We start from the raw sequence: 226,898 nt of genomic DNA on the forward strand, positions 1-226,898 counted from the left end.
CCGCGCGGGCGTTCGCCGCCGCCCTCCAGTGCGTCAGCCCGGACCGCAAACTCGGCGCGCCCCCGGGCTGCGGCTTCTGCGAGGGCTGCCACACCGCCCTGATCGGCACCCACGCCGACGTCGAGACCGTCCGCACCGACCTGCTCACCATCGGCGTGAAGGACACCCGCGACCTGGTCCGCCGCGCCTCCCTCTCCCCGGCGGGCGGCCGCTGGCAGGTGATCGTCCTGGAGGACGCCGGCCGCCTCACCGAGGGCGCCGCGAACGTGCTGCTCAAGGCGATCGAGGAGCCCGCCCCCCGTACGGTGTGGCTGCTGTGCGCGCCCTCCGTCGAGGACGCGCTGCCCACCATCCGCTCCCGCTGCCGGCTGCTGACGCTGCGCACCCCCTCCCCGGAGGCCGTCGCCGACGTCCTCACCCGCCGCGACGGCATCGACCCCGACCTGGCCGCCCGCGTCTCCCGCTCCACCCAGGGCCACATCGACCGCGCCCGCCGGCTGGCCACCGACGAGTCCGCCCGCACCCGCCGCGCCAACGTCCTGCGCCTCCCGCTGCGCATCGCCGACATCGGCGGCTGCCTGCGCGCCGCCCAGGAACTCGTCGACGCCGCGGGCGAGGACGCCAAGGCCGTCGCGGAGGAGGTCGACGCCAAGGAGACCGAGGAACTGCGCGCCGCCCTCGGCGCCGCGGCCGGCACCGGCGGGCGGATGCCGCGCGGCACCGCCGGGGTGATGAAGGACCTCGCCGACCGCCAGAAGCGCCGCGCCACCCGCACCCAGCGCGACACTCTCGACCTCGCGCTCACCGACCTCGCCGGCTTCTACCGCGACGTCCTCAACCTCCAACTCGGCGGATCACCCGACCGCGTGGCCAACATCGAGGTCATCGACGGCATCGAGCAGATCGCGGCCGCCTCCCGGCCCGAGCAGAGCCTGCGGCGCATCGACGCCGTGCTCGCCTGCCGGGAGGCGCTCGACCGCAACGTGGCGCCGCTCCTCGCCGTCGAGGCCCTCACGCTCGCGCTGCGCGCCGGCTGAGCCTTCTCCGGGGCCGGGGCCGGGGCCGGGGCCGGGGCGGGCCGGGCGCCCGGGTCGGGCGGCGCCTGAGCCGGGCCGGGCGGGGTGGGCCGGACGCTCGGGTCGGGCCGACCTGAGCCGACGCCTGGGCCCGGGACCCGCGCACCCGGACCCGCACCCGGACCCGGACCCGGACCGCACCTGACCGGACGCCCGGCACCCTCCTCCCTTCCTCACCGTTCCTCCCCTTCCTCCCCCGGCAGATCGCGACCTTGTCCTGCCTTCGGGTGATCACCGCGCCCGGGCGCAGCCGGGTACCGCCCACCGGGCGGCCGCCGATGCAAGGTGCTGGCAGCGCCCCCGCCACCCGCCGTGTCCCCGCGGAGCCGCTGCCGTCCCGGAAGGGCCCTGCCGTGGCCGACGCCGTACTCGTACTCCTCCTCCTGCCGGCGCTGGGCGCGGCCGTGCTGCTCGCGGTGCGCGCGCTGCGGTACTGGTACGGCCAGCGCGCCGGCCGGGTGTACGAGCTGCCCGTCGACCACCGCGGCACCCTGCTGCGCGCGGGCGCCTCGGGGGTGACGGCACTCCTCGCCGCGACCCTCGCCGTACCGCTCCTGCACGACGCCGGTGCCGTCCCGGGCCGTACCCGTGCCGTGGCCGCGCGCATCTCCCGGCCCACCGCCGTGCCGCCGACGCGCGTACGCACCCCGGCCGGCACCCCGGCGCCCGCGCCGCCGCCGGAACTGCGCCTCCTCGGGCACCCTGCGGGCGGCACCCTGGAGGAGCTGCGCGACGGCACCCGCGTATGGCTGCCGCACCGCTACACCACGCCGGCCGCGGCCGGCGTCGCCTATCCCGTCGTCATCGTCCATGCCTCCTCGCTCTCGTCGCCCTCCTCGGCGCGTTCCTCCTCGGCGCGCTCCTCGCCGTCCGCGGTCCCGTCCGGTTCGCCCTCGCCCGGTTCGTCGTCCGGTTCGTCCGCCGCCCGGTCCGGCTCCTCCGCCGCGGCGGACCTGTACTCCGCGTTCGCCGCGCAGACGGACCGCGGCCGTGCCAACTCCTTCCTCCTTGTCACTCCGCCCAGCTGCACCACCGACTCCGCGGCCGTCCTCACCGAAGTGGCCGCCCGCTACCGGACCCTGACCGCCCGCACCGCGCACGGCGTGATCGGGTTCGGCACACAGGCGCCCTGCGCCGTCCGCGAGGCGCTGTCCCACCCGGACCGCTACGCCGCCGCCGTCGGCATCTCCGGCGACTACCCCGCCATCGCCCGCCCGGCCGGCCGCTATCCGTCCCTCCTGCTCGCCGCGGCCACCACGCAGACCGCACAGCGCGCCTCCGCCGTACGGCTGCGCAGCTCGCTCGGGGCGACCGGCGACCAGGTCCGGCTCTTCGACGGCGTACGCAGCGCGCGGGACCTGCCGGCCAAGGCCGCCGCCTACTTCACCGAGAAGCTGGACAGCCCGGCCCGTACCCCGACGGCGAGCCTCACCCCGACGCCCAGGTCGCCGTTCGCACCGAGCGCCACGCCCACGCCCACTGCCCCGGCCGCCCCGAAGGCCACCTCTCCCGCCGGGCCGCCCCGCCGCCCTTCCACCGCGACGGCACCCGCCAGGACACCTGCCTCGGCACCCGGCACCACATCCGCGGCCGCCACCAAGGCCCCGCGTGCACCCCACTCCGCACCGGCGCCCCGCGCGCCGTCCGCACCCCACTCCGCACCCAGGCCCTCCGCATCCAGCTCCTCCGCGCCGCCGCCCGCGCACCGACCCGCCACGGCGCCCTGATCACGCACCGTCCACCCGTACCGCCCACCCGCACCACTCACCCGCCCCTACCCCGCGCCCAACCGCGCCCTCATCCTCATCCGCCACTGTGGCCCGGCCAACCCCACCAGCCCCACACCTCTTGAATGCCCACCCACCCCCTCGTCACACCTCGTAACCACCCGTAAAACCCGGAATCACTCAAAAGGCGACAGGCGTGGCGAACCTCGGCGCCCCACGCCGGATACGCTCGCCTCACGTCAACGGGAGGACCCGAGCCGCCGATGCCAGCCGCCAAGCACTCCATGCGCCTGCTCCGCATGCCCGCCACCGTGATCGCGGTGACCGGGCTGCTGCTGTCCGCCTGCTCGGGAGGGGGCGGTCACAAGGCGGCCGCGGACTCGCCCGGCGCCTCCGCCGGGTCCACCGCCGCGTCCTCCGGGGCGGCCGGCTCCGCCGCGGGCGGCATCAGCGCGAACCTGGCGTCGTACTACAACCAGAAGATCAGCTGGCACAGTTGCGGCGTGTCGGGCTTCGACTGCGGCACGATGAAGGTCCCGCTGGACTACGCCCACCCCGTGGCCGCCGACGACCTCAAGCTCGCCGTCGCCCGCAAGGCGGCCACCGGCAAGGGCGGCAAGCTCGGCTCCCTCCTGGTCAACCCGGGCGGCCCGGGCGGCTCCGCGATCGACTACCTCCAGTACGCGGCCCTCGGCTACCCCTCCGCCGTCACCTCGCGCTACGACATGGTCGCCGTCGACCCGCGCGGCGTCGCCCGCAGCCAGCCCGTCGAGTGCCTCACCGACAAGCAGATGGACGCCTTCACGGCCGTCGACACCACCCCCGACAACAGCGCCGAGATCAAGGCCGTCACCACCGCCGACCGCACCTTCGACAACGGCTGCGAACACCGTTCCGGCAAGCTGCTCGCCCACGTCTCCACCGTCGACTCCGCCCGCGACATGGACGTGCTGCGCGCCATCCTCGGCGACAAGAAGCTCAACTACATCGGCAAGTCGTACGGCACCTTCCTCGGCGCCACCTACGCCGGGCTGTTCCCCAAGAACGTCGGCCACCTGGTGCTCGACGGCGCCATGGACCCCTCGATCAGCGCGCTCGACAGCAGCCGCACCCAGGCCGGCGGCTTCGAGGTCGCGTTCGACGCCTTCGCGAAGGACTGCGTCGCCCGTTCCGGCTGCCCGCTCGGCACCACTTCCGTCGCCGACGCCGGCAAGCACCTCACCGCGCTCTTCGCCTCCCTCGACGCCCACCCGCTCAAGACCGGCGACGTCTCCCGCCCGCTCACCGAGGCCCTCGGCACCACCGGTGTGATCTCCGCGATGTACGACCAGTCCGCCTGGCCGAGCCTGCGCAGCGCCCTCACCGACGCGACCAAGGGCCAGGGCGACGCGCTCCTCCAGCTCTCGGACAGCTACTACGAGCGCGACGACAGCGGCAAGTACAGCAACCTGATGTACGCCAACGCCGCCGTCAACTGCCTCGACCTGCCCCCCGCCTTCAAGTCCCCCGCCGACGTCGAGAAGGCGCTGCCCTCCTTCCGCAAGGCGTCCCCGCTCTTCGGTACCACCCTCGCCTGGTCGTCCCTCGGCTGCGCGTACTGGCCGGTCGCGTCGACCGGCCACGCCGCGAAGATCACCGCCGACGGCGCCGGCCCGATCCTCGTGGTCGGCACCACCCGCGACCCGGCGACCCCGTACGCCTGGGCGAAGTCCCTGGCGTCCCAGCTCTCCTCGGGCCACCTCCTCACGTACCAGGGCGACGGCCACACCGCCTACGCCCGCGGGTCCTCCTGCATCGACTCCGCCGTCAACGCCTACCTCCTGGCGGGCACGGTCCCGCCCAACGGCAAAACCTGCTCCTGACCCGCCCCCGCCCCGCAACCGGCCCCCCCGCCCGACCCCGCCCGGCCCGGTGACCACCCCGGTGACCAGCCCCTCCCCATGATCCCCCCGCGGTCCCGACCACCCCCGGGAACCCTGTAGACTTTCCCCCGCTGCTGCTGACACCCTTGTCCGAAGCAGTGCACCACCCGCACCAAGCCGCCTTAGCTCAGTTGGCCAGAGCAACGCACTCGTAATGCGTAGGTCTCGGGTTCGAATCCCGAAGGCGGCTCACCCGAAACCCCAGGTCGCACAGTTCGCGACCTGGGGTTTTTACGTTTCGCCGGCGCTTCGTCTGTCCGACAGGCCGACCGGTGGCGCTTGCAGAGGTCCGAGGGAGCGCGAGGGGAGCGCAGCGGCGCCTGCACCCCGACGTGGAAATACACATCCGCGAGGTGCAGTTCAGCGACGGCTACGTGCCGCTGCGCAGCGGCGAGATCGACGTCCTCCTGTGCTCCCGGCCCGTCGAGGAGCCGGACCTGACCGTCGGACCGGTGCTCGTCCGCGAACCCCACGCGCTCGCCGTTTCGGCCCGCCACCCCTTCGCCCGCCACCCCTTCGCTCGACGCGCCTGCGTCCGCCTCGACGACCTCGCCCGCGACACCGTGCTGCGCTCACCGCGCTCCCTCCCCGACTACTGGGACGCGCACCACGTCCCGGCGCGCACCCCGGACGGCCGCCTGGTCGAACGCGGCGAGGACGGGGAGACCGTCCAGGAGCTCATTGCCCTGGTCGGCGCCGGACGTGGCATCTACCCCGCACCCGCTCAGTGGTCAGGGTCCGGTGTCGGCTCGTTCCTGGTCCGTCGCGGCCCAGGACGCGAGCAGGAGCAGGGAGTCGTGGTCCGGGGTGCCCGGTTCGGCGCTGTACGCGGTGAGGGTCAGCCCGGCCTGGCCCGGTAGCTGCATGGTGTCGAAGTCGAGGGTGATCTCGCCGACCGCCGGGTGGCGGAACGCCTTGCGTCCGGTCTGGTGCAGGCGCACGTTGTGCTTGGCCCAGGCGGCGCGGAACTCGTCACTGCGGGTGGCGAGTTCGCCGATGAGTCCGGTCAGTTCGGTGTCCGATGGGGCGCGTCCTGCTTCGGTGCGCAGCAGGGAGACGGTGGTGTTGACCGAGGTGGCCCAGTCGGGGAAGAAGCCGCGGCCGGCGGGGTCGAGGAACTGGAAGCGGGCGATGTTCACCGGGGCGGGGGCTGTGGCGGTGAACAGGGGGGCGTACAGGGCGCGGCCGAGGTTGTTGACGGCGAGGATGTCGAGGCGGCCGTTGCGGATGAAGGCCGGCGAGCCGGTCATGGACTCCAGGACCCGCCTGAGGCTGGCGGGGACGGTGGCCCCGGTCCGGCGGGTGGTGCGGCGGGTCGGCCGCCGGCGCTGGGCGGCGGCCAGGTCGTGCAGGTGGGAGCGTTCGGCGTCGTCGAGCTGGAGGGCGCGGCAGAGCGCGTCCAGGACTTCTTCGGAGGCCCCGGCGAGCTGGCCGCGTTCCAGGCGGGCGTAGTAGTCGATGCTGACTCCGGCCAAAAGGGCGACCTCCTCGCGGCGCAGCCCGGGCACCCGGCGGTTTCCACCGCCGAAGGCGGGCAGCCCGGCCTGCTGCGGGGTGATCCTCGCGCGGCGGGTGGCGAGGAACTCGCGGATCTCCTGGGCGGTGTCCATGCCGTCCAGGCTAGGCGGGGTGGAGCAGAGGTGGGGGGTCCTGTCAGTACCTGTAACGACGGTGCCTTTCCCGGGCCTGTGAGCTGCGGTTTTCTTGAAGTCGGCAGGGATGCGGCGCCGCGCCGACGGCACCGCGGCCTCCGCTGGAGATGCCGTCGGGCCGCCGGTGGCGGACGGTGGGTCCGAGCCGTATCCGTGCCGGTCCATGTGTTCGTTTCGTTGCAGGGAGTCATCCGATGGCCAAGTTGTCCGCACCCCAGGAGCTGGCCGGTATCGCGCCGAAGCTGGTCGAGGTCAGCAACGAGGTGCTGTTCGCCGACGTGTGGGAGCGGCCGGAGCTGTCGCCGCGCGACCGGAGCCTGGTCACGGTCAGCGTGCTGGCCGCTCTGTACCGCACCGAGCAGCTCCCCTTCCACCTGGGCAAGGCGCTGGAGAACGGGCTGAGCGTGCAGGAGCTGTCGGAGGCGATCACGCACCTGGCCTTCTACGCCGGCTGGCCCAACGCCATGACCGCGATCACGCAGCTGAAGAAGATCGCCGACGAGCCCTCCGCCTGAGCACAGGCGCGACCGCGACCCGGGAAGACGGCACCCGGAAAGACGGCACCCGGGAAGACGACACCCGCACCGCCCGGTGAGGCGGGGCCGAAACAGAAGGAAAGAAAGAACGACATGGCCGGCAACGGATTTGACCAGATCTTCCCGCTCGGGGAGAAGAACGACGCTTACGCGCAGTACTTCGTCGGCCAGAGCTACCTGGCCCCGCTCGCTACGGGGAGTGTTCCCGTCAGCAACGTCTCCTTCGAACCGGGCTGCCGCAACAACTGGCACATCCACCACGGCACCGCCGGCGGCGGGGACCAGATCCTGCTGTGCACGGCGGGCAGCGGCTGGTACCAGGCCGACGGCGAGGCTCCGGTCAGCATGGAACCGGGAAGCGTGGTCCGCGTCCCGGCGGGCACGAAGCACTGGCACGGCGCGAAGGCCGATGCGTGGTTCTCCCACGTCGCCTTCATCACGCCGGGCGAGAACGTCAGCAACGAGTGGCTCGAACCCGTCGCCGACGAGGTGTACGGGCAACTGCCGAGGAACGGAGCGAGCGCATGACCGTCCTGGACGAGACCTACACCCTGTCGAACGGCGTCGAGATCCCCGCGCTGGGGCTCGGCACCTGGTTCATCGACGACGACAAGGCCGCCGACGCGGTCCGCGCGGCCGTCGAGATCGGCTACCGCAACATCGACACCGCCCAGGCGTACGGCAACGAGCGCGGCGTCGGCGAGGGCGTGCGCACCTGCGGGGTGCCGCGTGACGAGCTGTTCGTCTCGACCAAGCTCGCCGCGGAGATCAAGGACTACCAGCATGCGGTCGACGCGATCGACGGCTCGCTGGCGAAGCTGGGCCTGGACCATATCGACCTGATGCTGATCCACAGCCCGCAGCCGTGGGACGACTTCCGCGGCGGCGACTACGCCCAGGGCAACCGTGAGGCGTGGCGTGCCCTGGAGGACGCCCACCTGGCCGGCACGATCCGTGCCATCGGCGTCTCCAACTTCCAGCAGCAGGACCTGGAGAACGTCCTGGACGGCGCGCGGGTCGCCCCGCACGTCAACCAGTTGCTCGTGCACGCCGGCAACACCCCTTCCGAGCTGCTGGCCTACTGCGCGAGCCGGCAGATCCTCGTCGAGGCGTACTCGCCCATCGCCCACGGCGCGATCCTGAAGAACGCCGAGGTCAGGGCGATGGCGGAGAAGTACGGCGTGTCCGTCCCCCAGCTGTGCATCCGCTACACCCTCCAACTGGGCACGGTGTCGCTGCCCAAGACCGCGAACCCCGACCACATGCGGTCCAACGCCGAGGTCGGCTTCGAGATCTCCGGCGCCGACATGGACCTGCTGCGCAGCCTGCGCGACGTGGACTACGGCGAGCACAGCGCCTTCCCCGTCTACAGCGGCAAGTGACGCCCCCTGTACGGCGACAAGGCGCCCGACGTGCCCGACGCACCTGGCCTGCAGGCAGTGGCCACGGTGCTGCTCACCAAGACCGTCGTCGGCGCTGACCATCCGCAAGGTTCCGCTCGAAGGCGCTGCGCCCGGCGGCGAACACGGCGAGGTCGATCGCGAGGAGCAGGCCGGCGACGGTCCACCTCGCGACTTCCCTGAAGCGGGTATGGACCAGCTCGACGTTCTGGGCGGTGTTGACGCGGATCTGCTTCTGGCGGGGATGGTGTGTCGCCGACGCGACGACGTCCCGTTGCCGGCCGCGGTGTCCGTCGACGGTCCAGCTGTAGAGGCAGGTCGGGAGGCCCTCGAAGGTGCCTCCCCTGCATTGCGTGAGGGTGGCCGTGACGGTGGCGGTGGGGCCGCGCATCAGCCGGTGGTCGCCGACCGCACCGTGCGCGAGGTGCAAGGCGCCCCACAGCGTTGCCGCACAGACGGCGGAGCAGACCACCCACACGTAGTTGCGGTGGAAGCCGTGCCACCAGGCCGTCTTCGCCGGCACCACCGCGATCACCACAGTGGCGAGGACGACCGATACGAACACCACGACGCGGACCCGGACGGCCCGTTCGTGGTCGTACCAGGGCCAGGCCGCCCAGAGCACGGGGAGTTGCCACACTGCGGCCGACCTGCTCCAGGCCGACCGCCCGGGGACCCGCCCGGTCCGCACCTGCCCGGTCCGCACCTGCCCGGTCCTGGTCCTCGCACCGCGGCTCACGCCGGTCCCCTCCGGCGGTCCCCGACCGACCGCACGAGCCGCCGGACGCGGCGCACGAGCCACTGGACCAGGCGGAAGACCGTGCGGATGCGGAGGTAGATGACGACCGTCAGGAACGTCCCGGCGGCCGCCATCATCGGGCCGTCGAAGACGAGGAGCACCACGAACAACAGCAGGGCGGACAGACAGCCGATCTGCCGCAGGCGGGTCTGGGTCGCCGTCTCCAGTGCCGGGACCGGGCCGCTGCCGCCGAACTGCCGCCGTACGACGTCCCGCTTCCGTTCCAGGGCCTTCCGGTCGGGCTCGGGAGCGACGGCGTACGCCTTCTCGGCGAGCTCGATCACTGTCCGGCGCTGCTTCCCGTTCGGGACGAGCCCGACGTAGTGGTCCTGCAGGTCTCCGACCAGGTCGTCGAGCCCGGCGGCGAGCAGGTGCGCGGCCTCCTCGCGCCGCGGGGCCGGGACGAGCGGGCCCAGGCGGGTCAGCTGTTCGAAGGCCGGCACCACCTCCTGCTCCACGAGCAGGACGGCGTCCTGGTAGCCGCGGTCCGCCCGCTTCCGCTCCACCGCGGCCAGCCCGTCGGCGACCGTCCGCACGCCCTCCCGCGCCACCTCCTCGAACACCTCGGTGACCGGCCCGGCGAACACCGCGTGCCGCGCCCACCGCGCGCAGAGCTCGGGAAGCCCGGGCGCGAGGTCGGCGTCCGCGGCCATCTCGCGGAACGGGGAGACCAGCAACCGCGGCACAGCGGCGACGACTTCGTCCGCCTCCACCGCACCGAAGCGCGCGTCACCCAGCGCCCTGACCCGTTCGGCGACGTGCCGCGCGAACTCCGGTCCCCCGCACAGCGCGCCCCAGGCGTCCGCCGCCCACCCCCACAGCTCGACGCGCTCCTCCGGCGCGGCCTCGCGGTACCCGGCCGCCGCCTCCAGCGCGAGGGCATGGCACCGCACCGCCTCGTCGTGCCGGCGGTGGACCGGGTCCGGGCAGGAACAGCCGAGAGCCGCGCCGTCCCACAGCCACAGCAGTTCGTCGGCCAAGCGCCGCCGCGGGTCCGAGAACGCCTCGACCGCCGCGCACACCTCCTTCGCGCCGAAGGGCCCGGCCAGCGGGGAGCCGGCCGCGCCCGGCCAGGTCGCTGCCACGTCCTGCCGGTCCTGCCGGTCCTGCCACTCCTGCCGGAACCGCTGTACGCCGGACTCCCGTGTGTCCGCCGGCAGACCGGTGACGGCGAAGGCGTTGCGCCGGTACAGCCGGATGCCGGCCAGCTCCGCGCACCAGGACACCTCCTGCGACACCTCCTGCGGGGCCGGGCCGTCGGCGACCGGCTCACCGGGCGCGGCGCCGCGCATCGTCTCGGCCATCTGTCCTCCGTAGTTCTGTCCGTGCCGTGCTGCCGTCCCGCACAGGCAGGCGAGAACGGCCCGTGGGCCATCGGTGTCCAGCTCACCCCGGGCCCGGGGTTGTTCGACACCTCCGCCCCGGGGGCGAACAACGGCTCACGGGCCCGGGTGCTCCAACGGCGCTGCCGGGACGGGCGGTTCGGGCGCGCGCCGAGCTGAGGCGGGGCCGGTCCGGGGGCCGCCGGATTGTTCGCCACCCTCGGCGGGGCTGCCGAACAAGCCCGCCGGGCGGTGGACTTGTCCTGCGGCGGGCCGCGCCAACGCGGTTCGGCCGGCAGATCCTCCACGGGGGTGGGGATCTGCCGTGCCCGCTCGGTCGAGACGGAGGAACGGAGGAGAAGGATGGAAAGGACGGACCGGCAGTCCCGGACCGGCCGGTGGCGGCGCGGGCGGGGTGCCCGCCTCGCCGTCAGCGCGGTGGTGGCGGTGCTCGTCGCCGTGGCGGGCCCGGCACAAGGCGGCCCGCGGGCGGCCGCCGCGGCGCCGTCGGACGACGGTGTCTCGGCGGCGGAGCGGTACGGCTGGGGGACCCCGCTCCCCGACGGCACCGACGAGTTCGACTACGGCTCGCCGTCCCAGCCCGCGCCACCCGACCCGGCCAAGTGGGAGACGGCGGGGGACAGCGACGGCTGCTGGCCGGGCAACGGCGGTCACGGGCAGCGCTGCCCGCAGAACGCGCGGGTCGTGGGCGGCGTGCTGGAGGAGGTCGGCGACGGGGACGGCACCACGGGGTGGCTCGCGTCGCGGTTCGGCCAGCAGTACGGGAGGTGGGAGGCCCGGGTGCGGTCCTACCCCACGGGGGCGGAGGCCGCGTGGACGTACCACCCGCTGCTCATCCTGTGGCCGGACTCCGAGAGCTGGCCGCAGGACGGGGAGTACGACTACCTGGAGGACGAGGTGCCGGGAGGCGACTGCGCGCAGGCCAACATCCACTACCCCCAGGACGCCGGCGTGCCGACGCAGCAGGAGTCGGCGCAGAAGTGCGGTGTCGACATGACGCAGTGGCACGACGTGGCGGTCGAGTGGACGCCGGACCATGTCACCGGCTACCTCGACGGTGCGGAGTGGTACAGCTTCTCCGGCGGCGCCGACGACGTACGCCGGTGCATCCAGTGCGCCGGGTCGCTGCACCAGACCCTCCAGTTGGACGCGGTGCGCGACAACGACACCGACCCCGTGCAGAGCGCCGTGTACGAGGTGGACTGGGCCCGGGTCTACGCCCTGTCCTGACCGCTGCTCGTCACCGGCACGGCGGGGTGAAGTCGAGCGGGCCGACGTACTTCTTCCACAGCGGCTCGGTGAGGGTCGGCCCGACGGCCGCGCAGATCCGGGCGGCGTCGTGGTCGGCGCGCAGGTCCCACAGCCGGAGCGTGGCGTCCCACGAGACGCTGGCCAGGGTCCGGCCGTCGGGGCTGTAGGCGACGGCGGTGACGGCGTCGGTGTGGCCGGTCAGCGGCTGCCCGAGCGCGGCCGGCCGGGTCGGGTCGGAGACGTCCCACAGTCGCACGGTCCGGTCCAGGCTCCCGCTGGCCAGGGTGCGGCCGTCGGGGCTGAAGGCGACCGAGGACACCCAGTCCCGGTGCCCGGTCAGGGTGCGGGGCCGGCTGCCGCCGGCGGGGGAGCGCTGCGCGGCGGCGACGTTCCACAACTTGACGGTGCGGTCCCGGCTGCCGCTGGCGAGGGTGCGCCCGTCCGGGCTGAAGGCGAGCGCGGTGACGGAGTCCTCGTGGCCGGTCAGCACCGCGGCCGGTCGCGCCGTACGGCCGGTGACGGTCCACAGCCGCACGCTGCCGTTCTCCTCGCCGTCGGCCAGGGTGCGCCCGCCGGCGGCGAAGGCGAGGGACGTGACCGGACCGCCGTGCGCGGCCAGGTCCTCGCCGAGCGCCGCGGGCCGGGCCGGGTCGGTGACGTCCCACCGCCGGATCACGCCCTCGGCGCCGGCCGCGGCGAGGGTGCGGCCGTCGGGGCTGAAGGCGACCGTGTCGACCTCGCCGGCCAGGCCGGCCGGCGACCCGAGCGCGACCGGGTGCGCGGGGTCGGCCACGTCCCACAGCCGTACGGTGCCGGCGTCCCCGACTGCCGCCAGCACATGGCCCCGCGGAGCGAAGGCCACCGCGTGCACCGCGGCCGGGAACTCCAGCGGCGGGCCCACCGCGGCCGGCCGGCCGCTCGTCCGCCACAGTTGGACGCCCTTGTTGCTGTCCGCGGTCGCGACGAGTCGGCCGTCGGGGCTGTACGCCGTCGCCGCGAAGCCGCCGTCGGAGCCGGCCAGGACCGTGTCCGGCAGGGTCCAGAGCCGGGCCCGGCCGTCGTAGCCGGCGCTGGCCAGCCCGCGTCCGTCCGGCCGGAACCGCACCGACCAGATGCCGTCGGTGTGGTCGGTCAGCGGTCGGCCGAACGCGACCGGATAGCGGGGGTCGGTGACGTTCCACAGCCTGATCGTGTCGTCGTAGCCGGCGCTGGCGAGCATGGAGCCGTCCGGGCTGAAGGCCACTGACCAGACCGCGGCGCTGTGGCCGGTCAGCGGCTCGCCCAGCGCGGTGGCCTCGGCGGGGTCGCTCACGTCCCACAGCCGGACCAGGTCGTCGTTGCCCGCGGTGGCCAGGGTGCGCCCGTCCGGGCTGAAGACGGCCTGGTAGACCCCCGCGGTGTTGACGGCCAGTACCCGCAGCAGGACCGGCCGGGCGGGGTCGGTGACCCGCCACAGCCGCACGGACCCGTCGATGCCCGCACTGGCCAGGGTGCGGCCGTCCGGGCTGAACACGGCGGAGTCGACGTCCCCGGTGTGCCCGGTCAGCGGCCCGCCCAGCGCGGCCGGCCGCCGCTGGTCGGTGACGTCCCACAGCCGCACGGTGTGGTCGTCCGAGGCCGTGGCGAGCGTACGGCCGTCCGGGGAGAACGCCACCGAGGTGACGAAGTCCGTGTGCCCGGACGGCAGTTCGGCCAGGGACCTCGGGTGGGCGGGATCGGCCACGTCCCACAGCCGGGCGCGGTCCGCGGCGTCCGGGGCGCTTCCGGCGGTGGCCAGCGCGGTCCCCGCGGTGGCCAGGGTCCGGCCGTCCGGGCTGAAGGCGACCTGCACGGCGCCCTCGACCTTCCCGAGGAGCCGGGGCCGGGTGGCGGTGGTGACGTCCCACAGCCGTACGGGGCCGTGGTCGTCCGCGGTGGCCAGGACCCGCCCGTCCGGGCTGTAGACGGCCGCGGTGACGATACCGGCGCCGATGTCCAGCGGCGTCGACAGGGCGCTGCCGGAGTCGGTGACCAGGTGCGTGTAGAGGTCGGGCAGCGGGCGCAGCCGGTCGGCCGCGAGGTCGAGGGAGGCGGCGAGCGAGGTCTGCGTGTCGCGGACCGCGTCGGCCTCGGCGGTGATCCGGTTGAAGACGGCGGTGTTGCGCGCCCGCTGGGCGCCGGCCCGCTGCTGGAGGGCCACCACCGCCGCGGTCGAGGTCAGCAGGGACAGCACGGCCAGCAGTGCGACGAACAGGCGCCGCCGGCGTACGGAGCGGGAGCGGCGGCGCAGCGACAGGGTGAGGAACTCCCGCTCCGCGGTGTTGAGGGACGGGTCGCCGGGAGGGAACGCCTCCGCGGCGTCCGCGAGCCGGCTGCCCTGGTACAGCAGCGCGGGGTCCCGCTCCGCCTCCTGCCAGGCGGCGGCGGCGTCGGCGAGCCGCCGGTGCGCGAGCAGGCGGTCGCGCTCCTCGGAGATCCAGGTGCGCAGCCGGGGCCAGGCGGTGATGAGGGCTTCGTGGGCGAGCGCCAGGGTGCCGTCGCTTCCGCCGCCGGGGCCGCCGGGGCCGCCGGGGCCGCCGGGCAGGTGGGTGCCGTCTGCCGGGCTGTCGCCCGGGAGGTGGGTTGCGCCGTGTGCCGTGTCGTCTGCCGGGCCGTCCGCCGGGGCGGCGAGGGCGTCCGGCGCGGTGGGCGGGTGCGCCGCCGCGTCGACCGTGAGCAGCCGGGCCCGTACCAGCTGTTCCACGACGGCGTCGGTGGTCTCCCTGTCCTCGCCGGCGTCTATCTCGGCCCGGTCGGCGGGGCGGCGGGTGTCGGGCGCACCGTTGCGGCCGGGGACGACCAGCCGGAGCAGGATGCGGCGGGCGGTGCCGGCCTGCGCCGGGGTGAACTTGCCGTAGACCTCCTCGGCGGTCCGGGCGACCGCCTGGCGCAGCCCGCCGACCTGCTCGTAGGCGGCCAGCGTCAGCACGTTGCCCTTGCGGTGCCGCCATGTCTCCAGCAGGGCGTGGGACATGAGCGGCAGCCCGCCGGGTTCGCCCTCGACGGCGGAGAGCAGCTGCTCCGTCAACGCGCTCTCCACGCGCAGCCCGCGCACCGTCGCGGGCCTGGTGATCGCCGCCCGCAGCTCGTCCCGGCTCATCGGGCCGGTCAGCACGGAGCCCTCCTGGAGGGCGGCGACGAGCTCCGGTTGCCGGGTGCAGTGGCCCAGGAAGTCGGCGCGCACCGCGACGACCACCCGCAGCCGGCTGCCGGGCTCCTGCGCGGCCAGCAGCCGGCGGACGAACTCCTGCCGCTCCTGCGGGTCGGGACGCAGGGTGTACAGCTCCTCGAACTGGTCGACGATCAGCCAGGTATCGCCGTCGCCGTCGCCGCCGTCTCTGTCGCCGGGGGCCGGCCGCAGCCGGTCGCGGTGCGTGGTGAGCGGGCGGGGACCGGGCGTGAGGATGCGGATCGCCGCGGGGCGCGGGGCAGTTGGGTCGGCGGCGCCGAGCCGGGGGATCAAGCCGGCCCGCAGCAGCGAGGACTTGCCGCTGCCCGACGGGCCGAAGACGGCGGTGAACCGGCGGCTGCCGGACAGGGCGACCAGCCGCTCCAGTACGGCGTCGCGGCCGAAGAACAGGCCGGCGTCGGCCGGTTCGAACCGGGACAGCCCCCGGTACGGCGGGGCACTGCCGCTGCCGGCGGCGCGCAGGGCGCTGTCCTCCTCGGCCGCGCGCCGCCACCGCTGCTCCCACTCGCCGGGGTCCCCGCCGCAGAACCCGGCGAAGGACAGCGCGACGGGCAGTGACGGCAATCGCCGCCCGGCCGCGGCAGTTGACAGGGTGCTGACCGCGAGCCCGGTCGCCCTGGCCATGTCCCGGTAGGTCGGTGTGCCGGACTCCTCCCGGAGCGCGCGCAGTTCGGAGGCGAACCGCTGGACGGGCCCTTCTTCCGGGTCCACCGGGCCCTGGGGCCGACCGGGCTGCGCCGCGTCCGTCATACCGGTGAGCCCCCGCCCTGCTGCGTCTCCTGGCCTGTCCACTTACGCTACTGAACCCGGCAGCGTGGTGGGGGCGGGATGCGGTGGAACCCCGGGCCGTACGCGCGCCCGCGGCACTTGGCGGTGCGGGGCGAGCCCGTCCGAGCGCCCTTCACGGCAGACCGCGGGGAGGGTTCGAGATGATCGGCGGGACGGCAGGGTGTGGCGGGTGAGGGAAGGAGCGGGTGATGGGTGGCGAGGCGGAAGCGGTGCGGGGGTTCTGGCGGGGGCTGGGGCTGGCCGGGGGGATCGACGTGCACACGCACTTCATGCCCGAGCGGGTGCTGCGGAAGGTGTGGGAGTACTTCGACACCGCGGGGCCGCTGGTCGGGGGGCTCGAGTGGCCGATCACCTATCGGCGGGAGGAGGAAGAACGCGTCGCGCTGCTGCGGGAGTTCGGGGTGCGGGCCTTCACCTCCATGGTGTACCCGCACAAGCCCGGGATGGCCCGGTGGCTGAACGGCTGGGCGGCGGACTTCGCCCGGCGGACCCCGGACTGCCTGCACACCGCGACGCTCTACCCGGAACCGGACACCGCGGACTACGTACGGGAGGCGCTCGACGCCGGCGCCCGGGTCTTCAAGGCGCACGTCCAGGTGGGGGCGTACGACCCGGACGACGAGCAGCTCCGGGCGGCGTGGGGGCTGCTGGCCGAGAGCGGCACTCCCGTGGTGATGCACTGCGGCTCGGGGCCCGCGCCCGGCAAGCACACGGGACCCGAACCCGTGGCGCGGGTCCTCGCCCGGTTCCCCGGACTGCGGCTGGTGGTCGCGCACATGGGCATGCCCGAGTACGAGGAGTTCCTCGACCTCGCCGAACGCCACCCGCAGGTACGCCTGGACACGACGATGGCGTTCACCGACTTCACCGAGGGCTTCATGCCCTTCCCCCGCAAGGCGCTCCCACGCCTCGCCGACCTCGGCGACCGCATCCTGCTCGGGACCGACTTCCCCAACATCCCCTACCCCTACCTCCACCAGCTCCAGGCCCTGGAACGCCTCGGCCTCGGCGGCGACTGGCTGCGGGCCGTGTGCCACGACAACGCCGCCGCCCTCTTCCGGCCCGGCGCCCCTTCCTGACCCCCGGGCCGGAAGAGGGCGGAGGCCGCGACGTCAGCGGTCGGCGGTGCCGGGCGGGACGACCCACCGGGTGGGCTGCTCGGTGAGGGAGGCGATCATGTCGAAGTCGCCGTCGTAGTGCAGGACGGTCAGGCGGTTCCGTTCCGCGGTGGCGGCGACGAGGAGGTCGGCCAGGGACAGGGCGCGGTGGAACCCCGCGTTGAGCGCGTGGCGCTGGACCTCCAGCGCGCGGGTGAAGGCCGCGTCGTCCGTGTGCAGGTAGTCGAAGGCGTGCAGCCAGGTGCTGATGCGCAGGGCCTCCGCGCAGTCCCGCGCGGAGTGGACCATCTCGTATTCGGTCGGAGAGCACACCGCGAGCAGGTAGCGCTCGTGGAGGGGCCCCAGGACCTCTTTCACACCGGGCTTCGTCCACCGCGCCAGGGCGGACTTGTCGATCAGGTAGCGGTCCCGCATCAGGCGGCGCGGCCTCCGTCGTGGCTCCCGTCGCGCTTGAGCGAGCCGTCCGCGTGGCGCGGGCCGGTGCTCTCGACGATCTCGCTGAAGTCGAGTTCACCGGCGTCCATGGCGTCGAAGAACTCCTGGCGCAGGTGGCGCTTGACGGCGTCCTCCATGGCCAGGCGCACGGCCTTCGCCTTCGTCCTGGTGCCGAAGATGCGCATGGCCTCGGTGACCATGTCCTCGTCGAGGTCGATGACCGTTCTCGCCATGAGGATCGCTCCTGTCCCGATGATGCCCTTCCCAAACGATACCTCTTTTTCGGCACAGGCGATATCGTTTGCAGTGGCGGGGCTCAGGCGGAGCGGGTGGTCATGTCGCCGGTGGGCGGGGTGCCGGGGGTGCGGGCGTAGTGGAGGTGGGTCGTGCCCTTGGCGGAGGCGGCCGGGGGGTGGAGGAGGGTGAGGTTGGTGGGCACGGTGCCGTCGGCGAAGACCTTCTTGCCGACGCCGAGCAGGATCGGGTGGACCCACAGGTCGAGGCGGTCGAAGAGCTGCTCGCGCAGGAGGGTCTGGACCAGGTCGAGGCTGCCGACGACCCGCACCTGCTCGTGGCGCTCGCGGACCTCGCGCACCGCCTCGGCCAGGTCGGGGCCGAGCTGCGTGGACCCGGCCCAGGACAGGTCCGGGCGGCCGCGGGAGGCGACGTACTTCGGGACGCGGTTGAAGAGCTCGGCGATCCAGCCGTCCTCGCCGCCCTGCTGGTGCGGCCAGTAGGCGGCGAAGATGTCGTAGGTGCGCCGGCCGAGCAGCAGCGCGTCGGTGCCCTCGTACGCCGCGGTGATCTGGGCCCCGGTGGTCTCGTCCACCAGCGGGGCCTGCCAGCCGCCGTAGGGGAACCCCTCGGGGTCCTCGTCCGGCCCGCCGGGCGCCTGCCCGACGAGGTCGAGGGTCGCGAACAGTTCGATCTGGATGAGGCCCACGGTGTGCTCCCGTCGCTGCGGATGGTGCGGTCGGCGGGTAGACCGGCGGGCGCCCGCGAACTCATCGGTGCGGCGCGTCCGGGTGACGGGCCGGCCGCGCCCCGCCTTCGGTCACACCTTTGGCACGGGCGAGCGGCAGGGCGCCGCGCCGGCGCCGGGGGCTGGGAGGATACGGCCATGGCGACCAACGGGGGCGCGGGCGGGCAGCCCGGGGACGAGGACACGCGGACGGCGACGAGTTACGAGTTGGAGCCGCCCGCGCCACCAGCGGAGAACGGCCGCAGCCCGAACCCGAACCCGAGCGAGCCCGAGCGCGAAAGCGGCGGCGGGCGGCTGGTCGGCGGCCGCTACCGCCTCCTCGAGCGCCTCGGCTTCGGCGGCATGGGCACCGTATGGCGCGCCCGCGACGAGGTCGTGGACCGCGACGTCGCCGTGAAGGAGCCGCGGCTGCCCGAGCACCTGACGGACGCCCAGCGGGAGACCGCCCACCTGCGGATGCAGCGTGAGGCGCGCGCCGCCGCCCGTATCGACCACCCGTCCGTGGTGACCGTGCACGACGTGGTCGTGGAGGACGAACGGCCCTGGATCGTCATGGAGTTGGTGCGCGGCCGGTCGCTGGCCGAGGTGCTCGCCGAGGGCACGCTGCCGGTGCGCGAGGCCGCGGGGATCGGCCTCGCGGTGCTCGGCGCGCTCGGCGCGGCCCACGAGGCCGGGGTGCTGCACCGCGACGTGAAGCCCGCGAACATCCTGCTCGGCCGGCACGACCGCGTGGTCCTCACCGACTTCGGCATCGCCCAGGTCGAGGGTGAGGAGCCGCTGACGGAGACCGGCGCCTTCATCGGTTCACCGGAGTACATCGCGCCCGAACGGGTGCTGGGCCAGCGGCCGGGCCCCGAGTCCGACCTGTGGTCGCTGGGAGTGGTGCTCTACCAGGCGGTGGAGGGTGTCTCGCCCTTCCGCCGCCAGGCCACGCCGTCGACCTTCCAGGCCGTCCTGCTCGCGGAACTGCCCCCGCCGCGCGCGGCGGGCCCGCTCACCGCACCGCTGCTGGGCGTCCTGCGCAAGGAGCCGGCGGCGCGTACGGCCCCGGCGCGGCTCGCCGACGAGCTGCGGGCCGTCCTCGAACCGCCGCGCGTCCCGCCGCAGTCGGCGCCGCAGCCGACCGCGCGGGCCGGGGCCGGGGCACCGCCCCCGGCAGCGGAGGAACCGCCGGCCGGGCCCGTCGGCCGCGCGATACGGGCGCTGCGCCGCAGCCGCCGCGCGCAGGCGGCCACCGCCGCGGTGGTCGCGGCAGCCGTCGCGGGCGCTGTGCTCCTGACCGTCGGCCCGTTCGGCGGCTCTGGCCTGCCCGAGGGCTGGAAGTCCTACCGGGAGCAGAGCGTCGACGCCACCTTGGCGGTGCCCGGCGACTACGTGCGCAGCATCGCCGACGCGAAGGTGACGTACACCGACCCGCACGGCGTGTTCACGGTGGCGCTGTCCCGCACGCGCGGCGAGAAGAGCAGCGCCGCGGGCGTCGCCAACGCCAACCTCCAGTGGTACAAGGGCGGTGGTGAGGTCTCCTACTCCGACACCGTCGAGGACGCGGACGGCCGGGTCGTCGAGGCGACCCAGCAGGGCCAGGCCGCGGCGCGGCTCGACGTCCACTACACCGAGCTGAAGGACGACGCGAAGACGGCCCTGCGCGAACTCGAACTCGACGTGGTCAGCGGCGAGGGCGACCTCTACACACTGGACGTGACGATGCCCGCCTCGGCCGCCCAGTCCGCGCAGGGGCAGCGGATCTTCGACGACGTCAGGAAGCACCTGACGATCCACACCCTGTGAGCCCCGGGCCAGCCCGCGCCCGCCGAGGTGGCGGACGGCGCGGGCGGCCGGGGGCCGGGGGCCGGGGTGCCCGGGTGCCGGGGCTGCCGGGGTGCCCGGGTGCGGGGGTGTGCCGTCACAGCGTGAGGTAGCCGCCGTCGACCGGGAGCGCTGCGCCGGTCACGTAGGAACTCGCCGGGCCGGCCAGGAACAGCAGCGGGCCGTCCAGTTCGTGCGGCTCGCCGACCCGGCGCATCGGGGTGCGCCGCTCCACCCAGCCGCGCCCCTCCGCGGTGTCGAGCATGTCCGCGGTCATCTCGGACCGGAACCAGCCCGGGCACAGCGCGTTCACCCGTACCCCGCGCGCGGCCCACTGCGCGGCCAGTTCCCGGGTCAGGTTGACCACACCGCCCTTGCTCGCCGCGTACGCGGCCTGCGGGAGGCTGCCGCTGCCCACCAGGCCGTACACGGACGCGATGTTGACGATGCTGCCGCGGCCCCGTGCCAGCATGCCGGCGGCGACCTCGGAGCTGAGCGCGAAGACCGCGGTGAGGTTCACCGCGACGATCTCCGCGAAACTCTGTTCCGACTGCCGCTCGGCCGGCTCCACCCGGGACAGCCCGGCGTTGTTGACCAGGACGTCGACCGGCCCCAACTGCCCGGTGACGACCCGCAGCGCCTCCGCGCGGTCCGCCGCGTCGGTGATGTCGCACGGCACGGCCAGGCTGCCGGGCAACTCCGCGGCCAGCGCCTTCAGCGGCGCCTCGCGGCGGGCGGCGAGCGCCACCCGGGCGCCGGCCCGGGTGAGCACCCCCGCCAGGTGCGCGCCGAGGCCGCCGGAGGCCCCCGTCACCAGGACCACTCGGCCGTCGAGGCGGAACTCCCCTGCGGGGTAGGGGACATGGGCGGCCGGGGAACCCTGGGCGTCGTACGTGTCCTGCCGGTCAGCTGCCATCGGGGGCTCCCGCGGCACCGGCCCGGCCGAGCGTGCTGCCCAGCGCCACCCGCATCCTGGCCACGGCCTCGCCGCCCTGCTCGAAGGCGACCGCGAAGGCGAGGCCGCCGCCGTCCGCGGCGGGCGCGCGCAGGATCTCCGAGCGCAGCACGATGTCGGCGTCCAGCTCGGCGAACCGCAGGTACTCGGCGGTGAGTTCGGCGAGGTGGAGCTTGGCCGCGGCCAGGCCGTGGCGCTCACCGGCCAGCAGCAGGCCGAGTTGGCGTGCCGCCTCCATCATCACCGGGCCGGGGACGTGGTCCTGCGGGTGGTCGAACATGCTCGGGTGCCGCAGTGGCACCCGCAGCAGCGCCGTCAACTCCCCGCCCCGCAGCGCCATGTCGTGCAGCACCACGTTGTCCGCGCGGGTCCGGCCGACCAGGTGCGGGCCGATCGGGCGGGCCGGGGAGACGGCGGGCAGGTCGTCGGAGGAGGGCGGTTCGGTGGTGCGGCCGCTCATCCGCAGCGTCCGGTAGATGTCGTCGGGGCGCAGCGCGGTGTCCACCCGGACGGTGCCGATCGGCCGGCCGGCGGCAGCGACGTCCACCTCGTGCACCACCCGGGAGACGGCGCCGCGGTACTCCTTCACCAGCGCGGCGCGGCCGACCAGGTCCAGGTCGAGCGGGCGGGCCGGGGCGTGCAGCGGGCGGGGGTCGGTGATCCGCAGGCCGGCCTCGGCGGTGATGGACTTGGTGCCGGGGCCCGCGTCGTGCTGGAGGTGCATCGCGCAGAGCAGCATCTGCCGCACCGCCTCGAAGACCGCCAGCGGGTCGTGGCCGCCCGCGGTGCCCAGCCGGTCGGCGTAGTAGCTGTGGTCGGGGGGCAGTTGGGCCGAGGCGCGGAAGTCCCGCTCCCCGACGGACTGGAAGTCGGTGAGGAACACCTCGGCGACGGCGGCCCGGTGGACCAGGTGCCGGGGGATGGTGCGTTCGGTGCTGAGCACGGCTTCGGGCTCGGCGCCGATGTCGAGTGTGGTCATGGTGCTGCTCCAGCTGTGGGTGGGGTGGTCGGACAGGTCAGCGCGAGGTGCGTACGGGGGCGGCCGGGCGGACCGGTGCGGCCGGGACCGGCGCCGCGTCCAGCGCGGCCAGCTCCTGTGCGGCCTGCGCGGCGTCCTGGAAGTGCACGGCCCGCCAGCCGGCGGCCTCGGCCCCGGCGCAGTTCTTCGCCAGGTCGTCGACGAGCACGCACTGCCACGGCGCGCGCCCGGCCCGGGCGGCGGCGATCCGGAAGATCTCCGGTTCCGGCTTGCGGCAGCCCACCGCGTACGAGCAGACGATGCCGTCGAAGTGCGCGTCGTCCACCATGTACCGGCGGTGCCGCTCCCAGCTCGGCGGCAGGTTGGAGAGCAGGCCGACGTAGGCGCCGCGGGCGCGCAGCGCGGTCAGCTCGCGCAGCCAGTCCTGGTTGGCGCCGCGTCCGGCGAACCAGCGCTCGCCGAACGACGACAGGTCCACGGCCAGGCCGAAGCCGTCCGCGAGGACCTCCTCGACCTCCTTTTCCCAGTCGGGCTCGCTGAGCAGCGGGATGTCCAGCACGCCCATCGAGTCGGTGCCGTGCGCCTCGCCGACGAGGCGCATCGCCTCCTTCAGCGCGTGGACGGGGACGCCGGTCCGCGCGCCGAAGTCGCGGAAGGTGACGTCGACCGGCGGGGTGAGCACCCCGCCGAAGTCGGTCCAGACGGCGAGCCCGGGCGGCGGTCCGCCCGTGCCGGACCGGTCGGTGATGTCGGCCATGTCGGCTCCTTCAGAATCGGTTGCGCGAGAGCGGAAGTCGGAGGGCAGCGAACGGGGCGCATACAGCTGACGGAGCGTCACAACTGGTAGAGCAGCCCGCCGTAGTACCAGCCCGAGCCCACCGCGGTGGACAGCACCAGGTCGCCCGGCTTGAGCACGCCCGCGGCGGAGAACTCGGACAGCGCGATCGGGATGGAGGCGCAGCCGGTGTTGCCGCGCTCGGCGAAGTTGGTGAGGAACTTCGCCGGGTCCAGGTCCAGGCCCGCCCGCACCCCGGCGTGGATGGCGTTGTTGCCGGGGTGCGGCACCAGCCAGTCGAGGTCGGCGGTCTTGAGGTCGTTGCGGCCCAGCAGCGTGTCCGCCACCCGCAGGCTGGAACCCACGGCCAGTTCGATCAGCTCGGGCCGGGGGCGCAGCCAGCCCTCGGGCGGCCGGGCGGCGACCGCGTCGGCGCGGGTGGAGTCGCAGTCCAGTACGGAGTCCAGCAGGCCCCCGGGCTGACCGGGCGCGCCCTTCTCCAGGACGACGGCCCCGGCCGCGTCGCCGAAGACCAGCTGGCCGCGGGTGCCGGGGCGGGCCCGGTGCGAGAAGCGGTCGGCGGCGACCACGACCGCGCGCCGCCACCCCGGGTGCGCGGTGAGCAGCGCGGCCGCGGTCTGCACCCCGTGCACGAAGCCGGTGCAGGCGCCGCAGACGTCGAAGGCGAGGGCGCCGTGCGCGCCGAGCGCGGTGGCGACCCCGGGGGCGATCTCCGGAATCCACTGCCGGTCGGTCCAGTTGGCCAGGACCACCAGGTCGAGTTCGGCCGCGTCGCGTTCCGCGTTCCGCAGCGCGGCGGTGGCGGCCTGGACCGCCATGTACTCCAGCGTCTCGTCCGCCGCGGCGGTGTGCAGGCCGCGCACACCCAACTCGGCGGCGTCCTGCGGGGTGTGCTCGCGTCCGCCGAGGGTGATCGGACCCTCGTCGTGGCGGCGCCGGGCACGCGGGAAGTAGTGGCCGAGCCCGGCGAAGCGCAGCCGTGACCCGGCCCAGGTGCGGCCCTCGGCGCGGGCGTGGGTGTCGGTGGGCATGGAAGCTCCTGTCGCGGTGAGGTGGGGCGGGGGGAACGCGGGGGGATGCGGGGGGATCGGGGCGTGGGGGCCCGGTGTGGGGGGATCGGATGCTGCGGGCCGAACTGGCGGTGCAGGCAGAGCCGTTGACGGGTCCGGGCGGCCGGGTCAGCGGTAGACGCCGGCCGGGTCCAGCGTGCGCAGCAGCGCCAGCTCCTCGGGCGTGACGGGCTTCTCCGCCTCCGCCCGGGAGGCGTCGCTGTCCCACGAGGTGCGCTCGGCGACCATCCGCTGCGGGTCGGCGTCCTCGCCGCTCGCCGGGGGCAGCCAACTGGCCAAGTGGAAAGGCTCGTTCGGGTCGTCGCGGCGGAACCGGCCGAAGTCGCTGACGACTTCGCGGACCCGGTCGCCGGGACTGGTGCGGTAGGTCAGCGCGGTGACGTAGCGCCGGGGCGAGGCCGGGGCGATCACCACGCAGTCCGTGGTGGAGGCGATGTCGTTGGCGCCCCCGGAGCCGGTCAGCCAGCGGCCGTCCCGGGTACGGCTGGTGTTGATGGCCCCGGACCCGTCGATCTCGGCCGCCGCCAGTACGCCGAGCGCCCGGGGGTTGGCGGCGACCATGCCGCCGAGGATCTCCGGGATGCCGGCGAGCATCTCGCTGTGCTCGGCGTGGTGGAGGCTGAACAGGAACACGTCGCCCTCGGCCGGTGCGAAGCCGCACATGCCCAACTCGGCCACCACGGTGACCTCGTGGCCGCCGGCCCGCAGTTGGGCCGCGGCCAGCCACGCCGCCATGTGCGAGGCGCCGATCCCAGCCAGCAGCGTGTCGTGGCCGCCCGCCCGTACCCGGTCGGCGACTGCCCGGGCGCCCAGCACGATCAGCCGCTCCTGACGGCTCGGCTCGGCCCCGTCCGCGGGGTCCGCCGCGGCGGGAGCGGAGGCCGGGGGCGCCGTCGGGGAAGGCGCGGGCACGGAAGGCGCCTTGGCGGCCGCGGACGGCTCGCGGGCCGCGCGGCACGCGGCCAGCTCGGCGCGGGCCACCTCCTCGAACACCGCGAAGTCGTCCGTCCCGTCGTCCGTTCCGCCGGCCGCTCCGCGGGCCGTCGGGTCGGCCGCTTCGCGGGCGGGCAGCGCCAAGGACGCCCGGCGGGACGGCCCCAGACGGCGCAGGTAGCCCTCGTGGCTGCCCGGTTCGGCCACCCACGTCCGGTACCAGTCGGCACCGCGCTGCTCGCCGTGGCAGGATTCGACGATCTCCGTCAGGAAGGCGTAGTCGTCCAAATAGCCCTGGACGCCGCCGAGTCCGCCGGTGCGCAGCGACTGCGGGTGGGCGCCGAGCGGTGCCTCGCACAGGCCGAGGACGCGCTGTCCGGGGATCACGACCCGGTCGGCGAGGGTGCGCAGCACCTCCCGGGGGACGATCCGCTCCACGGAGGCGAGCACACCGCGGCGGGCCGCGTACGCCGCCCAGGCACCCTCGCCCAGCGGCGGCACCAGCGCGATGTTGCCGTCCTCGTCCGCGAGCACGCCGTGCAGCAGCGTCAGGTCCGGGCGCAGCGGCGCGAGCAGGGTGACCGCGCGGTCCGGGTCGGCCGGGTCGGGCACCTGGTGCAGCACACCGTCCTTGTCCGCGGCCAGGTCGGTGCCGGCCAGGGAGGCGGTGACGGCGTACGGCAGGCCCTGCGCGCCGGCGATCAGCCGCTGCTGGTAGCTCAGCAGCGACCACGCCTCGAAGGCGAACGGCCGCCCGGCGAGCAGGTCCCGGTAGAGCGGGTTGGGCCGCGGGGAGGGGTAGGTGTCCCCGGCGAACCCGGCGATCACCTTGTCCGCGACACCGGACAGGGCGAGCGCGTGCGCGGAGGAGTGCACCGCGGTGGTGCTGACGGTCAGGTGCCCCTCGTCGCCGAGCACCCGGCACAGCGCGTACGTAAGGGCGTTGGGCCGCGACGGCGTGCCGGCGAGGTGGACGTGGTCGCCGGGGCGGACGAACTCCCGTACCAGCGCGTCCGGGTCGGCGGCGATCAGCGGGCGGCCCATCAGGAGGCTCCCGGCGCGCCGAGCACCGCCACGGAGGTCTGGCTGCCGAAGGCGAAGGACATCGACACCGCCAGTTCGACCTTGGTGGGGCGGGCGCCCTCCAGGACGTGGTCCTGCTCGCACTCGGGGTCGGGGGTGGTGAAGTTGATGGTGGGCGCCAGGGTCTGGTGGCGGATCATCAGGCTGGTGGCGGCGGCGTTGATGATGCCGGCCAGGCCGAACGTGTGGCCGTAGATGGGCTTGTTGGAGCTCAGCGGCGGCAGCAGCCCGGGGCCGCGCTCGGGGTAGAGGGCGCGCACCGCGCGGCTCTCGGCGATGTCGTTGTAGCGGGTGGCGGTGCCGTGGGCGCAGAAGTAGTCGACGTCCTCGGCGTCCCGGCCCGCCTCGGCGAGGGCGCGGTGCATCAGTCCGGCGGTGACCTTGCCGGTGAGGTCCATGGTGGTGGCGTGCGCGGCCTCGTTGAGGGTGGCGGCGGAGAGGATCTCGGCGTACGGGCGGGCGCCGCGGGCGGCGGCGTGCGAGGCACGCTCCAGGCAGAGCACCACCGAGCCCTCGCCGAGCGCGAAGCCCTCCCGGTCGGCGCTGTACGGGCGCACCGCCCGGGTCGGGTCGTCGCGCTCGGAGGAGAGCACGCCGTGGCCCATCGCCCGGTAGCAGGCGGCGACTTCGGCGGCGATCGGGAACTCGTGCCCGCCGACCAGCATGACGTCGGCGGCGCCGGAGCGCAGTTCGCGCAGCGCCAGCTGGATGGCCTGGTGGCCGCCGACGCAGGCGTTGCTGACGGTGGTGACCAGGCCCTGGGCGCCCAGGTGGATGGCGGTCAGGGAGGCCGGGCAGCCGGGCAGCCCGCGGAACATGGCGCCCTTGTCGGCGAAGGCCGCCGGGTCGGCGCCGGTCAGTACGTCGCGCCACCAGGCGAACGGCCCCCGCGAGGAGGACATCAGGACGCCGAAGCGCTGCGGGTCCACCCCGCCCGGCGCCAGCCCGGCGTCCCCGCGGGCCTGTGCGGCGGCGGACATCGCGACCAGGATCTCCCGGGAGTACTTCGCGGCGTGGCCGGGCGCGAGTTCCGGCAGGAACTCCCGGTGGTCGAAGTCCCGTATCTCGGCGGCGGCGTGGACCGGGAGCCCCGCCTGTGCGGCGTCGAAACGGGTGAGCGGCCCCACCTGGGAGCGGCCCCGGGAGAGGTGCTCCCACATTTCCTGTGCGTTCCTGGTACCGGGAAGTACGGCACCGATTCCGGTGACGACGATCCGGTCCGTCGGGCCCCCGCGAGAATACGCCGATCGCGGAGCGTCGAAATTCGTTCCGTTTTCCGGTTCTGTGTTCTCCATACCGGAGACGGTACGGAGTCCCGCCGGGCCTTCCCCGTGCCCTCGGGTACCGAATCCAGGGGTCGACGGTACTTCCGGTACCGGCGGGAATTGCGGCCCTGCCGAAAGGCGGCGGGAAAACGCGGAAGGGGCCGTCGGCCGTGGAATCGGCCGGCGGCCCCTTTTCGGGGCGGTGCAGAAGGCGGATCAGAACGCGGGTCAGAAGGCGGTGCAGAAGGCGGGTCAGAACGCGTACGCGCGCAGTTCGCGGTGGGCCAGGGACGCGCGGTGCACCTCGTCGGGGCCGTCGGCCAGCCGCAGGGTGCGCGCGTGCGCCCACAGCGCCGCGAGGGGGAAGTCCTGGCTCACCCCGCCGCCGCCGTGCGCCTGGATCGCCTTGTCCAGGACCCATTCCGCCATCGCGGGCACCGCGATCTTGATCGCCTGGATCTCGGTGTGCGCCTGCCGGTTGCCGACGGTGTCCATCAGCCAGGCCGTCTTGAGCACCAGCAGCCGGGCCTGCTCGATCCGCACCCGGGCCTCGGCGACCCACTCCCGGACCACCCCTTGCTCGGCGAGCGGCGCGCCGAACGCCACCCGGCCGCTGACCCGTTCGCACATCGCGGCCAGCGCGCGTTCGGCCATGCCGATCAGCCGCATGCAGTGGTGGATACGGCCCGGGCCGAGTCGGGCCTGCGCCATGGCGAAGCCGTCGCCCTCGCCGCCGAGCAGGTGGGAGACCGGCACCCGTACGTCCTCGAAGAGGATGTCGCCGTGGCCGCCGTGCGGGCCGTCGTCGTAGCCGAAGACGGTGACGCCGCGCCGCACCTGCACGCCGGGGGTGTCGCGGGGCACCAGCAGCATGGACTGCTGCCGGTGGCGCGGCCCGCCGGGGTCGGTCTTGCCCATCACGACCAGCAGCGCGCACTCCGGTGCCATGGCGCCGGAGGACCACCACTTGTGGCCGTTGACCACGTAGTGGTCGCCGTCCCGCTCGATCCGGGTGCCGATGTTGGCCGCGTCGGAGGAGGCGACCTCGGGCTCGGTCATGCAGAACGCGGAGCGGATCTCGCCGGCCAGCAGCGGGTGCAGCCAGCGCTCCTGCTGCTCGGGGGTGCCGAAGGCGGTGAGCAGTTCCATGTTGCCGGTGTCGGGGGCCGAGCAGTTGACCGCTTCGGGTGCGAACTGCGGGCTGTGCCCGGTGATCTCGGCGAGCGGCGCGTACTGCGTGTTGGTGAGTCCGGCGCCGAACCGGCGGTCGGGCAGGAAGAGGTTCCACAGGCCGCGGGAGCGGGCCTCGGCCTTGAGTTCGGTGAGCAGCGGCGGGCGGGTCCACGGCTGGCCGGCCGCGTACTGGGCGGCCAGCGCGCCTTCGGCGGGCAGCACCCGGTCGGTGACGAACGCGCGCAGTTCCTTGCGCAGTTCCTCGGTCCTGGCGTCGTAGGAGAAGTCCACGGTGTCACTCCCCGGTGGCGGTGGCGGTGGCGGTGGCGGTGGCGGATCGGCGGGCGGTCGCGGCCAGTACGGCGTGGCCGCGCTCGACCAACTGCGGTATGCAGGCGGCGAGATGGGCGTCCTCGGAACCGGGGCGCGGGTCGCGGGAGGCGCGGAAGAGGACGTTCTCCAGGATCACGGCGAGCTTGTAGTAGCCGAACGCCGTGTACCAGTCGAGGTGTTCGAGCCCCGCGCCGGTGCCGGCGGCGTACCGCTCGGCCAGGACGGCGAACTGCGGTCGGCCGGGGGCCTGGGCCGGGCAGCCCAGCGGCGCGTCGGCGATGCCGGCGAAGCCCTCCCAGTACACCCGCAGCAGCCCGAGGTCGGTGAGCGGGTCGCCGAGGGTGGACATCTCCCAGTCCAGCACGGCGGCGATCTCGTCGGCGCGGCCGAGTGCGAACAGCACGTTGTCCAGCTTGAAGTCGCCGTGGACGACGGCGGCCCGGCCCTGCGGCGGCAGCCGGTCGGCCAGCCGCGCGTGCAACGCGTCGGCGCCGGGCACCGGTTCGGTGCGGGAAGCCTCGGACTGGGCGCGCCAGCGCCGCAGTTGGCGCACGAGGAAGCCCTCCGGCCGCCCGAAGCCGTCCAGCCCCACTGCCGCCGGCGGCACCTGGTGCAGTGCCACGAGCACGTCCACCAGGGTGTCGGCGGCCGCCGCGACCTGCCCGGGGCTCAGCCGCGCCAGGTCGGCGTCGGTGCGGTGGACCAGGCCGTCGACGTGGTCCATGACGTAGAAGGGAGCGCCCGGCACCGCGGTGTCGGCGCACAGGCCGTGGGTGCGCGGGACGGGCACTGCGGTCGGGTGCAGGGCGCTCAGCACGCGGTGCTCCCGGGCGACGTCGTGCGCGGTGGCCAGCGCGCCGTCGAGCGGCGGGCGGCGCAGCACCAGGCGGCGCTCGCCGTACTCCACCAGGAAGGTCAGGTTGGAGCGGCCCCCGGTCAGCGGGCGGACCGCGGTGAGCCCGCCCGCCTCGTGCGGGAACTTCCCGGCGAGCCAGCGCTGGAGTGCCGCTGGGTGCACGCCCGGGGGGATGGGGATCGGCGCGGGGATGTCCATGCTCGCGTACGCTCCTCGGCTGGTTCCAGGGTCGCGGTCGTCTCACGGCCGCAGGTCCCGGTACGGCCGCCGCCGGACGGTCCGCCGCCCGGGCGCGGCCGTACCGGGACCTGCGCCGCCGGTGACGCTAGGTCCGGCCGCGCCGGGGCGGCAACGGATCTTCCCCCTAAGCGGGAGGCCCTGGACCCAAGGAGGCAGTCCCGCTCACTCCGCGGGCGCAGGCGGCCGGACCGAAAGGGCGTGCCGGAAGACGTCGTGCGGGTCCCACTGCCGCTTGACCTGCTGGAGGCGCGGGTAGCCGTCCTTGAAGTACAGCGCGTGCCAGGGGGTGCCCGAGGTGTTCCAGCGCGGGTCGGCGAGGTCGGCGTCCGGGTAGTTGATGTAGCTGCCGTCGGTGGCGGTGTCCGGCGCGGGCACCCCGCCGGTCGCCGCGTACAACTGCGCGTAGAACTCCCGGATGCGGGCCACGTGGTGCTCGTCCTCCCGCGGGTCCTCCCAGTAGGTGCCCAGGTACGCCTTGAGGATGGAGTCGCGCTGCGCGGCCGCGGTGGCCTGCGGTGCCACCCGGTTGACCGCCCGGCCGTAGGAGAACAGCAGCGCCACGGTGTGGCCCTGGTAGCCCGGTTCGGACAGGTGGCGCCACAGCGTGGCGATCTGCTCCGCGTCGTAGGGCCGCCGCAGGTAGGCGCCCTTGCTCTTGGAACGGGTGGCGGCGCCGCGGTTCTCCACGTCCCGCTGCACCGAGTCCAGCCAGGGCAGCTGCTGGTAGCGGAGCCGGTACGGCGCCCGGACCCCGTCGCCGACCGCCGCCACGTAGGCGCGCAGCCGCTGGTCGGCGTCCGGCAGCGAACCGTCGATCTGCGCGGTGAGCACCACCTGGCCGACGCTGCGCTGGTTGAGGTAGAGCCCGCTGTACAGGGTGTCGTAACCCCCGTCGCCGGCCGCCTCGTCGTGGGCGTGCCAGGCGCCGTGGTTGCGCACGATCCGGCTGAAGTCGGCCTCGCCCAGGCCCTCCCAGGGCCACTCCAAGGCGACGGTCAGCACCGAGCGCGGCGGGCGGGGCAGCGCGGACGCCTCGGCGGACGGGCCGCGCGGGAAGTCGGCGTCGTCGGGCGAGCGGAACAGGTAGCGGGTCACCACGCCGAAGTTCCCGCCGCCCGCCCCGGTGTGCGCCCACCACAGCTCGCGGTGCGGGTCGTCGGGGCGGCGGGTGGCCAGCACCGTACGGGCCCGGCGGTCGGCGTCCACCGTGACGACCTCGATGCCGTACAGGTGGTCCACGATCAGGCCGTGCGAGCGGCACATCGGGCCGAAGCCGGCGCCCTGGACGTAGCCGCCCAGGCCGACCGAGGGGCAGGTGCCCGCCGGCAGCGCGGCGCCCCAACCGAGGTACAGCGCACGGTAGGTGGGGCCGAGCTGGGCGCCGGCCTGCACGGAGAACGCCCGGTGCGCGGCGTCGTAGCGGATCTCCTGGAGCGCGGACAGGTCGACCAGGCTCTGCACCGCCGGGCCGTCGACCAGGTTCTCCAGGCAGTGGCCTCCGCTGCGCACCGCGAGCCGGCGCCCGCCGTCGACGGCGGCTTGCACCACGGCGGCCACCTCGGCGGCGGAGGTGGGCAGGTGGATCTCCTGGGGGCGGCCGGCGAAGCGGGTGTTGCGGCCGCGCGCGGCGAGGTGCGGGTAGCGGTCGTCCGCCGGGGTGACGGCGGGTATCCGGGTGGGTATTCGGGCCGGTGTCCGGGAGCGGGATGTCCCGTGCTCGGCGGGGGCGGCGCCCGCGACTGCGGTCATGGCATGTCCTTGGGGCTGGTGGGAAGCGTACGGGTACGGGTACGGGCGGACTCGCGCAGCGCCAGCACGCCCGAGAGCAGCAGTGCCGCGGCGGCGGCCAGCACCCCGGTGCGGGCCACGGCCGGCCAGCCGCCGTGCGGCCAGACAGCGCCCGCGGCGGCGGAACCGGCGGCGCCGCCGAGGAAGTAGGCGGTCATGTAGACGGTCGTGATGCGGCTGCGCTCGCCGGCGCCGGCGGCGCCGAAGACGGTCGCCTGGTTGGTGATGTGCGCGCCCTGCACGGCGAAGTCGATCAGCAGGATCGCCGTGACCAGGACCAGCAAGGTGCCCGAGCTGCCGGAGCTGACCGCGAACGAGACCGCGATCAGGGCGAACGCGCCCAGCGTCACCGCGGTCTGCCGGCCCCGGTCGGCCAGCCGGCCGGCGAGTGAGGCGCCCAGCGCCCCGGCCGCGCCGACCAGCCCGAGCGCGCCGATGGCGCTCGCCCCGAAGTGGTACGGGGACTGGGTCAGGCGCAGCGGCAGCGCGGTCCACAGCAGGTTGAAGGCGGCGAAGCCGAGGGCGCCGAGCAGGGAGCGCCGCACCAGCAGCGGGTTGCCGCGGACCAGCGGGCCGAGCGAGGCCAGCAGGCGGGCGTAGTCCCGGAGCGCGGCCGCGGTGCTCCCCGTGCTCGTCGCGGCCGGCGTGTGCGGTGTGTTCGCTGCGTTCGCTGCGTTCGCTGCGTTCGCTGCGGCCGTCGCGGCCGCCGTGTCCGCCGTGTCCGGTGCGGCGGGCGGGCGGCCGGGCAGCACCGCCCGCACCAGCAGGCAGGTGCCCACCATGAACACCGCCGCCAGCCAGTACACCGCGCGCCAGTCCAGCAGCTGGGTGAGCGAGCCGGCGAGCGTACGGCACAGCAGGGTGCCCAGGATGAGCCCGGTCATCACAGTGCCCACCACCTGGCCGCGCTGCTCGGGGTGCGCCATGTCGGCCGCCTGCGGCACGATCACCATCGCGGAGACGGTGACCAGGCCGAGCAGGAAGAACAGGCCGAACAGCCAGGCGCCGGAGGCCAGCGGGATCAGCGCGAGCACCGCCGCGGTCGCGGTGAGCAGTACCGTCAGCAGCCGCCGCCGGTCCAGCGCGTCGCCCAGCGGCACCAGGGCGAACAGGCCGAGCGCGTAGCCGAGTTGGGTGCAGGACACCGCCGGGGTCAGCGACTGCGGGGTGCGGTGCAGGGCGGCCGCCATGCTGGGCAGGATCGGCTGGATGTAGTACAGGTTGGCCACGCACAGCCCGCAGGCCACGGCCAGGGCCAGGATGCGGGCGCTGCGCGGGCCGTGGAAGACGGCGGGCCCGGCCCCCGCCGCGGTGGCCGCCGCGGCGGGGGCCCCGGGCGCCGGGCCGGGCCGGGCCGGGGCCGGCGCGTCCGCACCGGCCCCGGCCCCGCTGCCGCCGGTCACAGCAGCCCGCCGCCGTTGACGTGGATCAGCGAGCCGTTGACGAAGGTGTTCTCCAGCGCCTGGAGCACCGCGGACGCGACGTCGTCCGGCTGCCCGACGCGGCCCACCGGGGTGGCCTCCGCGGTGGACTTGAACAGGCCCTCGCGGGCCTCGTCGGGCAGACCCGACCACAGCGGGGTGTCGATCAACCCGGCCACCACCACGTTGACCCGGATCGGCGCCAGCTCCAGCGCCATCGACTGGCCCATGGCGCCGATGCCCGCGTTGGCCGCGGCGGTGACGGTCAGGCCCGGGTACGCCTTGAAGCCGGCGCCGCCGGAGATCAGCACGATCGAACCGGTCGCCGCGAGCTTCGGCCCGGCGTGCCGGACGCTGAGCAGCTGGCCGACGATCTTGGTGTCGAGGCAGCGCCGGATGTCCTCGGCGGTGACCTCGTAGACGGAGCCGGTGGCCATGTCGCCGGGGCACACCACCAGGTGGTCCAGGGCGTCGACGCCGGCGAAGAAGGCGCGCAGGCTCTCCTCGTCGGTGACGTCGACGACCGCGGTCCGCACCTGGCCGCCGATCTCCTTCGCCGCCTGCTCCAGCTTGTCCTGGGAGCGGGAGGCGATGGTGACCTCGGCGCCGGCCTCGGCGGCCTGGCGGGCGACGGCCTTGCCGATGCCGGAGCTGCCGCCGATGACGACGACGCGGGTACCGGAGAGGGAATTCGAAGGCATGGTTCATCTCCATCGTGACGTGGCTGCCCGGCGGTCGTCGGACGCGTCTCCCGCCGGCCTTGCGCCCTCAGACTGCCGCCCGCCGGAATCCCCCAGGAAGGCAATTCCTTGTACTGGTTGATTCACCACCACCTTCGCGGCGGACCCCCCCATCTGGTGGTCGGAGCACCAGCCACCGGCCTCGACTCCGCCTCGGCGGGGTGCCGATGATGAAGCATCGGCTTTACCCGAAAGCCGGAAATCAGGCCCGGAGAAGGAGGCTCGGGATGACGACAGCATTTCCCCGCCCCGAAGGCGCCCCCGGCACCACCGTCGACACCGTTCGCGGACCGGTTCCGGCGGACAGCCTCGGAGTGACGCTCTCGCACGAGCACATGTTCGTGCTCAGCCAGGAGTTCCAGACCAACTACCCCGCGCTGTGGGACGCGGCCGGCGGCGTGCGCAGCGCCGTCGCCCAGTTGCAGCGCGCCTACGACGCCGGGGTGCGCACCCTGGTGGACATGACGGTCATCGGCCAGGGCCGCGACCTCGACCTGGTGCTGCGCGTGGCCGCGCAGACCCCGCTCAACGTGGTCCTCGCCACCGGCGTGTACAGCCTGGACGGGGTGCCGCTGTTCGCGCGGTTCCGCGGCCCGGGCACCGACCTGGAGTCCGAGGACCCGCTCGTCGAGCTGCTGACCGGGGACATCACCGACGGCATCGGCGACACCGGAGTGCGCGCCGGGCTGGTCAAGTTCGCCTGCGAGAACGCCGAACTCGCCGCCCACGACCACCGGATGGCGGCGGTCGTCGCCGAGGTGCACCGCCGTACCGGCGTGCCCGTCGTGGTCCACTCCAACCCGTTCGAGGGCAACGGCGTCGACCTGGTCCGGCTGCTGGCGCGCGAGGGCGTCGACCCCGAGCGGGTGGTGATCGCGCACGCCGGCGACTCCCCGGACCTCGGCTACCTGCGCGCGCTCGCCGACACCGGCTGCATGCTCGGCTACGACCGGTACGGCATGGTCCCGTTCGCCCCCGACGAGCAGCGCAACGAGACCCTGGCCGCGCTCGCCCGCGCCGGCCACCTCGCCCAGCTGCTGGTCTCCCAGGACTACGCGGTGCACATCGACTACGTCACTCTGGCGCAGCGCCAGGAGATGTGGCCGGACTGGAGCTACACCCACCTGTTCGAGCGGGTGCTGCCCAAGCTCGTCCAGGAACCCGGCATGGACGAGGCCGCGGTCGCCACCCTGCTGGTCGACAACCCGCGGCGGCTGCTGCTGCGCAGCCCGGTGCGGGCCGCCGCGCAGGAGGTGCGCCATGCCGTCTGAGGCCGTCGCGCACCCGGCCGCGGGCGACGAGCCGTGGCTGAGCCTGGGCACCGACCTCCTCGTCGACGAGGAGCACGTCAAGTGCTGGGTGGAGCACGTGCCGCCCGGCGAGCGCCGCCCCCTGCACACCCACCGGCACCCCTGGGTCACCGTGGTGCTCTCCGGTGCGTACGTCGAGTCGCTCGACGAGCACGACAACCGGATCAAGACCGGCACCCTGATGAGTGGTCAGGTCGTGCACAACGACGCGTCGGCCCTGCCGCTGCGCCACTATGTCCGCAATCTCTCCGACCAGCCCCTGGTGATGGTCGCCATCGAGCTGCGCGAGGCGCAGCGACCGGAAGGAAGCGCGCCGTGAGCGACGAGCACTTCGAACCCCCCGCCGGCCCCGCCCTGGTGACCGGCGCCACCTCAGGACTCGGCACCGCCGTCGCGCGGGCCCTGGCCGAGCGCGGCTGGACCGTACTGGTGCACGGCCGCGACGCGCGCCGCACCGACGCGGTCGTCGCCGAGCTGCGCGCCGCGGGCCACCGCGCCCACCCCTACCTCGCCGACCTCGCCTCGCTGCGCGAGTGCGCCGAGCTGGCCCAGCGGGTGGCCGCCGACCACCCCAGCCTGGAGCTGGTGGTCAACAACGCCGGCGTCGGCTTCGGCGCCGACCAGCGCCGCCGGGAGCTGAGCGCGGACGGCTACGAGCTGCGGCTCGCCGTCAACTACCTGGCCCCGGTGGTGCTCACCCGGATGCTGCGGGCCCCGCTGCGCGCCGCCGGCCGCGCCCAGGTGCTCAACATCGGCTCCGTGGGCCAGTCCCCGCTGCCGCTGGACGACCCGCAGTTCACCCACGGCTACAGCGGCTCGGAGGCGTACACCCGCAGCAAGTTCGCGCTGGCCGCCTTCACCTTCGCCACCGCCGAGCAGTACGGCCGCGACGGCATCCAGGTCAACGTCTGCCACCCGGCGACCTACATGGACACCGCGATGACCCACGACTCGGGGATCACCCCCTGGACGAGCGTCGACGAGGGCGTTAGCGCGGTGCTCACCGCGGTGCGCGCCGGGCAGCGCGGCCGTACCGGGCTGTTCTTCAACGGCACTTCCACCGCCCGGGCGCACAGCCGCGCCTACGACAAGGGCTTCCAGCAGCGGCTGGCCGACCTCACCTCGAACCTGCTGTCCCGTGTGGAAGGAGTGGAAGCGGCGGTGTGGTGACCGCGGCGCCGGCGCGCTGCCGCTCGTCGACCATCGCACCGAGCTGCACCAGCACCCGTTCCTGGGCGATGGGCAGGTGCGTCACCAGCGTCGCCTGGATGTCGCCCAGGTGCAGCTTGACGTAGTCCAGCTCGATCCGGCCCAGCACCGGGTGGTCGAAGCGCCGCCGGTCCGGGTGCGCGGTCTCCACGCCCATGCCCTGCCACAGGGTGCGGAACAGCTCGCTGCGCTCCGCCAGTTCGGCGACCAGCCGGGTGAAGGACGGCTGCACCAGGCGGTCGGCGGCCTGCGCCCGGAACAGGGCCACCGTGTGCAGCGCGTGGTCCTCCCACTCCGGGTACAGGTCCTGGGTGCGCGGGTCGAACGTCATCAGCAGGACGTTCCGCTCCTCGGGCGGCAGCGTCTCGAACCAGGGGAAGAGCACGCACAGGCCCTCGTTCCACGCCAGCACGTCGAAACGCTGGTTGGTGATCAGCGCGGGCAGCGGGTCGAGCAGGCGCAGCAGCGCCAGGTAGGTGCCCGGCAGTTCGCGGGCGTCCCGCACATGCTGCTCCGGGCCGGGCTGGGGCAGCTGACCGGCCAGCCGGAAGAGGTAGTCGGTCTCCACCGGGTCGAGCTTCAGGGCCCGGGCGAGGCTGGCCAGCACCTGCCGGGAGACCTTGATCCGGCGGGCCTGCTCCAGCCACGTGTACCAGGTGAGGCTGACCCCGGCGAGCGCGGCCAGCTCCTCCCGCCGCAGCCCCTTGGCGCGGCGCCGGCCGAACGGCTGCGGCACCCCGGCCTCCTGCGGGGTCAGCGCCTCCCGCCGGCTGCGCAGGAAACCGGCGAGCTCCCTGCGCTGCTGCTCCTGGAGGTCCGTCTGTCGCGGGTGGTCCATCACGTCACTTCCTGTCCGGCTCCGTCGGCGGCCCCCAGCAGGTCCTCGGCGGACCGGCCGACGCGCGTCACCACGGCGTCCGGCCGAACCCGTACGGCCGTCCCGGATCGTATCCGCAGCGCCGAGCGCAGCCGCGGCGACTCGACCGCCCGCACCGCGGGGGCCCCGCCGGCGGAGGCGGCCGGCGCGGGGGCGCCGCCGCCGAAGAGCAGCACGGTGTCGCCCTCGCCGCCGAGCACGTCATGCAGCCAGCCGCCCTGCGGCAGCGGCAGGTCGGGCAGCCGCCCGCCCTCGGTGATCCGCCCCGAGCGCCGCCCGGCGCCGGGATAGGTCAGGGTGAGCTGCGCCTGCCGCGGCACCACCACCCGGTCCAGCAGCCCGGCGTGCTGCGCACCGCGCAGCAGCGTGTCGCGCACCGCGGCCTTCCAGCCGGTCAGCATCCACAGCCGGGTCTGCTGGTCGGTGTCGCGCACCACACCGCGCGCCACGTGCAGCCGCTCGCGCTCCCAGTCGTCCAGGCACCGCTGGGGTGCGGCGCCGAGGACGACCGGGGCGAGCCGCCAGGCCAGCGCGGAGACGTCCTCCAGGCCGGTGTTGAGGCCCTGGCCGCCGGCCGGGCTGTGGATGTGCGCGGCGTCGCCGGCCAGCAGCACCCGCCCCACCCGCCACCGCTCGGCCATCTTCCGGTGCACCCGGAAGACCCCGGTGCGGCCCTCGCCGGCCAGGTCGAACGGCACCGGGCAGCGCTCGGCGGCGGCCTGGCGCACCACCTCGGCCGGGTCGGCCACCTCGGCGTCCGGGGCGACGCTGACGAACGCCCGGTACAGCCCGCCCGGCAGGCCGACCACGACCAGCACCCCGGCGGGCGTCATGAAGTAGTGCGCCTCGTCGTGCGCGAGGCTCGTGCGCCACTCGCCGTCGGTGAGCAGGAACTGCTGCGGGTAGGACGCCCCGGTGAAGGGCACACCGAGCCGGTCGCGCACGGTGCTGTGCGCGCCGTCGCAGCCGACGAGCCAGGAGCACTCGGCGCCGCGGGCGCCCTGTGGGGTGCTCAGCGCCAGCTCGACGCCGTCGGCGTGCTGCCGGAAGTCCTCCAGCCGCACCCCGAACTCGATCGTGCCGCCGAGCGCCCGGAACCGCTTCCGCAGCACCTGCTCGGTCTGCTCCTGCGGGATGGACAGCGCGTACGGGTAGCGGGTGCCGCGCAGCTTGTCGAAGCGGGTACGGGCCAGGCGGCGCGGCCCCGAGTGGTAGTTCTGCGCCCGGATGACGTGGCCCAGGCGCGCCACCTCGTCCGCGGCGCCGACCCGGCCGAGCGCCTCCAGGCCGCGCGGCCACACGATGATGGCCTTGGCGTGCGGGTGCGGCCGGTCGACGCGTTCCAGCAGCCTGACCGGGACCCCGCGCTGCAGCAGTTCGCAGCCGAGGGTGAGCCCGACCGGTCCGGCCCCCACGATCGCGACGGGTGGTTGGGACATGGCCATCCTCTCCGTTTCCTGCGCTGTCTCCTGTGTGCTGTGCTGTTGCCGATCCGCCGGCGAGCGGGGTGACGCGCTGTCAGATCCCGCCGCCGGTGCTGATCAGGCCGCCGTCCACGGCGAGGGTCTGCCCGGTGACCCAGTCGGCGTCGGAGGACGCCAGGTAGGCCACCGCGGCGGCGATGTCCTCGGGCACGCCCAGCCGGCCCAGCGCGTAGCCGGCCGCGACGCTCTCCTCGCGGTCCTCGTAGAGCTTGGCCGCGAAGCGGGTCCTGACCACGGCGGGGGCGACGGCGTTGACCCGTATCCGCGGCCCGACCTCCTGGGCGAGCTGCGCGGTCAGGTGGATGAGCGCGGCCTTGCTGGCACCGTAGGCGCCGATGCCGGTGGCGGGCCGCATCCCGGCGACCGCGGTCATGTTCACCACGGCGCCGCCGTGCGCGCCCATCCACGCGTCCCGGGCCCGGGCCGTCCAGCCCACCGCGGCCAGCACGTTGACCTCGAAGACCTTCCGCAGCGCGTCCGGCGGCAGGTCGAGCACCGGGCCGAACACCGGGTTCACGCCGGTGTTGTTGACCAGGACGTCCAGCCGCCCGAACGTGTCGAGGGTGCGGGCCACGGCCTCGGCCTGGTGGTCGGGGTCGCCGGTGTGCCCGCTGACCGCCAAGGCGTGGGCGGGGCCGCCCAGTTCCTCGACCGCCTGCTTCAGGGCGTCCTCGCGGCGGCCGGTCAGGCACACCCGGGCGCCCTCGGCGACCAGCCGTTCGGCCACCGCGCGGCCGATGCCGCGGCTGGCTCCGGTGACGAGCGCGGTCCGCCCGCGAAATCGGGTGCCGTCGTGGTTCACGGTCCTTCGCCTTCCTGGTCGGGAGCGCCGGGTGGCGCGCCGGGGCTGGGGGAACGGGAGCTGGGGGGGAACGGTGCGGTGCGGGCCGGCCGGGGCCCTGCGGTGTCAGGTGCGGGCCGCCTCGGGGAGCGCGGCGGCCTGCGCGGCCTCGGCGCTCTCCGGGATGCGCACGGCCGCCTCGGCCGGAACCGCCGCCTGCTCCCGGGTCCTGGACCCGACGACCGCGACCAGCACCGTGGCCGCCGCGCAGAACCCGGCCATGACCCACATCACCGTGTGCAGACCGCCGGTGTACGAGTCGACGGCGACCTGCCGGAACGCCCCGCGCGCCGACGGCGGCACGCTGCGCACCGGACCGTCCAACTGCCCCTGGTTCAGTACGGCGGCCAGCGCGGCCGGCCGGTGCCCGTACGTGCCGGTGAAGCCGTCCAGGCTGCCGCCCAGCCGCATCCGGGTGGTGGTGACCAGGAGGGTGCCGGTCACCGCGATGGCCACCGCCTCACCGCCCAGCCGCATCGTGTTGAACATCCCGGCGGCCATCCCGGCCCGGTCCGGGTGCACCGCGGAGACCGCGGCGCCGTCCTGCACGCCGAAGGCGATCCCGACCCCGATCCCGATCAGCGCGTACGGGCCGAGCACCGCCCAGTTGCCGATCCCCGGGTGCAGCACCGTCAGCCAGGCCACGCCCAGCGCGGGCAGTCCGACCGAGACCGTGACCAGGTGCCGGATCTCGATCCACCGCAGCAGCGCGCCGGCGACCAGCGGCATGAAGACGGTGGGCACGGTGAGCATCAGCAGGTCCACACCGGCGTGCATGGTGGTCTGGCCGTTGACGGCGGTCAGGTAGCTCGGCAGGTAGACCAGCAGCGGCGTGAAGCCCGCGACCATCGCGACCGTCGCCACGCACAGCGACGCGAACCGCGGCTGCCGCAGCAGCGACAGGTCGGCCATCGGCCGCCGCTGCCGCGTCTCGACCACCACGAACGCGGTGAACAGCAGCACGCACACCACGTACGCGGCGAGGTTGAACGCCGACGCCCAGCCCCACTGCGGCCCCTCCAGCAGCGCCGCGATCAAGGTCGCGAGCGCGCCGGTGAGGGTGAAGGTGCCCGCCCAGTCCACCCGGGTGGACTCCGGGTCGCGGGACTCCGGCAGCAGGGTGGCCAGCGCCACCACGCCGGCCCCGACGATCGCGGGCAGCAGGAAGACCGCCCGCCAGCCGAGCGTGGTGGACAGCACCCCGGACACGAACGGCCCGAACGCCTGCCCGATGCCGACCGTGGTGCCGAAGACGGCGAACGCCCGGGCCCGGGCCGGGCCGTCGAAGGTGTTGGCCAGCACCGCGCTGCCGGAGGTGAGCACGGCGCCCGCGCCGATCCCGGCCACGGCCCGGGCCAGGTCGAGCATGAGGATGCCGCCGGCCAGCGCGGACAGCAGCGAGCAGAACGCGAACACGGCGCTGCCCACCAGGAAGACCCGCCGCCGGCCGAACCGGTCGGCGAACGCGCCGCTGGCGAGCATGAAGCTGGCGAACGTGAGGTCGTAGCCGTTCACGATCCACTGGTTGGAGGCCAGGCTGTTGTGGAAATCCGCGGCCACTCCTGGCATCGCCACCGAAGCACCGGTCAGCGAGATGGGCAGAAGCAGGCAGGCCAGCACCACTGTGACCAGGATGACGGCCGGGTGCCGTGCCGGTGCCGATGTGGCTTTCATCGACTTCCCCTCGGAAAGAGACTCGTGCGGTGAATTCGCATCGTGTTTCGACCCTAGGAGCGCGGCGCCCCGGGGTGAATTCCGCTTCGGATACCCCCGGATACCACTTTCGGGTAATCCCGCAGGCCGGGCGGAGGAGTACCCCGGTGCCGGCGCGCCAGCTACCGGGGGTACCGGATTCCGCCCGGCCGGGGTGGCACATGTGCTGGCATCAGCGGCACCACGCCCGCCGCCGCGTACGGCGCCAGGATGGGAGCCCCAGCGGAAGCACGAGGAGGAGAAATGACCGACACGTCGTCACGACGACTGCCCCGCGCCATGCTCGGCGGCGTCCTTGAGGTCTCCGCGGTCGGACTCGGCTGCATGGGCATGGCGGAGTTCTACGGCCGCACGGACGAGGCCGAGTCGATCCGCACCATCCACGGCGCCCTGGACCTGGGCATGGACTTCCTGGACACGGCCGCGATGTACGGCGCCGGACGCAGCGAGGAGATCGTCGGCAAGGCGCTGGCCGGCGGGCGGCGCGAGCGGGTGGTGCTGGCCACCAAGTGCGGCCTGGTGCGCACCGCCGACGGGGTGCGGGTGGACGGCCGCCCCGAGCAGATCCGGCGGGACATCGAGGAGAGCCTGCGCCGGCTGCGGACCGACCGCGTCGACCTGTACTACCTGCACCGGATCGACCCGCAGGTGCCCGTGGAGGAGTCGGTGGGCGCGATGGCCGAGCTGGTGCGGGCCGGCAAGGTGCGCTACCTGGGGCTGTCCGAGGCCGGTGCGGCCACGGTCAAGCGCGGGCACGCGGTCCACCCGATCACCGCGGTGCAGAGCGAGTACTCCCTGGCCAGCCGCGACCCGGAGCGCCAGGTGCTGCCGACGGCACGGGAGTTGGGCATCGGGTTCGTCGCCTACAGCCCCTTCAGCCGCGGTCTGCTCTCCGGCGAGGTCACCTCGCGGGCCGACCTGACCGACGGCGACATGCGCAGCGGGCTGCCCCGGTTCAGCGCGGAGAACCTCGGGACCAACCGCGAACTGGTCGGAAAACTCGCCGCGCTCGCGGGGGAGTTCGGCTGCACGCTGCCCCAACTCGCGCTGGCCTGGCTGCGGGCGCAGGACGTCGTACCCATCCCGGGCGCCAAGTGCCAGGACCACATGGCGGTGAACGCGGCGGCGGCCGAGGTCGTGCTCGACGCGGCCCAACTGGCCCGGATCGAGGAGCTGCTGCCGGTCGGCGCGTTCGCCGGGGAGCGCTTCCCCCCGCACCTGCTGGCCACGGTGGAGCAGGACTGACCGCAGGTCCGGCTGCCTGCGGGCCCGCCCACCCGGGGCCGGTCCGGCGGGCGGCCGGTCAAGCGGTCAAACGGGGCGCCTGGTCAGCCGGTCAGCCGGTCGGCCGGTCGGCCGGTCAAGCGGGCGGCCGGTCAGCTCATGGCGAGCAGCTCGCGCCGGTTCGCCACGCCCAGCTTGCCCAGCACGTTGCTCACGTGGTTCTTGACCGTCTGCCGGGCCAGGTGCAGTTCGGCGGCGATCTCGTCGTTGGAGCGGCGCGCCAGCAGCAGGCCCAGCACCTCCTGCTCGCGGGCGGTCAGCCGTACGTCGAGCTGCGGCTCGTACGCCTGGAGCAGCGCCTGCGGCGGCCGGTCACCGCGGTCCGGGCCGAGGTACCAGGCGCCGCGGCCGGCGGCGAGCAGCTCCACGGAGTGCAGCAACTGCCCGGCGTCCGCGGACCGGTGCACGAAGCCGTCGGCGCCCGCGATCATGCAGCGGGCCATCAGCCCGGGATCGCTGGACGCGGAGAAGACCAGCACCGACACCGGCCGGGCGAGCGCCTTCACCTGCTCGCACAGCGCGATGCCGTCGCCGGGCGCGGTCAGGTCGGGGTTGGTGACGAGCAGGTCGGTACGCCGCTCGCGTATCCCGCGCAGCGCCGCACCGGCGTCGCCGACCTCCACCACGACGTCCGCGCTGCCCGACCGCCGCAGCAGCGCGGCCAGAGCGTTACGCGAAAGGGGGAACGGGTCGGCCACCACGACGGTGCGGTAGCGGGACAGCGGCGGCGGCACAGCCTCAGTGGACATGGGGTTTCCTCATCAGGGTGAGTGGTGCCCGGTCCGTCGGCGCCGGCGGACGCCCTTGGGTAGGGGAACGCTAACCCCGCCCGCCTGCCGCGGAAGGCTCCGCTGACCGTAAGAGGAACGTGACTTCTCCCTTCTGCGCAGTGCCCGATGCCTCGCCGGTGGGCGGCCGATCTCCCGCTGGTGGCATTTCCCGTATTGGCGGCGGACGCGTTTCCCCGCCGGACTCTTACCGCGGGTTGCCGGGCCACCTGTTGGCAAGAAGCGGGTCGGCTATGCTGGGCGCAGCTCAGCGTCGAAACAGGGGCATGCACGCCGGCCTTCATCGGACACGGGCAGGGGGAGCAGCGTGCACAACGAACAGACCGACCAGGGCTGCCCGGTCGGCGAAATCGCCGAGCAATTCACTGCCCGGATACCGGAGTTGGTGGCGGGTTACCGAGCCCGGCTGCTGGCGGTGAACAGTCCGCTCGCGTGTGACCAGGCCGCGTGGGAACAGTGCGAGTTACAGGCCCTGCGTATCCTCGGCGACTGCGCGGGAACCCTCGCCCGGGGTACGGCCACGGTCACCGAGACCCACATCAGCGAGGTGCTGGACCTGGGCAGTGAACGGGTCCGGCAGGGCGTGCACCTGACCCACTCGGTGCGGGCCGGCATGATCCTGTCCGACCTGGCGCTCACCGCGCTGGAGGAGTGCGCGGCGGGCGCCCCCGCGCCGCTGCTGCTCCAGGCCGTGCGGGCCCTTCAGAACGGCGTCGGCCTGCGGCTGGAGTCCGGTTCGATCGGCTACGACTCCTTCCTGCTGCACCGGGTGCGGGAGATCCACGACCAGGACCACCGCCGGCTCGCCCGGGAGATCCACGACCAGATCGGCAACGCGCTGAGCCTCGCGGTCCGGAAGATCGAGCTCTACGAGGTCGAGCGCGAGCGCGCCGGCGAGCAGCTCTCCGGGCACGTCCGCCAGTCCAAGGACGCCCTGCTGGAGGCGATCGGCCGCAGCCGGGAACTCGTCACCGAACTGCGCCGGCCCGCCGTCATGGGCTCGCTGGAGACCGCGCTGAAAGGGTTCGCCGCCTCCCTCGGGGAGTCCGGCGCCCCGGTGCAGCTATGGGTGCGCGGCCTGGACGAGTGGGTGCCGGCGCCGGTCGCCGAGGAGCTGTTCATCATGGTCCGCGAGTGCCTGCGCAACGCCTGGACGCACGCCGCGGCGCCCAACATCGTGGTGCACATCGACATCGCCCCGCATGAGATCCAGGCAGAAGTCATCGACAACGGCACCGGCTTCGACGTCGGTGCCGTGCGCTCCGGCGGCCGGACCAACGGGCTGCTCAGCCTCCAGGAACGGGCCGACCTGGTGGGCGGCACCCTGCACATCGACTCCGCCCCGGGCCTCGGCACCCGGGTCACCATCTGGGTCCCCATCCGTGAGGAGCAGGCAACTCCATGAGCACTGTCAGCGAGCCCGTCGGCGAGGACCCGATCCGCATCCTGGTCGCCGACGACCATGTGCTGCTGCGCGAGGCCCTGTGCGAACTGCTGGACACCGAGCCCGGGTTCGAGGTGGTCGCACAGGCCGGCAGCGGCACCGAGGCGGTGGCCCTGGCCGGCCGGCACCGGCCCGACGTGCTGCTGCTGGACATCGAGATGCCCGAGAACGACCCGCCGGAGACGGTACGCCGGCTCCTGGCCCAGCAGCCCGGGCTGCGGATCATCGTGCTGAGCATGTACGACGGGCAGCAGCTGGTGCAGAAGCTGCTCTCGCTCGGGGTGCGCGGCTATCTGCACAAGGGCGCCGAACGGCACACCCTGGTCTCCGCGATCCGGCAGTCCGCGGGCGGCCGGAACACCGTCACCATCTCCGTCTCCCCGGACAGCCTGCGCCCGGGCGCGGCCCCCCGGACCGGCCAGGAGGCGCTTTCCACCCGGGAGTTGGAGGTCATCACGCTGGTCGCGGAGGCGCTGAGCAACCGGCAGATCGCCAGCCGCCTCGGCATCACCGAGGGCACCGTCAAGCGGCACCTGCGGAACATCTTCGCCAAGCTGGAGGCCGTCTCCCGGATCGACGCGGTCAACCGGGCCACGGCGCTGGCGCTGATCCCGCAGCGGGCCGCCGGAGCAGGGGCCGAGCCCACGGGCCGCCGCTGAGCTACGGCGGCCGCTTCCGCGACCTCTTCCGCGACCTCTTCCGCGACCTCTTCCGCGACCACTACCGGCCGACGCAGTCCGCCGGGTCCAACCGCCGCCCGGTGACGTCGGGTTCCGCGTCGCACACCAGGAACTCCACGGCGGCGGCCAGCTCCTCGACCAGCTCGTCGACCTGCTTCTCGCCGGCCCGGCCACCCTCGCGCGGGGTCCGGTGCCCGGCCGCGGCCACGGTGACCGCCGACACCCCGAAGGGACCCAACTCCTCGGCGAGCAGCAGGGTGATGGCGTCCAGCCCGGCCCGGGAGACCAGTTCGGTGACATGCGGCGGTCGCGTGGACGGCGGCGGCACCACGTTCACGATCCGGCCCCGGCCGCTGTCCACCAGGTGGCGCTGCGCCGCCCGGCTGAGCAGCAGGGGTGCGCGCAGCCGGGCCCGGATCACCCCGTCCCAGTCCGACTCCTCCTCCAGCGGGCGCAACTGCCCCGCGGGCCGCACGTGCTGGGGGAGGTTGACCACCACGCTGGGCGGGCCCAGGGCTTCCACCACGCGCAGCACCGCGGCCTCCGCCTCGTGCAGGAAGCCGAGGTCGGCGCCGAACGCCCGTACCGACGCCCGGTGCTCGACCATCGCGTCGAGGGTGCCGACGCACCACGACTCCTTCAGGTCGATCGCCGCCACCGCGAACTGCCGTGCCGCCAGCCGCCGTACCACGGCGGCGCCGACGCCACGGCCGGCTCCGGTCACTATCGCCACGGGGTGGGGGGATGTCGACACAGGAATCTCCTTTTCCGGAAGCGCCGGCAGCCGTTCGCCCGTCCCGGCAGGGCTGCACCGGCCTGCGTGGTCCCACGCTATTCGACGGTGGAGCGCGCCGGGGCGGGGCTGCTCCGTAATCGGCGGGCCGATGCCCCGAAAGTGACATGCGCGCTGCCACCACAGCGGCACGCACCTGGTCCGGCAGCGGGTTTCCGGCCTGATCTCACCCGTCCTTCACCCGATCCGCACCCGGCCCTCACCTGGTCCGGACCTGCGGACATACCGCGGTTCCCGGTGCGGGCTACTCCTTTGGGCGAACTTCCCGTAACCCTTCCAGTGCGCCCGCGTGTGTCCCGGACGAGGAATATATTCGCCCCGGTTGCCCGCATAGTGTCCGAGCCATGCAGACGGATATCGCACTGACTCGAGCGGCTCGCCCGCAGCGAAACGGCGTGGCCGCATTCGCGAACCACGTGCACGGTTTTCTGCTCGAATCCCGGCCCGCCGTCCAGGTCGTATTCATGCTGCGCTTCTTCGCGGCGGCTGCGCTGTCCGGCGGGCCGGCGGACGGCCGGCTGTGGTGGGCCGCCGCGGCCTGGTCGCTGGCCACCATGGCCGTCTACGTCGTCAACGGCGTGATGGACGTGACCGAGGACCGGGCCAACGGCTCCAGCCGGCCGATCGCCCGCGGCGCGCTGCCCGCCCCGGTCGCCACCACGCTGGTCGCCGCCGCGTCGGTGCTGTCGCTGGCGCTCGCGGCCGCGGTCGACGCCCGGGTGCTGCTGCCGCTGGTGGCGCTGCACCTGGCGTGCGGCTACGCCTACTCGGGCCCGCCCTTCCACGGAAAGCGCCGCGGCAGCACCACCGCGCTGCTGGTGCTGGGGCTGGGCGTGCTCACCTACGCGGCCGGCTGGAGCGCGGGGGGCCGGCACGCGGGCCTGCCGGTGCTGCTGCTGGGCGTGGCCATGTCGCTGTGGATGGCGGGCGTGGGGGCGCTGGCGAAGGACCTCTCGGATGTCGCGGGCGACGCGCTCGGCGGCCGCCGGACCCCCGTCATCGTCTGGGGCGAGGTGCGCACCCGGGCACTGACCGCGGTGAACGCGGTCCTGATCGGTGCCGGCTTCCTCACGGCGAGCCTGCTGCGGGCCACCAGCCTGGTACCGGTGGCGGCGGTGCTGCTGCTCGGCGGTGCGGCGGTGGCCGTCCTGGTCGCCACCACCCGCCACGGCGCGACCCGAGCGGTGCGCCGACTGCCCTACCGGGCCTTCATGTTCACCCAGTACGCGGTCCAGCTCCTGGTGCTGGCCCGCTTCCTCCTCGGCCTGGTCCACGGCTGATCCGGCCCCGGCCGCCCTGGGGCTCCCCGCCGACCGCGGGGAGCCCCACCGGCGCGCCCGGGGCCGCCGCGTCAAGGGGATACGGCCCCCCACCGGGCCGCTGACGGGGTCGCCGTCCCCCGCAGGAGCTACGCGGGAGTGCGCACTTCATGGTGACGATTCCGGCCCGCCCGCTCCGTAGCGTTCCGGTCAACCGCGGTGGACCCGCCGCGGTCGGGATCGGAGGGTGGCGTCGATGAAGCTGGTGTGGCAACTCGGGGCGGTGGCGGTGGTCGCCTTCGCCGGCGGGCAGGTCCTCGGTGCGGTGGAGGGGGCCTGGCCGGCCAGGTGCGCCGCCGGCGTCGCCACCGCGGTGCTCGCGGTGCTCGTCTACGGCTGGGTGGTGCGGCGGACCGAGCACCGGCCGTCACTGGAGGTCTCCCGGCAGGGCGCGGCCGGCGGGCTCGTCCGCGGCATGCTGATCGGCGCCGTGGCGTTCGGCCTGGTGATCACCGACATCGCGGGCATGGGCTACTACCACGTGCACGGCCGCGGCAGCGTGACCGGCGCCGTCGGCCTGTTCGGCTTCATGGCCGCGGCCGCCGCGACGGAGGAACTGATGTTCCGCGGTGTGCTGCTGCGGATCGTCGAGGGCCGCTTCGGCACCTGGACGGCGCTGGTGGCCGTCAGCGCGGTGTTCGGCGCGCAGCACCTGACCAACGCCGACGCCACCGTGTGGGGCGCGGTCGCCATCGCGATCGAGGGCGGCGGAATGCTCGGCGCCGCCTACATAGCGACCCGCAAGCTGTGGGTGCCGATCGGCCTGCACTTCGCCTGGAACTTCGCCGAGTCCGGCGTCTTCAGCACCGAAGCCTCCGGCAACGGCGCGAGCAAGGGCCTGCTGGACTCCACCACGTCGTCCGGCCACGCGCTGGTCACCGGCGGCTCCTTCGGCCCCGAAGGCAGCCTGTACTCCGTGGTGTTCTGCTCGCTGGTGACGCTCGGCTTCCTGCTGCTGGCCCGCCGCCGCGGCCACGTCCTGCCCCCGCGCCGGCGCGTCGCCGCCGCCGTCCCGGCCGCCGCTACAGTCGCCCGGTGACCCAAGTCCCGATGCCGCAGCGGTGGCGGCCGTCCGCACGGTGGCGGGTGCCCGAGCGGTGGCGGCGGGTCGGCGCCGCCACCTGGTACGTCCCGCTCGGGCCCGGCCTGCTCGCCGCGTCCCTGCTCGCCGAGCCGCACGGCCACGGGACGCAGCTCGGCGGCGTGGCCGACCGCCACTTCGGCGCCCTAGCGGTCGTCACGATCGCCCTGGAGTGCCTGCCGCTCGTCCTCAGCCGCCGGTGGCCCGTGCACTGCCTCGCGCTGGTCTCGGCGGGCTTCTGCGTCGACCAGCTGCGCGGCTACCACTCGGTGGCCGGCACCGCGCTGCCGCTGGCCCTGCTGCTCGCGGGATACCGCGTGGGAGGTCGACGGCGCCTGGTCGCAGCGGCGTTCACCGCCGGCTACGCGGCGCTGGCGGTGGCGCTGGCCCGGATCGCCGACGGCGAGTCCGTCAGCGGCTTCGTGGCGTTCTACCTCGCACTGGCCCTGGCCTGGGGCGCGGGCGCCTGGCTGCGCGCCAACCGGGCCGCGGAGGCCGAGCGCCGCCGCCGCGTCGCCGAGGACACCCGCAGCGCCGAACGCACCCGCATCGCCCGCGAGTTGCACGACGTGGTGACCCACCACGTCACGGCGATGGTCGTCCAGGCCGAGGCCGCGCGCTACCTGACCGCTGACCCGGACCGGCTCGACCAGGCCCTGTCGGCGGTCACCGACACCGGCCGGCTGGCGGCCGCCGACCTGCGGCACCTGCTGGACCTGCTGGACCCCTACCAGCCGGCCGGCGACCGCACCCCGGTCGTCGGGCGGCTGGCCACCCTCGTCGAGCAGACCCGACGGGCCGGCCAGCCGGTGGAGTTCACCGAGGAGGGCGCCCCGCCAGAACCGGCCGGCAGCTCCGACCTGGTCGCCTACCGCGTCGTCCAGGAAGCCCTCACCAACGCCCTCAAGTACGCCCACGGCAGCCGTACGTCGGTCCGCGTGCGGCACGCCGGGAAGGAGATCACCGTGGAGGTCGGCACCGACCCGGGACCCGGCACCGCGCCGACCGCGGCCCGCGCCGCCGGGGCCGCCCGCGCCGCGGAACTCGGCGGCAGCGGCCGCGGCCTGGCCGGGCTGCGCGAACGCGTCGGCGTCCTGGGCGGCGAGTTCCGCGCCGGACCCGGCCCCGACGGCCGCTTCGTCGTCCACGCGCGGATACCCGCCGGGAGCCCGTCGTGAGCGCCCCGATCCGCGTGCTGGTCTGCGACGACCAGATGCTGGTCCGCACCGGCCTGGTGACGATCATCGGCGCCCAGCCCGACCTGGAGGTCGTCGGCGAGTGCGGCGACGGCCGGACCGCCGTCGACCTCGCCGGGCGGCTGCGTCCCGACCTCGTCCTGATGGACGTGCGCATGCCGGTCCTCGACGGCATCGAGGCCACCCGGCAACTGGCCGGCGCGGGCGTCGCGCACCCCGTCAAGGTGCTCGTGGTGACCACCTTCAACCTCGACGAGTACGTCTACGAGGCGCTGCGCGCCGGTGCCAGTGGTTTCCTGCTCAAGGACGCCCCGCCGGCCCGGCTGCTCAGCGGCATCAGGACGGTCGCCTCCGGCGCGGCCCTCCTGGACCCGGAGGTGACCCGGCAGCTCGTCGGCCGCTACGCCGCCCGTATCCGCCCCGCCGACGGCCCGGCCCCGCAGACGCCGCTCACGCCGCGGGAGGCGGAGGTGCTGCGGCTGATCGCCGAGGGGCTGTCCAACAGCGAGATCGCCGCGGCCCTCACCATCAGCCAGGAGACCGTGAAGACGTTCGTCTCGCGCATCCTCGCCAAGCTGCACCTCCGCGACCGCGTCCAGGCCGTCGTCTACGCCTACCGCCAGGGCCTGGTGACCTGAGTCCGCCCGCCCGCGGCTGCCGCCCGCCGGCGGGGGACGCGGTCAGCGGGCGGACGTGCCGCACCGGCCGAACAGCGCGAGCAGCCGGTCGGTGTCGGTGCACTGCGCCGGCGACGGCGGCCGGCCGGCGCCGAAGAGCCCCGCGCGTTCGACATCGCCCAGCACGACCGGGGCCAGCGCGAGCAGGGTGCTGGCGAGGTCCGCGGGCAGCGGCGCCGGCACACCGGTCGACGCGCCGATGTCCCAGGCATGCACGGCCAGTTCGAACGCACCGGTCAGCGCGGTCAGCTCGACGTCCCGCCGCCCGCGCGGCGCCCGCCCGGCCACCGTGATCAGCTCCTCGACCGCCAACCCGGCCCGGACGCAGCCGACGTCCGTCCGGGAGACGGGCACGGGGCCGCTGTCGCCGAGGAGTTCGGCCAGCACCTCGGCCGAGTCCGCGACGTGCAGCACCAGCGTGCCCAGGTCCCAGGCGGAACACGGGGTGGGGCCGGCCGGATCGGCCCGCAGGGCCCCGTCCAGGCAGCCCCGCATGACGCGGGCGGACCGGACGAGGAGGTCGAGCGCGTGCGGTGCCCCGGTCATGGCCGCCGCGGCGGCAGCGTCAACGGCAGCCCGAAGCCCGGAAACAGCCCGTCCCCGAGGAACACGGTGATCCGCGCCACCAGCCCGCCGCGCGGCTCGACCACCTGGATGGCGTGCGCGGTGAACGTCCCGTCGTCCGCCTCGGTGTACGTCGCGACCGCCGGGTAGCCGTTCGCCGACGTCGCCAGGCCCCGGCGGGCCCGGCTGAACACCCGGCGGACATGGTGGTCGAGCACGGCCGCGCGGCCGCGGAACCAGACGGGGATCGGCGGCATCTCGTACTCCACGTCCGCCACGAGCAGTTCGGCCAGCGCCGCCACGTCCGCGGCCTCGAACGCCCGCAGGTAGCGGTGCAGCAGACCGGAGTCCAGGTCGGGCGGGGCGACCACCCGGTCCTGCACCGGCACGTCGACGGCCAGGGTCGCCCGTGCCCGCTGGAGGAGGCTGCGGACGACGGTGACGGTCACCCCCAGCGCCTCCGCCGCCTCCGCCGGGGTGTAGCCGACCACCTCGACCAGCAGCAGGGCGGCGCGCTGCCGCACCGGGAGCTTCTGGAAGGCCGCGACCAGCGCGAGCCGGGTGCTGTCCCGCAGTGCCACGACCGTGGCTGGGTCGTCCGCCCGCGCCGGCCCGGCGAGCGCGGACGTCGGCGCGGGCTCCAGCCACGAGACGCGGTCCAGGTGCGGGAGTTCGGCCGGACCGGCGTCGGGCACCCCGGTGCCGAGGCCGGAGGGGAGCACCCGGCGGTGGGTGCTGCCGAGCGCCGTGAGGCAGGTGTTGGTGGCGATGCGGTAGAGCCAGGTCCGCAGCGAGGAGTGGCCGTTGAACTTCGGGTAGCCGCGCCAGGCCCGCAGCAGCGTCTCCTGGACCAGGTCCTCGGCGTCGTGCAGGGAGCCGACCATGCGGTAGCAGTGCGCGAGCAGCTCGCCGCGGTAGGGGTCGGCCAGTTCGGCGAAGGGGCCGCCGGTCGGCGTGTCGGCGTCACCTGACATCGAACTCCCCTTCCTCGGCAGGCGAGTTGGCCGCACCGCCGTCGCGCGTCTCCGCGCCCGGCCCCGCTCCCGTACGGGAACCCGCACCCGAATCCGTACCCGCTTCCGTACGCTTCGCGCGTCCCGGCGCGAACAGGCCGGTCACCGCGCCGGCGAAGGCGAGGACCGCCGTCGTGGCGATCGCCGCGGTGAACCCGTCGGTGAAGTCCGCCGGGGAGCGGTCGCTGCCGTGTGCGGCGAACACCGCGGCGGCGACCGCGATGCCGAGCGCCCCGCCGACCTGCCGCACCGTGTTGAACGTGCCGGCCGCCTTCCCCATCGACGAGGGCGGTGCCGCGCTCATCACCGCGGTCTGCTGGGCCGGCATCGCCATGGAGGTGCCGACCCCGGAGGCCATCAGGGCCGCGGCCATCTCGCTGTACGGGCCGTGCCGGTGGGCCGCGACCGCCAGCCAGACCAGCCCGGCGCCCTGGAGCGCCAGCCCCGCCGAGATCAGCACCCGGGCACCGATCCGGTCCTGCAACCGGCCGGCGACGGGGGCGACGAAGAACAGCGGCACCGTCCACGGCAGGAACCGGACGCCCGCGCCGAGCGGCGAGTTGCCCAGGGCCACCTGGAGGAACTGGGCGAGGAAGAAGACGGTGGCGAACAGCGACGCGGTGAGCAGCAGCGCCGACAGGTTGCCGGCCGCGAACGCGCGGTTCCCGAACAGCCGCATGGGCAGCATCGGCCGGCTGGCCCGCAGTTCCCACCCGATACACGCCGCCAGCAGCACCGCGCCGCCGGTCAGGGTGCCCACCACCTCCGCTCCGGACCAGCCGGCCGCGCCGGAGCGGACCAGACCCCACACGATCGCGCACATCGACCCCGCGGCCAGTAGCAGGCCCAGCAGGTCGGGCCGGGTCGAACCGCCCTTCTCCTCGGTCAGCTTGGCCGACGCGACGACCAGGACGAGCGCGATCAACGGGACGTTGATCCAGAAGATCCACTGCCAGGCAAGGCCCTGGGCCACCGCGCCGCCGACCAACGGACCGCCGACGACGGCCAGTCCGGTGACGGCGGCGTAGATCCCCATCACGGTGCCGCGCCGGTGGCCGGGCGTCGCCGCGGTGAGCAGCGCGAGCGAGGCGGGCAGGATCAGCGCCCCGCCGGCGCCCTGGACGACCCGGGCGGTGATCAGGGTCCCGACGTTCGGCGCGAGCGCGCAGGCCGCGGAGGCCAGCGCGAAGACGATCAGGCCGAGCAGGTAGGCCCGTTTGCGGCCGATCCGGTCGCCGAGTTCCGCGCCGGGGATCATCAGCGCGGCGAAGCTGAGGCTGAACGCGTTGACCGTCCACTCCAGTCCGGCCATGGACGCGCCGAGGTCGTGGCGGATCGTCTGGAGGGCGGTGGCGACGACGAGCTGGTCGAGGGCGACGATCAGGCTGGCCGCCGCCGTGGCGGCGAGTACCCAGCCCAGTGGCGCGGGCGGTCCCGGCCGCGCGGTGATGCTCATGGTGAGTGGTCCTTCCGGTAAAGGGGGCCTGGCGGTATCGACTCGCGGGGGCCGCCTCGTTCACCGGTCGGCGGAGGGGCTCTTCGGGTTGCGGTCGGGTTGCGGACGGCTTCCCGGGCCCGCGACCGGTGAACCGCGCCCGCGGCCGGGGTCGAAGAAGGAGAGGACGCACACCGCCCCGGCATCCGGGCCGGCGCGGGAGACCCGACGGAGGCCGTTCATGAGCACGATCGCGATCATCAGGTACCAGGTACGGGCCGAGGCCGCCGAGGAGAACCAGCGGCTGGTGGAGAAGGTCTACGCCGAACTGGCCGCGGGCGAACCCGGCGGTCTGCGGTACGCGACCTTCCGGCTCGACGACGGCGTGACCTTCGTCCACGTCGCGCTCACCGAGGGCGCGGGCGACCCGCTGCGGACGGCGAGCGCCTTCCAGGAGTTCCAGCGCGGCATCGGCGACCGCGTCGTGCCCGGCACCCTCACCCGCGGCGAGGCCGCGCTCGTCGGCGCGTACCGCTTCCTCGGCGTGTGACGCGTGACGTGTGACGGGTCCGCCGCGGTGCGGGAGAACTCGCCGCGGAGGGAGGTGTGTTGCCCGTAGCGGCGGCCCGAGACGCTTTTCCCGGCCTTTTGGTTCCCCGGGGATTGCGGCGGAACGCGCACCTGGGAAGATCATGACGCGGGGCGCGGCGGGGGCCGTGCGAGGAAGCGCCCCGGCGGCCGTGCCGTTGGTGGCGTGCGGTCCGCCCGAGCCGTCAAGAGCGGGGAGCGATGGGGTCGTTGGAGGGTGCGCGCGGCGCGGACCGGATCGCACGGGCCGAACGGGCCCGCGAGGCGCAGCGAAGGCGGCACCCGCTCACCGCCGAACCCCCCGAGCGGTCCCGTACGGCGTACGCGTGCGCGGGGCTGGCCGGGCGGGCGCCGAACGGCGGCCGTGACGTCACCACCGTCGAACTCGCCCCCACTGCCCGGCGGTTCACCGCGCTCCTGCTCGATCTGCTGATCGCCGCGGCCTCGCTGGCGGTGCCCGGCGCGCTGGCCGCCGCGCTTCAGTACGCGGTGGACCGCCATGGCCAGGGCTGCTTCCTGCTCGCCTTCTGGCTGCTCGGCTTCGGCTGGCTGACCTGCTACGGCGCGGTGTTCGCCACCCTGTGCGGCGGCACCCCCGGCATGCTGCTCACCGGGCTGCGGCTGGCCCGGCTGTGGGACGGCCACACCCGCCCGACCTGGCGGCAGGCGGTACGGCGGGCCCGCGCCATGGCGACCCTGGGCTGGCTGGTCCCGGGGGTCAACGTGGTGGTCGTGCTCAGCCGGCTCGGCCACGTCCTGGCCCGGCGGCCGTACCACCACAGCACGTTCGACACCGCCGCGCGCACGGTCGTGGTCCGCCGCCCGCCCGGCCGCTGACCTCGGGCCTTCCCCCGGACGCCGACCCAGGGAACTCACCACCGCCGTTTTCCGTCTACAGTCCTGTAGTCAGACATGGCTGGAGGACGGCGCCGCGCGGCGCCAGGAAGGCGGCGGCCTCGTGAAGCGGTCCCGACACGGCGGCGGTGGCGGCGCGGGCAGGACGGGGGCGGCCGTCGGCGCCGGGGCCGAACTGGCCCTGTCCAAGGTACCCGAGGCCACCGCGCTGTTCTGGCTGACCAAGGTGCTCACCACCGGAATGGGCGAGACCACCTCGGACTACCTCGGCCGCGTCCTGGGGCCGGTCGGCGCCGGGGCGATCGGGCTGTTCGGGCTGGCCGGCCTGCTGGCGCTCCAGTTCCGCGCCACCCGCTACTCGGCGTGGACGTACTGGTCGGCGATCGTCATGGTGAGCGTCTTCGGCACCATGGCCGCGGACGTCGTGCACGTGGTGGCGGGCGTGCCCTACGCGGTCTCGGCGGCCGCCTTCGCGGTGATCCTCGCGGCGCTGCTCACCGCCTGGTACCGCAGCGAGTGCACCTTGTCTATCCACAGCATCCGCACCCGGCGGCGCGAGACCTACTACTGGGCCACGGTGCTGGCCACGTTCGCGCTGGGCACCGCCGTCGGCGACCTCACCGCGGGCGGCCTGCACCTGGGCTACTTCTCCTCCGGCGTGCTGTTCGCCGCGCTGATCGCGGTGCCCGCCGCGGCCCGGTTCGGCTTCCGGGCCGACCCGGTCGCCACCTTCTGGACCGCCTACGTGCTGACCCGCCCGCTCGGCGCCTCCTTCGCCGACTGGATGGGCGCCTCCACCGCCCACGGCGGCCTCGGCTGGGGCACCGGCCCGGTCAGCGGTGTCCTCGGGCTGCTCATCGCGGCGCTCATCACGCTGCTGTCCCTCCGCTCGCCGCAGCGCAAAGGCGGCTCCCCGAGCCCCCGGCCGGGGGTACGGGAAACCGCCTTGCACTGACCGCCGGGGCGGGGGTCAGGTCACAGCTCCGTGGCCGCCGCCGCTTCCGCCTCGGCCTGGGCCCGCGCCTGCGCGCCGGACAGCCGGCGCAGCGGGACCTCCTTGATCGTCAGCATCAGCAGGAACGCCAGCAGGGCGACCCCGGCGACGATGATGAACACCAGGTGCATCGAGTCGGCGAAGCCCTGCTTGAAGGGCGCCGCCAGCGCCGGGTCGAGGTGCTTGAGGAACGACGAGTCGGTGACCACCGACTTCGCGCTCTTCGGCGACAGCGCGTCCGGGTGCGCGGCGACCGCCTTCTGGAAGTCCGGGTGCGACTTCGCCTTGCCGAGCGCCGTGGTGATCTTCCCGCCGACCGTGCTGAACAGCACGGACAGGAAGATCGCGGTGCCCGCGGTGCCGCCGAGCTGCCGGAAGAACGTCGCCGACGCGGTCGCGGTGCCCATGTCCTGCGGTGGCACCGCGTTCTGCACCGACAGCACCAGCGTCTGCATGGTCAGGCCGAGCCCGGCGCCCATGAGCAGCATGAAGCCCATGGTCTCCGGCAGCGGGGTGTCCCACTGCACCTTGAAGTGGAAGAGCAGCATCGCCACGACCATCAGCGCGGTGCCGATCACCGGGAAGATCTTGTAGCGCCCGGTCCGCGACGTGGCCTGGCCGGTGCCGATCGAGGCGGCCATCATCCCGAGCATCAGCGGCAGCATCTCCAGGCCCGACCGGGTCGGGCTGGCGCCCTTCACGATCTGGAGGTACTGCGGGATCATCAGCAGCCCGCCGAACATCGCCATGCCGACGAGCAGGCTCAGCAGGCTGGTGCGGCTGAAGACGTTGTTGCGGAACAGCCGCATCGGGATCAGCGCCTCGTCGCCCATCCTGCGCTCGACGAAGATCCAGGACACCACGCCGACGACGCCGATCACGTAGCAGAGCAGCGCGCGCGTCGACAGCCAGCCCCACGTCTCGCCCTGCTCGGCGATGAGCAGCAGCGGCACCAGGCCGACCACGATGGTCAGCGCGCCCCACCAGTCGATCCGGTGGTCCCGCCGGGTGTGCGGCACGTTGAGCACCCGGGCGACCACGAACAGCCCGATGATCCCTATCGGCACGTTGACCAGGAAGACCCAGCGCCAGCCGGCGATGCCCAGCACCGAGTTCTGCCCGGCGAGGAACCCGCCGATCAGCGGGCCGGCCACGCTGGAGGTGGCGAAGACCGCCAGGATGTACCCCTGGTAGCGGGCCCGTTCGCGCGGCGGCACGATGTCGCCGATGATCGCCAGCGCCAGCGACATCAGACCGCCGGCCCCGAGGCCCTGGAAGGCCCGGAAGACCGCCAGCTCGATCATCGAGGTGGAGAAGGTGCACAGCACCGAGCCGACGATGAAGATGCTGATCGCCGCGATGAAGTACGGCTTGCGGCCGTGTATGTCGGACAGCTTGCCGTACAGCGGCGTGGCGATGGTCGAGGTGATCAGGTAGGCGGTGGTGGTCCACGCCTGCTGGTTCAGCCCGTGCAGGTCGTCGGCGATGGTCCGGATCGCGGTGCTGACGATGGTCTGGTCGAGGGCGGCCAGGAACATGCCCAGCATCAGGCCGCTGAGGATGGTCAGGATCTGGCGGTGCGTCAGCCCGCCCGGCGCGGCGGCGGCCGCGGGCGCCGCCGGCTCCGGGGCCGCCCCTGACGGTGGTGAGGTCCGGCTGCTACTGCTCACGTGACGTTCTCCTGGATCTGACCCGGGATGCGGGCCCGGTGGCGGTGCTGAGGTCGGAGGGGGCGGCGGTGCCGCCCGGCGCGCCGGCGCCCTGCGCGGGGGCCGGCACGCGGTCGTGGCCCGGCGCGCACACGGGCCGTACGTACTGCTCGCCGAAGTCGTCGTTGAACCGGGCCAGCAGGCGGCCGAGTTCCCGGCGGTCCCGGGCGGGCCAGGCGGCGAGCGCCTCGGCCAGCTTCTGGTCGCGCTGCGCGCGGTAGCGCTGCACGGCGGCGAGCCCCTCCCCGGTCGGGGAGAGCAGGGCGCCGCGGCCGTCCTCGGGGTCGGGGCGCCGCTCGACCAGGCCCCGTTCGACCAGCGAACGGATCTGCCGGCTCACGGTGGACAGGTCGAGCAGGGTGTCGGCGGCCAGGTCGGTGGCCCGGCGCGGGCCGCCCTCGGCGAGCCGGCCCAGCAGCACCCGGTCGCCCCAGCCCTCGTCCCGGGCCCGCTGCTTCCAGGCGCCGATCAGCCGCGTCAGCCGCGCCATCTCGTCGCCGACGGCCGCGCTCTCCTGTATCACGTCGGAAGGGTCGGCCGCGTCCGTTTCGGTATCCGTCGCCCTCGCCCCCTGTTGTCCGATAAGTATTTGTTTGCCTTCAGCAACTTATATTAATTGCTGGGGGCAAGCAACTGAGTAAGCAGGGGCGTCCGGAAGCTACTCGATCGCGTCGTCCTGCGTCGTACTCACCCGGTGTACGCCCCTGAGCTCCGCGAGCGCCGACGCGAGCTCCACCACCGGCCGCGGACCCTGCACGGTCAGGAACACCGTGACGGTCCCGCGCTGCTCCGGCTCGTGGTCGTGCTCGGCGGACAGGTCGACGACGTTGAAACCCATGTTCGTACAGGACTCCAGCGCGGTCCGCAGCACCCCGCGGCCGTCCTCGTAGTCCAGCCGCAGCCACGCGGGGGAGCGGGTCGAACCGGGGATGCGGGCGGCCAGCGGCGCGAAGCCGAGCACGATCACGAAGTGCGCGGCGGCCACCACCAGCGCCAGCACCGGCAGCCCCGCGCCCGCCGCCATGCCGATCGCGGCCGTCATCCACACCACCGCCGCCGTGGTCAGCCCGCGCACCACGTCCTGCCGGACGAAGATCAGCCCGCCGCCGATGAAGCCGATCCCGGAGACGATCTGCGCCGCCACCCGCGAGGGGTCCAGCACGGTGTGGCCGCCGAGCACGTCGCCGAAACCGTACTTCGACACCAGCATGATCAACGCCGAACCGAGCCCGACGAGCGTGTGCGTCCGCATCCCCGCGCTCTTCTGGCGCACCTCGCGTTCGAGGCCGATCGCCGCCGACAGGACGAACGCGAGCCCCAACTCCCCGATCTGCGGCCAGCCCTGGCCGGCCGCTTCACCCCACATCGCCACATTCATCCCGTCACTGTAGTAACTGCCGCCGCGGCAACGGCATCCCCGCGCCCGAACATTCAATCGGCCGGCGCCTCCCGGACCACGTCCGCCGGGTCCTTGTCGTCCCGCAGCCCCAGGAAGCGGGGATGGCGCAGCATCCCGTCCCCGGTCCACTCGGTGAAGGCCACCTGCGCCACGAGCACCGGCTCCGCCCAGTGCGCCGCCCGCTCGCGCACCGGGTCGGCGAAGGGCGACGACGGCCGGGCCAGCGCCTCCAGCCGCGCCCGCAACTCCCGCAGCAGGCGGTCGCGGTAGCCGGTGCCGACCTTGCCCGCGTAGCGCAGCGCGCCGCCCGCGCCGCTGTCGTCGTCGTGGTAGCCCACCAGCAGCGCGCCGAAGCCGATCCGCGAGCCCGACGGCTCGGTGAAGCCGCCCACCACGAACTCCTGCCCCGCCAGGCACTTCAGCTTCAGCCAGTCGTGCGAGCGGCGCGGCTGGTACGCGGCGTCCGCGCGCTTGGCGATCAGCCCCTCCCAGCCCCGCGCGCAGGCGTCCGCGAGCAGCGCCGGGGTGTCGCCGTCGTAGTTGCGGTGCGCGGTGTACCGCAGCGGGCCGCCGAACTCCAACGCGTCCCGCAGCAGCGCCTTCCGGGTCCGCTGCGGCACCCGGGTGGTGTCCCAGCCGGCCAGCGCCGGCAGGTCGAAGACGTAGTAGTGGACCGCCACCGGGCTGGCCCGCACCGCCCGCGGGTCGGTCAGCCCCATCCGCTGCTGGAGCCGCGCGAAGTCCGTGCGGCCCGCCCGCAGCGCCACCACCTCGCCGTCCACCGTGAACTCCGCGCAGGGCTGCGCCGCCAGCGCCGCCACCACCTCGGGGTACGTCGCCCCCAGGTCCCGCCCGGTGCGCGACAGCAGCCGCACCCCGTCCGCGTCCCGTACGGCCAGCACCCGCACCCCGTCGAGCTTCCGCTCGAACAGCCAGCGGTCGTCGAACGAACGGCGGTTGCTCGGCGTGGCGAGCATCGGCGCGGGCGGCACCCCGGCCCGCGCCGGGTCGGCCGGGCGCAACAGGTGCGCGGGCACCGCGGCGGCGGACGGGACGGGGCCGGCGCCCCTGGCGGCGGGGGTCAACGGTCCGAGTGCCAGGTCGGGCCGCCCGCCTCGGCGACCTGCGCGAGGGTGCGGCCGGTCCGCGTGCTGCGGGCCAGGTGCGGGTCGGGGGTGCCGCGGCGCCGGGCGCGGCGCACGTCCTCCTCCGCCGCCCTGACCAGCAGCCACGCCTCGCCCTCGGCGTGCCCGCTGTCGTCCTCGGTGCCGGGCTCGCCGGACCGGAAGCGGGTCAGCGACCAGCGGCCGCGCAGCTTTCCGCCGACCAGCCGGAAGGAGGCGTGGCCGCGGGCCAGCGCCTCGGCGAAGGGGATCTCGCGGCCGGACCGGTCGGTGCTGGCGTTGCGGTAGCCGCCCGCGTCCCAGACGATCACGGTCCCGCCGCCGTACTCGCCCGCCTCGATGACCCCTTCGAAGTCGCGGTACTCCATGGGGTGGTCCTCCGTCGGCACCGCGAGCCGCTTGTCCCGCGGGTCGGTCGAGGGCCCCTTGGGCACCGCCCACGACTTGAGCACGCCGTCGACCTCCAGCCGGAAGTCGAAGTGGGTGCGGGTCGCGTCATGGATCTGCACGACGTAGGCGGGGCCGCCGCCCGCGGGAGTGCCGCCGCCGCGCGGCTCGGCCGTACGGGCGAAGTCGCGCTTGCGGCGATAGGTGGCGAGGCGGTCGCGGCGGCGGTCGCCGCGGGTAGCCCGGCGGTCGGTGGTCACGGCGCCTCCTCGCGGGTGCGGCTCAGTGCTGCCTTCCTGTCGGCTGACCACTCGTACGGCGGACAAACCTCGCCTTGACATGGGTAGACCTGTCTGTCTAGTCTCAGAACAAGCTACTAGACAGGTCTGTTCAGTTCCCCGAGGGATTCACAAGGGAGAAGCCATGTCCGTCCCCCCGGCCAGTGAGGCAGCCACCCGGAGGAGGAGTGCGCCGACGCCTGCGGCGCCGGGTGCCGCGCCGGGCGCGGCACCCGGCGGTGGGCGGCATCTCGGACCCACCGCCGCGCTGGTCCTGCTCGCGTCGATCATCATCTCGCTGCTCGCCGCCTCCAGCGCCCCCACCCCGCTCTATGCGGTGTACCAAGGCGAGTGGGGCTTCTCGCCGATCACCACCACCGTCGTCTTCGGCGTCTACGCGGTCGCGGTGCTGGTGTCCCTGCTGATCTTCGGGAAGATCTCCGACCACATAGGGCGCAAGCCCGTGCTGTTCGTCGCGCTCGCCGCGCAGGCGGTCGCCATGGTGGTGTTCGCCACCGCGGGCGGGGTCGGCGTGCTGATGGCGGGCCGGGTGGTCCAGGGCGTCGCGACGGGTGCCGCGCTCGGCGCGATAGGCGCCGGTCTGCTCGACATCGACCGGATCAAGGGCTCGGTCGCCAACTCCTTCGCGCCCCCGATCGGGACCGCGGTCGGCGCGCTGGTCTCCGGGCTGGTGGTGCGGTTCCTGCCCGCGCCCACCCACCTCGTCTACTACCTGCTGCTCGGCATCTTCGCGCTCCAGGCGCTGGGCGTGGCGGCGCTCCGGGAGCCGGTGACCCGCAAGCACGGCGCGCTGTCCAGCATGGTGCCGGAGATCAAGCTGCCGCGCTCCGCGCGCGGTGCGATCGCCGTCGCCGCGCCCGTGCTCTTCGCGGTCTGGTCGCTCGCGGGCTTCTACGGCTCGCTCGGCCCGGCGATCACCAGCCGCCTGGTGCACTCCGACTCGGTGGTCTACGGCGGGCTGGGGCTGTTCGTGCTGGCCGGGGCCGCCGCCCTGTCCGTGCCGCTGCTGCGGGAGACCGCGAGCCGCACCGTGATGGTGGCCGGCGTGATCGCGCTGATCGTCGGGGTGGCCGTGACCGTGCTGTCCATAGGCTCGGGCGGGGGCGGCGCCGGTGCGGTGACTGGCTTCTTCGTGGGCAGCGCGGTGGCCGGGTTCGGCTTCGGCGCCGGGTTCCAGGGCGGTATCCGCCTGGTCGTCCCGCTGGTGGAGCCGCACGAACGGGCCGGGGTGCTCTCGCTGCTGTATGTGGTCTCCTACCTCGGCATGGGGGTGCCCGCGGTGATCGCCGGCGTGCTGGTGGTCCATGGCGGCGGTCTGCTCGACACCGTCCGGGAGTACGGCGCCGCGGTGATCGTGCTGGCCGCGGCGGCGCTCGCCGCCCTGCTGCTCGGCCGCCGCACTCCCCAGGCGGTCCGCGAGAGCTGACCCGGCGCGCCGGGCCGAATACCCGGCCGTCGGACCGTTCCTCCGGTACGGTGCCGCGATAGACTAGACAGGGTTGTCTGAGAGGTGATCGGGATGGTGCAGAAGGCCGTGCCGGAAGGACCGGCGAAGGAGTCCAGGCCGGCGAGGACCTCCGCCCGCGAACGCCTGCTCTTGGCGGCCAACGAGCTGTTCTACGCGGAAGGCGTGCAGTCGGTCGGCATCGACCGCGTCATCGAGCACGCCGGGGTGGCCAAGGCGTCCCTGTACAACTGCTTCGGCAGCAAGGAGAGCCTGGTCCGGGCCTACCTGGACTACCGGCGGGAGCGCAGCGTCGACCGGATCACCCGGGTCCTGACCCGGTTCCGCACCCCGCGGGAGCGGCTGCTCGGCATGTTCGACGCGCAGGGCGAGTTGATCACCTCCCCGGGGTACAACGGCTGCGCGTTCGCCGCGGCCAGCGCCGAAGCGCCGCGCGGTGGCTCCGTGGAGAAGGCGACGGACGAGTACCGCGCCTGGATGCGGGGCCTGTTCGCCGAACTCGCCGCGGAGGCGGGGGTCGCCGACCCCCAGGGCCTCGCCCGTCAGCTGCACCTCCTCTACGACGGCGCCACCCTCAGCTCCCAGCTGGACCGGGACCCCACGGCCGCGTCCGTCGCCCGCGAGGCTGCCGCCGTGCTGGTGGACGCCGCGCCGAAGGTGGCGCCCGCGGACGGCGAGGCGGCGACTCCGGTATCAAATGCCGCGGCCGCCGCGAATATCGCAAAACTTGCGATCGATGCGGATTTGGGGCGTGTTCGACCCGGGACCCGTGGGTAGGCAGTCCAAAGGACCGCCAATGCGGGCAAACCGTCACGGCGTCGGGTGGCCACAAAGCCGCCAGGAGTTTTACGCTGAGTAAGGATGCGGCAGCTTCGGGATGGAGAACCGAAGGACATCCGGCGTCAGAAGCGACTGCACATGCGAAAGGGAGGTGGCTTAGATGGCCACCGATTCGACTCATTCGCCGACGTCTCCGTCGACGCGCTCCACCATGGAGGACCACCCGGACATCAGGTCCCTGCGGGACCAGTACGCGGTGGTGGGGAACAAGCCGATGGCCGGTGTCATCGAGGGCCTGTGCCTGCTCACCGGCCTGTATCTGGCCATCTCGCCCTGGGTGGTGGGCTTCACGGGCCTCACCAGCCTGCGGGTCACCAACCTCGTGGTGGGCATCGCCCTGGCCGTGCTGGCCATGGGATACGGCTCGGTTCTGGAGCGGACCCACGGACTCGGCTGGGTCGCGATCGCGATCGGCGTGTGGACGATCATCGCCCCGTGGGTGGTGTCGGGTAACGCCGACATCCACAAGACGATCTGGAACAACGCGGTAGTTGGTGGTGTTGCGTGCCTGCTTGGTCTGGCCACCATGGGCATGGGCCTGATGAAGCGAAGGGTCCGTACCTGACCGGTGCCCGCTCGTAAGAGCGGTCGGCAAGAAAAGCCGGTAGCGCACCGGAGAGAAAAGCGCGGGCGACTCCTCCCTTTCGATCGGAGGGGCCGCCCACGTGTGTGTCCGGGGCCCGTTGTTCGGGGCCACTTGTCCGGGGGAGCTGTGCGGGGGTCAGTCCAGGCCGTGCTGACGGGCGTAGCGGGTGGCGGCCGCGCGGTCGCGGGAGCCGGTCTTGGCGAAGATCCGGTTGATGTGGGTCTTCACGGTGTTGCCGCTGAGGAAGAGGTCGCGGGCGATCTCGGCGTTGTTCCGGCCGCGGGCGATCAGCGTCAGGATCTCGGCCTCGCGCCGGGTCAGCCCGTCCGGGAGCGCGCCGCGCCGCGCCGGCTCCCCGTCGGGGTCCGCCTCGGGCGCCGTACCGGAGTCCGGCGCGGCGTTCGGGCCGGTCGCGGCCAGCAGGGTGGCCTGCACCTGGGGGTGCAGCACCGTCAGCCCGGCGGTGGCGCTGCGCAGCGTCTGCGCGATGTGCAGCCGGTCCGCGTCCTTGGTGAGGTAACTGCGCGCGCCGGCGCGCAGCGTCTCCAGCACCGACCGGTCGTCGGCGTAGGTGGTGAGCACCACGATCGCCACGTCCGGGTGGTCCGCGGTGAGCCGGCGGGTGGTCTCGATGCCGTCCATCACCGGCATGTGCAGGTCCAGCAGGATCGCGTCCGGCTGCTGCTCGGCGACCACCTCCAGCGCCTGCCGCCCGTCGGCCGCCGACCCGACCACGTCGATGCCCGGCAGCAGGTCCAGCATCAGCACCAGCCCTTCGCGGACGGCGGCCTGGTCGTCCGCGACCACCACGCGCAGCGCGGGCTCACCGGCCGCGGCACCGGCGGCGCCACCGGCCGCGGGAGGAGCGCCGGTCATGCCGTGGCCCGCGCGTGTCGTGGCACGCGCGCGGTGACCTGCCAGCGGCCGTCCACCGGGCCCGCGGTGAGGGTGCCGTCGAGCAGCAGCAGCCGCTCGCGCATCCCGGTCAGGCCGTAGCCGCCGTCCACCGTGGTGAAGCCGGTGCCGCCCGGCCCGGCCGGTGCGGCAGCGTCCCGCGGCGGGTCGTCCGGGGGCGGGGCGCCGCGGCCGAGCGGGTTGGTGAGGGTCAGCGTCACGTCCTGGTCCCCATAGCGCAGATCGACGGTCACGGGCCGGTGCGGCGCGTGCTTGGCGGCGTTGGTCAGCGACTCCTGTGCGGTGCGTACCAAGGCCAGCGCCTGGTCCGGCGGCAGCGCCGTCGCGCCGCCGGCCACGGTCAGCGTCACCGTACTCCCGTGCCGCTGCTCGTGGGTGGCGGCCATCCGCGCCAGTTCGTCGGCGAGCGGCGGGGTGTCGGTGCGCAGCGCGTGCACGGCGCGGCGGGTCTCGGTCAGCCCGTCGGAGGCGATCCGCTGCGCGGTGGTCAGCACCTCGACCGCCCGCTCGGTGTCCTGGTGGTCGGTCAGCAGGGCGCGGGCGGCCTGGATCTGGATGCCGAGGGCGCCGAGCGAGTGGGCGAGCACATCGTGGATCTCGCGGGCGATCCGGGTGCGCTCGTCGAGCACGGCGACCCGGCGCTGTTCGGCGCGCAGCCGTTCGGCCTGGGCGAGCAGCGCCTTGTTCTGTTCGGCCCGGACCCGGTAGGCGCGGCGGTTGAAGCCCGAGAGCAGGCCCACGGCGAGCAGCAGCGGGATGCCCTGGGCGGCCTTCGGGTCGGCGGCGCTGAAGAGCAGGCCCACCTCGGCGGCGAGCACCGCCGAGGCGAAGACGCACCAGCCCTCGAAGTGCCGGATGCCGGTGGCCGCGTCGATGACGGCGATCATGGCGACGCCCACCAGCGTGGTCGCGCCCGGCTGGACCGCCACCGCGGTCGAGATCGACGCGGCCAGCGACTGGACGACGGTGCGCCGCACGGTGTGCTCGTCACGGGTGAGCAGCAGCGCCCAGAGGGTGAGCGCCCCGGACAGCAGGTAGCCGGCCACGACGGAGGGGTGTTCCACCGGGCCGTAGGCGTGGTGGGTGAACAGGTCGACACCGAACAGGACGTAGGCGCTCGCGCGGATCAGCCAGGTCGCGGAGGTCAGCACATCGGCACGATAGTCGGCCGGGTCGTGGCCGGGCCCCGGCCGGACCCCGACCCGGCCCCGTGCGGCCGTCACAGGAAACGCCGTGCGGCCCGGCGGTCGTCGCGGTGGCCCCGGCCGCCGCGGTCGGGGGCGCCGTACCGGCCGCCGGAGCCCGGGCCGTACGCCGGGCCGTGCCCCTGGCCGTAACTCTCGTCGTAGCCGTGACCGTACCCGTGGTCGTACGCCTGGTCGGACCCCTGGTCGTACGCCTGGCCGTACTGGTCGTCCTGCCGTTCGTACGGTGCCCGCGGCCGGTGCGGGGCGGCGTCGTCGCGGCCGGTGAGGCGGGCGCCGAGGTCGGAGAGCCGGCCGGCGAGGAAGACGGAGCCGTCCTTCTCGCGGGCGAAGGGGATGCCCGCGGTCAGGGCGCGGCGGGTGATGATCGCGGCCTGGCCGAGCCGGTTGACGCCCAGCAGCAGGACGACCGGCGCGGTGGAGGCGGCGACGTGGGCGCCCAGCGCGCTCGCCAGGAGGGTCATGACCAGCCGGGAGGCGACGAGCGCGGCCCACAGCAGCAGGCCGCGGACCGGCATCCGCCCCCACAGGCCGCCCTCGCGGTTCTCCAGCCGCATCATCGCGCCCTGGCCGGCGCCGATCGCCGCCGCGATCAGACCACTGACGACCAGGCACGCGATGTCGGCCGCGTGCACAGGGTGGCTGCCGCTGTCGAGCCGGGTCAGGCCGACGACCACGAGGATCGCGGGCAGCAGCAGGACCCGCTTGCCGCGCAGCGACTCGCCGAGGAGCTGGCGGCCGATCACGTAGGCCACGATCGCGATCACGGCCAGTACCTCGAGCACGGGAAGCTCCTCCGGTGGGTGTCGGCGGCCCGGTCGGGCCCGTCGGCGGCGACGTTACGGAGCGGGGCGGGCGCGGGCGTCACACCGCGGGGTGAGGCGCGGGGTGATCCCGGGGGTGAGGGCGCGGGGTGACCGCGCGGCGGGCGGGCGGCGCCGGTCACCCCGGATCTCGCCCCGCGCTACGGCGCGGTCGTACCGGTGCGGGGGCGAGTCTGTGGGCGCCGCGTACGCCACGGCCGGCCCCAGGTCCGGCCTCGATGACAGGAATCCGCTCATGTCCACGCTCACCCAGGCCATGGTGATCAACGCCGCCGTCCTCTTCGCCGTGCTGGAGGCGGACCTCGGGCCGCACCGCAAGGTCGGCGCCTTCCGTATCCTGCGGCCGCTGCTGATGGCGGCGGCGATCGTGCCGCTGTTCGTCGAGTCGCCCGCCACCCGCGGGTACGGGCTGGGGGTGGAGGTGGTCGCGGTGGTCGTCGGGGCGGCGTGCGGGCTGTGCGCGGCGGGCCTGACCCATGTCTACCGCAGCCCCCGCACCGGGCGGCCGGTCAGCCGTACCGGATGGGCGTACGCGGCGCTGTGGGTGGTGGTGATCGGCGCCCGCGCGGCCTTCTCGTACGGCTCGGAGCACTGGTTCTCCGCGCAGCTCGGGCACTGGATGCTGGCGCACCGGGTCACCGCCGACGCGCTCACCGACGCGCTGCTGCTGATGGCGGTGGCGATGACGCTGACCCGTACGCTCACCCTCGCCGCGCAGGCCGCGGCCGTACGGCGGCAGGGACGGGGCGCGGGACCGGCGGCGCTGGCCTCCGCCTGATCCGCGCCGGTCCGGGACGGTCCGGGACGGGTCACTCCGGCGCACCGCCCGGGGTGCCCCGCAGGGCGGAGGCGGTGGCGGCGAGCAGCGACATGCCCGCCGCGGTCGCGAAGACGATCACCAGGCCGTGGTGGAAGGGCGCGGAGATCAGGTGCGGGAAGAACTCCTTGCCGGTGAGCACGTCGCGGTTCTTCGCGGGCAGGGCCGCCAGTGTCCCGGAGGGCTTCAGCAGCGTCTCGACGGGGTTCACCCCGAGGAACGCGGAGAAGACCGTGGAGACCGGCGGGAGCGTCGCCGCCTGGTGGGCGACGTCCGCGGGCACGCCCTGGGCGCGCAGCCCGGCCTGGAGCGTGTGCGGCAGCCGGTCGGCGAGCCCGACGATCAGCAGGGAGAAGAAGACGCCGATCGACAGCGAGGTGCCGGAGTTCTGGAAGGTGGAGCGCATCCCGGAGGCCGCGCCGCGGTGCGAGGCGGGCACGCTCGACATGATCGCCGAGGTGTTGGGCGCGGAGAACATCCCCGAGCCCATCCCGTTGAGCAGGATGAGCAGCGCGAACGCCCAGTAGGGGAAGTCGATCGGCAGCAGGAGCAGCCCGACGAAGCTGGAACCGAACAGCACCAGCCCGCCGGTGGTGAACCAGCGCACCCCGAACCGGTCGGAGAGGGTTCCCGACACCGGGCCGGCCAGCAGGAATCCGGCGGTCAGCGGCAGCAGGAAGATGCCGGCCCACAGCGGGGCGTCCTCGAAGGCGTAGCCGTGCAGCGGCAGCCAGATGCCCTGCAACCAGATGATCAGCATGAACTGGAGGCCGCCGCGGGCGACGGAGGCGAGCAGCGCGGCGGCGTTCCCGGCGGCGAAGTGCCGGTCGCGGAAGAGCCCGAGGTGGAACATCGGCTGCGCGACCCGGGTCTCGATGAGCGCGAACGCCAGGAGCAGCACACCGCCGCCGATCAGCCCGGTGAGCACCTTGGGGCTGCTCCAGCCCATGGTGTGGCCGCGGTAGGGCTGGATGCCGTAGGTGATGGAGACCAGGACCAGCCCGCAGCCCGCCGCGAAGGTGAGGTTGCCCCACCAGTCGATGCGGGCCGGGTTGCGGGTGGAGATCTCGCGCAGCGAGCGGTAGGCCCAGATGCTGCCGAAGATCCCGACGGGGACGTTCACCCAGAACACCGCGCGCCAGTCCCACGCCGACAGCAGCCCGCCGAGCACGAGTCCGATGAACTGCCCGGACAGCGCGGAGATCTGGTTGATGCCCAGGGCCATGCCGCGCTGGCGGGCCGGGAAGGCGTCGGTGAGGATCGCCGCGGAGTTCGCCATCAGCATCGCGCCGCCCAGCGCCTGGACGATCCGCCAGCCGATCAGCCACAGCGCGCCGTGCGTGCCGCGCGCGGGGTCGAAGGAGAGCGCGACGGAGGCGAGGGTGAAGACGACGAAGCCGAGGTTGTAGATCCGCACCCGGCCGACGATGTCGCCGAGCCGTCCGAGGCTCACCACGAGCACCGCGGTGACGAGCAGGTAGCCCATGATCATCCACAGCAGGTAGCTGATGTTGCCCGCCGCGAAGGGGTCGAGGTGGATGCCGCGGAAGATCGCGGGCATCGAGATGATGACGATCGACGCGTCGACCATCGCCATGAACATCCCGAGGCTGGTGTTGGACAGCGCCACCCACTTGTAGCGGTCGGGGCGGGTACCGGGGCCGGGCGGCGGCTGCTGTTCGGACACGTCGGATGGTCCTCTCCCTGGGTTCCCGCGATGCTCCTGTGTCGATTGTCGTCACGCCGATGGCGTTGTGCCACGGGGACGTAACAGGCGCTGACTTGGGCGGATGAGCCGTGCCAAGGTCATCTTGTCAGCAGGGCGGGCACCTCGTGAGGGGCTCGGGCCGCCCGCACCGCCACCGCTTCCGGTGGGGGAAGCGCCGAAGTGAAAGAGGGACACCATGCGTATCCGGACTGCTCGTTGGGGACTGTCGGCCGCCGTACTCGTCGTCGCGGGGCTGGCGCTGACCGCGTGCGGACCCGAGGACGCCACCGACGCCGCCTCCACCGGCACCCCGGCCGCCACGAGCACCGCGCAGGCCGGTCAGCCCGCCGCCTCCACGTCGTCCGACAACGGCAAGGGCTCGTCATCGGGTTCGCAGTCCGGCGCCGCCAAGCAGTCCGGGGTGAAGTGCACCGACCAGATCAACTACGCGGGCGACCCGCGGTCCAACGCCGAGATCAACAGCATCGGTGAGGAGACCGGCACCTGCCCGGCCGTCGAGTCCTCGGACTCCTCCGGCTCCTCCAGTTCCTCCGGCGGCAGCGACGACGGCCAGCAGAGCACGCTGGTCGGCAAGATGAGCTACCTCGCGCCCGGCAAGCTGATCGTCAAGCCGGACAACGGCGGCACCGACCAGGCGTTCATGATTTCCAACGCCACCACGATCCTCGGCGCGGCCGCCATCTGCGGCGCCGACGACGGCAACGTGACCATGGACAGCAACGGTTACGGCACCACGAAGTGCACCATCGACCAGCTGGAGACCGCCGCGAAGACCGGTGCCGTCACCGTGCGCGTCACCCTGGACTCCTCGCTGGCCGCCGCGGTGACCATCGCCGAGAAGTACCACCCGTAAGCAGCACCGGCGAGTCGCGCGCGCGGGCCGGCCGGCCCGCCCGGCGCCGGGCCGTGTCCGCGAAGCCCCGTACCTGAGACGGGACTTGGCGGACACGGCCTACGTCGTTGCGGCGTCGAGGGCGGCCAGGCCGCGCAGCACCGCCGCCTCCTCCGCGCTCAGGCGGTGCGCCCGGGCCAGGTCCAGCGCCTCCTGCCAGCAGGCGCGGGCCGCCGCGCGGTCGCCGCGCGCCAGGTGGGCGCGGCCCAGCACCTCCAGGACGTCCGCCGCGGTGGCGCGGTCGCCCAGCCGGTCGAGCAGCGCCAGTGTCTCGGTGAGCGCGTCGACCGCCTCGGCCGGGCGGCCCCGCGCGAGCTTGGCCTCGGCGAGGCTGGTGAGGGTGCGGGAGATGCTGGTCAGCGAGCCGCGGGCGCGCCAGGCGGCCAGCGCCTGGCGGTAGCACTCCTCGGCGGCCACCGGGTCGCCGGCGAACAGGTGGGTGTCGCCGAGGTTGCCCAGCACCGTGGCCACCCGGTCGACCGCGCCCAGCGAGCGGTGCAGGGCGAGCGAGCGGCGGCCGTGCTCCAGCGCGAGGCCGTACTCGCCCGTACTGCGGTACAGGGCGGTGAGGTTGGTGAGGATCGCGGCGACGCCGTGCAGGTCGCCGGACGCCTCGAAGCGGCTGCGGGCGGCGAGCAGGTGCGTAAGGCTCGGCCCGTACCGCTCGGCCATGCCGTGCGCGACGCCGAGCCGGCTGTGCATCCAGGCCAGCCCGAGCGCGTCGCCGCGCGCGGTGACGCAGGCCATCGCCTCCTCCAGGCAGGCGGTCCACTCGCCGTTCCACCAGTACACCTGCGCGTAGCCGAACAGTCCGGCCGCGGTGCGCCAGGCCACGTCGGACCAGCCGTTGGCGACCGCGACGGTCAGCGCCGCCTTGATCGCGGGCAGTTCGCGGACACACCAGTGCAGCGCGTCCTCGTCGCCCGCGAACCCGACGGGCGGCAGGGGCGGTTGCTCGTCGAGCGGCGGCAACGGGTGGCCCTCGGGCGCGAGTACGGTCAGCGCGGACGCGACGGTGGCGGCGTACCAGACGGTGACGCGGCGCAGCGCGGACCGGCGCTGCCCGGCGGTGAGTTCGGTGCGTCCGCACTCCGCGGCGAACTCGCCGACCAGGTCGTGGAAGCGGTACCGGCCCGGCCGGGGCGCCTGGAGCAGGTGGGCGTCGACGAGCGCTTCGAGGACGTCGTCGGCCGCGTCCGCGGAGCCCAGCCCGAGCAGCGCGGCCGCGGCCGGTGCGTCCAGGCCGTCGCCCGGCCACAGCCCCAGGGTCCGGAACGCCTCCGCCGCCGCCCGGTCCGCGGGCGCCGGGCTGTCCCGCATCGCCACGTAGCTCATCGCGAAGGTGTCCCGGACCGCGAGGCCGCCGGTGGACAGGGCACGCAGCCGGGCGCCGTCCGGGCCGTCGAGGCGCGCGGCGAGTGCGCTCAGCGGCCAGTGCGGGCGGGCCGCCATCCGCGCACCGGCGATCCGCAGCGCCAGCGGCAGACCGCCGCAGGCGGCCAGCACCCCTGCGGCGGCCTCGGGTTCGGCCGCCACCCGCCGGCTGCCGCACAGCGAGACCAGCAACTCCCGCTGCTCGCCCGCGGACAGCGGCGCCAGCGTCAGCCGGGTGGCGCCGGGCAGTTCGCCCAGGGCGCGCCGGCTGGTGATGACCACCGCGACGTCGCCGCCGCCCGGCAGCAGCGGCGTCACCTGGGCCGCGTCGCCGGCGTTGTCCAGCATCAGCAGCACCCGCCGCCCGTGCAGCGCGTCGCGCCACAGCACCGCCCGGTCGTCCGGGTCCGCGGGCAGCGGCTGCCCGTCGGCGCCGAGGTCGCCGAGGAAGCGGGCCAGCAGGTCGGCGGGGTCGCGGGCGTCACCGGCGCCGAAGCCGCGCAGGTCCGCATAGAGCCGGCCGTCGGGGAACTCCGCCCGCAGCAGGTGCGCGGCGCGGAGGGCGAGCGCGGTCTTTCCCACCCCGCCCATGCCGGAGACCACCGCGATCCGGGGCCCGCGCCTTTCCGGGCCGCCGCGCAACGCGGCCAGCAGTACGTCGAGTTCGGCCGCGCGCCCGGTGAAGTCGGGGGTGTCGGCGGGGAGTTGCGACGGTGACCCGGTCCCCGTCCCGGTCCCTGCCCCTGCCCCAGCCCCGGCCCCCGCCTGGGCCGCCGTCCCGGCCGCCGCCGTATCCGTGCTCGGTGCGGTTTCCGCGGCTGAGTGGGCCGTCACCTCGGCGCCGCCCGTACCGCCCGTACCGCCCGTACCGCCCGCGCCGCCGGCCGCAGGCTCCTTCGGGTCCGCGGGCGCGGTCAGGATCTCCTGGTAGGCGGTGCGCAGGGCGATGTCGGGCTCGACGCCCAACTCCTCGACCAGGGTGCGGCGCAGCCGGTGGTAGACGGCGAGCGCCTCCGCCTGGCGGTGGGTGCGGTGCAGCGCCAGCATGAGCTGGCGGTGGAAGGTCTCGCGCATCGGGTGCGCCGCGGCCAGGCCCGCCAGTTCCGCGGCCAGGCCCTGGTGCCGGCCGAGCGCCAGCTCCGCGTCGAACCGCCACTCCAGGGTGAGCAGCCGCGCCTCGGTCAGATGGGCGGCCAGCGCCCGCAGCGCGTCGGAGCGCAGCGGTACGTCCGACAGCGGGTCGCCGCGCCACAGCGCCAGTGCGGCCCGGCACTCGTGGAGCACCGCGGTCCAGTCGGCGGCGCGGTGCGCGCCGCGGGCGGCCGCGTGGTGGCCGAGGAAGGTCCACACGTCGAACTCGCCGTCGGCGACGTCCAGGACGTAGCCGGACGGGGCGGCCCGCAGCCGGGAGCCGTCGCGGCCGTCCTCGTGCAGCACCCGGCGCAGCCGGGCGACGTGGTTGTGGAGGGACGCGGTGGCGGTGGCGGGCGGGGCGTCGCCCCACAGCGCGGACTTCAGCTGGTGCAGCGGCACCGCGCGGCCGGGCGCGGCCAGCAGGGCGGCGAGCAGGGCCCGGACCTTCGCCGAGCCGATCGTCGGGGGAGCGCTGCCGGGGCTTCCCCCGGGTATGTGGCCGCGGCGCCCGCCGGGTACGTCGCCGGGGCGCCCGCGGGGTGTACCGCCGGGTCTGTCGCCGTCCGGGTCGTCGTCGGTGACGACCGTGACCGTGCCGAGCAGGCCGAACCGCATCCGTGGACCTCCCAGGCCGGATCACTCGCCCGCGGCCCGCCGCTCGCTTCCGGACGGGGCCGGTGGGGACGAAGCGTTAGGCGCATGTTAGCGGGCGGTTGGCGGGCGTCCCCATGATGAAGCCGTCGGGTCCGGCCGCCGCGGGTGCGTGCGGAAGCCCACCTTCCGCGGTACGGGGGCAACCGGTGCCGCGGCCGGACCCACACACCGCCCGCCCCTCCCGGGCCGCGGCTCCCACCCAGGTGCGGGCATGGCGTTGCCGGGCCGCGGGCCCGCGCGCTGCCAGACTCGGGCCATGCGTAAATTCTCGCTGGACGCACAGGTGCGCGAACACCTCCGCCAGGCCGCGGCCGCCTCCAACGGGCGCAGCGCGCAGACCGTCTACGGCGGCCACGAGCAGGCACTGCGCCAGACGCTCATCGCGCTGACCGCGCAGACCGTGCTCTCCGACCACGAGAACCCGGGTGAGGCGACCCTGCTGGTGCTGCGCGGCCGGGTCCGGCTCACCTGCGGGGAGGACGCCTGGGAGGCGATGGCCGGGGACCTGCTCGTGATGCCGCACGACCGGCACGGCGTGGAGGCGCTGGAGGACAGCGCGGTGCTCCTGACGGTCACGAAGCGGCGCTGAAACCTCCGCATCGGTGGCTTTTGTCACGCCGTGCGGGAGCATTGCGGAAACCCGCCGCCCGGCCGCGTACGGGCATTTCCGCGCAGGTCACGGCGGGGGTGGCGGCACCGCACCCGGGTGTCCGGAAGGCGGGAAAAGGGTGGCTGGGTCTTCCCGTTCACGAGCTTTTTGCGCATGCTTTGAGTACCCGGGTGTCCGTCCGTAGGGCTGACCGGGTGACAATGCGACACTAGAGAGCTGTGAGTCGGCCATAACGAAACGAGGATCATCCCATGTTGCGAAACGGGTTGGAGCCGTGGCACCTGATCGTGGTGGCGATCGTCGTCATCGTGCTGTTCGGTTCGAAGAAGCTTCCTGAGGCCGCCCGCGGTCTCGGCAAGTCGATGCGCATCCTGAAGTCCGAGGCGAAGGCGATGAAGACCGACGACGGCGGCTCCGCCGGCGGCGCGCCCACCGCCTCCACCACCCCGGCGCCCGAGGCGATCACGCCCAGCGACGTGGTGACGGCCAACCAGGCCCAGACGCAGGAGCCCGCGACCGGCTCGGTGAAGTAGCACCGGCCGACCACCGACCCCGCCTATCGGCGCCGCGGCCGCGCGCGCCCATCGACAGGCCCCCCGCTTCCGGGACCCGGCAGTCTTGGTACGTTCAGGACGTCCGGGTGCGGGAAGCGAACGAGGGGGCCTGTGGTGTCGTCGGGGGCGGGTACGGGGGCTGGGCACGCGGGGGCCGGGAACGCGCGGGCAGAACCGGCCGCGGCGCGGACGGCGGAGCCGGCACCGGCGCCGTACCTCCGGAGTTCATCGCGGGCTTCCCCGAGACACTGGCCGAGATATCCCGCAGCTGCCGCACCCTCACCCGCGCCGAGCGCGAGAGCCGCCGGGTGCTGGGCGAGCACGCCGCCGACTCCGGGTTCGGGCTGCGCGAGCTGACCGCCGTCCACCTCGCCGAGGCCCGGCGGGCCTGGCCGCAGCTGCCGGGGGTGGCCGGCGCGCGGGACGCGGGCGAGCTGCGCCGGGTCGGCAGCGCGGTGCTCGCCGCGCTGGAGACCGGGATCGCCGCCCTCGCCGAGGGCCACGCCCGGGCCCAGCGGCACGCGGTGCGCCGTGCCGCGGCGGCCCGCCGCACCTTCATCGACGACCTGCTGTACGGCCGTACGGACCCCGGGCGCATCGCCGAGCAGGCCGAGGGGTTCGGGCTGCGGCTCGCCGACCGCCATGTGGTGGGGGTCGCCGCGGCGCCCGTCGGCGAGGACTACCACGAGACGCACCCGCTGCTGCACCGCGTCGAACGCGAGCTGGCCGGGCGCTTCGGCGACCACGACCTGCTGGTCGCCGCGAAGGACGGCCGGATCGTGTGCGTCGCCCCCACCGGGCAGCAGCCCGCCTTCGACGCCTTCGTCAAGCTCGCCGCCTCCTCCGGGCGGGTCGCCGTCAGCCGCCCGCACAGCGGTGCCGCCGGGGTGGTCCGCTCGTACGAGGAAGCGCTCAGCGCGCTCGACCTCGCGGACCGGCTCGGGCTCACCGGGGCCGTGCTCAACTCGGCCGACCTGCTCGTCTTCCCCGTCCTCATGCGGGACCGGGCGGCCATGTCCGACCTGGTCCGCACGGTGCTCGGGCCGCTCGTCCACGCGCGCGGCGGCGCCCAGCCGCTGGTCGACACCATCTCCGCGTATGCCGCCGCCGGCTACGTCAACGCGGAGGCCGCACGCCGGCTCGACCTCAGCGTCCGCGCACTGTCCTACCGGCTCGAACGGATCGCCTCCCTCACCGGCTTCGACCCCGACGACGCGCTCCAGCGCTACACCCTGGAGACCGCCGCCCTCGGCGCCCGCCTCCTCAACTGGCCCACCCGCCCCCTCTAAAACCCCTGCGGGGCGGCCCCCCAGGGGCGCGGGGAACTGCGCGCCAAGCCACGGCGGACCGGCAGACGACATCGCACCCGGAGGGGCAGCCCCCCGGGGGCGCGGGGAACTGCGCGACAGGCCACTACGCACCCGCGGACGACATCGCACCCCGAGGGGCAGGAACTACTCCTCGCACCCCGCCGCATCCTCCGCCTGCGCGGCCGCGCACTCCGTGCGCAACCCCGCACTGATCGCGCGCCCGATGTCGCGCAGAACATCGAGCTGCTCGGGCGTGAGCACGTCGAAGAGATGCTCCCGCACCGCCGTGACATGCCCGGGCGCGGCAGCCGCAAGCGCCTCGAACCCCGCAGCCGTGAGCTCGCAGACCCACCCCCGCCGATCCCCGTCGGCGGGCCGCCGCCGCACCCACCCGTTCTTCTCCAGCGCGGACACCGCATGGGAGAGCCGGCTGCGCGAGGAGAGCGACGCCTCCGCCAGCTCACTCATCCGCAGGCACCGCCCGTCCGCGTCGGACAGCCGCACGAGGATCTCGTAGTACGCCATGGGCATCCCCGAGTCCCGCCGCAGCTGACGGTCGACGTAGGCGTTGAACTCCACGCTCGACGTCATGTAGGCCCGCCAGATCTCCTGCTCCTCGTCGGTCAGCCAGCGCACGTCGTCCATGTCCCCAGCATACGGGTGGTTGAACTCTCAATACCAGCGAGGTAGTGTGTGTGAAAGCTCAACGAAACGACTTGCTGATCTCCGTACCATTCCGAGGAGCCCTCCCCATGAGCACGCAGACCGAAGTGATCGACGGTTACGTCGCCGGCACCTGGAAGATCGACACCGTGCACTCGGACGTGTCGTTCTACGTCCGCCACCTCGGCGTCTCGAAGGTCCGCGGCCACTTCGCGGCCTTCGAGGGCACCATCGTGACCGCCGAGGACCCGCTGGAGTCCACCGTCAACGCCGTGATCAAGACGGAGTCGGTGAGCACCAACAACGAGGGCCGCGACGCCCACGTGCGCGGCGCGGACTTCCTCGACGTCGAGCAGTTCCCCGAGCTGACCTTCTCCTCCACCGGCATCCGCGCCAAGTCCGCGGAGGTCTTCGAGGTCGACGGCGACCTGACCCTGCACGGCGTGACCAAGCCCGTCACCCTCGCCCTGGAGCTGAACGGCTTCGGCACCAGCTTCGACGGCAGCGCGATCGCCGGCTTCTCGGCCGCCACCGAGATCAGCCGCGGCGAGTTCGGCGTGACCGGCGGCGCGGCCGGTGCCGCGGTCGGCGACAAGATCCGCATCGCCCTGGAGATCGAGGCCGCGAAGGTCGACGCCTGAGCGTCCTGATCTCCGCTGCCTGACCGGGGCACGCCCGCCCCACCCCGCGTACGACGGCCGTCGCAGGTGCCTGACCGGTGCCTGCGGCGGCCGCCCGCGTTTCGGTTGCAGGCGGACCCGGACATCTCGGTGGCGCCAACTCTGCCGGGATGCGGAAATGCCGTACCCGCCCGGACACTGCCACGATCTGTCCCGGCAGGACCGACCGGCAAGGCGGTACGGCAAGGGGGAGGCGCATCCGGCATGGGGGAGTTCGTCGATGTGTGCCTCGGCTTTCCGACGGTCCTGTTCGGGGGGGCGCTGGTGGTCGTGGTGGGCTTCTGGGGTCTGGTGCTGGTCGGCGCGGCCGACTCGCACGGCCCGGGGCACCACGACGCCGCCGGCGGGCACTCCATGGAGTACGGGGGTTCCCATGGAGCAGCCCCCGCCGGCGGCCACGGCGTCGTGGGACACGACGCGGGCTCGTACGGCGGGGGCTCGTACGGTGCGGGCGCGGACGGCCACCCGGGCGTATCCGCGCCCGGCCACCCGGACGCTCACCCGCACGGCCACCCGGACGCCGACGGTTCCCACGGCGAACACCCCGGCGGCTCGGGCCTGTTGGCCGCCGCCGGACTCGACGGCGTACCCGTCACCGTGGTGTTCTCCCTGCTCGTCGCGCTCGGCTGGTTCCTGAGCCTGGCCGGCTCGGCCGCGCTGGACGGCGCCGGGCTGCACGGCCCCGGCCGCGCCGCCGCCGACCTCGCCCTGGTCGCCGCCGCGCTGTTCGGCGCGTGGCTGGGCACCTGGGTGCTGGTCCGCCCGCTGCGCCGCCTCTACCCGCACGAACGGCCGCCCTCCCGGGGGGACTTCGTCGGCCTGGTCTGCGTGGTGCGCACCGGCACCGTCACCGACCGGTTCGGCCAGGCCGAGGTGACCGCGCCCGACGGGTCCACCGCGATCGTCCAGGTCCGGCGCCCCGACAGCGACACCGGCGGCCCGCTGTCGGCCGGCCGTACCGCGCTGCTCTACGACTACGACCCGCAGGGCGAGTTCTTCTGGGCCGCGCCCTACGCGGACCCCGCGGCCGGACCGCCGCCACCGGGCGCCCGCGCGCTGCCCTGACCTCGGCGCCACCCAATCCCCCCAACCGCCCCCGCACGCACGGCACCTACTCATATCCGCTTCACCGCATCGAGGTTGATCCGTCATGGATGCCACCGTCATCGGGATCGGCGTGCTCGTCGCCGTCCTCCTGCTCATCGCCCTGGGCGTGGCCGTCACCGTCACCAAGCTCTTCCGCAAGGTCTCCCAGGGCCAGGCGCTGATCGTCTCCAAGTCCAAGCACGTGGACGTGACCTTCACCGGCACCGTCGTGCTGCCGGTGCTGCACAGCGCCGAGGTGATGGACATCTCGGTGAAGACCATCGAGGTGCAGCGCACCGGGCGCGAGGGCCTGATCTGCCAGGACAACATCCGCGCCGACATCCATCTGACGTTCTTCGTCCGGGTCAACAAGACCAAGGAGGACGTGATCAAGGTGGCGCAGGCGATCGGCACCGAACGCGCCAGCCACCAGGACACGTTGCAGAAGCTGTTCAGCGCGAAGTTCTCCGAGGCGCTGAAGACGGTCGGCAAGCAGCTGGACTTCGTGGACCTCTACACGCACCGCGAGCACTTCCGCGACCAGATCATCCAGGTGATCGGCACCGACCTCAACGGCTACCACCTCGAGGACTGCGCGATCGACTTCCTGGAGCAGACCCCGCTCACCCAGCTCGACCCGGCCAACATCCTCGACGCGCAGGGCATCCGGAAGATCACCGAGCTGACCGCGATCGAGCACGTGCGCACCAACGAGTTCCAGCGCACCGAGCAGAAGGAGATCACCCGGCAGAACGTCGAGGCCCGGGAGACCATCCTGGAGCTCGAACGCCGCCAGTCCGAGGCCGAGATCAAGCAGCGCCGCGAGGTCGAGACGCTGCGGGCGAAGGAGGAGGCGGTCACCGCCAAGGTGCAGGAGGAGGAGCGCCTCGGCGCCCAGGGCGCCTTCCTGCGCACCGAGGAGCAGTTGGGCGTGCAGCGGGAGAACCAGGCCCGCGAGGTCGCCGTCGCGCAGAAGAACCGCGAGCGGGTGATCGCGGTGGAGAACGAGCGGATCGAGAAGGACCGGGTGCTGGAGGTCATCGCCCGCGAGCGCGAGACCGAACTCGCCCGGATCTCCAAGGAGCGCGAGGTCGAGGGGGAGCGGCGGGACGTCGCCGACGTGGTGCGCGAGCGGATCGCGGTGGACCGCACCGTCGCCGAGCAGGAGGAGTCGATCAAGCAGCTGCGGCTGGTGCAGGAGGCCGAGCGGGAGCGGCAGGCGCTGATCATCACCGCGGAGGCGCAGGCGCAGGAGCGGCTGGTCAAGGACATCAAGGCCGCCGAGGCCGCCGAGCAGGCCGCGCAGCACAAGGCCCGCGAGTCCCTGACGCTCGCCGAGGCCCGCCGGCAGGCCGCGCAGATGGACGCCGACGCGAAGATGCGGCTGGCCGAGGGGGTGCGCGCGGAGGCCGCGGCCAAGGGCCTGGCCGAGGTCGAGGTGCGCGAGCGCAGCGCCGCCGCCATCACCAAGGTCGGCGCGGCCGAGGCCGAGGCGACCACCGCCCGGCTGAAGGCCGAGGCCGAGGGCGCCCGCGCCAAGTCCCTCGCCCAGGCGGAGGGCACGGCGGCGCAGGCCACCGCGGAGGCCGCGATGATCGGGGAGAAGCTGAAGGCGGAGGCGGCCGGGCTGACCGAGAAGGCCGCCGCGATGGCCGCACTCGACGACGCCTCGCGCGGCCACGAGGAGTACCGGCTGCGGCTGGCCGCGGAGAAGGACGTCCGGCTGGCCGGGCTCGACACGCAGCGGCAGATCGCCGAGGCGCAGGCGGCGGTGCTGGCCACCGGGCTGGAGAAGGCGGACATCAGCATCGTCGGCGGCGAGGACGTCTTCTTCGACCGGCTGATCGGCGCGGTCAGCGCGGCCCGCTCGGTGGACTCCTTCGTCGCCAACTCCGAGACGGTGCGGGCGGCGGCCGCGCCGTGGCTGGACGGGTCGGAGCGGTTCACGCAGGACGCGACCCGCGTGCTGTCCTCGCTGGGCGCGGGGTGGGGCGGGATGAGCGTGGCCGGGCTGCTCGGCCGGCTGATCGCGGACGGCGGCCCGCAGGCCGGCGGGTTCCGGCAACTCCTGGAGCAGGCACGGGCGATGGGGATCGCGGACGAGGTCCTGTCGGGGGTCGTGGGAGCCGCTGCCGGGGGCGCCGCGGGGGTTCCGGGTGCGGCGGGCGCCGCCGGTGGGCCCGCGCCGGTGCCGGCCGCGGCGACCGGCTCGGCGAACGGACTGGCGAAGAAGTGAGCGAGCAGGTCTCCACCGAGGGGCCGGCCGGGGACGCCTACCAGGTGCTGCGCACCCGGCTGACCGGGACGGCACACGAACTCGCCCGCCGCGCCGAGGCGTTGAACGCGGCCCGGCAGGAGGTCTTCGGCTCCGCCGAACTGCGGCTGGCCGGCGCCGAGCGGATGCGCACCGCCCGTCCGGCGCTGCCCGGCGACATCGCGCCGGTCGGCTCCTGGCTGCTGTTCGCGGCGAACCCGGCCGAGGTCGAGGACGTCGCCGACGTCTTCCAGGTCCGCCCGGCGGACGACCTGGAGGGGGCCGGTGAGGCGGCCGGGGAGGCGACCGGGCCGGCCGGGCTGCTCGACGACCCCGGCTTCGTACGGGACTTCCACGAGCTGTACCGCTACTACCGGCAGACCCGGGTGGTGCGGGTGCGGGCCTGGGAGGGGCGGCTGCTCGCCGTCTTCCGGACCGGCGCGGGCGCCGCCGACGTCAAGGCGCTGGGCTGGCGGATCGGCCGCGACGGCCGCTGCGCGTACGAGGGCACCGCCCGCGAGGAGCCCGCCGAGCCGGCGGAGACGGTGCGCTGGAGCGCGGTCGGCCGCGAGGCGTACGTCCCCGGCCGCCACCCGCACATCGCGCTGGCCGCGCCCGACGGCGGCACCCTCACGCTCGACACGACCGGCGGCGTCCTCGCGCTGCGCACCGGTGGCGCCGTGCACGAGGAGCCGGTCGACGACGCCCTCCAGTCGCTGGCGGACGCCGACGTCGCGTACGCGGGCGCCGGGCCGCTGGTGCTGCTGCGGGTGCGCCCCTACCGGGAGTCCGCCGACCGGCACTTCGCGGTCAACACCCGCACCGAGCAGGTCGAGCGGATCGACGCGCTCGGCCAGGTCTGCCTGCGGCTGCCGGACGACCAGGGCGTGGTCTTCCCCGGCGGCTACGTGCTCGCCACCGGCGGCACCCGCACCTTCGACCTGGCCGACCTCGCCGGCCGCGCCGAACCGGCCGCCGAGCCGGGCGCGTTGCCCGCTTCCGGCGAAGTCGCCCCGGCCACCCTGGAGTTCGAGCGCGTGGTGCGCTCGGCCAACGGCGAGGACGTGCTCTACGTCTTCCACGCGCCCGCCGACGGCCACCGGCTGCTGCTGCCGTACAACCTCATCCGCAAGGAGGCCGCGGCGCCGCTGCACGTCCAGGGCAGCGCGCTGTACGAGGACGGCACCCTGATCACGCTGCGGCCCGCGGAGGGCGGCGAGCCCGGCCGGGTGCACACCCTCCAGCGCTGGCACACCCCGTTCCTTTCCGACACCTGCGCCGCCGCCCGCCCCGTCGGCGACGGCCCGCTGGCCCGGATCGGCAACCCGGACCTGGTCCGGGCGGTCTCCGACGCGCTGTCGGTGGCCCGCGCGGCGCTCGCGCCCGAGCCCGCCGCGGCCGTCTACGAGGCGCTGGGCAGCGCCGCCGAACGCGTCCTGGACCGCCACCACTGGCTCGCCGACCCGGCCGCGCAGGACCTGGCGGCCCCGCTCACCGTGCTCCGCGACACCGCGCGGCAGGTGCTCGCCGAGTACGCCCGGGTGCGGGAGTCCGCCGCGCAGGCCGCCGCGGCCGCCGACGAGGCCGAGGCGCGGATCACCGCGCTGGGCCGCCGGGTACGCGGTGAGGCCGCCGCGTCCGCGGACGAGTGGGTCGCCCGACTCACCGAACTGCGCTCCTGCCAGGGCCGGTTGGCAACCCTGCGGGAGATGCGGCAGGCCGACCCGGCCCGGCTGGACGCACTGGACGCCCTGCTGGCGAAGGAGTTGGCCGAAGCGGCGTCCCGCGCCGCCGCGCACTTCGCCGACGAATCCGCCTTCGACGGCTACCGGCAGCGCGTCGCGGACATCGCCGCGCAGATCCCGGCGGCAGGGACCGCCGCCGGCACCGAGCCGCTGGCCGACGCGCTGGACGAGCAGGCCGCGGGCCTGGCCACCGTCACCGAGACCGCCGGCACCCTGGAGATCACCGACGCCACCGTCCGCACCCGCATCCTGGCCACCGCCGCCGACGTGCTCGGCGCGGTCAACCACGCCAGGGCCGTACTCGCCGCCCACAGAAGGGAGTTGCTGGCGGCGGAGACCGGCGCGGAGTTCGCCGCGCAGAGCGCGCTGCTCGCCCAGAGCATCGGCGCCGCGCTCGACGCGGCGGGCACCCCCGAGGCGTGCGAGGAGCAGCTCGGCCGCCTGCTGGTGCAGATCGAGAACCTGGCCACGCGCTTCGCCGCCGACGAGGAGCGCCTCGCCGCGCTCGACGCGCGCCGCGAGGAGGTCCGGGAGACCTTCGCCGCCCGCAAGCAGGCGCTCGCCGACGAACGGGCCCGGCGCGCCCAGCGGTTGACCGCCAGCGCCACCCGCCTGCTCGACGGCATCCGGCGCCGCGCGGCGACCCTGGACAGCGCAGACGCGATCCACACCTACTTCGCCTCCGACCCGCTCGCGGCCGAACACCAGCGGATCGCCGCGGAGTTGCGCGCCCTAGGCGACCCGGCGCGGGCCGCTGAGCTCACCGCGGCGCTCGCCGCCGCCCGCCAGGCCGCCACGGCCGCCCTGCGCGACCGCCTCGACCTGTACGAGGACGGCGGCGCCGCGATCCGCCTGGGCCGGCACCGCTTCGCGGTCAACACCCAGCCGCTGGACCTCGCGCTCGTCCCGCACGCGGGCGGCCTCGCCTTCACCCTCACCGGCACCGACTACCTCGCGCCGGTGGACGACCCGGCCTTCGCGGCCACCCGCGCCTTCTGGTCCCGGCCGCTGGTCTCGGAGTCCCCGGAGCTGTCCCGCGCGGAGTTCCTCGCCGGCGGCCTGCTGCTGGAACGGCTCGCCGCGGGTTCCCCGGCCGCCGCGGACATCCCCGGCGCCGTACGGGCCGCCGTCGCCGAGCGCGCGTCGGAGGGGTACGAACGGGGCGTGCACGACCACGACGCGGTACTGCTCCTCACCGCGCTGGCCGAACGCGCCGCGCACGCGGGGCTGTTGCGGTACTCCGCGGCCACCCGCGCGGGCGGACTGCTGTTCTGGACGCAGGCCGCGCCTCCCGCCGAACAGGCCGCCTGGACCGCCCGGGCCCGCTCGCTCAGCCGGGCGAGGGCCGCCTTCGGCGGGGCGGGCGCCGGGCAGGCGCTCGGCGAGCTGGCCGCGGAAGTCGGCGCGCGGGCCCGGGACTTCCTTCTCGGCGCCGACCTGCCCGCGCCCCTGGCGCCGGAGCCGGCGACGGACGCCCTGCTGCTGGGGGAGTACCTGGTCGCCGAACTCGCCCACGACCAGGAGGGGTTCGTGCTCGGCCCGGGCGCCCGGGCGGTCGTGGCGCGGCTGACCGGGGCGCTGGGCGGGCCGGACGCGGTGCCGTACAAGGAGTTCGGCGCCGATCTCGACGCGCTCGGCGGGGAGTCGGGCGCGGGCCTGGCTGCGCGCTGGCAGCTCGCCCGCGCCTGGCTGGACCCGTTCGCGGACGGCCCCGACCTCGTGGAGGCCGCGGCCGGGCTGCTGTGCGGCGCCGGCACCGTACGGTACGAGGTGGACACCGACGTCGAGGTGACCGTACGCGGGCTGCTCGCCGTCCACCCCCGGGCGGTGGACGGCACGATGACCCTGCGGCTGGACGAACTCCTCACCCGGGTACGGCGGTTCACCGCCGAGGACGTGCCCGCGTACCGCGCCTACCAGCGCCACCGTACCGCCGTGGTCGCCGCCGAACGCGAACGGCTCGCCCTCGACGGCTACCGGCCGCGCCCGCCCGCCTCCTTCGTCCGCAACCGGCTGCTCGACGAGGTCTACCTGCCGCTGGTCGGCGACAGCCTCGCCAAGCAGTTCGGCCCGGCCGGCGGCCTGCTGATGCTCATGTCCCCGCCCGGGTACGGCAAGACGTCCCTGGTGGAGTACGTCGCGAGCAGCCTCGGGCTGGCGCTGGTCAGCGTCTTCGGGCCCGCCCTCGGCAGCGGCACCACCTCGCTCGACCCCGACCGCGCGCCCGACGCCGCCGCCCGGCGCGAGCTGGAGAAGGTCCGGCTCGCCCTGGAGATGGGCTCCAACGTGCTGCTCCACCTCGACGACATCCAGCACGCCTCGGCGGAGTTCCTCCAGAAGTTCATCCCGCTGTGCGACGCCCAGCGCCGGATCGAGGGGCCCACCGGGGCGTACGACCTGCGCGGCAAGCGGTTCGCGGTCTGCATGGCCGGCAACCCCTACACCGAGTCCGGCGCGGTCTTCCGGGTGCCGGACATGCTGGCGAACCGGGCCGACGTGTGGAACCTCGGGGATGTGCTCACCGGGCGCGAGGAGCTGTTCGCCTTCTCCTACGTCGAGAACGCGCTCACCGCCAACCCCGTGCTCGCGCCCCTGGCCGGGCGGGACCGGGCGGACCTCGACCTGCTGGTGCGGCTCGCCGCCGGCGACCCCACGGCGCGCCCCGCCGACCTGGTCCACCCCTACGCCCCGGACGAGCGGGACGAGATCCTCGCCGTCCTACGGCACCTGCTGCGGGTCCGCGACACCCTGCTCACCGTCAACGCCGCCTACATCGACTCCGCCGGGCGCTCGGCCGAGTCCCGCACCGAGCCCCCGTTCCTCCTCCAGGGCTCCTACCGCAACATGAACCGCCTCGCCGCGCGGATCACCTCCACCATGAACCGCGCCGAGGTCGACGCCGCCCTCACCGACCACTACCGCGCCGAGGCCCAGACCCTCGCCCACGGCGCCGAAGCGGCCCTCCTCAAACTCGCGGAGCTGCGCGGCACCCTCACCCCCACCGAAGCGCTCCGCTGGTCCCGCCTCAAAGCCCCCTACACCCCCTGACCGCCCTCCCGCCCCCCGCCGTGCTGCGGGCTGACGTCTGTCGGCCTGCCGGTACCGTCATTCGCTCTTCGTGCGCAGCTCCCACGGCTGCATGCCGAGGAGATGCGCGATATTCCCCTGCATCTCGACAGCGGACGGCAACGGGCGCCACAGCACGGACAGTTCGATGATCTTGCCGTCCGGGTCGAAACGGGCGTAGTCCATCCCGTTGACCACGGTGTCCTCGATCTGCAGCCGGAAGAACGCGGACTGGTGGGCCTCGCCGCTGAGAACTTCCTCCGTGGTGAGGTCGCCCAGCGCGTAGACGGCCTGCAGAACGTCGGCGACGGCGTCGCGGCCGGTGACCGGCTCGTCGAGGATCGGGCTGTTCAGCACCACGTTCTCGGCGAGGCACGAAGCGACGGCGGCCTTGCCGGCGCGGCCGTCCACGCACGCAAGGAGGGCCTCGAAGGCGGTGCGGTGCTGAGCGGACGTGGCCATGGCTACTCCTTGATGGTGCGAGACCGAAAGCGGGTCGGCCTGCCGATGTATGAGACAGAGTATCAACTTGAGAGTCAGTCTCAATCCGCTCGGTCGACGGCTATACTCGCGTGTGATGGACACCTCACCCAACCTGGGCGGTCGCGCGGCCGCGGCGCCGCTGCGGAGCCGGGCCCGCGAGGTCATGAAGTCCCAGGTGATCGCCGTGGCGTCACGGCTCTTCGACGAACAGGGGTTCGACAACACCACCGTCGACCAGATCGCCGCCGAAGCGGGGCTCTCCCGTGCGACGTTCTTCCGGTACTTCAAGACCAAGGAGGACGTCGCGCTCGACGGCCTCAATGAACTGGGCCGGCGGGTCGCCGCCGCGTTCGTCGCGCAACCCGACGGAGAACGGCCGTGGACCGCCCTTCGCCATGCGTTCGACGTCATGACCGGAGAACACGCGAGCGACCCCGACCGCTCCCTGCGCTTCTTCAAGATGATCTGTGAGACGCCCTCGCTCAAGGCCCGGCACTGGCAGAAGCAGCAGCGCTGGCACGAACTGCTGGACCCGGAGATGCGCCGCCGGCTCGGCCGCCCGCCCGCCCCGCACGACCCGGCGGCGGCCGCGCTCGTCGGTGCCGGCCTCGCCTGTCTCGACGCAGCCACCGAAGCATGCCTGGCCTGCGACGGAACCGAAACACTGGCCTCGCTTCTCGACCGATCCATGGGAGCGTTGGACGGCTAGGCCGGGGCCGGCACATCCCGCCTGGCCGACGGGGCCTGGCGCGCGCAGTTCCCCGCGCCCCTGGACTGGGCGGTTGCCCCTTGCGGCGCGCGTCTGCCTGCGGGGGGGATTGTGGTTTTGCGCTTCGCTTGGGTCCCACGCGCCCCCGTCGGGGGTGCTCGCGGTGGTCCGGTGCGGGGCGGTGTGCGCTGCGGAGCAGCCGCACGTGCTCAGGGGCGCGGGGAACTGCGCGAAGGGCCACGACGCGCCCGCACGTAGGGGCGTACCGCAGGGGGCGCCCTCCCCACCCGTAAAGAGCGCTACGTGCCGGAGATGAGGGTCGGCACGGGCAGGGGGAGGAGGAGCCTGCGCAGGAGGGGGAGGAGGGCGAGGGAGAGCAGGGTCCCGAGGAAGAGCCCCGCAAGGACGTCGTGGGGGTAGTGGACCCCGATCCACACCCGGGACGCCCCGAGGAGGAGCGCGAAGGGGACGGCGATCAGCCCGAGCCGCCGGTCGACGAGAAGGAGCGCTACGGCCGCGGCCGCGGCGATGGCGGAGTGGTTGCTCGGGAAGGACCAGTCCCCGAGCGCGGGGCACGCCTCGACCGTCGGCGCGACGTGCAGCGTCTGGCAGGGCCGTTGCTCGGTGAAGAAGGACTTGACCGCGTCGTTCGCGAGGTAGGCGAGCACCACGGCCACCGGCACGGCCAGCACCCCCGCCATCCGCAGCCGGTCACCGCTGCCCCGCGCCCGCCACCACGCGCCGACCATGAGGACGGCGAACACCCCGAGCCCGTAGTCGCTGAAGAAGCGGACGACGTCGTCGAGCGGCCCGGGCGTGTGCTGCGCGAGCCGCACCACCCAGCGGTAGAAGCCGGCGTCGAACTGGGCGTTCATGAGCCCTCCCGTGAGGTGACGGCGTGGCGGCCCTCGCCGTTGGTACGTGTGCGGTCGCGGTCGCCGCCCGTACGGCGCCCGCGCCGCAGCTCGAGGGCGAGCGGGAGCAGCGACAGGAGGACGACGACGGCGACGATCGGCAGCAGGTAGTGGTCGACGTTGGGGACGGAGGAGCCGAGGGCGTATCCGGCCAGCACGAGTCCGACCGTCCAGACGGCGCCGCCGACCGCCTGCCAGAGCGTGAAGGTCCGGACGGGGACGGCCAGCGCCCCCGCCAGCGGGTTGAGCACGGTGCGCACGACGGGCACGAAGCGGGCCAGTACGACCGCCCGGGCGTGGCCGTAGCGGGCGAGGAGTTCCGTGGCGCGGGCCGCGCCTTCGTGCAGGCGGCGGGCCCGGGAGCGGGCGAGGAGCGCGGGCCCGGCGCGGCGCCCGAGCAGGTAACCCGTTTGGGCGCCCAGCAGCGCGCCGGCGAGGGCGGCGGTGAGCACCTGCCACAGCGTGAGGTGGACGGTGCCGGAGGAGCCCGGCGCGCACAGCAGCCCGGCGGTGAACAGCAGCGAGTCGCCGGGCAGGAAGAACCCGACCAGCAGCCCCGTTTCGGCGAAGAGCACCGCGGCGATGCCGAGGGCGCCGAAGGACGCCAGGACGGAGTTCGCGCTGAGCGGATTCATCGCGAGGTCCACCGCGAGATGCGCGGCCGGGACCGCGCCATGGGCGAGGTGGACGGACTCGGGCAGGGGCATGGCGGTGGGGCCCTCCCATAATGGTTCCGGGGGCGCGTGCCGCGCCGCCGACCGACTACAGTGATGTAGTCGGTCTACAGCACTGTAGACGAACTGGCCGGAAGGGGCGATCGAGCCATGCCGGAGCCGAGCGCGGGCCGCCGCCCCGCGGGCGAGCTGGAGGCGAGCGTCCTGGCCGCCCTCTGGGCCGCCGGCGGCCGCCCGCTGACCCCCGCCGACGTGCAGCGCGAACTGGGCACCGCCCTCGCGCGCACCACCGTCACCACGATCCTGGCCAGGCTGCACGAGAAGGGCTCGGTCAGCCGGGCCCGCTCCGGCCGCGGCTACGCCTACCTGCCGGTCCAGGACTCCCCGGGGCTGGCCGCCCGCCGGATGCGCAGCGAGCTGGACAAGTCCGCGAGCGACGACCGCGGCACCGTACTGGCCCGCTTCGTCTCCGGGCTCGACCCGGACGACGAGAAGGTGCTGCGCGAGCTGCTGGCGCAGGCGGAAGGGGCGGAGGGGGCCGCGCCCGGCGCCGCCGGTCCCCGCCCGGACGAGGCCGTGGACGGCAGGGCAGCGGACGGCGGGGCCGTGGACGGCGGGGCCGTGGACGGCGGGGTCGTGGACGGCGGGGCCGCCGCACGCAACGGGGAGGCGCCGTGAACATCGCCGTCTGGCTGCCCCTGCTGCTGCCGCTGCTCGCGGCCCCCGCCGCCCGCCGGCTGGCCGCCGCTCTCCCGCCGCGCGCCGCCGCCTGGCTGCTGGCCTCCTCCGCCGCGCTGCTCGCCGCGTGCAGCACCGCCGCGCTCGGCCTGCTCGCCGGGGCGGGCGCGCTGCGGCTGCCGCCGGTGGCCGCGTTCGGCCACCTCGTGCTGCCCGTGGTCGGCGACCAGGTGACCGTGCCGGCCGCCTGCGTGGCCGCCGTGCTGCTCGCCGCCGTCGCGGTCGCGCTGGTCCGGGAGGTCCGCCGCCACCTGCTGCTGCCCGCCCGGGCCCGGCGCGAGGCGGACCGCTACGGCTCGGCCGCCGGCGACCTGACCGTGCTCAGCGACTCCCGGGCCGACGCGTACGCCCTGCCCGGCAGCTTCGGGCAGCCCGGGCGGATCGTGGTCACCTCCGGGATGCTGCGGGCGCTCGACCCGGCCGAACGGGAAGTCCTCCTCGCCCACGAGCGCGCCCACATCACCGGACGCCACCACCTCTTCCTCACCGTGCTCGCCCTCGCCTGCGCCTGCCACCCGGCGCTGCGCGTCCTGCGCACGCCGCTGTCCTACGCCCTGGAGCGCGGCGCCGACGAGGCCGCCGCCACCGCCGTCGGCGACCGCAAGGTGGCCGCCCTCGCGATCGGCCGCGCGGCCCTTGCCGGGCACACCGCCGCCGTCCGGCCGCACGCCGCCCTCTCGGCCACCACCGGGCCCGTGCCCATGCGCGTCTCCGCCCTCCTCACCCCCCGCCGCGCCCGCGCCCCCCGCGCCCTCGCCGCCCTCCTCGCCGCCGCCCTCACCCTCTCCGCCGGCTGCGCCCTGCACGCCGCCTACGACCTCCACGGCTCCATCGAAGTGGCCCAGGGCGAGCCCCGCTGACCCCCGCCGGGAGGGTTGGCCGACGCACCGCCGGTGGCAGGGAGCCTGCCCGGGCTTACGCTCCCTGGCATGAATCCCGTGATCGAGGTTCTGGCCGCTTCCGAGGTGGACCGCCTGGAACACCTCTGGGGGCAACTGCTGGGCCACCACAGCCGGCAGGCGCCGCACCTGGCGGCCCTCGGTGCGGTCCGCACCCCCGAGGAGTCGTGGCGGCTGCGGCGGGGGCAGTGCCTCGCGTGGCTGCGGGAGCCGCTCGCCGCCGTACTGGTGGCGCGGGACGCGAACCAGCTGCTCGGCTACGCGGTCGTGCGCGTCCTCGACGCTCCCGGTTCATGGCAGTGGGGGGACCGGGTCGGCGTGCTCGAAACCCTCGTGGTCGACGAGGAGGTCCGGGCCGCCGGAGTGGGGCGGGCCCTCGTCGGGGCCGCGCGCGAGCGTCTCGCCGGGGAGGGGGTCCAGGTCATGAAGATCTCCGTCATCGCCGGCAACGACGGCGCCCTAGGCTTCTACCGCCGGGAAGGCGCCGTCGACTTCGTGGACACCCTGCTCATGCCCGTCGCCGACTGACGCTGCCCGCCATGCGGGCGAAGAAGCCCAGGTGCCGGAAGGGCGTGGCCCCGCGAGCGTAGCTGCGGTTCGCCGGACCACCCCGCGCCCGACCCGCACCCCCTTGCCCGTTGGACGGGAAACCCGCGCCCGACCCGCACCCTGCTCTCCGGGCACACCGCACCCTTGGGCCACAGGGGTGCCCCGGAGGGGCGGGAGCGGGGTGCCGTCGAGGTACGCGCCCGGGTGCGCACGGCTCTTGTCAGGGCTCGGCCGGAGCAGTACGTTCCGGGGGCCAGCGATGTGACAACGATGTCAAGACATGACCGAGGGGCACCATGCGCCAGCGAATCCTCAGACCTGTGCGGGCCGCCGTCGCGGCCGGCCTGCTGGCCGCCGGCCTGGCGGCCGTCCCGGCCGCCGCACAAGCGGCCTCCGCGCCGGCGGACCCGGCGGCGCTGGTCGCGCCGCTGGCCGGCACCGCGGCGGGGGGAGGGACATACCCGGGTGCCACAGTGCCGTTCGGCATGGTGCAGTACAGCCCGAACACCGAGTCCGCCGAAGGCGGGGGCTACGAGTACGACAACCCCACGACATGGGGCTTCGGCCTGAATCACCTGTCGGGCCCCGGCTGCGCCGCGATGGGCGACGTGACGTCGCTGCCGCTGACGGGCGGCGTCACGTCGCTGGACCCGCACGCGAACGAGGTGACGTTCGACCACGCGACGGAGGACGCGCACCCGGGGTCGTACGCGGTGGACCTCGCCGGGGTGCACACGGAACTGACCGCCACCACCCGCACCGGGTGGGCCCGTTACACGTTCCCGGGCAGCGCCACGGCCGGCGTGCTGGTGAGCCCGGGCGGCGGCTTCCGCGGGGTGTCGAAGGCGAGCATCAGCGTCGTCGGGGACCACACGCTGGAGGGGTCGGTCAGCACCTACGGGTACTTCAACACCTGCCCGTCCAAGAGCTACAACCAGTACACCGTCTACTTCTCGATGCAGTTCGACCACGCGTTCAGCTCCTTCGCGACCGGCAGCGGCACCGCGGTGAAGACCGGGCAGGCGTCCACCACGGGGACGGGCAGCGGCGCGTACGTGACCTTCGCCGGACACGACGTCACCTCGAAGGTCGGCATCTCGTACGTCTCGCTCGACGGCGCCCGCGCCAACCTCTCCGCCGAGGGCACGAACGGCTTCGGCTTCGACCACGTGCGCAGCGCCGCCGCCGCGCAGTGGAACACGATGCTGTCGCGCGTCGGGGTCCAGGGCGGCACGGACGAGCAGCAGAAGACGTTCTACACGTCGCTGTACCACTCGCTGCTCGACCCGAACGTGTACTCCGACGCGAACGGCGACTACACCGGCTTCGACAACGCGGTGCACCACGAGTCCGGCGGGCACGCGCACTACACGGCGTTCTCGATGTGGGACACCTACCGCACCCAGCAGCAGGTCCTGGACCTGGTCGCGCCCGAACGCGTCGCCGACATGGCGCACAGCCTGCTGGAGGACGCGCAGCAGGGCGGCTGGGTCCCCAAGTGGCCCTACGCGCAGTACTACACGAACGAGATGGTCGGCGACCCGGCGGCGAACCTGCTCACCGACGCCTACCTCAAGGGCCTGCTGCGCCCCGGTGACGCCCGCCCGATCTACCAGGCGCTGCTGAAGAACGCGACGCAGCTCCCGGACGCCGCGCAGACCCCGTTCGAGGGCCGCACCGGACTGGCCGAGTACCTCAACCAGGGATACGTCCCGTACGGCAGCACCGGCGACTACACCTCCGCCGTCTCCGACCAGTTGGAGTACGGCGTCAACGACTGCTCGCTCGCGCTGTACGCCGCCAAGCTCGGCGAGAAGGCCGACGCCGCCCGGTTCCTGGACCGCTCGCAGCGGTACCTGAACGTCGTCAACCAGCAGTCCGGCTTCGTGCAGCCGCGCCTGGCCGACGGGTCGTGGCGCGCGTCCTTCGACCCGAAGAGCGAGACCGGGTTCAAGGAGGGCTCCTCCTGGCACTACACCTGGCTGGCGCCGCAGGACGTGACCGGCCTGGCGAAGGCGCTCGGCGGGACCGCCGCCACCGTCGCGAAGCTCGACCAGTTCTTCTCCTACGGCGACCTGACCGCGGACCCGGCAGGCGTCGCCAGTGCGAAGTGGGGAGCGGAGGACCAGTACAACCCGTACAACGAGACGGACCTCCAGGCGCCCTACCTGTACACCTACCTGGGCCAGCCGTGGAAGACACAGGACGTGGTGCGCGCGGCCGAGACGCTGTACAACACCAGCCCCACCGGGGTCACCGGCAACGACGACCTGGGCACCATGTCCAGTTGGTACGTGTTGTCCTCGCTCGGCCTGTACCCGCAGTTCGCGGGCGGTGACCAGTACACGCTGACCAGCCCGCTGTTCAGCCACGCCGTGGTGCACCTCCAGCAACCCTTCTACCGCGCCAAGCAGTTGGTGATCGACGCGCCCGGCGCGTCGGCGGCCAACCGCTACATCGACGGCGTGACGGTCGGCGGCAGGCGCCTGAACACCAGCGTCATCAGCCACAGCGCGATCGTGGCCGGCGCGACCCTGCGCTTCGACCTCGGCTCCAAGCCGAGCACCTGGGCGACCGGTTCGGCCACCCCGGTCTCCGCGTGCTCCGCGACGGCGCACACCGCCGACGTACGGATCACCGGTGTCACCTCCACCCCCGGTGCCGCCGGCGCCGCGGGCACGATGAAGGTGCAGCTCGCCAATGCCGGGAACACCGCCGCCACCCATTTGACGGTCGGCGCGAAGGCGGCCTGGCCGGTGGCCTCGGGCAAGGTGGCCGCGATCAGGCCCGGCGGCACGGCGACCGTCACTTTGCCGCTCACCCCGCCCGCGGGCACCGCGCCCGGCAGCTACCCGGTGACCGTGACCGCCGGCTGGTCGAGCAGCGGCGGCAGCGGCGGCGCGCTCACCACCTTCACCACCGCGCCGTACCAGGTGGCCGCGACCTCCCTGGCGCAGCTGTACGACACGGTGGGCACCAGCCCGGACAGCGACCGCGGCGTCGGCAACCTCGACGGCAGCGGCAACAGCCTGTCCCGCGACGCCCTCGCCGCGGCCGGGCTGACCCCGGGCGCCCAGGTCCAGGTCGGCGGCGCCACCCTCACCTGGCCGACGAGCGACGCGGGCACCGCCGACGACGTCGTGGCCGCGGGCCAGTCGGTGCGGCCGGCGGCGCAGGGCGGCGCGAGCACCCTCGCGTTCCTGGCCACCGCCGGCGCCGGCGGCCCGATCAGCGCCACCGGGCGGATCGAGTACACCGACGGGACCGTGCAGCCGTACACGCTCCAGGTGAGCGACTGGACGATGCACCACGACAAGGACCCGCTGCTCACCGGCGAGACGGTCGCGGCCAAGATGTCCTACCGCAACCTCGCGACCGGCGCGCAGCAGACGAGCACCTACGTGTTCGGGGCCGCGGTCCCTCTCGACGCGTCCAAGACGGTGGCGTCGGTCACCCTGCCGTCCGGCTACTCGGGGCGGCTGAACCTCTTCGCCATGGGCCTCGGCTGATGCGCTGAGGGCCTCTCCCACCGCCCGCCGCGGGGCCGTCCACTCCGCGGCGGGCGGTGCGGGAGGATGGGGGCATGGACTGGCTCGATACGGCGGACACGGAGGTCGCGGCCTCCCGGCTCGCCGGGGCGGGGGAGCAGTGGACCGGCGCCGCCGCCGAGGCGTACGCCGACGTCGTACGGCAGGCGGTGGCACGCGGCTGGCAGGACGCGGACCTGGTACGGATGGCCGGGCGCGAGCTGGGCACCGACCACCACCGGCTCGCCGAGGCCCTCGCCGCGCGGCCCGGGCGCAAGGCGCTCGCCGCATACGTGGCCGACCAGCGCCTCGACCGCTTCTCGGCCGCCCTCCTCGTCGTCGAGCTGCTGCGCCTGTACGCCACCCTCCCCCCGATCACCGCCCTCACCCCGCCCCCGCCCCCGCACCCGGGGGAAGGGGCCGCCGCCGGCACCGCCGGGAAGGCGCTCGCCCGTATCCGCGCGCTGCTCGCGAAGGCCGAGTCCACCGGCTTCCCCGAGGAGGCCGAGGCGCTGTCGGCGAAGGCCCAGCAGCTCATGGCCCGGCACAGCATCGACACCGCCGCCCTCGCCGCCGCGAACGGCACCGGTCCGGACGCCCCGGCCGCCCGCCGGATCGGCGTGGACCGCCCCTACGAGGGCGCGAAGGCGCTGCTGCTGGACGCGGTGGCGGCCGCGAACCGCTGCGAGTCGGTGTGGTCGGCGGAGTTCGGGTTCTCCACCGTCGTCGGGCACCGCGCCGACCTGGAGGCGGTCGAGGTGCTCTTCACCTCGCTGCTGGTGCAGGCCGACCGCGCCCTGCACCGCGGCCGCACCTCCCGCTCCCGCGACTTCCGGGAGTCCTTCCTGATCTCCTACGCCGCCCGGATCGGCGAGCGGCTCGCCGCCGCCACGCGTGCCGAGGTCGCCGACGCCGCCCGCACCGCCGGCCCCGACCTGCTGCCCGCCCTCGCCGCCCGCGACCTCGCGGTGCGCGACACCACGCGCCGCCTCTTCCCCCGCACCACGGCGACCCGCCTCAAGGGCCGCGACCCCGACGGCTGGCGCGACGGCCGCACCGCCGCCGACCACGCCCGCCTCGGCGGAAGTTGAGGGCGGTTCAGCCGCGGGCGGTGTCGATGACGCAGAAGCGGTTTCCCTCGGGGTCGGCGAGTACCACGAAGTCCGCGTCGTCCGGGTAGCTGTCCCACTCCACCCGCCGTGCGCCCAGCGCCAGGAGCCGTTCGACCTCGGCCGCCTGGTCGGCGGCGTCGCCGGCGTAGAGGTCCAGGTGCACCCGCGGGTGGTCCTGGACCTCGGTCGCACTGCGCTGGAGCGCGACCTGCGGCCCGGTTCCGTCGGCGGGCACCAGCACCACCCAGTCGTCCTCGGGCGCCTCCCGGGGCACATAGCCCAGCGCCCGCGTCCAGAACGCCTGCGCCCGCGCCACGTCGGCGGCGCCCAGCACCACGGAACCGACCCTCAGCATGCCGCGCACCCTTCGCCGTTGATCCACGTCCGCCCGGCGCAGTGTGCCGGGCCCGGGCCGAACCGGGCAAGGGCCCGGCGGAGTCAGGTGGCCAGGGGGGTGAGGACCATCGGGCGGACCTTGCCCTCGATCATCGCGCCCAGGCCGCGGACGGCGACGGTGTCGGGGCCGGGGGCGACGTGGACCGGCATGTTCGTGGCCTCGCGGAGCATCTGGTCAAGCCCGGGCATCTGCGCGCTGCCGCCGGCCAGCATGATGCCGCGCTCGGCCAGGTCGGAGACCAGGTCGGGGGCGCAGCGGCGCAGCACCGAGGTTATGCCGTCGAGCACCGCGTTGAGCGGGGTCCGCATCGCGTTGCGCACCACCTCGGTCTCGACCAGCACCGAGCGGGCCAGACCGCTGGCCATGTCCCGGCCGTAGACCTCGGTGGTGGTGGGCCCGCCGGCCGCGGCCGCGCCGAGCACCTGGTGCAGCGGCCGCACCGCCTGGCTCGGCAGCATCAGCGCGTGGTTGCTGCGCAGGTGGTCCACCACGGACCGGTCGATCGCCTCGCCGCCGACCGGCACGGTCTCCGCGGCCACGATCGCGCCGAGCGACAGCACCGCGACCTGCGTCGTACCGGCGCCGCACACCACGATCATCGTTGCCTCGGGGTGCTCCACGGGCAGGCCGCAGCCGACCGCGGCGGCGATCAGCGTGTCCACCAGCTCCACCCGGCGCGCGCCGAGCCCGTACAGCGTCTCGACGGCGGCGCGGCGGGCGACCGGGGCGCTGTTGTGGGGCATGCACACCGCGGCGCGCATCACCGCGGTGCCCCGCAGCCGCAGCCAGCGCCGGCCGAGCTTGTCGCCCAGCACGTGCCGCAGCATCCGCTGGGCCATCTCGACGTCCACGACGACGCCGCCGGAGACCGGGCGGACCACCCGGATGTGGGCGGGGGTGCGGCCGGCCATCAGCTCGGCGTTCTTGCCGACGGCGATCAGCGCGCCGGTGCGGACGTCCACCGCGGCGACGCTCGGCTCGTCCACGACGACGCCGCTGCCGCGCAGGTGGACCCGGGTGCGGGCGGCACCGATGTCCACCGCGACGGTGCAGCGGCGCAGCTGGGGCAGTGTGGGGGAGAGGAAGGTGGGGTTGGGGTTCACAGTGCGCTCCCGTACGGCAGGTTCCGCGGGTGGTAGGTGGCCAGCGCCCAGATCACGAAGGTGTCGATCGCGATCATCACGATCGCCCAGATCGGCTGGTAGGGCAGGAACATGAAGTTCGCGATCAGGTTCAGCCCGGCGATGAAGATGCCGATGTAGCGGGCGAATGACAGACCGCGCAGCAGGAAGTAGCCGACCAGCAGGGCGATCACGCCCAGGACGAGGTGGATGACCCCCCAGGCGGTCACGTCGAACTTGTAGACGTAGTCACCGCGGGTACGCACGTAGACGGAGTCCTTGGCGATGCCGACGATTCCTTCGAGGACGGCGAGCACGCCGTTGATCATCAGCATCAGCCCGGCGAAGACGGCGCCACCGGTGGCCCAGGCGCTGCGGGTGTCCTCGCGCGGGTCACGGCCGGTGGAGCCCTGGGGTATCGACCCGGAAGACGGTCCTTCTGAAGGAGAGTGGCTCATGACACGAGGATTGGCCCGTCCTGCGGGCCGGGCCAGTGATGATGCGCCGAACGGGCTGCCGCCGTACGGGTCGGTCCGCGCGGGGGCGCGGCCGCGTGCGTAGGTGGGCGGGGGCCGGGCGTGGTACGCGCACCGCCCCCGTACGGCGCGGAGGCGCGGTACGGGGGCGGCGTGGGCGGGGCCGTGCGGGACGGGCGCCGGGCGGGCTACTCGGCGTCCTCTAGGCGGAAGCCGACCTTCAGGCCGACCTGGTAGTGCTCGATCTCGCCGTCGACGATGTGCCCGCGCACCTGGGTGATCTCGAACCAGTCCAGTTCGCGCAGGGTGCGCGAGGCGCGGCGGATGCCGTTGCGGACGGCGGCGTCCACGCCCTCGGGGGAGGTGCCGACGATCTCGGTGACGCGGTAGGTGTGGTCGCTCATGGCGATGTCCCTTTCGTGTGGGGGAACTCGGGGAACTCGGGGAACTCCGGGTGAGCCAGGGGGACTTGGGGCGGGCGCGGGGAACGCGGGGGGCCCGGCGCGCTCGGTCTCAGTGGTGGAACGCGGTGGCCACCGCCTCGGAACGGTTCAACGGGTGCGGCTGGCGCCGCAGTTCGGGCAGCAGCGCGGCCACGTCGTCCATCAGCAGGTCGGCCAGGTCCGAGGAGAAGCCGTTGCGGCACACCACCCGCAGCACCGCCAGATCCTGCCGGTTCGCCGGGTAGGTGTACGCCGGGACCAGCCAGCCGCGTTCGCGCAGCCGCCGCGAGACGTCGAACACGTCGTACGCCGTCACGTCCGGCGCGGTGGTGACCGCGAACACCGGGAGCTGGTCGCCCCTGGTGATCAGCTGGAAGTCGTCCAGGGCCTCGAAGCGGCGGGCGGTGCTGGTGGCGACGTCCCGGCAGGACTGCTGCACCGCGCGGTAGCCGTCGCGGCCCAGCCGCAGGAACGAGTAGTACTGCGCGACCACTTGGGCGCCCGGGCGGGAGAAGTTCAGCGCGAAGGTGGGCATGTCGCCGCCGAGGTAGTTCACCCGGAAGACCAGTTCCTCCGGCAGCGCCTCCGCGTCGCGCCACAGCGCCCAGCCGACACCCGGGTAGACCAGGCCGTACTTGTGGCCCGAGGTGTTGATCGACGCGACCCGCGGCAGCCGGAAGTCCCACGTCAGGTCCGGGTCGAGGAAGGGGGCGATCATGCCGCCGGAGGCGCCGTCCACGTGCACGGGGATGTGGATGCCGGTGCGCTGCTCGTAGTCGTCGAGGGCGGCGCAGATCTCCGCGACGGGCTCGTAGGAGCCGTCGAAGGTGGAGCCGAGGATCGCCACCACGCCGATGGTGTTCTCGTCGCACAGGGCGAGCGCCGCCTCGGCGTCCAGGTGCAGGCGGTCGCCGGTCATCGGGGCGAGCCGGGGCTCCACCTCCCAGAACGTGCAGAATTTCTCCCAGCACACCTGCACGTTGGCGCCCATCACCAGGTTCGGGCGGGCGGTGGCCGGGTAGCCCGGGGTGCGCTTGGACCAGCGGCGCTTGAGCGCCATCCCGGCCAGCATGCAGGCTTCGGAGGAGCCGGTGGTCGAGCAGCCGACGGCCGCGTTCGGGTCGGGCGCGTTCCACAGGTCGGCGAGCATCGACACGCAGCGCCGTTCCAGCTCGGCGGTGCGCGGGTACTCGTCCTTGTCGATCATGTTCTTGTCGACGCACTCCGCCATGAGCACGTTCGCCTGCGGCTCCATCCACGTCGTCACGAACGTGGCGAGGTTCAGCCGGGAGTTGCCGTCGAGCATCAGCTCGTCGTGCACCAGCTGGTAGGCAGCCGCCGGGGTCATCGGGCCGTCCGCCAGACGGTGCTTGGGCGGGGCGGTCTGCATCGCGCCGACCGGGTCGGCGTCGCCCAGGTAGAACGGATTGACGGAGACCTCGTGCGACGAGCCCGAGCCCTTGTGCAACGACATGGCGGGGAACCTTCCCAACAGCGGAGCCGTGAGCGTGACCGTACGTGCCCGACGTTACGACGACCCGGCCGCCCGCGCAGGGGGTACGGCCGGTCCTCAGGGCTCCCGCGCGAGCAGCGCTTCCTGCGTGAAGCGGTGCAGGGCGCGGGCGAACGCCTCCGCCTCGGCCGGCGGCCAGTGGGCCAGGTAGGCGTCGAAGCGCTCCGCCAAGCGGGCGCGCATCCGCGTCACCACCCGGGTGCCCTCGTCCGTCAGCACCAGCAGGTTCGCGCGGCGGTCACAGGGGTCCGGCTCCCTGCGGAGCAGGCCCGCTGCCTGCAAACGGTCCGCGTGCCGGCTCACCACCGAGCGGTCCAGCCCGATGTCGTGGCCCAGCCGCGCGGCGCTCTTCGGGCCGCCCCGGGCGAGGCCGCTCAACACGGGATACGTCGCCTCGTCCAGCGCCGGGCCCAGCCCCGCGGTCAGCTCCCCGTACACCACGGCACGCGATTCCCGGCGGACGATGTCCCCGAAGTCCTCCGCGATCCGCTCCCCCGCACTGCCTTCCCTCATCCACCCACCTTAATTCCCCCACCCCCGCAGATCCCGCCCCTTGCGGTCCCTCGCCATCCGCGGGTGCGTCGTGGCTTGGCGCGCAGTTCCCCGCGCCCCCGGCGAACCGGCAGGGAGGAACGCTCCACAAGGGGCAGGACCTGACACCGTCAGAAGCCGAGGGAGTGGAGGAGGGCGGCGTTCTGCTGGGTGGTGCGCCAGAGGCGCGCCTGGCGGTCGTGGACGTCGGCGACGGCCGCTTCGTGGTGGGTGAGGAGGGCGGCCGCGCGGGCGGTGAGGCGGGTGGAGAGGTCGCGGTCGTGGACGGAGACACCCCACTCGGGGCGTTCGATGTCGGCGAGGAAGTACGCCATCTTGGGGTGGGAGATGAGGCTGATGATGGGGGTGCCGCAGCCGAAGGGGACCATGCCGGCGTGGCCGCGCATGCCGATGACGAGCTTCGTCCGGGCGTAGGCCGCCCGGATCTCGTCGTTGTCGAAGTCGTACATGGGCACGACGGGGAGCGCCACACCGTGCTCGCGCCGCAGGTCGTAGGCGATCCGCTCGTCCTCCACGGTGTGCGCGACGCACCGCACCTCCGCGTAGGAGCCCAACGCGCGGACGGCGGAGGCGAGTTCGGCGAGGAAGTGGCCGTAGTCGTGCCCGAAGCGCAGCCCGGCGCGGTCGTACGCCGCGTTGAGGAGGACCGTGTCCTCGCGCTGTTCGGGATCGCGCCAGCCGCGGACGATGTGCCGGGTGACCGTGGTGGGGCAGGGCTGGAACCGCACCTTGTCATGGAGCTCGGGCGGCAGCAGGCGCCGCACCTGCGCGATCGACCCGTGGTTGCGCAGCCCGAAGAACGCCGCCTTCTCCGCCAGTTTCCGCAGCGCCGTACGGAACCGCTCGTGCCGGTAGGACTGCCCGTCGAAGAGGTTGAACCCGACCGCGTAGACGGCGATGGGCACCTCGATACGGTCGAGCAGGTCGTCGGGGACGTTCCACTGCCACGCGCTGTTGCCGTTGGGCATCGTGTCGGGCAGGAACAGCCCGCCCCCGCCGATCACCAACCCCCGCCGGGAGTTGACGCGGGCGAGGGCCGCCTCGTCGAAGAGCCGGTGGGCGTGCACGGAGTGCCAGCGGCGCGGCCCGGGATCGGGGTCGAAGGCCAGCCGTACGGCCTCGGGCAGCACCTTGTCCCCGGCGTTGCCCTGCTGCGGCATGTAGAACGCGACATGCGCCAACTGCTCCCGCGGGTCCGCCGGTTCAGCGGCCGGCGCGGTGGCACCCGCCTGCTCCGCGGGACCGTCGACCGCGGCGGCCCGCACCAGCATCTGCCGGCACGGCCGGTGCGTCGGGTCCGCGTCGAGCCCGGCCAGCGCCAACTCCCGTGCCGCGTCGTCGTCCCCGCGCACCCAGGCGATCTGGGCCAGCCGGGCGAAGGCGGGCGGCGCCCAATTCGGGGAGGCGGTCGCCAACCGCAGGTGCGCCCGCGCCTCTTCGTCCCGCGACACGCTCATCAGCGCCTGGCCGTACACCTCGTGCGGCCAGGCGTCGTCCACGGGTATGCGCACCGAGCCGAGCAGGTCCACCGCGTCCTGGTACTCGCCCGCGGCGATGTACGCGGCCGCGACCCGCCGCGCGCAGCCGACGTCTCCGGTCCGCGCGGCGTGCGGGGCGCCGAAGTGCACCAGCAGGTCGTGGTGCGCGGCGCCGGACAGAGCCATGAAACGGGCCTGGAATGCGGCGAGTTCGGCTCCGAAGTCGGCGGAGTCAGCCAACTTCGCTTCCTGGAGGTCGGGTTCGGCCGCCGCGAACACCCCTTCCGGGTCCAGCGGCACGAACTCCTCGCCCGCGAGAGCCAGCGCCTGCGCCAACACCCCCGCCGCGCCCCGCTCCCGCGGATACGCACCCTGCGACGCCACCTCGTCCAGCCGCGCGCAGAACGCGTCCGTCAGGTGCTCCCGCTGCACCACCAGTACCTGCGTGCCGGGCGCGTCCCCGCCGGGCCGGTACGGTGCCGCCGCCAGGCCTCGGCGCAGCGTCAGCAGCCTGCCGAGCGGGCCGCACACCACCCCCTCGGCGTCCAGCACGATCACCGTGTCGTAATCACGCAGCCGGAACGCCTCCAGCACGCCGAAGGCGCCCGGCTCGACGGCACCACCGGACGCCTTCGCCCACGACGCGAGCCGGGCCGCCGACTCCGTTGCCACACACCGTAGTTCGGCGCGCGGGTGGTAGGCGGCGACGCGCTGCGCGGCGCCCTCGGGCAGGCCGTCGTGCAGCACCAGGAAGTCCTCGCACACGGTCTGGTTGGTCAGGGCGAGGCCGCGCAGCAGCGCCGGCAGGGCGGGCAGCCGGTCGGCGTCGGCCCACACGGCGAAGGCGATCCGCCGCTTTCCGGTGAGCGCGGCAGCGGACGGGGGCGCCGCCGGTGCGGGGTGGGTGGTGGCGCTCATCGCAGTGAGATCACCGGTCCTGCGACGTTCCGGGCGCGTTCCATGACCCATGCTTTCTGGCTGGTGGCCGCCTCCTGGTCCGCGACGGGTATCGACGCCGCGCCGGGCAGGCGGAAGGGGGGTGTGCGGTGGAAGTCGAAGCCGATCAGGTCCAGCCGCGGGTTCACGTCGAGGAAGTCCAGCAGCCACATCGCCTCGAACGAGCAGGTCGGCTCATGCGGCCAACTCCCCTCGTCCAGACGGCCGATGCCGCGTACCGGCGCTCGTAGCGACTCCTCGCCGGCGTACCGCTGGGCGCCCGGGACCAGGCGGGTGCGGACGTCCGCGCGCCACGCCGCCGCGCTGTCGCCCAGCACCAGGCGCGTGGTGACCGGGCGGTCCCAGTTGAACACCTTGCGGTGGCCGGTGACATGGAGGTCGGTGCGGGTGCCGGTCGCGGCCGGGTCGATCACGTACGAGGTGAAGCGGACCACCACGTCGTACGAGTCGATCAGCTCGCCCAGCGAACCGTCCCGCACCGTAACGGAGTTGGCGACCAGGCAGACCGAGCGGCCGGCGAGCTGGTTGCGGAGCCCGCCGAGGTCGAGCCAGCCGGTGCCGGCGTACGTCGGGTCCGCGATCGGGGCGCGCAGGCGGTGGCGGTGCTGGTCGGCGTAGAGCCCGATCACCCGGGCGAGTGCGCCCGGGTCGTCCGCGGCGTGCGGGAGGCGCTCCTCGATGTGGCGCACCGCGGCCGATTCCAGGGCGCGTACGGTGCCGGGGGCGCCCTGCGGAAGCAGCGCGGCCAGGGCGCGTTCCTCCGGGAGGGCGGTGCGCAGTGCCGTCGCCCGCGTACGGGCGTGCGTGTCGTGCGGGGCCAGCTCCACGCAGCGGTCGTACGCCGCCAGGGCCGCTTCCGTGTCGCCCTGCGCTTCTAGGGCGCGGGCCCTCAGGCGCCATCCCGCGCGGTGGTTCGGGCGCAGCGGGAGGACGGTGGACGCGACGGTCAGGGCGAGGTTGCGGCCCGCGTCCCCCGCGGAGAGTGCTGCTTCGCCCGCTGACACGAGGGCGTCGAGCAGGTCGTCCGTCACGGCCGGGCTCACCGGGGTGTCCTGGCCGAGTTCGTCCGCCGACGGCAGGGCGATGAGGCGGCGCCGCAGCTGCGGGTGGTCGTCCTTGCCGCGGACCGCGGTCAGGGTGCCGCACACCCGGGCGCACTCTTTCAGGCAGTCCGCCACGGTCACCTGCGGCCACGTGCGTTTCCGCGGTGCCGCCGCAGCGGGTTTGCGGGCCTCTTGCGGTTCCGGCGCGCCCTTCTGGCGTGCGGTGAACCAATGGCCCCGGCTTGTTGTCACCGCGTGAACGCTACGGCGCCCCCGTAAACCCCCGATGAACCCGTCCTTACGTCCACCCCTCCCTGCGGGGCTCTCTCCCGCCCCCGGGCCCCGCCGTTGGGGTTGCTCCCCGTCCCCGGCCGCGCCCCGGTGGGTGGCTTGTCGCGCAGTTCCCCGCGCCCCTTCGGCTCGTCGCCGTTGGGGTTGCTCCCCGTCCCCGGCCGCGCCCCGGTGGGTGGCTTGTCGCGCAGTTCCCCGCGCCCCTGAGTACGTGCGGCTGCTCCGCAGCGCACGCCACCTCGCACCCGACGACGGCGAGCAACCCCGACAGGGGCGCGGGGAACTGCGCGCGAAGCCACGACGTACGCGCGGGTAGGCACGTGTCCGCAAGGGGCAATCACCCAGGGGCGCGGGGAACTGCGCGATCAGCCACTACGGACGCGCGGGTAGGGACGGGCGGTGAGGGGCACCCCCGGAGGGATACGCACCCCCGGAGGGATACGCACCCTCGGAGGGGCTATTCGAGGCGGGGCTGGTGCGCGGGGGCGGGGCAGATGCGGTTGCCGTCGCCGTCGAAGACGTAGAGGTGCGCGAGGTCGACGAGGAGCGGCACGCGGTCACCGCGGCACACCTGGATGTCGGGCCCGGTACGGACGACGAGATCCCCGGTCGGCGTCTCCGGAGACGCCGGGGGCCGGTCGATCACGGCGGCCTGGGACGGACCCGCACCGTTGTCCCGGGCAGCGGGCAGCGACCCCTGAAGGCGCCGCGCGGCCTTCTGCGCGAGCTTCCCGAGCCCACCCCCGGCGGAGCCGCCCGCGGCGCGCCGCCCCCCGGTCCGCGCGGCCGGCGCGGGCCGCGGCGCCTCCAGCTCGGGCACGATCGCGGGCCTCGACCCGGTGTCGAGGTGGACCAGCGACTCGTGCCCCTGGTACTCCACATGCTCGACGATCCCGCTGATCACGACCTCGCCCGCGTGCGCCTGGCTGGGCTGGGCGATCCGTACGGCCTCCGACCGCAGCCCGACGATGATCGGCCGCCCCTGCTGAATCCGCAGCATCTGGTGGTCGTAGCTGAGCGGCTCCGGCAGCCCCAGCCGCTGGCGGCCGAAGTCGATCCACATCCCTCCGCTGAGGGGAGCGATCACCGTCGCCTGGAGCAGATTGATCCGCGGGGTGCCGACGAACGCCGCCACGAACACGTTCTCCGGCAGGTGGTACGCGTCGCGCGGCGACCCGATCTGCTGGAGCACCCCGCTGCGCATGATCGCCACGCGGTCCCCGAGGGACATCGCCTCGGCCTGGTCGTGGGTGACGTACACCGTCGTGACGCCCATCCCGCGGGTGAGCCGGGCGATCTCGGCGCGCAGGTGGGACCGCAGCTTCGCGTCGAGGTTCGACAGCGGCTCGTCCATGAGGAAGACCGACGGGTGCCGGGATATCGCCCGGCCCATGGCGACGCGCTGCCGCTCCCCGCCGGACAGCTGCCCGGGGTAGCGGTCGAGGATCTCCTCGATCCCGAGGATGCGGGCGGTCTCGTCGACCCGCGGCCCGTGCTCCTCGCCGGGCATCTCGAACCGCAGCGGGAACCCGATGTTCTGCCGGCTGGTCATGCTCGGGTAGAGGGCGAAGTTCTGGAAGACCATCGCCATCTTCCGGTCGCCGGGCGCCAGGTCGTTGGAGTACTCGCCGTCGAGCAGCAGCTCACCGGTGGTGATGTCCTCCAGCCCGGCGATCATCCGCAGGACCGTGGACTTCCCGCAGCCCGAGGGGCCGAGCAGCACCAGGAACTCACCGGGTGCGATGTCCAGCGAGAACCGGTCCACGGCCGGCGACGGCTGCTTCGGGTAGTACTTGGAAACTTCGTGCAAGGTGATGGCGCGAGTCATAACGGGGAGCCGCCAGGTAGTTCGGACGCGGGTGGTGCGCGGGTACGACACAGGCGGGGCAGGGACGGCACAGGGGCGCGAGGGATGTGGCGTGTGCGACCTGCGGTGCTTGTGTGACGTGCGGTACTTGCGTGGCATGCCGGACTTGCGAAGTTGCGTGGTCGACGCTGGCCAGACCGTAGTGCACTACTCATAGCCAGCGGAACGCTTGTACCAACACTGGATTGATACTTTTGAGTCGTGATGAACCTCGCGCTCGGACCGAGCTGGCTCGACCCGAACCATCTGATCAACACCTACGGCCTGTGGGGCGTGCTGCTGGTCGTCTTCGCCGAGTCCGGACTGCTGATCGGCTTCTTCCTGCCGGGTGACTCCCTGCTGTTCACCACCGGGCTGCTGGTCGCGTCCGGCACGCTGCACCAGCCGCTGGCCGTGGTGGCCGCGCTGATCGCGGTGGCCGCGGTGGCGGGGGAGCAGACCGGCTACTGGTTCGGCCGCAAGGTCGGGCCCTCGATCTTCTCCCGGCCGGAGTCCCGGCTGTTCAAGATGGAGAACATCGAGAAGGCGCATGCCTTCTTCGACCGGCACGGGCCGAAGGCGATCGTGATGGCCTGCTTCGTGCCGATCGTGCGGACCTTCACCCCGATCGTGGCCGGCGTCAGCCGGATGAACTACCGCAGCTTCGCGACGTTCAACATCATCGGCGGGACCCTGTGGGGCGCCGGTGTCACCCTGCTGGGCTACTGGCTCGGACAGATCGCGTTCGTCCGCGACAACATCGAGGCGATCCTCGTGCTGGTCGTGCTCGTCTCGGTGGTGCCGGTCGGCATCGAGTTCCTGCGCTCGCGCCGCAAGACCGCCGCGCAGGGCCCGCAGCCGGGTCCCGCCGCGGGCGCCGAGGGCGCCGGGTACGGCTACGGCGAGGGCGCGCCGGGCGCCGAGCGGGTCACCGAGGCGGCTGCCGTGCGGGGTGGCCGGCACCGCGCGACGAAGCGCTGACGCGTTGGGCGGGGAGCAGCCCGGCAGACCGGAACCGGCGGAGGGGTCCGGGGCGCCCGAGCGGCAGGGGCCGGGGCAGACCGACAGCGGCGCTGCCGGCGCCGTGGACCTCGGCGCCGCGCTGACCCCCGCCGACGGCATCCCCGCCGTGGTGCTGCCGCCCGAGGGCGGGCCGTGGCAGGACCGGATGCGGGCGATGCTGCGGCTGCCCTCGACCGAGCGGCCCGCACCTCCCGGGGACCGGTCCGCGGTCGCCGGCGGGGGCGGCGGTTCGGTGCCGCGCGTGCTCGACCTCACCCTCCGGATCGGGGAGCTGCTGCTCGCCGGGGGCGAGGGCGCCGAGGACGTCGAGGCGGCGATGTTCGGGGTGGCCTTCGCGTACGGCCTGGCGCGGGTGGAGCCGACCGTGACGTTCACGCTGCTGGGCATCTCCTACCAGCCGTCGCTGACCGAGACGCCGCACACCATGAGCCGCACGGTGCGGCGGCGCGGCACCGACTACACGCGGCTGGCGGCCGTCTTCCACCTGGTGGACGGGATCACCGCGCACGAGGTGACGCTGGAGGAGGCGTACCGCAGGCTCGCCGACATCCGCCGCAACCGGCACCCGTACAGCTCGTGGGTGCTGACCGGCGCGGCCGGGCTGCTGGCGGGGGCGGCGAGCGTGCTGGTGGGCGGCGGGCCGCTGATCTTCGTGCTGGCCGCGCTCGCGGCGATGCTCGGGGACCGGCTGGCGTGGCTGCTGGCGGCACGCGGGCTGCCGGAGTTCTACCAGTTCGCGGTCGCCGCGATGCCCGCCGCCGCGATGGGGGTGCTCGTCGGGCACTACGGGCACTGGATTCCCGGGGCGACGAACCTCCAGTCCTCCGCGGTGATCACCGGTGGGCTCTTCGCGCTGCTGCCCGGGCGGGCGCTGGTCGCGGCCGTGCAGGACGGGCTGACCGGCTTCTACATCACCGCGTCCGCCCGCCTGCTCGAAGTGGTCTACCTCATCGTGGGCATCGTCATAGGGGTCACGCTCGTCCTCTATGTCGGGGTGCACTCCGGGGCGCGGCTCAATCCGGACCAGGCGCTGCGGGCGTACGACCGGCCGTGGGTGCAGCTGCCCGCGGCGATGGTGCTCACGCTGGCGTTCGCCGTGCTCCTCCAGTGCGAGCGCAAGGTGCTGGTGATCGCGACGCTCAACGGCGGCGTGGCCTGGACCGTCTTCGGGGTGCTCCACCAGCGGGCGGGCGGCAACCAGGTCGTCTGCACGGCGGCCGCCGCCGGGCTGGTCGGGCTCTTCGGGCAGCTGATGGCGCGCTACCGCTTCGTGTCGGTGCTGCCCTACGTCACCGCCGCCATCGGGCCGCTGCTGCCCGGGTCCGCGACCTACTTCGGGCTGCTCGCGCTCACCCAGCAGCACCAGTCCGCCGCGCTCAGCCAGCTGACGAAGGCCGCGGCGCTGGCGCTCGCGCTGGCGATCGGGGTCAACCTCGGCAACGAGATCGCGCGGCTCGCGCTGCGCGTGCCGGGCTCGGCCGGGCCCCGCCGCGCGGCCAAGCGCACCCGCGGGTTCTGAGCGGGCGCCGCGGTTCCCCGGGAGGCGTCACCGGCCGCCGGTGACGAAGTCCGCGAGTGCGGCGGCGACAGCTTCGGGCTGCTCGTCGGGGATGAAGTGCCCTGCTCCGGGCACGGTGACGCCGGTGACGCGGTCGGCCCAGGGGCGGATCGAGGCCGCCATGTCCGGGATGGAGCCGTGGCTGCTGGAGATGCCGAGCACGGGCACGGCCAGGCGCTGCCGCTCCAGTGCCTGGTGGTTCCTGCGCGCGGACTCGGCGGCGTCCCGGTAGTAGGCGAGGGAGGCGCGCAGGCCGCCGTCGGCGGCGAGGGCCGCCGCGTAGTGGTCGAGGTCGGCGTCGTCGAAGGCGTCGGGGGCGAGGGCCTTCACCTTGAGGAACCAGGCGACGTACTCCCGTTCGCGGCCCGTGAGCAGCGTCTCGGGCAGGTCGGGCACGAGGTGGAAGGCGAAGTGCCAGGTCTTCCAGGCCCGCTCCGGGTCGGTGGGGATCGTCTCCGGGAGGGTGACGCCGGGGATGCCGGCGTCGAGCAGGGCGACCCCGTGCAGCCGGTCGCCGTGGTTCAGCGCGAGGGAGAAGGCGACCCAGGCGCCGATGTCGTGGGCGGCCAGCCAGTAGTCGTCCACGCCGAGGGCGGCCACGGCGGCGTGGACGTGGGCGGCGACGGTGTGGGTGTCGTAGCTGAGGTCGGGGCGCTCGGAGTGGCCCTGGCCCGGCAGGTCCACCGCGATGACCCGGAAGCGGCCGGCGAGGGCGGGGATCACCTGATGCCAGGCCCGCCAGGTCTGCGGGAAGCCGGCGAGCAGGACGAGGGCCGGGCCGTCGGGCCGGCCGCCCTCGACGGCGTGCAGGCGGACGCCGTCGGCGTCGACCCAGCGGTGGGTGAAGCCGGCGAGGTCGTGCAGGGGCAGGTCGTGCAGGGGCAGGCCGGGGACGGGGCTGCTTGTGGGGCGCTGGTTCTGGGAGTCGGTCGTCACGCTCGAACGCTAACATATCTTGAACCAATCGGTTCAAGATGCGAGGATGGGCGGCGTCCGGCAGATCGACCGACCTGCGGACCGACCGACACACCGGCAGGGGAAGGCACGTGGCAGGCAAGAAGCAGTTCGACGTGGACACGGCGCTCGACGCCGCGATGGTGCAGTTCTGGCGCGCCGGGTACGCCGACACCTCCCTCGACGACCTGTCCCGGGCGACCGGGCTGAACCGCAGCTCGATCTACTCCTCCTTCGGCGACAAGGACACGCTGTTCCTGCGCTGCCTGGACCGCTACGCCGCGCGGTACGGCGAGAAGTACGACACCGCGCTGGCGGGTGCCGGCGCCGAGCCCGTCGCGGCGGTCCGCTCGTTCTTCGACGTCACCCTCGCGCGCATCGCCGACCCCGAGCTGCCCGACGGGTGCCTGATCGCCCAGTCGGCCATGGCGGTGCCCGTGCTGAGCCCGGCGGTCGCGGCGCACGCCAAGGAGGCGCTCGGCTTCCAGTTGCGACGCCTGCGCGCCGCCTTGCGGGCGGGCCGCATGGCCGAGCAGGACGCGGAGCGCTTCGCGCTGCACGCGGCGGCGGTGAACCAGTCGCTCGCCGTGATGAGCCGGGCCGGGGCGGGCGCGGAGCAGTTGCGCGCCATCGTGGACGTCACGGTCGGCGCGCTGGAGCGGGCGCTGCCCGCGGCCTGAGGCGGAGCGTCGCGTCGTACGGTGGAAACGGTGCGTTCAGAATGGAGGGATTGCGTGGAGGAGCGGGATCGCGTGCGGGAGCCGCAGGCGGGCAGGGGCGGGCGCCCGAGGAGCCAGTCGAGGAAGGCGGCGATCCTGGCGGCGGCGGGGGATCTGATGATGGAAGGGGGACTGAAGGCGGCGACGATGGAGGCGATCGCCGCGCGCGCGGGGGTGGGCAAGGCGACGGTCTACAAGTGGTGGCCGTCGAGGGGCGCGGTGGCGCTGGAGGGCTTCATGCTCCGCGCGGCGGACTCCTGGCGGCTGCCGGAGAACGCCTCGGCCGAGGAGTCGCTGCGGGTCATCGCGGTCGCCGCGGTGCGCCTGTTCACGCAGAGCCCGGCCGGTCCGCTGATGCGGGCGCTGGCCGCGGACGCGCAGTCCGACCCGGAGATCGCGCAGGCGCTGCGCGAGCAGTGGCTCTCGCCGCGGCGGGCGGTCACCACCGAGGTGCTGCGCGAGGGCATGCGCTCGGGCGAGCTGCGCCCGGACCTCGACATCCCCGCGACGATCGACATGATCTTCGGCCCGATCTACTTCCGGCTGCTCTTCGACCACGAGCCGATGGACGAGGAGTTCGCCGCGCGGGCCGTGCGGCAGGCGATGGCGGGGATCGGGGCGGGGGCCGGGAATAGCTCGGCTCGACCCGTTGCTCAAACTGAACGTGGCGTTCAGTAATGCGCCGCTCAACCCTCTGGAGCATGGAGAACCACCGTATGACGACCAGCGGCCCGTCCCCGTCCGCGCCCCCGACCACCGCGGCTCCCGCGACGTCGGCGCCGACCGTTGCCGAAGCCCCCCGCTCCCTGCGCTGGGTGATCCTCACCCTCGCGTTCGCCTGCGGCGCCAGCGTCGCGAACCTCTACTACGCGCAGCCCCTGCTCGGCCTGCTCAGCCACTCCTTCGGCGTGAGCAAGGGCACCGCCACCATCGTCGTGACCGCCACCCAGATCGGTTACGCGCTGGGCCTGGCCCTGCTCATACCGCTCGGCGACCTCCTGGAGAACCGCCGGCTCGCCTCCCGTACGTTGCTGGTCACCGCCGCCGCGCTCGCCGTGGCCGCGTTCTCCCCGGACTTCTGGGTCTTCCTCGCGGTGTCGGTGCTGATCGGCGTCACCTCCGTGGTCGCGCAGATCCTGGTGCCGCTCGCGGCGCACCTCGCCCCCGCCGAGTCGCGCGGGCGGCTGGTCGGCCAGGTGATGAGCGGGCTGCTGCTCGGCATCATGCTGGCCCGCTCCGTCGCGAGCTTCGCCGCCGCCGCGTGGGGCTGGCGCAGCATCTACGCGATCTCCGCGGTCGTCATGCTGCTCACGTCGCTGGCGCTGCTGAAGCTGCTGCCGGTCCGCAAGCCCGAGCACACCGCGCGCTACGGCACCCTGCTCGCGTCGGTGGTCGGCCTGGTGCGTTCCGAACCGGTGCTGCTGCGGCGGGCGTTGACGCAGGCGAGCATGTTCGGCGCGTTCACCGCGTACTGGACGGCGGTGGCGTACGAGCTCGCCGACCGCCACCACATGTCGCAGAACGGCATCGCCGTCTTCGCCCTCGTGGGCGCCGCCGGCGCGGCCTCCGCCCCGATCGCCGGGCGGCTGGGCGACGCCGGGCGCGGTGTCGCCGGGCGGGCGGTGGCGATCCTCACCGGACTGGTCGCGATGGTGCTGGCCGGGCTCGGCGTCGGCAACCTCGTCCTGCTCGCGCTCGCGGGCATCCTGCTCGACTTCGCGGTCCAGGGGCACCAGGTGCTCAGCCAGCGCGACATCTACAGCCTGCGGCCCGACGCCCGCGCCCGCGTCAACTCCGTCTACATGACCACCGTCTTCCTCGGCGGCGCCGCGGCCTCCGCCGCCACCGGCGCCGTACGCTCCGCCTGGGGCTGGACCGGCGTCACCACCATGGCCGCGGCCCTGACCGCCGTCGCCTTCCTCCTCTGGTCCCTCGACCACCTCCGCCCCACCCGGGGGTGAACGAAAGGCGTGGCGCGGCGCGGACGGCGTGCGGGATGCATACGGACTGGCGGTGGACGGCCGGCGCGTGCCCAACGAGCGGCCGGTGCGTTCAGCGCAAGGAGAGCAGCATGACGTCGTGCAGGTCGGCGCCGTCCCACGGTCGAGCCTCGCCCACCTTGCGATAGCCCCAGGCGCGCACCGCAAGTTCCATGAGGCCGAACGTGCGGTGCCCGTCCTCGCGGCGCATAGCGTCCGGCACCGGTTCGGCGAGTTGCTCCCACCATCTCGTGTTCGCGCTGAGCGGGTAGCCGTAGGCGATGCCGACCGGTTCGCCGCCCTCGCCACGAGCCAGGGCAGCGCGGAAGGCGGCCTTGCGCCCGAAAGTCACCCGCGGAGGTGGTGGGTGGTGTTTCCCACCAGGTGGATGTGGACGCGGCGTTCGGTGAAGCGCCATTGGCCGTCGTGGCGTGCGAAGCGGTCGTGGTAGCGGCCGGCGGCGACGGGTTGGAGGGGGAAGTCGGGGAGGGCCTGGAAGACGGTGACGTAGGAGCGGGCGGTGGCGGTGCCGGCTTCCTCGTCGACCTCGACGGCGATGTTGGTGGTGGCGTGGTGGGTGCGCGGGGTGCCGTCGTCGTAGCGGATCACGCTGTCGCGGAGCATGCGCTCCACCCCGCCGCCGCGGCCTTCGACGGGGGCGCCGCTGCCGACGAACACGGCGTGCTCGAAGAGTGCGCCGACCCCGGCGAAGTCCCCGGTGTCGACCAACTCCGCGTAGCGGACGATCAGATGGGTGATGGCGGTCTCACTCGCAAGGTTGCTCACCAGGCGGAATCTACCCAAGGTGCGCTGCTCACGGCGGTCGGGCGGCACCCGGGCAGCGCCCCCGCGGCAGCTCGGGAAAGGGGCGGGAGAGCTCGGGTACGCGCATGTATAGTTGCGGGCTGTTGTCAGTATTCGAGTGAATGACGGGCGACTTCGGGGGAGGCGCGCGGGCCGGGCCGCTTTCGGCGTCGCGCGTCGAAACGGGGTTACGCGTCATGCGAGTTCGGATTCGTACAGCTCTTCCCGCGATAGCCGCGGTCATCGTCGGCGGCGCGCTGCTCACCGCGTGCAACGACGACTCGGGTTCCTCCTCGGCCGACGCGAGCGCGTCGGCCACCACGTCGTCGGCCGCGCCGACCACCACCGCCGCGCCCACCACGAGCGCCACCGCGACCACCGACGGCAGCGGCGGTTCGTCCGCCACCGCGGTCACCGTGAACAAGTCGTTCACCGACGACGTGATGGGCGAGAAGGCCACCGTCCTGAAGTACATCAGCGGGTACCAGCCGTCGGCCGCCGCCAAGAGCAAGTTCTCCGCGCTCGCGGACGAGGAGGTCGTCCTCGTCGACGTCAAGGTCACCGCGAGCAGCACCTACTACGACACCTTCGGCGCCGACTCCTTCTACCTGACCGGTATGTCGAACGGCATCGACCAGGCGAGCACCACCATCCTCGACGACGAGATCAAGGCGGCCGGCTACCCGCCGCTCCCCGACGCCGAGACCGGCAAGACCACGACCGGCTGGGTCGTCTTCACGCCGGCCAAGGACACCACGAAGCTCGTCCTGCGCTACAAGCGGCTCGCCGCCACCACCTCCAACGGCAAGTCCATCGCGGCGAAGAACTTCGACATCCCGCTGAACTGACCTGCGCCCCGACATCAGCGGCCCGCCGGAATTCATCCGGCGGGCCGCTGCCGTCAACCGCGGTGCACCCCCGGAACCCCTTCCGTGCCGCCCGCAACAGGGGAGAATGGCCCACAGCCACCGTCCTTCGTGGAAGGAACCACCGTGCACCGCCGTGACGTTCATGCCCCGCACACCGCTCACCCTGCCCGCGACCGTTCGACGGCCGTCCATCCGTCACCCAGGACCGCCGGGCCCGAGGGCCCCCTGCTGAACCTGCAACGCACCGCGGGGAACGCGGCCGTGGCGCGCGCGGTGACCGCCGCCAGGACGGACGGGCAGCAGACCGCGAGGAGCGTGTCCGCGGGAGGCGTGTCCGCGGGAGGCGCGCTGTCGGTGCAGCGCGCGGAGCCGGAGATGCGGCCCACGCCCAAGGGCGACTCCTCGGGGTTCGGCGGCGCGCTCGACGAGAGCGACGTCAAACTGCTCGGCCAGGCGGCCGGCGAGGTCCACAAGATCATCGAGGAGGCGCGGGCCAAGGACCCGGAGAAGCAGGTGCTGCTCTTCATCGGCGTCGGAACGGGCAACCCCGCGGCCGCCTGGGGAAACCCCACGCACGGCGGCGTCGGCGGGATCACCGACAAGGACCAGCACTCGCCCGGCTTCCTGGAGAAGGCCGGCGAAGCGGGCTACACGGTGATCGCGGTCAACTTCAATGTCGGCGCCGGCAAGGAGATCGCCCAGTCCGGCGGCACGGGGCCCGTGGTGAAGCTGGACGTGCCCGCGAAGTTCCCGCTCGACGCGGACGGCCACGAGAAGGCGAAGGACGCCATGGCGAGCCTGCACGCGGCGGCCGGAACGGCGAACCGTTTCGCCGTCATGAACGCCGTGACGCAGACCGACTACCAGCCCCTCCTCGACCTGGCGGCAGCCAAGTCGAAGGGCCAGTCCGCCTACCTCAAGTCCTACATGCAGACCGGCCAGACCAGCGCCTTCTCCCCGATGAACAAGAAGCGCGGCCAGCACATCGAGGGCAGCAAGTTCGCCTCGATGAGCGACGTGTTCTTCGCGGACGCGGAGTAGCGCCCTCCCCGCCGCGTGGCGCAGGTCACGGGAACCGGGCGGGGCGGGTGGGCAATACGGGGTGTGAGTCACTCAATCTACGATCGGCTGCGCGGGGGTGACCCGGGGGCGCTGGCCGAGGCGTTCCGGGAGCACGCGGACGCCGTGTACCGGTACGCGCTGTGGTCCACGGGGAACTGGGCCACGGCGGAGGACGTCGTCTCCCTGACGTATCTGGAGGCGTGGCGCTCGCGGGCGGCACCAGAGGGCACTGGCGCGCATGCCCCGCGCGGAATCCGTCCCGGACTTCGCGGACGAGGTGACCGGGCGGCTGGTGGACGCCGAGCAGGTGGCGGCGGCGAAGGCGGCGCTGGAGGGGCTGCGGCGCAGCGAGCGCGAGGTGTTCACGCTGTGCGTGTGGGGCGGGCTGGACTACGCGTCGGCGGCCGAAGCACTCGGCATACCCGTCGGCACGGTGCGCTCGCGGCTGTCGCGCGCCCGGGCGAAGCTGCGCGACTCCGTCGGGCACCGGAACCTCCCGGGGGTCAGCGGACAGCTACGGCAGACAGGCAGCATTCCGGCTCGGACCGCTCAGGAGAACCTCGCATGAACACCGCCGAACGTGCCGCACACGACGCCGAAGCCACCGAACGTGCCGCACACGACGCCGACTTCGCCGCACACGACGCCGAACTCGCCGCACTCCGCGCGGTGCTCCCGCCCCCCGCCACCCCCGGCCTCACCCCCACCCGCCGCACGCAACTCGAAGCGCACCTGATGCGCGAAGTCGCCGACGGTACGCCCGCCAAGCCGGCCAACCCCACCCCCGCCTTCCGCCGCCGCCTCACCCCCACCCGCTCCATGTCCCTCGGCGCAGCCGCCGCCGTGGTCGCGGCCACCGTCATCGGCTTCGCCGTCACCGGCGGCGCCGGCCAGACCGCCGTCGCCGCCGCCCCCGCCCCCCTCAAGGTGGAGCACTCCCGCCCCACCGCCCCCCCTCGCCACGGTCGCCGCCCGCGCCGCCGCCTACGCCGCGACCCACTCCGGCGCCGCCCACCGCGGCACCCACCGCCGTGAATGGGCCCTCGGCATGTGGGACGACGGCAAGCACCAGCCGGAACAGGTCCCGGTCAGCGAGACCCGCGACCACTGGAACGCCGACGGCAGCGCCGAGGTGGAGGACATCTGGACGATGGACGCCACGGAAGCGCTGCTGCGCGAGTGGACCCCCGGCCCCGCCCTGACCGCCGCGATCGACGGCCTGCTCGCCCGGCAGTCCGGGGTACGGGCGCTCCGCCCGGTCGAGGACCGCGCGGGACGCCAAGGCCAGGCGTACGCCGTGGACTTCAAGGGCACCGTGCGCTGGACGTTCGTCCTCGACGAGCACACCGGCCGCATCCTCGGCACCGAGTTGTCCAGCATCAGGACCGACCCGAAGCTGCGGCTCAAGCCCGGTGACGTCGAGCAGTACGACGTCTACCTGGACTGACACCGGGCCCGCCCCCGCCCGGCTCCCGCCCGAAAGTTGCAGGTTGACTTGGAGCCAACTCGAAGTCCTACGGTCGCAAGCGCATCGACCAGTCGGGCAGATCGAGAGAAGGGCACCACCATGCGTGCGGCTACTACGTGGTTCATCACCGGGACGTCGTCGGGGTTCGGGCGGCTGTTGACGGAGCGGCTGCTCGGGAGGGGGGACCGGGTGGCGGCGACGTTGAGGCGGCCGGAGGCGGTGGCGGGGCTGCGGGCGGAGTACGGGGAAGACCGGCTGTGGGTGGGGGAGTTGGACGTCACGGACGGGGAGCGGGTACGGCAGGTGGTGGGGGAGGCGTTCGAGGCGTTCGGGCGGGTGGACGTGGTGGTGAACAACGCGGGGTACGGGGTGTTCGGGGCGGTGGAAGAGGCGGACGACGCGCAGATCCGCCGGGTGATCGACACGAACCTGCTCGGGTCGATCCATGTCACCCGGGCCGCGCTGCCCCACCTGCGGGCGCAAGGAGGGGGCCGCATCCTCCAGGTCTCGACGGCGGGCGGCCAGACGACCTACCCCAACTTCGGCTACTACCACGCCTCGAAGTGGGGCATCGAGGGCTTCTGCGAGACGGTGGCACAGGAGATCGCCCCGTTCGGCATCGGCATGACCATCGTGGAGCCAGGCGCGACGCCGACCGGCTTCGGCGCCGGGCTCGACCAGGCCCCGGCGATGCCGGAGTACGACGGGACGCCCGCGGGAGAGGTGCGCCGCGCGCTCGCCGACGGCACGTTCGGGCTGCCCAACGACCCCGGGAAGATCGCCGACGCGATGATCGACCTGGTCGATTCCGGTGCGACGCCGCTACGGCTTCCGCTGGGCTCGGACACGTACGACGACGTGCGCGCGTCGCTGGTCGCACGGCTCGCGGAGCACGAGGCGCACCGCGAGGTGGCGTACTCCGTGGTGCGGGACGACCTGACGTGATGACCTGACGTGACGGTGCCGGGCGGGGCGGGTGCTACGCCGGGTCGGGGCGGGTGGGCACGCACGGGGCGTTGAACTCCAGGACCGTCGTGGTGGCGGACCGGACGCCCACCCCGAGGACGAAGGAGGAGTGGGGGAGGGTCGCGGTGGTGCGGAGGGTGGGGGCGTCGGAGTAGTTGAGGGTGTAGCCGCGGGCGGTGAAGAGGGCGTCGGCGGCGGCGACGAGGGTCTGGGCCCGGGCGCGGGGAAGCGTGAGGACGACGCCGTAGACGTAGCGGAAACGGTGCTGCCCGGGGGCTTCGGCGCCGCAGCGGGTCCAGGTGTCGCGGTAGGGGGCGGTGGCGGGCGTGCCGATGGTGGGGCGGAGGGCGGCGAGGGTCTGCCGTACGAGCGCGTGGGCCTGGGCCGAGACGGCCCCGGGCGCGACGTCCCCCTTGTGGGCGGCCCCGCACGCGGCGATGAGGAGGGTGAGGAGGGCGGCGGCGATGCTGCCCGCGCGCGGGACCCCGGTCACGGCTGTTGCCGCAGAACGGCGTCGGCCACGGCACGTACGACGTTCAGCCCGCTGTCGATGACCGAACTGCCCGCGTCCTCCAGGTCGTTGAGAGCGCCGACCGGGTCCCCGGTGACGAGGTCGGCGGCCGCGCCCACTACGGTGCTCTGCGCTTGCCCGACCTCATGGAGCGCGTCCCCGGCGTCCTCCAGCGGCCGCCCCCAGTGCCCGCCGAGCGCGTGGCCGGCGTTCTGGAGCGCCGAGCCCGCCAACTCCTCGGTGCCCGCGAGCGGATCGACGGCGAAGTCCGCGAAGTTCGGTAGCACCCCGACCCGGTCCTCGGTGGGCATCGCGCTGACGTCCTTGGTCCGCCCGGTCACGATGGCGGCCATGTTGTCCAGGGACGGCCCGGCGTCCCAGTACTGGCTGTGCGCGTTCGCCGCGGAAGTGCCCGCCCCGGAGTCGAAGGTACGGCCGCCGAAGTCCCTGGACGTCGGATCGTTGCCGAAACGGTCGCTGTGCGTGTCGAACCAGTGCAGCGGCGAGGGCGAAAGGCCCAACTCCGGTATCGGGTCGAACTTCTTCCGGCTCGCCCACACATGCCCGGCCCCGATCCCGAGGTCGGACGCGTTGTCCACGGTGACACCGGGCGACCCGATGAAGACCACGTCGTCCGGCCGCATCCCGAACCGCGCGCACGCCTCGCCCACGAGCGTGGACCCGTAGCTGTGGCCGACCACCGTCAGATGTCCCCGACCGGTGTGCGACGCCCGCAAGGCGCTGACGAACGAGGCGAGTCGGGGTGCGCCGGTGTCGGCGAAGCCCTGCGACGCGGGACCGGGCACGTTCCACCCGGGGGCGTCGTAGCCGAGCCAGTACACGGACGCGGTCGAGCCGGGCCGCTTGCCGTTCGCGGCCTCGAAGAGCGCCAACGACCGGTCCACGTCGCCGCCGTCGCCGTCCGCCCCGGCCCCGGGTACGTACACGGCCGTGTTCGGCGCGGTGTCGGGGTTGCCGAAGGACAGCGCCACATGGCCCTTGCCCGCGGTGTCGAAGCCGAGCAGATACGTACGCGGGTGCAGGGGGTCGTCGATGTAGGCGGCCAACTCCTGCAAGGAAGCAGGGCAGTCCGGCTGCTTCACCCGCTCGGCCAGCCGCAGCCGGCTGAGCTTGTCCGCGTCCACCGCGGGCAGCCCCTGGAAGGCGGTGATGCCGTCGGGGGAGGCGTCGGCGTACGCCTTGAGGAAGTCCACGTCGTCCAGGTGCTTCGCCAGGTCGCTCGCCACGAGGTCCAGCCCCGCCTGGTCGTGCCGCAAGGTCGCCTGCTGGAAGAGGTACGCGTCCGCGACCGGCACGGAATACGGCTCGGGGACCTCAACCCGCGCATGTCCCTTGGCCAGTTGGGTCGCCAGCGCGTGCCGCCGCCGCAGGTCGGGCAGTTGGTCGCGGGTCCAGGACGCGATCGCCGCGAGCTTGCGCAGACCGGCGGTGTCGAGGCCGTAGCGCTCGAACTGGGCACGCAGCGAACGGCAGTTGGCGTCGAGCGTGCGCGCACCGGCGTCCATCTGCTTGATGGCCTCGCCGAGCACGGCCACGTCGATGGCCGCGAACTTCGTCATGGGGCCCCCGGGGAAGAGGAGTCGGGGACAGGCTACGGCGCCCGCCCCCGGACCACCTCACCAGCCGTGCTCGTGGTCCGACTGCATCTGCCGCGCCTGCCCTTCGGTCACCTGGAGCGGCTCCGCCTTCAAGGCGTTCTCCACGACCTCCCGCAGCCCGCCGGTCAACGTGTGCACGGAGTTCTTCCGCCCGGCCAGGTCCGCGTGGAACCGCGCCGCCTCCGCCGACCCGATCCACGCCTTGCCGCCCCCGAAGTCGGCCGCGGGCTTGTCCAGCACGGGCCGCATCGCGTCGAGCGCCTCGTCCATGTCCGCCAGCAGCGACTGGAGCCAGGCGCGCCGCGGGTTGTCCACCATCTGTCCGGTCATCTGGGCCCTCCCCGGTCGCGTAGCTCGGATGTCCGTGACGTTAGCGGACCGCGCGGGGCGCGCGGGTGGGCGGACATGGACGACCCGTGTGACGGGTGAGGACGAGGATGACCGATCTTGAGCTGATCGTGAGCGAAAGCTGACGTTCCGTGTACGTGAAGGGGTGTCAGGTCCTACGATCTGCTTCAGGTGAGCCTTTGTCCGGGCAAAGGGGCTTATTTGTCCATGCCCGCAGGCAATGCGGTGAGCCGTGACGGATCAACGAAAACGAAGGGGGCCAGGTCAGCGCCTCGACGGCCGTACGCGGCCGGGCTCTTGTCCTGGCTTTCAGGCAACTGGAAGGGAAGGAACGTGCGATGAGCGACAGCAACGGCAATGCGAGCAGCGACCAGAACCCCTCGGCGCGGCGGATCTACGCGAAGGAGCTGGGGCGGCTCCGGGAGCGGACGGGCATGAGCCTCATGCAGCTCGGGACCGAGACCAGGTACGAGCAGTCGTATCTGCACCGGCTGGAGAAGGGGGAGCGGCTCGGCTCGTCCGACGTGCCCCGGGTGCTGGACAAGTTCTACGACACCGGGGACCTGCTCGCCGACCTGTGGGAGCTGGCCAAGCGGGAGAAGACGCAGGGCCAGTATGAGGGCTTCATGGACGTGGAGGCCGAGGCTCGGAACATGCAGCAGTTCGTGGCGGGGGTTATCCCCGGGCTGCTCCAGACCGAGCGGTACGCGGCGTCCTTGTTGAGCACGGACATGACGGCCTCCCTTGACGAGGTGGCCCGGCGGGTGCGAGAGCGGATGGCTCGGCAGGCACGGCTGTTCGGCGGGACGAACCTGCTCGAATACCGAGGGGTGATCCATGAGGCGGCGCTTCGCAGCGCGCTGAAAGACCCCGACGCGTGGACGGAGCAGCTCGAGCGGCTGATTGCGGCCGCCGGTATGCGGCATATCACGCTGCACGTGATGCCGTTCGACGCCGGTCCGCACATCATGCTCGGCGGCTCGCTGACCATGCTGTGGCTGAACAGCGGCCGCAACATCGGCTACCTGGAAGGCAACGTCAGCGGTCAGCTCATCGAGGACGCGGAGGAGGCGGAGGAACTGCGCTTGGCCTACGATCAATTCCGGGACTTCGCGCTGTCGCCGGAAGAGTCCCTGGCCCTGCTTCGAACCACATTGGAGGACCACCAGACATGTTCATCGCAGCCAAGGACCTGAGCGGCGCCGCGTGGCGCAAGTCGTCGTACAGCAACGGCAACGGCGGCGACTGCATCGAGGTTGCCGACGGCTTCGCCGGTGTGGTCCCGGTGCGCGACTCGAAGGACCCGCAGGGTCCCGCGCTGGCGTTCTCCGCCGACGCGTGGGCGGCGTTCGTGGGCGCGGTGCGCGCCGACGAGTTCCCCACGGTCTGAACTGCTCCGCCGCCGAATGGCGCAAACGGCCGGCCCCCAGCCCCCGTTTGCGCCATTCCGCCGTCCCCCCGGGAGGCGTGGGCATCCTTCGTCACCGCAGCCCGCACCGACCGTCTGCGCACCGCCTGACCGTTCCCCCGCGTCCGATGGCGACTTCGCGCCATCGCCATCACACCGCGCTGGACTTCTTCGCCCAGCTCGGTTCCGTCCGGGTCGGTGACCGCCTCCTCGAACTCCACGCCGAAGCCGCGCCGTACGCGACGACAGAGGAGGGCCGCGCGCTGCGAGAACGTATCGGCTTCTCCGTCACAGGGCGCTGAAGAACCGGGTTCGCCGGGAGCGCGCGGAACGGCCCGGAGCGGGGAGCGCGCGACATGAGCCACCACGGCTTGACCTGGAGCGCGCACCAGATCCGAGCATGGCGGGCATGAACACCACAGACCCCGAGATCGTGCTCGGGACCATGGACTTCGGCACCCGAGTCGCCTCCGAGCGGGCCTTCGCGATCCTGGACGCCTTCGTCGCGGGCGGCGGCGTCTGGCTCGACACCGCGAACTGCTACTCCTTCTGGACCGATCCGAGCGGGGTCGGCGGCGCGAGCGAACGCGTCATCGGCGCGTGGCTGCGGGCCCGTCCGGGCGCACGCGACCGGGTGCGGATCGCGACGAAGGTCCGGCAGAACCCGCTGGTCCCGCACTCCTGGCCGGCGAGCGCCGAAGGGCTGTCCGCGCGGGCCGTCCACACGGGCGTGGAAGAGAGCCTGGCGCGGCTCGGCACCGACTGTGTCGATCTGCTCTGGGCGCACGCGGAGGACCGTGCGGTGCCGTTGGCGGATACGGTCGGCGCGTTCGGCGAGTTGGTCGCCAAGGGGGTCGCACTGCGGGTCGGGGCGGCGAACCATGCCGCCTGGCGCGTCGAGCGGGCCCGGCGGCTGGCACGGGAGCAGGGCGTGGAGCCGTGGAGCGCCGTACAGTTGCGGCACTCGCTGGTGCAGCCGCGCCCGCTCACCCCGGTTGCGGAGGCGGGGCACCGGATGCTCGCCGCGGAGGACCTGGACCTGGCGCGGGCGGAGGGGCTGGCCGTGTGGTCGTACAGCTCGCTGCTGTGGGGGGCGTACGTCCGCGCCGACAAGCCGCTGCCGGAAACGTACGATCACCCGGGGACGGCCCGGGCGCTCGCGGTGCTCTCGGAGGTCGCGGGGGAGTTGTCGGCCACGCCGAACCAGGTCGTCCTGGCCTGGCTGATGCGGCAGGGCATCGACCCGATCGTGGGCGCGAGCGGGGTGGAGCAGATCGAGGAGGCGCTCGCCGTGCGTGGGGTGCGGCTCGACGAAGAGCAGGCGGCGCGCTTCGCCGAGGCGCGGTAGCGGTGGCTGTGGCTGTGGCTGTGGCGGGCAAGGGAGTTCGATGAGCGGTCTCACCCCGGCGGCCACGGCCGACCGTACGGGCGTGTCGATCGACACGTTGCGGTACTACGAGCGCGAAGGGCTCATCGGCCCGATCGCTCGGACCGTGGGCGGGCGCAGGCAGTACAGCGAGGACGACGTGTTCTGGATCGGCCTGGTCACCTGCTTCCGGGCGGCCGGGCTCGGGATCACGGACCTGCGCGGGTTCGTCGCCATGCTGCGCGCCGAGCACTCCGCGCAGGACCGGGTGGCCTTCCTGCGGGAGCGTCGTACGGCGATGGAGCAGCAGGTGGCGGCGCTGCGGCGGGCGATCGGCGTGCTGGACGAGAAGATCGACCACTACAGCGGTGCCCCTGGCACGGACTGACACATGGCCGGGCCACTGCTTGGCGTGTGGGTCGGCTTGACCGGTGGGCGCGTCTTCGGATGAGCTGGCCGCATGGCTTTCATCCACAAGACCACGCTGGTGCCGAGCAAGGTGGAACTCGTCGCGCCGTGGCTGGCGGCTCAGCCGTGGTACGTCGGCACGGGGCAGGCGCCCGTCCTCGACAAGTCCGGCGGGTTCCGGCTGGACGATCCGGAGGGGGAGGTGGGCATCGAGTTCATGGTGGTCACCGACACCTCGGGCGAGGGCGAAGGGCGGGCGTACTTCGTGCCGTTGACGTATCGCGGGGCCGAACTCGAAGGCGCCGAGGACGCGTTGATCGGCACCACCGAGCACGGCGTGCTGGGGCGCCGCTGGGTGTACGACGGCGTCCACGACCCTGTGCTGCGGGCGGAGTTGCTCGCGCTGATCCAGGACCGGGCCGAGCCGCAGGCGCAGTCCGTCTCGGACACGCCCGACCCGACGGTGCTGCCGACCCTCAACGGCCCCGCGCTGCCCGTCGGCGCGCTCGCCACCGAGGTCGTCGACGGGCCCGACGGCACCCGCGTCACCGTGGAGACGCCCTCGTACGCCACCCACACCCTGCACCTGCCGCGCGTGCTCGACCCGGCCGCTCCGGTGCCGACCGACCCGGTGCCGCGCGCCCACCTCACCGGGCAGTGGCGGCCCCCGACCGCCGACGCGCCCGTCACGGGGGTGCTGGCGGTCCTCCACCCGGCGGCGGGCGCTTAGGCCGCCGCCTTGGTCTGGTCGTAGGGCTGGTGGACGTCGTGCGCGGCCAGGAAGGCGCGCACGGCGTCCACTTCGGCGGGGGACGCCGGCTCGGGGCGCCACAGCCGGACGCGGGCGGTGTCCGCGACGGCGAGGGTGTGGCCGTCGAGGGCGAGGCAGCCGGCCGGGCGGGGGAGCGCCGCCGTCCAGGTGCCGTCCTCGCTCTCGTACTCCCAGACCAGGGCGCGGGCGAGGATGCCGGTGAGCGGGTGGTCGCGGTAGTGGCGGGCCCAATCGGCGTACGGCCAGAGGCGGTTCTCGCGCCGCAGCCCGTACAGCCGGCGGCGCTCGGCGCTCAGGGTCTCCTCGATCCTGCCGGCCAGGTGCCGGGTCGCGTCGACGTTGTGCGACAGGTACCGGTCCTTGAAGCCGTTGGGCGAGCGGAAGGGCGCGGAGGTACGGGTGGTGGTGCCGTCGCCCTGGACGTCGATCCAGTCCACGGTGAGCCGGCCGGCGGCGGAGACGGTGAGGACTGCTTCGTAGTGGACGTTCATCCAGACCGCGCCCCGGCCGATCGGGCCCAGCAGCAAGGTGCCGTCCGGGCCGATGCCGTGGGTGGGTACGGTGCGCTCCTCCAACTGGTGCGGCGGGACCTTGAGGCGGGTGGCGGTCTTCTTGACCGTCCGGACCAGGTGCCGGTGCGGGTGGGCGCTGGGCTGGACCTCGCGGTGCACGGTCCACAGGGCGTCCATGGCCGACAGGTCGCCGAGCGCGGTGAAGACGGCGGCGGACAGGTCGTCGTCGCGTACGTAGTAGCCGTCCAGGACAGCGGCGTTCTTGCGGGCCACCGTCAGCAGGTCCGCGACCAGGTCCCCGAGTTCGGCCGGCGAGGCGCCGCGGGCGAGGTGACCGGCGGCCAGGGTGAAGCCGCAGGCGAGGGCGGTGGTGGGGGTGCGGGACGCCATGGCCATCAGTTCTTTGTACGGGATGCCGGGGTCGGTGCAGTCGCGCAGCGACCCGTCGGCCGCGAGGGCCCGGATCGCGCCCGCCACCAACTCCCGGGCGCCGTCCGCCTTGAGCAGCGCCTTCGTCTGCCGCTTCCAGGCGGTGTCGACCTTGTAGTGGAAGTCCCAGAAGGCGCCGGCCTGCCCGAGGTGCAGCACCAGCGCGGTCAGTTCCGGCGGCAGGCCCGTCACCCGGCTCCGTATGCGCTCCGCCCAGCCGTTGCCGGGGTCCAGCAGGTCGTCCACGTCGTCAGCCATGCCCGTCATCCTGGCAGGCGGCACCGACACGTCCGCTGCCCTGTGGCACGCTGGGCGGCGTGACGGGTGACGGGGGCGGCGCCGGCAGCGCCGAGGAGTTCACGGCGTACCGGCGGCGGATGTTCGGGCTGGCGTACCGCCTGCTCGGGTCCGCGGAGGAGGCCGAGGACGCGGTGCAGGACGCGTACCTGCGGTGGAGCCGCGCGGACCGGGCGGCGATCGAGCAGCCGGGGGCGTGGCTCGCCAAGGTCGTCACCAACCTGTGCGTGAACCGGCTGACGTCGGCCCGCGCGCGGCGCGAACGGTACGTCGGGCCCTGGCTGCCCGAGCCCGTCCTCACCGACGGCGGCGCGCTCGGGCCGCTGGAGTCCGCGGAGCAGCGGGACGCGGTGTCCACCGCGCTGCTGGTGCTGCTGGAGCGGCTGACCCCGACCGAGCGGGCGGTGTACGTGCTGCGCGAGGCGTTCGGCTACAGCCACCGCGACATCGCGGGCGTACTCGACCTGACCGAGGCCAACTCCCGCCAGGTGTACGGCAGGGCGGTGAAGCGGGTGGCGGCGCGGGAGACCCGGTTCACGCCCGCGGTGGAGCGGCAGCGCGAGCTGGTGGAGTCCTTCGTGACCGCCGCGCGTGAGGGGGACCTCGCCCGGCTCGAACGGCTGCTGGCGGAGGACGTGATCTGGTGGAGCGACGGCGGCGGCAAGGTCAGCGCCGCGCGGCGCCCGATCGTGGGCCGGGTGAAGGTGATGCGCTTCCTGGTGGGCACGGTGGGGAAGCTCGGGGCCGCCCCGGGCGGCGGGCTCGCGGTACGCGTCCTGGAGTCCAACGGTGGCCCGGCGGTGGTGGTATGGGTCGGCGGGCAGCTCTACGGGGTCGTCGGCATGACGATGCGGGGGGACACCATCGGTGGGGTGTGGTCCGTACTGAACCCGGAGAAGCTGGGCTTCGCGGCCCGGCAGCTCGCCGCCCTGTCCTGACGACGGAGCGGTCCGGGGGCGGTACGGGGGCGGTCCGGGGGCGGCGACGGACGGTCTTCGTCCGGGGCGTTTGGCGACTTCTGTCTCACGTGCCGCAGCGGCCGCCGTGTCAGAATCTCTCTGAGGCCGCGGGCGCCACGCGCCCGTGGGGGGAGGGGAAGCGCATGACGGCGGACACGTCGGAACCCAAGGTCGACAACCCGGTGCGGGAGCAACTGGTCACCCTGAAGGGCGATCTCCAGAAGCAGATGCACGAACTCGAGGGCCTCCTCAAGAAGTCCTCCTCCGATGTGGGCAAGGGCGCCACCTGGGTGGGGCCGACCGCTGACGCATGGCACACCGAGGCCGAAGGCCGGCGGAAGGACATGCTCGGGCAGCTCAAGAAGCTGATACCGCTGGTCGAGGCGGAGATCGCCAAATGTGACCCGAAGGTGACGCTCAGTCAGGCAAAATCGATGCGTGCCGACCAGGCACGGCAGCAGTAACGGCAGCGGTAACGGGTTGCAGCAGCGCGTAACGACAGCAGTGACGGTGGGGGGACGGCATGGGGGATCACGGCAGCGGGACACAGACGGGAAGCGGCGGATCGGGCACCTCGCCGGGCAAAGGCGGGACCTCGGGAACGTTCTCGGGGATCGACCCCAAGAAGCTCCCGGGCACGATCAGTTCGCTGCAACACGACGCGAACCGACTCCATGACGCCGCGGCGGGCTTCCTCACCCGGTTCGCCCAGCACGGCATCGACACGCAGCCGCTGAGCCGGCTGGTCACCATCGCCCACTGGGCGTCCGACCAACTGCCCGGGCTCCGCCGCAGGCAGCACCTGGCCGCGGCGCTCAGCGAGTACACACCGAACACCACGATGTTCTTCGTCCCCGACAACATGATCACCCCGGGCGCCGCGGCCAAGTCCGCCAAGGACGGCAAGGCCCTCGCGAAGCGCTGCGAGCAGCAGATCCAGGACCACGGAGGAACGGTCCCCGAAGACCTCTTCACCGACCTCGCCGCGCACTCGAAGGACGGGGACTTCCTCAACGCCTTCTACAGCGAACTCGGGCCCAAACGGCTCTCGGAGCTGTCCAGTTCGATGGCCGCCGACAGTAATGGCTCCAGCAGCAACTACTCCCAGCTGGTCTACGACCGCGACCTCATATCCCGTACGTTCGGCGCGTACACGCGCATAGCCGCCGAGGGGAAGACCAGCAAGCAGAAGCAGGACTTCTGGAAGGGCTGGTTCGACCGGTTCAACCACCCGGGCCACAACTTCCGCCCCGACCTGCTGATGCCCTTCGTCGACAGCGGCACCTACGACACGGACTTCCTCGTCGCGCTCGGCGACCGCACCTTCACCACGGACCGGTCCAAGGCGGTCGACGACCGCATGCCAGGCGCCGGCTTCTCCGACCCCTGGTCGGCCGACCACTACGTCCAGTACTTCGAGGCGCTCAGCAAGGACCCCGAGGCGGCGGGCGAGTTCATGGCCCTGCGACCGGACATCATCGAGAACGGCCTCTACAGGGGCGGCGGCAACACGACCGCCGACCGTACCGACGCCTTCGTCCTGGCGGTCAGAGCCGGCACCATCGACCTGCGCGCCACCGACACCGCGCTGTCGGACCGCAACACGGCCTGGCTCATCGCCTCCAACGCGTCCCACGACGCGTCCGACGACTCCGAGCTCCATCCGCTGCCGGCGGTCTCGCAGTTGTACTCCGAGATCATCGCCCAGCACTGGGACGACCTCGAGTACGCGATCACCTCGCCCGCGCACGACGGCTTCTGGTCCGGCAACTCATGGGACCCCAAGAAGTACGCGGAGGGGCAGGACCCCGCGCGCAAGGGGATCGAGATCCAGCCGGGCGCCTGGAAGTCCTTCATGGAGGCGGCCATCCGCGAGCCGCACGCAGCCGCGAGCATGAGCGCGTTGTTCGATGCGAGCAGGAAGCGCCTCAGCAATGACGCCGAAAACGCGAAGGTGACGAAGTCGGACCAGGACGCCGTGCAGTTCTCCAGCTTCAAGAGCGGGCTGCTGGGGAACTTCTACGGCACCGCGTTCTCCGACACGGAGAAGGCGCTCCAGGACGAGGCCGACACGTGGGCCGAGGAGATGACCAGCTCACGGACGGCGCTGATCGGTACGGCCTACGCGCTCGCCACCGGCAACTTCGACTCGGCGGTGGACATGGGCAAGGAGAAGGGCCAGGAGTACGCAACGGGCGTCCTGCAAGGCTGGATCGAGGACCTCGTCCGTGCCACGCCCGATGAGGCGCCGAAGGACCTAGTCGACGGGATCAAGGGCCTTCAGGACGCGCGGCTGAACACTGATTGGACCAGCACCATCGGCACACACGCCGGAGACCTCGCGGAGACCGACGAGAACCTCAGGTCGATCGATCCTGTCACTCTGCAACTGCCCGGGGAGGACAAGGCCCACACGTATACGGGTGACCCGCGTGGTCGCGGTGGGGGCCCGAAGTACATCACAGGGCCGGACACCGACTTCATCAGCGTGCTGCGGAAGTACGGTAGTACGGAGAAAGCGATCGCGCAGATGACGCCGCTCCAACGGGACACCTACAGCAGGTGGGTCGAGGACCCGGCGGTAGTGGCCAGACTCACCGGCCGGGGGGCTTTCACCACGCTCCTGGGCAGCCAGACCCCTTCGTCGTGATCAGCTGCTGGCGGGAATGATCTGCCAGGTCAGGACGCCGGTCGGAGGGTCGATGTCCTCCTTGGCGAAGAAGAAGCTCTCAAGCTTGTCGCCCGTGAAGGGGAACCGCAGGACGGCGCCGTCGCAATGCACGTACGGCATGAGGGCGGGATCGGGAGCGTCCATCTCCCACGAGAACCACACGTCCCCGGTGCCGGCGCAGGCTGCCTCCAGGACGTAGGCGTGGGCGTCCTTGAAGTGGGTTTCCCTCTTGATGAATCCCATGTTCTTGTTCACGGCCCCCGTCCAGTGCATTTTCACCTCGGACGACTTCGTGAGCTTCGCCTGCGCCTGCTGCCGGAGTTGGGCTTCGCTCCGGCTCGGGGTGGGCGCCGGCTTGTCCTTGTGGCCGCCGGAGGAGCAACCGCTCAGCACCACGGCGATCGCGGCGGCAGCGCTCAGCGCCCGCCATCGGCCTCTCGTCACTGCGAGCCCCCAGCCCTGTGTCCGTCGACACCCTCTGACCCTCAACGTATCCCACTTGCCGTACGGGTACTCCGCGTGGCGTTGTCACATCGGCGGGGGCCCGCCGGTTCCCTCTGGGTGAAGGGTGCTCCACGAGGGGGCGCCCGGTGGCGCGAGGGCGGTGGACGCGATGGTGGCGGGGTCGACACTGGTGACCGGGGGGACCGGGACGTTGGGGCGGCTGGTGGTGGAGCGGCTGCGGGCGGGCGGGGCCGACGTACGGGTGCTGAGCCGGCGGTCGCCGGCGCCGTACGGGGTCGACCTGCGGGTGGGGAAGGGGCTCGACGCGGCCCTGGAGGGTGTCGGCACCGTGGTGCACTGCGCGTCCAACCCGAGGGGCGGTGACGAGGACGCGGCGCGGCATCTGCTGGCCGCCTGCCGGGAGGCGGGGGTGGGGCACCTGGTGTACATCTCGATCGTCGGGGTGGACGAGGTGCCGTACGGGTACTACCGCAGCAAGTTCGCGGTCGAGCGGCTGATCGAGGAGTCCGGGGTCGGCTACAGCGTGCTGCGGGCCACGCAGTTCCACGACCTGGTGGTGCGGGTGCTCGCCGTCCTCGCGAAGGTGCCCGTCATGCTGCTTCCCGCAGGGCTGAGCGACCAGCCGGTCGACGCGGGAGAGGTCGCCGACCGGCTCGCCGTCCTCGCCGGGGGCCCTCCCGCCGGACGGGTACCCGACTTCGGGGGGCCCGAGGTGCTGTCCTTCCGCGACCTCGCCCGGACCTACCTCCAATCCACCGGGCAACGCCGCGCCCTCCTCGACGTCCCCCTCTTCGGGCGGACCTACCGCGCTTTCCGGCAGGGCGGCCACCTCGCGCCCGACGCCCGCCCCGGCCAGCGCACCTTCGCCCAGTTCCTTGCCGCCGACCGCCCGTGAGGGCCGCGCGGCTCCGCCGCGCGGCCGACCACCCACGTCCGGCTGGACGCCTCTCCTTCACCTCGCGGCAAACCCGCTGCGGCATACTGTCGACCGCAAGTGCCGGGCGGCAATACAGTCCGAACGCCCCGAAATACCCGCGAGGTTGACGACGTGCACACACACGGCAAGAGCCAGCAGAACGAGCAGCGAACCGCCGCCGCGCCGACCCCCGGCAAGCGCGGCACCGCGGCTCCCGGGCTGCCGCAGCACCTCTTCGGCCCGCGCGGCATCGGCGCGTTGCAGGGCACGGCCGGAAACGCCGCCGTCGTCCAGTTGCTGAGCGCTTCCGCCGGGGCGGCCCAGGAGGTCCACGAGCACGGCGCCGGCTGCGGGCACGAGCAGGACGCGCCGCCGGTGCAGCGCTCGGCCGTCCCCGACGTCCTGCGCTCCAGCGGCCGGCCTCTGGACGCCCCGACCCGCACCGACATGGAAGCGCGGCTCGGGGCGGACTTCGGGGACGTCCGCATCCATGACGACAGCAGGGCGCAGGCGTCGGCGGCCGAGATCGGCGCCCGCGCGTACACCTCCGGGAACAACGTGGTGATCGGCGCGGGCGGCGGTGACCGGCACACGCTCGCACACGAGTTGACGCACGTGGTGCAGCAGCGGCAGGGGCCGGTCGCCGGGACCGACAACGGGCAGGGGCTGAAGGTCTCGGACCCGGGGGACCGGTTCGAGCGGGAGGCGGAGGCGAACGCGGCGCGGGCCCTGGCCGGACCGGCGCCGGAGGTCCAACGGGCGGCCGAGCCCGGGGAGTCGGCTGCTTCCGTCGAGTCGGGCGCCTCCGCGCGGACGGGGGTGCAGACGGCGGTGCAGCGCTTCCTCGACCCTGCCGTCGCGCAGTCCGATGCCGAGCAGGCGCGTACGTACATCCACGAGCACGCGCGGCAGATCATCGGCACCTACACCAAGACCGCGCGCGAGGAGAGCTACAACCCCGACCTGAGCACGCAGGAGGCCCTGAAGGAGGTCTCCGGGCTGGAGGGCGACGAGTGGAAGGCCGTCGGCCGTGAACTCGCCCGCGCCGCCGGCGGCGGCCAGGTCGGCGCGGGGCTCGCACCGCAGCGGCTGCGGACCATGGTCGAGATCCTCAACCGGATCGAGCAGCGGAACCAGACCCACACCACGGCACGCGCGGACACCGAGGCGCTCAAGTTCGGCACCGAGTTCACCTTCACCGACCCGAAGCTGCGCGAGCTGGTGCCCCCGGACGGCGACGAGAAGGAGCATCTGAAGAAGGAACGCAAGCCGGCCCGCGACTACGCCTACGGTGTCATCGACAACTGGACGGGCAGGGTCCTGGCCAGGAAGACCCCCGGGGTCCGGGTGGCGGCGAGCGCGGTCAGCAGCGGCGTCAAGGCCCCGGGCAAGGCCGTACGGTTCACGTACACCAAGGGCGACGAGGTCGTCTTCCACTGGACGCTGGACGTCGACAACTCCTGCCTGGAGACCCAGACCATGCCGTCGACGGGCGGCCACCTCAACAGCGCGGACGTCTCGCAGATCATCCAGCACGACATCTTCGGCGTGGCCAGGTCGCTGCGACTGGAGACGGACGTCACGGCGCGCGGCGGCAGCGGCCACATCTCGGTGGACGTGGCGACGGCCTTCGGCGGCAGCGTCACGCTCTTCCTGCGCACGGTCGAGGACCTCCAGAAGAAGTCGGCGGAGTGGGTCAACTCCTTCCACGCGAACCCCGCGGAGGGGTACGACAAGGTGAACTCGCCCTGGCTGTCGGACCTGGCGTTCAAGCCGAACGCGGCACAGGGGGCCGCGAACCCGTTGCAGGGCCTCCAGACGCTGGTCTCCGAGCTGATCGCCGAGGCGCAGGAGGGCAGGCTGAACATCGCGGGTGCCGCCCAGCGGCTCCAGCAGTTCGACGCCCGCCTGACCAACCCGGCGGTGGCCGCCAACGATCCGCGCGGCGCGCACATCCTGTCCGAGATGAGCCACTACCAGGCCATCAACACCGAGCACGCGGGCGCGGAGGGGTCCGCCGCGCGGCTCGAACTGCGGGACGTGCCGGCGCAGACCGGGCTGGAGCGGCTGAACGCGGACCTCGAGCGGATCAAGGCCATGGTGATGCGGGTGCGGACGGCGGTGCGCGGGTAGCGCCTGGCGGCCGCGCGGTGTGCCGGGCTGGCGTGCTGGGCCGGCTTTTCGGCGGGCGGGACCCCTCCCGGGTGAGGTGCGGACGATGGGGGCGGGTCAACGCCGTTGGCCGGGAGGCGGGTCGAGGGGGTCGTCCGGATGTCGTGGGAGCCGCAGGGACGGGGGAAGCGGGACCCGTGGGCGGTGGGGGTGGCCAACGCCTCCCTGGTGGGCGCGGGTTACCTGATGCTGGGGCGCCGCGGGTGGGCCGTACTGAGCTGGGCCGTCACCGTGGCGCTGCTGATCGTCCTGGGCACCGCGCAGCGGACCGTGCGGTGCGAGTGGGCCTTCGCGGTGTGGTGGGCCGTGATGGTCGTGCACGGATGGCACCTGGCGGGTGGGCGGTGGAAGTGGCCGAGCGGCGTGAACTGGCGGGAGCCGTACGCCCGTTTCGCGGCGGGGTGGCGGCTGGACCGAGTCCGTACTCAGCGGTGGGTGGCGCTCGGGGTCGCCGTACCCGTCCTGGCGGCCGTCGTCCTGCTGCGGGTGGACGCCGCGCACGCGGAGGGCACGGTGGCCGCTGCCCGCCGCAGCGGCGACTGTACGAAGGCGGTGCACGCGCAGCACTCCGTGTGGTTCGGCCCCCGCCTGGCGGACTCCCCGGGGACGCGGCGCGGTGAGCGGACCGCCGCGGCCTGCCGGCGGCTCGCCGTCGCCGCCGCCGACCTGCGCGACGGGCTCGGCGGCGACACGGAGGCCCTCGCGGCCGGGTTCGACGCCATGTCCGCCGTCCTCGCGGACGGCCCGGGCAACGAGGCGATCGTCTCCACCGTGCTCGACGGCTTCCTCGACGGCATCCCCACGGCGAATCCGTGCCGCACCGCCGCCGTCACGGACTGGCTGCGCGCCCGCAAGGCCGACGGCAGCACCCTCGACCGTGCTTCCGCCGTCGTTCCGAGGACGGCGCCCGCCGCGCTCCTGGGGTGCGCGAACAACCTCATGGCCGGGAAGAGCTGGACGAAGGCGAAAGCGCGGTACCAGCAGGTGCTGGACCAGTTCCCGCACGACGCGAAAGCAGCCGCCGCCAAGTCGGGTGCGCACAGAGCGGAATTGGCGATCGAGTTGGACAACGTCACGCGACTGCTCGACACCTACGGTGACACCCAGCCCACCTACTGCACCGCGCCCGCCCGTTACAGCGGCGCGCCCGCCCGGCACAAAGGCGTCAACAAAGCGCTCTTCTTCGGGAATTCCACCTACACCGACAAGCTGCCCGCCGGTTGGAGCGCCACCGACGCCTCCGACGCCACCCTCGTCGTCTGCGCCTCCGACGACAAAGACGGCCCCTCCGTCCAGACCTGCCCCTACAAAGGCGGCCTTTACACCACCTTCCCCGAAGAGGTCACCTTCCACAAGATCGCCATCCCCGTGAAGGTCTACGAACTGCGCACCGGCCGCCTCGTCTCCCACCGCACCCTCGAGGTCGACGGCAAGAGCTGCCCTTCGACCCTCGAGTACACCACCTGGGAGAACATCGACACCGGTCCCTCCTCCGACCAGTACGTCATCCCCACCACCTCCGACATCCGCGCCGCCTTCCACCCCCTGGTCACCCGCTGACCGTTCCCCGCGCCCCATGTGCTGCGGGCGCGGGGCAGGTGGCAGGTGGCAGGTGGATGGCAGGGTCAGTTGCCGATGCGGGGGAGGTTGGCGAGGGGGCCCGGGAGGGGGGTGGCGGTCTGCTGGGCGCGGATCAGGGCGAGGACGGCGCCGACGCCCGCGAGGACGAGGCTGAGCCAGAAGCTGAAGGCGTGGCCGCCGGCGGGCCCGAAGTCGGAGTGCGCGAAGATCGCGATCAGGTAGAGCACGAAGCCGACCCCGAACCCGAGGAACGTGAGGGCCCGGGCGGGCAGCGGGAGTTGGACGTTCGGCACGAAGAGGGTGACCGCGAGGGCGGCGGCACCCAGCACCGTGAGGACCATCGCGAGCCACGCTATGAACAGCCCGTGGCCGAAGTGCCAGGCACTCCAGCTCACGCTGCCGAGGTGCACACCGTAGGCGCCGAAATCCCACGAGTAGTAGTCGAAGAACGAGAAGACGAGGACGACGAAGCCGATTCCGAGAATCGCCCAGTCGAACCTGTCCACCGAAGAGGGGTCGAACGAACCCCCGGACGGGCCGCCCGCGTTCGGCGGTTTCTGCGGCGAGCCGGGGGGCGGCGGCGCGTCGTACGTCATGGTCTCTTGTCTCCTTGGTGATGTGCTTCGACGAAGAACTCCGGGCGGCTGACACTAGCGGTCCGCAGGGCCGTTGGGCAGGGAATCCCGGCGGAGTGGGCCGGGTGGTTCCAACTGGTCGTACGGGTACGGAAGAAACGCCTGGGGCACGGGGGAGGTTTATGGCCAGGGGGATTCGGGGTGCGGCCCGGAAAAGCGGTCTGACGATTCCCGGGCGGGTTCAAATGACCGTAAAGTCGGCGTAATTGACTGGTCGAGGCCGTGCGGGCAGGGGCGGCGGAGCCGGCGGGGGTCCGCTAGGTTCGGCGTACCAGGGGACGGGTCCGGCAGCCGAGAGGATCGTGGGGCGGGATATGACAGACCACCAAGGGCAACCAGAGCAGGGCACTTCGGGCGCCGGCGAGCCCGAGGACGCCATACCGGGCGCGGGCTCCCCACGGGTCCGCCTGCCCGACCCGGTGGCGATCCTCACCGACCCGGAGCTGGTCCTGGACCTCCCCGGCGCGATGGAACTCGCCCGCGCCTACCTGGACGTCGACGCCCTGGAGCACGCCGCCGCGGTCTCCGTACGGGCCGGCGGCTCGGGGGACTTCGACGTCCGCGCCGCCGGCGGCCTGATCGCCGCCCTGATCGAACTCGCCGAGGGCAACCCGAGGAAGGCGCTCAAGACCCTGAAGCCGCTGAACGGCTTCTCCGACATGGATGTCGCCGCCGAGGTCTTCCTGCTCACCGGCATGGCGATGGAAGCCCGCGGCAAGTGGGCGGACGCCGACGCGAACTACCGGATGGCGATGGGCCTGCCGCAGGCGGTCACCGCGGGCCTGGCCGCGCTCCACCTCGGCCGGATCGCCGTCACCGCCGGCCGCCTCGACGACGCGGGCGCGATGTTCGACGCCGCCGTGGGCTGCGGCGTGGCCCACGTCACCGGCTCCGTCCACCTCGAACTCGCCCTCTTCCACGACCGGGCGGGCAACCACGAGGACGCCGTCCAGCACTACCGCCTCGCGGTCACCAGCCCGTACGAGAAGACGTCCCTGCACGCCGCGTTCAACCTCGCCGGGCTGCTGCGCGACGTCGGCGGCACCCCCGAGCACCTGGAGGAGGCACGGCACTACCTGGAGCAGGTACGCGGCACCGGGCACCCCTCGTACGCGCCGAAAGCCGCGATCGACCTTGCCGTGGGGCTCCTCGAGGAGGGGCACGGAGACGCGGCGGTGCCGCTGTTGGAGGAGGGCGCCGCGGCCGCCGACCCGACGACCGCCGCCCTGGCCCACCTCCACCTCGGGCTCCTGCTGGTGGACGCCGCCACGGCCGAGGCGCACCTGCGGATCGCCCAGAAGACGGGGACCGGGCAGGTGAAGACCCGCGCCGCGGAGGCGCTACGGCTGCGCCGGGGCCGGTGACGTGAGGCCGACGTGGCGCCGGTGACGGGGGAGCCGGCCCGCCGGGGGCGCCGCCCGGGTGCCGCGGACACCCGCGGCACCATCCTCGCCGCCGCCCGCCGGCTCTTCCTCGAACACGGCTACCAGTCCGTGACGATGCGGGCCATCGCCGAGGACGCCGGCGTCGACGCCGCCCTGATCAGCTACTACTTCGGCTCCAAACGCGGCCTGTTCGGCGCCTCGATGGCCCTGGTGGCGAACCCGGCGGAAGTGCTGGTGCGGGTGATGGAGGGCGATCCGGCGACGCTGAGCCACCGGGCCCTGCGCGCCATGCTCGCCATCTGGGACGCCGAGGCGACCGGCCCGGCGCTGGTCGCGATGGTCCGCAACGTGATGACCGAGGACCCGTTCGCCGTGCTCGTGCGGGAGATGCTGGCGCGCGAGGTGGTCGACAAGCTGGCCGACCACCTCGGCGGGCCGCACGCCCGCGCCCGCGCGATGGCCTTCTGCTCGCAGATCGCGGGCATCATCATGACGCGCTACCTGCTGGTGATCGAGCCGATGGCGTCGATGCCGGTCGAGGACGTCGTACGGCACTGCGGCCCCGCGCTGCGGCTCGCCCTGCACGGCCCGCCCGCCGCCCGGCCCGGAATTCATCGGGAAGGGCCGATCCGGCGGCCGGAGCGGAAAACGTCCCAGTAGCGGCGGGGCACCGAATTCATCGGCGTGGCGCGCGCCTGGAGCCGCGGTGGACCGTGGGCGGAAAGCCGACGGAATCCCGTGATTCCCCTACGAGGAGGGCTCCCATGCGCACCGCGGACTCGCGAAGCGGCACCCCGCCCGCCACCCCAGCCGCCACCCGAGCACCCGGCCCGGCCGCCCCGGCCCACCCGGACGCCGGCCCCGCAACCGCCCCGGCCACCCCCGGCATCCGCCACGGCGCCGTCCTGTTCGTCACCTGCCTCGCCCTGGCCGCGGCCGTCTCCGCCATGGCCTCGCTGAACGTCGCCCTACCGAGCCTCGCCCGCGAGACCCACGCGAGCCAGACCCAGCTGTCCTGGATCGTGGATGCCTACAGCCTCGCCTTCGCCGCACTGCTGCTGCCCGCGGGCGCGTTGGGCGACCGGTACGGCAGACGCCGGGCGCTGCTGGCCGGACTCGCGGTCTTCGCGGCCGGCTCCACCCTCGCGATGCTCACCACCGGCATCGACCGACTCATCGCGCTGCGCGGCCTGTTGGGCGTCGGCGCGGCTCTGGTGATGCCCGCGACGCTGTCCACCATCACCACCACCTTCCCGCGCGAGCAGCGCACCCGGGCGGTGAGCGCCTGGACCGCGGTCGCCGGGGGCAGCGCGGTCGTCGGGCTGCTCACCTCCGGTCTGCTGCTCCATGTCTGGTCCTGGCGCGCGGTGTTCGGGCTCAACGTGGTCCTCGCCGTGGTCGCGCTGGCCGGCACGCTGGTGTTCGTCCCGGAGTCGGCGGAGGCGGACCGGCCCCGACTCGACGTCGGGGGCGCGCTGTTGGCGGTCGCCGGGCTGCTCGCCCTGGTGTACTCGGTGATCGAGGCGCCCACCCGCGGCTGGGCCGACCCGCTGACCCTCGGCGGGATCGGCGCGGGCGTGCTGCTGCTCGCCGCGTTCGTCGGGTACGAACTGCGCCGCGCCCACCCGCTGCTGGACCCCAGGCTCTTCCGCAACCGGCGGTTCGCGGCCGGCTCGGCCTCGATCACGCTCCAGTTCTTCGTCTTCTTCGGCTTCATCTTCGTGGCCATGCAGTATCTGCAACTGGTGCGCGGCGACAGCCCGTTGACGGCCGCGGTGAGCGTGCTGCCGATGGCCGCGGTCCTGGTGCCCGCCACCCGGCTGACCCCGCGGCTGGTGGACCGGCTCGGCGTCAGGCGGCCGTGGGTGACCGGACTGGTGCTGGTGGCCGCCGCGATGGCGGTGCTCTCCCGGCTGGACACCGGCAGTTCCTATGGGCTGGTGCTCGCCGGACTGCTCCTGCTCGGCCTCGGCACCGGGCTGGCGATGACCCCGGCGACCACCGAGATCACCGACGCCCTGCCGCGGGCCCTCCAGAACGTCGGCTCGGCCATGAACGACCTGTCCCGCGAACTGGGCGGCGCCCTCGGCATCGCGGTGCTCGGCAGCCTGCTCGGCGCGGGCTACCGCGCCCACCTCCACCTGCCGCCCGACCTGCCGCCCCGTGCGGCCGGCGCGGCCCGCTCCTCCCTGGCCGGCGCGAGCCTGCTCGGCGACCCCGTCGCCGCCCACGCCCGCCACGCCTTCGTCGCGGCCCTGCACCAGACCCTGCTGGCCGGCGCGGGCGTCTGCCTCCTCGCCGCCCTCACCGTGGCCGTCCTCCTGCGCGGCGCCCCGGCCCCCGACCCGGACGACTCCTGAGGCCGTACCGCTGCGGGGGAGCAGGAGGGACCCCCAGCGGACACAGTGCGGGCCCGCGGCCGGGGACGGCGGCGGGCCCGACGTACTGCGGGGCAGCGGGACTCAGTGGCCGCCCTGCTCCTTGAGACGGCGGAAGGACTCCTCGATCTCGGCCTCGGCCTCGGCGCGGGTCACCCAGTTGGCGCCCTCGACGGACTTGCCGGGCTCCAGGTCCTTGTAGACCTCGAAGAAGTGCTGGATCTCCAGGCGGTCGAACTCCGAGACGTGGTGGATGTCGCGCAGGTGCTCCACCCGCGGGTCGGACGCCGGCACGCACAGCACCTTGTCGTCGCCGCCGGCCTCGTCGGTCATCCGGAACATGCCGATCGCGCGGCAGGTGATCAGGCACCCCGGGAACGTCGGCTCGTCCAGGATGACCAGCGCGTCCAGCGGGTCGCCGTCCTGGCCGAGGGTGTTCTCGATGAAGCCGTAGTCCGCCGGGTAGCTCGTGGACGTGAAGAGCCTGCGGTCCAGGCGGATACGACCCGTCTCGTGGTCCACCTCGTACTTGTTGCGGGAACCCTTCGGGATCTCGATCGTGACGTCGAACTCCACGCCCTACTCCTCAATGATCAGCACACAGTGTGGGTGGTTAAGTGTCTCCCACGGATCGGGGTGGTCGCGAAAGGGGCTGGTCGGCTGTGCCGCTCGGCAGGACGTGGCAGGTCGTGGCGGTATCCGCCGGGATAGGCGCGGTGGTCGCCGCGGGGACCGCGGCCGCGGCCGGGCCGTGGCAGGGCGGCCAGCGCACCGCGGAACGGCGGTTCGCCGCGGCGCGGGACGCCGGGGACCACGGGAGCGCCGGGAGCACCGGGGCGACGGCCGCCGGGAACGGGAAGGCGGCGACCGGTGCGGCCGGGGGCCGCCTGCCGTCGCTGGTGCCCTCCACCCTGCCGTCCGCCGCGCCCGTCCTGGCACCCGCGGGCGCCTCCGCGAGCGCGCTCCCCGCGGGCACCGCCACCGCGCTCGCCGCGAAGCTCGATCCGCTGCTGACCGCCGACGGCATGGGCCCGGTCCGTACCGGCGCCGTCATCGACGTCGGCAGCGGAACGGTGCTCTACGACCACGACGACTCCACCGCGACCACCCCCGCGTCCACCACCAAGCTCGCCACCGCCACCGCCGCGCTGGGCCTGCTCGGCCCGGAGAAACGACTCACCACGCGGGTCGTGCTCGACGCGAAGGGCGAGGTGGTGCTCGTCGGCGGCGGCGACCCCACGCTCACCCTCGGGCAGCTCGCGACGGACACCGCGAAGGCGCTGAAGGCCGACGGGCGGACGAGGATCGCCCTCGGCTACGACACGTCGCTGTACAGCGGGCCCTCGCTGCACCCGATCGGCCACAACGAGAACCTCGCGCCGGTCACCGCCCTCATGGACAACGAGGGGCGGCTCGACGGCAGCAGCAGCGGGCCCGCGCAGCGGGCGTGGGACCCCGCGGCCGGCGCGGCGAGCGCCTTCGCGCAGCTGCTCGGCAAGCAGGGGATCACCGTCACCGGCGTCTCGCACGCCCGCGGCGGGCACGGCGGCAGCGTCGACGGGACCACGCTCGCCACGCACGCCTCCGCACCGCTCTCCGACCTCGTCGAGCGGATGCTCACCAACAGCGACAACGACCTCGCGGAGGCGCTGGCCCGCCAGGTGGCCCTCGCCGGCGGGCAGCCGGCGAGCTTCGCCGGCGGCGCCGCCGCGATCAAGGCCGCGCTCACGCGGTACGGGGTCGCGCTGCCGGGCGCGTCCTTCCACGACGGCAGCGGGCTCGACCACGCCGACCGGGTCGCGCCGGTCACCCTCGCGCGGCTGCTGGCGCTCGCGGCGAGCCCCGCCCACCCCGAGCTGCGGTCCGTCCTGACCGGGCTGCCCGTCGCCGGGTTCACCGGGACGCTGGCCGGGCGCTTCGACGGGTCCGGGTCGGCCGCCGCCGGGCTCGTCCACGCGAAGACCGGGACGCTCACCGGGACCAACACCATCGCCGGGACCGTCGTCACCTCCGGCGGGCGGCTCCTCGCGTTCTCCTTCATGACCCAGGGCGGCACCGACCCCGTCGCCACCGAATCCGCGCTCGACGCCCTCGCGACGGCCGTCGCCACCAGCTGACCCACCGGGCCGCCGGCCGGTCGCGCCCCCACCCGCCGGCGGGCACGCACCGCAAGGGGCAGCCACCGGGGGCGGAGGGGACGTACGGTGAGGGCATGACGAGCATCGGTGGAAGCGAGATGGTCGACTGGAACCTCGCCGTGGCGACCGCGCAGCGGCTGACCCGGCCGGGCCCGGAGGTCAGCCGGGACGAGGCACGGGAGATCGTCGCGGAGCTCCGTACGCACGCGGAGGCGTCGGAAGCGCACGTGAGCGCCTTCACGCGGATGTACGGCGACGAGGGCCCGCGCCCGCACGGCACCCCCGTACTGATCGTGGACCGGCCCGGCTGGGTCCGCGCCAATGTCGCCGGCTTCCGGGAGGTCCTCAAGCCGCTGCTCGGCAAGATGCAGGCCCGCCGCCCCGGCGGCGCGGGCGGCGTCGTACTGGGCACGGTGGGCGGGAAGGTCACCGGCGTGGAGGTCGGGATGCTGCTCAGCTTCCTGTCCTCCCGCGTCCTCGGCCAGTACGAGACGTTCGCCCCGGCCTCGCGCGAGCTGCCTGCGGGACCGGTGAAGCCGGGCCCGGGCGAGTCCCGCGCCGGCCGCCTCCTGCTGGTCGCCCCGAACATCGTGCACGTCGAACGCGAACTGGACGTCGACCCGCACGACTTCCGGCTGTGGGTGTGCCTGCACGAGGAGACCCACCGCACCCAGTTCTCCGCCGTGCCGTGGCTGCGCGACCACATCGAGGGCGAGATCCAGTCGTTCCTGGGCGAGACCGAACTCGACGCGTCCACCGTGGTCGAACGCGTCCGGCAGGCGATCCAGGCCGTCGGCGGCGGCAAGGACCGGGACGACCGCGAGGGCGGCGACGACGCGGCCGACGGCGCCGCCGACGACGGCCGCAGCATCGTCGACCTGGTGCAGACCCCGGCGCAGCGGGAGATCCTGACCCGGCTGACAGCCGTGATGTCCCTGCTGGAGGGCCACGCCGACTTCGTGATGGACGGCGTCGGCCCCGACGTGGTGCCCAGCGTGGCGGAGATCCGCGAGAAGTTCGGGCAGCGCCGGGCCAGCGGCGCCGGGCGCCTCGACCAGGCGCTGCGCCGGCTGCTGGGCCTGGACGCGAAGCTGCGCCAGTACCGCGACGGCGAGCGGTTCGTGCGCGGCGTGGTCAAGGAGGTCGGCATGGACGGCTTCAACCGGGTGTGGACCTCGCCCAACACGCTGCCCACGAAGGCGGAGATCGCCAAACCCGCGGAGTGGGTGGCGCGGGTGCACGGCCGCCCCGGAGCGTGACGGAGCGGTACGGTGCCGGCGGGACGGTACCCCGACCGGGGCGTGCGGGCGCGTCCGGACCCGCACGAGCCCCGGGCGCGCCCCCGCGAGCCCCGGCGGCGGGCACCGGTACGCACCACCCGCACCACCCGTACCTCCTGCGCGGCCGCCCGCTGAGCGGTTCGACCGCCTGTTTTGCTCCTGGTTCACCCGTCCGGGGGACCACTGGCGCGGGCTGCCGCGTGCGATGCTCGGGTTATGCCCGGGCTTCTGTCACCATCTGAATACCCTGCGTCAACCCAAGTCGCAGCGGTGTTCGTCCTGCCCGCCCACCCCAGCCTCCCCAGGAGGGAACCGGACATGGGACCCCACCCCACGGTCGCGGCGATACGCCTGGCGGTCCGCCGCGTCCTGCACGACGTGCTCGCAGCCTCCGCCGACGCCTCGCCCGCGCCGTCCCCCGCCGGCGCGGCCGCCGCCGGCCCGCTCGTACTCGCCGCGTGCAGCGGCGGCGCCGACTCGATGGCGCTGGCCGCCGCCCTCGCCTTCGAAGCACCCCGGCTCGGCGTGCGCGCCGGTGCGGTCACCGTCGACCACGGCCTGCAGAGCGGCTCGGCCCGCCGCGCCCAGGAGGTCGTGGAGCGGCTGCGCGCCCTCGGCCTCGACCCGGTCGAGGCGGTCCGCGTGACCGTCGGCCGGCAGTCCGTCGCGCCCGCGCACGGCGGCAGCTACACCGGCACCGCGAGCACCAGTGCGGCGGGCACCGGCACAGCGGGCACCGGCACCGCGAGCACCAGCACCGCCGCCACCGGCCGCCGGGTCGGCCCCGAGGCCGCCGCGCGCGACGCGCGCTACGCGGCACTGGACGCCGTCGCCGAGCGCCGCGGCGCCGCCGCGGTGCTGCTCGGCCACACCCGCGACGACCAGGCCGAGACGGTTCTGCTGGGCCTGGCCCGCGGCTCCGGCACCCGCTCGCTGTCCGGCATGGCCGCGGTCTCCGGCACCGGCGGCCGCTACCGCCGCCCCTTCCTGCTGCTCGACCGCGACACCGTACGGCAGGGCTGCCTCGCCCAGGGCATCACCGTGTGGGAGGACCCGCACAACCACGACCCCGCCTACACCCGCTCCCGGGTCCGGCACGAAGCGCTGCCGGTGCTGGAGAAGTCGCTCGGCAAGGGCGTCGTCCAGGCCCTGGCCCGCACCGCCCAGCTCTCCCGCGACGACGCCGACGCCCTGGACCAGTGGGCCGCCGACGCGCAGGCCGACGCCGCCGGCGACGACGGCAGCCTCGACGTGGCCCGGCTGCACGTCCTGCCCGCGGCCGTCCGGCGCCGGGTGCTGCGCCGCGCCGCGGTCGCCGCCGGCTCGCCGCCCGGCTTCCTCTTCGCCCGGCACATCGAGGAGGTGGACCGCCTGGTGACGGGGTGGCGCGGTCAGAAAGCGCTCAACCTGCCGGGCGGCGTCGCCGTCCGGAGGGCGGATGGCAGACTGGTGTTCTCGCCGTCGTAGAGCCGCAGACCTGAGGACGTACCGCGTAGTGAACGAGACCGACATGGGCGCCGACCTTGAGAAGGTGCTCATCGCCAAGGCAGACATCGACGCGAAGCTCCAGGAGCTGGCCGCCGAGATCGACCGGGACTACGCGGGCAAGGACCTGCTGATCGTCGGCGTCCTCAAGGGCGCCGTGATGGTGATGGCCGACCTGGCCAGGGCCCTGTCCAGCAACGTGACGATGGACTGGATGGCGGTGTCCTCCTACGGCGCCGGCACCAAGTCCTCCGGCGTGGTCCGCATCCTCAAGGACCTGGACACCGACATCGCCGGCCGGCACGTCCTGATCGTCGAGGACATCATCGACTCCGGGCTGACGCTGTCCTGGCTGATCAGCAACCTCGGCTCGCGCGGCCCGGCCTCCCTGGAGGTCTGCACGCTGCTGCGCAAGCCCGAGGCGGCGAAGGTGCGTATCGATGTCAAATACACTGGCTTCGACATCCCCAACGAGTTCGTGGTCGGCTACGGCCTGGACTACTCCGAGAAGTACCGCAACCTGCCGTTCGTCGGCACCCTCGCACCGCACGTCTACGGCGGCTGAGGCGCGCTGAGACCACCCTCACGGCGGCCCGGGGAACCACTGCCGGTTTCCCGCCGTTGGAGCAGGGGAAAGCCGGATTGTTAACGGTCGGTGGCAACCTCGGGTGACAATGCTGGGGTACCGTCCGAAGGATCGGGACATACACCGGATGCACACGCCGCCCACCAGCGGCGGTGCCTCACTGCGGCAGGAGGGACGGGGCGGTCACGCCCCGCATGGATGGACGTGAAGCGCTATTTCCGTGGGCCGGTCATGTGGATCGTGCTGGCTGTCCTTGCCGTGGTCGTGTTGATGGAAGTCGTCGGTTCCGGCGGCGGCTACAAGACGGTCGACACCGGCCAGGTACTGCACGCGATCAACACCAACCACGCCAGTTCCGCACAGCTGACCACCGGAGACGACAACTCCATCAAGGTCCAGCTCAAGGACGGCTACAAGATCAAGGGCAGCTCGAAGGTCCGCGCCAGCTACATCGGCAACCAGGGCTCTTCGATCGCCGCGAACCTGCAGAAGATCCAGGACGGACAGGTCAAGGGCGTCGCCCTGCCCGACGGCTACACCGTCTCGCCGTCCAAGCAGAACGCCTTCGTCAGCATCCTGCTGTCGCTGCTGCCCTTCGTCCTGATCGTGGTGGTCTTCCTCTTCCTGATGAACCAGATGCAGGGCGGCGGTTCGCGCGTCATGCAGTTCGGGAAGTCCAAGGCCAAACTGATCACCAAGGACACCCCCAAGACCACCTTCGCCGACGTCGCGGGCTGCGACGAGGCGGTGGAAGAGCTCCAGGAGATCAAGGAGTTCCTCCAGGAGCCGGCGAAGTTCCAGGCCGTCGGCGCCAAGATCCCCAAGGGCGTGCTGCTCTACGGCCGCCCCGGCACCGGCAAGACGCTGCTGGCGCGGGCCGTGGCCGGCGAGGCGGGCGTGCCGTTCTACTCGATCTCCGGCTCCGACTTCGTCGAGATGTTCGTCGGCGTCGGCGCCTCCCGGGTCCGCGACCTGTTCGAGCAGGCCAAGGCGAACGCCCCGGCGATCGTCTTCGTCGACGAGATCGACGCCGTCGGCCGGCACCGCGGCGCGGGCCTCGGCGGCGGCCACGACGAGCGCGAGCAGACCCTCAACCAGCTGCTCGTCGAGATGGACGGCTTCGACGTCAAGGGCGGCGTGATCCTCATCGCCGCGACGAACCGGCCCGACATCCTCGACCCGGCGCTGCTGCGCCCGGGCCGCTTCGACCGCCAGATCGCGGTGGACCCGCCGGACCTCAACGGCCGGCTGGAGATCCTCACCGTGCACCAGAAGGGCAAGCCGATCGCGCCGGACGTCGACCTCATGGCCGTCGCCCGCCGCACCCCCGGCTTCACCGGTGCCGACCTGAGCAACGTCCTCAACGAGGCGGCGCTGCTCACCGCGCGCAGCGACAAGAAGGTGATCGACAACAGCGTGCTGGACGAGGCCATCGACCGTGTCGTGGCCGGCCCCCAGAAGCGCACCCGGATCATGTCGGACAAGGAGAAGAAGACCACCGCGTACCACGAGGGCGGCCACGCCCTGGTCGCGGCGGCCTCGCCGAGCTCCGACCCGGTCCACAAGATCACCATCCTGTCCCGCGGCCGCGCCCTCGGCTACACGATGGTGCTGCCCGACGAGGACAAGTACTCCACGTCGCGCAACGAGATGCTCGACCAGCTCGCCTACATGATGGGCGGCCGGGCGGCCGAGGAACTGGTCTTCCACGACCCGACCACCGGCGCCTCGGACGACATCGACAAGGCCACCAACACCGCCCGCGCCATGGTCACGCAGTACGGCATGACTGAGCGGCTCGGCGCGATCAAGTTCGGCAGCAGTGACTCCGAGCCGTTCCTCGGCCGTGAGATGGGCCACCAGCGCGACTACTCGGAAGAGGTCGCGGGGCTCGTCGACGAAGAGGTCAAGAAGCTGATCGAGACGGCGCACAACGAGGCGTGGGAGATCCTCGTCGAGAACCGCGACGTCCTGGACAACCTGGTGCTCGCCCTGCTGGAGCGGGAGACGCTGAACAAGGAGGAGATCGCCGAGATCTTCGCCCCGGTGGTCAAGCGCCCGCCGCGTCCGGCCTGGACCGGTTCGGCCCGCCGCACCCCGTCCACCCGGCCGCCGGTGCTCTCCCCGAAGGAGCTGGCCCTCACCAACGGCGCCCAGGCGATCAACGGGAACGGCTCCTCGCCGGTGTCCACCACCAAGCCCACCGAGCCGGTCGACCTGCCGGAGGACCGTCCGGAGAGCTGAACGTCACACTGATTCATCCCGTTCCGGGCGCTGTCCGGAATGCGATCCGCGGCCCCGGGGTTCTAGCCTTGGGGCCGCGGTCGTCTTTCCGACCTGCCGTGATGTCGTCCAGAGGAGCAAGGCCATGACCGATCCCGTGACGCTCGAGGGCGACCACCTGCCCGGCGAGTTCGACGAGAAGCGGGCCGAGGCCGCGATCCGCGAACTGCTCTACGCCGTGGGGGAGGACCCCGACCGGGAGGGTCTGCGCGAGACCCCGAGCCGGGTGGCCCGCGCCTATCGGGAGATATTCGCCGGGCTGTGGCAGCGCCCCGAGGACGTCCTCACCACCACCTTCGACCTCGGGCACGACGAGATGGTGCTCGTGAAGGACATCGAGGTGATGTCCTCCTGCGAACACCACCTGGTGCCCTTCGTCGGCGTCGCGCACATCGGCTACATCCCGGCGAGCAACGGGAAGATCACCGGCCTGTCGAAGCTGGCCCGGCTGGTCGACGTGTACGCGCGGCGCCCGCAGGTGCAGGAGCGGCTGACCACGCAGGTCGCCGACGCGATGATGCGGATACTGGAGCCGCGCGGCGTGATCGTCGTCGTGGAGTGCGAGCACATGTGCATGACGATGCGCGGGGTCCGCAAGCCCGGCGCGAAGACCCTCACCTCCGCGGTGCGCGGGCAGCTGCGCGACCCCGCCACCCGCTCCGAGGCGATGAGCCTGATCATCGGGCACTGACCCTTCCGGTTCCGGTTACCGCCCGGCGCGCCCCCGTAGCTCCCGTGGACACCGCGGCGGCGGACCCTGGGGCGCGGGCGGGCACGCCCGCGGATCGCCACGGATTGACAAGGACCGGAAGCAACCCGTAGACGGGTGTTTCCGTCCTAGTGGGCGCAACCGTCCCTCGTTCCGGAACCTGTGAGCACCCTTGTCCGCTGACCGCGCACGCACGCCGCACCACCGCCTGATGCCGCACGCCTCGTCGGTACCGAAGATCTTCGGTACGGCGGCGGCGGTCATAGGCCTGCTCGACGTGGTCTCCGCGGTGTTCCCCGCCTTCCGCAACGGGCGGATGCACCGGATGGCCGCGGTCTTCCCCGGCACCGTCAGCTCGCTCGCGGCGGCCACCTCGGTGGTCACCGGCGTCCTGCTGCTGATGCTGGCGCACGGCCTCAAACGCGGCAAGGTCCGCGCCTGGTGGGCGTCGGTGCTGCTGCTGCCGGTCGGCGCGGCCACCCAGGTCCTCTACCGCCACTCGATCTTCGGCGCGCTGGTCTCGCTCGGCCTGCTCACCCTGCTGATCAGGTACCGCGGCGAGTTCACCGCGCTCTCCGACCCGCGCACCCGCTGGCGGGCGCTGGCGAACCTGGTGGGCCTGAGCATCCTGGCCTTCTGCCTCGGCCTGGTCATCACCAGCGCCCACCCCGCCTCCGAGCAGGGCAGCCCCGCCTTCACCGACCGCTGCCTGCACGTGCTCTACGGCCTGTTCGGCATCTCCGGCCCCGTGCACTACACCAGCGACCGGGTCGGCGACGTCGTCGGCTACTCGCTGGGCGGCCTCGGCCTGCTCATCGCCTGCTCCACCGTCTACCTGGTGCTGCGCCCGGCCCGCCCGGTCGCCGAGCTGAGCGAGGAGGACGAGCAGCGGCTGCGCGTCCTGCTCGCCCGGCACGGCGCCCGCGACTCCCTGGGGCACTTCGCGCTGCGCCGCGACAAGTCCGTGGTCTTCTCGCCCAGCGGCAAGGCCGCGATCTGCTACCGGGTGGTCTCCGGGGTCGCCCTGGCCGGCGGCGACCCGATCGGCGACGTGGAGGCGTGGCCCGGCGCCATCGACAGCTTCATGGAACTGGCCCGCGCGCACGCCTGGCTGCCGGCCGTCGTCGGGTGCAGCGAGACCGGCGGCGAGGTGTGGACCCGGGAGACCGGGCTGGACGCCCTGGAACTCGGCGACGAGGCGATCGTGGACGCCGCGGACTTCACGCTCTCCGGGCGGGCCATGCGCAACGTCCGGCAGATGGTCAAGCGGATCGAGCGCAGCGGGTACGTCTGCCGGGTGCGGCGGGTGCGCGAGCTGACCGAGGAGGAGAAGCAGCGGGTGCGGCTGGCCGCGGACGCCTGGCGCGGCACCGACACCGAGCGCGGCTTCTCCATGGCGCTCGGCCGGTTCGGCGAGGCGGCCGACGGGGACTGCGTGGTGGTCACCGCGCACAAGGAGTGCGGGCCGGAGGCGGCCCACCCCGAACTCGGCGACCTGCGGGCCGTCCTGCACTTCGTGCCCTGGGGGCCGGACGGCATGTCCCTGGAGCTGATGCGGCGCGACCGCGCCGCCGACCCCGGGCTCAACGAACTCCTCATCGTGGCCGCGCTCCAGCACGCCCCCGACCTCGGGGTGCGGCGGGTCTCCCTGAACTTCGCGATGTTCCGCTCGGCGCTGGCCCGCGGGGAGCGGATCGGCGCGGGGCCGGTGCTGCGCGGCTGGCGCGGGCTGCTGGTGTTCCTCTCCCGCTGGTTCCAGATCGAGTCGCTGTACAAGTTCAACGCGAAGTTCCAGCCGGAGTGGGTGCCGCGGTTCCTGGTCTTCCCCAACTCCCGCGACCTGCCGCGGATCGGCTTCGCCATCATGCAGGCGGAAGGGTTCGTCACCCTGGCGCTGCCGCTGCCCCACGCGCTCCAGCGCTTCCTGCCCGGCCGCGCGGCCCGCTCCGGCCACCGCCACAACCCCGGGTACTCCTCCGTCGAGGACACCCCGCAGCGCACCTACGTCGCCTGACCGCGAGCCCCGCCGCGCGCCGCGACGCGGTGCACCAGTCCACGGCTCGCCCGGTAGCCGACGAGCCAAAGGGAGCGCCGGTGTCGAAAGGTGGGGGCGCCTCCCAGGCGAAGCTCTGGGGGAGCGCGGAGTTTCCCGAGGAACGAGGGAATCGAGCACGGTCGACCGTCGACACCGGGACCAAGCGACCGGAGGCGAGTCGGCGGCATAGGGGGAGACCCGTACGCTGGGGCGCATGAGTACGTCACAGGCGCGGAGCGGACCGGTCGGACTGCCGCGGTGGGATCGGTGCGCCGTCATGGGCGTGGTGAACGTCACGCCGGACTCGTTCTCCGACGGCGGGCAGTGGTTCGACCCGGAGTTGGCGGTCAAGCACGGTCTGGACCTGGTCGCGCAGGGCGCGGACCTGGTGGACGTGGGCGGGGAGTCGACCCGCCCGGGCGCCGCGCGGGTGGACGAGGACGAGGAGCTGCGCCGGGTGATCCCGGTGGTCAGGGAGCTGGCCGCCTGCGGCGTGCTGGTGAGCGTGGACACGATGCGCGCGTCCGTCGCCGAGCAGGCGGTCGCGGCCGGCGCCCGGCTGGTCAACGACGTCAGCGGCGGCCTGGCCGACCCGCGGATGGTCCCGGTGGTCGCGTCGGCCGCGGTGCCGTTCGTGGTGATGCACTGGCGCGGCCGCAGCATCGACATGAACAACCGCGCGGTCTACGGCGACGTGCTCGGCGAGGTGCTCGCCGAACTGCGCACCGCGCTGGCCCGCGCGATCGAGGGCGGCGTCGCGCCCGAGCGGATCGTGGTCGACCCCGGCCTCGGCTTCGCCAAGACCGCCGAGCACGACCTCGCGCTGCTCGCGCACCTGCCCGAACTGACCGCGCTGGGCCGCCCGTTGCTGGTCGCCGCCTCCCGCAAGCGGTTCCTCGGCCGGGTGCTGGCCGGCGCCGAGTCCGCGCCGCCGCCGGCCCGGGAGCGCGACGCCGCGACCGCCGCGGTCACCGCGATCGCCGCGCGCGAGGGCGCCTGGGCGGTGCGGGTGCACGAGGTGCGGGCCAGCGCGGACGCGGTGCGGGTGGCACGCGCCATCGAGGCCGCCGGAACCGCCGGAACCGCCGGGACCGACCCGATCGCCGCGGGCTCGCAGGTGCGGGCGTGACGGGCCGTACGGCGGAGGCGCGCGCGGTCGAGCGGGCCAACCAGGCGTTCTACGACGCGATCGAGCACTCCAACCTCGACGAGCTGGAGGCGGTCGTGCTGACCGGCCCGCTCGCCGAGACCGTCTCGACGGTGCACCCGGGGTGGCCGGTGCTGCGCGGGCGCGGCGAGGTGATGCGGTCGTACGCGCTGATCATGGCGAACACGGAGTACATCCAGTTCTTCCTGACCGATGTCGAGGTCGCGGTCGACGGCGACACCGCGGTGGTGACGTGCACCGAGAACATCCTCACCGGCGGTCCCGCCGAGGAGGACGGCTCCACCGGCTCGCTGGTCGGCGGCCTGGTGGTCACCACGAACGTCTTCCGGCGCACCGCCGAGGGCTGGCGGCTGTGGGCGCACCACGGCTCCCCGGTGCTCGCCGAGGAGGAGGACGAGGACGACGAGGACGGCGACGTGTCGCTGGAGGCCATGGACGAGGCCATGCAGGACGTCCTGGGCGAGGTCCTGAAGGCGGCGAAGGACGACGAGCAGGGCGAGGACGACAAGCCGGACAGTGATGAGCCCGGCAAGCCCGACGACGACAAGCCCGGCGAGCCTGACAAGCCCGACACGCCCGGCGAGCCCGGCGACGACGACCAGCCGGACGACGGCGACGGCACGAAGGGGCAGTGAGGGACGTGGACCGGATCAGACTGCGCGGGCTGACCGTCCGCGGCCACCACGGAGTGTTCGCGCACGAGCGCGAGAACGGCCAGACCTTCGTGGTCGACCTCTCCCTCGGCCTCGACCTCTCCGCCGCCGCGGCCGGTGACGACCTCACGCGTACCGTGCACTACGGTGTGCTGGCCGAACAGGTCGCGGCCGTCGTCTCCGGCGAACCGGTCAACCTCATCGAGACCCTCGCCCAGCGCATCGCCGACACCTGCCTGGGGCATGCGCAGGTGGAGGAGGTGGAGGTGACCGTGCACAAACCCGAGGCTCCGGTCACCGTCCCGTTCGGCGACGTGACCGTGACGATCACCCGGAGGCGCCCGTGAGCGCGCAGCATCCCGAGTACGGCACCGAGCAGACCCCCGAGGCCGGCCCGGCCGACCCCACCGTGCAGCCCGTGCCCGCCGACGTGACCGCCCGCGTCGACGCCGCCGACAGCACGCTCCAGAACCCGCGCACCGCGGTGATCGCCCTCGGCGGCAACCTCGGCAACCGCCTGGAGACCCTGCAAGGCGCCGTCGACGCGCTGGAGGACACCCCGGGCGTGCGGGTCAAGGGCGTCTCCCCGGTCTACGAGACCGAGCCCTGGGGCGTGCCCGAGGGCAGCCAGCCCGCGTACTTCAACGCGGTGGTCGTGGTGCGCACCACGCTGCCGCCCGACTCCCTGCTGGAGCGCGCGCACGCCATCGAGGAGGCGTACCTGCGGGTGCGCGAGGAGCGCTGGGGCCCGCGCACCATAGACGTCGACATCGTGGCGTACGACGACCGCGTGTCCGACGACCCGGTGCTGACGCTGCCGCACCCGCGGGCGCACGAGCGCGCGTTCGTCCTCGTGCCCTGGCACGACGTCGAGCCCGCCGCGGTGCTGCCCGGGCGCGGCCCGGTCGCGGAGTTGCTGGCCGCGGTGGGCGACGCCGGGGTGCGCCGGCGCGCCGACGTGGAACTCCGGCTGCCGGAATGATCGTTGGGAAGTGACGTACGCCGTCGTGCGCGGGAGGCCGCACGCGCCGGCGTACGGGACGTCGTACGGAGACCCGTACGGGAAGAGGTGTGGGAAGACGTGGAGGCGGACGCCCGGTGAAGACCCTGCGGATCAGGACGCTGGCCGGCATCTTCGTGGTCGCGGGTGTGCTGTCGTGGGCGGCGGCGAAGCTGTGGGACACCTTCGGGACGCTGCCCGGGGTGCCGCTGGCCGCGCCCGTGGTGCTCGCGCTGATCGCCGTCGCGCTGTTCGCCACCGCGCTGTCGATAAGGTCACGGCTGCGCGCCCAGCGTGAGCGGCAGCCCGGGGCGAAGGGCGTCGACCCGCTGGCCGCCGCCCGCGCGGTGGTCTTCGGGCAGGCCAGCGCGCTGGTCGCGTCGCTGGTGGTGGGCATGTACGGCGGCACCGGGATCTTCCTGGTGATGTACAAGCTCGACATGGACCCGCGGCGGGAGCAGGCCATCTACGCCGGGCTCGCGGTGCTGGCCGGGGTCGCGGTGGTCGCCGCGGCGCTGTTCCTGGAGCGGGTCTGCAAGCTGCCGGACGACGAGGACCACCACCGCGGGGCGCCCGCGCAGCGCACTCGCTGAGCCGCTGCCGCCCCCCCGCGCGCCCATGTGCGCACTTGACCGGCGGAGCCGGAGATGGTTCAGTCCGTGACGTGAACGGAACGCGCCTGCTGCTGCACCGGAGGGTCCATCTGGACCTCCTCCGGTACGCGGGCTGCGTGTGTACGGCCGCGCGCTGACGCGCGCCTCCGGCCCACCGTTCGCCCGCGCGTCGTACGCGCATTCCTCCCTCCGGGTGGTATCCCCATGTCCGCGGTTCCCGCGTCCTCTCCTGCTTCCGTTGTGTCTCCCGCCGTGTCCGGCGCCGCTTCCGGCCCCGTGTCCGGCGCCGCCGCTTCCGACACCCAGGCGGCGCCCACCGCCGCCGAACTCCTCGCGTTCGCCCGTTCCGTCGCCGCTGACCCCGCCGTGGTCGGCGAACTGCCGCTGGACGCCGAGGGCCGCACCTGGCGGCGGCTCGAAGGCCCCGGCGGCGCCGAGGCGTGGCTGATCGGCTGGCCGCCCGGGGCCGAGACCGGCTGGCACGACCACGGCGGCTCGTACGGGGTGTTCGTCACCGCCGCCGGCGAGCTGACCGAGCACTCGCTCGCGGTGCCGCTGCCCACTGAGGGCTGGCGGTCGCTGGAGCTGGCCGAGGGCGTGGACCGGCGCCGGGTGCTGCCCGAGGGCAAGGGCCGCGCGTTCGGCCGCGAGCACGTGCACCAGGTGGTGAACGCGTCCGGGACCACCCACGCGGTGTCCGTGCACGCGTACTACCCGCCGCTGCCGCTGATGCGCCGCTACAGCCGCAAGGACAGCACGCTGCGGCTGGAGTACGTCGAGCGCCCCGAGGCGTGGTGAGCGCGCTGCCCGGGCCGCCGCGCTCGATCGACGACCACCTGGCCGCCGTACGGGAGCGGCTGGTCCGGCTGACCCCCGAAGAGGCCGCCGCGGCCGTCCGCGACGGCGGCGCGCTGCTGGTGGACATCCGGTACGGGGCGCTGCGCGACCGCGACGGCACCGTGCCCGGCGCGGCCATCGTGGAGCGCAACGAACTGGAGTGGCGGCTGGACCCGCGGGGTTCGCACCGCCTGGCCCGGGCCACCGGCCACGACCTGCCGGTCGTCGTCATGTGCAACGAGGGCTACGCCTCGTCGCTGGCCGCCGCCTCCCTGCAGGACCTGGGGCTGCACCGGGCGACCGACGTCGTCGGCGGCTTCCAGGCGTGGCGGGCGGCGGGGCTGCCCGTCACGCCGCCGGACGGCCGGCCGACGGTGCCGGACGCCTGGGGCACCGCGTGACCAAGATCCTTTATGTCCGCCGTCACGTGGGGTCGCGGCGTCGCGTCCCAGCGTGACGGGCGGGGCCCGAGGTGCGGCCAAACCCCCACGAAAATTGGGGCCCCGGGGCCCCACGGAACGCCCGCGCACGCTAAATTTCGGTCATGCCCCGTGGACGCCACCGCCATTCCCAGCCGCTGCACCGGATGATGCCGCCGCTGACCGTCGCAGGCATCGCGGCCTTCCTCGCCGCCCTCACCTTCGTCGCCGGTGATACGTGGCTGCTGCGGGGGCTCGCGGTCGCGATCGCGGTGGCCGCGGTGGCCGGGGCCTTCCTCGCGCGGCGCTGGGACCGCGCCGCCGGACGCGAGGTCGCCGACCTGGCCGCGCAGCGCGCGCGGGAGGAGTGGCGCACCGAGGAGAAGGTGGCCGAGCTGGAGACCGACCTGGAGGAGTCCAGGGAGATCCGCGGCCGCCTGGAGAAGAAGCTGCGCGGCAAGCGGGCGGAGCTGGCCCGGCTGCGCTCGGAGCACGCCGAGCTGCTGCGGCGGTACGCCACCGCCGAGAGCGAGCGGGCGCGGGCGCTGGAGGCGCGGCGGCGGTTGCAGCGCGAGGGCGCGGCCGCGCCGCGGATCGCGCTGGGCACCGGGGCGCCCGCGATCGGCCCCGCCGCCTACCTCAAGGCGGCCGCGGCGCTGCGGGACCTCGCGCGCAACGCTGCCACGCAGGAGGCGCAGCGGACCGTGGCCGACGCGCGGGTGCGGGACGCGGCGGCGCCGGACGAGCCGCAGGGCCGGCACGCGTCGGGGGCGCAGGCGCAGCCCGGACTGCCGGTCCGCGAGCACCGGTTGGTGCCCGCGGCGACGGCCGCGACCGTGCTGCCGTACGGGCGGCAGGGCCGGCCGGCGGCGGGGACGGGGAGCCGGGCGGTCGGCGGGTTCGACTTCTTCGGCACCCAGAAGTCGCTGCCCGCGGCGCGGATTCCCGCGCAGGGCGAGCCGGCCGCCGCGTCCGAGCCGGCCCCCGCGGCCGCTCCTGAGCACGAGGTGGCCGCGGCCGAGGTGATCGACCTCACCGCGCATGACGACACCGAGCAGATCGACGTCAGTGACCTGCGGGGCGCCGCGCGCTGACGGCTGCGGGCGGCGGCTGCCCGGCGACCACAGCGACTACGGCGACTGCACGAGCTACTTGTCGATGTCGCCGACGACGAAGAACATCGAGCCGAGGATCGCGACCATGTCGGCCACGAGCGTGCCCGGCAGCAGCACGTTGAGCGCCTGGATGTTGTTGAACGACGCGGAGCGCAGTTTCAGCCGGTAGGGCGTCTTCTCACCCTTGGACACCAGGTAGTAGCCGTTGAGGCCGAGCGGGTTCTCGGTCCAGGCGTAGGTGTGGCCCTCGGGCGCCTTGAGCACCTTCGGCAGCCGCTGGTTGACCGGGCCGGGCGGCAGCTCCGCGATCCGGTCCAGGCAGGCGTCGGCCAGCGCCAGCGCGTTGTGGGTCTGCGCGAGCAGCACCTCGAACCGGGCCAGGCAGTCGCCCTCGGTGCGGGTGGCGACCTCCAGGGCACCGGCCAACTCCCCGTAGGCCAGATACGGTTCGTCGCGCCGCAGGTCGAAGTCGACCCCGGAGGCGCGGGCGATCGGCCCGCTCACCCCGTACGCGTGCACGTCCGCGGGCGACAGCACGCCGACCCCGCGGGTGCGGCCGCGGAAGATCTCGTTGCCGAGCACCAGGTCGTCGAACCGGCCCATCCCGGCCCGCACCGCGGCCACGGCCTCCCGCGCCCGCCCGGTCCAGCCGTTCGGCAGGTCCTCCTTCAGGCCCCCGACGCGGTTGAACATGTAGTGCATCCGGCCGCCGGAGACCTCCTCCATCACGTGCTGCAACTCCTCGCGCTCGGTGAACGCGTAGAAGATCGGCGTGATCCCGCCCAGCTCCAGCGGGTAGGAGCCGAGGAACATCAGGTGGTTGAGCACCCGGTTCAGCTCGGCCAGCAGCGTACGCGTCCACACCGCGCGCTCGGGGACCTCCATGCCGAGCATCCGCTCCACCGCGAGGACCACGCCCAGCTCGTTGGAGAACGCCGACAGCCAGTCGTGCCGGTTCGCCAGCATGATGATCTGCCGGTAGTCCCGCGCCTCGAAGAGCTTCTCCGCGCCGCGGTGCATGTACCCGACGATCGGCTCCGCGGACCTGATCCGCTCCCCGTCCAACACGAGCCGCAACCGCAGCACCCCATGCGTCGAGGGGTGCTGCGGCCCGATGTTCAGCACCATGTCCGTGCCCTCGGCCGCCCCACCGACCCCGACCGTCGTCTCCGTCATGCCCCCATCCTCTCAGGCCGGCGGGAGACGTCAGACAGCGTGTTTCGGCAGCGGCTTCACCTGGCCGTTCTCGAACATGTCGTGCAGGCCCCGGGCGAACCGGTCCCATGTCACGGCAGGGCGCGGCTCGACCCATTCGAACGGGCGTTCCCGGACGCCGACGGCCCACGCGAAGTGGTAGAGGCCGGTGCCCATCATCCGTTCGCACATCAGCGCGGAGCGTTCGAGGTAATCGGCCCCGTCGAAAGCCGGGTCGGTCGTTCCGGCCGCGACCTTGGCCACCTTGACCTCCCTCGTGCTGGTGGGAGTCATTGCCATGACGAAGACGTAAGCACGGCGCATCGTGCGCGGCAGCAGCCCGTGGAGCTCGGCCTGGCGGATGTCCTCGGCCACGCCGAACACCTCGTCCGCGCGGTTGTTGAGGTTCCTGCCCTCACTTCCGTTCATCGACTTGTACTCGACCGCGAGCACCGGCTCACCGTGCTGGAGCACGAGCAGGTCCCACGCCTTCGTCGGGCGGTAGTAACCGGGCAGGGCCGCTTGTCGCCCGAGCCGCAGTTCGAGACCTTCCGCCCCTGTGGCCGTCAACTCCTCCTGCACCAGGAGGTCGATCGCGTTCAGGTGCTTGCCACCCGTCACCGCCGGGCGGTTGCCTCCCTGGGCGTTGCCCGTGCCGTTCGAGCGCAGCGCCTGCTCGACGCGGACGTCTATCCAGCTGCGCAGTGCGAGGTCCACCCGCTTCTTCGCGCCTTCGACCACTTTCCTCGTCCCCCTCGTTCGTTGTGCAATCCTGGCGGGCCCGTTCAGTCGGGCAGTGTTTCCAAGCGGTAGGCACACAGAGCGGCGGCTGTCGCCCGGGCGCGGTCGCGCGTGCGGAACGCCGCCTTGAGCTCGGTCAGCACCGCCTCCGGGATGCCGGCCAGCTCGGGGACGCGAACCCGTCGCAGGTACTGGGCCTGGAAGCGCATCGTCTTGCCGCGCATCTTGACGCAGTAGGCCGACACCTGTCTCTCCACCACCTCGCTCAGCAGCAGCCCGCCCAACGCCTCCATGTCCCACGCGTCGGACACGAGGTAGTAGAGGTTGTGGTGCGGGTAGAAGCCGGCGGGGGCCAGCACCGGGTGGATGTGGGCCTTCATGTCCTGGAGCAGGAGGGTCGGCCTGGCCAGTAGGTCCATGGAGACCCGGTCGATGGTGCGATGCCAGGTGTCCGCGCTGCGGCGCGCGATGGAACGGCCCCGCAGCTGGGCCGCGTGGCGGCGGAAGTACCCGGCCATGCGTGGCCACCGGTCGATGTCGACGAGACCGTGCTCGTCCCACGGGTTGACCAGGTAGTGGCCGCTCCACACGAACGCACCGGACTTCGTGTCGGCGGCCATGGACAGCGGGAGCATCCGATCTTCCTCGACGGCCTGCGCGTCACGGGTGACGTACACGGAGTCCGCACCAGTGGCCACGCCGATGCTGATCCGTGTGCCGGTCGACTCGTCCTGAAGCGGAGGGCATTCGGCGGCCAGGCGCTCCAGCCACGCCAGCATCGCGGGCGAGCCGTCGGGCCAGGACTCACTCGTGCCGTGCCAGCTGGGGATGCGGTTCGCCGTGACCCCCGGACTGCGGAACGACGGACGGGAACCACGCGCCCAGTCCCGGAACTCGTCGGCGTCGGCCGCCTCGAACGAACGGGTGGCGTCGCCCAGGATCACCGGGCCCTGCGCATGCCGTCGCAGCACGGTGATCGCCGGGTAGGCGCTGACCTCGTCGACGAAGGCGGGAGCGTCGTGCATGATCAGCGAGGTCTCCATCGCGTAGCCCCCGGAGACGACCTTCTCCCGTAGCCGCTTGCCGTACTGGTTTCGCATCCAGCGGTCGGCACAGATGAAGCCGAGCCGTCCACCGGGCGCGAGGAGGTCCAGTCCGCGTTCGAAGAAGCCGACGTAGATGTCGGCCCGCCCGCCCATCGTCGGGCATGCCTTCCGGTAGGCGGCGAGCAACTCCGCCTCGATGTCCTCGATCCTGATGTACGGCGGGTTGCCCACGACGAGGTCTGCGGCCTGACCGCGATGTTCGACGAGCAGGAAGTCGCCGACCCGCAGCCATGCGTGCGCCAGTTCTCCGGCGGTCCGCTCGGGGCAGCCGGCCGCGACGAGAAGTTCGACCGTCTTCGTCCGGCAGCGCTGTACGTGCTTGCGCTGTACATCCCACCCGCGCAGGCTCTCACCGAGTTCCGACCACGGCAGGTCCGGCGCGTGCTTGCGGCGGGAGCGCACCAACCGCTCGACCAGGACCTCGAAGAAGGCGCCGGAGCCCACAGCCGGCTCCACGGCACGCAACCGCGTCAGGTCGTGTTCCGGTTCGTACCCGCACAGGTCGAGCAGGAGGTCGACCACCCATCGACGAGTGAAAACGGCACCGAGGCTGGCGGGCTGGACTTCGGGCTCGGAAGCCACGGCAACCGTAGAACGCATGGGTGAAGCCTAGGGGCTGGTGCCGACACAACCGTTCAAGCGGGCACGACTGACCACGAAGCGGATCGTCACGTGGGGAGCAGGGGGGTGGGGAGGGCGGGGGTGGGGGTGGTGAGCCAGAGGAAGTCGCCGAGGGCGCCGGGGGCGGTGAGTTCGGCGGCTTCGGTGGCGGTGGTGAGGGCGCGGACGTAGGCGGCGGGGTCGCGGGTGGCGAGGGCGAGCGGGGGGCGGGTGCCGTGGACGCCGAGGGCGTGGAGGGCGGCGCGCTGCGTGGTCAGGGTGCCCGGGAGGGCGTCCATCGCGACATGCGCGGTCAGGTCCATCGAGCCGTCGGGTACCGCGACGGCCTGGCGGCCGTCGCGGTACCCCGTCAGGGTGCCCAGCGGCGGGCGCTCCGCGGCGAGGTGGCCGTAGTCCACCGCCACCGCGTACCCCTCGGCGAGGCTGCCCGCCGCCCGCCGCCACGCCTCCTCCCGGCTGCGCCCGACCTCCGCGCGGCGCTCCGCCCCGGCCCGCCCGTCCAGCGGCCACCAGCGCTCCAGCCAGCGCAGGTCCTCGCCCGTCACGGGGGCGCCCAGGCGCTCTTCGCCGTCGCCGCGCCGTACCTCCACATACCGCAGGCGGCCGTCGGGTGACGGCGCGGCGACGGGCAGCGGAACATTGTCCAGCCACTCGTTGGCGAAGAGCAGCCCCCGCGCGCCCCGCGGCGGCTGATCGCACCAGGTGACGCGGGGGTCGAGGCCGTCCGGCCGGGCGGCGCGCTCGACGGCGTGGACCCGCACCCGGCCGGCGAGCGCGGGCGGCAGGGCGGCCAGTACCCCGGCGGCGAGTTCGCCCGCACCGGCCGCCATGTCGACGAAGTCGAGCCGCCCGGGGTGCCCGAGCACCGTGTCCACCCGGGCCAGCAACTCCGCCACGGCGCCCGCGAACAGGGCGGACGCGTGCACGGAGGTGCGGAAGTGGTCGGCGGGCCGCTCCCGGCGGAAGAAGCCGCCGGGGCCGTAGAGCGCCCGCTCCATCGCGTCCTGCCACGGCAGCCACTCGGAGCCGGGGTCGCCGCCGCGGCCCGGGCCGGTCGCCGGGCGGCCGGAATCGGTGGCGCTGCTCACATCGGAACCTTACCGACCCGTCCACACGTCGAAGAGCATGGGAGGTGTGTCGTCCGAGGCCGGTAAGGTGCCTGGCATACCACAGTCGAGGGAGTGGACAGCGGATGACTGCCGGAAACGACGGCACGCCGGAGAACGACGACCCGTTCGCGTATCTCTACCGGTCGGAGGGCGGCGAGCAGCCGGACCCGGCCGGCGGCCAGCCGGCACCCGGGCAGCCGGGCGTGCCCCGCACCTCCTACCACCAGGTGCAGCGGGTCGGTGAGCGCCGCCCGGCCACGGGCGGCTACGGCTACCCGCCGCAGGCCCCGCCCCAGCAGCAGGGCGGCGGCGGTTACGGCTACCCGCCGCAGGCGCCGTACGGCTACGACCAGGGCCAGCAGCAGTACGCCGGGCAGTACGCCGGCCCGACCGCGCAGTACCCGCAGGCGCAGGGCGGCGGCCACGCGCAGCCGCCCGGCCCGGGGCCGTACGACCCGCAGCAGGCCCCGCCCGGGGGCCGCAGGGGCGGTCCCGGCGGCCCGGACGGGGGCGGCGCCCCCAACCGCCGGGGGCTGCTGATCGCGGCCGTTGCCGTGGTCGCCGCCGTGGCGATCGGCATCGCCTTCGCGATGACCAACAGCTCGGGCGACGACAAGAAGCAGGCGGACGACAAGCCGACCGGCGCGGTCACCACCAGCAGCGCGCCCACGCAGTCCGCCTCGCCGTCCGCGAGCCCGACGACGTTCGACTCCAAGAAGGTCGACGCGTCCACGCTCCAGCTCAGCGGCGGCGCCGCCACCAGCACCGAGCACCCGGGCGCGAACGCGGCGGGCGGCACCTACGTCGACAGCATGGCCAACCAGGGCGCCACCGTGTCCTGGACGGTGGTCGTGCCGAAGGACGACAAGTACACGTTCTTCGTCAGCTACGCCAACGCCGGCTCCGACGCCACCTTGACCCTCGGCGTCAACGGCGAGGCCCGCAGCGGCGGGGTGAACCTGAAGAACTACGGCAACGCCACGGACTGGGCGAAGGCGTGGAACATGACGACCTTCAACTACGTGGACCTCAAGAAGGGCGCCAACGTCCTGACGATGTCCTGCACCCCGGACGACACCAACTGCGGGGTCAACCTCGACCAGGTGTGGCTCAAGGAGGGCCAGGTCACGAAGTAGGCGGCGCGCCCCGGCCGAACGCCTCGGGCCGAAAGCCCCCCGGCCGAACGCCTCGCGCCGAACCACCCCGGCTCACCCGGCCGGGGTGACCTCCACCTTCGGGAGCAGCTCGTCGTAGCCGGCCCGGTCGTACTCCCCGGCGGCCGGGGCGAGCACCGTGGCCGCCGACAGCGCGACCGCCCGGGCCAGCCGCTGCGGCCAGGCAAGCCCCTCCACCTGCCCGGAGAGCAGCCCGGCGACCGCCGAGTCGCCCGCGCCGGTGGGGTTGCCCGCCAGCCGGCCCGGCGGCAGCGCCCGCCACGCGCCCTCCTCGGTGACCGCGAGCATCCCGTCGGCGCCGAGCGACGCGGCCACCCCGCGGGCGCCGCGCCGCCGGGCGTCGTGGGCCGCGCGGGCGGGCTCGGAGAAGCCGGTCAGCCCGGTCAGCTCACCCGCGTTGGGCTTGATCAGGTCCGGGCGGGCGGCCAGCCCGCGGCGCAGCGGCTCCCCGCTGGTGTCGAGCAGCACATAGACGCCCGCGGCGCGCGCCTCGCGGACCAGCTCCGCGTACGCGCCGACCGGCAGCCCGGGTGGCAGGCTCCCGCACAGCGCGACCGCCTCGGCGTCGGGGCCGGCCAGCAGCTCGCGGTAGACGTCGAGGAAGGACGCCCACTCGGCGGCGTCCACGGTCGGCCCCGGCTCGTTGAACATCGTGGTGTCCCCGGTGGCCGCGTCCACCACGCCGACCGTGCGCCGGGTGGCGCCGGCCACCGGCACCAGGGCGTCGGTGAGCCGGTCCGCGTACGGCACCTCGGCCAGGCCGCGGCGCAACTCCGCACCGGCCGGGCCGCCGACGAAGCCGGTGACGGTGGCGCGGTGGCCGAGCGCGGCCAGTACGCGGGCGACGTTCAGACCCTTGCCGCCCGGCCGCTCCACCGTCTCCGTCACCCGGTGGGTGGCGTGCGGTATCAGTGACGGGACCCGGTAGGTCACATCCAGGGCGCTGTTGAGCGTGACGGTGATGATCACCTGTTGATTTTGGCAAACGGACGGCGGTCGGCCCAGAGCGGGAGGGCCGCTTTTCCGCAGAAGTTGCCGACCAGGGGGTCCCCGGCGGGCGTACGGGCGGCCGCGCGCACGCCGTTACCGACGGTAGTGCGCGCGGCCGGGCCGGACCGGGGACCGTACGCCATCAGGACAGCTCGGCGGCCGCGGCGGCGGGCGCGGTGTCGTCCAGCGGCAGCGCGACGACCCACTCGCCCTTGCGCATCACACCGACCACGTCGTACGCCGCGTCCAGCACCACCAGGTCCGCGTCCTTCCCCGGCGCCAGCGAACCGATCCGGTCCGACCGGCCCAGCAGCCGGGCCGGGTTGGCCGAGATCGCCCGCACCACGTCGGGCAGCGCCAGCCCGTCCACGGTGACCGCGCGCTTGAAGGCGGTGTCCAGCGTCAGCGTCGACCCGGCGATGGAGTCGCCCTCCACCAGCCGCGCCACCCCGTCCAGCACCTGCACCTTCAACGGCCCCAGGTCGTACAGGCCGTCGCCGAAGCCGGCCGCGTCCATCGCGTCGGTGATGAACGCCACCCGGTCCGCGCCCGCGCTGCCGAAGGCGAGTTCGAGCACCGACGGGTGCAGGTGGGTGCCGTCGTTGATCAGCTCGACGGTGACCCGCTCGTCCTCCAGCAGCGCCGCGATCGGGCCGGGCTCGCGGTGCAGGAGCGGCGGCATCGCGTTGAACAGGTGGGTCGCCACCGTGGCGCCCGCGTCGATCGCCTGCCGGGTCTGCTCGTACCCGGCGTCGGTGTGGCCGATCGCGGCGATCACCCCGAGGTCGGCGAGCAGCCGCACCGACTCGACGCCGCCGGGCAGTTCGGTGGCGAGCGTCACCATGCGCGCGGCGCCGCGGGCCGCCTCGACGAGCTTGCGCACCGTCGCCGGGTCGGGGTCGCGCAGCAGCGTCTCGTCATGGGCGCCCTTGCGGCACGGCGAGATGAACGGGCCCTCGTAGTGGATGCCGGCCAGGTCGCCCTGCTCGACCAGCTCGGAGAGCAGCGCGGCCTGCCGGGCCAGCGTGTCGAGGTTCTCGGTGACGGTGGAGGCGACCAGGGTGGTGGTGCCGTGCGCGCGGTGCGTGCGCACGGCGGTGAGCACGTCCTCGGCGGTGCCCGAGGTGAAGGACGCGCCGCCGCCGCCGTGGTTGTGCAGGTCCACGAAGCCCGGGACGACCGTCCAGCCGCGCCCGGCCAGGTCGTGGGTGGCGGCCTCGGCCGGCTCGTCGGCGGCGATCCGGGCGCCGTCCACGGTGATCCGGCCGGCCTCCACCACGCCGGACGGCAGCACCACGCGGGCGCCCGCCAGGACGGTGCGCCCGGTCGTGGGCCGCGATGTCGTTTCGGGGGCCATCAGGCGGATACCTCCACGGAGATCAGGTCCCAGGCGAGCAGGCCCGCGCCCAGGCAGCCGGCGGTGTCACCCAGCGCGGCGGGGACGATGAGCGGGAGTTTCTGGAAGGTGACGCGCGCCTCGACGGCCGCCCGCAACGGGCCGAAGAGGGTGTCGCCGGACTCGGCGAGGCCGCCGCCGACGATCAGCACCCGCGGGTCGAGCAGGGTCAGCCCGGTGACCAGGCCGTCGGCCAGCGCGTCGACGGCCTCCTGCCAGACCGCGGCCGCCGCCGGGTCGCCGGCGTCGACGGCCTGCGCGCAGGCGGCGGCGTCCGCGGCCGGGTCGCCGCTGGCGGCCGCCCAAGTGCGGGAGACCGCGCCCGCGGACGCGTACGCCTCCAGGCAGCCGCGCTGCCCGCAGCCGCACTCCCGGCCGCCGGGCCGGACCACGATGTGGCCGATCTCACCGGCGTAGCCGTGCGCGCCGGCCTCTATCCGGCCCTCGATGCCGATGGCGCCGGCGATGCCGGTGCCCAGCGGCAGGAACAGGAAGCGGTCGGCGCCGTCGCCCGCGCCGATCCGGCCCTCGGCGAGGCCGCCGGCGCGCACGTCGTGGTCGAGCGCCACGGGTACGCCGTCCAGCCGCTTCGAGAGCAGGTCGCGCAACGGCAGGTCCTGCCAGCCGAGGTTGGCGGCGTATACGGCGACGCCCGCCTCGGCGTCCACGATGCCGGGCACCACCACGCCCGCGGCCGCGGCGCTCTGCCCGTAGCTGGCGCGGCCGTGCGCGCGCAGGTCCGCGGCGAAGTCGAGGATCGCTTCCACCACGGCCTGCGGGCCGCGCTCACGGCCGGTCGGGCGGCGGTCCTGGTGCAGCAGCGTGCCGTCCGCGGCGACCAGCGCCGCCTTCATCCCGGTGCCGCCGACGTCGAGGGCGATGACATGTCTCACGGGCCCAGTCTCGCTTCTCACCCCGCTAGAGGTCTAGTCCACTCGGCCGGGAAGATCGATTCTCCCGAAAGTCACGGGCCGGCATGCGGTCGGCATGCGGCCGGTGCCGGGTCGGCGGGGGGCCGGCGCGGGGGCCGGCGCGGGGGCGGAGCGTGGCCGGCCTGGGGCCCGCCGTCAAAACGTTGTCACCCATGGTGTAGACCTTGGCTGAAGATATGCGGAAGACTCGGCACTTTCGCGGTGGCCCGGCCGGCCGCTCGCGGCGGCCCCGGCCGGCGAAGGCGCCGCGGCCCGAGTCTTTCCGGTCTTTCGAAGTCCCAAGGGTGGTAGGAACAGTGCAGCGGCGACGACTTCTCGGCCTCGCGGCCGGTCTCACTTCCGCGTTGGCCCTGACCGGGGTCAGCGCCTGCGGTGGTGGCACGGCGCAGGGCAAGGACGTGACGCTGCACCTGGTGGCCGCCGACTACGGCGACGCGAAGACCGACAACAGCTCGCTCGTGTACTGGAACGACATGGTGCGCGGCTTCGAGAAGCAGAACCCGCACATCAAGGTCGACGTGCAGGTGCTGAGCTGGACCGACGTGGACGACAAGGTCGCCGCCATGGTCAAGGCCGGCAACCCGCCGGACATCGCGCAGATGGGCTCGTACGCCGACTACGCCGCCAAGGGCCAGCTGTACAGCGCCGACCAGCTCTTCACGGTCAGCCAGCAGGCCGACTTCATCTCCTCGCTCGCCCAGGCCGGATCGGTCGCCCACACCCAGTACGGCCTGCCGTGGGCGTCCAGTTCGCGGATGTTCTTCTACAACAAGGGCCTGTTCAAGCAGGCGGGCATCGACCAGGCGCCGAAGACCTGGGCCGACCTGGCCGCCGACGCGAAGCTGCTCAAGGAGAACGGCGTCAAGGTCCCCTACGGCCTGCCGCTCGGCCCGGAGGAGTCGCAGGCGGAGTCCCTGATGTGGATGCTCGGCGCCAGCGGCGGCATCAGCGACTCCGTCGACAACTACACCTTCGACTCCGCCGAGAACGTCGAAGCCCTCACCTGGGTCAAGAAGAACCTGGTGGACGCGAAGCTGGTCGGCTCGAAGGACCCCGCCAAGACCAACCGGCAGGAGGTCTTCGACGACTTCCTGGCCGGCAAGGCGGGCATGATCAACGGCCACCCGACACTGCTGGCGCAGGCCCGCGCGCACGGCATCGACGTCGGGGTGGCCGCGCTGCCCGGCAAGGACGGCCCGAACGCCGACACCCTCGGCGTCGCCGACTGGGCGATGGCCTTCAAGAAGAAAGGTTCCCTCGACGCCGACCGCGCCTTCCTCCAGTACGTCTACCAGACCAAGAACACCGTCAAGTTCCTCGACGAGTACGGCCTGCTGCCGGTGACCACCAGCGCCTCCCAGGTCATGCAGGGCGAGAAGCGCGACGCCGACCTGGTGCAGTTCCTCGACCTGCTGCCGGACGCCGTCTTCTACCCGGTCGACAAGACCTCCTGGACGAAGGTGGACGACCGGATGAAGAAGGTCATCGGCAGCGCGGTGCACGGCGACCCGAAGACCGTACTGTCGCAGTTGCAGAACTACGCGGAGACGCAGGACGGGCAGGGGCTCACCTCCGAGTCGGAGTAGCGGAGCGGCCGGGCGGGCGGGCCAGCGGGCGAGGGGCGGCACAGTGGCCGAGGGCGAGGCGCAGGAGACGGGCGCGGCGGGGGCCGCGGATGCGGCGGGCGCGGCGGGGGCTGCGGATGCGGCGGGCGCTGAGCTGTCCGCGCGGGACCTGGCGGTGCTGGAGCTGGCCGGGCGGAGCTGGAGCGGGCCCGGCCCGCGCGACCGGGCGATCCGGGAGCGGCTCGGCATCTCCCCGACGGCCTTCTTCCAGCTGCTCAACGCCCTCCTGGACGACCCCCGCGCGCTGCGCGCCGCCCCCGCCACCGTCAACCGCTGGCGCCGCACCCGGCAGCGGCACGCCGAGAACCGCTGACGCGGACCCGGCTCCCCCCGCCCGAGCAGCCGCGTGAAACCGCCGGGCCGCTAGGCTCGGGGCATGGCTGCTGCGGAGACCTTCACCCCACGGACCGCCGAGGGCCGGGCGGGCCTGACCGCATTGCTCGCCGAGCCGGGCCGCGCGGTGGTCGCCCTGGACTTCGACGGCACCCTCGCCCCGATCGTGGCCGACCCGGAGCAGGCCCGGGCGCACCCGGGGGCGGCCGGCGCGCTGGCGCGGCTGGCCCCGCACCTGGCGGCCGCGGTCATCCTCACCGGCCGCCCGGCCGACGTGGCCGTGCGGTACGGCGGCTTCGCCGGGGTGCCGGGACTGGAGCACCTCGTGGTCCTCGGCCACTACGGCGCCGAGCGCTGGGACGCCCGCGGCGGCGAGGTGCACGCGCCGCCCGCGCCCGAAGGGGTCACCGCGGTGCGCGCCGAACTGCCCGGCTTCCTCGCCGAGGTGGGGGAGTGGCCGGGCCTGTGGATCGAGGACAAGGGCGGCCGCGCGGTCGCCGTGCACACCCGCCGCACCGAGGACCCCGACGCCGCGTTCGAGGCGCTGCGCGCGCCGCTGGCCGAACTCGCCGTGCGGCACGGCCTGGTGGTCGAGCCCGGCCGCTACGTCCTGGAGCTGCGGCCACCCGGTGTCGACAAGGGGGTGGCGCTCACCGGCTTCCTGCGCGAGACCGGCGCGGGCAGCGTGCTCTACGCGGGCGACGACCTCGGCGACCTCGCCGCGTACGCCGCCGTCGGAGAACTGCGCGCCCAGGGCACGCCGGGCCTGCTGGTGGCCAGCGCGGGCGCCGAGGAGACCCCCGCGGAGCTGCTGGCGCGGGCCGACCTGACCGTGGCGGGCCCGGCAGGCGTCGTCCACCTGCTGGAACACCTGGCCGACCAACTCGGCTGACCGGCCCCCACCAGGGCGCCGCGGAACGAAAAGCGGTCAGCCGCCGATCGCCTGGAGCTGGTCGAGGAACCAGCGGCTGGGCGGCAGCGCGGTGGCTGCCGCGGCAAGCCGCTTGGAACGGTCGGCGCGCTCGGCCTCGGGGAGCGTCAGCGCTTCGTTGAGGGCGACTGCGGTCGCGCGGATGTCGTACGGATTGACCACGAAGGAGTCGTCGCCCAGCTCCTCGAAGGCGCCCGCCTCACGGGACAGCACCAGCGCCACCCCCTGGTCGGAGACGACCGGCACCTCCTTGGCGACCAGGTTCATCCCGTCCCGGATCGGGTTGACCAGCGCCACGTCGGCCAGCCGGTACGCCGCCAGGGAGCGGGCGAAGTCGTCGTCGACCTTGAGGATGACCGGCGTCCAGCCCGCGGTGCCGAACTCCTCGTTGACCGCCGCGGCCACCCGGGAGACCTCCTCGGTGTACTCCCGGTAGCTCGCCAGGTCCTGCCGCGAGGGGTAGGCGAACGCGACATGGACCACGCGCTCGCGCCAGCCTGGGTGCTCCACCAGCAGCCGCCGGTAGGCGTACAGCCCGCGCACGATGTTCTTGGACAGCTCGGTGCGGTCCACCCGCACGATCAGCCGCCGGCCGGGACCCGCCTCGGCCCGCAGTGCCGCCATCCGCTCGTCCACGTCGGGCCGCCGGGCGCGCTCGCGCAGGAACTCCGCGTCGGCGCCCAGACCGTGCACGCCGAGCCGGGTGGTGCGGCCCCGGTACGTCACCGAGCCGCCGTCCGCGGCCACCTCCGCGCCGAGCACGTCGGCACAGCACGCGGCGAAGGCGGCGGCCCAGCGGTGGGTGAGGAACCCGGCCCGGTCGGCGCCGAGGATGCCGGTGAGCAGGCGCGCGGCCACGTCGTCGGGCAGCAGGCGGAAGTAGTCCGGCGGGGCCCACGGGGTGTGCGAGAAGTGGCCGATCCGCAGGTCGGGGCGGCGCTCGCGGAGCAGCGCGGGCACCAGCGCGAGGTGGTAGTCCTGCACGAGGACGGCGGCGCCCTCGGCCGCCTCCTGGGCGAGCGCGTCGGCGAACGCCTCGTTGTACGCCTCGTAGGCGGCCCAGCGGCCGTGGAACTCCTCGTCGAAGAGCGGCTCGAAGGGCGTCTGGTAGAGCAGGTGGTGCACGAACCACAGCACCGAGTTCGCGATGTCGTTGTACGCCGCGTGGAAGACCTCCGGGGGGATCGCGAGCATCCGCACCCCGGGCTCGGCGACCCCGCGGCGCACCGCCTCCCGGTCGCCGTCCGACAGCGCCGCGCACACCCACACGGCACCCGCGTCCGGGCCGATCGCGCTCAGCCCGGAGACGACCCCGCCGCCGCCCCTGCGGCTCCCCAGGCTGCCGTCGCCCTCCACGGTGTACGACACCGGGCCGCGGTTCGACGCGACCAGAATCCGGGCACCCTGCGAAGATCCCTCCATGCCCGCAGCTTTGCCGGTTGCCGCGCAGCTCAAACGTGCCGGCGGCACTCTTTGCCCGCGGCGGCGGCCCCCGGCGCCGTGCCTACGCCGCCTTGCGGGCGAGGTACTCCGGCAGGTCGGCCATCGGCGGGCGCTCCTCGGTGTCGACCGGGTGGGTACGCGGTACGAAGGCGGAGCCGGCGCGGCCGAACTGCGTGAGGTGCGGGCGGACCAGCTGGCCGCGGGCGAGCCGGACCTGGGCGGTGCGGTAGATCGCGGCGGCCATCCGCCCGAGCGCCTGGCCGTCCTGGTGCCGGTGGTGCCGCACCCCGACGTCGACCTGCCCGAGCCCGTCGAGCCCGACGAGCCCCAACGCGTCGATCAGCATGCCGAGTTCGACGCCGTAGCCGACCGGGAAGGGCAGCCGCTCCAGCAGCGAGCGGCGGGCGGCGTACTCCCCGCCGAGCGGCTGGACGAAGCCGGCCAGCTGCGGCCAGTGCAGGTTGAGCAGCGGGCGGGCGACGAGTTCGGTGACCCGGCCGCCGCCGGCGGGCACCACGGTGCCGCCGGTCTCCAGCGGGCGGTCGTACATCGCCTTGACCAGCTGCACCGCGGGGTCGGTGAGCAGCGGCCCGACGATCCCGGAGACGAAACGGGCGTCGAACTCCCGCAGGTCGGCGTCGACGAAGCAGACGATCTCGCCGCGGGTGACCAGCAGCGACCGCCACAGCACCTCGCCCTTGCCGGGCAGGGCCGGCAGCCGGGGCAGGATCGCGTCCCGCCCGACCACGCGGGCCCCGGCCGCGGCGGCGACCGCGGCGGTGCGGTCGGTGGAGCCGGAGTCGACCACGACCACCTCGTCCACCAGCGGCGCCGCGGCGGACATCAGGTCGCGGCGGATCGCCGCCACGATCGCGCCGACGGTCGCCTCCTCGTCCAGCGCCGGCAGCACCACGCTGACCGTGCCCCGGTCGCCGGCCGCGCGCTTGGCGGCGAGCAGCAGGTCAAGCGGCCGCTGGGCGGCCGACCAGGACCGGCGGCGCAGCCAGCGCTCCACCTCGTCGAGCACGTGAGTCCTCTCCCTCGGCACGCTCCGGACCGGGCGTGTGATCCATCTCGCGGTGCGGACGGCTACCTCAACCGTCACCTGTGTCGGTTACAGTCTTGAACAACGCGTGACGCCACCGCATGCCGGGGGCGTGACGCGCACAAACGCGACGGGCCCGGTCCGTACCGACCCGGTCGCCATACCGCTCATCCAGAGGGGCAGAGGGAACGGCCCGTAGAAGCCCCGGCAACCCTCCCGCCGACCGCGAGGTCACGCACGGTGGGGAAGGTGCCAATTCCGTCTCGTGACGCGCCCGCGTGCGAGGAAGATGAGGAGAAAGGGCCTCGCCTGTCATGGCTGCGCAAACCGTCGCAAGCACCACCGACTCCGCTGCCGGCACCCAGGGTGCCGATGCCGCCCCCGCACCGTTCGGCCCGGCCGCGGCGCTGTCCTGCCGGGAGTGCGGCACCCGCTACCCGCTGAGCCCGGTCTTCGCGTGCCTGGAGTGTTTCGGGCCACTGGAAGTGGCCTACGACCTGCCGACCGGTGACCCCGAGGCGCTGCGCGCCCGGATCGAGGCCGGCCCGACCAACATCTGGCGCTACGCCCCGCTGCTGCCGGTGCCCGCCGGCGTCGCCGGCAAGCCCAACCTGAACCCGGGCTGGACCAAGCTCGTCAAGGCCGACAACCTCGCCCGCGAACTGGGCATCACCGGCGGCCTGCACGTCAAGGACGACTCCGGCAACCCCACCCACTCCTTCAAGGACCGGGTGGTCGCGATCGCGCTGGAGGCCGCCCGCACCTTCGGCCTCACCACGCTGTCCTGCTCCTCCACCGGCAACCTGGCCGGCGCCGTCGGCGCCGCCGCCTCCCGGGCGGGCCTGCGCTCCTGCGTCTTCATCCCGCACGACCTGGAGGCCGGCAAGGTCGTGATGGCCGCGGTCTACGGCGGCGAACTCGTCGGCATCGAGGGCAGCTACGACGACGTGAACCGCTTCTGCTCGGAGCTGATCGGCGACCCGATCGGCGAGGGCTGGGGCTTCGTCAACGTCAACCTGCGCCCGTACTACGGCGAGGGCTCCAAGACGCTCGCCTACGAGATCGCCGAGCAGCTCGGCTGGCGGCTGCCGGACAACCTGGTCATCCCGATCGCGTCCGGCTCCCAGCTCACCAAGATCGACAAGGGCCTCAAGGAGCTGATCGCCCTCGGCCTGGTCGAGGAGAAGCCGTACAAGATCTTCGGCGCCCAGGCCGAGGGGTGCTCCCCGGTGTCGACGGCCTTCAAGGCCGGGCACGACGTCGTACGGCCGGTGAAGCCCGACACCATCGCCAAGTCGCTGGCGATCGGCAACCCCGCGGACGGCCCGTACGTGCTGGACATCGCCCGGCGTACCGGCGGGGCCGTCGAGGACGTGGACGACGCGCAGATCGTGGACGCGATCAAGCTGCTGGCGCGGACCGAGGGCATCTTCGCGGAGACCGCGGGCGGGGTGACCGTCGGTGTGCTGAAGAAGCTGATCGAGTCCGGGCAGCTCGACCCGGCCACCGAGACCGTCGTGCTCAACACCGGCGACGGACTGAAGACCCTGGACGCGGTGGCGCCGACCACCGGGCCGACCGCGACCATCCGCCCGACCCTTGCCGCATTCCGAGAGGCTGGCCTCGCATGAGTGCTTCCGTACGTATCCCCACCATTCTCCGCACCTACACCGGCGGCCAGGCCGAGGTGCCGGCCGAGGGTGCCACCCTCGCCGAAGTGATCGACTCCCTGGAGCGCGATCACAAGGGAATTTCGGCGCGCGTGCTCGACGACGCGGGAAAGCTGCGCCGCTTTGTGAACGTGTATGTCAACGACGACGACGTGAGGTTTTCCCAGGGGCTCGAGACGGTCGTGCCGGACGGCGCGAGTGTCTCGATCATTCCCGCGGTCGCAGGCGGCTGAACCTCCGGCCGGCCACCGGATCTGCCCGCCGGTCGCCGAGTGAACCGGCCGCCGCCCAGCGGGAGTTGGGCGGCGGTTCCGGATTCGGGCGGTTTGTGCCCCGTTCACCCCTTCGGGTGAGCGGGGCATGCGTGTGCCGGAGCGGTAGTTGAAGAGTTGTACAGTTGCCGTAGGCAATCCCGTGGCATGGACCCCAGGTGTGGCGCGGCCACGGCGATTTATCGCCAAATTCACGAGCGAATTCTCCTTTTCGTCCGCTATGTCCGGCCCGGCTTGCCCTGCCTTATCGTTATTTCTCAGGCGATTTCCGATGGGTCGCGCCCAGAATTCTCGTCCGATTGACCTGTTGCAGACGGCATCCGTGCAGATACATTCAGCCGCGGTCGACGCGTTCCGGCGCACGCCCCCCAGGGTTCCCACCTGTCAAAGGCACGGGTTCCGCGGGCGGGTGAGGTCTGACCCGGGCCCGCGAAGTGCGGGGCCGCGATAGGGCCAGCAATAGGGGAGTTAGGGATGGCTCAGGGCACCGTCAAGTGGTTCAACGCGGAGAAGGGCTACGGCTTCATCGCGGTCGACGGTGGTGCGGATGTCTTCGTCCACTACAGCGCGATCCAGATGGACGGGTACCGCACCCTCGAAGAAGGCCAGCGGGTCGAGTTCGAGATCTCGCAGGGTCAGAAGGGGCCGCAGGCGGACATGGTCCGCCTCGCCGGCTGACTTCACGGCGCGTTCGACCATCGACGCGACCTCGGCAGTACACAGGAGCCGCCCCCGTCCGCGGGAGGCGGCTCCTGTGCGTCCAGCGGGCGTCCTGCGGGTGCCCAGCGGGCGTCTTGCGGGCGCCGCCGGGCGCGGGGGCAACCCTGTACGCGGCTCGGCCCCCGGGGTGAACCGCTTGCACTCGCAGGGGGTGAGTGCTAATCATTGGCGTTAGCACTCTCCACGTGAGAGTGACAGCAGGGCCGGGTCGGTGAGGGCCGTGCGGACGTCGGGAAGGAACCGGCGGCCGGCGGGCCGTCCGTCGCGGGCACCACACGGTCCCGAGCGCAAACAACCCAGTCCGCGGAGGACACTTCACCATGGCCAAGATCATCGCGTTCGACGAGGAGGCACGGCGCGGCCTTGAGCGCGGGATGAACCAGCTCGCCGACGCCGTCAAGGTCACCCTCGGCCCCAAGGGCCGCAACGTGGTCCTCGAGAAGAAGTGGGGCGCTCCCACGATCACCAACGATGGTGTGTCCATCGCCAAGGAGATCGAGCTCGAGGACCCGTACGAGAAGATCGGCGCCGAGCTGGTCAAGGAAGTCGCGAAGAAGACCGACGACGTCGCCGGTGACGGCACGACGACCGCGACCGTCCTGGCCCAGGCCCTGGTCAAGGAGGGTCTGCGCAACGTAGCCGCCGGCGCCAACCCGATGGCCCTCAAGCGGGGCATCGAGAAGGCCGTCGAGGCCGTCTCCGCCGCGCTGCTGGAGCAGGCGAAGGACGTGGAGACCAAGGAGCAGATCGCCTCCACCGCCTCCATCTCCGCCGCCGACACCCAGATCGGCGAGCTGATCGCCGAGGCCATGGACAAGGTCGGCAAGGAAGGCGTCATCACCGTCGAGGAGTCGCAGACCTTCGGGCTCGAGCTCGAGCTCACCGAGGGCATGCGCTTCGACAAGGGCTTCATCTCCGCCTACTTCGCCACCGACCTGGAGCGGATGGAGGCGTCGCTCGACGACCCCTACATCCTGATCGTCAACTCCAAGATCTCCGCAGTGAAGGACCTGCTCCCGCTGCTGGAGAAGGTCATGCAGTCCGGCAAGCCGCTGCTGATCATCGCCGAGGACGTCGAGGGCGAGGCCCTGTCGACCCTGGTGGTCAACAAGATCCGCGGCACCTTCAAGTCCGTCGCCGTCAAGGCTCCGGGCTTCGGTGACCGCCGCAAGGCCATGCTCGGCGACATCGCCATCCTCACCGGTGGCACCGTCATCTCCGAAGAGGTCGGCCTCAAGCTGGAGAACGCGGGCCTGGACCTGCTGGGCCGCGCCCGCAAGGTCGTCATCACCAAGGACGAGACCACCATCGTCGACGGTGCCGGCGACAGCGAGCAGGTCGGCGGCCGGGTCAACCAGATCCGCGCCGAGATCGAGAACAGCGACTCGGACTACGACCGCGAGAAGCTCCAGGAGCGCCTGGCGAAGCTGGCCGGCGGCGTGGCCGTCATCAAGGCCGGTGCCGCCACCGAGGTCGAGCTCAAGGAGCGCAAGCACCGCATCGAGGACGCGGTGCGCAACGCCAAGGCCGCCGTCGAGGAGGGCATCGTCGCCGGTGGCGGCGTGGCCCTGCTCCAGGCGACCGCCGTCTTCGAGAAGCTGGAGCTGGAGGGTGACGAGGCGACCGGCGCTGCCGCCGTCAAGATCGCCCTGGAGGCCCCGCTGAAGCAGATCGCGGTCAACGCCGGCCTCGAAGGCGGTGTCGTGGTGGAGAAGGTGCGCAGCCTGACCCCCGGCCACGGCCTCAACGCGGCGAGCGGCGAGTACGTCGACCTGGTCGCCGAGGGCATCATCGACCCGGCGAAGGTGACGCGCTCCGCGCTGCAGAACGCGGCCTCCATCGCCGCGCTCTTCCTCACCACCGAGGCCGTCATCGCCGACAAGCCCGAGAAGGCGGCTGCCGCCGCCGCTCCGGGTGGCATGCCCGGCGGTGACATGGACTTCTGATCCTCAAGCGGTCAGCGTCCTTCGCACCACGACGGCGCCCTCTTCCCTACGCGGGGAAGGGGGCGCCGTCGCGTCCGGGCGTGGTGTCCCCGGGCGGGGTCAGCCCGCGAGCACGGCCTCGATCGCGGTGCGCAGCTCGGGGTCGTCCGGGGTGACCCCCGGGCGGAAGCGGCCGACGACCCGGCCCGAGGAGTCCACGAGGAACTTCTCGAAGTTCCACTGCACGTCGCCCGCCTCGCCCGCGGTGTCCGCCCGGGCGGTCAGCGCGTCGTACACCGCGTGCCGGCCCGGGCCGTTGACCTCGATCTTGCCGGCCATCGGGAAGGTCACACCGTAGGTCGTGGAGCAGAACTCCGCGATCTCCTCGCTCGTCCCCGGCTCCTGGCCGCCGAACTGGTTGCAGGGGAACCCGACGACGGTGAACCCCCGCCCCGACAGCTCCTTGTGCAACTCCTCCAGCGCGCTGTACTGCGGGGTCAGCCCGCACTGACTCGCCACGTTGACCACCAGCGCGGCGCTGCCGCCGGTCAACTGCCCGAAGGTGCTCGCCTCGCCCGCCAACGTGGTCACGGCCACTTCATTGAGATCGCTCATGCCCCCATCATCCTCCCGGACCGGAGCCCGCCGGGGCCGGTACCGCCTTCAGGTCGCCGCGTCGAGCGCCTTGCGCAGGTGGCCGTTCGAGGCGGTGAGGAGGCGGGCCGCCTCGGCGGCGTCCACTTTCGCCAGGAGGGTGAGGATCGCCGGTTTCACCTCGCCGTCGGTCGCGCTGAGCGCCTCCTCGATCGCGGTGTCGGCGGCCCCGGTGGCCAGCGCGACGATCCGCCGCGAGCGCGCCCGCAGCTTCTCGTTGGACGCGCGGACGTCCACCATGAGGCTGCCGTAGGTCTTGCCGAGCCGGATCATCGTGATCGTCGAGAGCATGTTGAGCACGAGCTTCTGCGCGGTGCCGGCCTTCAACCGGGTGGAGCCGACCACGAGTTCGGGGCCCACCACGACCTCGATGCCGTGGTCGGCCGCCGCGGCCAGCGGCGAGCCGGCGTTGCAGGCCAGCCCGACGGTCAGCGCGCCGGCCCGCCGGGCGAACTCCACGGCGCCGATCGCGTACGGGGTGCGGCCGGACGCGGAGATCCCCACCACGCTGTCGGCCTCGGTCAGCGCCAGCGCGTCCAGGTCCGCCGCGGCCAGCTCCTTGCTGTCCTCGGCTCCTTCGACCGAGGTGACCATGGCCTCCGGGCCGCCCGCGATCAGACCGACCACCTCGCGTCCCGGCGTGGTGTTGAAGGTCGGCGGGCACTCGCTGGCGTCGAGCACGCCGAGCCGTCCGGCGGTGCCCGCGCCGGCGTAGACCAGCCGGCCGCCGCGGCCCATCCGGGCGGCGATCCCGTCGATGGCGGTGGCGATCTGCGGGAGCTGCCCGGCGACCGCGGCCGGCACGGTGAGGTCCTCCCCGTTCATGAGGCGTGCGATCTCCAGGGTGGAGCGCCGGTCGATCTCGGCGAGTTCGGGGCGGAACGCCTCGGTGGTGAGGGTGTCCAACTCCCGGCGCAGCGCGGTGTACTGGTCGGTCATGTGCGGCTCGTTCATCCTTCTCGGGTCGGCTCGTCGAGGACGTGCGGGCAGGCGGGGCGGGTGGTCGGGCGGGCGGGTGGCCGGGCGCCGCCCGTCAACTGGGGCGCGGGGCGCGGTGGGTGTGCCGGTGGGCGAGTGCTTCGTAGGAGGCGGACAGCGCGGGCGCGGCGTCGTCGTACGTCCGTTGCGCGACGCCTATGAACAGGCAGTCCACCACGAGGAGTTGGCTGGTACGGCTGGACATCGCGGCCGGCCGCAGCTCGCTCTCCCGGGAACAGGAGGTGGTGAGCACCACGTCGGCGTACTGCGTGACCGGGCCGTCGGCGCGGCCGCTGATCGCGATGGTGGTGGCGCCGCGGTCGAAGGCGACCCGCAGCGGCTCGATCACGTCCTGCGTGGTGCCGGAGTGGGTGATGGCCAACGCCACGTCACCGGGTCGCAGTTGGACGGCGTTGGTGACCGCCAGGTGCGGGTCGGCGTGGGCGTGCGCGATCAGCCCGATCCGCAGCAGCTTCTGCGCCAGGTCCTGGCCGACCAGTCCCGAGGCGGCGATGCCGTAGATGTCGGTGCGCCGGGCGGCGGCCAACGCGACGACGGCCGCCTCCAGTTGGGAGGTGTCGAGCTGGGAGGCGGTGTCGGCGAGGGTCTGCTGCTCCTCCATCGCGAGCTTGGTGACCACGTCGCCGAGCGGGTCGTCGACGGCGATGTCGGCGGTGACCGCGGGGGCGGCGCCGGTGGCCTGGTGGGCGGCGAGCGCGGCGAGCGCCAGCCGCAGGTCGCGGTAGCCGGGGTAGCCGAGCAGGCGCGCGGTGCGCACCACGGTGGCCTCGCTCGTCCCGGTGCGGACCGCGAGGGCGGTGACGGTGAGGTGGGAGCAGCCGGCCGGGTCGCTCGCGACGGCCTCGGCGACGCGCTGCATGGAGCGGGTCATGGACGGCGCGAGGGTGCGGACCTTCGCGGCGAGGGCCCCCGGATCGGGGGCCGTGACAGATGCGGGCGCGCCGGGTACGCCCCGAAGGGCGCGGACGCTCGGGGAGAAAGTTTCCTTCACGCTGTAGGTCACCTGCTGAAAGGTATTTTCGGCGCCGCGGCCGCGTCAACCCTGCGTCGACCCCGTGTCGGCCCGGCCTCGGCCCCGTGTCGGCCCGTCGTCGGCCCGCTCCGGCGGGCGGCGCGGGCGGGACCTGGACCGGTTGCACAATGGAACGATGGAAACCGTCCTCCACGACGCCCGCGCCCGCGTCCTCGCCGACCTCAGAGCCCGTGACGCCGCCGACGCCGAGGTGGTCTCGCTGCTGGAGGCCGCGCTCAGCAAGCGCCGCTGGTGGCTGGAGCAGTGGCCGCAGGGCGCGGAGTTCGTACCCGGCCTGCTGGCGCAGGACATGCAGGACGCGCTGCTGGAGACCCGCGGCCGGTGGCCGCTGTGCCCGCGGTGCGACGACCCGCACGCGCTGGCGGTGGAGCCGGAGTTGGGCGCGGACCCGCACTGGGTGTGCGAGGCCCGTGGCGAGGCGGTCGCCCCGGTCGGCGCGCTGGGCGGGTGAAGTGCGGATGACCGTGTACATCGACCCGCCGACCTGGCCGGGCCACGGCCGGGTCTGGTCGCACCTGGTGAGCGACCGCTCCTACGACGAGCTGCACGGGTTCGCCCGGCGGCTGGGCGCACCCGAGCGGGCGTTCGACCGGGACCACTACGACATCCCCGCGGCCAGTTACGAGGCGGCGGTGCGGCTCGGCGCCGTCCAAGTCGGCAGCAAGGAACTGGTGCGGCGGCTGACAGCGGCGGGCCTGCGCCGCAGGAAGCCGCGCCCGCCCGGCCCGCGCCCGGCCCCCGGCGTGCCCGCCGAGCCCGGCCGCTGAGGTCCGCCGCTCCCGGACCAGGGGGCTTGTATGCTCCTCAAATTATCTTGACAATTAACAGGTTTGGCTGCGAAATTCACCACTGGTGACCCAGCGCGCTTCGGCGGCTACGGGTCGGCGTGGTGGGAGGCGCGGAGGGGGCTCCTCCCGCCGCGCGTCAATCTCCGCGCGTCAACCTCCGCGCGAGGTAGGGGGCGGTCCTGCTGCCCACCGCCGCGGCCACCTGCGCCGGCGGGCCGGCCGCCACCACCCGGCCGCCGTCGTCACCCGCGCCCGGCCCGAGGTCCAGCACCCAGTCCGCCCCGGCCACCACGCCCATGTCGTGCTCGACGACCACCACCGAGTTGCCCGCCGCGACCAGCCCGTGCAACTGCCGCATCAGCAGGTCGGTGTCGGCCGGGTGCAGGCCGGTCGTCGGCTCGTCCAGCAGGTAGAGGGTGTGGCCGCGCCGGGCGCGCTGCAACTCGGTGGCGAGCTTGATGCGTTGGGTCTCCCCGCCGGACAGCTCCGTGGCGGGCTGGCCGAGCCGCAGGTAGCCCAGGCCCACGTCGCGCAGCGTGCGCAGGCCGCGCTCGGCCGCGGGCACGTCCGCGAAGAACCCGGCCGCGGTGTCGACCGGCATGTCCAGCACCTCCGCGATGTTCCGCCCCCGGTAGGCGACTTCCAGGGTCTGCGGGTTGTAGCGGGCGCCGTGGCAGGTCGGGCAGGGCGCGTACGTACCGGGCAGGAAGAGCAGCTCGACCGCGACGAACCCCTCGCCCTGGCAAGTCTCGCAGCGCCCGGCCGCCACGTTGAACGAGAACCGGCCCGGGGTGTAGCCGCGGGCCCGCGCCTCGTCGGTGGCGGCGAAGACCCGGCGCACCGCGTCGAACAGCCCGGTGTACGTGGCCAGGTTGGAGCGCGGGGTGCGGCCGATGGGCCGCTGGTCCACGCGGACCAGGCGGTCGACCGCGTCGGCGCCCTCGACCACCCGCACCCGTACCGCGTCTCGCGCGGAACCGCCGGCCCCGCCCTCCTCCCACGGCTCCCCGGCCCCCTCGTCGGCACCGTCCCCCTCGGCACCGTCCCCGTCGTCGGCGCCCTCCGCCGTGCCGTCCGGTGCCGGACGGGCCGTCACCACCTCCGCCAGCACCTGGCTGACCAGCGTCGACTTGCCCGAACCCGACACGCCCGTCACGGCGGTGAACACCCCCAGCGGCACGTCCACGTCGAGGTCGCGCAGGTTGTGCCGGTCCACCCCGCGCAGCCGCAACCACCCGCCCGGCGCCCGCGGTTCACGCCCCGCCCCGCCGGGGGGCGTATCCGTGTCCCCGGCGCCGAAGAGGTACGGCCGGGTGGCCGACTCCCCGACCCCGGCCAGGCCCGGCACCGGGCCGCTGTACAGCACCCGCCCGCCGCGCTCGCCCGCACCCGGGCCCACGTCGACCACCCAGTCCGCGCGGCGCACCACGTCCATGTCGTGCTCCACCACGAACAGCGTGTTGCCCTCGGCCCGCAGCTGCTCCAGGACCGTCAGCAGCGGCTCGGTGTCCGCCGGGTGCAGCCCGGCCGACGGCTCGTCGAGCACGTAGACGACGCCGAACAGCCCGGCGCGCAACTGCGTGGCCAGCCGCAGCCGTTGCAGCTCGCCGGGGGAGAGGGTCGGCGCCGGGCGGTCCATGCCGAGATAGCCCAGGCCCAGACCGGTCAGCACCTCGATCCGCGCCACCAGGTCCCGGGCGAGGGCCACCGCGGCCTCGGTGGCCTCGCCGGACACCGCCGACGCGGTCGCCGCGCCGGGCGCCGCCAGGCCCGCGGTGGCCCGCAGCACCCCGGCCAGCTCCGCCAGCGGCAGCGCGGCCAGTTCGGCGATGTCGCGCCCGGCGAAGGTGACCGCCAGCGCCTCCGGCCGCAGCCGCTTGCCCCCGCACACCGGGCACCGCGCGCTCACCAGATGGCGCTGCACCCGCCGCCGGGTCGCCGGGCTCTTCGACTCCGAGAACGCGCGCATCACATAGCGGCGCGCGCTCATGAACCGCCCCTCGTACGGGCGTTGGATACGGCCGGCCTCGCGCACCGGGTGCACCGTCACCACCGGCTGCTCGTCGGTGAACAGCAGCCAGTCCCGGTCCGCCTGCGGCAGCTCCCGCCACGGGCGGTCGATGTCGTAGCCGAGCGCGTCCACCACGTCGCGCAGGTTCTTGCCCTGCCAGGCGCCCGGCCAGGCCGCGATCGCGTGCTCGCGGATGCTCAGTGACGGGTCGGGGACGAGCGAGGACTCGGTGACCCGGTGCACCCGGCCCAGGCCGTGGCACTCCGGGCAGGCGCCGACCGCGGTGTTCGGCGAGAAGGCGTCGGAGTCCAGCCGTTCGGCGGTGCCCGGCGGATAGCTGCCGGCGCGGGAGAAGAGCATCCGCAGCAGGTTCGACAGCGTGGTGACGGTGCCGACCGACGAACGGGAGGTGGGCGCGCCGCGCCGCTGCTGGAGCGCGACGGCCGGCGGCAGCCCGCTGACCTCCTCCACCTTCGGCGCGCCCACCTGCTGGATCAGCCGCCGGGCGTAGGGCGCGACCGACTCGAAGTACCGCCGCTGGGCCTCGGCGTAGAGGGTGCCGAACGCCAGCGAGGACTTGCCGGACCCGGACACGCCGGTGAAGACGGTCAGCGCGTCGCGGGGCACGTCGACGTCGACGCCGTCGAGGTTGTGCACCCGGGCGCCCCTGACGCGTACGAACCGGTCCGCGGCGCCGCCGTGATCACTGCCCACCGGTCCACTCTCCCACCGGCGCCCGGCCTCGGCATGTCCGGCCCCCGCCCGTCAGGCCCTGCGCCGTACGGTCACCCGGCGGCGCGTGACGGCTCGGGCAGCAGCAGGCCGAGGGCCAGGGCGACCGGGGGGACGACGAGCAGCGCGGTCAGCGCGCCGCGCGGCCCGTGCGCGTCGGCGACGAGCCCGAGCAGCGGGGAGAGCAGGCCGCCGACGCTGACCCCGAGCCCGAGGGTCACCCCGGCCGCGGTGCCCGGGCGGGTGGGCAGGTAGTCCTGGCCGAGCTTGACCAGCACGGCGAACGGCAGGTTGAGGCAGACCCCGGTGAGGACCGCGAAGAGCAGCGGGGCGATGCTGCCCGGGGCCAGCAGCAGCCCGGCCAGCATCGGCAGCGCGAGCGCGCCGCCCGCCTGCACGGTGCGGACCATGCCGATCCGGTCCGCGAGCCGCCCGCCCAGCAGGGTGCCGCCGACCCCGCCGGCCAGGAAGCCGGTGAGCGCGGCCCCGGCCAGGCCGCGGGAGGCGTGCAGATGCCTGATCCAGTACAGCTCGATGAAGGTGTTCACCCCGAAGAAGGCCACCGAGCGCACCACCTCGACGCAGGTCAGCGCGGCGAACGGCCCCCATCGGTCCACCCCGCCGCCGCTCGCGGCCGACGCGGACGGGGCCCGGCGGGCGCGGTGGCGCAGCAGGACGTACCCGGTGAGGACGGCGGGCGGGATGAACAGGGCGGTGGCGCCGACGCCCCACGCGATCAGCGCGGGGGTGGCGAGGACCGGCGCGAGGAAGAAGCCGACGCTGCCGCCCGCCGCGAAGACGCTCATCGCGGCGGCGCTGTCCCCCGCGTCCTCCCGCGCGGACTTCCCCGCGGCCGGGTGGAACATGGCGATGCCGAGCCCGGACAGCATGATCAGGCACCACACGGCGGCGTACGAGGGCACGACGCCGGACAGGCCCAGCGCGATCCCGGCGAGCGCCACCCCGGCGCCCGCGAGCCAGCCCAGCCGCATCCGGTCCACGGCCAGCCCGATGAACGGCTGCGGCACCGAACTGCCCAGGGTGGCGGCGAGGGTGAGGCCGGACGCGGCGACGTAGCCGTAGTGCCGGTCCAGCACGAAATACGGCACGGTCGCGGGGACCAGGCCCTGGTAGAGGTCGTCGACGGCGTGCGCGACGCCCCACAGCCGCATCCGCTGCCAGGTCGTACGGGCCGGGGCCGCGGCCTCGGCCGGGGCGGGGGCCGGGGGACCGGAGGAGTCCGGTCGGGGGTCTGCCGTATCGGCACTTCGGGTCATACCGGCAGCCTGCCGAGCGGCGGGCACGGTCGGCTACCGATAGTCTGTCGACTTATGCCGACAACCCGCCAATCGGCCGCGGAGCCGCCCGAAAGGCCCGCGGCACCGGCGCCGGGCGGGCCCGCGCCCCGCCCGCTGGACGGTCCCACCCGCCACGAACTGCTGCACCGCGAGCGCATCGACTGGCACCACCACGCCGTGCACCAGCTCATTCACCCGAGCAGCGGTGTGCTGCGGGTGTCCACGCCGCTCGGTGCGTGGGTGGTGCCGCCGCACCGCGCGGTGTGGATTCCGGCGGGGGTGCCGCACGCGCACGAGGCGCACGGCCGCACCGACATGCGCACGCTGTCGTTCCCGCCCGGGCACGGGCCGTTCGGCGACGACCGGCCCACCGTGGTCGCCGTACCGCCGCTGCTGCGCGAACTCGTCGTCGCCCTCACCGAGCCGCCCGGCGGCGCCCACCCGCCCTACACCCCGGCGCAGCGGGCCGACCTCGAACGCGTCGCGCTGGTCCAACTCCGCCGGGTCAAGGCGCTTCCGCTGCATCTGCCCGCGCCCGCGGACGACCGGCTGCGGGCCGTCGCCGCGCTCCTGCACGCCGACCCCGCCGACCCGCGCACCCTCGCGGAGTTCGGGGCCGCGGTGGGGGCCGGTGAACGCACGCTCAGCCGGCTCTTCCAGAGCGAGCTGGGCATGACGTTTCCGCAGTGGCGGACCCAACTCCGGCTCCACCACTCCCTCACGCTCCTCGCGGGCGGGCGGTCCGTCACCTCCACGGCGGGCGCCTGCGGCTACGCCAACCCGAGCGCCTTCATCGAGGCCTTCCGCCTCACCTTCGGCACCACTCCCGGGCGGGGCCGAGCCCGCCCCCCCGCCCGCCCCAACCCTGCCGGCTGAGGGACCACCTCCCGGTGGGGGGTTCCCTCCGGGGTGGCGCCTCCTGCGGGTGCCGGGACCTTGCGCCCGGTATCCGGCTGGTCGCGCCGTTCCCCGCGCCCCTGGACATGCCCGGGTCCTTCCGGAGCAAGCCGGTGCAAGCCGCAGTTACTCAGGGGCGCGGGGAACTGCGCGACCAGCCACCGCGGACCGCAAGGTCCCGGCACCCGCAGGACGTGGCGCCCCGGGGGGACCCCCACCAGCAGGTGGTCCCGAAACAGCAGGTCCGGGGGCACCCGGGAGGGTCCGGTTGCCGCGGTCCCGGGGACCGCTCAGCATGAGGTGACAGGAGGTCGTCTCATGGGCCTTTACTTCGTGAACGCAGCCGACGAACTGGTGGGGGAAGCACTGGCCGGTTTCGCCCGAGCCCACGCGGAGCACATCCGCTGGGACGAGCGCGACGGCTACGTCCAAGCGCTGGAACCGGCGCCGACCCGCAGGGTCGGCCTCGTCTCGGGCGGCGGTTCGGGCCACGAACCGCTGCACACCGGCTACGTCGGCACCGGCATGCTGGACGCCGCCTGCCCGGGCCGCGTCTTCGCCTCACCCCACAACCGGCAGATCCTCGCCGCGTCGCGCGCCGTCGCGGGCAGTGACGGGGTGCTGCACGTGGTGAAGAACTACACCGGCGACAAGATCAACTTCGGTATCGCCGCGGAACGCCTCGCCCGGGAGGGCATCGCCTGCGGCCGGGTGCTGGTCGACGACGACGTGGCGACGGAGTCCGACGAGGTCGCCACGGGCCGGCGCGGCACCGGCGCGACGGTCCTGGTCGAGAAGATCCTCGGAGCGGCCGCCGACACCGGGATGGGCCTGGCGGATTTGGTCGCGCTGGGCACGGACGTGGCCGCGCGGTGCCGCAGCATCGCGGTCGCCTCCGCCGCCCACACCTCGCCCGCGACCGGCCGCCCCGCGTTCGACCTGCCGCCGGGCGCGGTGGAGTACGGCGTCGGCATCCACGGCGAGCGGGCCCGCCACACCCTCGCGGAGCGCTCGCTGCGCGACCTCGCCGAGGACATGGTGGCCGCGCTCGTCGGCTCGCTCGACCTCGGCCCGCGCGCACAGGTCGTGCTCCTGGTCAACGGGCTGGGCGGCGTCACCCGGTTGGAGCTGTACGCGGTGCTGGGTGAGGTGACCCGGCTGCTGGACAAGCGCGGCGCCGCCACCGTACGGACCCTCGTCGGCGACTACGTGACCGCGCTGGACATGCGGGGCTTCTCGCTCACGCTGCTGGCCGCCGACGACGCCACGCTCGCGTACTACGACGCCCCCGCGTCCGCCCCGGCGTGGTGCGGGCGACCGCGGGCGGGCTGACCGCGCCCGCCACCGGGCGCCCGTACGGCGGGCGCCCGTGGGCCGGCGCCAGTACCAGGTGCCCACTGCCGTGAGACCGCACCGGGCCCGGTGCGACCAGCGGGCAGGCAACGACGGGAGACGCAGCGATGCTCACATCAACCGACACCGGGTTCCCGGAGTTCTCCGAGCCCTTCCGCCCGGCCGACCTCACCGGGTTCACCGACGGGTGGGTGCGCAGATTCGCCGCGTCCGCCACCGCCACCGAGGCCGAGCTGACGGCGCTCGACCAGCAGGTGGGCGACGGCGACTTCGGGGCGAACCTGGTGGCCGGGCTCCAGGCCGCGCTGCGCCGGCTCGGCGCGTCGGCGCCCGCCTCGGCCGCACCGGCCTGGCCGCTGGAGGCGGCGGCCTCCGCGTTCCTCGACGAGGTCGGCGGCACCAGCGGCCCGCTGTTCGGGCTGCTGCTCCAGGAGATGGCGGCCGCGGTGGCGGCCGGGGACGGCCCGCCCGCCGTCGCGCTGGCGACGGGCGCCGGCGGCGGGCTGGCCGCGATCCAGCGGGTCGGCGAGGCCGCGGTCGGGGACAAGACGCTGGTCGACGCGCTCGTGCCGGCCTGCGCCGCACTGACCGCGCGGGCCCGCGCGGTGCCGGGCGACCCGAAGGCCGCCACGGCCGCCGCGGCCGCCGCCGCGTGGGGCGGTGTCCGCAGCACCGCCCGCCTCACCGCCCGGCGCGGGCGCGCCAGCTACCTCGGCGAACGGGCGGCGGGCGTGCCCGACCCGGGGGCGGTCGGGATCGCCCTGCTCTTCGCCTCGGCAGCCGAGGCGGTGCCCACCCTGACGCCGTATCTGGCCTGACGCGGCGCCGGCCCGGCGTGCTGTCAGGTCCGGCACGGCATCCGGTCCGGCGCCGTACCCGGCCGGATGCCGGGGCAGGGCCGGCGCCGACGTCGGCCCTGCGGCGGGTGGGAGGCGGGCGGCGGCACGGGGACGCGGGGCCGCCCGCCGGTCAGGGGGCCGCCGTCAGCGGGCGGACCAGGAGAAGATGTTCGGGTCGTCGAGTGAGGCCACCCAGATGTCGACGGTGGCCGCGAGGTCCTCGCCCGGCCAGGGGCCGACGCCCATGGTGCGCAGGCCGGCGCGGGTGGCGGCCTCGATGCCGCAGGCGGAGTCCTCGACGGCGAGGGACTCGGCGGGGTCGGCGCCGCACAGGCGCGCGGCGACGAGGTAGACGTCGGGGGCGGGCTTGGGGCGGATGCCGGGCCCGGGCACCACGATGTGGTCGAAGTGCTGCCGGAGGTTGGCGGTGCGCAGGCAGGTGTCCACCACGTCGAGCGGGCAGTTGCTGGCGACCGCGAGGGGCGCGAACTTCGCCGCGTTGGCGACGAGTTCCCCCGCGCCGGGCATGGTCTGCGGGTCGTCGGCGACCAGGGCGCGGAAATGGTCCAGCAGCCGCTCGGTGACTTCGCCGCCGAGCTCGGGCCGACCGGATTCGTCGGCCATCAGCTGGCCGCATTCCGTGTAGTGCAGGCCCTTGCTGCGCTCGGCGAAACCCTCCGCCGGCGTGAGCCGGAAATCACGGAGCGTCAGGTCGCGGGCGTCCTGCCAGTGCCGTTCGGTGTCCATCAGCGTGCCGTCGCAGTCGAAGACAATCGCCGTCGGGGTCCACGAAAAGAGTGGGTGAGGAGTCATGGGGGGAAGGTCCGTTCGAGAATGCCTGAAAGCGCGTGGGAGAGTCGTCGGTAATACGGGCCGACAGGCGGCTGCGCGCTGTTTCGTCAGGCAGGCGCGGGCTCTCGACGGGCGCGTCCATAAATCCCGCGGACTTGGCGGAATGCGGAGGGGACCGCCGAGAACATATCGATCATTACGTTATGGACGGCTGTGCACGGGAGTCAAGCGAATGCAATAAGTCACACCGCGTGTCGTCGGTATCCCAGGACGCCGTAGGCGGTGCAGGCCGCGCCCTGGCGGACCCGGAACACACATGTGCGGTGGTGCGGCACGGGTTCGATCCGGGCCGGCGGCGCGAACTCGGTGAAGCGGGTGGCCACCAGGCGGCCGCTGACCGGGCGCAGCAGCGTGCCGCCGCTCGCCTCGGCCGCGGCCTGCCGGGCGGCCTCCAGCAGCACCATCCCCGGCACGTGGTCGCTGGCGTGGTCGAAGAAGAACGGGTGGCGCCGGTCGGCCGGTTCGACGGCCAGGGCGCCGCCGCGGCGGGAGATCAGCACGTCGCCGCGGCCGGCGACCGCGAGCGCGGCGGGCGAGGGGCGGCTGTCCGGCGCCGCGGCCACCGCGGGTGGCGCGGGGTCGCGGTGCCGGTCGCGCACCAGGGCGTAGCCCTCCCCGTCGAGGAAGCGGGCGCTGCCGCCGGCCCGGGCGAACTGCCGCCCGCCGCACGCGTAGTGGACCTCCAGCCGCAGGCCGGTGACCGCGCCGCCGGCGTCCCGGCGGACCGCGCCGACCTCGACCGCGCAGGTCACCTCGGTGGCGCCGTGCCCGACCCGCGGCTCCCGGCCGGGCGCGAGGGCGAAGTACAGGTCGCCGATGAGCAGATGGGTGTCCGGCGCGACGCCGAAGTAGCGCAGCGGCAGGTAGATGCCCAGCTGGCGGAGCGTCTCGGCGACCAGCAGCGGGCTGTGCAGGTCCGAGCCGTCGCGCGGGAAGGTGGGGTGCGAGCGCGGCCAGCAGGCGGCCGCCGCGAACCCGCCCGCGCGGTCCGGCCGGACATCCGTCAGCAGTACCTCGGCGACCGACGAGCGGTGCACCATTTCCCGGGCGACCGTGCGCGACCAGCTCAGCCCCGGCGAATCGTTCTTCCCGGAATTCCGTGGGAAACCATCCACGACCGAATGATTCATACCATAAGAAGAACTCACGTCCGGCTGATTCGCACGTGCGTCGTCCGCCCCCGGCGCGGTTCGGCGTTCGCGACGCGCTAGATTGCCGTGGTCGGCGACGAAGCGGCTATCGGGGTGAATGTGCAGGGGCGAGCGGAGACGACGCGCAGGTGTCTGGTGGAGGCGGCGGCGCGGCTGTTCGACGAACACGGTTATGCCGGCACCAGTATCAGCGACATCAGCGCGCTCTCGGGGCGGACCAGCGGTGCGATCTACTTCCATTTCGGCAACAAGGAGCAGTTGGCGCTCGCCGTGGTGGAGGCGCACTTTGCCACCTGGCCGGCGATGATCGCCCGGGTCCGGGCGGCGTACGACTCGGCGCTGGAGAAGCTGGTGGCGCTGAGTTTCGAGGTCGCCCGCGCCTTCCGCGACGACGTGGTGGTGCGGGCCGGGTCCCGGCTGTGGACCGAGCGTCGCGCCATCGACGCCCCGCTGCCGGCGCCGTTCCTCGGCTGGATCGACACGGTGGGCTCCCTGCTGCGGGAGGCGGACGCACAGGGCGAACTCGCGGGCGGGCTGGCGCCCGAGACGGCCGCGGTGGGCGTGGTCTACGCGTTCTTCGGGATGCACACCGTCTCCGACGCCCTCGACGGGCGGGACCAGATCGAGGACCGGCTCTACGACCTGTGGCTGCTGCTGCTCGCCGGGTTGCGGGCCAGGACCGAGGCGACCGCGCTGCTGGCGCGGGTGGGCGCGGCCGGGGGGTCCTGCCTGGCGCTGTGAGGCGGGGCGCGGTGGAAGCGGCCAGGTGGTCGGGTGCCGCGTGGCGCCCGGGGGGCGGGGGTGGACTTCCGGGGCGGCCGTGGACAATGATCGGCATGCCCGAGAGCCGAGCCGAAGCCCATCCCCGTTATGCCGCACTGCTCGCGGAGTGGTCCGAACTGCTGCGGCGCTGCCGGACGGCTGCGGACGACGAGCCCGACCCGGCGGTCTACGGGCGGGAGTTGCTGGCCCGGTGGGCCGAGCCGCAGCGGCGCTACCACACGCTGGACCACCTGGTCGCGGTACTGGCGCGGGTGACGGAGCTGACGGTGTACGCGCACGACCCCGACACGGTGGCGCTCGCCGCCTGGTTCCACGACGCGGTCTACCGTCCGGACCGCAGCGAGAACGAGGAGCGCAGCGCCGCGCTCGCCGAACGGGCGCTCACCGAAGCCGGGGTGGACCCGGAGCGGGTCGCGCAGGTCGCCCGGCTGGTGCGGCTGACGGTGGACCACGACCCGGCCGAGGGCGACGCGGACGGCGAGGTGCTGTGCGACGCCGACCTCGCGGTGCTGGCCGGCGACCCGGCGGCGTACGCGGCCTACGCCGCCGCGGTCCGCGAGGAGTACGGCTTCGTGCCCGACGAGGACTTCCGGGCCGGCCGCGCCGACGTGCTGCGCCGGTTGCTCGCGCTGCCGCGGCTGTTCCGCACGGAGTACGGCCGTACCCACTGGGAGCAGGTGGCCCGCCGCAACGTCGGCACCGAACTGGAGTTGCTGGAGGCATAGTCCGCCGTACTCGCCCGGGTGATCGGGAGACCTGACCCTCGCGCTGGGAGGGACTGGTGTGGCACCCTTGCTCATATGTCTAGACCAATCTTCGAGGTGATCGCCCTCGGCGCCGAGGATGCCGTCGCGGCCCAGCAAGGCGGCGCCGACCGCCTCGAACTGGTCAGCGACATGGCGGCCGACGGGCTGACGCCCTCCCGCGAGACGTTCGCCGCGATCCGGGCGGCGGTGCGGATTCCGCTGCGCGTCATGCTGCGGCTGTCCGACGGCTTCGCCGCCGGGGACGCCGACGCGCTGGACGTGCTGTGCGAGACCGCGCAGGGCCTGCGGGCCGAGGGCGCCGAGGAGTTCGTGCTCGGCTTCCTCGACGCGGGCGGCCGCGCCGACCTCGAGGCGGTGTACGCGCTGGTCGACGTGATCGACGGCTGCCGCTGGACCTTCCACCGCGCGATGGACCACGCCGTCGACCGCGACGCGCTGCGCCTGCAACTGGCCGGGCTGCCCGGCCTGGACACATATCTCACGGCCGGCTCCGCGCACGGCGTCGGCGCCGGGCTGCCGGTGCTGTGCGAGGAGGCCGCGCGGACCGGCGAGCCGGGCTACGAACCGGCGCTGCTGGTCGGCGGCGGGCTGCTGCTGGACCACGTGCCGGCGCTGCGCGCCGCCGGTCTGGCCGGCTTCCACGTCGGCGGCGCGGTACGGCCCGGCGGCTGGACCGCACCCGTCGACGCGGCCACCGTACGCACCTGGCGCGAGGCCATCGACGCGCCCGTCGCTGTCGGCTGAGCCCGCGTCAGCCGCAGCGAGTCACCGGACCGCGTCACCCAGACCGCGTGAGCCGGCGTGCGTCGCCGGACCGCGTCACCGGACCGCGTCGCCGGACCGCGTCACCGGACCGCGTCGCCGGAGTGCGGCACCCGGACCACGTCGCCGGAATGCGGCACCCGGACCGGGTCAGCCGGCGCGCGTCGCCGGGACGCTCCACCGGACCGCGTGAGCCGGCGCGCGTCGCCGGGACGCTCCACCGGACCGCGTCGCCGGACCGCGTCAGCCGGGACGCACCACCGACCGCCTCACCGGAACGCGCGCGTCGCCGGGCGGCGCGCTGCCGTGGATCAGCCCGCCTGCGCCAGCGCGGCCGGCAGCGGGGCGCTGTGCAGCACCGTCAGGCCCGACACCGCACGGGTCAGGCAGACGTACAGCCGGCGCAGGCCCGTCCGCTCGTCCGGCTCGGCCGCCACGATCGCGGCCGGGTCGTCCATGACCACGTAGTCGTACTCCAGACCCTTGGCCAGCGACGCGGGGACCAGGGTGAGGCGGGCGGTCGCCGAGGTCTCCTCGCCGGGCGACAGGTACGGCAGGCCCGCGGCGTCGAGCGCGGCGGCCAGCGCCGGGACGCGCGGGTCGGCCGCGATCAGCCCGATCGAGCCCTCGTGGCCCAGCGATTCGCGGCATGCGGCGAGCACGGCCGCGTCGAGCGCGTCCTCGGCCGCCGGGCGCACGTACAGCGCGCCGGGCGACTCGCGGACCGAGGTCGCCGGCGCCAGACCGGGCGCGATCGACGGCAGCAGCCGGGACGCGTAGGCGATCACCTCGCGCGGCACACGGAACCCGCGGGTCAACTCCTCGACCCGCGCGTCCGGCTTCCCCAGATGGGACAGCGCCTCCGCCCAGGACGCGGTCGCCCAGGGCGTGGTGCCCTGCGCGAGGTCGCCCAGGATCGTGGCCGACCCGGTGGAGCAGCGCCGGCCGACCGCCCGGTACTGCATCGGCGACAGGTCCTGCGCCTCGTCCAGCACCACATGGCCGAGCGAACCGGTGCGCTGCACCAGGTCGTTCGCCTCGTCGACCAGCACCGCGTCGGCCGCCGACCACTTCGCCCCGGCCAGCCCGCGGGCCGGCTTCGCCCACAGCAGCGCCTGCTGCTCCTCCGGCGACAGCAGCCCCTCGGCGCAGGAGGCGAGGAACTCCGGGTCGGACAGCAGCCGCAGCACCGTCTTGGCCGGGTCCACCGGCGGCCAGCACGCCTTGACCGCGGCCTTCACCGCGGCGTTGCGGGCGACCGCGTCCTGCACCCGGTCGTCGGGCGCCTCGCCGGACCGCTCCATCTGCACCAGCACCGCGTGCGCGATCCGCTGCGGCAGCGCCTCGCGGGCGGCGCCGTAGCGGATGTCGCGGTCGGCCATCTCCTGGACGATCTCCGCCAGTTCGTATGCGGGCACCCGCCAGCGCCGAGAGCCGCGCACCACCACGACCGGCTCGGTCGGCATGCTGATGCCCGAGCGGACCGCGCGCCGCAGCACCTCCGCCATGCGCGCGTCGCCCTTCAGCCGGGCGGTCCGCGCCGAATCGGTGCCGCGCACCGGGACATGGGCCACCAGGTCGTCCACGGTGGCCTGCTTGACCTGGAGTTCGCCGAGCGCGGGCAGCACCTGCTCGATGTACTGGAGGAAGGACGCGTTCGGCCCGATCACCAGGGTGCCGGTGCGGGCCAGCCGCTCCCGGTGCGCGTACAGCAGGTACGCCACCCGGTGCAGGCCGACGGCGGTCTTCCCGGTGCCGGGTGCCCCCTGCACGCAGACGGTGCCGCCGACCCCGGCGCGCACGATCTCGTCCTGCTCGGGCTGGATCGTGGCCACGATGTCGCGCATCGGCCCGACGCGCGGCCGCTCGATCTCCGACTGGAGGAGCTTGCTGGAACGGTCCGCCTCGGCGGGGTCGGACAGGTGCTCGTCCTCGTACGCGGTCAGGTCGCCGCCGGTGTAGCCGAAGCGGCGGCGCAGCCGTACGTCCATCGGTTCGTTGCGGGAGGCGCGGTAGAAGGGCTGCGAGACCGGGGCGCGCCAGTCGATGACCATCGGGTCGCCGCCCGCGTCATGGACGTGTCGCCGCCCGATGTAGAAGCTCTCCCCGTCGGCCCCCTCGGCGGCTTCGACGCCCGGCGCGTGCAGGTAGTCCAGGCGCCCGAAGAAGAGCGGGGTGTCGGCGAGGTCGGCGAGCGCCTTGATCCGCGCCTCGATCTCGCCGGCGAGGATCTTGGCGTTGACCCAGTTCCCGGTGACGTCGCTGATGTCGAGCGCCTCGACGTCCTGCCGCATGGCCCGCAGCGCGGACCGGGAGGCCGACAGGTGGGCGCGCTCCCGGCCCAGCGGGTCGGCGGCGTCGGGGGAGCCGGGGCTTTCGGGGACGAGGGCCGTGGCGTCGGGCGGAACGGGCTGGTCGGGGGCGTGCGAGGGCACGGCTTGGCCTCCGGGCTGGTACGGGGGAGCGTACGGCGGGGCGTACGCGCACGGTGGTGACACGAAGGGGCCGGCCGGTTTCCGTCCGGGCGGCGGCACTCCCGTCCGGGAGGCGGCAAGACGCGGAACTATACGCCGCGGGCCGCGGCAGCACCAACCGTTTTCCGCCCGCCCCGCGCCCGCCGTCCCGCCCGCCCGCGTGCCCCGGCCCGCCGCTTTCCCCTCGGGGTGACCCTGACAGGCCGGTCAGGGTCGCGGGTCCACCCGAGGTCGCACCCGCCCGGCCCGATATCCGTCCACGGCCCGACGTACGCCGGGCGTGTGATGCCTACCGTGGAGACATGGCCTCCACCACACTCCACCCAGGTCCCACCGCCCACGGCGGCACCGCCCTCGGTGCCCGCCCCGACCAGCCGCGCCACCTCGTCGGCAACGCGCTGCGCGCGGTCAAGGTGTTCGTCACCACCGCCGTCGAGGTCGTCATCCTCGGCAGCGAGGGCAAGCGCTACTGACCCGCCGGCGCCACGGCGCCCCCCACCGCGGGTTACCGCTGAGTAGTACCCGCGCACCCGGATGAGTACGGCGGCGCATGTGCGCCACCGCCCCGGGTCGGTGTGATGGTCGTATGAGGACACACACCGCAGGGCACTGCCGGGCGGCCGACGAACCGGAGCCCGCCCAGCCGCACCCGTATCCGCACCCGAGCCCGAGCTCGTACCCGCAGCCGTACGCCGGCCGCGACGCACGCCCTCGCGGCCCTGCCGGGGCGCTCCTGCCCCGGCCGCCCGTACCGCCGCTGCCCCCGCACCCGCCGGCCGGGGTCTGGCCGTACGCCCTGCCGCCGGAGGGCGGCACACCGCGGCCGGAGCGGCGCAACCTCCTCGTCCAGGTGCTGTGCACGGTGCTGTGCGTGCCCCTCCTCGGGTTCGGCGCGCTGTGCTGCGTGTTCTCGCCGTTCGCGACCGACTCGTGCGACCCGGCGGGCTGCCGCGCGCTGTTCCGGGCGATCGCGGTGAACCCCTGCGTGCTGCTGGCGTCGGTGCTGCTGCTCGCCGGCTGCTGGGCCGTCCCCGAGGGGCGGCAGGGGCGGCAGGTGCTGCGGACCCTGCTGGGCGCCGGGGCGCTGGCCGCCGCGGTGACCGCAGTCCACCTCTACCTCCACCTGCCGCCGCCGAGCTGAGCGCGGCGGATCAGGCGTCCTCGGCCGCCGCGGGACCCGCCAGGAGGTCGTCGGCGTCCACGATGCGGTAGGCGTAGCCCTGCTCCGCCAGGAACCGCTGGCGGTGGGCGGCGAAGTCCTGGTCGATGGTGTCGCGGGCCACCACGGAGTAGAAGCGCGCCTCGTGCCCGTCGGCCTTCGGGCGCAGCACCCGGCCCAGCCGCTGCGCCTCCTCCTGCCGCGAGCCGAAGGTGCCGGAGACCTGGATGGCGACCGTGGCCTCGGGCAGGTCGATGGAGAAGTTCGCCACCTTCGAGACGACCAGCACCGACAGCTCGCCGCTGCGGAACGCGTCGAAGAGCTTCTCGCGCTGCGCGTTCGTCGTCTCGCCCTTGATCACCGGGGCGCCCAGGTGCTCGCCCAGCTCGTCCAGCTGGTCGATGTACTGGCCGATCACCAGGGTCTGCTGCCCCGCGTGCCGGGCCACCAGCGCCTCGGTCACCTTCCGCTTGGTCGCGGTGGTCGCGCAGTAGCGGTACTTCTCCTCGGTCTCGGCGGTCGCGTACGCCAGCCGCTCGCTCTCGGTGAGGTTGACCCGCACCTCCACGCAGTCGGCGGGCGCGATGTACCCCTGCGCCTCGATCTCCTTCCACGGCGCGTCGAACCGCTTCGGGCCGATCAGCGAGAACACGTCCGACTCGCGGCCGTCCTCGCGCACCAGCGTCGCGGTCAGGCCGAGCCGGCGGCGGGCCTGGAGGTCGGCGGTGAACTTGAAGACCGGCGCCGGCAGCAGGTGCACCTCGTCGTAGACGATCAGGCCCCAGTCGCGGGAGTCGAACAGCTCCAGGTGCGGGTAGACGCCCTTCCGCTTCGTGGTCAGCACCTGGTACGTGGCGATGGTGACCGGGCGGATCTCCTTGCGGGTGCCGCTGTACTCGCCGACCTCCTCCTCGGTGAGCGAGGTACGCCGCACCAGTTCGTGCTTCCACTGGCGGGCCGAGACGGTGTTCGTCACCAGGATCAGCGTGGTGGCCTTCGCCTGCGCCATCGCGCCGGCCCCGACCAGGGTCTTGCCCGCGCCGCAGGGCAGCACGACCACCCCGGAGCCGCCGTGCCAGAAGCCCTCGACGGCCTGCTGCTGGTAGGGGCGCAGCGCCCAGCCGTCCTGGTCCAGCTCGATCGGGTGCGCCTCGCCGTCGACGTACCCGGCGAAGTCCTCGGCGGGCCAGCCCAGCTTGAGCAGCACCTGCTTGATCTGGCCGCGCTCGGAGGGGTGCACCGCCACGGTGTCCGCGTCGATCCGCGCGCCGACCAGCGGCTGCACCCGCTTGGAGCGCAGCACCTCCTCCAGCACGGGGCGGTCGGTGGTGGTCAGCACCAGGCCGTGCGCCGGGTGCTTGCTCAGCCGCAGCCGGCCGTAGCGGTCCATCGTCTCGGCCACGTCGACCAGCAGCGCGTGCGGCACCGGGTACCGCGAGTACTCGACCAGCGCGTCCACCACCTGCTCGGCGTCGTGGCCGGCCGCGCGGGCGTTCCACAGGCCGAGCGGGGTGAGCCGGTAGGTGTGGATGTGCTCCGGGGCCCGCTCCAGCTCGGCGAACGGGGCGATGGCGCGGCGGCAGGCGTCCGCCTGCTCGTGGTCGACCTCCAGGAGGAGCGTTTTGTCGCTCTGGACGATCAGGCAGGACAAGGGGGCCTCCGAGGGATGGGCGAACAGACAACTGTACTTCGCCGCGCGGGTGGGGACGGGGTGCGTCCGGACAGGCGAATCTGTGCGCGGCACGAGCTTGGCATACAAGATGAACAGTCGTATTTGATGTTTTCTGCCCCCATGAATCACCAGCAGACGCATCCCCCCACGGAGCAGCGCCGCCGGGGGACCTTCCACGCTGCCGCGGCCGCCACGGCAGTGGCCGGCGCGGCGGTCATGGCCACGGCCGGCCTGCTGCTGCCCGGTACCCCGGCAGGCGCCGCCACTTCGGACGACGGCGCCGCGACCGCCGCGACCGCCGCGCGCGGGGCGGCCGCGGAGCCGTCGGACACGGGCTTGCCGAACGGCAGCCAGTGGCCGCCGAAGAGCGAGGCGCCGGCGCCGGCGACGACGTCCGCGGCGGCGTCCTCGGCGGCGGCAGCCGACGACGACACGTCGTGGCCGAACGGCAGCCAGTGGCCGAACGGGGCCGAACCGTCGTCGGCGCCGTCCGCCCCGTCCGCCCCGTCCTCCGCGTCCGACGGGTACGGCGGCGGTTCGGCCCCGAGCGACCACGACTCCACGGCGCCGGGCGGGTACGGCGGTGGCTCGGCCCCGAGCCACGGCTCCTGGCCGAGCGAGCATCCGGCGCCGACCGACAGCGAGAGCTGCCCGCCCACCGCGCCCCCGACCACGACCCCGCCGACCAAGCCTCCGACGACTCCTCCGTCGCATCACCCGACCAGGCCGCCGACCGCTCCTCCGTCGCACCATCCGACGAAGCCGCCCACTACTCCTCCGTCGCACCATCCGACGAAGCCGCCCACTACTCCTCCGTCGCACCATCCGACGAAGCCGCCCACTACTCCTCCGTCGCATCACCCGACGAAGCCGCCCACCACTCCTCCGTCGCATCACCCGACGAAGCCGCCCACCACTCCTCCGTCGGACCACCCGAGCACGCCTCCGACCACCCCGCCCACGACGCCGACCGCACCGACCTCGACCCCGCCGAGCCTGCCGGACACCGGTGCCTCGGCCCAGGTCGAGTGGGCCGCGGCCGCGGCCGTCACGGTGCTGGGCGCCGGTGGCGCGCTGGTGGTCTTCACCCGCAGGCGGGGGCGCCACAACTGACCCTGCCCGCATGACCGTTCGCCCCTCCGGCCGCCGCACGCCCCCGCGTACGGCGGCCGGTCGGGGGTAAGCGCCGCTGGGACAGTGCCTACGCGAGGAGGCCGGGTGCCGTGGCGCTACGAGTCCCGCTGTTCCGTACCGGCCGCGCCGCGCCGGCGCCGGGCGCGAAGCCGAAACCGTCCCCGGCGCCGGGGACCACGCCGAAACCGAAACCGACACCGAAACCGAAAGCCGCACCGAAGGAGAAGGCCGGGCCGAAGCCGAAGGCCGCACCGAAGGCGAAGCCCGACGCGAAGCCCAAGCCGAAAGCGGGACAGCGGACCAAGGCCGGCCCGAAGCCGAAGGCGGCCGCGCCGAAGGCGAAGCCCCGGTCCGCGGGCCGGTCGGCGGCCGCCGCCAAGCGCCCCCGCAAGCCCGCCGCCGCCGCAGCCGCGCCGAAGCCCCGCCGTATGCTCCCCGGCCGGTGGCCGCGCCTCCGCGGTGACCGGTCGGCCGGGCCGGCCGACCGCACCGCCGCCGCCAAGCGGGCCGAGCCCGCGGCACCCGCGCCTGACGAGGCCGCCCGCACCCCGGTGCTCCAGCGCCGCTCCGCCCTCGCCCTGACGGCCCGCGCGCTGGTCCTGGCCGCGCTGTTCGTCGGGATGGTGGGCTTCGCGGTCCTGCTGGCCCGGGTGACGCTCGTGCCCTCGCCCGCCTCCGACGCCCTCGTGCACGCCAACCTGCGGCCGGGCGCGTCGATCCGGGCCTACCTCGACCAGCCCGACCACCGCGACACCGTGAAGCAGATCGGCGGCAACGTCCTGCTCGGCGCCCCCTTCGGCGTCCTGCTGCCGACGCTCTTCCCGCGCATCCGCGGCCTGCTCCGGGTGGTCGCCGCCACCGCGCTGGTGATGCTCATGGTCGAGGCGGCCCAGGGCACGCTCGTGGAGGGCCGCGCCTTCGACATCGACGACGTCATCCTCAACACCGCCGGGGCCCTGCTCGGATACCTCCTGCTGGGCCTGCGCCTGGGCCGCGCGCTCCACCCCCGGCGCCGCCACTGGTACCACCGCTACGGCATCGGCACGGCGGCGCGGCGCACCCCGGCCGGCCCGGAGAAGTGACCGGCACCCGTACCTGGCAGGGCAGGTCAGGAAGGGTCTTCGGTGAGGGTGGAGACCCCGGTGATGCGGTGGAGGGCGAAGGTGCGGGTGGCGTCGGCGGTGTGGTCGTAGGCCGTGACGTAGCCGCCCTCGACGCGCAGGGGGGCGATGACGCGCTGGGTGGCGGCGCCCTCGGCGTTGACGTAGCCGATCCAGACGGACTCGCCGGTCAGCGCGGCGGCCTGGACGGTGGCGAGGGTGTCGGCGGCGGAGGTGCGGGGCAGGCCGCCGTCGCGGGCGGCGGGAACGTCGCGGGTGACGGTGGCGGCGCGGTCGCCGGCCCGGATCGCCTTGATCGCGGCGCCCAGGAGCGCGTCGTCGGGGGCGGGCGGCCCGTCGGTCACCGGCAGCGGCGGGGTGCGCGGCGGGGTGCGGCGGGCGTCGGGGCGGGTGATCAGCACGTCGCCGTCCGGCGACTCGGCGGCCGGTGCGAGCCCCATCGCGCGCAGCCGCTCCAGCAGCGTCGCCGGGTCGGCCTGCGCGGCCAGCACGGTCGGGGCGAGCCGGCGCAGCCCGAGGCCGTTCGCCCGGCGGTCGGCGAGGAGTTCGGTGAGCACCGCGTCGTCGTCGCAGCGCAGGTAGGCCGAGGCCGCGCCGACCCGCAGCGCGCCGTGCCGCCGGGCCACGTCGTCGATGAGGTAGCTCAGCGGCTGCGGCACCGGCGTACGCGAGTGGGCGGCCAGGAACGCCTGGAGGTCGGCGGCGCTGCGGCCCGCGTCCAGGGCCCGCCGTACCGACGCCGGGCTGAAGCGGTAGACGGTCGCGCCGCCCTTGGACTCGACGTCGGCGAGCACCCCCAGCATCTCGGCGAGCGGGGCGATCAGCGGGCCCGGCGCGACCGCGGTCAGGTCGGCCTGGAGCAGCACATGGTCCAGCGGTTCGGGCAGCAGCGGCGCGAGCGCGGCGGCGGCCGCGTCCGGGTCGCCGGCCAGCAGCGGCCGGGCGTGCGCGGCGAGCGCGCCGCGGCCGGTGACGCCCAGCGCCTCGGCGTCCCGCAGGGTCCAGCCGAGCAGGTCGGCGCGCAACGCGTCGGCGCCCGGCCGCAGCGGGCGGTCCCAGCGCAGCCGGGCCAGCAGCGAGTCCCGGTCCGCGGCCGTGCCCGGCGGCTGCTCGGCGAGCAGGTCGAGCGCGGCGCGCCGCACCTGGGGCGCGAGCGAGCGGTCCAGGTCCGGGCCGAGCGCGGCCAGCGCCCGCCCCTTCGGGTCCCGGCTGCCGACCAGCCCGGCGGTGCGGGTCGCGGCCAGCCAGGCGGCGGCCAGCGCCGACCACTGCTGGTGCGGCGGGAGCGAGGTCCATCCGTCGGCCGCGGGCGTCGGCGCGTACGCCTCGTCGACCTCGCCGTCCGCGGCCACCAGCCCGGCGGCGTAGGCGAGTTCGAGCCAGAAGGCGGCCTCCGGCTCGGGCAGGTCGAGGGTGGTGGCGGTCCGCTTGAGGTCGCGCACGCTGATCCCGCCCGCCCGCAGCACCCCCGGCCCGCCGGTCTCCCAGGCGGTGAGCAGCTCGGTGACGGTGCGCACCGCGGTGAGCGCCTGCCCGGCCGCGGTGAGGTCCACCGTGCGGGCGGTACGCGGCACCGGTACGAGCGCCGGCGGCGCGGGCTCCGGCGTACGGTGCGCGCGGCCGCCGCGCAGGGCGAGGGCCGCCTCGCGCGGCAGCACCACGTTGTGCGCGCCGGCCGGCAGCAGCAGACCGCGGGCGAGCAGCCACTGCACGGCCGTGGTGGCGTCCGCCGCCCGCACCGGCGCCGTCGCGTCCCGCACCTCGCCGTACGGCGGGCCCCACACCAGCCGGTCGAGCACGGTGCCGACGCCCTCGGGTGCCGCGTCCAGCAGCGGGCCCAACCCGGCCGGATCGGCGAAGAGTTCGGCCAGCGCGCGGGTGGCGCTCACCGGGTCGTGGGTGGCCGGCAGGCCCGCGTCGGCGACGATCTCCTGGAGCCGGGCCGGGGACATCCCCGCGGTGGCCTCGCCGACGGACGGCCCGAGGCCGGTCGCGGACGCCACCGACGGCGAGGGGGCGAGCACGTCGCGGGCCGCGCGCACCAGCCGCAGCCGGTCCCCGCCGCCCCACACCACGCCCCGGGTGCGCAGCCGCGCCACCGCGTCGGGCAGCGCCGCGCGGACGGCCGCGGTGAGATCGGCGGGCAGCGGCGCGCCCAGCGGGGCGGCCGCGCCGGCCGGGTCCGCGCCGGCCATCAGCACGCACAGCGCGTCGTACGGGCACGGGTCGGCGGCCACCGCGAGCGCCTCGGCGACCTGCCGGGTGAACGCGTCGACCTGGTCGAGCGCGCGCAGCACCGACGCGCGGGTGGCGGCGCGGCCGGCGAGCTGGGTGAGGTCACCCGGGACCGGGGTGAGCAGGTCGGGCCGGGCGCGCAGCAGGTGGGCCAGCGCGTCGTCGTCACGTGCGCGCAGGTCCTCCGCGAGGGTGCGCGGCTCTGCCGTATCCATCCCTCCCACATTAGCCGCATGGACGTGGGGGGACGGGTACGGTCGTCGTGGCGGGCGGCGACGCGGCGGAAGGAGCCCGGCGGTGGGCGTGGAGAGCGACCGGCTGGTGTTCGACTACCTGAGCAGGGTCGGTGACCTGGCGCAGACCGCGCTCCCCGCGGCGGACCGGATGCGGCTGGTCGCGCAGTTGCGGACGGACATCGAGCAGGCCAGGGGCGGCGACGGCGACAACGCGGCGGCGGTGCGGCGCATCCTGGGGCGGTTCGGCAGCCCGGACGAGGTGGTCGAGGCGGCGGCCGGCACGAAGGGGGCGGGCGGCGGGGCTGCTTCGGCCGCCGCCGGGGGCGCCGCGGAGCCGCCGGCCGGGGAGCCCGCGCCGGGGACGTACGGGCCGTACGGGAAGGCGCGGCGGGTGGCGGCGCCGCGCAAGGAGCCGAAGGACGCGCAGCCGCCGGAGCCGTCGGAGCAGGAGCCGTCGGGTCAGGCGGGGGAGGACGCGCCGGAGGGCGCCGGGGACGAGGTGTGGCCGGACAGCGGGGCCGGGGCCGGGCTCGGACTGGGATTCGGGTCGGGGTTCGGGACCGGTGAGGGGCGGTTGCGGGCCGCGGACGAGTTGACGGGGCTGCCCGGGATGACCGGGGGGATCTTCATCCCGTTCGACGACGAGGAGTTGGCGGGCAAGGGGGAGGAGGAGCGGCGGCCGCTCCCGGGTGCCCTTGCGGGGAAGGGGGGCGGCGGCGCGGAAGACGGGGCGGCGGCGGCGGAGGCTGCCCCGGCCGCGGAGGCGCCGAAGCGGCGGAAGGGGCTGCGCGGGCTGCTGCGCCCGGGCGGGGGCGGGGGCGGCGGCGCCCGGGCCCGCGTACGGAGCTGGGGGAGCCCCGTGCTGCTGCTCGCGGCCCTGCTGCTGGTCGCCGGTGTGGTGATCGGCTCCTGGATTCCGCTCGGCCTCGGCTGGCTGACCGGCTACCTCTCCCGCGCCCTCACCCGTACCCAGGCGAAGATCGCGGTGTTCGGGGTGCCCGGGGCCACGGCGCTCGGCTTCGGCGTCTGGCTCTGGGGCCGCACCAAGGGGCGCTGGGGCACCCCGATCGCCGACGGCCAACTCGGCCACGTCATCCGCCACGACCTTCCCGTCGCCGTCCGCGTCGCCGCCGTCGCCTCGGCCCTCTACCTCATCCTCCGGGCGCGTCGCTCCGCGAGCTGAGCGGACCCTCCGGGTGCGCCGTCCGCGGAGTTGCGGGACCTTGCGGTCCGCGGTGGCTGGTCGCGCCGTTCCCCGCGCCCCTGTTTCCGCTCGGGTCTTCCCGCGGAAGAAGCTTGCGCCCCGAAGGGGCGCGGGGAACTGCGCGACCAGCCATCTACCGGCGGCAAGGTCCCGGCACCCACGGAACACACCACCCCGGAGGGACCCCGCACCGGCAAGTGGTCCCGGAACCGCCGGGACCGGGGCACCCGGGTGGGTCCTGTTGCCGTCGGAGACAATGGCGGGGTGACCATGGACCTTGCCGCACCGCTGACCGTCGGGTTCGACCTCGACATGACCCTGATCGACTCCCGCCCGGGGATCAAGGCGGTGTACGACCGGCTGGCCGAGGAGACGGGCGCGTTCATCGACTCGGCCCTGGCCGTCACCCGGCTCGGCCCGCCGCTGGAGCAGGAGTTGGCGAACTGGTTCCCCGCCGAGCAGGTCCCGGGGATGAGCGAGCGCTACCGCGCGCTGTACGTGGACCACGCGATCGTGCCGACCCCGGCGATGCCGGGCGCCGTGGCGGCGATCGAGGCGGTCCGGGCCGCGGGCGGCCGCCCGCTGGTGGTCACCGCCAAGCACACCCCGAACGCCCAGCTGCACCTGGACCACGTCGGCATCGTCGCGGACCTGCGCGGGCAGCTGTGGGCGGAGGCGAAGGCCGAGGCGCTGGTGGAGTACGGCGCGTCGGTCTACGTCGGCGACCACGTCGGCGACGTGCGCGGCGCCCGCACCGCGGGCGCGCTGTCGGTGGCCGTGGCGACCGGGCCGTGCGACGAGAAGGAACTGCTGGCGGCGGGCGCCGACGTGGTGCTGGCCGACCTGACGGAGTTCCCCGCCTGGCTCGCGGACTACCGTTCCGCCGCGGCCTGATCCACCGCGGGCCGCGCGCCCGCGAGCCCCGTACCGCCGCTCGTACCGGCGCCCGTGCCACCGGTCGTACCGCCGGGGCCGTCCGCCGCCGGGCGCCGCTGGGCCAGCGCCGAGCGCAGCAGCCCGGCCAGGGCCAGCGCGAGCCCCAGCCCCATCAGCATCGAGACGAAGTACGCGGGCGTGGGCAGCCGCTTGGTGTGCAGCAGCAGCGGCGCGACCGTCACCACGGTGCCGACCGTGCCGACGAGGAACGTGATCGCGCCGGTCCGCACCAGCAGGTCACCGGGGCCCAGGGTTTGTTTGCTCACCCGACAAGGGTAGGTCCGTGGGGTGGACGGAGTGGAAACGGTGTCGGGACCCCCGGGCACCCCGCTGTACGGCGGCGGGTGGCCGGTCCGGTGCGGGCTGCCGCCGACCAGCCGCTCGAAGACCCGCGAACAGCGTTTTCCGGCTGCTCTCGGGTAATTTTCCAGCGGCCCCCGGCGGGTTCGGGTAATTTCTAGTAACTTCAGTCAGCTCCGAGAACTTCGGGCTACACCGAGCAATGAGGACGAGGTCGGACGTGCCTACCGGCAAGGTCAAGTGGTTCAACAGCGAGAAGGGCTTCGGCTTCCTCTCCCGCGACGACGGCGGCGACGTCTTCGTGCACTCGTCGGTCCTGCCGGACGGAGTGACCGCCCTCAAGCCCGGCCAGCGCGTGGAGTTCGGCGTGGTCGCGGGGCAGCGGGGTGACCAGGCGCTTTCGGTGACGCTGCTCGATCCGGCGCCGTCCGTGGCCGCCGCCCAGCGCCGCAAGCCGGACGAGCTGCTGCCGATCGTGCAGGACCTCACCTCGCTGCTGGAGGACGTGGCGCGCTCGCTCCAGCGCGGCCGCTACCCCGACAAGGCGCACGGCCACAAGATCGCCTCGGTGCTGCGCGTGGTCGCCGACCAGATCGACGTCTGACCGGCCGCCCCCGGCGCTCCGCTTTAACCGGGCTTTACCGGAACAGTTGGTTCCGGTAAAGCCCGGGTGCGGTAATTCGGGTCACACCCGTCACGAATCCGCGGGTTATCCGAAAGCCAGCGCGTCGGCGGCCAGCGGCGGCACCAGGCCCTCGGCCGCGGCGCGGGTGAGCAGGCCGCGCACCGCCGCGTAGCCGTCCTCGCCGAGGTCGGCGGTGAACTCGTTGACGTACAGCCCGATGTGCTGGTCGGCGACGGCCGGGTCCATCTCCTGGGAGTGCGCGAGGACGTACTCCCGGGAGCGCGCCGGCTCGTCCCACGCCTGCCGCACCGACGTGCGGATCGCCGCCGCCAGCGCGGCCAGCCGCTCCGCGCCCAGCGACCGCTTGGCGATGATCGCGCCCAGCGGGATCGGCAGCCCGGTGGTGGCCTCCCAGTGCTCGCCCATGTCCGCGAGCTTGTGCAGGCCGTAGTTCTGGTACGTGAAGCGCGCCTCGTGGATCACCAGGCCCGCGTCGACCTTGCCGTCCCGGACCGCGGGCATGATCTCGTGGAACGGCATGACCACGATCTCGCCGACCCCGCCGGCCACTTCGGCCGCCGCCCACAGCCGGAAGAGCAGGTAGGCCGTCGAGCGCTCGCTCGGCACCGCGACGGTCCGGCCGGTGAGGTCCGCGCCGGGCTCCCGGGTCAGTACCAGCGGGCCGCAGCCGCGGCCGAGCGCGCCGCCGCAGGGCAGCAGGGCGTACTCGTCGAGCACCCACGGCAGCACTGCGTACGACACCTTCAGGACGTCGAACTCGCCGCGCTCGGCCAGGCCGTTGGTGATGTCGATGTCGGCGAACGACACGTCGAGCGCGGGTGCGCCCTCGACCAGTCCGTGCGCCAGGTCGTGGAAGACGAAGGTGTCGTTCGGACAGGGGGAGTACGCGATACGCAGCGCCGCCCCCTGCTCCTGAGCCGTCCCCTGCTCCACGCGCGTGCTCTGCTCGTCACCCATGATGTGCCTCAACTCCCAGTACGGCCGGCAGCTTCCCGAACGCGGCCGTCAGGGCCGCCAGCGCCTCCCCGATCCGCCATGCGGCCCGGTCGCGGGGGCCCACGGCGTTGGACACCGTACGGATCTCCAGCACGGGCACGCCCACCGCGGCGGCCGCCTCGGCCACCCCGAAGCCCTCCATCGCCTCGGCCACGGCGCCGGGGTGACGGCCCGCCAGTTCGGCGGCGCGCTCGGCGCTGCCGGTCACCGTGGACACCGTCAGCACCGGCCCGTACGCCGCCGCGAGGCCGTCGGCCACCGCCCGGCTGAGCCGCTGCGGCGGCAGGTGCCGGGTGGTGCCGAAGCCCAACTCGTCGACCGGCACGAAGCCGTCGGGCGTCTGCGCGCCCAGGTCCGCGGCCGTGATCGCGCTCGCCACCGCGACCGAACCGACCGGCGCGAGCGGGGCGAAGCCGCCCGCGATGCCCGCGCTGACCACCAGCTGGTACGGCTCGCCCGCGGCCTGCGCGCCGGCCAGCGCGGTGGCGGTGGCGGCGGCGACGGCCGCGGGGCCGACCCCGCCGGCCAGGACCGTCGTGCGCGGTGCGGCCGGCGCCGTCGCCAGGCCCGCGGCCACCGCGGCGCGCTCGGCGTCCACCGCGGTCACCACCAGCAGGCGGCGTATCGGGGCCGTCGCGCCGCTCATCCGCTGCGTCCCGCGCTGCGTCAGTGGTCGCGCCGCAGCTCGAAGGAGACCACCCGGGTGACCTTGGCGCCGGTGGTGTCCGGGGACTCCACGATGTTCAGCACCACGCTGCTCACCGGGCTGGTCTGGCCGGTCTGCGGGTCCTGCACGTGGAACAGGTCCGCGCTGTCGACCGTGAAGTACGTCTTGTCCTTGAGCACCTCGTCGTTGGCGAGCGAGGTGTTCTGCACGATCAGCCAGCCCTTGTCGGCGATCGAGGGGTCCACGCCGATCCGGATCTTGTCGCCGACCGGCACCGTGATGTGGTGCGTCGGCTTCTCCTGGAGGCACTTGGCGAAGACCGTCTGCGGCAGCAGCGCGCCCTTGGCGTAGCACCCCTTGCTCGCGGACGCCATCACGGACTTGCTGCCCACGGTGACCGTCGCCTCGGCGGTCGGCTTCGTGCAGGCGGTGAGGGAGATCAACCCGAGGGAGATGGCACCGAGGGCGGTGGCGGCGCGGCGAATGCTCATGGCAGGAGGCTACCGGGCGGGGGGCTCCGCTCCGCGCGCGGGTACACCGTGTCACGCCGGATGGGGCCTGGTGCCGGGCACGCTCAGGCGACGCGGGCCTTCGTCGAGCCGCCGTGCCGAGCGGCGCCGAGCAGCCCGCGCACCGCGACGGAGAACGCCGCCAGCACCAGCATCGCGGCCACCGCCATGCCGAGCGAGCCGTTCAGCGGCAGGACGATGCCGATGCCGCCGCCGACCACCCACGACAGCTGGAGCACCGTCTCGGAACGGGCGAACGCCGAGGTGCGGACCGCCTCCGGGACGTCGCGCTGGATCAGCGCGTCCAGCGACAGCTTCGACAGGGCCTGCGCGATGCCCGCGACCGCGGCCACCGCCGCGACGGTGACGAGCCCGAACAGGCTCGCCGCCACCGAGGCCGTCGCCAGCGCGCACACCAGCGCCGTCACGATGATCACCTCCGGGCCGCGGGCCTTGAGCCACGCGCCGAGCGCGGTGCCCAGCGCGTTGCCCGCGCCCGCCGCGACGACCGCCACGCTCAGCGACAACTCCGGGGACAGTCCGCCGACCGGGTGCTCGCGCAGCATGAACGCCAGGAACATCGTCAGGAAGCCGGACAGCGCGCGCAGCCCGCAGTTGCCCTGGAGCGCGTGCAGCACCGACGAACCGACGCCCAGCAGGCCCGGTTTGCGCCCGGGCACCCCGGCGGGCTCGGCCGGCGCCTCCTCGTCGGCGGTCAGCCGGGCCCGGCGCTCGCCGCGCGCGGAGTCCACCTTGTTCGGCAGCGCCATGCACAGCACCGCGCCGCACATGAAGATCGCGAACGCGCCGTACAGCGGCCACTGCGGGCCGATCTTGTGCAGCCCCGCGCCCACCGGTGCCGCGATCGCGGTGGCCAGCAGACCCGAGAGGGTGACGCGCGAGTTCGCCTTGACCAGGGTGGTGCGGTCCGGCAGCAGGCGCGGCACCACCGCGCTGCGCACCACGCCATACGCCTTGGAGCCGACCAGGCTGCCCAGCGCCGCCGGGTACAGGCCCAGGCCCGCGTGCGCGACCATCCCCGCCATCGTCCAGGCGAGCACCGCGCGGGCCATCATCGACATCGCCATCGCGGCCCGCCGGCCGTGCTGCAACCGGTCCAGCATCGGGCCGACCACCGGGGCGAGCAGCGCGAACGGCGCCATCGTGATCAGCAGGTAGAGCCCGACCCGGTTGCGGGCCTCGCCGCTGGGGACGGAGAAGAACACGGTGCTGGCGAGCGCGATGGTGATCATCATGTCGCCCGCGGAGTTCACCGCGTGCAACTCGATCAGCTTGGCCAGGCCCGACTCGCCCGCGCCGCCCGCGTGCGTCGTACGCCGGATACGGCGGCGCACCGCCCCCGCCGACCGCCCCACGCCGCTCGCGAGGGCGCGCCCGGCCCTGCGTGCGGGCCCTGGGCCCGCGGTCACGGTTCGTGCCACGTCGCAATCCTGCCCCAATTGGAAGACGGCGCACCCCCTCCTTTGCTCGCACGGTGCGCACCGGTAGCGTGCGATCGCGCAGAATGGGTGACAACAGGTGCGCCCGATGACGCTCGGGCAGGGCCGGGGAAGCAGGGAACGTAGGCGTCGAAGCGGTCCGTCGGTCCGCTCCGCCGAGGTTTCGTGCCCTTCGGGTCCGCCCGCCCGCGAGCGCACACGTGAGACGGCGTAGAGAGAGAAACGATTTCTGTGAGTCCTGCGATGCGAAGCCGTACCCCTGACCGCCTGTGCGCCGAGGCGGTCGATGTCGCGCTGGCCGTGACGCGGGAGGCGGTGGGCGAGGCGTCGGTCGGAGAGCACCTCGGCGTCGTCGCCGAGGGCGACCGCGTGGTCACCCACTTCTTCGCGTGCACCGAGCCGGCCTACCGCGGCTGGCAGTGGGCCACCACGCTGACCCGCGCCTCCCGCGCGAAGAACGTGACGATCGACGAAACGGTGCTGCTGCCCGGCCCGGACTCCGTCCTGGCGCCGGAGTGGGTGCCCTGGAGCGAGCGGCTGCGGCAGGGCGACCTGGGCCCGGGGGACCTGCTGCCCACCGAGGCGGACGACCTGCGGCTGGAGCCGGGGTGGACCGGGGAGGGCGCGGCGGCGGCGACGGCGGCCGCGGACTCGGTGGAGATCGCGGAGGCGGCCGAGGTGGCGGCGGCAGCCGCGGCGCAGGCGGCGCAGGCGGCGGATGTGGCGGATGCGGCAGACGGTCCGGGTGCGGCCGGAGATACGGCGGTGACGGCCGGCGACGTGGTCACCGGCGGGCCGAGCATCGCGGAGATCGGCGCGGTCGCGCGCCAGCTGGGCCTGGGCCGGGCCCGGGTGCTGTCCCGGTACGGCCTGCACACCTCGGCGGACCGCTGGGAGGAGCGCTTCGGCCCCAAGACGGCGATGGCCCAGGCCGCGCCCTCGAAGTGCGTGAGCTGCGGCTTCCTGGTGGCGATCGGCGGCTCCCTCGGGCAGGCGTTCGGCATCTGCGCGAACGAGTACTCCCCGGCCGACGGCACCCTGGTCTCCCTCGCGTACGGCTGCGGCGGCCACTCCGAGGCCGCGGTGATGCCGAAGACGCCGGAGCCCGCGCCCATGGTGCTGGACGACCTGCACGACGACGAGACGGTCTGAGGCCCCACCCGGGGCGGGCGCGAGCGCCTGAGGGCGCCTGAGGGCGCCTGACGGCGTCTGACGGCGTCTGGAGGCGTCTGGGGGCGCCTGAGGGCGCCTGAGGGCGGTGCTCCCGCAGGTCCGGCGGTCCGGTGGCCCACGGTGCCTCCGCGACGCCTTGGAGGGCGTTCCCGGGGCGCGCCAGGGCCCTTCGCGCGCTGCTCCCGGGTACCCGCGCTGCCGCCGTCCCCGTACGGACTCTGGCGGCCGCGACTCCGGCCGGACACCGACGGCCTTTTCGACCGGGTACGTCAACCGACCACCCGAACCGACCACTTCAAGGGGCCCAGGCCCCCACGTCCCGCAGTGGAGTACGGTCGGGCCCGAAGGGGCCCGGAGCGGCCGGAACCCCATGCGCACAGTGCAGACGAAAGGTTCACGTGACCCGCCCAGGCGTGATCCGCACGAACCCGGAAGGAACCCCGGAAGGCAGGCCCGACCCCTTCCGCACCGCGTCGCTGCGCCAGGCCGTGCTGACCGCGTGGTCCGCGTCCGCCGCGCGCTTCCGCGAGGACGCCAACGCCGAGGAGGACCTCGCCCTCGGCGGCCACCGCGACCGCCTGATCGTGGAGCTGGCCCAGAACGCCGCCGACGCCGCGACCCGCGCCGGCGTGCCCGGCCGGCTCCGGCTCACCCTGCACGCGCCCGACCCCGACGCCACCGGCTCGCCGTACGCCTGCCTGGCCGCGGCCAACACCGGCGCCCCGTTGGACCCGGCCGCCGTCGAGTCGCTGTCCACGCTGCGCGCCTCCGCCAAGCGCGACGACGCCGAGGACGCGGTCGTCGGCCGCTTCGGCATCGGCTTCGCCGCGGTCCTCGCGGCGAGCGACGAGCCCGCCGTGCTCAGCCGGGCCGGCGGGGTGCGCTGGTCGCTCGGCGAGGCCCGGGCACTGGCCGCCGAAATCCCCGAACTAGCCGAGGAGTTGCGGCGCCGCGACGGCCATGTCCCGCTGCTGCGGCTGCCGTTCCCCGCCGAGGGCAGCGCCCCGGCGCCCTACGACACCGTGGTGGTGCTGCCGCTGCGGGACGGCTCCGCGGAGGACCTGGCGGACCGCCTGCTCGCCGCGGTCGACGACGCGCTGCTGCTCGCGCTGCCGGGCCTGGCCGAGGTCGTGGTCGAAACGCCCGCGGGCGTACGGACGTTGACCCGGCGGTCGCTCGACGGCGGGGACGTGCTGATCGAGGACAGCGACCGTGGCGCGCCCACCCGCTGGCGGGTGCGGGCCGGCGGCGGCGCGCTGACCCCCGAACTGCTCGCGGACCGGCCGGTGGAGGAGCGGCTGCGCCCGGTGTGGTCGGTGACGTGGGCGGTGCCGGTGGACCCCGAGGGCGCCCCCGCCGCGCCGCGCACCGCCGGCGTCGTCCACGCGCCCACCCCGACCGACGAGCCGCTCGGCCTGCCCGCGCTGCTGCTGGCGAGCTTCCCGCTCGACCCGACCCGCCGCCACACCGCGCCCGGCCCGCTCACCGACTTCCTGCTGGACCGCGCCGCGGAAGCGTATGTGCGGCTGCTCGCCGACTGGCAGCCGTCCGGCGCCGGGGTGGTGGACCTGGTGCCCGGGCCGCTCGGGAAGGGCGGGCTGGACGCCGAGTTGCGCCGCCGGGTGCTGGCCGCGCTGCCGCGCACCCCGTTCCTGCCGCGGGCCGCGGTGCCCGGGGCGGGGGCGCTCGACGCGGGCGGCCCGGCGCCGGACCCGGACGCCTGGGACGACGGCGGGCGCCTGACGGGGGAGGGGCAGCCGCTGCGGCCGGTGGAGGCCGAGATCGTGGAGGGCGCCACCGCCGAGGCGGTGCGGGTGCTCGCCGAGGTCCTGCCCACGCTGCTGCCCGCGAGCCTCGAACGGCGCCCGGCGCTGCGGCAGTTGGGCGTCGCCAGGCTGTCGCTCGCCGACGTGGTGGACCGGCTGGCCGGCGCCGAACGCCCCGCCGACTGGTGGTGGCGGCTCTACGACGCCCTCGCCGGCACCGACCCCGACGTGCTCAGCGGCCTGCCCGTCCCGCTCGCCGACGGCCGTACGGTGGTCGGCCCGCGCCAGGTGCTGCTGCCGGTGCGCGGGGACGCGGATGCGGCCGACGCGGGCGCGGACAGCGGAGGTGCCGCCGCGGGCGCGGACCCGGCGCTGCTCGCCCGGCTCGGCCTGCGGGTCGCCCACGCGGACGCCGCCCACCCGCTGCTGGAGAAGCTGGGCGCCGCCCCCGCCACCCCCCGCGCGATCCTGACCAGCCCGCAGGTGCGGACCGCGGTGGCCGCTTCCCTCGACGAGGAGCGCGCCGCCTGGGACGACGAAACCGGCCTGGACGCCGACGAGTTGGCCGATGCCGTGCTCGGCCTCGCCCGGGCCGCGGGGCTGGCGCCCGGCGACGAGCCGTGGCTCGGCGCGCTCGCGCTGCCCGACGAGGAGGGCGAACTCGCCCCCGCGGGCGAACTGGTGCTGCCCGGCAGCCCGCTGGAGTCCGTGCTGCGCGAGGGCGAACTCGGCACCGTGGACGCCGATCTGGCCGACCGCTGGGGTGAACAGCCGCTCACCGCGGTCGGGGTGCTCGCCACCTTCGCGCTGGTCCGCGCCGAGGACGTGGTGCTCGACCCCGACGACCTCGACCCGCGCGACACCGACTGGGCCCAACCCGACGACGTCGGGCTGCTCGACGCCGTCGACGTGTGGTGCGAGGACGTCCTCGACCAGCTGCCGGAGGCCGATGTGCCGCCGGTCGCCACCGAGGTGATCGGCGTCCGCGACCTCGACCTGGTGGACGACGACGCCTGGCCGCAGGCCCTCGCGCTGCTCTCCCGGCCGCCGCTGCGCGACGCGGTGACCGCGCAGGTCCGGGTGCTGCTGCCGGACGGCACCACCGAGTCCGTACGGCCGTACGCGGCCTGGTGGCTGCGCGACCACCCGGTGCTGGGCGGGCGGCGCCCGGTCGGCCTGCGCGCCGCCGGCGGCGACCGGCTGCTCGCCGGGCTGTACGACGAGGCCGAGACCGACGCGGCGGTGGACGCGCAGGTGCTGCGCGCGCTCGGCGTCCGCACCACCGTCGACGCGCTGCTCACCGAACCGGGCGGCGCCGCCGAACTGCTCGGCCGCCTCGCCGACCCGAACCGCCCTGTCACCCCGGCTCAACTCCACGGCCTGTACGCGGCCCTGGCCGAGCTCGACCCCGAACAGGTCACCCTGCCCGACGAGTTGCGGGCCGTACGGGACGGCGAGGTCGTGGTGGTCGACGCCGCCGACGCCCTGGTCGCCGACGCCCCCGACCTGCTGCCGCTGTCCGGCGGGCTGTCGCTGCTGCCCGTACCGCCGCGGCTGGCCGCGGAGTTGGCCGAGCTGTTCCAGGTGCGCCGGCTCAGCGAGGCGGTGCCGGCGGCGGTGGTCTCGCACGGCGAGCCGCATGACGTGCTGCCCGCCGTGCACGACCTGCTGCCGGGCGCCCCGGCAACCTACGTCGAGCACGAGGAACTGCTGCTCACCGGTGACGTGGAGGTCGACTGGCGCTGGGTCGACGGGGTGCTGCACGGCGCCACCGTGGAAGGCGTCGCGGCCGGGCTGGCCTGGGCCGCGGGCCACTGGGAGCGCCGCTTCGAACTGGCCGCGCTGCTGGAGGACCCGACCCGTACGGAGGAACTGGCGCGCGACCGCTGGTTCGACTAGGGCCCGCTGTTCGGAACTTCTGGATCGCCGCGGCCCGTACGCCCGTCAGCCTGTACGCCTGTCAGCCCGCGTGCCGGGCGCCGTCATGCCGTTGCTGGGGCCGCCGGGGCCGTTTCCCGCGTGTCCCGGCGGCGGACCCACGCCCAGCACAGCTCCAGCACCACGCCGCCCGCCGCGGCGATGCCGACCGCGGTCCAGGGCACCTCGTCGCCGATCAGCTTCAGCGCGAAGAACCGCTGGAGCGACGGCACCACCAGCACCACCAGGAAGCCCAGCACCATCACGAAGACCAGCACGACCCGCCACCAGGTGTAGGGCCGCGCCACGATCGCCAGCACCCACAGCTCCATCAGGAACAGAGTGAGCGTCGCCGCGCTGGTCTCGGCGTCCAGCGCCCCGCTGCCCGTGTAGTGGTGGCGCGCCACCAGGTACGCGACGAACGCGGCGGTGCCGCAGATCAGCCCGGCCGGGGTGGAGTACCGCATCACCCGGCGGACGAAGTGCGGCCGGGCCCGCTCCTTGTTCGGCGCCAGCGCCAGGAAGAACGCCGGCACCCCGATGGTCAGCGTGGACAGCAGCGTCAGGTGCCGCGGCAGGAACGGGTACGGGATCTGCCAGAACACCACCAGCAGCGCCAGCAGCACCGAGTACACCGTCTTGGTGAGGAACAGCGTGGCGACGCGGGTGATGTTGCCGATCACCCGCCGCCCCTCGGCGACCACGTACGGCAGCGTGGCGAAGCTGTTGTCGAGCAGCACGATCTGCGCCACCGCCCGGGTCGCCTCGGAGCCGGAGCCCATCGAGACGCCGATGTCCGCGTCCTTCAGCGCCAGGACGTCGTTGACGCCGTCACCGGTCATCGCCACGTTGTGCCCGCGGGACTGGAGCGCGCCGACCATGTCCCGCTTCTGCTGCGGGGTGACCCGGCCGAAGACCGAGCCCTCGTCCAGCACCCGCGCCATGGCGTCGCGCTCCGCCGGCAGCCGGCGGGCGTCGACGGGCCGCTGCGCCCCCGGCAGCCCGAGCTTCCCGGCGACCGAGCCGACCGACACCGCGTTGTCGCCGGAGATCACCTTGGCGTGGACCTCCTGCTCGGCGAAGTACCGCAGGGTGTCGGACGCGTCGGGCCGCAGCCGCTGCTCCAGCACCACCAGCGCCTGGGGGCGGACCGCCTGTGCGGCGGCCGGGTCGGCCGGGTCCCGGTCGGTACGGGACAGCAGCAGCACCCGCAGACCCTCGTCGTTGAGCCGGTCCACCTCCGCCAGGGCGGCGTGGCCCTCGGGCAGCAGCACGTCGGGGGCGCCCAGCAGCCAGCCGACGGTGGTCCCGTCCGGCTCGGTGAGCAAGGCGCCGCTGTACTTGCGGGCCGAGCTGAACGGCAGGGTGTCCACGGTCCGCCAGTCCTCGGCCAGCTCCGGCGGGCAGGCGTCGATGACCGCCTGGAGACTGGCGTTGGGGTGCGGGTCGGACCGGCCGAGGGCGGAGAGCACCCGGCGGACGTGCTCCTGGTCGGCGCCGTCGAGCATGCGCAGCCCGGTCAGGTCCATCCCGCCCTCGGTGAGGGTGCCGGTCTTGTCCAGGCAGACCACGTCCACCCGGGCCAGGCCCTCGATCGCGGGCAGCTCCTGCACCAGGCACTGGCGGCGGCCCAGTCGGACCACGCCGATCGCGAACGCCACCGAGGTGAGCAGCACCAGCCCCTCGGGCACCATCGGCGTGATGCCGCCGACCGTGCGGCGCACCGCCTCGCGCCAGTCGTGGTTCTGTACGGTGAACTGGCTGATGATCAGGCCGATCGCGGTCGGCACCATCATCCAGGTCACCCACTTCAGGATGAGGCTGATGCCGTTGCGCAGCTCGGAGTTGACGAGGGTGAAGCGTGACGCCTCTTCCGCCAGCTGCGCCGCGTACGCCTCCCGGCCCACCTTCGTCGCGCTGAAGGCGCCGCCCCCGGCGACCACGAAGCTGCCGGACATCACCTCGTCGCCGGCGCGCTTGAGCACCGGGTCGGCCTCGCCGGTGAGCAGCGACTCGTCGATCTCCAGGCCGTCCGCCTCGGCGAGCCGGCCGTCCACCACGACCTTGTCGCCGGGGCCCAGCTCGATCAGGTCGCCGAGCACGATCTGCGAGGTGCCGATCTCCGCGGAGGTGCCGTCCCTGCGCACGGTCGGCCGGGCCTCGCCGATCACCGCCAGGTCGTCCAGAGTGCGCTTGGCCCGCAGCTCCTGGAAGATCCCGATGGCGGTGTTCGCCACGATCACGAACCCGAACAGGCCGTCCTGGATCGGCCCGACCACCAGGATCACCAGGAAGAGCCCGCCGATGATCGCGTTGAAGCGGGTGAGGACATTCGCCCGCACAATCTCGGTGACGGACCTGGACGAGCGCACCGGAACGTCGTTGACCTCGCCGCGCGCCACCCGCCGGGCCACTTCGGCGCTGCTCAGCCCGGGCTCGCGGGCGGAGGCGGAGGAGGCGGCAACAGCGTCGGCGTCGGTGCGTTCCGTCATGGCTCGACGTTACGTGCCGGGCGGCGCTTTCACCCGTTCACCCGTTTTGCGGCTTCTCCGGGTCGGCCGGGGCGGCGGGAGTGGTGGGGGTGCCGGGGCCGGCGGGGCCGTCGGCGGCGGCGCGGGACCGGGCGATGGCGTCGCGGCGGGCCCGTACGTACTTCAGCCCCAGCAGCCCGCAGCCGCCCCCGGCCAGGCAGGTCCAGATGAACCAGGTGTGCCCGTGGTCGGAGTACCAGCCGTAGAACGGCAGCTGGGCGAAGAAGAGCACGAACCAGACGACCACACCGACCGTGATCGTCGCGACGTCGTTGGCCTCCAGGGGCTCCGGGGCCTCGCGCAGGGGGGTCCGCTCCTTGCTCATGGGGTCATCGTATGCGGCCGGGCGGGTGGTGCGGACGGTCGGGGCGCCCTTGTCCACGGGCTTCTACGCGCGGAGATAGCATCCGGATTCCTGTTTGTTCATACTGAAACGGTCACTCGCTGACCGAAATCATTCGTACGATCGCCCGATCCGTGGCGACGAGAGCCCCCCTGAGGACCCGCATGTCCCCCACGGCCCCCGCTCCGGTCGACGCGCGCCCGCCCCTCGGCAGCCCGCCCGCCGCCGGCCTGGACCGCTACTTCCGCATCTCCGAGCGCGGCTCCACCTTCGCCCGGGAGATCCGCGGCGGCCTGGCGACGTTCTTCGCGATGGCGTACATCATCGTGCTGAACCCGATCATCCTCGGCTCGGGGACGGACAAGTTCCACCACCACCTCCAGGGCGGGCAGCTCGTCACCGCCACCGCCGTGACCGCGGCCTTCACCACGCTGCTGATGGGCGTCATCGGCAACGTGCCGGTCGCGCTCGCCGCGGGCCTGGGCGTCAACACCGTCGTCGCCCTCCAGCTCGCGCCCAAGATGAGCTGGGCGGACGCGATGGGCATGGTGGTGCTCGCCGGTCTGGCGATCATGGTGCTGGTGGCGACCGGCCTGCGGGAGCGGGTGATGAGCGCGGTGCCGCTCGGCCTGCGCAAGGGCATCGCGATCGGCATCGGCCTGTTCATCCTGCTGATCGGCCTGGTCGACTCCGGCTTCGTCACCCGCGTCCCGGACGCGGCCCACACCACGGTGCCGCTCCAGCTCGGCGGCGACGGTCACCTCACCGGTTGGCCGGTGCTGATCTTCGTGCTCGGCACCCTGCTGACGCTGTCGCTGATGATCCGGAAGGTCTCCGGCGCCATCCTCATCTCGATCGTCTCGATGACGGTGCTCGCGGTCATCGTCGACCTGATCGCCGACGTGCCCGCCGCAAGCTGGGGCCTGACCGTCCCCAAGTGGCCGGGCAACCCCGTGGCCACCCCCGACTTCGGCCTCGTCGGCAAGGTCAGCCTCTTCGGCGGCTTCCACCAGGTCGGGGTGCTCACCGGCATCCTGTTCGTCTTCACGGTGCTGCTGTCCTGCTTCTTCGACGCCATGGGCACGATCCTGGGTGTCAGCGACGAGGCCGGGCTGCTCGACAAGAAGGGCGACCTGCCCGGCATGAGCCGGGTGCTGATGATCGACGGCATCGCCACCGCCGCGGGCGGCGCGACGTCCTCCTCGGCGAACACCTGCTTCGTGGAGTCGACCGCGGGCGTCGGCGAGGGCGCCAGGACCGGGCTGGCCAGCGTCGTGACCGGCCTGATGTTCGTGCTCACGCTCTTCCTGGCGCCGCTGGCGGAGATGGTGCCCGCGCAGGCGGCCACCCCCGCGCTGATCGCCGTCGGCTTCCTGATCCTGTCCGGCTCCATCCGGGAGATCGACTGGAGCGACTTCACCATCTCGGTCCCGGCGTTCCTGACCATGGTGCTGATGCCGTTCACCTACTCGATCACCAACGGCATCGGCATCGGCTTCGTCACCTTCTGCCTGCTGCGCACCGCCGCCGGGCGCTGGCGCGAGGTGCCGATCGCGTTGTACGCGGTGGCCGCGGTCTTCGCCTTCTACTACCTGATGCCCGCGCTCGGCCTGGTCTGAGACCAGGGCTGGGCGCCGGCCGGTGCCCAGGCGGGGGCCTTGGCCGGGGCGCTGGCCGGGGATCTGGCAGGGGCCTTGGCCGGGGCTCTGACCGGAAGGGGCCCGGGGGCGGCCGGCGGGTGGGTCCGCCGCGCCGCCGGATCACGGGCGGCGGGTCCCGGCCCGGCGGGCGGCTGCCGCTCGTCGGAGCGGGGCGCGTCCGCGTAGAAGCGGTCGGTGGCTTCGACCGCCGTCTTGAAGCGTTCGTCGAAGTCGTCGCGCATGAGCGTCCGGACCACGTAGTCCTGGGCGCTCATTCCGCGTTTGGCGGCATGGGCATTGATCCGGTCCCACAGCTCTGCGTCTATCCGGAGGCTGAGCACTCTCGATGCCATGCGACCACCGTCGCGGCACAGCGCGGCCGAGTGGGTCGCTTTCGGTGTCAATCTCACCCGTACGGGTGAGATGCGGACGGGGTGAGGTTCGGCATTTGGGTGACGGGCATCATGCGTACGGCGAGCGTGCTTAGCCAAAGTAATGAGCTAAACTAAAGACCGTGACCGAACTGTCCGAGGACGACCGCGCCGCGGTGAGCGACGTGCGCGGCGCCGTGATGCGGCTGTCGCGCCGACTGCGCCACCAGCGCGTCGACGAGTCGCTGAGCCCTACCGAGATGTCGGTGCTGGGCACCCTGGCACGCTGCGGCTCCGCCACCCCGGGGGAGCTGGCCCGCAAGGAGCACGTCCAGCCGCCGTCGATGACCCGCATCGTGGCGATGCTGGAGAGCAAGGGCCTGGTCCGCCGGGAGCCGCACCCCGACGACCGGCGCCAGGTGGTGGTGAGCCGCACCTCGCAGGCCGAGGCGATGCTCGCCGAGAGCCGCGACAAGCGGAACGCCTGGCTCGCCGAGCTGGCCGAAGGGCTCAGCGAGGAGGAACTGGCGATCCTGCGCCAGGCGGCCCCCGTCCTGGAGAAGCTGGCACACCTGTGAACCACCGGTCACCGCGCCATCGGCGCGGGACCACCCGCGCGGCGGGCCCCTCGGCCTGCCGCGTCCGAACGGCCCCAGACGAAAGGCAGGCGAGTACCGATTGAGTTCGGCAGCCGGACCAGACACCGCAACCGAACCTGACCGTCCCGCCGCGAAGACGGGCACCTTCAGCTCCCTCAAGATCCGCAACTACCGGCTCTTCGCGACCGGCGCCGTGATCTCCAACACCGGCACCTGGATGTCGCGGATCGCCCAGGACTGGCTGGTGCTCAGCATCACCGGCTCGTCCTTCGCCGTCGGCATCACCACCGCGCTGCAGTTCCTGCCGATGCTGCTGTTCGGCCTGTACGGCGGTGTCATCGCCGACCGCTACCCCAAGCGCAAGATCCTGCTGTGCACCCAGGCCGCGCTCGGCGTACTCGGCCTTGCGCTCGCCACGCTCACCCTGTCCGGGGTGGTCCAGGTCTGGCACGTGTACGCGATCGCCTTCCTGCTCGGCGTGGTCACCGTCGTCGACAACCCCACCCGGCAGACCTTCGTGGTCGAGATGGTCGGCCCCGACGTGGTGCGCAACGCCGTCTCGCTGAACGCCGCGAACTTCCAGGCCGCCCGCCTCGTCGGCCCCGCGGTCGCCGGTGTGCTGATCACCGCCGTGGGCAGCGGCTGGGCCTTCCTGATCAACGGCGTGTCCTTCCTCGCCCCGCTCACCGGCCTGCTGCTGATGCGCACCTCCGAGCTGCACAAGATCGAACGCGCCCCCCGCGGCAAGGGCCAGCTCCGCGAGGGCCTGCGGTACGTCGCGGGCAAGCCGGAGCTGATCTGGCCGATCGTGCTGGTCGGCTTCATCGGCACCTTCGGCTTCAACTTCCCGATCTGGCTGTCCGCCTTCGCCAACAAGGTCTTCAACTCCGGCGCCGGCACCTACGGCCTGTTCAACACCCTGATGGCCGCCGGCTCCCTGATCGGCGCCCTGCTCGCCGCCCGCCGCACCCGCACCCGGCTGCGCATGCTGGTCACCGCCGCCCTCGCCTTCGGGCTCCTCGAACTGCTGGCGTCGGTCGCCCCGACCTTCTGGATCTTCGCGGTCCTCCTGGTGCCGATCGGCGTGTTCGGCCTGACCTTCAACACCACCGCGAACGCCACCGTGCAGCTCGCCACCGACCCGGTCATGCGCGGCCGGGTGATGAGCCTGTACATGATGGTCTTCGTCGGCGGCACCCCGGTGGGCGGCCCGGTCATGGGCTGGGTCACCGACACCTTCGGGGCCCGCGTCGGCTTCCTGTCCGGCGGGCTCGTCTCGGCCGCCGGGGCGGTCGGCGTCGGGATCGCGCTCGCCCGGGCCGGCGGCCTGCGGCTGAAGGTGAACCTCGGCGCCGGGCGGGACCGCACCAGCCCGCCGATCGTCTTCGTGCCGCGCGACCCGCGGCCGGCCCAGCCCGCGGAGTCCGCCGCGCCCGCCGATGGCGGCGGGGACGGCGGGGACGGCGCCGCACCGGCCGGTCCCGCGCCGGACGCCGCCTCGGAAGCCCCGGAGCCGGGCCGCGCGCCGCAGACCGGTGCCGGCCGGGCCGCCCGCGACGAGGGCGCGCCTGTCGACCAGGGGGCACCGGGCGCCGACCCGACCCCCTCGGGCAGCCGGCTGACGTCCGCGGCGTGAGGCTCTTCACCGCGCTCCTGCCGCCCGCCGCCGCGGTGGCCGAACTCACCGCGGCGGTCGCGCCCCTGCGGCGCCTGCCCGGCGCCGACGACCTGCGGTGGACCGCCACCGGCGGCTGGCACCTCACCCTCGCCTTCTTCGGCGAGGTGGCCGACGAGCTGCGCCCGGAACTCGACGAGCGCCTCGCCCGCGCCGCCCACCGCCACGAACCCCTCACCCTGCGGCTGGCCGGCGGCGGCCACTTCGGCCGCGGCACCCTGTGGACCGGCGCCGAGGGCGACCTCGCGGCGCTGGCCCGGCTCGCGGCCTCGGTCCGCGCGGCCGGGCGCCGCGCCGGGGTGCCCGACGACCCGGCCGGGCACGCTTTCCGCGCCCATCTGACCCTCGCCCGGGCCCCGCGCTCCTCCCGGGTGCCGCTGACGCCCTTCACGGACGCCCTGGGCACCTTCAGCGGCTCCGCCTGGACCGCGGGCACCCTCAGCCTGGTCGCCAGCAGCCTGCCGCGGTCGGGTGAGCCCGGCGAGCAGCCCCGGTACGACACCGTGGCGGCCTGGCCGCTCGGCCGTACCCCGGGCCCGGGCGGCGGACGGGCCGCCGCGGACGGCTAACCTCGAAGCGTGGACCCCAAGACCCGTACCCGTGTGATGACCGCCGCCTTCCTCCTGATGCTGGCGGTGGTGGTCGTGGCCGCCGCGGTCCGCTGACCCCGGCGGCACACGCCCACCGCTACGCCCCGGTCACCAGGCGAAGGACTCCGGGGACGGCCCCGGACCCGGGAAGATCTCGTCCAGGGAGTCCAGGAACTCCTGCGACAGCTTCAACTCCACCGCCCGCAGCGCCGAGTCCAGCTGCGCCTGCACCCGCGGGCCGACGATCGGACCGGTCACCCCAGGGCGGGTCAGCAGCCACGCCAGGCCCACGTCGCCCGGGTCGACGCCGTGCTTGTCGCACAGGTCCTCGTACGCCTGGACCTGGTCCCGCTGCTGCGGCGACTTCAGCGCGTCCGCGCTGCGACCCGCGGTGGAGCGGGCGCCGCCGCCCTCGCGCTGCTTGCGCAGCGCCCCGCCGAGCAGGCCGCCGTTCAGCGGCGACCACGGGATCACCCCGAGGCCGTAGTGCTGAGCGGACGGGATGACCTCCATCTCCGCCTCGCGCTTGGCCAGGTTGTACAGGCACTGCTCGCTGACCAGGCCGAGCGAACCGCGCCGGGCGGCCGCCTCGTTGGCCTGGGCGATGTGCCAGCCGGCGAAGTTGCTCGACCCGGCGTAGAGGATCTTGCCCTGCTGGACCAGGACGTCGATCGCCTGCCAGATCTCCTCCCACGGCGTGTTCCGGTCCACGTGGTGGAACTGGTAGATGTCGATGTAGTCGGTGCCCAGCCGCTTGAGGCTCGCCTCGACGGCGCGGCGGATGTTCAGCGCGGAGAGCCGGTCGTAGTTGGGCCAGTCCGCGTCCTCGGCCGCCATGTTCCCGTAGACCTTGGTCGCCAGCACGACCTTGTCCCGTCGGCCGCCGCCCTGGGCGAACCAGCTGCCGATGATCTCCTCGGTGCGGCCCTTGTTCGCGCCCCACCCGTAGACGTTGGCGGTGTCGAAGTAGTTGACCCCGGCGGCGAGAGCCGAGTCCATGATGGCGTGGCTGTCCGCCTCGTCGGTCTGCGGTCCGAAGTTCATGGTGCCGAGGACCAGGCGGCTGACCTTGAGGCCGGAACGGCCGAGCTGTGTGTACTCCATACCCTCAAGCCAAGCCCTTGGAGTGCGCTCGAATCAAGAGCGGCACTCGCCGGCCCGGCCTCCTGCGGCCGGATGGCACGCTTGGGCCCATGCGTACGTACCTTCCGGCGGCCGCGGTCGGCGCCGTCCTCGCCCTGAGCTGGACCTGGGCCGCGCCCGCGGGCGCCGACAGCGGGCCCAGTGCGGCCTTCCGGATCAGCGACCCGCGGATCACCGAGTCCAGCGGTCTTGCCGCCAGCCGGCTGCACCCGGGGGTGTACTGGACGCACAACGACAGCGGCGACGGGCCCTACGTCTACGCCGTGGACGGGGCCACCGGGAAGACCCTCGCCACCCTCACCCTGCGCGGCGTCGCGGCACGCGACATGGAGGCGATCTCCATCGGCCCGGACGGCGACCTCTACCTCGCGGACATCGGCGACAACCTGAACTCCTGGTCCGAGGTGTGGATCTACCGCTTCCCCGAACCCCGCGACCTGACCAGCCGGACCGTCGACGTCACCCGGTACACCGTCCGCTACGAGGACGGCTCCCGCGACGCCGAGGCGCTGATGGTGCAGCCCAGGACCGGACGGGTCTACATCGCCAGCAAGAACCAGAAGGGCGGCCACCTCTACCAGGGTCCCGCCACGCTCAGCAGCAGCGGTGTGAACGTCTTCCACAAGATCGGCGACGTCCCCTGGGTCACCGACGGCGCCTTCTCCCCGGACGGCAGCCGCCTGGTGCTGCGCGGCTACCTGTGGTCCGCCGAGTACCGCTGGGTGGACGACCGGCCCCGCAAACTCGGCTCCCTGACCGTGCCGCTCCAGCCGCAGGGCGAGTCCGTCACCTTCACCCGCGACGGCCGCTCGCTGCTGTACGGGAGCGAGGGCAAGGACAGCACCGTGTGGAAGGACACGCTCAGCGGCACCGAACTGCCCGACGACGTACGAAAAGCCGCCACCACCGCACCTGCGACCAGCCCGGGCGGGAGCACCGGCACCGGCTCGTCGGCGCACGCCCACAGCGACCCGAGCCCCAAGAAGGCCCACAACTCCGGCGGCAAGACGGTCGGTTTCCTCATACTCGCCGGCATCGCCGCCGCCGGGTACCTCCTGCGGCGGGTGCTGCGCCCTGGCCGCGGGCGGCACTGACCGGCTGACGCGCTGTCAGTTCCGTGGCCGGGGCCGCCGCACATCGGGTGGCGGCCCCGGGACGGTTCAGCAGGTGACCCGAGCGGTCAGAGCTGCCCGATGACGTAGTCGATGCACGCGGTGAGCGCCTCGACGTCGGCCGGCTCGACCGCCGGGAACATCGCGATCCGCAGCTGGTTGCGGCCCAGCTTGCGGTACGGCTCGGTGTCCACGATGCCGTTGGCCCGCAGCACCTTCGCCACCGCGGCGGCGTCGATGCCGTCCTCGAAGTCGATGGTGCCGACGACCTGGGAGCGCTGCGCCGGGTCGGCGACGAACGGCGTCGCGTAGGACGCCTTCTCCGCCCAGCCGTACAGCCGCGACGAGGAGTCCGCGGTGCGCTTGACCGCCCAGTCCAGGCCGCCCTGGCCGTTGATCCACTCCAGCTGCTCCTTGAGCAGGAACAGGGTGGACAGCGCGGGGGTGTTGTACGTCTGGTTCTTCAGTGAGTTGTCGATCGCGGTGGGCAGGTCGAAGAACGCCGGGATGTGGCGGCCCGACGCCGCGATCGCCGCCGCGCGCTCCAGGGCGGCGGGCGAGAACACCGCCAGCCACAGACCCCCGTCGGCCGCGAAGGACTTCTGCGGCGCGAAGTAGTACACGTCGGTCTCGGTGATGTCGACCGGCAGGCCGCCGGCACCCGAGGTGGCGTCCACCACCACCAGCGCGCCGTCGTCCGCGCCCGCGACCCGGCGCAGCGGCGCGGCGACACCCGTGGACGTCTCGTTGTGCGTCAGGGCGTACACGTCGACGCCCGCCTCGGCCACGGGCTCGGGATGGGTGCCCGGCTCGGACTTCACGATCGTCGGCTCGGCCAGCCACGGCGCCTGCTGCGACGCCTTGGCGAACTTCGAGGAGAACTCGCCGAACGACAGGTGCTGCGACTTGGAGCTGATCAGCCCGTGGGTGGCGACGTCCCAGAACGCGGTGGACCCGCCGTTGCCGAGCACGACCTCGTAGCCCTCGGGGAGGGAGAACAGCTCGCGTACGCCGTCGCGGACCTGCCCGACCAGGTTCTTCACCGGCGCCTGGCGGTGAGAGGTGCCCAGCAGGGACGTCCCGGTGGCGGCCAGCGCGTCGAGCGCCTGCGTGCGTACCTTGGAGGGGCCCGACCCGAACCGTCCGTCGGCGGGCTTGATGTCAGCGGGGATCTCAATATCGGCCACGCCCGCAGCGTAGTCCGTTACGGGCGGGTTGCGGCCCGCGTTCCATCCGATGAGACGGAGCATCGCCCACCTGTGGTAGCGGGCCTGCGCGGTGCCGAGGCGCGCCGGGCGGCAAGCTGGACCCATGACGGTAGCGATGCCCCCCGGGGCCGAGCGGGCCCTGCGTGCGGCGGTACGCGGCGAGGTCGCCTGCGACGCCGGTACCCGCGCGCTGATGACCATGGACGCCTCCAACTACCGCCGGGTGCCGCTGGCGGTGGTCGCGCCCAGGGACGCCGAGGACGTGGCCGCGGCACTGGCGGTGTGCCGGGAGCACGGCCTGCCGGTGGTGCCGCGCGGCGGCGGCACGTCGATCGCCGGGCAGGCCACCGGCACCGGCGTCGTCCTGGACTTCACCCGGCACATGAACCGGGTCCTCGCGCTGGACCCCGACGCGGGCACCGCCCGGGTCCAGCCGGGCGTGGTCCTGGACGACCTGTGCGCCGCCGCCGGGCGCCGCGGACTCACCTTCGGCCCCGACCCGTCCACCCACAGCCGCTGCACCCTCGGCGGCATGATCGGCAACAACGCCTGCGGCGCGCACTCGGTGGCCTGGGGCACGACCGCCGACAACGTACGCGCCCTGGAGGTGCTCACCTACCGGGGGGAGCAGGTCCGGCTCGACGGGGCCCTGGGCGCCGGCTCCCCGCCCCGGCTGCGCGACGGCCTGCGCGCCCTGGCCGACGACAACCTCGCGCTGCTGCGCACCGGCTTCCCCGAACTGCCGCGCCGGATCTCCGGCTACGCCCTCGACCGGCTGCTGCCCGAGCACGGCCGCGACGCGGCCCGGGCGTTCACCGGGAGCGAGGGCACCCTCGGGGTGCTCACCGAGGCGACCGTGCGGCTGGTCCGGGCACCGGCCGCACGGGCGCTCGCCGTCCTCGGCTACCGCGACGAGTCCGCCGCCGCGGACGCCGCGCACCTCCTGCTGCCGCACCGCCCGCTGACGGTGGAGGGGATGGCCGCCGACCTGGTGGGCGGGGCGGGCGGACTGCTGCCGCGCGGCGGGGCCTGGCTCTTCGTCGAGGCCGGCGGCGACGACCCTGACGAAGCGCTGGCCCACGCGCGGCAGTTGTGCGGCGCGGCCGGCGACACGACCGGGCACACCCTGGTCGCCGACCCGGCCCGGCAGCGCTCCCTGTGGCGGATCAGGGAGGACGCGGCCGGCACCGCCACCCGGATGCCCGACGGCACCGAGGCGTGGCCGGGCTGGGAGGACTGCGCGGTGCCTCCGGCCCGACTGGGCGCGTATCTGCGGGACTTCCGCGCCCTGCTGGCCGAACACGGGCTGCGCGGGACGCCCTACGGCCACTTCGGCGACGGCTGTGTCCACGCGCGCATCGACTTCGACCTGGTGGACAAGGCCGGGGTCGGGCGCTTCCGCCGCTTCTCCGAAGCCGTCGCGGACCTGGTCGTCTCGCACGGCGGCTCGCTCTCCGGCGAACACGGCGACGGGCAGGCGCGTGCCGAGTTCCTGCCGAAGATGTACGGCCCGGAGCTGATTTCTCTCTTTGGAGTTTTCAAGGACCTCTGGGACCCGGACGCCGGGTTGAATCCGGGGATGCTCGTGCGTCCCGGGAAAAGTGTGAGCGATCTGCGGTTCGCGGTGCTACCCCTCGCGAACGGCCGCGCCGTCCCCATGGAATTCACGCGAACCGGTGATGCGGGTGATTTTCAGACCGCGGTTCGGCGCTGTGTCGGGGTCGGAAAATGCCGCACGGCGAAGCTTCCCGACGGCGGTTCGGACGTCATGTGCCCGTCGTTCCGGGTCACCGGCGAGGAGCGCCATTCCACCCGCGGACGGGCCCGGCTGCTGCACGAAATGCTCGCCGGGGAGCTGATCGAGGACGGCTGGCGCGCCACGGAAGTCCGCGACGCGCTCGATCTGTGCCTGTCCTGCAAGGGCTGTCGCAGCGACTGCCCCGTCGAGGTTGACATGGCCACCTACAAAGCGGAGTTCCTGCACCGGCACTACCGCGGGCGGTTGCGACCGCGCTCGCACTACGCGATGGGCTGGCTCCCGGTGTGGCTGCGGTGGGCCGCGCCGTTCGCCGGAGCCGTCAACTTCCTTGGCCGCACACGGTCAACGGCCCGTCTCGCGAAACGCCTCGCGGGGGTCGCCCCGGAGCGCGACACGCCCGAACTCGCGTCCGAGACATTCACTCGATGGTGGCATGGGTCCGACACGGACGGGCTAACGAACAGCCCCGCCGGACCCGAAGTCGTCCTGTGGCCGGACACGTTCACCGACCACCTCGCACCTGGCGTGGGCCGTGCTGCGGTACGGGTGCTGCGGGCCGCGGGCCTGCGCGTACGGCTGCCCGAAGCCGCCGTCTGCTGCGGCCTGACCTGGGTGTCCACCGGCCAACTCACCCGGGCCAAGACCGTCATGCGCCGCACTCTCGACCGGGTCGCGCCGCTGCTGGACGCCGGTGTGCCGCTGGTCGTGCTCGAACCGAGCTGCGCCGCCGCGCTCCGCGCCGACCTGCCCGAACTCCTCGCCGACGACCCGCGCGCCACCGCCCTTGCCGCGTCCGTGCGCACCTTCGCGGAGGTGCTGGAGGAGTACGCGCCGCACTGGCAGCCGCCGCGGCTGGACCGGGCCGCCACCGGGCAGACCCACTGCCACCAGCACGCCGTGCTCGGCGACGCGGCCGACCGCAGGCTGCGCGAGCGCGCCGGGCTGACCGGCACCCTGGCCGGCGGGTGCTGCGGGCTGGCCGGGAACTTCGGCTTCGAGGAAGGGCACTACGAGGTGTCGGTGGCCTGCGCCGAGGAGACGCTGCTGCCCGCGGTCCGGGCGGCCGCACCCGGCACCGCCGTCCTGGCCGACGGCTTCTCCTGCCGGACCCAGATCGGCCAGCTCGCCGGCGTACGGGCCCGCCACCTCGCGGAGCTGCTCGCCGAGGCCCTGCCGGACGAGCCCGCCGGCTGAGCGCCCCGGCGCCGCCCGTCCACCGGCGCCCAGCGCTCGCGGGGCGGGCGGGACCTGCCCGCCGGGTCCCGCCCGCCGGGCAGGTCAGTGCGACGCGGGCGGGAAGCCCTCGATGTCGGTGACGCTCCGCGTGCCGGGGCCGACGTACCGCGCCGAGGGCCGTACCAGGCGGCCGGTGCGCTTCTGCTCCAGGATGTGGGCCGACCAGCCCGCGGTGCGCGCACAGGTGAACATCGAGGTGAACATGTGCGCCGGGACCTCCGCGAAGTCCAGCATGATCGCGGCCCAGAACTCGACGTTGGTGGCCAGCACCCGGTCCGGCCGCCTGGCGTGCAGCTCGGCGAGCGCCGCCTTCTCCAGGGCCTCGGCGACCTCGTAGCGGGGCGCGCCCAGCTCGCGGGCGGTGCGCCGCAGCACCCGGGCGCGCGGGTCCTCGGCACGGTAGACGCGGTGGCCGAAGCCCATCAGGCGCTCGCCGCGGTCCAGCGCCGCCTTCACGTACCCCTCGGCGTCGCCGGTGCGCTCGATCTCCTCGATCATCCCGAGCACCCGGGACGGCGCCCCGCCGTGCAGCGGCCCGGACATGGCGCCCACCGCACCGGACAGCGCGGCGGCCACGTCGGCACCGGTCGAGGCGATCACCCGGGCGGTGAACGTCGAGGCGTTCATGCCGTGCTCGGCCGCCGACGTCCAGTACGCGTCCACCGCCGCGACGTGCCTGGGGTCCGGCTCGCCGCGCCAGCGGATCATGAACCGCTCGGTGATCGACTGCGCCTTGTCGATCTCCCGCTGCGGCACCATCGGCAACCCCTGGCCGCGGGCGGACTGCGCGACGTACGACAGCGCCGTCACCGCCGCGCGCGCCAGGTCGTCCCGCGCGGCCCCGGCGTCGATGTCGAGCAGCGGCCGCAGCCCCCACACCGGCGCGAGCATGGCCAGCGCGGACTGCACGTCGACCCGGATGTCGCCGGAGTGCACCGGGATCGGGAACGGCTCGGCGGGCGGCAGCCCGGGGTCGAACCGGCCGTCCACCAGCAGGCCCCACACGTGGCCGAACGAGACGTGGCCGACCAGCTCCTCGATGTCGACGCCGCGGTACCGCAGCGAGCCGCCCTCCTTGTCCGGCTCTGCGATCTCGGTCTCGAACGCGATGACTCCTTCGAGTCCCGGTACGAAGTCGGACATGGGGCGGCTCCTTCACGATCACGTCGCTGTGCTTGTCTCCCGGTCATGCCCCGCGGGCAGCCGGGTCACCCTGCCGAGTGGTGTTCCGCGGCGGGTGACATCGGGCACACGGGGCCACCATGGGAACGCCCGCGCCGCGGTCCTGCAAGATGTCCGCGTGCACGAACCTCTCCGGCAAGACGAACAGACCCTTCCGCGGCCCGGCGGCGAGGACCCCGCGGCGATGCGCAGGCAGTACCGCGCGGCGGGGCTCGCCGAGCCCGACCTGGCGGCCGACCCCTACCAGCAGTTCGCCCGCTGGTTCGCCGACGCCGTACGGGCCGCGGCGCGCGGGGTGATCGCCGAACCTAACGCCATGGTCGTCTCCACGGCCGGACCGGACGGCGCGCCGAGCTCCCGTACGGTGCTGCTCAAGGGGTACGACGAGGACGGGTTCGTCTTCTTCAGCAACCACGGCTCGCGCAAGGGCCGAGACCTGGCCGCCAACCCGCAGGTCTCACTGCTCTTCCCCTGGCACCCCATCGCCCGCCAGGTCATCGTCAGCGGCACCGCGGTAAGGACCTCTACCCAGGAGACCGAGGCTTACTTCCACAGCCGCCCGCACGGCTCGCAGATCGGTGCCCACGCCAGCCGGCAGTCCACCGTGGTCGCCTCGCGCGCCGCCCTGGAGGACCGCTACGCCGAGCTGGCCGCACGCTGGCCCGAGGGCACCGAGGTGCCGGTGCCGCCGTACTGGGGCGGGTACCGGGTACGCGCCCGCGCCGTCGAGTTCTGGCAGGGCCGGGAGAACCGGCTGCACGACCGGCTGCGGTACGTGTCCGCACCGGACGGCGGCTGGTCCGTGGAGCGCCTGGCTCCCTGAGTGCGGGTAGGGCCCGGGAAAGGGAAACGACCCGCGGGCTGCTCCCCGGAGCCGGGTGGCTCCGAGCACCGGCCGGACAAGTCCGACGAGCCCGCGGGTCGGGTGAACTGCGTGGGATTGGCGAGCATCACGCACGCCAGAGTGCGCGGAGCTAGCCCGCAGTCACCTCACGTGTCCGAGTGCAACTCATGCTTCAGACCACCTCCCTTCGTGTGTGCCGCCACAGTAAGAACACGACCGGGCGGGACACAAGTAAATTATTTTCGGGCCGCTTCCCGGGGCGCGGTCAGCGCCGGAAGAAGATGCGGTCGCGGTACTCCTCGAAGACCCGGCTGTTCCACTCGTGGCCGCCGTCCACGTTGCCCGAGCGGATCATCGGCGGGACCGTGCCGCGGGCGGCGAGGTCGGTGGCGGCGGTGGCCATGACGGCCTGCATCAGCGCGCTGGTGACGACGGTGGACGCCGGCGCGAACGGGGCCGGAACACGGTCGTCGGCCAGCTCGGCGTCGCCCACCGGGATCTTGGAGTCCACGACGATGTCGCAGTGGTCCTTCAGGAAAGTGCCGTCGGCGTGCCGGGAAGCGGTCTGCCGGGCGTATGCGACGGAGGTCACACCGATGACGGTCATGCCCAGCTCGCGGGCCCGCCGTGCCATCTCGATCGGCAGGGTGTTGCGGCCGGACAGCGAGATGACGAAGAGGACGTCGCCCGCGCGGGCCGGGCTGGTGGCCAGGACGGCGGAGGCCAGGCCCTCGACCCGCTCCAGCGCGCTGCCCAGCGTGGCCGGGACGACGTCGACGCCGTTGGCGCCGGGCACGGAGAGTAGGTTGACCAGGGCGAGGCCGCCCGCGCGGTACACGACGTCCTGGGCGGGCAGCGAGGAGTGCCCGGCCCCGAAGGCGAAGATCCGGCCACCCGCGGTGATCGCATCGGCGACGGCGGTGGCGGCCCGGCGGACGGAATCACCCTCCTCGTCCCTGGCTTTGCGCAGCAGTGCGATCGCGGCGTCGAAGTAGCGCTCGGCCGGTTCCTGGCGGGGGTCGGTCATGCCGTCACCGTGCTGCCAGGGCGTGGCCGGTGTCAAGAAAACAGCCGTACCGCGGGCGGCCCGGCCCGCAGCGGAGTCCGATGTCCGCGGGATGCGTCAGAATTGTCTCAGGGCCACGCACGAGTTGATGAGGGGCGTTCATGTCCGGACTGATCGACACGACGGAGATGTATCTCCGCACCATTTTGGAACTGGAGGAGGAGGGCGTGGTCCCCATGCGTGCTCGCATTGCCGAGCGGCTGGACCAGAGCGGGCCCACCGTCTCCCAGACCGTGGCGCGCATGGAGCGCGACGGGCTGCTGCACGTCGCGGGGGACCGCCGCCTGGAGCTGACCGAAGAGGGCCGCCGCACCGCGACCCGGGTGATGCGCAAGCACCGCATCGCCGAATGCCTGCTGGTCGACGTGATCGGCCTGGGGTGGGAACAGGTGCACGCCGAGGCGTGCCGCTGGGAGCACGTGATGAG

204 protein-coding genes, 1 tRNA gene, 4 pseudogenes and 1 riboswitch (2 of these 210 cut by a window edge) are annotated in these 226,898 nt (G+C 73.8%); of the genes and pseudogenes, 116 read left to right on the top strand and 93 right to left on the bottom strand.

Annotated elements, in window-relative coordinates; all coding sequences use genetic code 11:
• From WA788_RS00755 to WA788_RS00775, 5 genes and pseudogenes are all read left to right on the top strand, one after another.
• On the top strand, positions 1 to 1,037 hold the 3' portion of the coding sequence (locus WA788_RS00755; RefSeq protein ID WP_335970473.1) for a DNA polymerase III subunit delta'. The gene continues 187 nt to the left of window position 1, outside the view; 1,037 of the gene's 1,224 nt are visible here — the last part of the coding sequence; the start codon falls outside the window, past its left edge; it ends in the stop codon at positions 1,035 to 1,037.
• Positions 1,038 to 1,429: 392 nt separating this feature from the next.
• Complete coding sequence (locus WA788_RS00760) at positions 1,430 to 2,803, top strand: hypothetical protein (protein ID WP_335970475.1); 1,374 nt, start codon at positions 1,430 to 1,432, stop codon at positions 2,801 to 2,803.
• 263 nt (positions 2,804 to 3,066) lie between these two features.
• Entirely contained in the window at positions 3,067 to 4,665 is a 1,599-nt protein-coding gene (locus WA788_RS00765) for an alpha/beta hydrolase (protein ID WP_335970477.1), read from the top strand.
• A 176-nt stretch (positions 4,666 to 4,841) separates the two neighbouring features.
• Positions 4,842 to 4,915, top strand: a tRNA-Thr gene (locus tag WA788_RS00770).
• An 82-nt stretch (positions 4,916 to 4,997) separates the two neighbouring features.
• Positions 4,998 to 5,438, top strand: a pseudogene (locus WA788_RS00775) (LysR substrate-binding domain-containing protein); the annotation flags it as partial.
• Between the two features lie 18 nt (positions 5,439 to 5,456).
• Here the strand turns inward: WA788_RS00775 and WA788_RS00780 are convergent.
• Positions 5,457 to 6,335 carry a helix-turn-helix transcriptional regulator gene (locus WA788_RS00780; protein ID WP_335970479.1) on the bottom strand — a complete coding sequence of 293 codons (879 nt, stop codon included), beginning with the start codon at positions 6,333 to 6,335 and terminating at the stop codon, positions 5,457 to 5,459.
• Positions 6,336 to 6,571: 236 nt separating this feature from the next.
• On the opposite strand from WA788_RS00780, the gene WA788_RS00785 reads away from it, so the two are divergent.
• The 3 genes from WA788_RS00785 (at position 6,572) to WA788_RS00795 (ending at position 8,295) form a co-directional block, all read left to right on the top strand.
• Positions 6,572 to 6,892: a carboxymuconolactone decarboxylase family protein gene (locus WA788_RS00785; RefSeq protein WP_335970481.1), complete on the top strand. Its 321-nt coding sequence runs from the start codon at positions 6,572 to 6,574 to the stop codon at positions 6,890 to 6,892.
• Between the two features lie 114 nt (positions 6,893 to 7,006).
• A complete protein-coding gene (locus tag WA788_RS00790) occupies positions 7,007 to 7,441 on the top strand; it encodes a cupin domain-containing protein (RefSeq protein ID WP_335970483.1) in 435 nt (144 codons plus the stop codon).
• Positions 7,438 to 8,295 carry an aldo/keto reductase gene (locus WA788_RS00795; protein WP_335970485.1) on the top strand — a complete coding sequence of 286 codons (858 nt, stop codon included), beginning with the start codon at positions 7,438 to 7,440 and terminating at the stop codon, positions 8,293 to 8,295. Before WA788_RS00790 ends, WA788_RS00795 begins: the two co-directional genes overlap by 4 nt.
• 73 nt (positions 8,296 to 8,368) lie before the next feature.
• Here WA788_RS00795 and WA788_RS00800 read toward each other — a convergent pair whose 3' ends face one another.
• Together WA788_RS00800 and WA788_RS00805 are read right to left on the bottom strand one after the other, a co-directional pair.
• Complete coding sequence (locus WA788_RS00800) at positions 8,369 to 9,052, bottom strand: hypothetical protein (protein WP_335970487.1); 684 nt, start codon at positions 9,050 to 9,052, stop codon at positions 8,369 to 8,371.
• A complete protein-coding gene (locus tag WA788_RS00805) occupies positions 9,049 to 10,416 on the bottom strand; it encodes a hypothetical protein (RefSeq protein ID WP_335970489.1) in 1,368 nt (455 codons plus the stop codon). The genes WA788_RS00800 and WA788_RS00805 overlap by 4 nt, the downstream gene beginning before the upstream one ends.
• A gap of 381 nt (positions 10,417 to 10,797) precedes the next feature.
• Between WA788_RS00805 and WA788_RS00810 the strand changes: the two genes are divergently transcribed.
• Complete coding sequence (locus WA788_RS00810; RefSeq protein WP_335970491.1) at positions 10,798 to 11,685, top strand: glycoside hydrolase family 16 protein; 888 nt, start codon at positions 10,798 to 10,800, stop codon at positions 11,683 to 11,685.
• A gap of 10 nt (positions 11,686 to 11,695) precedes the next feature.
• On the opposite strand, the gene WA788_RS00815 is transcribed toward WA788_RS00810, so the two are convergent.
• Entirely contained in the window at positions 11,696 to 15,664 is a 3,969-nt protein-coding gene (locus tag WA788_RS00815; protein ID WP_335970493.1) for an nSTAND1 domain-containing NTPase, read from the bottom strand.
• 227 nt (positions 15,665 to 15,891) lie between these two features.
• On the opposite strand from WA788_RS00815, the gene WA788_RS00820 reads away from it, so the two are divergent.
• Entirely contained in the window at positions 15,892 to 16,782 is an 891-nt protein-coding gene (locus tag WA788_RS00820; protein ID WP_335970495.1) for an amidohydrolase family protein, read from the top strand.
• Between the two features lie 33 nt (positions 16,783 to 16,815).
• On the opposite strand, the gene WA788_RS00825 is transcribed toward WA788_RS00820, so the two are convergent.
• The 3 genes from WA788_RS00825 to WA788_RS00835 form a co-directional block, all read right to left on the bottom strand.
• A complete protein-coding gene (locus WA788_RS00825) occupies positions 16,816 to 17,235 on the bottom strand; it encodes a PIN domain nuclease (protein WP_335970497.1) in 420 nt (139 codons plus the stop codon).
• Entirely contained in the window at positions 17,235 to 17,489 is a 255-nt protein-coding gene (locus tag WA788_RS00830) for a type II toxin-antitoxin system VapB family antitoxin (protein ID WP_335970498.1), read from the bottom strand. Before WA788_RS00830 ends, WA788_RS00825 begins: the two co-directional genes overlap by 1 nt.
• A gap of 83 nt (positions 17,490 to 17,572) precedes the next feature.
• On the bottom strand, positions 17,573 to 18,199 hold the full coding sequence (locus WA788_RS00835; RefSeq protein WP_335970500.1) for a dihydrofolate reductase family protein: 627 nt from the start codon (positions 18,197 to 18,199) through the stop codon (positions 17,573 to 17,575).
• A 177-nt stretch (positions 18,200 to 18,376) separates the two neighbouring features.
• On the opposite strand from WA788_RS00835, the gene WA788_RS00840 reads away from it, so the two are divergent.
• Positions 18,377 to 20,026 carry a serine/threonine-protein kinase gene (locus WA788_RS00840; RefSeq protein ID WP_335970502.1) on the top strand — a complete coding sequence of 550 codons (1,650 nt, stop codon included), beginning with the start codon at positions 18,377 to 18,379 and terminating at the stop codon, positions 20,024 to 20,026.
• Positions 20,027 to 20,141: 115 nt separating this feature from the next.
• On the opposite strand, the gene WA788_RS00845 is transcribed toward WA788_RS00840, so the two are convergent.
• From WA788_RS00845 to WA788_RS00895, 11 genes are all read right to left on the bottom strand, one after another.
• Complete coding sequence (locus WA788_RS00845; protein ID WP_335970504.1) at positions 20,142 to 20,960, bottom strand: SDR family NAD(P)-dependent oxidoreductase; 819 nt, start codon at positions 20,958 to 20,960, stop codon at positions 20,142 to 20,144.
• Positions 20,950 to 21,978, bottom strand: coding sequence for a ScbA/BarX family gamma-butyrolactone biosynthesis protein (locus WA788_RS00850; protein ID WP_335970507.1), 1,029 nt, complete (start codon positions 21,976 to 21,978; stop codon positions 20,950 to 20,952). The genes WA788_RS00845 and WA788_RS00850 overlap by 11 nt, the downstream gene beginning before the upstream one ends.
• A gap of 37 nt (positions 21,979 to 22,015) precedes the next feature.
• A complete protein-coding gene (locus WA788_RS00855) occupies positions 22,016 to 22,735 on the bottom strand; it encodes an HAD-IA family hydrolase (RefSeq protein WP_335970509.1) in 720 nt (239 codons plus the stop codon).
• A gap of 77 nt (positions 22,736 to 22,812) precedes the next feature.
• The gene (locus WA788_RS00860) at positions 22,813 to 23,805 is read right to left on the bottom strand and encodes a ketoacyl-ACP synthase III (RefSeq protein ID WP_335970512.1); all 993 of its coding nucleotides are present in this window, start codon (positions 23,803 to 23,805) and stop codon (positions 22,813 to 22,815) included.
• 147 nt (positions 23,806 to 23,952) lie between these two features.
• Positions 23,953 to 25,821 (bottom strand): CoA-transferase, encoded by a 1,869-nt coding sequence (locus WA788_RS00865; protein WP_335970514.1) that lies wholly within the window; start codon positions 25,819 to 25,821, stop codon positions 23,953 to 23,955.
• Positions 25,821 to 27,074 carry a beta-ketoacyl-[acyl-carrier-protein] synthase family protein gene (locus WA788_RS00870; protein ID WP_435177753.1) on the bottom strand — a complete coding sequence of 418 codons (1,254 nt, stop codon included), beginning with the start codon at positions 27,072 to 27,074 and terminating at the stop codon, positions 25,821 to 25,823. The genes WA788_RS00865 and WA788_RS00870 overlap by 1 nt, the downstream gene beginning before the upstream one ends.
• A gap of 303 nt (positions 27,075 to 27,377) precedes the next feature.
• Positions 27,378 to 28,589 (bottom strand): acyl-CoA dehydrogenase family protein, encoded by a 1,212-nt coding sequence (locus WA788_RS00875; protein WP_335970518.1) that lies wholly within the window; start codon positions 28,587 to 28,589, stop codon positions 27,378 to 27,380.
• A 4-nt stretch (positions 28,590 to 28,593) separates the two neighbouring features.
• Complete coding sequence (locus WA788_RS00880; protein WP_335970520.1) at positions 28,594 to 29,685, bottom strand: phosphotransferase family protein; 1,092 nt, start codon at positions 29,683 to 29,685, stop codon at positions 28,594 to 28,596.
• Positions 29,686 to 29,889: 204 nt separating this feature from the next.
• Positions 29,890 to 31,476: an FAD-binding oxidoreductase gene (locus WA788_RS00885; protein WP_335970523.1), complete on the bottom strand. Its 1,587-nt coding sequence runs from the start codon at positions 31,474 to 31,476 to the stop codon at positions 29,890 to 29,892.
• Positions 31,473 to 32,918, bottom strand: a complete 1,446-nt coding sequence (locus WA788_RS00890) for an MFS transporter (RefSeq protein WP_335970525.1) — start codon at positions 32,916 to 32,918, stop codon at positions 31,473 to 31,475. Before WA788_RS00890 ends, WA788_RS00885 begins: the two co-directional genes overlap by 4 nt.
• Positions 32,915 to 33,637 carry an SDR family oxidoreductase gene (locus WA788_RS00895; RefSeq protein WP_335970527.1) on the bottom strand — a complete coding sequence of 241 codons (723 nt, stop codon included), beginning with the start codon at positions 33,635 to 33,637 and terminating at the stop codon, positions 32,915 to 32,917. The genes WA788_RS00890 and WA788_RS00895 overlap by 4 nt, the downstream gene beginning before the upstream one ends.
• A gap of 266 nt (positions 33,638 to 33,903) precedes the next feature.
• Here WA788_RS00895 and WA788_RS00900 point away from each other — a divergent pair, with 266 nt between their 5' ends.
• The 3 genes from WA788_RS00900 to WA788_RS00910 are packed head-to-tail and all read left to right on the top strand — an operon-like array spanning position 33,904 to position 36,156.
• Positions 33,904 to 34,947 carry a phosphotriesterase family protein gene (locus WA788_RS00900; RefSeq protein ID WP_335970529.1) on the top strand — a complete coding sequence of 348 codons (1,044 nt, stop codon included), beginning with the start codon at positions 33,904 to 33,906 and terminating at the stop codon, positions 34,945 to 34,947.
• Positions 34,937 to 35,305 (top strand): cupin domain-containing protein, encoded by a 369-nt coding sequence (locus WA788_RS00905; protein WP_335970531.1) that lies wholly within the window; start codon positions 34,937 to 34,939, stop codon positions 35,303 to 35,305. Before WA788_RS00900 ends, WA788_RS00905 begins: the two co-directional genes overlap by 11 nt.
• Positions 35,302 to 36,156: an SDR family NAD(P)-dependent oxidoreductase gene (locus WA788_RS00910; RefSeq protein ID WP_335970533.1), complete on the top strand. Its 855-nt coding sequence runs from the start codon at positions 35,302 to 35,304 to the stop codon at positions 36,154 to 36,156. The genes WA788_RS00905 and WA788_RS00910 overlap by 4 nt, the downstream gene beginning before the upstream one ends.
• On the opposite strand, the gene WA788_RS00915 is transcribed toward WA788_RS00910, so the two are convergent.
• The 4 genes from WA788_RS00915 to WA788_RS00930 form a co-directional block, all read right to left on the bottom strand.
• Positions 36,104 to 37,033 (bottom strand): helix-turn-helix transcriptional regulator, encoded by a 930-nt coding sequence (locus WA788_RS00915; protein ID WP_335970535.1) that lies wholly within the window; start codon positions 37,031 to 37,033, stop codon positions 36,104 to 36,106. The genes WA788_RS00910 and WA788_RS00915 overlap by 53 nt on opposite strands.
• Positions 37,033 to 38,511 carry an FAD-dependent oxidoreductase gene (locus WA788_RS00920; RefSeq protein ID WP_335970537.1) on the bottom strand — a complete coding sequence of 493 codons (1,479 nt, stop codon included), beginning with the start codon at positions 38,509 to 38,511 and terminating at the stop codon, positions 37,033 to 37,035. Before WA788_RS00920 ends, WA788_RS00915 begins: the two co-directional genes overlap by 1 nt.
• A 79-nt stretch (positions 38,512 to 38,590) precedes the next feature.
• A complete protein-coding gene (locus WA788_RS00925; RefSeq protein WP_335970539.1) occupies positions 38,591 to 39,358 on the bottom strand; it encodes an SDR family oxidoreductase in 768 nt (255 codons plus the stop codon).
• Positions 39,359 to 39,463: 105 nt separating this feature from the next.
• A complete protein-coding gene (locus tag WA788_RS00930) occupies positions 39,464 to 41,071 on the bottom strand; it encodes an MFS transporter (protein WP_335970540.1) in 1,608 nt (535 codons plus the stop codon).
• Positions 41,072 to 41,353: 282 nt separating this feature from the next.
• Between WA788_RS00930 and WA788_RS00935 the strand changes: the two genes are divergently transcribed.
• Positions 41,354 to 42,355, top strand: a complete 1,002-nt coding sequence (locus WA788_RS00935; protein ID WP_335970541.1) for an aldo/keto reductase — start codon at positions 41,354 to 41,356, stop codon at positions 42,353 to 42,355.
• 131 nt (positions 42,356 to 42,486) lie between these two features.
• On the opposite strand, the gene WA788_RS00940 is transcribed toward WA788_RS00935, so the two are convergent.
• Positions 42,487 to 43,143 carry a response regulator transcription factor gene (locus tag WA788_RS00940; protein WP_335970544.1) on the bottom strand — a complete coding sequence of 219 codons (657 nt, stop codon included), beginning with the start codon at positions 43,141 to 43,143 and terminating at the stop codon, positions 42,487 to 42,489.
• 346 nt (positions 43,144 to 43,489) lie between these two features.
• Here WA788_RS00940 and WA788_RS00945 point away from each other — a divergent pair, with 346 nt between their 5' ends.
• Together WA788_RS00945 and WA788_RS00950 are read left to right on the top strand one after the other, a co-directional pair.
• Complete coding sequence (locus tag WA788_RS00945; protein WP_335970545.1) at positions 43,490 to 44,587, top strand: sensor histidine kinase; 1,098 nt, start codon at positions 43,490 to 43,492, stop codon at positions 44,585 to 44,587.
• The gene (locus tag WA788_RS00950; RefSeq protein WP_335970547.1) at positions 44,584 to 45,285 is read left to right on the top strand and encodes a response regulator transcription factor; all 702 of its coding nucleotides are present in this window, start codon (positions 44,584 to 44,586) and stop codon (positions 45,283 to 45,285) included. The genes WA788_RS00945 and WA788_RS00950 overlap by 4 nt, the downstream gene beginning before the upstream one ends.
• 61 nt (positions 45,286 to 45,346) lie before the next feature.
• On the opposite strand, the gene WA788_RS00955 is transcribed toward WA788_RS00950, so the two are convergent.
• A complete protein-coding gene (locus WA788_RS00955) occupies positions 45,347 to 46,060 on the bottom strand; it encodes an SDR family NAD(P)-dependent oxidoreductase (protein WP_335970549.1) in 714 nt (237 codons plus the stop codon).
• A 434-nt stretch (positions 46,061 to 46,494) separates the two neighbouring features.
• Here WA788_RS00955 and WA788_RS00960 point away from each other — a divergent pair, with 434 nt between their 5' ends.
• From WA788_RS00960 to WA788_RS00975, 4 genes are all read left to right on the top strand, one after another.
• Entirely contained in the window at positions 46,495 to 47,379 is an 885-nt protein-coding gene (locus tag WA788_RS00960) for a UbiA prenyltransferase family protein (protein ID WP_335970551.1), read from the top strand.
• Between the two features lie 235 nt (positions 47,380 to 47,614).
• Positions 47,615 to 48,457 (top strand): CPBP family intramembrane glutamic endopeptidase, encoded by an 843-nt coding sequence (locus WA788_RS00965; protein WP_335970553.1) that lies wholly within the window; start codon positions 47,615 to 47,617, stop codon positions 48,455 to 48,457.
• Between the two features lie 11 nt (positions 48,458 to 48,468).
• Positions 48,469 to 49,677, top strand: a complete 1,209-nt coding sequence (locus tag WA788_RS00970) for a sensor histidine kinase (protein WP_335971218.1) — start codon at positions 48,469 to 48,471, stop codon at positions 49,675 to 49,677.
• Complete coding sequence (locus WA788_RS00975) at positions 49,674 to 50,333, top strand: response regulator transcription factor (RefSeq protein WP_335970555.1); 660 nt, start codon at positions 49,674 to 49,676, stop codon at positions 50,331 to 50,333. Before WA788_RS00970 ends, WA788_RS00975 begins: the two co-directional genes overlap by 4 nt.
• Before the next feature lie 42 nt (positions 50,334 to 50,375).
• On the opposite strand, the gene WA788_RS00980 is transcribed toward WA788_RS00975, so the two are convergent.
• Genes WA788_RS00980 through WA788_RS00990 form a run of 3 tightly spaced genes read right to left on the bottom strand, consistent with a single transcriptional unit; the run spans position 50,376 to position 53,405 of the window.
• Positions 50,376 to 50,918 (bottom strand): hypothetical protein, encoded by a 543-nt coding sequence (locus tag WA788_RS00980; RefSeq protein WP_335970557.1) that lies wholly within the window; start codon positions 50,916 to 50,918, stop codon positions 50,376 to 50,378.
• Positions 50,915 to 51,910 (bottom strand): RNA polymerase subunit sigma-70, encoded by a 996-nt coding sequence (locus WA788_RS00985; protein ID WP_335970558.1) that lies wholly within the window; start codon positions 51,908 to 51,910, stop codon positions 50,915 to 50,917. The genes WA788_RS00980 and WA788_RS00985 overlap by 4 nt, the downstream gene beginning before the upstream one ends.
• Entirely contained in the window at positions 51,900 to 53,405 is a 1,506-nt protein-coding gene (locus WA788_RS00990; protein WP_335970559.1) for an MFS transporter, read from the bottom strand. The genes WA788_RS00985 and WA788_RS00990 overlap by 11 nt, the downstream gene beginning before the upstream one ends.
• Before the next feature lie 220 nt (positions 53,406 to 53,625).
• Here WA788_RS00990 and WA788_RS00995 point away from each other — a divergent pair, with 220 nt between their 5' ends.
• From WA788_RS00995 to WA788_RS01005, 3 genes are all read left to right on the top strand, one after another.
• Positions 53,626 to 53,934, top strand: coding sequence for a hypothetical protein (locus WA788_RS00995; RefSeq protein WP_335970561.1), 309 nt, complete (start codon positions 53,626 to 53,628; stop codon positions 53,932 to 53,934).
• 239 nt (positions 53,935 to 54,173) lie between these two features.
• Positions 54,174 to 54,809: an RDD family protein gene (locus tag WA788_RS01000; protein ID WP_335970564.1), complete on the top strand. Its 636-nt coding sequence runs from the start codon at positions 54,174 to 54,176 to the stop codon at positions 54,807 to 54,809.
• Between the two features lie 121 nt (positions 54,810 to 54,930).
• A complete protein-coding gene (locus WA788_RS01005; RefSeq protein WP_443033937.1) occupies positions 54,931 to 55,782 on the top strand; it encodes a COG4705 family protein in 852 nt (283 codons plus the stop codon).
• 20 nt (positions 55,783 to 55,802) lie between these two features.
• On the opposite strand, the gene WA788_RS01010 is transcribed toward WA788_RS01005, so the two are convergent.
• The 5 genes from WA788_RS01010 to WA788_RS01030 all read right to left on the bottom strand — a co-directional run bounded on the left by WA788_RS01010 (position 55,803) and on the right by WA788_RS01030 (position 60,700).
• Positions 55,803 to 57,491 carry an MDR family MFS transporter gene (locus WA788_RS01010; protein WP_443033938.1) on the bottom strand — a complete coding sequence of 563 codons (1,689 nt, stop codon included), beginning with the start codon at positions 57,489 to 57,491 and terminating at the stop codon, positions 55,803 to 55,805.
• Positions 57,481 to 58,053 (bottom strand): MarR family winged helix-turn-helix transcriptional regulator, encoded by a 573-nt coding sequence (locus WA788_RS01015; protein ID WP_335970566.1) that lies wholly within the window; start codon positions 58,051 to 58,053, stop codon positions 57,481 to 57,483. The genes WA788_RS01010 and WA788_RS01015 overlap by 11 nt, the downstream gene beginning before the upstream one ends.
• Positions 58,054 to 58,188: 135 nt before the next feature.
• Positions 58,189 to 58,908: an MgtC/SapB family protein gene (locus WA788_RS01020; RefSeq protein ID WP_335970568.1), complete on the bottom strand. Its 720-nt coding sequence runs from the start codon at positions 58,906 to 58,908 to the stop codon at positions 58,189 to 58,191.
• Between the two features lie 53 nt (positions 58,909 to 58,961).
• Complete coding sequence (gene ligD, locus WA788_RS01025) at positions 58,962 to 59,906, bottom strand: non-homologous end-joining DNA ligase (RefSeq protein WP_335971228.1); 945 nt, start codon at positions 59,904 to 59,906, stop codon at positions 58,962 to 58,964.
• 104 nt (positions 59,907 to 60,010) lie between these two features.
• Complete coding sequence (locus WA788_RS01030; protein WP_335970571.1) at positions 60,011 to 60,700, bottom strand: DNA polymerase ligase N-terminal domain-containing protein; 690 nt, start codon at positions 60,698 to 60,700, stop codon at positions 60,011 to 60,013.
• 163 nt (positions 60,701 to 60,863) lie between these two features.
• Between WA788_RS01030 and WA788_RS01035 the strand changes: the two genes are divergently transcribed.
• From WA788_RS01035 to WA788_RS01045, 3 genes are all read left to right on the top strand, one after another.
• Positions 60,864 to 62,165, top strand: coding sequence for an MFS transporter (locus tag WA788_RS01035; RefSeq protein ID WP_335970573.1), 1,302 nt, complete (start codon positions 60,864 to 60,866; stop codon positions 62,163 to 62,165).
• A 93-nt stretch (positions 62,166 to 62,258) separates the two neighbouring features.
• Positions 62,259 to 62,981 (top strand): TetR/AcrR family transcriptional regulator, encoded by a 723-nt coding sequence (locus WA788_RS01040; protein ID WP_335970575.1) that lies wholly within the window; start codon positions 62,259 to 62,261, stop codon positions 62,979 to 62,981.
• A gap of 163 nt (positions 62,982 to 63,144) precedes the next feature.
• Entirely contained in the window at positions 63,145 to 63,609 is a 465-nt protein-coding gene (locus tag WA788_RS01045) for an SPW repeat protein (RefSeq protein ID WP_335970577.1), read from the top strand.
• 156 nt (positions 63,610 to 63,765) lie between these two features.
• Here the strand turns inward: WA788_RS01045 and WA788_RS01050 are convergent, their stop codons facing one another.
• The 3 genes from WA788_RS01050 to WA788_RS01060 all read right to left on the bottom strand — a co-directional run bounded on the left by WA788_RS01050 (position 63,766) and on the right by WA788_RS01060 (position 66,535).
• Positions 63,766 to 64,506: a response regulator transcription factor gene (locus tag WA788_RS01050; protein WP_335970578.1), complete on the bottom strand. Its 741-nt coding sequence runs from the start codon at positions 64,504 to 64,506 to the stop codon at positions 63,766 to 63,768.
• A complete protein-coding gene (locus WA788_RS01055) occupies positions 64,503 to 65,696 on the bottom strand; it encodes a sensor histidine kinase (protein WP_335970579.1) in 1,194 nt (397 codons plus the stop codon). Before WA788_RS01055 ends, WA788_RS01050 begins: the two co-directional genes overlap by 4 nt.
• Positions 65,697 to 65,764: 68 nt before the next feature.
• Positions 65,765 to 66,535 (bottom strand): hypothetical protein, encoded by a 771-nt coding sequence (locus WA788_RS01060; protein ID WP_335970581.1) that lies wholly within the window; start codon positions 66,533 to 66,535, stop codon positions 65,765 to 65,767.
• Positions 66,536 to 66,809: 274 nt separating this feature from the next.
• Here WA788_RS01060 and WA788_RS01065 point away from each other — a divergent pair, with 274 nt between their 5' ends.
• Positions 66,810 to 67,352, top strand: a complete 543-nt coding sequence (locus tag WA788_RS01065) for a hypothetical protein (protein WP_335970583.1) — start codon at positions 66,810 to 66,812, stop codon at positions 67,350 to 67,352.
• 31 nt (positions 67,353 to 67,383) lie between these two features.
• On the opposite strand, the gene WA788_RS01070 is transcribed toward WA788_RS01065, so the two are convergent.
• Entirely contained in the window at positions 67,384 to 68,994 is a 1,611-nt protein-coding gene (locus WA788_RS01070; RefSeq protein ID WP_335971231.1) for an MFS transporter, read from the bottom strand.
• A gap of 301 nt (positions 68,995 to 69,295) precedes the next feature.
• Here WA788_RS01070 and WA788_RS01075 point away from each other — a divergent pair, with 301 nt between their 5' ends.
• A complete protein-coding gene (locus WA788_RS01075; protein WP_335970585.1) occupies positions 69,296 to 69,973 on the top strand; it encodes a hypothetical protein in 678 nt (225 codons plus the stop codon).
• A gap of 99 nt (positions 69,974 to 70,072) precedes the next feature.
• On the opposite strand, the gene WA788_RS01080 is transcribed toward WA788_RS01075, so the two are convergent.
• The gene (locus WA788_RS01080; RefSeq protein WP_335970587.1) at positions 70,073 to 73,135 is read right to left on the bottom strand and encodes an AfsR/SARP family transcriptional regulator; all 3,063 of its coding nucleotides are present in this window, start codon (positions 73,133 to 73,135) and stop codon (positions 70,073 to 70,075) included.
• 295 nt (positions 73,136 to 73,430) lie between these two features.
• On the opposite strand from WA788_RS01080, the gene WA788_RS01085 reads away from it, so the two are divergent.
• The 3 genes from WA788_RS01085 to WA788_RS01095 all read left to right on the top strand — a co-directional run bounded on the left by WA788_RS01085 (position 73,431) and on the right by WA788_RS01095 (position 75,627).
• The gene (locus tag WA788_RS01085) at positions 73,431 to 73,763 is read left to right on the top strand and encodes a cupin domain-containing protein (RefSeq protein ID WP_335970588.1); all 333 of its coding nucleotides are present in this window, start codon (positions 73,431 to 73,433) and stop codon (positions 73,761 to 73,763) included.
• A 272-nt stretch (positions 73,764 to 74,035) separates the two neighbouring features.
• Positions 74,036 to 74,317, top strand: a complete 282-nt coding sequence (gene tatA, locus WA788_RS01090) for a Sec-independent protein translocase subunit TatA (protein ID WP_335970590.1) — start codon at positions 74,036 to 74,038, stop codon at positions 74,315 to 74,317.
• 248 nt (positions 74,318 to 74,565) lie between these two features.
• A complete protein-coding gene (locus WA788_RS01095) occupies positions 74,566 to 75,627 on the top strand; it encodes a PucR family transcriptional regulator (protein WP_335971232.1) in 1,062 nt (353 codons plus the stop codon).
• Between the two features lie 165 nt (positions 75,628 to 75,792).
• Here WA788_RS01095 and WA788_RS01100 read toward each other — a convergent pair whose 3' ends face one another.
• On the bottom strand, positions 75,793 to 76,293 hold the full coding sequence (locus tag WA788_RS01100) for a MarR family winged helix-turn-helix transcriptional regulator (RefSeq protein WP_335970592.1): 501 nt from the start codon (positions 76,291 to 76,293) through the stop codon (positions 75,793 to 75,795).
• Positions 76,294 to 76,400: 107 nt separating this feature from the next.
• Between WA788_RS01100 and WA788_RS01105 the strand changes: the two genes are divergently transcribed.
• The 4 genes from WA788_RS01105 to WA788_RS01120 all read left to right on the top strand — a co-directional run bounded on the left by WA788_RS01105 (position 76,401) and on the right by WA788_RS01120 (position 85,124).
• Positions 76,401 to 76,952, top strand: a complete 552-nt coding sequence (locus tag WA788_RS01105; protein ID WP_335970593.1) for a YceI family protein — start codon at positions 76,401 to 76,403, stop codon at positions 76,950 to 76,952.
• A 243-nt stretch (positions 76,953 to 77,195) separates the two neighbouring features.
• A complete protein-coding gene (locus WA788_RS01110; RefSeq protein WP_335970595.1) occupies positions 77,196 to 78,056 on the top strand; it encodes a hypothetical protein in 861 nt (286 codons plus the stop codon).
• 85 nt (positions 78,057 to 78,141) lie between these two features.
• Positions 78,142 to 80,313: a flotillin family protein gene (locus WA788_RS01115; protein ID WP_335970597.1), complete on the top strand. Its 2,172-nt coding sequence runs from the start codon at positions 78,142 to 78,144 to the stop codon at positions 80,311 to 80,313.
• The gene (locus tag WA788_RS01120; RefSeq protein ID WP_335970599.1) at positions 80,310 to 85,124 is read left to right on the top strand and encodes a DNA repair ATPase; all 4,815 of its coding nucleotides are present in this window, start codon (positions 80,310 to 80,312) and stop codon (positions 85,122 to 85,124) included. The genes WA788_RS01115 and WA788_RS01120 overlap by 4 nt, the downstream gene beginning before the upstream one ends.
• Positions 85,125 to 85,181: 57 nt before the next feature.
• On the opposite strand, the gene WA788_RS01125 is transcribed toward WA788_RS01120, so the two are convergent.
• Positions 85,182 to 85,604, bottom strand: a complete 423-nt coding sequence (locus tag WA788_RS01125) for a nuclear transport factor 2 family protein (RefSeq protein ID WP_335970601.1) — start codon at positions 85,602 to 85,604, stop codon at positions 85,182 to 85,184.
• A gap of 115 nt (positions 85,605 to 85,719) precedes the next feature.
• Between WA788_RS01125 and WA788_RS01130 the strand changes: the two genes are divergently transcribed.
• On the top strand, positions 85,720 to 86,334 hold the full coding sequence (locus tag WA788_RS01130; protein ID WP_335970602.1) for a TetR/AcrR family transcriptional regulator: 615 nt from the start codon (positions 85,720 to 85,722) through the stop codon (positions 86,332 to 86,334).
• A 299-nt stretch (positions 86,335 to 86,633) separates the two neighbouring features.
• Here WA788_RS01130 and WA788_RS01135 read toward each other — a convergent pair whose 3' ends face one another.
• Together WA788_RS01135 and WA788_RS01140 are read right to left on the bottom strand one after the other, a co-directional pair.
• Complete coding sequence (locus WA788_RS01135) at positions 86,634 to 87,209, bottom strand: phosphatase PAP2 family protein (RefSeq protein ID WP_335970604.1); 576 nt, start codon at positions 87,207 to 87,209, stop codon at positions 86,634 to 86,636.
• Complete coding sequence (locus WA788_RS01140) at positions 87,206 to 87,883, bottom strand: DedA family protein (RefSeq protein WP_335971235.1); 678 nt, start codon at positions 87,881 to 87,883, stop codon at positions 87,206 to 87,208. The genes WA788_RS01135 and WA788_RS01140 overlap by 4 nt, the downstream gene beginning before the upstream one ends.
• 189 nt (positions 87,884 to 88,072) lie before the next feature.
• Here WA788_RS01140 and WA788_RS01145 point away from each other — a divergent pair.
• The 5 genes and pseudogenes from WA788_RS01145 to WA788_RS01165 form a co-directional block, all read left to right on the top strand.
• A pseudogene (locus WA788_RS01145) lies at positions 88,073 to 88,453 on the top strand (BlaI/MecI/CopY family transcriptional regulator); the annotation flags it as partial.
• A gap of 143 nt (positions 88,454 to 88,596) precedes the next feature.
• On the top strand, positions 88,597 to 89,520 hold the full coding sequence (locus WA788_RS01150) for a M56 family metallopeptidase (RefSeq protein ID WP_335970606.1): 924 nt from the start codon (positions 88,597 to 88,599) through the stop codon (positions 89,518 to 89,520).
• A gap of 69 nt (positions 89,521 to 89,589) precedes the next feature.
• On the top strand, positions 89,590 to 90,087 hold the full coding sequence (locus WA788_RS01155; protein ID WP_335970607.1) for a GNAT family N-acetyltransferase: 498 nt from the start codon (positions 89,590 to 89,592) through the stop codon (positions 90,085 to 90,087).
• Positions 90,088 to 90,404: 317 nt separating this feature from the next.
• The gene (locus WA788_RS01160; RefSeq protein WP_335970609.1) at positions 90,405 to 93,617 is read left to right on the top strand and encodes a GH92 family glycosyl hydrolase; all 3,213 of its coding nucleotides are present in this window, start codon (positions 90,405 to 90,407) and stop codon (positions 93,615 to 93,617) included.
• A 74-nt stretch (positions 93,618 to 93,691) separates the two neighbouring features.
• On the top strand, positions 93,692 to 94,726 hold the full coding sequence (locus WA788_RS01165) for a DUF2786 domain-containing protein (protein WP_335970611.1): 1,035 nt from the start codon (positions 93,692 to 93,694) through the stop codon (positions 94,724 to 94,726).
• A 7-nt stretch (positions 94,727 to 94,733) separates the two neighbouring features.
• On the opposite strand, the gene WA788_RS01170 is transcribed toward WA788_RS01165, so the two are convergent.
• The 9 genes from WA788_RS01170 to WA788_RS01210 all read right to left on the bottom strand — a co-directional run bounded on the left by WA788_RS01170 (position 94,734) and on the right by WA788_RS01210 (position 104,846).
• Positions 94,734 to 95,102 carry a VOC family protein gene (locus tag WA788_RS01170; RefSeq protein WP_335970613.1) on the bottom strand — a complete coding sequence of 123 codons (369 nt, stop codon included), beginning with the start codon at positions 95,100 to 95,102 and terminating at the stop codon, positions 94,734 to 94,736.
• 83 nt (positions 95,103 to 95,185) lie between these two features.
• Positions 95,186 to 96,247 (bottom strand): rod shape-determining protein, encoded by a 1,062-nt coding sequence (locus tag WA788_RS01175; RefSeq protein WP_335970615.1) that lies wholly within the window; start codon positions 96,245 to 96,247, stop codon positions 95,186 to 95,188.
• Positions 96,244 to 96,723 carry a DUF7144 family membrane protein gene (locus WA788_RS01180; protein WP_335970616.1) on the bottom strand — a complete coding sequence of 160 codons (480 nt, stop codon included), beginning with the start codon at positions 96,721 to 96,723 and terminating at the stop codon, positions 96,244 to 96,246. Before WA788_RS01180 ends, WA788_RS01175 begins: the two co-directional genes overlap by 4 nt.
• Positions 96,724 to 96,929: 206 nt before the next feature.
• Positions 96,930 to 97,145 (bottom strand): dodecin, encoded by a 216-nt coding sequence (locus WA788_RS01185; protein WP_335970618.1) that lies wholly within the window; start codon positions 97,143 to 97,145, stop codon positions 96,930 to 96,932.
• Between the two features lie 109 nt (positions 97,146 to 97,254).
• On the bottom strand, positions 97,255 to 98,658 hold the full coding sequence (locus WA788_RS01190; RefSeq protein WP_335970620.1) for a glutamate decarboxylase: 1,404 nt from the start codon (positions 98,656 to 98,658) through the stop codon (positions 97,255 to 97,257).
• Positions 98,659 to 98,754: 96 nt separating this feature from the next.
• On the bottom strand, positions 98,755 to 99,210 hold the full coding sequence (locus tag WA788_RS01195; RefSeq protein ID WP_335970622.1) for a MarR family winged helix-turn-helix transcriptional regulator: 456 nt from the start codon (positions 99,208 to 99,210) through the stop codon (positions 98,755 to 98,757).
• 149 nt (positions 99,211 to 99,359) lie between these two features.
• Positions 99,360 to 101,645 (bottom strand): polysaccharide pyruvyl transferase family protein, encoded by a 2,286-nt coding sequence (locus WA788_RS01200; RefSeq protein WP_335970624.1) that lies wholly within the window; start codon positions 101,643 to 101,645, stop codon positions 99,360 to 99,362.
• Positions 101,642 to 102,832: a tetratricopeptide repeat protein gene (locus tag WA788_RS01205; protein WP_335970626.1), complete on the bottom strand. Its 1,191-nt coding sequence runs from the start codon at positions 102,830 to 102,832 to the stop codon at positions 101,642 to 101,644. The genes WA788_RS01200 and WA788_RS01205 overlap by 4 nt, the downstream gene beginning before the upstream one ends.
• 643 nt (positions 102,833 to 103,475) lie before the next feature.
• Positions 103,476 to 104,846, bottom strand: coding sequence for an ABC transporter ATP-binding protein (locus WA788_RS01210; protein WP_335970628.1), 1,371 nt, complete (start codon positions 104,844 to 104,846; stop codon positions 103,476 to 103,478).
• 243 nt (positions 104,847 to 105,089) lie between these two features.
• Here WA788_RS01210 and WA788_RS01215 point away from each other — a divergent pair, with 243 nt between their 5' ends.
• Positions 105,090 to 105,845: a DedA family protein gene (locus WA788_RS01215; protein WP_335971237.1), complete on the top strand. Its 756-nt coding sequence runs from the start codon at positions 105,090 to 105,092 to the stop codon at positions 105,843 to 105,845.
• 4 nt (positions 105,846 to 105,849) lie between these two features.
• Entirely contained in the window at positions 105,850 to 107,406 is a 1,557-nt protein-coding gene (locus tag WA788_RS01220; protein ID WP_335970630.1) for a threonine/serine ThrE exporter family protein, read from the top strand.
• A gap of 27 nt (positions 107,407 to 107,433) precedes the next feature.
• On the opposite strand, the gene WA788_RS01225 is transcribed toward WA788_RS01220, so the two are convergent.
• A complete protein-coding gene (locus tag WA788_RS01225) occupies positions 107,434 to 108,381 on the bottom strand; it encodes an alpha/beta fold hydrolase (RefSeq protein WP_335970632.1) in 948 nt (315 codons plus the stop codon).
• Between the two features lie 110 nt (positions 108,382 to 108,491).
• Between WA788_RS01225 and WA788_RS01230 the strand changes: the two genes are divergently transcribed.
• From WA788_RS01230 to WA788_RS01240, 3 genes are all read left to right on the top strand, one after another.
• Positions 108,492 to 109,079 carry a TetR/AcrR family transcriptional regulator gene (locus WA788_RS01230; RefSeq protein WP_335970634.1) on the top strand — a complete coding sequence of 196 codons (588 nt, stop codon included), beginning with the start codon at positions 108,492 to 108,494 and terminating at the stop codon, positions 109,077 to 109,079.
• Between the two features lie 72 nt (positions 109,080 to 109,151).
• Complete coding sequence (locus tag WA788_RS01235; RefSeq protein ID WP_335970636.1) at positions 109,152 to 109,796, top strand: TetR/AcrR family transcriptional regulator; 645 nt, start codon at positions 109,152 to 109,154, stop codon at positions 109,794 to 109,796.
• Between the two features lie 23 nt (positions 109,797 to 109,819).
• The gene (locus tag WA788_RS01240; RefSeq protein ID WP_335970637.1) at positions 109,820 to 111,079 is read left to right on the top strand and encodes an MFS transporter; all 1,260 of its coding nucleotides are present in this window, start codon (positions 109,820 to 109,822) and stop codon (positions 111,077 to 111,079) included.
• 91 nt (positions 111,080 to 111,170) lie between these two features.
• Here the strand turns inward: WA788_RS01240 and WA788_RS01245 are convergent.
• Together WA788_RS01245 and WA788_RS01250 are read right to left on the bottom strand one after the other, a co-directional pair.
• A pseudogene (locus WA788_RS01245) lies at positions 111,171 to 111,437 on the bottom strand (GNAT family N-acetyltransferase); the annotation flags it as partial.
• Positions 111,438 to 111,445: 8 nt separating this feature from the next.
• Entirely contained in the window at positions 111,446 to 111,883 is a 438-nt protein-coding gene (locus WA788_RS01250) for a nuclear transport factor 2 family protein (RefSeq protein ID WP_335970639.1), read from the bottom strand.
• Positions 111,884 to 112,098: 215 nt separating this feature from the next.
• On the opposite strand from WA788_RS01250, the gene WA788_RS01255 reads away from it, so the two are divergent.
• The 6 genes from WA788_RS01255 (at position 112,099) to WA788_RS01280 (ending at position 116,245) form a co-directional block, all read left to right on the top strand.
• A complete protein-coding gene (locus tag WA788_RS01255) occupies positions 112,099 to 112,749 on the top strand; it encodes a hypothetical protein (RefSeq protein WP_335970641.1) in 651 nt (216 codons plus the stop codon).
• A 282-nt stretch (positions 112,750 to 113,031) separates the two neighbouring features.
• A complete protein-coding gene (locus WA788_RS01260) occupies positions 113,032 to 113,811 on the top strand; it encodes a hypothetical protein (protein WP_335970643.1) in 780 nt (259 codons plus the stop codon).
• Positions 113,812 to 114,070: 259 nt separating this feature from the next.
• Positions 114,071 to 114,400, top strand: coding sequence for an RNA polymerase sigma factor (locus WA788_RS01265; RefSeq protein WP_335970645.1), 330 nt, complete (start codon positions 114,071 to 114,073; stop codon positions 114,398 to 114,400).
• Complete coding sequence (locus WA788_RS01270) at positions 114,397 to 114,867, top strand: hypothetical protein (protein WP_335971310.1); 471 nt, start codon at positions 114,397 to 114,399, stop codon at positions 114,865 to 114,867. The genes WA788_RS01265 and WA788_RS01270 overlap by 4 nt, the downstream gene beginning before the upstream one ends.
• A 13-nt stretch (positions 114,868 to 114,880) precedes the next feature.
• Positions 114,881 to 115,279 (top strand): hypothetical protein, encoded by a 399-nt coding sequence (locus tag WA788_RS01275; protein WP_335970646.1) that lies wholly within the window; start codon positions 114,881 to 114,883, stop codon positions 115,277 to 115,279.
• Between the two features lie 120 nt (positions 115,280 to 115,399).
• Entirely contained in the window at positions 115,400 to 116,245 is an 846-nt protein-coding gene (locus WA788_RS01280; RefSeq protein ID WP_335970648.1) for an SDR family oxidoreductase, read from the top strand.
• 34 nt (positions 116,246 to 116,279) lie between these two features.
• Here the strand turns inward: WA788_RS01280 and WA788_RS01285 are convergent, their stop codons facing one another.
• From WA788_RS01285 to WA788_RS01295, 3 genes are read right to left on the bottom strand one after another with little or no spacing between them, the layout of a single operon-like run.
• The gene (locus WA788_RS01285; protein ID WP_335970649.1) at positions 116,280 to 116,759 is read right to left on the bottom strand and encodes a hypothetical protein; all 480 of its coding nucleotides are present in this window, start codon (positions 116,757 to 116,759) and stop codon (positions 116,280 to 116,282) included.
• On the bottom strand, positions 116,756 to 118,357 hold the full coding sequence (locus WA788_RS01290) for an alpha/beta hydrolase (protein ID WP_335970650.1): 1,602 nt from the start codon (positions 118,355 to 118,357) through the stop codon (positions 116,756 to 116,758). The genes WA788_RS01285 and WA788_RS01290 overlap by 4 nt, the downstream gene beginning before the upstream one ends.
• A 57-nt stretch (positions 118,358 to 118,414) precedes the next feature.
• On the bottom strand, positions 118,415 to 118,726 hold the full coding sequence (locus WA788_RS01295; protein WP_335970652.1) for a hypothetical protein: 312 nt from the start codon (positions 118,724 to 118,726) through the stop codon (positions 118,415 to 118,417).
• A gap of 356 nt (positions 118,727 to 119,082) precedes the next feature.
• On the opposite strand from WA788_RS01295, the gene WA788_RS01300 reads away from it, so the two are divergent.
• From WA788_RS01300 to WA788_RS01325, 6 genes are all read left to right on the top strand, one after another.
• Complete coding sequence (locus tag WA788_RS01300; RefSeq protein WP_335970654.1) at positions 119,083 to 119,940, top strand: helix-turn-helix domain-containing protein; 858 nt, start codon at positions 119,083 to 119,085, stop codon at positions 119,938 to 119,940.
• On the top strand, positions 119,916 to 120,134 hold the full coding sequence (locus WA788_RS01305) for a DUF397 domain-containing protein (protein ID WP_335970655.1): 219 nt from the start codon (positions 119,916 to 119,918) through the stop codon (positions 120,132 to 120,134). Before WA788_RS01300 ends, WA788_RS01305 begins: the two co-directional genes overlap by 25 nt.
• A 146-nt stretch (positions 120,135 to 120,280) precedes the next feature.
• Complete coding sequence (locus WA788_RS01310; RefSeq protein WP_335970657.1) at positions 120,281 to 120,454, top strand: hypothetical protein; 174 nt, start codon at positions 120,281 to 120,283, stop codon at positions 120,452 to 120,454.
• A 107-nt stretch (positions 120,455 to 120,561) separates the two neighbouring features.
• Positions 120,562 to 121,500, top strand: a complete 939-nt coding sequence (locus WA788_RS01315) for an aldo/keto reductase (protein ID WP_443033940.1) — start codon at positions 120,562 to 120,564, stop codon at positions 121,498 to 121,500.
• A 40-nt stretch (positions 121,501 to 121,540) separates the two neighbouring features.
• Positions 121,541 to 121,906: a MerR family transcriptional regulator gene (locus WA788_RS01320; RefSeq protein WP_335970661.1), complete on the top strand. Its 366-nt coding sequence runs from the start codon at positions 121,541 to 121,543 to the stop codon at positions 121,904 to 121,906.
• A 72-nt stretch (positions 121,907 to 121,978) separates the two neighbouring features.
• Positions 121,979 to 122,656 carry a maltokinase N-terminal cap-like domain-containing protein gene (locus tag WA788_RS01325; protein ID WP_335970663.1) on the top strand — a complete coding sequence of 226 codons (678 nt, stop codon included), beginning with the start codon at positions 121,979 to 121,981 and terminating at the stop codon, positions 122,654 to 122,656.
• Here the strand turns inward: WA788_RS01325 and WA788_RS01330 are convergent.
• A complete protein-coding gene (locus WA788_RS01330) occupies positions 122,653 to 123,897 on the bottom strand; it encodes a DUF4132 domain-containing protein (protein ID WP_335970665.1) in 1,245 nt (414 codons plus the stop codon). The two genes, WA788_RS01325 and WA788_RS01330, sit on opposite strands and share 4 nt — an antisense overlap.
• Before the next feature lie 59 nt (positions 123,898 to 123,956).
• On the opposite strand from WA788_RS01330, the gene WA788_RS01335 reads away from it, so the two are divergent.
• The 3 genes from WA788_RS01335 (at position 123,957) to WA788_RS01345 (ending at position 127,545) form a co-directional block, all read left to right on the top strand.
• The gene (locus WA788_RS01335) at positions 123,957 to 124,874 is read left to right on the top strand and encodes an RNA polymerase sigma-70 factor (RefSeq protein WP_335970667.1); all 918 of its coding nucleotides are present in this window, start codon (positions 123,957 to 123,959) and stop codon (positions 124,872 to 124,874) included.
• A 164-nt stretch (positions 124,875 to 125,038) separates the two neighbouring features.
• Positions 125,039 to 125,359 (top strand): hypothetical protein, encoded by a 321-nt coding sequence (locus WA788_RS01340; protein WP_335970668.1) that lies wholly within the window; start codon positions 125,039 to 125,041, stop codon positions 125,357 to 125,359.
• Between the two features lie 59 nt (positions 125,360 to 125,418).
• Positions 125,419 to 127,545 (top strand): hypothetical protein, encoded by a 2,127-nt coding sequence (locus WA788_RS01345; protein ID WP_335970669.1) that lies wholly within the window; start codon positions 125,419 to 125,421, stop codon positions 127,543 to 127,545.
• Here WA788_RS01345 and WA788_RS01350 read toward each other — a convergent pair whose 3' ends face one another.
• Complete coding sequence (locus WA788_RS01350) at positions 127,546 to 128,010, bottom strand: hypothetical protein (protein WP_335970671.1); 465 nt, start codon at positions 128,008 to 128,010, stop codon at positions 127,546 to 127,548.
• Between the two features lie 169 nt (positions 128,011 to 128,179).
• On the opposite strand from WA788_RS01350, the gene WA788_RS01355 reads away from it, so the two are divergent.
• From WA788_RS01355 to WA788_RS01365, 3 genes are all read left to right on the top strand, one after another.
• Positions 128,180 to 128,926, top strand: coding sequence for an SDR family oxidoreductase (locus WA788_RS01355; protein ID WP_335970673.1), 747 nt, complete (start codon positions 128,180 to 128,182; stop codon positions 128,924 to 128,926).
• Positions 128,927 to 129,079: 153 nt separating this feature from the next.
• Positions 129,080 to 131,080, top strand: coding sequence for an eCIS core domain-containing protein (locus WA788_RS01360; protein ID WP_443033941.1), 2,001 nt, complete (start codon positions 129,080 to 129,082; stop codon positions 131,078 to 131,080).
• Positions 131,081 to 131,218: 138 nt separating this feature from the next.
• Positions 131,219 to 132,679 (top strand): hypothetical protein, encoded by a 1,461-nt coding sequence (locus WA788_RS01365; RefSeq protein WP_335970675.1) that lies wholly within the window; start codon positions 131,219 to 131,221, stop codon positions 132,677 to 132,679.
• Between the two features lie 65 nt (positions 132,680 to 132,744).
• Here WA788_RS01365 and WA788_RS01370 read toward each other — a convergent pair whose 3' ends face one another.
• Positions 132,745 to 133,296, bottom strand: coding sequence for a hypothetical protein (locus WA788_RS01370; RefSeq protein ID WP_335970677.1), 552 nt, complete (start codon positions 133,294 to 133,296; stop codon positions 132,745 to 132,747).
• Positions 133,297 to 133,649: 353 nt separating this feature from the next.
• Between WA788_RS01370 and WA788_RS01375 the strand changes: the two genes are divergently transcribed.
• The 3 genes from WA788_RS01375 (at position 133,650) to WA788_RS01385 (ending at position 137,080) form a co-directional block, all read left to right on the top strand.
• Complete coding sequence (locus WA788_RS01375) at positions 133,650 to 134,699, top strand: hypothetical protein (protein WP_335970679.1); 1,050 nt, start codon at positions 133,650 to 133,652, stop codon at positions 134,697 to 134,699.
• Positions 134,700 to 134,720: 21 nt separating this feature from the next.
• Positions 134,721 to 135,380 (top strand): TetR/AcrR family transcriptional regulator, encoded by a 660-nt coding sequence (locus WA788_RS01380; RefSeq protein ID WP_335970681.1) that lies wholly within the window; start codon positions 134,721 to 134,723, stop codon positions 135,378 to 135,380.
• 104 nt (positions 135,381 to 135,484) lie between these two features.
• Entirely contained in the window at positions 135,485 to 137,080 is a 1,596-nt protein-coding gene (locus WA788_RS01385) for an MFS transporter (RefSeq protein WP_335970683.1), read from the top strand.
• A gap of 102 nt (positions 137,081 to 137,182) precedes the next feature.
• Here WA788_RS01385 and WA788_RS01390 read toward each other — a convergent pair whose 3' ends face one another.
• Complete coding sequence (locus tag WA788_RS01390; protein WP_335970685.1) at positions 137,183 to 137,674, bottom strand: inorganic diphosphatase; 492 nt, start codon at positions 137,672 to 137,674, stop codon at positions 137,183 to 137,185.
• 113 nt (positions 137,675 to 137,787) lie between these two features.
• Between WA788_RS01390 and dacB the strand changes: the two genes are divergently transcribed.
• From dacB to WA788_RS01465, 15 genes and pseudogenes are all read left to right on the top strand, one after another.
• Positions 137,788 to 139,215: a D-alanyl-D-alanine carboxypeptidase/D-alanyl-D-alanine endopeptidase gene (gene dacB, locus WA788_RS01395; protein WP_335970687.1), complete on the top strand. Its 1,428-nt coding sequence runs from the start codon at positions 137,788 to 137,790 to the stop codon at positions 139,213 to 139,215.
• Positions 139,216 to 139,310: 95 nt separating this feature from the next.
• The gene (locus WA788_RS01400) at positions 139,311 to 140,495 is read left to right on the top strand and encodes a zinc-dependent metalloprotease (RefSeq protein ID WP_335970689.1); all 1,185 of its coding nucleotides are present in this window, start codon (positions 139,311 to 139,313) and stop codon (positions 140,493 to 140,495) included.
• A gap of 339 nt (positions 140,496 to 140,834) precedes the next feature.
• On the top strand, positions 140,835 to 141,983 hold the full coding sequence (gene tilS / locus WA788_RS01405; protein WP_335970690.1) for a tRNA lysidine(34) synthetase TilS: 1,149 nt from the start codon (positions 140,835 to 140,837) through the stop codon (positions 141,981 to 141,983).
• 28 nt (positions 141,984 to 142,011) lie between these two features.
• Positions 142,012 to 142,566 (top strand): hypoxanthine phosphoribosyltransferase, encoded by a 555-nt coding sequence (gene hpt, locus WA788_RS01410; protein ID WP_335970692.1) that lies wholly within the window; start codon positions 142,012 to 142,014, stop codon positions 142,564 to 142,566.
• Positions 142,567 to 142,785: 219 nt separating this feature from the next.
• Positions 142,786 to 144,831, top strand: coding sequence for an ATP-dependent zinc metalloprotease FtsH (gene ftsH, locus WA788_RS01415; RefSeq protein WP_335970694.1), 2,046 nt, complete (start codon positions 142,786 to 142,788; stop codon positions 144,829 to 144,831).
• Between the two features lie 124 nt (positions 144,832 to 144,955).
• Positions 144,956 to 145,561 (top strand): GTP cyclohydrolase I FolE, encoded by a 606-nt coding sequence (gene folE, locus WA788_RS01420; protein WP_335970696.1) that lies wholly within the window; start codon positions 144,956 to 144,958, stop codon positions 145,559 to 145,561.
• Positions 145,562 to 145,790: 229 nt separating this feature from the next.
• On the top strand, positions 145,791 to 147,593 hold the full coding sequence (locus WA788_RS01425) for a phosphatidylglycerol lysyltransferase domain-containing protein (protein WP_335970698.1): 1,803 nt from the start codon (positions 145,791 to 145,793) through the stop codon (positions 147,591 to 147,593).
• Between the two features lie 235 nt (positions 147,594 to 147,828).
• Positions 147,829 to 148,743, top strand: a complete 915-nt coding sequence (folP, locus tag WA788_RS01430) for a dihydropteroate synthase (protein WP_335970700.1) — start codon at positions 147,829 to 147,831, stop codon at positions 148,741 to 148,743.
• A pseudogene (locus WA788_RS01435) lies at positions 148,740 to 149,198 on the top strand (nuclear transport factor 2 family protein); the annotation flags it as partial. The gene folP and the pseudogene WA788_RS01435, both read left to right, overlap by 4 nt.
• Positions 149,199 to 149,422: 224 nt before the next feature.
• Positions 149,423 to 149,782: a dihydroneopterin aldolase gene (folB, locus tag WA788_RS01440; RefSeq protein WP_335970702.1), complete on the top strand. Its 360-nt coding sequence runs from the start codon at positions 149,423 to 149,425 to the stop codon at positions 149,780 to 149,782.
• Positions 149,779 to 150,417, top strand: a complete 639-nt coding sequence (gene folK, locus WA788_RS01445; protein WP_335970705.1) for a 2-amino-4-hydroxy-6-hydroxymethyldihydropteridine diphosphokinase — start codon at positions 149,779 to 149,781, stop codon at positions 150,415 to 150,417. The genes folB and folK overlap by 4 nt, the downstream gene beginning before the upstream one ends.
• A gap of 116 nt (positions 150,418 to 150,533) precedes the next feature.
• On the top strand, positions 150,534 to 151,028 hold the full coding sequence (locus WA788_RS01450) for a DUF3180 domain-containing protein (RefSeq protein ID WP_335970707.1): 495 nt from the start codon (positions 150,534 to 150,536) through the stop codon (positions 151,026 to 151,028).
• A 225-nt stretch (positions 151,029 to 151,253) separates the two neighbouring features.
• Positions 151,254 to 151,847, top strand: coding sequence for a cysteine dioxygenase (locus tag WA788_RS01455; RefSeq protein WP_335970708.1), 594 nt, complete (start codon positions 151,254 to 151,256; stop codon positions 151,845 to 151,847).
• Positions 151,841 to 152,287 (top strand): rhodanese-like domain-containing protein, encoded by a 447-nt coding sequence (locus WA788_RS01460; RefSeq protein WP_435176718.1) that lies wholly within the window; start codon positions 151,841 to 151,843, stop codon positions 152,285 to 152,287. Before WA788_RS01455 ends, WA788_RS01460 begins: the two co-directional genes overlap by 7 nt.
• 143 nt (positions 152,288 to 152,430) lie before the next feature.
• Positions 152,431 to 153,399, top strand: coding sequence for a hypothetical protein (locus tag WA788_RS01465; protein ID WP_335970710.1), 969 nt, complete (start codon positions 152,431 to 152,433; stop codon positions 153,397 to 153,399).
• Positions 153,400 to 153,453: 54 nt separating this feature from the next.
• Here WA788_RS01465 and WA788_RS01470 read toward each other — a convergent pair whose 3' ends face one another.
• The 4 genes from WA788_RS01470 to WA788_RS01485 form a co-directional block, all read right to left on the bottom strand.
• Positions 153,454 to 154,596, bottom strand: a complete 1,143-nt coding sequence (locus WA788_RS01470) for an NADH-quinone oxidoreductase subunit D (protein ID WP_335970712.1) — start codon at positions 154,594 to 154,596, stop codon at positions 153,454 to 153,456.
• A gap of 30 nt (positions 154,597 to 154,626) precedes the next feature.
• The gene (locus tag WA788_RS01475; RefSeq protein WP_335970714.1) at positions 154,627 to 155,355 is read right to left on the bottom strand and encodes a PaeR7I family type II restriction endonuclease; all 729 of its coding nucleotides are present in this window, start codon (positions 155,353 to 155,355) and stop codon (positions 154,627 to 154,629) included.
• A gap of 44 nt (positions 155,356 to 155,399) precedes the next feature.
• Entirely contained in the window at positions 155,400 to 157,061 is a 1,662-nt protein-coding gene (locus WA788_RS01480) for an Eco57I restriction-modification methylase domain-containing protein (protein WP_335970716.1), read from the bottom strand.
• 68 nt (positions 157,062 to 157,129) lie between these two features.
• A complete protein-coding gene (locus WA788_RS01485) occupies positions 157,130 to 158,080 on the bottom strand; it encodes an SAM-dependent methyltransferase (protein ID WP_335971243.1) in 951 nt (316 codons plus the stop codon).
• Between the two features lie 194 nt (positions 158,081 to 158,274).
• Here WA788_RS01485 and WA788_RS01490 point away from each other — a divergent pair, with 194 nt between their 5' ends.
• On the top strand, positions 158,275 to 159,327 hold the full coding sequence (locus tag WA788_RS01490) for a carbohydrate-binding protein (protein WP_335970718.1): 1,053 nt from the start codon (positions 158,275 to 158,277) through the stop codon (positions 159,325 to 159,327).
• Positions 159,328 to 159,399: 72 nt separating this feature from the next.
• Here WA788_RS01490 and WA788_RS01495 read toward each other — a convergent pair whose 3' ends face one another.
• The 3 genes from WA788_RS01495 to WA788_RS01505 all read right to left on the bottom strand — a co-directional run bounded on the left by WA788_RS01495 (position 159,400) and on the right by WA788_RS01505 (position 162,645).
• The gene (locus tag WA788_RS01495) at positions 159,400 to 160,335 is read right to left on the bottom strand and encodes a 1-phosphofructokinase family hexose kinase (protein WP_335970720.1); all 936 of its coding nucleotides are present in this window, start codon (positions 160,333 to 160,335) and stop codon (positions 159,400 to 159,402) included.
• 163 nt (positions 160,336 to 160,498) lie between these two features.
• Positions 160,499 to 161,713: an N-acetylglucosamine-6-phosphate deacetylase gene (nagA, locus tag WA788_RS01500; RefSeq protein ID WP_335970722.1), complete on the bottom strand. Its 1,215-nt coding sequence runs from the start codon at positions 161,711 to 161,713 to the stop codon at positions 160,499 to 160,501.
• Entirely contained in the window at positions 161,713 to 162,645 is a 933-nt protein-coding gene (locus WA788_RS01505; RefSeq protein WP_335970724.1) for an ROK family protein, read from the bottom strand. Before WA788_RS01505 ends, nagA begins: the two co-directional genes overlap by 1 nt.
• Positions 162,646 to 163,028: 383 nt before the next feature.
• On the opposite strand from WA788_RS01505, the gene WA788_RS01510 reads away from it, so the two are divergent.
• From WA788_RS01510 to otsB, 3 genes are all read left to right on the top strand, one after another.
• Positions 163,029 to 164,270, top strand: coding sequence for an ABC transporter substrate-binding protein (locus WA788_RS01510; protein ID WP_335970726.1), 1,242 nt, complete (start codon positions 163,029 to 163,031; stop codon positions 164,268 to 164,270).
• Between the two features lie 43 nt (positions 164,271 to 164,313).
• Entirely contained in the window at positions 164,314 to 164,622 is a 309-nt protein-coding gene (locus tag WA788_RS01515) for a DUF3263 domain-containing protein (RefSeq protein WP_335970728.1), read from the top strand.
• Between the two features lie 63 nt (positions 164,623 to 164,685).
• The gene (otsB, locus tag WA788_RS01520; protein ID WP_335970729.1) at positions 164,686 to 165,534 is read left to right on the top strand and encodes a trehalose-phosphatase; all 849 of its coding nucleotides are present in this window, start codon (positions 164,686 to 164,688) and stop codon (positions 165,532 to 165,534) included.
• Positions 165,535 to 165,570: 36 nt separating this feature from the next.
• Here the strand turns inward: otsB and WA788_RS01525 are convergent, their stop codons facing one another.
• Positions 165,571 to 166,995, bottom strand: coding sequence for an alpha,alpha-trehalose-phosphate synthase (UDP-forming) (locus WA788_RS01525; RefSeq protein ID WP_335970731.1), 1,425 nt, complete (start codon positions 166,993 to 166,995; stop codon positions 165,571 to 165,573).
• Positions 166,996 to 167,077: 82 nt separating this feature from the next.
• Positions 167,078 to 168,043 (bottom strand): glucosyl-3-phosphoglycerate synthase, encoded by a 966-nt coding sequence (locus WA788_RS01530; RefSeq protein WP_335970732.1) that lies wholly within the window; start codon positions 168,041 to 168,043, stop codon positions 167,078 to 167,080.
• Positions 168,044 to 168,225: 182 nt separating this feature from the next.
• Positions 168,226 to 168,357: riboswitch (SAM riboswitch) on the top strand.
• Between the two features lie 18 nt (positions 168,358 to 168,375).
• Here WA788_RS01530 and thrC point away from each other — a divergent pair.
• The 4 genes from thrC to groL all read left to right on the top strand — a co-directional run bounded on the left by thrC (position 168,376) and on the right by groL (position 172,669).
• On the top strand, positions 168,376 to 169,692 hold the full coding sequence (gene thrC / locus WA788_RS01535; RefSeq protein WP_335970733.1) for a threonine synthase: 1,317 nt from the start codon (positions 168,376 to 168,378) through the stop codon (positions 169,690 to 169,692).
• On the top strand, positions 169,689 to 169,964 hold the full coding sequence (locus WA788_RS01540) for a ubiquitin-like small modifier protein 1 (protein WP_335970735.1): 276 nt from the start codon (positions 169,689 to 169,691) through the stop codon (positions 169,962 to 169,964). Before thrC ends, WA788_RS01540 begins: the two co-directional genes overlap by 4 nt.
• A 513-nt stretch (positions 169,965 to 170,477) precedes the next feature.
• On the top strand, positions 170,478 to 170,681 hold the full coding sequence (locus WA788_RS01545; RefSeq protein WP_009339379.1) for a cold-shock protein: 204 nt from the start codon (positions 170,478 to 170,480) through the stop codon (positions 170,679 to 170,681).
• Positions 170,682 to 171,043: 362 nt separating this feature from the next.
• Positions 171,044 to 172,669: a chaperonin GroEL gene (gene groL, locus WA788_RS01550; RefSeq protein ID WP_335970740.1), complete on the top strand. Its 1,626-nt coding sequence runs from the start codon at positions 171,044 to 171,046 to the stop codon at positions 172,667 to 172,669.
• A gap of 99 nt (positions 172,670 to 172,768) precedes the next feature.
• Here the strand turns inward: groL and WA788_RS01555 are convergent, their stop codons facing one another.
• The 3 genes from WA788_RS01555 to WA788_RS01565 all read right to left on the bottom strand — a co-directional run bounded on the left by WA788_RS01555 (position 172,769) and on the right by WA788_RS01565 (position 175,304).
• On the bottom strand, positions 172,769 to 173,263 hold the full coding sequence (locus tag WA788_RS01555; RefSeq protein WP_335970742.1) for a glutathione peroxidase: 495 nt from the start codon (positions 173,261 to 173,263) through the stop codon (positions 172,769 to 172,771).
• Between the two features lie 48 nt (positions 173,264 to 173,311).
• Complete coding sequence (gene murQ / locus WA788_RS01560; RefSeq protein ID WP_335970744.1) at positions 173,312 to 174,241, bottom strand: N-acetylmuramic acid 6-phosphate etherase; 930 nt, start codon at positions 174,239 to 174,241, stop codon at positions 173,312 to 173,314.
• Between the two features lie 94 nt (positions 174,242 to 174,335).
• The gene (locus tag WA788_RS01565) at positions 174,336 to 175,304 is read right to left on the bottom strand and encodes a MurR/RpiR family transcriptional regulator (RefSeq protein WP_335970745.1); all 969 of its coding nucleotides are present in this window, start codon (positions 175,302 to 175,304) and stop codon (positions 174,336 to 174,338) included.
• Between the two features lie 145 nt (positions 175,305 to 175,449).
• Here WA788_RS01565 and WA788_RS01570 point away from each other — a divergent pair, with 145 nt between their 5' ends.
• Positions 175,450 to 175,785 carry a hypothetical protein gene (locus WA788_RS01570; RefSeq protein ID WP_335970747.1) on the top strand — a complete coding sequence of 112 codons (336 nt, stop codon included), beginning with the start codon at positions 175,450 to 175,452 and terminating at the stop codon, positions 175,783 to 175,785.
• 7 nt (positions 175,786 to 175,792) lie between these two features.
• Positions 175,793 to 176,101 (top strand): DUF4031 domain-containing protein, encoded by a 309-nt coding sequence (locus WA788_RS01575; RefSeq protein WP_335970749.1) that lies wholly within the window; start codon positions 175,793 to 175,795, stop codon positions 176,099 to 176,101.
• A gap of 157 nt (positions 176,102 to 176,258) precedes the next feature.
• On the opposite strand, the gene WA788_RS01580 is transcribed toward WA788_RS01575, so the two are convergent.
• On the bottom strand, positions 176,259 to 178,847 hold the full coding sequence (locus WA788_RS01580) for an excinuclease ABC subunit UvrA (protein ID WP_335970751.1): 2,589 nt from the start codon (positions 178,845 to 178,847) through the stop codon (positions 176,259 to 176,261).
• 71 nt (positions 178,848 to 178,918) lie between these two features.
• The gene (locus WA788_RS01585; protein WP_443033942.1) at positions 178,919 to 180,142 is read right to left on the bottom strand and encodes an MFS transporter; all 1,224 of its coding nucleotides are present in this window, start codon (positions 180,140 to 180,142) and stop codon (positions 178,919 to 178,921) included.
• Positions 180,143 to 180,196: 54 nt separating this feature from the next.
• Between WA788_RS01585 and WA788_RS01590 the strand changes: the two genes are divergently transcribed.
• From WA788_RS01590 to dhaL, 3 genes are all read left to right on the top strand, one after another.
• Positions 180,197 to 181,039 carry an AraC family transcriptional regulator gene (locus WA788_RS01590; protein WP_335970752.1) on the top strand — a complete coding sequence of 281 codons (843 nt, stop codon included), beginning with the start codon at positions 180,197 to 180,199 and terminating at the stop codon, positions 181,037 to 181,039.
• A gap of 339 nt (positions 181,040 to 181,378) precedes the next feature.
• Complete coding sequence (locus tag WA788_RS01595; protein WP_335970753.1) at positions 181,379 to 182,392, top strand: dihydroxyacetone kinase subunit DhaK; 1,014 nt, start codon at positions 181,379 to 181,381, stop codon at positions 182,390 to 182,392.
• Positions 182,393 to 182,520: 128 nt separating this feature from the next.
• Positions 182,521 to 183,231: a dihydroxyacetone kinase subunit DhaL gene (gene dhaL, locus WA788_RS01600; protein WP_335970754.1), complete on the top strand. Its 711-nt coding sequence runs from the start codon at positions 182,521 to 182,523 to the stop codon at positions 183,229 to 183,231.
• A 165-nt stretch (positions 183,232 to 183,396) separates the two neighbouring features.
• Here the strand turns inward: dhaL and WA788_RS01605 are convergent, their stop codons facing one another.
• A complete protein-coding gene (locus WA788_RS01605) occupies positions 183,397 to 184,065 on the bottom strand; it encodes an HAD family hydrolase (RefSeq protein ID WP_335970755.1) in 669 nt (222 codons plus the stop codon).
• A gap of 221 nt (positions 184,066 to 184,286) precedes the next feature.
• Positions 184,287 to 185,234, bottom strand: a complete 948-nt coding sequence (locus tag WA788_RS01610; RefSeq protein WP_335970756.1) for a ScbA/BarX family gamma-butyrolactone biosynthesis protein — start codon at positions 185,232 to 185,234, stop codon at positions 184,287 to 184,289.
• A gap of 156 nt (positions 185,235 to 185,390) precedes the next feature.
• On the opposite strand from WA788_RS01610, the gene WA788_RS01615 reads away from it, so the two are divergent.
• The 3 genes from WA788_RS01615 to WA788_RS01625 all read left to right on the top strand — a co-directional run bounded on the left by WA788_RS01615 (position 185,391) and on the right by WA788_RS01625 (position 187,549).
• On the top strand, positions 185,391 to 185,996 hold the full coding sequence (locus tag WA788_RS01615; protein WP_435128314.1) for a ScbR family autoregulator-binding transcription factor: 606 nt from the start codon (positions 185,391 to 185,393) through the stop codon (positions 185,994 to 185,996).
• A gap of 95 nt (positions 185,997 to 186,091) precedes the next feature.
• Entirely contained in the window at positions 186,092 to 186,763 is a 672-nt protein-coding gene (locus tag WA788_RS01620) for an HD domain-containing protein (protein WP_335970760.1), read from the top strand.
• 75 nt (positions 186,764 to 186,838) lie between these two features.
• A complete protein-coding gene (locus WA788_RS01625) occupies positions 186,839 to 187,549 on the top strand; it encodes a copper homeostasis protein CutC (protein ID WP_335970761.1) in 711 nt (236 codons plus the stop codon).
• 329 nt (positions 187,550 to 187,878) lie between these two features.
• Here WA788_RS01625 and WA788_RS01630 read toward each other — a convergent pair whose 3' ends face one another.
• Complete coding sequence (locus WA788_RS01630) at positions 187,879 to 190,002, bottom strand: HelD family protein (protein WP_435128305.1); 2,124 nt, start codon at positions 190,000 to 190,002, stop codon at positions 187,879 to 187,881.
• 341 nt (positions 190,003 to 190,343) lie between these two features.
• Between WA788_RS01630 and WA788_RS01635 the strand changes: the two genes are divergently transcribed.
• Both WA788_RS01635 and WA788_RS01640 read left to right on the top strand, forming a co-directional pair.
• A complete protein-coding gene (locus WA788_RS01635; RefSeq protein WP_335970763.1) occupies positions 190,344 to 190,514 on the top strand; it encodes a hypothetical protein in 171 nt (56 codons plus the stop codon).
• 113 nt (positions 190,515 to 190,627) lie between these two features.
• Complete coding sequence (locus WA788_RS01640) at positions 190,628 to 191,182, top strand: hypothetical protein (RefSeq protein ID WP_335970764.1); 555 nt, start codon at positions 190,628 to 190,630, stop codon at positions 191,180 to 191,182.
• Between the two features lie 10 nt (positions 191,183 to 191,192).
• Here WA788_RS01640 and WA788_RS01645 read toward each other — a convergent pair whose 3' ends face one another.
• Together WA788_RS01645 and WA788_RS01650 are read right to left on the bottom strand one after the other, a co-directional pair.
• Positions 191,193 to 192,851: a DNA repair helicase XPB gene (locus WA788_RS01645; protein WP_335970765.1), complete on the bottom strand. Its 1,659-nt coding sequence runs from the start codon at positions 192,849 to 192,851 to the stop codon at positions 191,193 to 191,195.
• 146 nt (positions 192,852 to 192,997) lie between these two features.
• Entirely contained in the window at positions 192,998 to 193,561 is a 564-nt protein-coding gene (locus WA788_RS01650; protein WP_335970766.1) for a hypothetical protein, read from the bottom strand.
• Positions 193,562 to 193,868: 307 nt separating this feature from the next.
• On the opposite strand from WA788_RS01650, the gene WA788_RS36000 reads away from it, so the two are divergent.
• Entirely contained in the window at positions 193,869 to 193,985 is a 117-nt protein-coding gene (locus WA788_RS36000; RefSeq protein WP_435178294.1) for an LPXTG cell wall anchor domain-containing protein, read from the top strand.
• 88 nt (positions 193,986 to 194,073) lie between these two features.
• Here WA788_RS36000 and WA788_RS01660 read toward each other — a convergent pair whose 3' ends face one another.
• Entirely contained in the window at positions 194,074 to 194,385 is a 312-nt protein-coding gene (locus WA788_RS01660; protein ID WP_335970768.1) for a hypothetical protein, read from the bottom strand.
• A gap of 49 nt (positions 194,386 to 194,434) precedes the next feature.
• Between WA788_RS01660 and WA788_RS01665 the strand changes: the two genes are divergently transcribed.
• Positions 194,435 to 195,088, top strand: a complete 654-nt coding sequence (locus WA788_RS01665; protein ID WP_335970769.1) for a VanZ family protein — start codon at positions 194,435 to 194,437, stop codon at positions 195,086 to 195,088.
• A 26-nt stretch (positions 195,089 to 195,114) separates the two neighbouring features.
• Here the strand turns inward: WA788_RS01665 and WA788_RS01670 are convergent, their stop codons facing one another.
• Positions 195,115 to 197,577, bottom strand: coding sequence for a helicase C-terminal domain-containing protein (locus WA788_RS01670; protein ID WP_335970770.1), 2,463 nt, complete (start codon positions 197,575 to 197,577; stop codon positions 195,115 to 195,117).
• An 82-nt stretch (positions 197,578 to 197,659) separates the two neighbouring features.
• On the opposite strand from WA788_RS01670, the gene WA788_RS01675 reads away from it, so the two are divergent.
• Positions 197,660 to 198,781 (top strand): hypothetical protein, encoded by a 1,122-nt coding sequence (locus tag WA788_RS01675; protein WP_335970771.1) that lies wholly within the window; start codon positions 197,660 to 197,662, stop codon positions 198,779 to 198,781.
• Positions 198,782 to 199,072: 291 nt separating this feature from the next.
• On the top strand, positions 199,073 to 199,696 hold the full coding sequence (locus tag WA788_RS01680) for an HAD family hydrolase (RefSeq protein ID WP_335971250.1): 624 nt from the start codon (positions 199,073 to 199,075) through the stop codon (positions 199,694 to 199,696).
• Here the strand turns inward: WA788_RS01680 and WA788_RS01685 are convergent.
• Positions 199,675 to 200,004 (bottom strand): hypothetical protein, encoded by a 330-nt coding sequence (locus tag WA788_RS01685; RefSeq protein WP_335970772.1) that lies wholly within the window; start codon positions 200,002 to 200,004, stop codon positions 199,675 to 199,677. The two genes, WA788_RS01680 and WA788_RS01685, sit on opposite strands and share 22 nt — an antisense overlap.
• A 254-nt stretch (positions 200,005 to 200,258) precedes the next feature.
• Here WA788_RS01685 and WA788_RS01690 point away from each other — a divergent pair, with 254 nt between their 5' ends.
• Positions 200,259 to 200,642 (top strand): cold-shock protein, encoded by a 384-nt coding sequence (locus WA788_RS01690; protein ID WP_335970774.1) that lies wholly within the window; start codon positions 200,259 to 200,261, stop codon positions 200,640 to 200,642.
• A 105-nt stretch (positions 200,643 to 200,747) separates the two neighbouring features.
• On the opposite strand, the gene WA788_RS01695 is transcribed toward WA788_RS01690, so the two are convergent.
• From WA788_RS01695 to WA788_RS01710, 4 genes are all read right to left on the bottom strand, one after another.
• Positions 200,748 to 201,641, bottom strand: a complete 894-nt coding sequence (locus WA788_RS01695) for a 1,4-dihydroxy-6-naphthoate synthase (protein ID WP_335970776.1) — start codon at positions 201,639 to 201,641, stop codon at positions 200,748 to 200,750.
• On the bottom strand, positions 201,634 to 202,326 hold the full coding sequence (locus WA788_RS01700; protein WP_335970778.1) for a futalosine hydrolase: 693 nt from the start codon (positions 202,324 to 202,326) through the stop codon (positions 201,634 to 201,636). The genes WA788_RS01695 and WA788_RS01700 overlap by 8 nt, the downstream gene beginning before the upstream one ends.
• Before the next feature lie 20 nt (positions 202,327 to 202,346).
• The gene (locus WA788_RS01705; protein WP_335970780.1) at positions 202,347 to 202,838 is read right to left on the bottom strand and encodes a hypothetical protein; all 492 of its coding nucleotides are present in this window, start codon (positions 202,836 to 202,838) and stop codon (positions 202,347 to 202,349) included.
• Between the two features lie 83 nt (positions 202,839 to 202,921).
• On the bottom strand, positions 202,922 to 204,298 hold the full coding sequence (locus tag WA788_RS01710) for an MFS transporter (RefSeq protein WP_435128276.1): 1,377 nt from the start codon (positions 204,296 to 204,298) through the stop codon (positions 202,922 to 202,924).
• Positions 204,299 to 204,559: 261 nt separating this feature from the next.
• Between WA788_RS01710 and WA788_RS01715 the strand changes: the two genes are divergently transcribed.
• On the top strand, positions 204,560 to 205,468 hold the full coding sequence (locus WA788_RS01715) for a DUF3027 domain-containing protein (protein WP_335970781.1): 909 nt from the start codon (positions 204,560 to 204,562) through the stop codon (positions 205,466 to 205,468).
• Between the two features lie 437 nt (positions 205,469 to 205,905).
• Complete coding sequence (locus WA788_RS01720) at positions 205,906 to 209,154, top strand: sacsin N-terminal ATP-binding-like domain-containing protein (protein ID WP_443033956.1); 3,249 nt, start codon at positions 205,906 to 205,908, stop codon at positions 209,152 to 209,154.
• An 83-nt stretch (positions 209,155 to 209,237) separates the two neighbouring features.
• Here the strand turns inward: WA788_RS01720 and WA788_RS01725 are convergent, their stop codons facing one another.
• Positions 209,238 to 211,664 (bottom strand): HAD-IC family P-type ATPase, encoded by a 2,427-nt coding sequence (locus WA788_RS01725; RefSeq protein ID WP_335970784.1) that lies wholly within the window; start codon positions 211,662 to 211,664, stop codon positions 209,238 to 209,240.
• 37 nt (positions 211,665 to 211,701) lie between these two features.
• Entirely contained in the window at positions 211,702 to 212,028 is a 327-nt protein-coding gene (locus WA788_RS01730) for a DUF2530 domain-containing protein (protein ID WP_335970785.1), read from the bottom strand.
• A gap of 182 nt (positions 212,029 to 212,210) precedes the next feature.
• On the opposite strand from WA788_RS01730, the gene WA788_RS01735 reads away from it, so the two are divergent.
• Complete coding sequence (locus tag WA788_RS01735) at positions 212,211 to 213,665, top strand: NCS2 family permease (RefSeq protein ID WP_335970787.1); 1,455 nt, start codon at positions 212,211 to 212,213, stop codon at positions 213,663 to 213,665.
• Here the strand turns inward: WA788_RS01735 and WA788_RS36005 are convergent.
• A complete protein-coding gene (locus tag WA788_RS36005; protein ID WP_443033943.1) occupies positions 213,635 to 214,039 on the bottom strand; it encodes a hypothetical protein in 405 nt (134 codons plus the stop codon). The two genes, WA788_RS01735 and WA788_RS36005, sit on opposite strands and share 31 nt — an antisense overlap.
• Positions 214,040 to 214,257: 218 nt before the next feature.
• Between WA788_RS36005 and WA788_RS01745 the strand changes: the two genes are divergently transcribed.
• The 3 genes from WA788_RS01745 to thpR all read left to right on the top strand — a co-directional run bounded on the left by WA788_RS01745 (position 214,258) and on the right by thpR (position 216,900).
• Positions 214,258 to 214,635 (top strand): MarR family winged helix-turn-helix transcriptional regulator, encoded by a 378-nt coding sequence (locus WA788_RS01745; RefSeq protein ID WP_335971254.1) that lies wholly within the window; start codon positions 214,258 to 214,260, stop codon positions 214,633 to 214,635.
• Positions 214,636 to 214,735: 100 nt separating this feature from the next.
• Positions 214,736 to 216,292, top strand: a complete 1,557-nt coding sequence (locus WA788_RS01750) for an MFS transporter (RefSeq protein ID WP_335970788.1) — start codon at positions 214,736 to 214,738, stop codon at positions 216,290 to 216,292.
• On the top strand, positions 216,289 to 216,900 hold the full coding sequence (thpR, locus tag WA788_RS01755; RefSeq protein ID WP_335970790.1) for an RNA 2',3'-cyclic phosphodiesterase: 612 nt from the start codon (positions 216,289 to 216,291) through the stop codon (positions 216,898 to 216,900). The genes WA788_RS01750 and thpR overlap by 4 nt, the downstream gene beginning before the upstream one ends.
• A gap of 129 nt (positions 216,901 to 217,029) precedes the next feature.
• Here thpR and WA788_RS01760 read toward each other — a convergent pair whose 3' ends face one another.
• Entirely contained in the window at positions 217,030 to 218,025 is a 996-nt protein-coding gene (locus WA788_RS01760) for an aldo/keto reductase (protein ID WP_335970792.1), read from the bottom strand.
• Positions 218,026 to 218,114: 89 nt separating this feature from the next.
• Between WA788_RS01760 and WA788_RS01765 the strand changes: the two genes are divergently transcribed.
• The gene (locus WA788_RS01765) at positions 218,115 to 219,158 is read left to right on the top strand and encodes a hypothetical protein (RefSeq protein WP_335970793.1); all 1,044 of its coding nucleotides are present in this window, start codon (positions 218,115 to 218,117) and stop codon (positions 219,156 to 219,158) included.
• 86 nt (positions 219,159 to 219,244) lie between these two features.
• On the opposite strand, the gene serC is transcribed toward WA788_RS01765, so the two are convergent.
• Positions 219,245 to 220,363, bottom strand: a complete 1,119-nt coding sequence (gene serC, locus WA788_RS01770) for a phosphoserine transaminase (RefSeq protein WP_335970795.1) — start codon at positions 220,361 to 220,363, stop codon at positions 219,245 to 219,247.
• A gap of 124 nt (positions 220,364 to 220,487) precedes the next feature.
• On the opposite strand from serC, the gene WA788_RS01775 reads away from it, so the two are divergent.
• Positions 220,488 to 223,337, top strand: a complete 2,850-nt coding sequence (locus WA788_RS01775; protein ID WP_335970796.1) for an FAD-binding and (Fe-S)-binding domain-containing protein — start codon at positions 220,488 to 220,490, stop codon at positions 223,335 to 223,337.
• Positions 223,338 to 223,421: 84 nt separating this feature from the next.
• On the opposite strand, the gene WA788_RS01780 is transcribed toward WA788_RS01775, so the two are convergent.
• Entirely contained in the window at positions 223,422 to 224,522 is a 1,101-nt protein-coding gene (locus tag WA788_RS01780) for a citrate synthase 2 (protein ID WP_335970798.1), read from the bottom strand.
• A gap of 223 nt (positions 224,523 to 224,745) precedes the next feature.
• On the opposite strand from WA788_RS01780, the gene pdxH reads away from it, so the two are divergent.
• A complete protein-coding gene (gene pdxH, locus WA788_RS01785; RefSeq protein WP_335971256.1) occupies positions 224,746 to 225,384 on the top strand; it encodes a pyridoxamine 5'-phosphate oxidase in 639 nt (212 codons plus the stop codon).
• A gap of 286 nt (positions 225,385 to 225,670) precedes the next feature.
• On the opposite strand, the gene WA788_RS01790 is transcribed toward pdxH, so the two are convergent.
• Positions 225,671 to 226,432 carry an SIS domain-containing protein gene (locus tag WA788_RS01790; RefSeq protein ID WP_335970800.1) on the bottom strand — a complete coding sequence of 254 codons (762 nt, stop codon included), beginning with the start codon at positions 226,430 to 226,432 and terminating at the stop codon, positions 225,671 to 225,673.
• Positions 226,433 to 226,572: 140 nt separating this feature from the next.
• Here WA788_RS01790 and WA788_RS01795 point away from each other — a divergent pair, with 140 nt between their 5' ends.
• Positions 226,573 to 226,898, top strand: the 5' end (the start) of a protein-coding gene (locus WA788_RS01795) for a metal-dependent transcriptional regulator (protein ID WP_335970802.1). 367 nt of this gene lie beyond the right edge of the window; 326 of the gene's 693 nt are visible here — the first part of the coding sequence; the start codon lies at positions 226,573 to 226,575; the stop codon falls past the right edge of the window.

The organism is Streptomyces sp. CA2R106 (genome assembly GCF_037034245.1).
In the GTDB taxonomy this organism is placed as follows: domain Bacteria; phylum Actinomycetota; class Actinomycetes; order Streptomycetales; family Streptomycetaceae; genus Actinacidiphila.

Coding starts and splice junctions, on each gene's coding strand:
- WA788_RS00900 (WP_335970529.1), top strand. CDS start 33,904: ATGACGACAGCATTTCCCCGCCCCGAAGGCGCCCCCGGCACCACCGTC.
- WA788_RS01760 (WP_335970792.1), bottom strand. CDS start 218,025: ATGGAGTACACACAGCTCGGCCGTTCCGGCCTCAAGGTCAGCCGCCTG.
- WA788_RS01000 (WP_335970564.1), top strand. CDS start 54,174: ATGGGGTCGTTGGAGGGTGCGCGCGGCGCGGACCGGATCGCACGGGCC.
- WA788_RS01715 (WP_335970781.1), top strand. CDS start 204,560: ATGCGAAGCCGTACCCCTGACCGCCTGTGCGCCGAGGCGGTCGATGTC.
- WA788_RS00780 (WP_335970479.1), bottom strand. CDS start 6,335: ATGGACACCGCCCAGGAGATCCGCGAGTTCCTCGCCACCCGCCGCGCG.
- WA788_RS01605 (WP_335970755.1), bottom strand. CDS start 184,065: ATGACTCCTCACCCACTCTTTTCGTGGACCCCGACGGCGATTGTCTTC.
- WA788_RS01140 (WP_335971235.1), bottom strand. CDS start 87,883: ATGAATCCGCTCAGCGCGAACTCCGTCCTGGCGTCCTTCGGCGCCCTC.
- WA788_RS01585 (WP_443033942.1), bottom strand. CDS start 180,142: ATGACCCGAAGTGCCGATACGGCAGACCCCCGACCGGACTCCTCCGGT.
- WA788_RS01135 (WP_335970604.1), bottom strand. CDS start 87,209: ATGAACGCCCAGTTCGACGCCGGCTTCTACCGCTGGGTGGTGCGGCTC.
- WA788_RS01610 (WP_335970756.1), bottom strand. CDS start 185,234: ATGAATCATTCGGTCGTGGATGGTTTCCCACGGAATTCCGGGAAGAAC.
- WA788_RS01325 (WP_335970663.1), top strand. CDS start 121,979: ATGGCTTTCATCCACAAGACCACGCTGGTGCCGAGCAAGGTGGAACTC.
- WA788_RS01045 (WP_335970577.1), top strand. CDS start 63,145: ATGGCCACCGATTCGACTCATTCGCCGACGTCTCCGTCGACGCGCTCC.
- WA788_RS01525 (WP_335970731.1), bottom strand. CDS start 166,995: ATGGAGGGATCTTCGCAGGGTGCCCGGATTCTGGTCGCGTCGAACCGC.
- WA788_RS01070 (WP_335971231.1), bottom strand. CDS start 68,994: ATGTTCATGGCGATGGTCGACGCGTCGATCGTCATCATCTCGATGCCC.
- WA788_RS00995 (WP_335970561.1), top strand. CDS start 53,626: ATGAGCACGATCGCGATCATCAGGTACCAGGTACGGGCCGAGGCCGCC.
- WA788_RS01695 (WP_335970776.1), bottom strand. CDS start 201,641: ATGGGTGACGAGCAGAGCACGCGCGTGGAGCAGGGGACGGCTCAGGAG.
- WA788_RS01730 (WP_335970785.1), bottom strand. CDS start 212,028: ATGAGCAAGGAGCGGACCCCCCTGCGCGAGGCCCCGGAGCCCCTGGAG.
- pdxH (WP_335971256.1), top strand. CDS start 224,746: ATGCGCAGGCAGTACCGCGCGGCGGGGCTCGCCGAGCCCGACCTGGCG.
- WA788_RS00905 (WP_335970531.1), top strand. CDS start 34,937: ATGCCGTCTGAGGCCGTCGCGCACCCGGCCGCGGGCGACGAGCCGTGG.
- WA788_RS01340 (WP_335970668.1), top strand. CDS start 125,039: ATGACGGCGGACACGTCGGAACCCAAGGTCGACAACCCGGTGCGGGAG.
- ftsH (WP_335970694.1), top strand. CDS start 142,786: ATGGACGTGAAGCGCTATTTCCGTGGGCCGGTCATGTGGATCGTGCTG.
- WA788_RS00985 (WP_335970558.1), bottom strand. CDS start 51,910: ATGTCAGGTGACGCCGACACGCCGACCGGCGGCCCCTTCGCCGAACTG.
- murQ (WP_335970744.1), bottom strand. CDS start 174,241: ATGACCGACCAGTACACCGCGCTGCGCCGGGAGTTGGACACCCTCACC.
- WA788_RS01385 (WP_335970683.1), top strand. CDS start 135,485: ATGCGCACCGCGGACTCGCGAAGCGGCACCCCGCCCGCCACCCCAGCC.
- WA788_RS01075 (WP_335970585.1), top strand. CDS start 69,296: ATGCGTATCCGGACTGCTCGTTGGGGACTGTCGGCCGCCGTACTCGTC.
- WA788_RS00950 (WP_335970547.1), top strand. CDS start 44,584: ATGAGCACTGTCAGCGAGCCCGTCGGCGAGGACCCGATCCGCATCCTG.
- WA788_RS01170 (WP_335970613.1), bottom strand. CDS start 95,102: ATGCTGAGGGTCGGTTCCGTGGTGCTGGGCGCCGCCGACGTGGCGCGG.
- WA788_RS00880 (WP_335970520.1), bottom strand. CDS start 29,685: ATGGACATCCCCGCGCCGATCCCCATCCCCCCGGGCGTGCACCCAGCG.
- WA788_RS01105 (WP_335970593.1), top strand. CDS start 76,401: ATGAGCACGCAGACCGAAGTGATCGACGGTTACGTCGCCGGCACCTGG.
- WA788_RS00860 (WP_335970512.1), bottom strand. CDS start 23,805: ATGCCCACCGACACCCACGCCCGCGCCGAGGGCCGCACCTGGGCCGGG.
- WA788_RS01130 (WP_335970602.1), top strand. CDS start 85,720: ATGGACACCTCACCCAACCTGGGCGGTCGCGCGGCCGCGGCGCCGCTG.
- WA788_RS00830 (WP_335970498.1), bottom strand. CDS start 17,489: ATGGCGAGAACGGTCATCGACCTCGACGAGGACATGGTCACCGAGGCC.
- WA788_RS01180 (WP_335970616.1), bottom strand. CDS start 96,723: ATGAGCCACTCTCCTTCAGAAGGACCGTCTTCCGGGTCGATACCCCAG.
- WA788_RS01065 (WP_335970583.1), top strand. CDS start 66,810: ATGTCCACGCTCACCCAGGCCATGGTGATCAACGCCGCCGTCCTCTTC.
- WA788_RS00795 (WP_335970485.1), top strand. CDS start 7,438: ATGACCGTCCTGGACGAGACCTACACCCTGTCGAACGGCGTCGAGATC.
- WA788_RS01780 (WP_335970798.1), bottom strand. CDS start 224,522: ATGTCCGACTTCGTACCGGGACTCGAAGGAGTCATCGCGTTCGAGACC.
- WA788_RS01480 (WP_335970716.1), bottom strand. CDS start 157,061: ATGCGTTCTACGGTTGCCGTGGCTTCCGAGCCCGAAGTCCAGCCCGCC.
- WA788_RS01700 (WP_335970778.1), bottom strand. CDS start 202,326: ATGAGCGGCGCGACGGCCCCGATACGCCGCCTGCTGGTGGTGACCGCG.
- WA788_RS00840 (WP_335970502.1), top strand. CDS start 18,377: ATGGCGACCAACGGGGGCGCGGGCGGGCAGCCCGGGGACGAGGACACG.
- WA788_RS00965 (WP_335970553.1), top strand. CDS start 47,615: ATGAAGCTGGTGTGGCAACTCGGGGCGGTGGCGGTGGTCGCCTTCGCC.
- WA788_RS01465 (WP_335970710.1), top strand. CDS start 152,431: ATGCCCCGTGGACGCCACCGCCATTCCCAGCCGCTGCACCGGATGATG.
- WA788_RS01485 (WP_335971243.1), bottom strand. CDS start 158,080: ATGGAGCGGGCGCTCTACGGCCCCGGCGGCTTCTTCCGCCGGGAGCGG.
- WA788_RS01280 (WP_335970648.1), top strand. CDS start 115,400: ATGCGTGCGGCTACTACGTGGTTCATCACCGGGACGTCGTCGGGGTTC.
- folE (WP_335970696.1), top strand. CDS start 144,956: ATGACCGATCCCGTGACGCTCGAGGGCGACCACCTGCCCGGCGAGTTC.
- folP (WP_335970700.1), top strand. CDS start 147,829: ATGAGTACGTCACAGGCGCGGAGCGGACCGGTCGGACTGCCGCGGTGG.
- WA788_RS01345 (WP_335970669.1), top strand. CDS start 125,419: ATGGGGGATCACGGCAGCGGGACACAGACGGGAAGCGGCGGATCGGGC.
- WA788_RS00850 (WP_335970507.1), bottom strand. CDS start 21,978: ATGACCACACTCGACATCGGCGCCGAGCCCGAAGCCGTGCTCAGCACC.
- WA788_RS01160 (WP_335970609.1), top strand. CDS start 90,405: ATGCGCCAGCGAATCCTCAGACCTGTGCGGGCCGCCGTCGCGGCCGGC.
- WA788_RS00785 (WP_335970481.1), top strand. CDS start 6,572: ATGGCCAAGTTGTCCGCACCCCAGGAGCTGGCCGGTATCGCGCCGAAG.
- WA788_RS01210 (WP_335970628.1), bottom strand. CDS start 104,846: ATGACTCGCGCCATCACCTTGCACGAAGTTTCCAAGTACTACCCGAAG.
- WA788_RS01490 (WP_335970718.1), top strand. CDS start 158,275: ATGACTGCCGGAAACGACGGCACGCCGGAGAACGACGACCCGTTCGCG.
- WA788_RS01320 (WP_335970661.1), top strand. CDS start 121,541: ATGAGCGGTCTCACCCCGGCGGCCACGGCCGACCGTACGGGCGTGTCG.
- WA788_RS01680 (WP_335971250.1), top strand. CDS start 199,073: ATGGACCTTGCCGCACCGCTGACCGTCGGGTTCGACCTCGACATGACC.
- WA788_RS00940 (WP_335970544.1), bottom strand. CDS start 43,143: ATGTCCACTGAGGCTGTGCCGCCGCCGCTGTCCCGCTACCGCACCGTC.
- WA788_RS01640 (WP_335970764.1), top strand. CDS start 190,628: ATGAGGACACACACCGCAGGGCACTGCCGGGCGGCCGACGAACCGGAG.
- WA788_RS01200 (WP_335970624.1), bottom strand. CDS start 101,645: ATGAGCGCCACCACCCACCCCGCACCGGCGGCGCCCCCGTCCGCTGCC.
- WA788_RS01355 (WP_335970673.1), top strand. CDS start 128,180: ATGGTGGCGGGGTCGACACTGGTGACCGGGGGGACCGGGACGTTGGGG.
- WA788_RS01115 (WP_335970597.1), top strand. CDS start 78,142: ATGGATGCCACCGTCATCGGGATCGGCGTGCTCGTCGCCGTCCTCCTG.
- WA788_RS00790 (WP_335970483.1), top strand. CDS start 7,007: ATGGCCGGCAACGGATTTGACCAGATCTTCCCGCTCGGGGAGAAGAAC.
- WA788_RS01545 (WP_009339379.1), top strand. CDS start 170,478: ATGGCTCAGGGCACCGTCAAGTGGTTCAACGCGGAGAAGGGCTACGGC.
- WA788_RS01085 (WP_335970588.1), top strand. CDS start 73,431: ATGCGTAAATTCTCGCTGGACGCACAGGTGCGCGAACACCTCCGCCAG.
- WA788_RS01040 (WP_335970575.1), top strand. CDS start 62,259: ATGGTGCAGAAGGCCGTGCCGGAAGGACCGGCGAAGGAGTCCAGGCCG.
- WA788_RS00805 (WP_335970489.1), bottom strand. CDS start 10,416: ATGGCCGAGACGATGCGCGGCGCCGCGCCCGGTGAGCCGGTCGCCGAC.
- WA788_RS01240 (WP_335970637.1), top strand. CDS start 109,820: ATGGAGAACCACCGTATGACGACCAGCGGCCCGTCCCCGTCCGCGCCC.
- WA788_RS00930 (WP_335970540.1), bottom strand. CDS start 41,071: ATGAAAGCCACATCGGCACCGGCACGGCACCCGGCCGTCATCCTGGTC.
- WA788_RS01470 (WP_335970712.1), bottom strand. CDS start 154,596: ATGACGGAGACGACGGTCGGGGTCGGTGGGGCGGCCGAGGGCACGGAC.
- WA788_RS01155 (WP_335970607.1), top strand. CDS start 89,590: ATGAATCCCGTGATCGAGGTTCTGGCCGCTTCCGAGGTGGACCGCCTG.
- WA788_RS01575 (WP_335970749.1), top strand. CDS start 175,793: ATGACCGTGTACATCGACCCGCCGACCTGGCCGGGCCACGGCCGGGTC.
- WA788_RS01590 (WP_335970752.1), top strand. CDS start 180,197: ATGCCGACAACCCGCCAATCGGCCGCGGAGCCGCCCGAAAGGCCCGCG.
- WA788_RS01370 (WP_335970677.1), bottom strand. CDS start 133,296: ATGACGTACGACGCGCCGCCGCCCCCCGGCTCGCCGCAGAAACCGCCG.
- WA788_RS00815 (WP_335970493.1), bottom strand. CDS start 15,664: ATGACGGACGCGGCGCAGCCCGGTCGGCCCCAGGGCCCGGTGGACCCG.
- WA788_RS00915 (WP_335970535.1), bottom strand. CDS start 37,033: ATGGACCACCCGCGACAGACGGACCTCCAGGAGCAGCAGCGCAGGGAG.
- ligD (WP_335971228.1), bottom strand. CDS start 59,906: ATGCTCGCCACGCCGAGCAACCGCCGTTCGTTCGACGACCGCTGGCTG.
- WA788_RS00920 (WP_335970537.1), bottom strand. CDS start 38,511: ATGTCCCAACCACCCGTCGCGATCGTGGGGGCCGGACCGGTCGGGCTC.
- WA788_RS00980 (WP_335970557.1), bottom strand. CDS start 50,918: ATGACCGGGGCACCGCACGCGCTCGACCTCCTCGTCCGGTCCGCCCGC.
- WA788_RS01110 (WP_335970595.1), top strand. CDS start 77,196: ATGGGGGAGTTCGTCGATGTGTGCCTCGGCTTTCCGACGGTCCTGTTC.
- WA788_RS01080 (WP_335970587.1), bottom strand. CDS start 73,135: ATGCGGTTCGGCCTGCTCGGCACGGTCACGGTCGTCACCGACGACGAC.
- WA788_RS01400 (WP_335970689.1), top strand. CDS start 139,311: ATGACGAGCATCGGTGGAAGCGAGATGGTCGACTGGAACCTCGCCGTG.
- WA788_RS01295 (WP_335970652.1), bottom strand. CDS start 118,726: ATGACCGGACAGATGGTGGACAACCCGCGGCGCGCCTGGCTCCAGTCG.
- WA788_RS01635 (WP_335970763.1), top strand. CDS start 190,344: ATGGCCTCCACCACACTCCACCCAGGTCCCACCGCCCACGGCGGCACC.
- WA788_RS01775 (WP_335970796.1), top strand. CDS start 220,488: ATGACGGTAGCGATGCCCCCCGGGGCCGAGCGGGCCCTGCGTGCGGCG.
- WA788_RS01305 (WP_335970655.1), top strand. CDS start 119,916: ATGTTCATCGCAGCCAAGGACCTGAGCGGCGCCGCGTGGCGCAAGTCG.
- WA788_RS01540 (WP_335970735.1), top strand. CDS start 169,689: ATGAGTGCTTCCGTACGTATCCCCACCATTCTCCGCACCTACACCGGC.
- WA788_RS01365 (WP_335970675.1), top strand. CDS start 131,219: ATGTCGTGGGAGCCGCAGGGACGGGGGAAGCGGGACCCGTGGGCGGTG.
- WA788_RS00895 (WP_335970527.1), bottom strand. CDS start 33,637: ATGCCTTCGAATTCCCTCTCCGGTACCCGCGTCGTCGTCATCGGCGGC.
- WA788_RS00825 (WP_335970497.1), bottom strand. CDS start 17,235: ATGCGGGACCGCTACCTGATCGACAAGTCCGCCCTGGCGCGGTGGACG.
- WA788_RS01215 (WP_335971237.1), top strand. CDS start 105,090: ATGAACCTCGCGCTCGGACCGAGCTGGCTCGACCCGAACCATCTGATC.
- WA788_RS01315 (WP_443033940.1), top strand. CDS start 120,562: ATGAACACCACAGACCCCGAGATCGTGCTCGGGACCATGGACTTCGGC.
- WA788_RS00990 (WP_335970559.1), bottom strand. CDS start 53,405: ATGAGCATCACCGCGCGGCCGGGACCGCCCGCGCCACTGGGCTGGGTA.
- groL (WP_335970740.1), top strand. CDS start 171,044: ATGGCCAAGATCATCGCGTTCGACGAGGAGGCACGGCGCGGCCTTGAG.
- WA788_RS00935 (WP_335970541.1), top strand. CDS start 41,354: ATGACCGACACGTCGTCACGACGACTGCCCCGCGCCATGCTCGGCGGC.
- WA788_RS01100 (WP_335970592.1), bottom strand. CDS start 76,293: ATGGACGACGTGCGCTGGCTGACCGACGAGGAGCAGGAGATCTGGCGG.
- WA788_RS01125 (WP_335970601.1), bottom strand. CDS start 85,604: ATGGCCACGTCCGCTCAGCACCGCACCGCCTTCGAGGCCCTCCTTGCG.
- WA788_RS01735 (WP_335970787.1), top strand. CDS start 212,211: ATGTCCCCCACGGCCCCCGCTCCGGTCGACGCGCGCCCGCCCCTCGGC.
- WA788_RS01050 (WP_335970578.1), bottom strand. CDS start 64,506: ATGACCGGCGCTCCTCCCGCGGCCGGTGGCGCCGCCGGTGCCGCGGCC.
- WA788_RS36005 (WP_443033943.1), bottom strand. CDS start 214,039: ATGGCATCGAGAGTGCTCAGCCTCCGGATAGACGCAGAGCTGTGGGAC.
- WA788_RS01765 (WP_335970793.1), top strand. CDS start 218,115: ATGCGTACGTACCTTCCGGCGGCCGCGGTCGGCGCCGTCCTCGCCCTG.
- WA788_RS01300 (WP_335970654.1), top strand. CDS start 119,083: ATGAGCGACAGCAACGGCAATGCGAGCAGCGACCAGAACCCCTCGGCG.
- WA788_RS01265 (WP_335970645.1), top strand. CDS start 114,071: ATGCCCCGCGCGGAATCCGTCCCGGACTTCGCGGACGAGGTGACCGGG.
- WA788_RS01570 (WP_335970747.1), top strand. CDS start 175,450: ATGGAAACCGTCCTCCACGACGCCCGCGCCCGCGTCCTCGCCGACCTC.
- WA788_RS01290 (WP_335970650.1), bottom strand. CDS start 118,357: ATGACGAAGTTCGCGGCCATCGACGTGGCCGTGCTCGGCGAGGCCATC.
- WA788_RS01665 (WP_335970769.1), top strand. CDS start 194,435: ATGCTCCCCGGCCGGTGGCCGCGCCTCCGCGGTGACCGGTCGGCCGGG.
- WA788_RS01595 (WP_335970753.1), top strand. CDS start 181,379: ATGGGCCTTTACTTCGTGAACGCAGCCGACGAACTGGTGGGGGAAGCA.
- otsB (WP_335970729.1), top strand. CDS start 164,686: ATGGCTGCTGCGGAGACCTTCACCCCACGGACCGCCGAGGGCCGGGCG.
- WA788_RS01555 (WP_335970742.1), bottom strand. CDS start 173,263: ATGAGCGATCTCAATGAAGTGGCCGTGACCACGTTGGCGGGCGAGGCG.
- WA788_RS01195 (WP_335970622.1), bottom strand. CDS start 99,210: ATGAGGGAAGGCAGTGCGGGGGAGCGGATCGCGGAGGACTTCGGGGAC.
- WA788_RS00970 (WP_335971218.1), top strand. CDS start 48,469: ATGCCGCAGCGGTGGCGGCCGTCCGCACGGTGGCGGGTGCCCGAGCGG.
- WA788_RS00845 (WP_335970504.1), bottom strand. CDS start 20,960: ATGGCAGCTGACCGGCAGGACACGTACGACGCCCAGGGTTCCCCGGCC.
- WA788_RS01455 (WP_335970708.1), top strand. CDS start 151,254: ATGTCCGCGGTTCCCGCGTCCTCTCCTGCTTCCGTTGTGTCTCCCGCC.
- WA788_RS01020 (WP_335970568.1), bottom strand. CDS start 58,908: ATGAATGTGGCGATGTGGGGTGAAGCGGCCGGCCAGGGCTGGCCGCAG.
- WA788_RS01375 (WP_335970679.1), top strand. CDS start 133,650: ATGACAGACCACCAAGGGCAACCAGAGCAGGGCACTTCGGGCGCCGGC.
- WA788_RS01725 (WP_335970784.1), bottom strand. CDS start 211,664: ATGACGGAACGCACCGACGCCGACGCTGTTGCCGCCTCCTCCGCCTCC.
- WA788_RS01255 (WP_335970641.1), top strand. CDS start 112,099: ATGCGAGTTCGGATTCGTACAGCTCTTCCCGCGATAGCCGCGGTCATC.
- WA788_RS01705 (WP_335970780.1), bottom strand. CDS start 202,838: ATGAGCATTCGCCGCGCCGCCACCGCCCTCGGTGCCATCTCCCTCGGG.
- WA788_RS00820 (WP_335970495.1), top strand. CDS start 15,892: ATGGGTGGCGAGGCGGAAGCGGTGCGGGGGTTCTGGCGGGGGCTGGGG.
- WA788_RS00765 (WP_335970477.1), top strand. CDS start 3,067: ATGCCAGCCGCCAAGCACTCCATGCGCCTGCTCCGCATGCCCGCCACC.
- nagA (WP_335970722.1), bottom strand. CDS start 161,713: ATGGCCCCCGAAACGACATCGCGGCCCACGACCGGGCGCACCGTCCTG.
- thrC (WP_335970733.1), top strand. CDS start 168,376: ATGGCTGCGCAAACCGTCGCAAGCACCACCGACTCCGCTGCCGGCACC.
- WA788_RS01670 (WP_335970770.1), bottom strand. CDS start 197,577: ATGGATACGGCAGAGCCGCGCACCCTCGCGGAGGACCTGCGCGCACGT.
- tatA (WP_335970590.1), top strand. CDS start 74,036: ATGTTGCGAAACGGGTTGGAGCCGTGGCACCTGATCGTGGTGGCGATC.
- WA788_RS01425 (WP_335970698.1), top strand. CDS start 145,791: ATGCCGCACGCCTCGTCGGTACCGAAGATCTTCGGTACGGCGGCGGCG.
- WA788_RS00865 (WP_335970514.1), bottom strand. CDS start 25,821: ATGGGCCGCCCGCTGATCGCCGCCGACCCGGACGCGCTGGTACGGGAG.
- WA788_RS01035 (WP_335970573.1), top strand. CDS start 60,864: ATGTCCGTCCCCCCGGCCAGTGAGGCAGCCACCCGGAGGAGGAGTGCG.
- WA788_RS01620 (WP_335970760.1), top strand. CDS start 186,092: ATGCCCGAGAGCCGAGCCGAAGCCCATCCCCGTTATGCCGCACTGCTC.
- WA788_RS01330 (WP_335970665.1), bottom strand. CDS start 123,897: ATGGCTGACGACGTGGACGACCTGCTGGACCCCGGCAACGGCTGGGCG.
- WA788_RS01625 (WP_335970761.1), top strand. CDS start 186,839: ATGTCTAGACCAATCTTCGAGGTGATCGCCCTCGGCGCCGAGGATGCC.
- WA788_RS01270 (WP_335971310.1), top strand. CDS start 114,397: ATGAACACCGCCGAACGTGCCGCACACGACGCCGAAGCCACCGAACGT.
- dhaL (WP_335970754.1), top strand. CDS start 182,521: ATGCTCACATCAACCGACACCGGGTTCCCGGAGTTCTCCGAGCCCTTC.
- WA788_RS01310 (WP_335970657.1), top strand. CDS start 120,281: ATGGCGACTTCGCGCCATCGCCATCACACCGCGCTGGACTTCTTCGCC.
- WA788_RS00810 (WP_335970491.1), top strand. CDS start 10,798: ATGGAAAGGACGGACCGGCAGTCCCGGACCGGCCGGTGGCGGCGCGGG.
- WA788_RS01185 (WP_335970618.1), bottom strand. CDS start 97,145: ATGAGCGACCACACCTACCGCGTCACCGAGATCGTCGGCACCTCCCCC.
- WA788_RS01275 (WP_335970646.1), top strand. CDS start 114,881: ATGTGGGACGACGGCAAGCACCAGCCGGAACAGGTCCCGGTCAGCGAG.
- WA788_RS01790 (WP_335970800.1), bottom strand. CDS start 226,432: ATGACCGACCCCCGCCAGGAACCGGCCGAGCGCTACTTCGACGCCGCG.
- WA788_RS01190 (WP_335970620.1), bottom strand. CDS start 98,658: ATGTCGTTGCACAAGGGCTCGGGCTCGTCGCACGAGGTCTCCGTCAAT.
- tilS (WP_335970690.1), top strand. CDS start 140,835: ATGGGACCCCACCCCACGGTCGCGGCGATACGCCTGGCGGTCCGCCGC.
- WA788_RS01165 (WP_335970611.1), top strand. CDS start 93,692: ATGGACTGGCTCGATACGGCGGACACGGAGGTCGCGGCCTCCCGGCTC.
- WA788_RS00885 (WP_335970523.1), bottom strand. CDS start 31,476: ATGACCGCAGTCGCGGGCGCCGCCCCCGCCGAGCACGGGACATCCCGC.
- WA788_RS01745 (WP_335971254.1), top strand. CDS start 214,258: ATGCGGCTGTCGCGCCGACTGCGCCACCAGCGCGTCGACGAGTCGCTG.
- WA788_RS00855 (WP_335970509.1), bottom strand. CDS start 22,735: ATGGCCGACATCACCGACCGGTCCGGCACGGGCGGACCGCCGCCCGGG.